The following is a 225,725-nucleotide window of genomic DNA, read 5'->3' as shown; positions in this document are numbered from 1 at the left end:
GGGGTCACCCGCAGGCCGTAGCGCATCGCGTCGAACTTCGCGAGGTTGCTCGACGCCTCGGCAGGGAGGATCAGGTAGTAGGTGGCGAGGGCGTGGACGAACGAGGGGCACGACACCTCGACGACCTCGGCACCGGCCTCGACCAGCAGGTCGACCGACTCCTGGAAGCGCGCCATGACACCGGCCTGCCAGCCGCTCTGCTCACTCCCGGCGGCGAGCTCGGTGATGACGCCGACCTTCACCCCGCTCATGTCGCCCGTGGCGCCGGCCCTCGCCGCCTCGGTGAAGGACGGCCAGTCCTGCTTGATCGACGTGGAGTCGCGCGGGTCGTGGCCGCCGATCACGTCGTGCAGCATCGCCGCGTCGAGCACGGTCCGGGTGACCGGACCGGCCTGGTCGAGGCTGTTGGCCAGGGCCACGAGGCCGTAGCGGGAGACGCCGCCGTAGGTCGGCTTCACGCCGACGGTGCCGGTGACGGCGCCGGGCTGGCGGATGGAGCCGCCGGTGTCGGTGCCGATGGCGAGCGGTGCCTCGAAGGCAGCGACGGCGGCCGCGGAGCCGCCGCCGGAGCCGCCGGGGATGCGGTCGAGGTCCCACGGGTTGCGGGTGGGGCCGTAGGCGGAGTGCTCGGTCGAGGAGCCCATCGCGAACTCGTCCATGTTGGTCTTGCCCAGGATCGGCAGGCCGGCCGCGCGCAGCCGGGAGACGACGGTGGCGTCGTAGGGCGGGATCCACCCCTCGAGGATCTTCGAGCCACAGGTGGTCGGCAGTCCACGGGTGGCGAGGACGTCCTTGACCGCGATCGGTACGCCGTCGAGCGGGCCGCGTGCCTCGCCCCGGGCCCGGCGGGCGTCGGAGTCGGCGGCATCGACGAGGGCACCGTCGCGGTCGACGTGGAGGAAGGCGTGGACGGCGCCGTCCACGGCGTCGATCCGGTCGAGGTGGGCCTCGGTGAGCTCGACGGAGGTGACCTCGCCGGCGGCGAGGCCGTCGGCGAGCGCGGCAGCGGTGCTGCGGGTCAGGTCGCTCATCACGCCTCCTCGCCGAGGATCCGCGGGACGGAGAAGCGCTGGTCCTCGACGGCGGGCGCGCCGGACAGCGCCTCCTCGGCCGTCAGGCCCGGGACCACGACGTCCTCGCGGAACACGTTGGTCATCGGGAGGGCGTGCGACGTGGGTGGCACGTCGTCACCCGCGACCCCGTTGATCGAGGCCACCGACTCGAGGATGACGCTCAGCTGGGGCGCCAGGTGGTCGAGCTCGGCGTCGGAGAGGTCGATGCGGGCGAGCATGGCCAGGTGGGCCACCTCGTCCCGGGAGATCTCAGGCATGGGGTTGATCCTAGGTCCCCGCCCACTCGGCTCCGGCGCCCGGTCGGGACGGCGGTCCTGATCGTCCCGACCTCCCGGGATCGCCGCCCCATGTGCCGGGAGGTGCCCCCGGACGAACGTCGTCATGACGGCGACGGGACCCTCCGACGCCACGGCCGAGGAGATGGCGATGCGGACACGGTGGGCGAGGCTCGGGACAGTGGTCGTGGTGGCGGTCCTGGTGCTGGGGACCGGGTGCGCCTCGGCCGAGCGGGCGGGCAGGGACGCGGGCGGGGCAGCGATCGGCATCCCGCGGGCGCAGGCGGACACCGAGGCCACCGAGCAGGCGGAGCCGGAGCCCACCCCCGAGCCGCGCGGCTCGGAGGACTGGCGGCTGAGCAGGACATCGTTCCACGGTGAGGTCGCGGCCTACACCACGCACGCCAGCGGCGTCCCGGGCACGCGGGTGGGCCTGAAGGTGTCCACCACCGAGGGCGGCTGGGAGGCGGCGGCGTTCCGGATCGGGTCCTACGACGGTGGCACCGGTGCCTTCGTCTGGGAGTCCGGCTTCCGGCGGGGCCGGCAGCAGCCGGCGCCGCGCTACTCGTCGTACGAGCGGCGCACGGTGGTCGCGCCCTGGGAGCGCGACCTGACCGTCGACACGTCGACGTGGACGCCCGGCTTCTACGTCTTCCGGCTGCGCACCGACACCGGGTGGGAGACCCAGGTGCCCTACGTCGTGACCTCCGAGTCGGCAGAGGGCACCGTCGCGCTGGTCGCGCCCGTCACGACGTGGCAGGCCTACAACGAGTGGGGTGGCTACAGCCTGTACGCCGGCGCCAACGGCGACGCCCCGAGCCACGCGGTGAGCTTCGACCGGCCCTACAACGGCGCGACCGGGGCCAACGACTACCGCACGGCCGCCATCCCGGTCGTCGTGCGGGCGGAGAGCACCGGCGTGCCGCTGTCCTACTTCACCAACGTCGACCTGCACACCACGCCGAGAGCGCTCGCGGGCGCCCGCGGCTACGTCTCGATGGGGCACGACGAGTACTGGACCAACACGATGCGCGACGTCGTCCTCGGGGCCCGCGACGCCGGGACCAACCTGGCCTTCCTGGGCGCGAACACCATGTACTGGCGGATCCGACTGGAGCCCGGCACCGAGGCGCCGGCCCGCGTGGTCGTCGGCTACCGGCACTCCGCGCACCTCGACCCGCTGTACGCGCAGGGGTCCGTCGAGGCGACGGCGATGTTCCGCGAGCCGCCCGTGCCGCGCCCCGAGCACGACCTGCTGGGGATGCAGTACGAGTGCTACCCCGTCGACACCGACTACGTCGTCGCCAGCCCGGGCTGGTGGGGGTTCCGCGGCACGGGCGTCCGCCACGGCGACCACATCCCCGGCCTGGTGGGTCCCGAGGCCGACCGGGTCTACCCGGACGGCAGGCTGCCGCGGCCGCTCCAGGTGCTCAGCCACTCGCCGTACTCCTGCCGAGGCGTCACCACCACGACGCAGTCGGTCTACTACACGGCCGGCTCGGGTGCCGGGGTGTTCAACGCCGGCACGCTGCGCTGGGGGTGCGCGATGGTCGACCGGTGCGAGCGCCCGCTGGGCGCGGTCACGCAGGAGTTCACCCGGACGGTGACCGGCACCCTGGTCATGGAGTTCGCCCGCGGCCCGGTCGGCACACGACACCCGGCCCGGGACAACGTGGAGGAGTTCGACCTCTCCACGGTCAACACGGTCCCGGCGAGCTGAGACAGGTCAGGCTGCGTCGGCCATGATGATCGCCATGGGCTCCTCTCGCCGCCGCGGGTGGACCGCGCGCGTGGGCGTCGCGGTCGCAGCGGCGGTGCTCGCGGCCGGGTGCTCGGACAACAGCCCGCCCGACGACGAGGGGGACCCGACGGCCGAGTCGGCCGCCCTCCGCGTCCAGACGGTCACCGGCGCCGAGCGCCTCGACGAGCAGACCCGCACCGAGGTCGAGGGGGCCGTCGGTGACGTCCTCTCCGACTACGTGGTGGCCGCCTTCCTCGGCGAGTTCCCCCGACAGGAGTTCGTCCAGGCCTTCGAGCCCTTCACCAGCGTGGCCGCACGCAAGGCGACCCGCGACATCGACCTGCTCACCGCGGCCACGGCGCGCGACGCGACCGCCGTGCGCGCCACCGACCTCGACGCCAGGCTCTCGTTCCTGACCCAGGCGGGCGAGGTGCTCGGCGGCACGGCCAAGGTCCACTTCGCCTTCGACGCGACCATGGAGGACGGCACCACGCGACCGCTGGCGCTCGACGGACGCTTCATGCTGGTGCCCGACGACGACGGCACCTGGTCCATCTTCGGCTACGACGTCAGGTTCGACGACGGCGACGAGACGCCCGCCGAGGCGGAGTCGGGAGGTGGGGCATGAGCTGGAGCATGAGGCGGCGCACGAGGTGGTTGCGGCGCGTCACCGCACTGGCGGCGGTCCTCGCCGGCGCTGCGCTCGTCGTGCCGTCCGGCTCCGTGCACCCGACGAGCATCAGCCTGACGACCATCGGCACCGCCAAGGCCGTCGACGCGGGCGACGGCATCCTCTGGGTCCTGGCTCTCGGCTCCGAGGCCGCCGCCGGTGAGGACGTGACGACCGGGCTGACCGACGCGATCCAGCTCATCGGCGTGCACCTCGACACGGGCCGGGCCGTCGCGATCGGCCTGCCCCGTGACCTCTACGTGGAGATGAGCGACGGTCGCGCCCGCCTCAACACCGCCCTGCGCGACGAGGGGACCGAGGGGGTCGCGCGCGAGGTCGACGACCTGCTCGGGATCGAGCCGGACGTGGTCGTGGTGACCGGCTTCGAAGGGTTCTTGTCGATGATGGGCGCCGTGGGCGACGTCCAGGTGGACTCGCCGCTGGCCTTCACCACCGAGGAGGGCGACGTCCAGGTGCGGCGCGGCCCCAACACCTTCGACGCCGACGAGGCGCTCTACTACGCCCGGACCCGCGAGACGCTCCCCGGCGGCAGCGACTTCGAGCGTGCGGCCAACCACCAGCGGCTGCTCCTCGGGGTGCTCGAGCGGCTGCGCGACGCCGAGGACGACGCCGGCTTCATGGAGGCGGTCACGCTCTCCGCGCTGGGCGGGCTGCAGACCGACATGTCGCCCGCGCAGGTCTACCGGCTCGTGCAGGCGTTGACGACGGTCGACCCGAGTCGCACGGACGCCTGCATCATCGTCGGCACCTTCGGGGTGGAGAACGGCGCCTCGGTGGTCTACCCCGACGTGGAGCAGGCGCGGGCGGTCGGAGGCGACGCCCAGGACGACGCGCGGCTCCAGGGCGGCTGCCGCGACGGGTCCGGCTGACCGGACTCCGGACGGGCGTTCAGCCCAGGCCCGCCTCGCGCGCCTTGACGATCGCCTGCGCACGGTGCGCCACCTGCAGCTTGGCGAAGATGTTGCTGGCATGGTTGCGGACCGTCTTGACCGACAGCCCGAGCTGTCGCGCGATCTCGCCGTTCTCCTTGCCCTCCGCGATGAGGCCGAGCACGACGCGCTCGCGCTCGGTCAGGTCCGGGAAGGCGTCGGCGACGGGCCGGTTGCGCACCCCCAGGAAGTAGTCCATCACCCGGTCGGCGACACCGGGTGCGAAGATCACCTCGCCGGCACCCACGGCCTCGACGGCACGCAGGATCTCACCGCGGCGCGCGCCCTTGAGCAGGTAGCCGCGGGCGCCGGCCCGCATCGCGGCGAAGACCGACTCCTCGTCCTCCATCATCGTCAGGACGAGCACCCCGATGTGCGGCGACGAGGCGACGATCTGGGCGGTCGCGTCGATGCCGTTGACCCGCGGCATGTGCAGGTCCATCAGCACCACGTCGGGCTGGAGGTCCAGGGCCAGCGCGATCGCCATCGCGCCGTCGGAGGCGGTGCCCACCACCTCCACGTCCGGCGTCGCGGCCAGCAGGGCCTCCAGGCCGCGCCGGAACTCGTCGTGGTCGTCGGCGATCAACACCCGGTGGCCGTCCATCGGCTCCTCCTTGCTCTGCTCACGCTGGTGGTCCCTCGTCGAGCGGCAGCCGCACCTGGACCACGGTGCCGCCACCGGGGCGGTCCCCCGCCTCGAACGACCCTCCGAGCTCCTCGGCGCGTTCCCGCATCGAGGACAGGCCTACACCCGGGCGCCGGTCCGGAGCCAGCCCCGATCCCGTGTCGGAGACGTCGATGTGCAGGTCGCCGTCCTCGCGCGCCAGGCGTACGACGCACCGGTCGGCGCCGCTGTGGCGCTGCACGTTGGTCACCGCCTCGACGACGATGCGGTAGGCCGCGACCTCGACCGCGGCGGGAAGCGGCTCGATGTCGTCGCCGGCCTCCACGGACCACGGCACCCCGGCCCCGGCGGAGCCGTGCTCGGCGGCCCGGTGGCGCAGCGCCGAGACCAGGCCGAGCTGGTCCAGCGCCGGTGGTCGCAGTCCCTCCACGAGCCGTCGTACCTCACCGATGCCCTCGCGGGCCTGGTCGGAGAGTCGCGACACCAGGTTCGCCGCCTGCTCGGGGTCGTCGTCGATGAGGTCGGAGGCCGCCTCCAGGCGCATCGCGAGCGACGCGAGCGAGGGGCCGAGGCCGTCGTGCAGGTCGCGCCGGAGCCGCCGGCGCTCCTCTTCCCGCGCCGCGACCAGCCGTTGCCGCGAGACCTGGAGCTCGCGGTTGGCGGTGACCGCCTGCACGAGCGCGCCGACCTGGGTCCCCACGTCCTCGAGCAGCCGCCGGTCCCCCGGCCCGAACGGGTCGTGGCCGGCGTCGACCTCGACCCGGAGCCGTCCCACCGTGGTGCCACCGACGGAGAGGTCGACGGTCGCGGGCGTGCCCGTCGGGGCACCGATGGCGGCGGCGATCGGTCCGGAGGTGGGCGTGGCCAGCACGTCGACGGCCGCGTACGACAGGTGGAGGCGACGGGCGAGCAGCTCGAGGGCCTCGCGCAGCGCGTCCTCGGGCGCGGTCAGCGCATCGAGCCGGCGCAGGTCCGACACCACCCGGTCGGGGAACTCGCGGTCGCCGTAGACCACCCGCCGCACGGTCCGCTGGACCGCGACCCCCGCGGGCAGGAGAAGCAGCGCCAGCAGCCCGCCGGCCAGCATCGAGCCGGCTGAGATGTCCGCCGCGGCGTCCACCGCCCGCACCGCGCCGGCGAACGCGGCTCCCACGACGACCAGCACGAGCGCCTGGACGAGCCCGCGGCGGACCCGCGGCTCGATCTCGCCGAGGTGGTAGCGCCCCGCGGCCACCGCGACACAGGCCACGGCGAGCCCGCCACCGAGCAGGACGAGCAGGTCCTCGCGCAGCAACGGTTCCCCGGTGAGGAGGTCGGGCACGGGGCCGAGCACCAGCCACGCACCGACACCGGCGCCGACACCGAGGAGGGCGAGCCTGGTGGCCAGCACGTCGGAGCGCCCGCGGGCGCGCAGGTGGGCGAGCGTCGCGATCACGAGCAGGGCCGGGACAGCGGCCCACAGGGCCGGTGCCCAGACGGTCGCCAGCACCCACTGCTGCTCCAGCGCCGAGCCAGCCCCGTCGAAGAGCGCTGCCACCCAGACGGCGTACCCCACCGCGGGCGCGGCGAGCAGCACGGCCGTCACCCACCGGCCCCGGCCTTCGGGCCGGGTCAGGAGCGCGACCGCGAGCATCAGCGCCACGAGGCCGAGGACGGCCATCGCCTCGCCGACGGCCGCAGGCCAGGTGCCGCGCGCACCGGCGAGGTCGACGACGCCGAGGCCCAGCGGGGTGGACGTCAGCGTCGCGGGCAGGAGTGCGGCGGCGACGAGGAACGCCCACGCAGGCGCTGCCGACGGCCTCGACCAGAAGACCAGCGAGCCCAGCACGAGCAGCAGGACCGGCAGGAGCACCACGTGCGGGGCGGCCCGCACGGCGGCGGCGAGCGGGTAGCGGTGCAGCGTGACGTCGACCTGCTGGATCAGGTCGAGGCCCGCCCCGGGCCGGCGGACCTCGTAGCGGACGACGTCGCCCACCTCGCGTCGTACGCCGTCGAGGTCGCCGGTGCCGTCCGCCCAGTCGTCCAGCGCGCGGCCGTCGACGGCCTGGACCTCGTCACCCGGTCGCAGCGCCGTCTCGCCGTAGGTGGCCCGGACGTGGACCGTGTCGACCCAGCGCGCGCCCGCCGTGGGCAGCAGCCTCGAGGAGAGGCTGGTGCCGTCGGACGGCCCGGCCAGCAGCGCGAGGACGGTCCAGCAGACAGGCACCGCCCAGGCCACTGCGAGCACGAGCAGCCTGCTGGTGCGCGCCATGGAGGCATCGTGCCCCCGCCTGCGCCCGCGGGGGAAGCAGACGCGCGGTCCGGGAGGTCAGCAGCGGCTCAGCAGCTCGAGCGCTTCTCCGCCGCCCTGCAGGTGTCGTTGCCGCCTCGTCCCCGCGCGATGTCGAAGCCCTTGCCGCCGTCGAGGCGGTCGGGCTCGTCGGAGCCGGTCAGCACGTCGGCGCCGCCGCGGCCGTAGAGCTTCACGCGGTAGTCGGGGTTGGCGGTGACGATCTCGGAGTCGTTGCTGCACTTGAAGATCGACAGGGCCCGGGCCGGCAGGACCACGTCGCTGAAGCCGGTGACCTTGCCCTCGAGCGTGAAGGGCTGCAGGCCGCGGATGGTCGTCTTCCTCAGCTGGTCGATGCGCAGGGTCGGCTTGAGGGCGGGGTTGGAGCTGGCGACGATGCGCAGCTTGTCCTGCCCGCCGTAGCCCTTGGCCACGAACCCGGACTCGGCCGGTATCGGGAAGGTCATCGTGTCGCTGCCGCTGCCGCCCCGCCAGACCTGGTGGCTCTCCGACGTCGTCGACAGGGTGTCGCCGCCGCTGCCCCCCACGAAGGTGTCGATGCCGACGGTGCCGACGAGCTGGTCGTCGCCGGCGTCGCCGTAGAGCCGGTCGTTGCCGAGGGTGCCCGACGCGTCGGCGGTGATCGTGTCGTCGCCGCCCCGACCGAAGATCGTGTCGTCGCCACCCCGCGCGGCGATCACGTCGGCCGAGTTGGTGCCCTTGACGGTGTCGCTGAACGGCGACCCGACGAGCCGGATGCCGCCGTCGAACCCGGTGACGGTGTCGTTGCCGTCGGCGGCGACCGGGACGGTGCGTGCGGCGCGGAAGTCGACCACCACCGGTGCCGGCGCGTTGACGTAGGTCACCCCGTCGAGCACCACGGCCGTGCCCTCGCCGGCGGGGCGCGGGTCGTAGCCGAGGTCGATCGTGTCGTCGCCGGTGCCGCCGGAGAGGGTGTCGCCCTTCTTGACCACCCGGCCGAACTGGTCGAGGCGCACCAGGTCGGTCTCGCCGTAGAGCCGGTCGTTGCCCTCGCCGCTGAGGATCGTGTCGGCGCCGTCACCCCCGCAGATCACGTCGTTGCCGGCGAGGCCGCGGATCGTGTCGTTGCCACCGCGGGCGACCACGACGTCCCGCCGGGGCGTGCCGGTGATCGAGTTGGCCTTGTCGTTGCCCACGATCGTGGCCTTGAGGCCGGCGCAGCTCGGGGCGGCATGCGCGGTCGGCGCGACCGCGAGCGGTGCGGCGAGGCCGACCGTCGCGACGACGGCAGGCAGGAGGTGACGGACGAGGCGCATGCTGACTCCCAAGAAGTGGTTCGTTGCAGGGTTGATGACCCCGGAGGCCGCACCTCAAACCTCCCGGGCGCCGCGGACGGTCAGGCCAGGGCGTCGGGCCCCTTCTCCAGCAGCAGTGTGAACTGGTCCTCGTCGAGCACGGGGACGCCGAGCTGCTCGGCCTTGTCGGCCTTGGAGCCGGCGTTGTCCCCGACGACGACGTAGTCGGTCTTCTTGGACACCGACCCCGCCGCCTTGCCGCCGCGACTGATGATCGCCTCCTTCACCGAGTCGCGGGTGTAGTGCTCCAGGGAGCCGGTGGCCACGATCGTGAGGCCCTCGAGCGTGCGGGTGATCGACGCGTCGCGCTCGTCGGCCATCGACACGCCGTCAGCCTCCCAGGCGTCGACGATCGCGCGGTGCCAGTCGACCTCGAACCACGCGATCACGGCCTCGGCGATCGTCGGGCCGACCCCCTCGGCCGCCGCGAGCTCCTCCTCGCTGGCGGCGCGGACGGCGGCCATCGACGCGAACTCCTGGGCCAGCGCCCGGGCCGCGGTGGGGCCGACGTGGCGGATGGACAGAGCGACCAGCACCCGCCACAGCGGCACCTGCTTGGCCTTGTCGAGGTTGGCGGCCAGCCGCTCGCCGTTGGCCGAGAGCTGCGGCCCGTCCTCGTCCTTCCTCGGCGCCCGGGTGAACAGCGGAGCCCTGACCAGCTGCTCGCGGGTCAGGGAGAACAGGTCGCCCTCGTCGGTGATCACCCCGGCGTCGATGAGGGCCGATGCGGCTTCGTAGCCCAGGCCCTCGATGTCGAAGGCACCACGCCCGGCCACGTGGAATACCCGCTCGCGGACCTGCGCCGGGCAGTGCTGGTGGTTGGGGCAGCGGAGGTCCTTGTCGCCCTCCTTCTGCTCGGCCAGTCGCGTGCCGCAGGACGGGCAGTCCTCCGGCATCACCCACTTCTCGAGCCCCTCGGGACGCAGCCCCAGCACCGGGCCGACGATCTCGGGGATCACGTCACCCGCCTTGCGCAGCACCACGGTGTCGCCCGGACGGACGTCCTTGCGCTCGACCTCGTGGCGGTTGTGGAGGGTGGCGTTCTCGACGGTGGACCCGGCCACCTTCGTCGGCTCCATGACGCCGTAGGGGGTGACCCGCCCGGTGCGACCGACGTTGACCCGGATGTCGAGCAGCCTGGCGTTGACCTCCTCGGGCGGGTACTTGAAGGCGATGGCCCACCGCGGGGCGCGCGAGGTGGAACCCATGCGCCGCTGCAGCGAGACGTCGTCCACCTTCACCACGACGCCGTCGATCTCGTAGGGGACGATCGAGTGGCGCTTCTCCCCGGCGTTCTCGACATAGGCCTGGACGTCGGCCAGCGACGGCACCACCCGCACCTGGTCGGAGATGGGCAGGCCCCACGCCGCGAGGGCCTCGTAGGCGTGCGACTGGGCCTTGGGCTCGAAGCCGCGGCGCTCACCGATGCCGTGGCAGACCATCCCGAGCGCGCGGCTGGCCGTGACCCGCGGGTCCTTCTGCCGCAGCGACCCCGCCGCCGCGTTGCGCGGGTTGGCGAAGGCGGGACGCCCCGCCTCCGTCATCGACACGTTGAGCCGCTCGAACGCCTCGACGGGCAGGAACACCTCGCCGCGGACCTCGAGCAGCCCGGGCACCGGGAACCCGTCCGCAGCCGTCAGCCGGTGGGGCACGGAGTCGATCGTCTTGACGTTGGGCGTGACGTCCTCGCCGGTGCGGCCGTCGCCCCGGGTGAGGGCCCGCACCAGCCGGCCGTCCTCGTAGAGGAGGTTGATCGCGAGGCCGTCGACCTTGAGCTCGCACAGCAGGTCGGGCGCCTCGAGGCCCTCGCGCTGCAGTCGGGCGTACCACCCCTCGAGCTCGTCGTAGGTGAACGCGTTGTCGAGGCTCTCCATCCTCTGGAGGTGGTCGACCGCGGTGAACTCGGTGGACACCGCTCCACCGACCTTCTGGGTCGGCGAGTCGGGGGTGCGGAGCTCGGGGAACCGGTCCTCCAACGCCTCGAGCTCGCGCAGCCGTACGTCGAAGTCGGCGTCCGACAGCGTCGGGTCGTCGAGCACGTAGTAGCGCCAGCGGGCGTCGTCGACCTGCTCGCTGACCTCCCGGTGACGCTCGCGCGCCTCGGGCGGGGCGGACTCCACCGTGGCGTCGGTGGCCTCGAGGTCGGGCTGCTCGGACGTGCTCATGGGGACAGTCTGCCGGTCTGGTCCGACAGGTGCTCGGCACGCCACGTGCTCGCCGGTCTGGACCGGATGGAACTGATTTGTTCCATCGGAATGGATCTGCCTACTGTGGCGTTGTGGAACGAAACCGTTCCGTTTCATCATCAGCACGGCGACCGAGGAGCACGCGTGACCCCGACCGAGACCGGCACCCGCCCCCGCGTGGCGGGCGAGCGCGAGCTCGAGATCCTCGAGGCGACCCTCGCGGTGCTCGACGAGGTGGGCTACGACCTGCTGACCATGGACGCCGTGGCGAGCCGCGCCAAGGCGTCCAAGGCCACGCTCTACCGCCGCTGGAAGGGCAAGCCCGAGCTCGTGGTGGCCGCGATCATGGCGCACAAGGGCGAAGCCGTCGTCCCCGACACCGGCACCCTGCGTGGCGACCTGCTCGCCGCCTACTGCGGCAGCGGCGGCCTCAACGACCCGATCGCGCAGACCGTCCTCACGGCCGTGGTCACCGCGATGGGGCGTGACCCGGAGTTCGCCGAGGTCTACCGCCGCGACTTCATCGCGCCGAAGGTCGCCACCTCGCGCGCGATCTACGAGAGGGCCCGCGAGCGCGGCGAGGTCCACCCCGACGTGGACCTCTCGATCCTCGCCCCGTCGCTCGCCGGGATCGTCCTGCACCGGGCCTTCCTGCTCGGCGACGCCGTCACGCCCGAGCTCGTCGGCCGGGTGCTCGACGAGGTCATCCTCCCCGCCGCGCTGCGCGGACCAGCACCCTCCGCACCTGACCGCTGACCCTGCAACCCCTGACTGTCTGCCACGTCCGGCACCCGCTGTCGGACCCCTCTGCTCGAATCGACCTGGCACCACCACTCAAAGGACGTTCCATGACCGACAGCACCCTGGTTGCCGACGAGGTGACCCCCGAGCAGCACAAGCGCTTGCGCTGGGCGCTCGTGCTCATCTCCCTCGCGCAGCTGATGGTGGTGCTCGACAGCACCATCGCCAACATCGCCCTCCCCTACATCGGCGAAGACCTGTCGATCGAGCAGGCCAACCTGCAGTGGATCGTCACGGGCTACGCCCTGACCTTCGGCGGGTTCCTGCTTCTCGGCGGCCGGCTGGCCGACCTCTACGGCAGGCGACGGATCTTCATGACCGGCGTGCTCCTGTTCGCGGCCGCCTCGCTCGTCGGCGGCTTCGCCCAGAACGAGGTCATGCTGCTCGGCGCCCGTGGCTTCCAGGGCCTCGGCGCTGCCATGGCGTCCCCCGCCGCCCTTGCCCTGATCACCACCACGTTCCCCGCCGGCAAGGAGCGCAACCGTGCGTTCGCGGTCTACGCCGCCATGGCGGGCGTGGGTGCCGCCGTCGGCCTCATCCTCGGCGGCTGGCTCACCGGCCTCGACCCGATCCTGGGCCTCGAGGGCTGGCGCTACACGTTCCTCATCGTCGTGCCGATCGGCCTGGCGGCGGCGATCTTCGCCCCCCGCTTCTTCGACGAGTCCGAGCGCCACTCCGGGTGGCTCGACGTCCCCGGTGCGATCACCGGCACCGGCGCCCTGCTGGCCATCGTCTACGGGCTGTCCCGCGCGGGTGACGTGCGCTACGGCTGGGACGACACCACCACCGTCCTGAGCCTCGTCGTCGGCGTGGCGCTGCTCGGTGTCTTCCTGCTCATCGAGTCGCGTGCCGAGCACCCGCTCATGCCGTTCCGGATCTTCAAGAGCAAGAACCGCGCTGCCGCCTTCGCGGTGATGATGATCGTCCCGGCGGCGATGTTCGCGATGTTCTTCTTCCTCTCGCTCTTCATCCAGCTCGTCGTGGGCTACTCCCCGCTCCACACCGGCGTTGCCTTCCTGCCCTTCTCGATCGCGATGATCATCTCGGCGACGACCGCGTCCAAGCTGATCGCCTTCGTCGACCCGCGCTACCTGTCGGGCGTGGGCACGCTGCTCTCGGCTGCGGCGCTCTACGGCTTCAGCCGGATCACCGTGCCGGAGGACCCGGCGTCGATCCTGGCCTCGCTACCGGCGTCGATGGGTGGCCAGGGCGTCGCGCTGGGCACGGACGTCAGCTACTGGACGCAGGTGTTGCCCTTCGTCGTCCTGATGGCCTTCGGCATGGGCCTCAACTTCGTGCCCCTCACGCTCGTCGCTGTGCACCACCTGCGCGCCCAGGACACCGGCATCGGGTCCGGGGTGCTCAACACGATGCAGCAGGTGGGTGGCGCACTGGGTCTGGCCACGCTGAGCACGGTGTCGCTCCACTTCGCGCAGACGCGCGCAGACGAGATCGCCCCGTCGATCGCGGCCGCCGCGCCGCAGCTCGACCAGGGGGCGCTCGGCCAGCTCGCCTCGCTCGGATCGTTCACCGAGGGCGCCACGATGGCGTTCCTGGTGGGCTCGCTGATGATGGTGGCAGCCTCGGCGATCGTGTGGCTGTTCCTCGACGTCAAGCACGAGGAGCTGGCCACGGAGTCCGCGCCCGAGGGCGTCGGCGTCCACTGAGCCACCCGGCACACCGAGCCATCCGACGTCGTCGCCGTCTCGAAGGAGAGTCGTGACCGATCCCCTCCTGACGACCGACGACGTCCCGGGCGACCCGCGAGCGATGGTCCTGGTCCTCCACGGGGGCAAGCCCCGGTCGGACCGGGTCATCGGCTCGACGAGCGCGTCCTGGCGCCGGGCCGCGTGGCTGCAGCGCGCGATCGTGCCGCAGGCCCACGAGGCCCGCGTCGGCGTCTGGCTCGCGCGCTACCGGGTGCGCGGGTGGAACGGTGGCGCCGGCCCGGTGGCCGACGCCCGGTGGGCCCTCGACCAGATCCGGGCCGCCCACGGCGACGTGCCGGTGGTGCTCCTCGGCCACTCCATGGGTGCCCGGGTGGCGGTCCACGCTGCCGACGACTCGTCGGTCGTCGGCGTCGTCGGGCTCGCGCCGTGGTGGTCCGCGGACGATCCCGTCTCCTCCCTCGCGGGCCGTGCCCTGCGGGCCGCCCACGGGCGCCGGGACCGCATCACGTCGTTCCGCGAGACCAGTCGCTACGTCGATCGTGCGCGCGCGGTGGCGAGCAGCGCCGAGCTCCACGACATGGGCGGCCTCGGCCACTACATGCTCGCGGGCTCGCAGGAGTGGCACGACGTGGCGCTCGCGTCGGTGCTCGAGGTGGTCAGAGGTTCCGGGCGACCGTCGCGGAGAGCCTGACGGCCCGGCCCGCCCACTCAGCCGACGCACCGGCGAGGCCGCAGGTCGGCGTGACGACCAGGTGCTCCCCCACGCCGTCCGGGTCGAGGCCGAGCATGTCGAGCCACCGCTGCACCCGCTCGGTGGTCCGCGCCTCCGAGACCTCGGTGGCCGGCGCCGTGGACGGTACGACGCCGAGGGCGGTGGTGCGGCCGGACTCGAGCACCTCCGCGAACGTGTCGAGGTCGGCCGGGCCGAGCATGTCGAGGTCGGCGGACAGGCCGTGCACCCCCGTCCCGGCGACGAGCGACCACGGCGTCTTCGGCGCGCAGGAGTGCACCCATGCCTCGCCGCCGGCATCGACGATCGCCGCGACGACCCACTCCAGGTGCGCCGAGGCCTCGGGGAGGTCGACCCTGCGGTGCCGGCCGAACCCGCTGGCGGTCGGCACCTGGCCGGCGACGACCGCGGCCAGCACCGGCTCGTCGACCTGCACGATCCAGCGGTCGACGCCGTGGAGGCGTCGCCGCAGGTCGGCGAGGTGGGTGCGGACGCCTTCGGCGAGCGCCTGCGCGAGCTCGCGGCGGGCGCCGTGGTCGGCGAGCACCTTGTCGCCGCGCGGCTTCTCGACCGTGGCGGCCAGGGTCCACGGGCCGGCGACCTGGGTCTTGAACGCGCCCTGGTAGTCCTGCGCCAGCTCCTCGACGGTGTCGAGGTCCTGGGCGAGCAGCGACCGCGCGCGACGGTGGTCGACGCCGCTGGCGTCGGTCAGCCGCCAGCCGGCGGGCTGGAGGTCCGCGCCGAGGCCGGACACGATCGCGAGCCCACGACCCGTCATCGCGGCCGTCACGCCTCGGCCGGGGAGCTCGGGCACGTGCGGGAGGTCGGGCAGCTCGCCCAGGACCAGGCGGGTCGCCTCGGCGTGGTCGGCGTCGGTGGTGCCGGGCATCGAGCCCACGCCCGTGGCTCGCGTCACGCGTGGACCTCGACGGGACGGGTCGACTCGATGGTCGCCGAGCCGACGACGCGGGTGCCGTCGTAGATCACCGCGGCCTGCCCGGGTGCGATCCCCTCGGCCGGGTCGAGGAGGTCGATCTCGACGTGGTCCCCGGACACGACGACGACCGCCCGGTGCTCCGCCCCGTGGGCGCGCATCTGGACGGTGCCCTCGACCCGCTCGGGGACCGTGCCGCACCAGCGCGGGCGCACGCCGGCGACGTGGTCGACGGCCAGGCGCTCGCGGGGCCCGACCGTGACGGTTCCGCTGACCGGCTCGATGTCGAGCACGAACCGCGGCTTGCCGTCCGCGGCGGGCACGCCGAGGTGGAGGCCGCGGCGCTGGCCGATGGTGAAGCCGTAGGTGCCGGTGTGGCTGCCGACCGTCTCGCCGGTGGTGGCGTCGACGATGTCGCCGCCGTGGTTGGGCGCCCGGTCGCCGAGCTTCTCGCGAAGCCAGCCGGCGTTGTCGCCGTCGGCGACGAAGCAGATGTCGTGGGAGTCGGGCTTGTCGGCCACGAGCAGACCGCGGGCCTCGGCCTCGCGACGGATGGCCGGCTTGTCGGTGTCACCGAGGGGGAACATCGAGTGCCGCAGCTGCCCCTGGTCGAGCACGCCGAGGACGTAGGACTGGTCCTTGGCGTGGTCGGTGGCGCGGTGCATCTCGATCAGCCCGTCGGCCCCGGTGCGCAGCTGCGCGTAGTGCCCGGTCGCGACCGCGTCGAAGCCCAGGGCGAGCGCGCGGTCGAGCACGGCGGCGAACTTGATCTTCTCGTTGCACCGCAGGCACGGGTTGGGCGTGCGCCCGGCGGCGTACTCGTCCATGAAGTCCTCCACGACGTCCTCGTGGAAGCGGTCGGACAGGTCCCACACGTAGAACGGGATGCCGATGACGTCGGCCGCGCGGCGTGCGTCGTTGCTGTCCTCGATGGTGCAGCACCCGCGCGCCCCGGAGCGGTACGACGCCGGGTTGCGGCTCAGGGCGAGGTGCACCCCGGTCACCTCGTGCCCGGCCTCGACGGCGCGGGCGGCGGCCACGGCCGAGTCCACCCCGCCGGACATGGCGGCGACGACCCTCATCCCTGACTCAACCGCCCTCATCGTGCCTTGGCGGCCCGGGCGCGCTCCACGACCGGGCCGATCGCCTCGACGAGGGCGTCGATGTCGCTCGGCGTGGTGCTGTGGCCCAGCGAGAAGCGGAGCGAGTGTCGCGCCTGGTCCTCGTCGCAGCCCATCGCGAGCAGGACGTGGGAGGGCTGCGGGACGCCCGCGGAGCAGGCGGACCCGGTGGAGCACTCGATGCCGCGGGCGTCGAGCAGCATCAGCAGCGAGTCGCCCTCGCAGCCCGGGAAGCCGAGGTGGGCGTTGCCCGGGAGCCGCTGGGGCCCCGCCGGCGCGCCGTGCAGGTGGGCGTCGGGCACGACCTCGACGACGCGGCGCACCAGGTCGTCGCGCAGGGCGGCGACGCGCACGGCGTGCTCGTGCTGGTGCTTGACCGACTCCTCGACGGCGGCCGCGAGGCTGGCGATGGCCGGCACGTCGAGCGTGCCGCTGCGGATGTCGCGCTCCTGCCCGCCGCCGTGCACCAGGGCGCTGACGGCCAGGTCCCGACGTACGACGAGCGCACCCACGCCGTAGGGGCCGCCCACCTTGTGGCCGGTGAAGGTCAGCGCGTCGACGCCGGAGGCGGCGAAGTCGACCGGCACCTGACCGAGGGCCTGGACCGCGTCGGTGTGCACGGGGATGCCGTGCTCGGCGGCGATCGCGACGACCTCGTCGACCGGCTGCAGGGAGCCGACCTCGTTGTTGGCCCACATCACCGAGATCAGCGCGACCGACTCCGGGTCCCTGGCGACCGAGTCCCTCAGCGACTCGAGGTCGAGCACGCCCTCCGGCGACACGGGCAGCAGCTCGACGTCGGCGCCGTCGCTCACGGCGAGCCAGTGGAGCGGGTCGAGGACCGCGTGGTGCTCGATGGCGGTCGAGAGGACGCGGGTGCGACGGGGGTCCTCGGCGCGGCGGGCCCAGAAGATCCCCTTGAGCGCGAGGTTGTCGGACTCGGTGCCTCCGGAGGTGAAGACGACGTCCCCCGGCCTGGCACCGATCACTCGGGCGATGGTCTCGCGGGACTCCTCGACCACCCGTCTGGCACCGCGGCCGGAGGCGTGCAGCGAGCTCGCGTTGCCCACACCGGTGAGCTGGCGCGTCATCGCCTCGATCGCGGCCGGCAGCATCGGCGTGGTCGCGGCGTGGTCGAGGTAGACGAGCGGCTGGTTCATGACCTGCCAAGCCTACGGGGCCGACCTCCGTCAACCCGCCCCGCGTGGCCACGTTCACACCTAGGCTCCCCCCGTGCGCGCATCCCGGGCCCGGCTCGCCTGTCTCCTGCTGCTGCCGACCCTCGCGTGCCAGGCGGGCGGCCAGCCGCCCGACGGCTCCCCGGCACCCGACGGTCCGGGACGGTCCGCGGCGACGGCAGGGACGGACGGGTCGCTGCGCGAGCAGGCCCTCGCGCTCCTCGACGAGCGCGAGCGGGCGCTGGCGGACGGCGACCGCGAGGCGTTCCTCGCCACCGTCGACCCCGACGAGCTCGGCTTCTCCGCGACCCAGGCCCGCTGGTTCGACAACCTGGCCCGGCTGCCGGTGGGCGACGTGTCCTTCGAGCTCGGCGACGAGGACGCCCTCGCCGACGACTTCGACGACGGCGAGCTGCGGCTCCCTGTCGAGTTCACGATGCGGCTGCGCGGCTTCGACAGCCGCCCCGTCACCGACAAGATGGTGTGGACGTTCGTGCACGAGGACGACGTCCTGCTCGCCGGCGACCGCGACGAGCAGGTCGACGTGGTGAACGGCTGGATCCCGGCCCCCTGGGACCTCGCCCACATCGAGGTGCGCCGCGCGGGCGGCATCCTCGCGGTCTTCGACGAGGACACCAGCGAGCACGCCGGCTACGTCATGTCCGACCTCGCCGACGCCACGGCGGTCGTCAAGCGCCACTTCCCGGACTGGTCGGGTCGCTACGTCGCCTACGGCACGTCCGACACCACCGCCATCGCCGAGATGAGCGGCATGTCCGTCGACCGGACTGCGGGCGTGGCGTTCCCCGTGCTGGCGCGCCCCGGCGGTCCGGTGGCCGCCTACCGGTTCGCGGTCAACCCGACCGTCGTCGGCGACGTCCTCTCCCGCGGCCTCGTGTTCCGTCACGAGCTGGCGCACGTCGCGCTGGGCGCGACCGACGACCGCTCCCCCGTCTGGTTGATGGAGGGCGCCGCGGAGTACGTCGCCCGCTCGACCATGCCCGTCGGCGCGCGCCGTCGGATCGCCGCCTACCAGCTCGGCGGCACGTCCGCGCGCACGCTCGAACCCACCAGGAGCTTCTACACGGGCGACCCGACCCTCAGCTACAACCTGGCGGCGGTGGTATGCGACTACGTCGCCACCACCAGGGGCGAGGCCGCGCTGTGGGACCTCGTCCGCACGTTCCGCACGGCCCGATTCTTCTCCTGGGCCCAGACCGAGGACGTCGTACGCCGCGAGCTCGGGCTCTCGACGAAGGAGCTGAGTGCACAGGCGCTCGCCTGGGCGCGCGCTGCGTGAGGCCTCAGCCCATCCGCTCGAGCCAGGGGTGGTCCGCGCGCTCCTTGCGAACGGCCTCGCGCAGCCAGTCCTGCTCCGCCGCGCCGAGCAGCGGCCATGCCACCGCGAGGTCGGCATCGTCCTTCGGTCGGTTGAGCCGGGCCTTGTGGTGCAGCACCACCTCCGGGCGCATGTAGCGGATCCCGTCGTCCGCCGCCCATGTCACGTCCGCCAGCGGCACCACGTGGTCGGGGTCGCGGCGCGACACCCACAGCCCGTCGCGGTCCTCGGCGAGCAGGCAGTCGAGGAACCACGGTGCCTGCGCGTGGTGGCGCAACCAGACCTGCCCCGAGCCCTCGTGCGGTCCGGGGAAGTCGTCGTTCACCGGCCGGAGCGCGCCGACACCGGCGCTCCAGATGTGGTGTCGGTCCCCCACCATCGCCCGGAAGAGCGGCAGGTCTCGCAGCCAGATCACCGCGTCGATGTCCTCGTGCCGCCGCGCCTGTCCGGTGAAGGCGTCGATCGCCCACCCACCGACGACCCACCACTCGCCGTCGTACGTCGCCATGAAGTCGGCCAGTCCGGCCGGGTCGAGCGCCTTCCACTCGCCGTAGAGCCGACGGAACGCGGCCTCTTCGGCGAGGTCCTCCGCCGAGGGCTCCCAGTGCATTCCCGCAGGCTAGCGTCGCGCCCGTGCACACACACGAGCCCGAGGGGTACGACTGCCCGTTCTGCCGGATCCAGCGAGGCCTCCACAACGAGCACAACCGGGCCGAGGACGTCGTCGCCGTCACCGAGCACGCCTTCGCCCGCGTCTCCCCCACCTGGTGGCCGGACAACCCCGGCGGTGTCCTCGTGGTCCCGCGCGTCCACCACGAGAACCTCTACGACTTGCCCGCGGAGGTCGGCCACGCCGTGTGGGACCTCACCCAGCGGCTCGCGGTGGCGATGCGGGCGTCGTACGACTGCGACGGGGTGTCGACGCGGCAGCACAACGAGCCGGCCGGTGACCAGGACGTGTGGCACCTCCACGTGCACGTCCTGCCGCGCCACCACGGCGACCGGCTCTACGAGCGCCATCCCGAGCGACGGTGGGTGCCGCCGAGCGCGCGCGACCCGTACGCCGAGAGGCTCGCCGCCGTGCTCGACCTGCCACGCGCCTTCGACTGAGCCCGGTTGCGGCAGGATCACCGCATGGAGTTCGAGCAGATGCAGCAGCGGGCCCGCGCGGTGCGGAGCAGGTACGCCGAGGTCGAGGCGTCGACGTACGGCCGGTCGTGGACGACCGAGGAGGTGATGCTCGGCTTCCTCGGCGACGTCGGCGACCTCGCCAAGCTGGTGCAGGGCAAGGCCGGCGTGCGCCCGCGCGAGGACCTCGACGAGGCGCTGGCCCACGAGCTCGCCGACTGCCTGTGGAGCGTCCTCACCCTCGCCGACGCCTACGACGTCGACCTCGCCGCTGCCTTCGCGAGCACGATGGACGAGCTCGACGAGGTGCTGGCGGAGGACTGACCGCCGGACGCTAGAGCAGGACGAGGTCGTCGCGGTGGATGACCTCGCGCTCGTACGCCGCCCCGAGCGCCACCTTGAGCTCGCTGGTCGAGCGGCCGAGGAGGGCGGGCAGCTCGTCGGCGTCGAAGTTGACGAGCCCGCGGCCCACCACGGCGCCGTCCGGGTCGAGCAGGTCGACGGCATCACCGGCGACGAAGGCGCCGTCGACGGCGGTCACGCCGGCCGCGAGCAGCGAGGCACGACGCTCGACGACGGCACGCACGGCACCGCTGTCCAGCGACAGCGTCCCCTGCCCGGACGTGGCGTGGGCCAGCCACAGCAGACGGGTGGGGCGGCGCTTGCCGGTCGCCTCGAAGTGGGTGCCGACCTCGGCGCCGGCCAGCGCGGCAGCGGCCTGCTCGGCGGAGGTCAGCAGGACGTCGATGCCGGCACCGGTCGCGATGCGGGCGGCCTCGACCTTGGTGGTCATGCCACCGGTGCCGACGCCGGCGGAGCCCGCCGACCCGACGGTCACCGCGGCCAGGTCCTCCTCGGACCGCACGACCGGCACCAGCCGCGCGCCGGGCCGTGATGGCGGGCCGTCGTAGAGCCCGTCGACGTCGGACAGCAGGACCAGCAGGTCGGCGTGCACGAGGTGGGCCACCAGCGCCGCCAGCCTGTCGTTGTCGCCGAAGCGGATCTCGGAGGTGGCGACCGTGTCGTTCTCGTTCACGATCGGCACGACCCCGAGCTCGAGCAGCTTGGCGAAGGTCTGGTGCGCGTTGCGGTAGTGCGCGCGCCGGGTGACGTCGTCGACGGTGAGGAGCACCTGACCCGTGACGATCCCGTGCCGGGCGAACTCCTCCTGGTAGCGGTGCGCCAACAAACCCTGCCCCACGGACGCGGCCGCCTGCTGCGCGGCGAGGCCGCGCGGCCGCTTCGTCAGCCCGAGCGGGGCCAGGCCGGCGGCGATGGCACCGCTCGAGACCAGGACGACCTCTGCGCCGGCACCGCGAGCGGCGGCCAGCACCTCCACCAGCTGGCGTACGCGGGCCGGGTCGATGCCGCCTGCAGCGGTGGTCAGCGACGACGAGCCGACCTTGACGACGATGCGGCGGGCACCGTCGACCAGGGTCGAGCGGTCAGTCGTCACTGCCGTCCCAGTCGGGGTCGTCCTTGCTGCCGATCTCGTAGGCCATCGGGCCCACGCCGGAGCTGCCGGAGCTGCGGTTGGGACCCTTCTTCCTGCGCTCCTCGTCGAGGCGGCGGGCGACGTCGGCGCGGGCCTCCTCGTCGGCCTTGGTCTCCATCCCCTCCGCGATCTCGCGGCGGCGGTCGCGGGCGGGACGGGCCTCGCGCAGCCGCTCGTCCTCACCACGACGGCCGAGCATCTCCGCACCGGCCTCGACGCTGGGCTTGAAGTCGAAGACGACCGAGTTGTCGTCGGCGCCAATGAGGACGGTGTCGCCCTCCTGGGCACCCATCTTCGCGAGCTTGACCTCGACGCCGAGCCGGTTGAGGCGGTCGGCGAGGAAGCCCACGGCCTCCTCGTTGCTGAAATCGGTCTGCCGCACCCAGCGTTCGGGCTTGGTGCCGCGCACCCGCCACCCGTCGTCGGTGGCGACGACGTCGAAGTCGTCGCCGCTGTCGACCGCCTTCGGCCGGAGCACGATCCGCTCGGGCTCGTCCGCGGGCGCGACCTCGCGGGACGCGACGACGATCTCGGCCATGGCGAAGGTGAGCTCGCGCAGGCCGGCGCCGGAGGCGGCGCTGACCTCGAACACACGCAGTCCGCGACCGCGCAGCTCCTCGACCACCATGTCGGCGATGTCCTGGCCGTCCGGGACGTCGACCTTGTTGAGCGCGACCAACCGCGGCCGGTCCTCGAGGCCGCCGTAGCGGGCCAGCTCGCCCTCGATGACCTCGAGGTCGTCGAGCGGGTTGCGGCCCGGCTCGATGGAGGCCGTGTCGACGACGTGGACCAGCGCGGCGCAGCGCTCGATGTGGCGCAGGAAGTCGTGGCCGAGGCCACGGCCCTCGGCGGCACCCTCGATCAGGCCGGGCACGTCGGCGACCACGAAGGTCGTCTCGCCGGCGGTGACCACGCCGAGGTTGGGGATGAGGGTGGTGAACGGGTAGTCGGCGATCTTGGGCCGGGCCCGCGAGATCGCGGCGATCAGCGACGACTTGCCGGCGCTCGGGAAGCCGACCAGGCCGATGTCGGCCACGACCTTGAGCTCGAGGCGTACGACGAACTCGTCGCCGGGCTCGCCCAGCAGGGCAAACCCGGGGGCCTTGCGCTTGGAGGAGGCGAGGGCGGCGTTGCCGAGGCCGCCGCGGCCGCCGGCGGCGATGATCAGCGTCGTCCCGTGGCCGACGAGGTCGGCCAGCGCGGTGCCGTCCTCGGCCTTCACGAGCGTGCCGTCGGGGACGGTCAGGACCAGGTCCTTGCCGTTGCCGCCGTTCTTGTGGTCCCCGGCGCCCTGGCCACCGTTGTCGGCGCGGCGCTTCGGGCTGTGGTGGTAGTCGACGAGGGTCGTGACGCTCGTGTCGACCTGGAGGATGATCGATCCGCCTTGACCGCCGTTGCCGCCGTCGGGACCGCCGAGCGGCTTGAACTTCTCCCGCTTGACCGAGGCCACGCCGTTGCCACCTCGTCCGGCCGCGAGGTGCAGCGTGACCTGGTCGACGAACGTGGGGATGGCCATGGGGGTTCCTGTCAGGTGTGGAGCGGGGGGTGAAAGCACGAAGGGCGCCCCCAGACAGGGACGCCCTTCGCAGAAGTGCTCAGTGTCGCGGTGACGTCACTCGCCGGGGACGATGTTGACGACCTTGCGGCCGCGGCGGGTGCCGAACTCGACGGCGCCGGCCTGCAGGGCGAACAGGGTGTCGTCGCCGCCACGGCCCACACCGGTGCCCGGGTGGAAGTGGGTGCCACGCTGGCGCACGATGATCTCGCCGGCGCCGACGACCTGGCCGCCGAACCGCTTCACGCCGAGGCGCTGGGAGTTGGAGTCACGGCCGTTCTTGGTGCTCGCAGCACCCTTCTTGTGAGCCATTGTTCAGTCCTTTGGAACGAAGAGTTGGTGGTCGACCTCGAGCCGGCGCTCAGAGGGAGATGTCGGTGACCTTGACCTGGGTGTACTTCTGGCGGTGACCCTGGCGCTTCTTGTAGCCGGTCTTGTTCTTGTACTTCTGGATGATGATCTTCGGACCCTTGGTGCGGCCGGTGACCTCGACGGTCACGCTCGCCTTGTCGAGGCCGGTCGCGGTGACCTTGTCACCGTCGACGACCATCACCACAGGAAGGGTGAGGGTGTCACCGGCGGCAGCCATCGCGTCGATCTCGATGACGTCGCCCACGGCAACCTTCTGCTGCTTGCTGCCACTGCGCACGACTGCGTACACGGCGAGTCACTCTCCTCGATACGAACTACTGGTCTCAGGAACTGGGGGTCTGCGCACGACACCGCCTGGAACTTCGGGCGAGTACGCCGCGTGGCGGGCGCGCAGGGATGGTGTGTCGAACACCGAGGGTCAAGACTACGGGATCGGGTGCCGACCGGGCAAAACGAGGTCGGCCACCCTCCTCCCGGGCCTCATCGCTTGCGCGAGCCCTTCTTCTTGATCGGGACGTGCTCGACCACCGGCGCCTCGCCGGGACCGCCCGAGGACGGGTCGGGCTGGGTGTCCCGGCCACCGTCGGTCGCGTCGGACGCAGGAGCGGCCTCGCCCATCGGCGTGGTCGGCGTGGTCGGCGTGGTCAGGGTGGTCGGCGTGGTGGAGCCGCCCACGCCCGACGGCGGACCGGCGGGACGGCTCGCGGACCGGCGACGCGTCCGCGTCACCACCTTCGGCTTCTCGGGCTCGGCCGGCGGTGCCTCGACAGCCTTCTCGTCAGCCTTCTCGTCAGCCGGCTCGACCGCCGGGTCGCTGCTGGCCGCCGGAGCTGCGTCGACGGGCGGTGCCTGAACCGGCGGCACCTCGGCACGCGGCGCCTCGGCGCGCGGGGCCTCGGCGACCTTCTCCGCAGCCGGTTCGGTCGTCTCCACCGGCCGGGCGTCGCCCGGCTGCTCGCCCGACACGTCGGAGGCGTCCGACGACGCCTCCTCGACCGTGCGCTCGTGGCGCGCCATCGCGGCGACGTCCTTGGGCGACGGCGCGGACGAGTGGGCGTGGTGCGGCTCGCTGGTCTTCGCGTCGGCGCTGCCGCCCGCGTTGTCGCCGCCGGTGTCGTTGCCGGAGTCGTCGTTGCCCGCACCGCGACGACCGCGGCGCCGGTTGCTGCGGCGACCCTCTCCGTCGTCGGAGCGGGCGTCCGGGTCCACGGGCTGGTCCTTGATGACCACGCCACGGCCGTGGCAGGCCTCGCAGTTCTCGCTGAACGCCTCGACCAGGCCGGTGCCGATCCGCTTGCGGGTCATCTGCACCAGGCCGAGCGAGGTCACCTCGGCGACCTGGTGGCGGGTGCGGTCGCGACCCAGGCACTCGACGAGCCGCCGGACCACGAGGTCGCGGTTGGACTCGAGCACCATGTCGATGAAGTCGACCACGATGATGCCGCCGATGTCGCGCAGCCGGAGCTGGCGCACGATCTCCTCGGCGGCCTCGAGGTTGTTCTTGGTGACCGTCTCCTCGAGGTTGCCCCCGGACCCGGTGAACTTGCCGGTGTTGACGTCGACGACGGTCATCGCCTCGGTGCGGTCGATGATCAGCGAGCCGCCCGACGGCAGCCAGACCTTGCGGTCCAGTCCCTTGTGGATCTGCTCGTCGATCCGGTACGTCGCGAACACGTCGCCGCCGGTCGCACCGCGCTCGAACCTCTCGAGGCGCTCGGCGAGGTCCGGGGCAACCGACTCGACGTAGCCGTGGACGGTGTCCCAGGCGTCGTCACCCTCGATGACGAGCTTGGCGAAGTCCTCGGTGAACAGGTCACGCACGACCTTCAGGGTCAGGTCGGGCTCCCCGTAGAGCAGCTGGGGGCCGGAACCCTTGTGGGTCGCCTTCTTCTCAATGTCCTCCCAGCGGGCCTTGAGGCGCTCGACGTCACGCGTCAGCTCGTCCTCGCTGGCGCCCTCGGCCGCGGTGCGCACGATGACGCCGGCGGTGTCGGGGACGATCTCCTTCAGGAGGGTCTTGAGGCGGCTGCGCTCGGTGTCGGGAAGCTTGCGCGAGATGCCGGAGGTGGTGCCGTCCGGGACGTAGACGAGGAAGCGACCGGCGAGGCTGACCTGGCTGGTCAGGCGGGCGCCCTTGTGACCGATCGGGTCCTTGGTGACCTGCACGAGGATCATCTGGCCGCTCGAGAGCACCGACTCGATCTTGCGGGGCTGACCCTCCTTGTGGCCGAGCGACTGCCAGTTGACCTCGCCGGCGTACAGGACCGCGTTGCGGCCCTTGCCGATGTCGATGAAGGCGGCCTCCATCGACGGGAGCACGTTCTGGACGCGGCCGAGGTAGACGTTGCCGATGAGCGAGGTCTGGGACTCGCGGGCGACGTAGTGCTCGACGAGGACCTTGTCCTCGAGCACGCCGATCTGGATGAGGTCCTTGCGCTGGCGGATCACCATGACCCGCTCCACCGACTCGCGGCGGGCGAGGAACTCGGCCTCGCTCACGATCGGCGCACGACGACGACCGGCCTCGCGGCCCTCGCGGCGGCGCTGCTTCTTCGCCTCGAGCCGGGTGGAGCCCGCGACCGCGGTGATCTGGTCCTCGGCCGAGCGGGTCTTGCGGACCCGGGTCACGGTGTTCGGCTCGGCGTCGTCGGAGGAGCCCTCGTCGCCGGCGCGGCGACGACGGCGGCGTCGGCGCGAGGTGCCCTCGCCGGTGCCGTCGGTCGCGTCGGAGTCGCCGTCAGCCGAGGCGGGTCCCGCCGTGCCTTCGGTGGAGTCGTCGGCCGTGTCGGCGGAGCCGGACTCGGCCGCACCCTCACCGTCACCCTCGCCACCCTTGCGGCGACGGCGGCCGCCGCGGCGGCGACGACGACGACCGGCGCCACCCTCGCCGTCACCCTCGGTGTCGTCAGCGGACTCGGAGGACGACTCGTCCTCGGACTCCGCGGCGGACTCCGTGCTGGTCTCGGTGCCCTCTGCGTCCTCGGTGGCCTCGGCCTCCGCGAGGGCTGCGACGGCTTCCTCGTCCTCGTCGACGACGGGCGCGTCCTCGGCGGCGACGGCCTTCTTGCCGGACCGCTTCCTGGCCGGCCTGTCAGCCGTGGACTTCCTTGCAGCCGACTTCTTCGCGGCCGACTTCTTCGCCGGGGCCGCAGTCTCGGTGGCCTCGGGAACCTCGGTGGACGCGGGGGCCTCGGCGGCCTCGGTGGACTCCGTCGCGTCGACCGTCTCGACCGGGGCGGGCACGGCCTTCTTGCGCGTGCGGCGGGTCGTCGTGGTGACGACGGGCGCCTGGAACAGCACGGCGTGACCGGTGGCGGCGTCGGAGGCCTCAGCGGTCCCGGCTGCCTCGGCGGTCTCCTCAGCGTCAGCGGCGGCGGCGGCCTGCTCGGGCGCGGGTGCGGCCTTCTTGGCGGTGCGCTTGGCCGCGGTCTTCTTGGCCGGCGCCTTGGCGGCCGACTTCCTGGCAGCCGCCTTCCTGGGGGGCGCGGGGGCCTCGTCGGCCGGGTCGGCCTCGGCCTGCGCGGCGGCAGCGTCGGGCTCGGGGGTCGCGACGGTCTTCTTCGCGGCGGTCTTGCGTGCCGGCGCCTTCTTGGCGGGCGCTCGTCGCGAGGTGGTCTTCTGCACGACCGGGGCGTCGGTGTCGCCGGCTTCCGGAGCGGCACCGGCCGGCGAGTCCCCAGCGGACGGGGCGGGCGCGGCGGCCGACTTCTTGGCAGGCGCCTTGCGCGTACGACGGGTCACGACGGGCGTGGCAGGCGCAGCGGCCTCGGTGGGCTGGCCCGCCTCCGACTCGGTGCGCTCGGGCTGGTCGTTCTGGTCATCACTGAGCATGTGGTGCTCCTCGGGCACCGTGACGGTGCCGGTACGGCGTCCGCCCCTCTCGCAGGACGATCGGCGGGGACGCAAAGCTTCTGTGGCGGCGACCCCCTCCGCGGGTGCGTCTCCGGGCAGCCGGTGCGCCACCCGCCGCGGTCGCCGGGCCACCGAGTCGCTGTCACCGACTCATGTGGCCGCGTCGCGGTCCGGTGACGTCCACCCACCCGGGGTGCCGACCGCTGGTGCGGCCGGCGAGAACGTCGTCGGCTCGACGGATCCCGACGGTGGTCAGGGCGTCGAACGTGGCGAGTATCGCACACAGCGACCCGCGTGGCGCTATGCGCGATCCGCCAGCGGGTCGCCGACCTGGTCCGATCCGAGCAGGGGGCCCTGGGCCAGCCGCGTCATCAGCGGCGCCTGGTCCATCGGCAGGCCAGCCACCGCCTCGAGCCCGCGCAGGACGTCGTCGGGGCGCACAGCCGGGGTCCCGTGCCGCAGCACCACGTCCATCGACGTACGTCCGGGCGCGGCACCGGCGGCCGGGTCGACCACCAGCGACAGGACGGCACCGCGAGCGTCGAACTCGCGCATCCCCTTCTTGGTCATCCGCTCCACGAGCACCTCGTCGGCCGCGAGGAACCGCATCACGGCGTCCGCGACCGCAGCGTGGTCGGCGGTCAGCCCGATCCGCCAGCGGCTGGCCTCGAGCAGGTCGGCCAACGACCCGCCGGGCGACTCGACGACCTCGAGGACGTCCAGTCCGGGCGGCAGCGCCTCGTCGAGCATCGCGTGGACGTCGGCCGCCACGACGACCTCGGCGAGGGCCAGCTCGAGGTACTCCGCCTCGCTCGCCGACCCCGTCGGGGCCGCACCGGCGTAGGAGATGCGCGGGTGCGGGTTGAAGCCTGAGGAGTAGGCCATGGGCACCCGTGCCCGGAACACCGCACGCTCGAAGGCGCGGCTGAAGTCGCGGTGGCTGGTGAAGCGCATGCGACCCCGCTTGGCATAGCGCACGCGGAGTCGTTGGACCGGTGGAGCCTGCTGTTCGGGTTGCTGCTTCACCTCTGGCGCTCGAAGACCTTCACGCGGTGCGAGGCCACCGCACGGACCCACGCGGACTCCGAGTGTCGCCCGAGCGCCCAGGCATCGAGCTTGTAGAAGGCGTCGGGCCGCTTGCCGGCCACGCGGTAGGTGAGCAGCTGCTTGCTCAGGAAGTACGTCGGCATCTCGTCGACCTGTCGGAGGCCTTGGCGCTCGAGGATGCCGATGGTCTGCTGCCTCGGTCGCATCTTCATGATCTTCGACGGCATCCACTGCGGCAGGCGCAGGAACCGCTCGTGCAGCACGACGTAGCGGGAGGACCACCGGCAGAGTGCCTCAAGGGACGCGGCCCACTCGGCGTCCGACATCACGTGGTAGAGGACGTCGAACGAGTGCACGTAATCGAATGAACGATCAGGGAGGTCCGCGGCCGCGATCGGGGAGCAGACCTTGGCGATGGGCAGGTCGATGCCGTCCAGCGCCGTCTGGGAGATGTCGAGAGCCGTCACGTCGAAGCCACGCTCGTGCAGCACCCGTGTGAAGGCACCGACGCCGGCGCCGGCGTCGAGTGCCCGGGCGCCGGCAGGCAGCGCGAGGCGGTCGAGCAACCGCCCGTACTGATCGGCAAGGAGCTGGTAGGCCAGCTGGTTGCCCCGCTCGGTCACGGTGTCGATGCCCACGGCCTTCAACGCGCCGTTGTGGTCGTCGTGGCGCTGACGCCAGTAGTTCTTCTCGTCAAACACAGGATCGCCCCCTCCCGGTGGATGGTGGCGGCTGAGTCTACTCATGACGAGGACGACCCTCCGGTCGCTCGACGTCTCCGCCCAGGTCGTCCCCGTCGGCGTCGGCGCCGTCACTCGTGGGGCGGTCGGTGTCCGTCATCTGGTCGATCCGCAGCGTCAGCAGGGCGACCTCCTCCGCCAGGGTGCGGGTGCGATCCTCGAGCCGGCCGATCTCGTAGCTGAACTGGATGCTGAGCAGGAGCAGCAGCATGCTGGCCACGAAGAACAGCAGGTTGGCGGGGACCTGGACACCCAGGAGGTCGGCGGCCCGGGTCAACAGGCCGGGGAACACCACCAGGAGCACGGTGCTGAACGCCACCACGACCCAGATGAGCGCGTGCTTCTCCCGCAGGCGCTGGCGCCGCAGCATCTCGAAGAGCACGACCAGGGTGGCAACCGCGCCCACCACGCCAAGCGTCAGGACGGGACTCATCACTTCTCCTGACCGAGGGTCTCGGTGGCGGCCGGCCATCGGCGCACCAGGGCGAGCCCGAGGGCGACGACGGCGCGCACCAGGTACGTCGCGGCGCGCAGCGGGGACTGGCTGGCCGTCCCGACGGTCCGCGGGCGCATGTGGACGGGACGCTGGGACACGGTGCATCCCACGCGCAGGGCGATCACGAGCGACTCGACGGTGTCGCCCAGGTACTCAGCCGGGTAGTGGTCGGCAAAGACCCTGACCGCACGACGGTTGGCGACGCGGAAGCCACTGGTCACGTCGGTGAGGTGGGTGCCGGCGAGCCGCGAGAGTACAGATGCCAGCATGCGCATGGCCCACCGCCGCGGACCGCGTGCGGCGTAGTTCCCCTCACCTGCGAACCTGGCTCCGATGACGACGTCGGCGCTGTCGAGCCCGGCGAGGAGCTGGGGGAGGTAGCTCGGGTCGTGCTGGCCGTCCGCGTCGATCTGGACGACGACGTCGTAGTCCTCCCGCATCGCGTAGCGGTAGCCCGTGCGCATCGCCCCACCCACGCCCAGGTTGAAGGGCAGCCTCGCGACCTGAGCGCCGGCCGCCCGTGCCACGTCCGCCGAACCGTCGCCGGACCCGTCGTCCACGACCAGGATGTCCACGTCGGGCTGGCAGGCCCTTACCTCGGCGATGGTGCCTGCGATGGCACCGGCCTCGTTCCATGCGGGAATGACCACCAGGATGCGTGGACCGGGGCGTTCGGGCATGGGGGAACCCTAATGGGGATGCCGCCCATCCCGGCCCTCGGCGGTGGCCACCGTCCGGCGGACGGCGACCGCGGTGGCGACGAACGCCACCAGTGAGGCGACCGTGAACCCGCCCAGTCCACGCCCTTCCGCGCCCCAAGGAGTCGCGATCATCACGAGGGCGGCGGATGCGATCGCAGCGGCCCAGCAGGTCGTGGCCGTCCAGTAGCGCCGCAGCGCGACCAGGGCCGCTGCCTGGAGCAGAGCCCCGGCCATCACGCAGGTCGCAGCGGCGACCAGCGCGGCCATGACCGGAGTCGGGCGGTAGTCGGCACCCAGCACCAAGGCCACCGCCCACGGACCGATGGCGTAGCCCACGGCGGCGCCGAGGAGCGCGGCGGCGGCGGTGCCTCCGGCGATGTACTCCAGCGCCCTGGTGAGGTGGTGGGTGTCCCCGCTGCGGCTCCACCGGACCACGGTGGGCACCGTGAGCGCCTGCACGGGCGCCATCAGTGCGAGTGGCGCGCGCGAGAGGGTGATGACCGCGATGAGGACCGCCAGGTCGGGCGACTTGCCCAGGATGGCCACGGTGACGGCGGGGAAGCCGGTGAGCACCAGGGCGGAGAGGCCGTTGGCGATGCCGAGGGCCGCGACCGGGCCGGCCACCACGCGCCACTCGTCACGCGGGCCCGTCCAGTCCACAGCGCGCGCGAGCCGACCGAGGGCTCCCACCCAGACCAGCGACCCGGCCACGGTGGCGAGGACCGCCCACTCGACGGCAGCCTCCACGTCGAGCAGCACCAGCCCGGCGATGATGGCCACCCGCGCCAGCGCCTCGCCGACCAAGAGAGCGGCGTACCCGCGGAGCGCGTGCGCACCTAGGAGCACACCACGGGCCAGGATCAGCATCGAGAAGTTGGCCAGCGAGGCCAGGGTGAGGAGCAGGACTGACAGCGAACCGTGCACGACCTCGCGCCCAGACGGCGTCGCCAGGACACCCGCGAGGAGCACGAAGCTGGCCATCGCGGCCAGTCCGACGGCCTGGGCGGCACCCACCGGCGTACGTCGTCCCTCCAGCGTCGCCGTAGTGGACTGCCTCGCGACCTCCTGCTCCACGGAGCCGAGCACGCTCGCGAAGGTGAAGATCAGCGCCCAGACCGCCTGGAAGTGCAAGTTCTCCGTCGGGGTCAGCCACCGCGCCACCACGATGAGCAGGAGCAGGCCCAGCCCGCTGGCGGCGAAGAAGGAGACGGAGACCAGGCCGAGCTGGCGCCGCGCATGCGTCACGCGGCGCTCGCGGCCATGCGCAGCCCGCGCAGCACCCCAGCACCGAAGCAGACGCCGAAGGCCGGGCTCAGCGCGCCCACGGCCACCGACTCCCGCCCGGTCGCGCCGCACGAGCCGGCCAGGGCGCCGGCCGCGACGCACGCCAACACCCCGGCGCCCGCCGTGGTGCGGGGCCGCGCCGCTGCCGCGAGCCCACCGACCGTGATCGCCCCGACGACGCCCACCAGCAGCCCGCGGGCCGCGGACGGATCGGCGAGGTAGCCGTCGACGAACGTCGTGCCACGGTAGAAGCACTGCCGTGACCACGACCCTCGGCCGGTCTTGGCGTGGTGGGTGCACAGGACGTCGGGCGAGAGGTGGATGTCCTGCTCCCCCGCGACGGCGCGCAGGAGGCGGGTGTCGTCGGAGGCCAGGGAGCTGTCCCCGAAGTGGGAGTCGAAGCCGTCCGCCGCCCGGCGCAGCAGGGCGGTCGGCGCCAGGAACGCACCGGTGCCCTTGGGGTAGCGGTCGAAGTCGTCGAGGCCGAAAGCCACGGCCTTACGCCTACGGAAGTAGTCACGCCACCAGACCTTGGTGATGCCGGTCCAGAACAGGGCTCTCAGGTCGCGGGAGCCGGGCACTACGTCGTAGTTCCAGACCTCGTCGCCCCGGCCCACGGCCGCACGGATGCGGGCGAGCGACTCCGGGTGGACCTCGACCCGGGCGTCGAGGAGAAGGACGACTTCGGTGGTGACGACGTCGAGCCCCGCGGAGCGCGCGGCGAAGCGCCCGGCGTTGCTCTGGCGGAGCACGCGGACGTCCGATCGCTCGGCGACCTCGGCGAGCACCGCCAGGCTCTCGGCGTCGGTGCTGCCGTCATCGACGACGACCACGTCGAGCGGCCAGTCGGCGCGACCAGCGGCCTCCGACAGGGCGGCGAGGGCGCGCTCGACCCACCGTCCCTCGTTGTAGGCTGGCATCACCACGCCCAGCCGTGCACGGTGCTCCGAAACGGGTACTCCTGCGGTGGAGGCGTGAGGGGTGTCCTGCATGGAGATGGACTCCCTTTCGTCGCTCGTCCCGATCCGCGAGCAGACGATACTGCAACGCTTCGACGAGCACGGGAGAGCCAGTGACGATCGCCTTCATTGCCGGGACGACCGCCGAGATCATCAAGCTGGCGCCGGTCATCAGGGCCCTCGAGGAGCGCGGCGAGCCCGTCGAGTTCTGGAACACGGCGTTCCACGTCGGCGGCATGCCGGCCACGCTCTCGGACCTGCGGCTGCCCGATGCGGCCGTAGACCTGGTGCCGCCGTGGCACCACCGCGACGTGGTGAAGGTGACCCAGGTCCCGGCCTGGGCTCTGCGCATCGCCTGGAGCGTCGTACGCCGCCGCCGTGCGCTGCGTCGCCGGCTGGACGCGGGTGGCGGGCGCCCGCTCGTCGTGGTGCACGGCGACACGTTCAGCACCGTGCTGGGCGCGCTGGTGGGCCGCTTCCTGGGGGCCGACGTCGCGCACGTCGAGGCCGGCATGCGGACCGGCAACATCTGGCACCCGATGCCCGAGGAGCTGAACCGCCGGGTCGTGGCGAAGATCGCCAACCTGCACTTCGCCCCCACGCAGCACGAGGTGGAGCACCTGCGCCGCGAGCGGGCCAGGGGGTCGATCGTCGACACCGGCGCCAACACGGTCATCGACGCGCTGCGACTGGCCATCGACGGCGACGCCCCGGCCATCGATCTGCCCGCTGAGTTCGGGCTGGTGACCCTGCACCGGTTCGAGATGCTGCGCAACGGCCCGGTCTTCACCCAGACCCTCGAAGTGCTGCATGAGGCCAGCGCCACCATGCCGCTCGTCATGCCGGCCGGGAACACCGAGCGCAACCGGATCGAAGAGCTCGGCCTGGGCCACCTGTTCGGTGACCGGTTCCGCGTCGTGGACAAGCAGCCCTACGCGCGCTTCATGCCGCTCCTGGCGCGCGCGAGCTTCGTCGTCACCGACTCCGGCGGGCTCCAGCAGGAGTGCGGGATCCTCGGCAAACCCGCCGCCATCCACCGCGAGGCGGTCGAGTCGCAGCAGGGCATCGGTGACAACCTGGTGCTGACCGGGCTCGACATGCAGGTCCTGCGTGACTTCCTGCGCACGTGGCGCGACAGGGCGCGCCCCTCGCTCCTCGACGAGTTCCACCCCACCGAGGTGATCGTCGCGGAGCTGGAGCGCGCCGGTCACGTCACAGCGTGATCTCGCGCCCCTCGCCGGCCGAGCGCAGGCACGCCTCGACGACGCGGAGCGTCTGCACGCCCTCGCTCATCGGCACGATGCCTGCGGCGTCCCCGCCGAGGACGGCCTCGCGGAAGTGGGCCTGCTCGACGGCGAGCGGCTCCCGCTTCTGGATGGCGAAGCGCGTCACGTCGCCCTCGTTGACGCCACGGAAGGTCGCCACGGCGTCCCAGTCGTTCTCGAACGTGCCGTTGGCGTAGAACGTCAGGTCGCCGGTGAGCGTGTCGGCGACGAGCGCACCCCGCTCGCCGGTGGCGATGCACTGGCGCTCCTTGCGCGGGGAGAGCCAGTTGACCAGGTGGTTGACGATGACGCCGTTGGCGAGGCGGCCGGTGGCGACCACCATGTCCTCCCTGTCACGGCCGGATCGGTGCTGGGTGTGGGCGGTCAGGCGGACGTACGGCGCACCGGCGATCCACGGGGTCAGGTCGAAGTCGTGGGTGGCAAGGTCCTGGACCACACCGACGTCGGTGATGCGCGGCGGGAACGGTCCCTGCCGCGAGGTGGTGATCTGGTAGATCTCCCCCAGCAACCCCTGCTGGATCCGCTCACGCATCGCGATGACGGCCGGGTTGCAGCGCTCGACGTAGCCCACGCAACCGACGACGCCGGCCTGCTCGAAGGCGGCACCGACCCGCTCGCCCGCCTCCACGGAGTGGGCGATCGGCTTCTCGACCATCGTCGCGACACCGGCCGCGGCCAGGGCGAGCGCGACGTCCTCGTGGTGGATGGTCGGCACGGCCACCACGGCTGCGTCGAGGCCGGCTCCGATGAGGGCGTCGACGTCGGGCAGGACCGGGAGGTCCCCGGCCACGCCGAACTTGTCACCGACAGGATCGGCGACGGCGACGAGCTCCATGCCGGGGGTCGAGCGGATCACGCGGGCGTGGTGGCGTCCCATCGAGCCGAGCCCGATGACACCGGTGCGCAGCGTCCTGGTCGGTGCGGTCGTCTGCGACATCACGCACCCGCCTTCACGACGGTGTTGACGGCGTCGACGATCCGGTCGAGGTGGGACTGGTCGAGCGAGGGGTGCACCGGCAGCGAGATCACCTCGGCCGCGGCCCGCTCGGTCTCGGGCAGGTCCAGCCCCGGGGCGTACTGCTCCAGCGACTCCAGCCGGTGGTTCGGTATCGGGTAGTAGACGCCCGAGCCGACCTGAAACTCCTCGCGGAGGCGGCGGACGACCTCGTCGCGGTCCTCGGTGACGCGGATCGTGTACTGGTGATAGACGTGCGTCGCCGCCTCCGCGACCGGGGGTACGACGACGTTCTCGAGGTGGGCGTCGAGGAAGGCGGCGTTGTGCTGACGGGTCGCGGTCCAGGCGCCGATCTTGGTCAGCTGCACCCGACCGATGGCGGCGTGGATGTCGGTCATCCGGTTGTTGAGGCCGATGAGCTCGTTGGCGTACTGGCGCTCCATGCCCTGGTTGCGCAGCAGCTTGACGCGGCGGACGGTCTCGTCGTCGGCGCACGCGACCATGCCACCCTCGCCGGAGGTCATGTTCTTGGTCGGGTAGAGGGAGAACATCGCGAACGTGCCGAAGCTGCCGACCGAGGCGCCGTTCCAGGTCGCGCCATGGGCCTGGGCTGCGTCCTCGAAAAGCATCACGCCGTGCCGCTCGGCGATCTCGCCGAGCGCGGTCATGTCGGCGGGGTGGCCGAAGAGGTGGACGGGCATGATGGCCCGGGTGCGCTCGGTGATCGCAGCCTCGACCGCGCGCGGGTCGAGGCAGAAGTTCGTCGGCTCGATGTCGACGAACACCGGGGTGGCGCCGGTGAGGGCGACGGAGTTGGCGGTGGCGGCGAACGTGAACGACGGGACGATGACCTCGTCACCCTGGCCGATGCCAGCGGCGAGCAGACCGAGGTGCAGGCCGGACGTGCCGGAGTTGACGGCCACGCAGGTGCGACCGTCGACCAGCTGGTCGCCGAACTCCTGCTCGAAGGCAGCCACCTCCGGCCCCTGCGCCACCATGCCGGAGGCCAGCACGGCGTCGACCGCCCTGCGCTCCTCCTCGCCGATGATCGGCTTGGCCGGGGGGATGAACTCTGGCTGCGTCACTCTTCTCTCTCCTTGAGTTGTCCGTCGATGACGTCGTGGACGGCGCCGGTGCCGGTGTCGACCAGCGAGCCGTCGGGCCGTTCCTCGAGCCGGGTCCCGGTGCGGGAGACCCAGCCGATCTGGCGGGCGGGGACGCCGGCCACGAGGGCGTACGCCGGCACGTCGCGGGTCACGACCGAACCGGCGGCGACCAGCGCCCAGGCGCCGATCCGGAGCGGGGCCACGCAGACCGAGCGCGCACCGACGGACGCGCCGTCCTCGATGGTCACCCCGACGGCCTCCCAGTCGTCGGCCGACTTCAGTGTGAGGTCGGGGTTGACGGCGCGCGGGTAGGTGTCGTTGGTGAGGACGACGGCCGGCCCGATGAAGACGCCCTCGCCCAGCACGCCCGGCTCGTAGACGAGCGCGTAGTTCTGCACCTTGCAGCTGTCGCCCATCCGGACGCCGGTGCCGATGTAGGCGCCGCGACCGATGACGCAGTTCTTGCCGAGGACGGCCTGCTCGCGCACCTGGCAGAGGTGCCACAGGCTCGAGCCGTCGCCGATCGTCGCGTCGGGCGAGACCTCTGCCGACTCCACAGCTCGGTAGGACATGGGCACCTCTCCATCAACACGTTGCCGGGGCCCGGCGAGCCTAGTTGCACCGGCGGGCGCTCGCCGAACCGGTCGAGCCCGCCCGGCTACGCGGATGCGGCTCGCGTGCTGTCGCGGTCGGAGGATGCAGCCGACGGCGTGCGCCCGGGGCCGCGCCGGGAGACCCAGACCACGGACGCCGCGAAGCACGCGAAGCCGAGCGATGAGATCACCCACATGGCGACGGGATCCGGCCACCACCCGCCCCACCACCACTCGGTGTCGGCGAACAGGGTGGCCTGGTCGGTACCGGTGACGTAGCGCCACATGTTCGTGTAGAGGGCGGCGGAGTTGGCCGCGGACAGCAGCGCCCACACCGCGAGCGCCTGCCAGCGACCGAGGCGGTAGCCGCGACCCGCCCGTCGACCGGTCAGGAGGAGCAACAGGAGGATCGGGGCGAGCGGCAGCACGTAGCGAGGCTGCACGGCCTCCCCGACGAAAAGACGCGCCCGGTAGAGCGTCAGGAGCGGGATGGCGATGAAGGCGCCGCCGAGCGTGGTCACCGCGAGCGCCTTCCCGACGTTGAGGCGCCTGAGTCCGGCCAGGCCCAAGAACCCGACGACGTACATGACCGAGCACACGGTCAGCGCAGGCATGTAGGTGTCGAGCCACCCGAGGCCCCAGCCGAAGCCGAAGATGCCGCTGCCCAGCAGGGGGAAGCTCGTCGCGAGCTGCACGAGGACCTCGGCGCCCGACCTCGGCGTCTCAGGCTCCGGCGTCGCGATGCTCGCCACCTGGCCCGACGTCAGCGCCACGGCGGCGCAGACCACGACCGCCACTGCCGGCACCAGCAGCAGCTTGCGGCGCGTCATCAGGGTCCGCCAGTGCAGGAGGCACACCGACAGCGCCACGATGACGGTGTACACCGCCGCATCGCCTCGAGCGAGCATCCCGAGGGCGGCTCCGACTCCTGCGAGGACGATGTTCGCCACGAGCCGCGCCCGACCTCGGACCAGGAAGGCCGAGTGCAGGCCGAATCCGAAGGCCGTCACGCCGGTGACCGCCCACCCGCTCGGGTTGACCGAGGCAATCAGGAACCAGCCGAGGGGGATCATGATCGCGCTCAGGGTGTAGAGCTGGATGCGCCGGGTCGCCCTGGTACCGCTGAGCGCCAGCGCCGTGAAGAGCGCGACCGCGAGCGCCACGTTGAACAGCCGCATCGTCAGCACGGATGCCCGGATGTCCTCTCCCGCGAACACGTGCATGACGCGGTAGAAACCGCCCGGGTAGTCGTCCTTGTTCACACGGATGGTCTCGATGATTCCGCGCTTGATCACGTCCTCCTGGCACTCGCCCGAGACGGCGCTGTCGCCGGCGTAGCAGGCGGACGCGGTCACCAGGGCCGGGACCTGGACGATCGGTCCGCCCGTCTCCCAGGTGCCAACGCGGTCGCAGATCGACTCGTCGGACGAGTCGGCGCACCAGATGCTGCCGAGGTGGAAGTCCTCGTCGGGGGAGGACCCGCTCGGCGAGGAGAGCGCCCATCCCGTGCCCGCCAGCAGCGATCCCAGCACGCACACGGTGACGACGAGCCAGTTCACCACCGATGCAGGGCGCCTGCGGGAGCGAGGGCCGGGAGCGTCCGGGTCGGTGTGCGAGTCGGTGTCGTTCCCAGTGTGCGGGTCGAGATCCGTCTCGGTGTCCGCCGGAGCGACAACCGGTGCCGCCCCCTGTAAGCGGTCCCCGTCCGAGCTGTGATTCACGTGTCTCCCCCTCTTGATTGACCGAACCCCTCTCCGGCGCAGAAGGCGGCCCACACCTTAGCCTGACGACTCGGGAGCGACGCAGGAACCCGTCGACCGGCGAGAAGGCGGCTCCGGACGGGTGTGCCGGTAGGGTCTGGGCCTGTGAAGGACGTGGCGTTCGTCGTCCCCGTGTACAACGAGGCCGAGGTCATCCGTGGCGTCATCGACAGTCTGATGGCTGTGACCCCCCACGTGGTCTGCGTCAACGACGGAAGCACCGACGGCTCGGCCGCCGAGATCCTCAAGGCCGGCGCCTACTTGGTGGACCACCCGATCAACATGGGCCAGGGTGCGGCCCTGCAGACGGGTATCGAATTCGCGCGCGTCCTTCCCGGGGTCCAGCGGTTCGTGACGTTCGACGCGGACGGGCAGCACGGGGTCGACGACGCGGTGCGGCTGCTGACGCTGCTCGTGGCCGGAGACCTCGACATCGTGCTGGGTTCGCGCTTCCTCGGCGCCTCGGTCGGAGCGTCACGGTTCCGGAAGGCGTTGCTTAAGAGCGCCGTCCGCTTCAGCAACATGACGTCGGGGATCAAGCTCACCGACGCCCACAACGGCCTGCGCGCCTTCAACCGACACGTGGCCGACACGATCGAGATCACCGCCCCGGACATGACCCATGCCAGCGAGATCATCGAGCTGATCGCTCGCAACGGCTACCGCTACCGAGAGGTGCCGGTCACCATCCACTACACCGCGTACTCGCTGGGCAAGGGCCAGGCGGGCGTGAACGCCGTCAACATCGCCATCGACACCCTCCTGCGGAAGGTCGGCCGTTCGTGATCGTGGTGCAGCTCCTCCTCGTGTCAGCCTTCCTGGGGCTGTTCTTCCTGGCTCTGCGCAGCCGGACGGCCCACGGCGTGTCGGCGTCGAAGAAGCTCGGTTTCCTCCTCTTCATGCTGGTCGTCGTGGTTGCGGTCCTCTCCCCCGCCCTCGTGAGCGCCGTCGCCAACCTCGTCGGGGTCGGACGCGGCACCGACCTGGTGCTCTACCTGTTGGCCGTCGTCGTGTGCTTCTACGTCGTCAACGACTACCTCCGCGCCCAGGACTCCCGGGCGCAGCTGCACAAGCTCGCCCGGCGTATCGCGGTGCTGGAGGCGCTGGAGCGCTACGACATCGCCTCCGCCCAGGACCGGGACAAGGACGTCACGAGCAACCTGCCCGACCCCCACGAGTCCACCGACGATGCTTGAGGTCTTCATCCCCTTCTGGGGAGACCCGGGCTACCTGCGGGACGCGGTGGCCAGCGTGCGGGCGCAGACCGACCCGCACTGGCGGCTCGTGGTGGTGGACGACTGCTACCCCGACCCCACCGTGCCGGAGTTCTTCGAGACGCTGGACGACCCGCGGATCAGGTACGTGCGCAATGACACCAACCTGGGGATCACCGACAACTACCGGCGCTGCCTCGACCTCGCCTCGGAGAGCTGGATCGTCTTCCTCGGCTGCGACGACCTGATGCTCCCCGACTACGTCGCCACCATGACGGCGGCCATCGCCGACGCGCCCGAACAGGTCCACGTGATCCAGCCGGGTGTCCGGGTCGTCGACGAGCGCGGTGGAGCGGTGAAGCCGCTCGTCGACCGGGTCAAGCGCCGCTTCTTCGCGCCACGGGTCACCGAGTCCCTGATCCTGTCGGGAGAACGGCTGGCCACCTCCCTGCTGCGTGGCAACTGGACCTACTGGCCCTCGTTGGCGCTCCGGACCGAGGTGGTGCGCGCGCACCCGTTCCTCGACGGGTTACCGCTGGTCCAGGACCTGGCCCTGCTCGTGGACATGTCGCTGTCGGGGTCGCAGATGCTGGTGCTGCCCGATGAGGTGTTCGCCTACCGGCGCCACTCCGCGAGCGCTTCGTCGGCCACGGTCGTCGACGGCGGGCGCTTCGCCGGCGAACGGGACTACTTTGCGATCGCCGCCGACACGTGCACGGCACACGGCTGGCACACCGCCGCGCGTGCGGCCCGGATCCACGCGGCCTCACGGCTGTACGCGGTCAGCCAGCTTCCCGTCGCCGTCCGGCACCGGTCGTGGGCGAGCGCGCGGACGCTCGCAGCGCATGCCACGCGAACGCTCTGACTGGCTTCCCCCTCAGCGGTCGTCCAGCGTGACCCGGAACACGTCCAGCGTCTCCTCGGCGACCCGGCGCCAGCTGAAGCCGGCTGCCTGGTCCAGTCCTGCCCGCGACGCCCGGAGCATCGCTTCCCGGTCCGTCGCGACCGCCCGCAATGCCCCTGCGATGGATCCCGGGTCGCGCGGATCGAACCACAGCGCCGCGTCTCCTCCCACCTCCCGCAGGACGGGCAGGTCCGAGGCGATCACCGGCAACCCGATCGACATCGCCTCGAGCACGGGCAGTCCGAAGCCCTCCGCCAAGGTCGGGAAGGCGAGCGCACGGGCTCTCGTCCGGAGGTCGGCGAGCTCGTCGGCATCCACCCACCCGCGAAGGTCCACCCAAGGGCTGAGGCCGCACTCGTCGACGACGGGGCGCAGCGGGTCCTCACCGGGGTCGGCGCCGGTGATCACCAGTCGAGGGCGGACGGACTCCTCGACCAGGGCGAGAGCGCGGATCAGCCCCTCCCAGTTCTTGTACGGCCGCCGCTGGCCGCTGGCGACGACGAGGTTCTCCTCGCCGCGGTAGGGCGCGACGACCTCGGGGGCCCGCGCCGCGAGGGGCACGACGTGGAGGCGCTCGGACGGGAAGTGGAGGTACTTGCGGATCTCCGCGGCCGACACGTCGCTGTCGGTGATCACCCGGGTCGCGTTGGCGACTGCTCGCCGCTCCATCCACATCACCGGGCGCGTGTAGAACGGCGTCACCATGGACTCCGGGTGGCTCCAGTAGAGCATGTCGTGGAGGGTGATGACGGTCGGCATCGACGTCCGTGCCGGTCCCAGCGTGGCGGGGCAGTGCACGAGGTCGGCGCGCCGGCGGCGGGCATGCACGCTTGAGGCGACCAGCTCGCCGAACGCCCAGACGACCCGGTTCTCGCCGCTGATCCGCGAACGGATCACCTCCCCCGGGAACCAGTCGAGGTCCAGCCGGGCGCCCTCGCGGCTCGCGAGCGCCACGAAGTCGAAGCCGGTGTCCATCCGACCGAGCTCGCGGTAGAGCTCGCGTGTGTAGGTCTCCATCCCACCCTTCGTGCCGGTGTAGGAGAGCATGTCGACGAAGACCAGTGGGCGGGTCATGAGGAACCTTCCATGGCGGGCCTGCGCGGCCCTGGCGACGACCTGCGTGCACCGAAGGCCAGGTGGACGCCGATCCCGGCGAGCGGGCCGACGATCAGCGCGACGACGACCCGGGTCTCGAGCGTGAGGGGCAGCAGCAGAAGGAAGGTCGAGACCGCGGTGGCCGCGACGTACCCGACGACGTAGACGGCGTGGTGGTCGAGGGCGATGCTCGCGGCTCCCGTGAGCATCAGCGAGCCGACCAGGCCGGCGGCCAGCACCAGCAGCCCGAACACCTGGCCGGCGACGTGGTAGTCGGGGTTGATGACTCGCAGCGCCGCCGGGCCGAGGAGCGCGGCCGCCCCAGCTCCCATCACTGTCGCGGCGACGAGCAGGCCCATCGTGTTCCGCATCGCCCCGAAGCCGTACGACGCCACCTTGGTCACCAGGACGTTCTGGTAGGCGTTGAGGGGCACGAGCAGCGGCGCGCGGGACAGGGACACCGCCAGGATCAAGGGGGCCGCCCCCGCGAACACATCGTCCGGAGTGGTGAGGCGGAGCAGGACCGGGAACCCAACGAGGAGCAGCGCCGACGCGCCCGACGCGGTGCAGGCCGCGACCAGCCGGCGCCGCAGGCCCGCTCGTGGGACGTCACCAGTGGCGCGCCACGCGCCGCGTGTCCGCGCGGCCGGCAGCAACGAGACGAGGAACCACGCTCCGCACGCCAGCGACACCGCCCACGCGAGACCGCCGACGAGCGCGCCTGCCAGCGCGGCGGCGGCGACGAGGACCAGCCGGCTCACGGACTCCGCGCCCACCAGCAGCGCGTACGTCGTCCAGTCCCCCCGACCGGCCGCGGTCCCGGCCACGAGGCAGTGGCTGGCGAAGAGCACCGTCCCCACGAGCAGTGCCGCCAGCAATTGGGGCCACTCCGACCCCAGGACGCGCGGCGCCCACACGAACCCGGTCCCGCCCAGCACCACCGCCACGAGGGCGGCGAGCAGGGCGACCTCGGGAAGCACGCGCGCTCCCGTGACGGTGCGCGCTCCCGCGGCCGAGTGCACCGCACGGGTGGTCTCGGTGGCGATGCCGATGACGACGCCGAAGACCCCGAACAGTGCTCCCCAGAAGACCAGGAACTCTGCGTTCGCCGCGGGAGTGAGGTGACGGGCCACCAGCACCAGGACGACGTAGCCCGCGAGCCCGCTGATCACCGCGGCGGCGAGGACCACCGAGGCGGCACCGCGCCGCCGCTCGGTCGCCTCCTCAGTCGTCACGAGTGGTGATCCTAGGGGCGAGCGGTGCCTCCACCGGGCGAGGCCGTTGCTAACGTGCGCCCATGCCTGCTTCCGCGGCCGGGGTCGTCCACGCGCCGAGTGTCCATTGGTGGCGCGGCGTGCGGCTCGGGGACCGCCTCGGCAGCAAGGACAACAACTTCGACCTGCTCCGGCTGCTCGCCGCCTGGGCCGTCCTCGTCTCGCACTCCTACGCCCTCGTGGGACGCGACCAGCCCCTCCACCAGTTCGGCACGTCCTTGGGCAACCTCGGCGTCCTCGTGTTCTTCGCGGTCAGCGGCCTCCTCATCCGACGCAGCTGGGAGCACGACCCCAATCCCCGCGACTTCTGGGCCAAGAGAGCCCTCCGCCTGCTACCCGCACTCGCGGTGACCGCGGTGCTGACGGCGTTCGTGCTCGGACCGGCCGTGACCGGGGCGAGGCTCGAGACCTACTTCACCTCGTGGGAGACATGGCTCTACCCCGTGCGGCTGGTCCTGATGGTGCCCTTCGGAGCCGGGCTCCCGGAGGTGTTCGACGACAACGTCTACGCCGGCGCGGTCAACGGGTCGCTGTGGAGCCTGCCGCTCGAGGTCCTGGCCTACGCCGCGGTCGCCGGCCTGGGGGTGCTGGGCGTGCTCGCGCACCGCTGGGTGGTCTCGAGCGTCGCGGTGGCGAGCATCCTCTGGGCGGCGTGGTGGGTGCCGTCCACCTCGGATGCGGTGGGCTCGGCGTACGTCCTCTCGGCGTTCGCCGTGGGCGCGGCCGCCTTCACCTGGCGAGACCGGGTCCTGCTCAGCTCGCCGGTGGCCTTGCTCCTCCTCGGCGCCTGCCTCGTGACAGGGCTCGGCCCGACGTCCCTCCGCGTGGTGACGTGGACCGTCGCGACGGTCTACCTCACCTACTGGTTCGCCTACGCCCTGCCGCGGGTGGGTCGCACGGTGACCAGGTTCGGCGACACGTCCTACGGCCTGTACATCTGGGCCTTCCCGATCCAGCAGGTGGTGGTCCTGCACGCAGGCAACGACGCGAACCCGTGGCTGGTGACCGCGATCGCCACACCGGTCGTGTGGCTGCTGGCCCTCGCGTCGTGGCGACTCGTTGAGAGGCCGGCGCTCCGCCACAAGCCTCGGCCGGTCCCCACAGGGCCAGGGCGTCGTTAGCGCCCTCGCGCGAGACGGTCACGCACCGTGTCGTGGTCCCGCATGAGGAGGGAGTGCCGGCGGTCCGTCACTGCGGCGAGGTGCCCGAGCCCGTAGCCGATCGCCGGGCGACGGACGAGGGCGCGAGTCACGGGAGACACCGGCCCCCGGTGGAACAGGTGCACCAGCGAGCTGGTGACCACACCGTCGAAGCCGAGTCGGCGGGCGAGCGCCTGGAGCGACTGAGGGGTGTAGAAGGTGATGTGCTGGCCCGACTCCTCGGCGTAGTAGTCCCACTCCCCTGGCCGGGGCGCCGGCGACGGGAGGACTTGCGTGGTGACGAGCAGGCGGTCCGTGGCCGAGGCGACGGGCGCGAGCTCGCCCACCGGGTCGACAAGGTGCTCGAGGACCTCGAAGGCCGTGACCAGGTCGTAGCGGTCCTCGCCGAGGTCGCCGGTGAAGCCGCCGGCGAAGATGTTGTCGGCATAGACGTCGGTGTGAGCGAAGTCGAAGCCCCGGTCCCGCATGAGCCGGGTGAGGACGCCGTAGCCGCCGGCCCAGTCGAGGAAACGGCCCCCGCGCAGCCGCTCGGCACGCAGGACGGCCGACGTCACGTTGGCGAGGATCTGGCACCGGTCGAGCAGCCCCACGTCGAGGTGCGCGATCGCGTCTGCGTAGGCCGCGTCGAGCCAGGTGGGGTCGTCGGCCATCACGAGGCCGCACGAGTCGCACCGCAGGTAGGAGACGTCCACGTCACCGAGGACCCGTCCGTCCGCGAACGGTCGGACCGCCCCGTCGCACGCGCGGCACCTGCTCGACATCCGTCCTCCAGTCCATCTCCGCCACCGGCCGCCCCGAGCCTAGGCGACTGCCGCGGGTCGTGGGCGACGGCCCGCGCGCCGCGAGCCGAGGCTGGGACGACGACGCCCACTGCCTATATTGATCCCCCGCCGGCCCATACGTGACGGCAACGAGCACGGGAGGCGCTGGGGGAATGCTCCGACAACTGCGAGCGGCACGGGCCGTGGACATCCTGCTGCCCGCCGTCCTGGCATTCCTCGCTGTCGTGTTCGTCGCCCTTCAGGTGCACGCCTACACGCGGCTAAGCCCCATCGACGAGCTGCAGCACATCGACTCCCTCTACCGGGCGCCCGCCGCGCCGGCGCCCGGCGACCGAGTCGGCCAGCAGGCGATGCGGCAGCAGGACTGCCGAGGTGTCGACGCACCGGGGTTCGAGCCCGGACCGTGCCGCCCCTTGGGCAGCTTCGATCCCGCCACCTACCAGGAGAAGGGCTACAACACCGCGGCTGCCAACACGCCGCTCTACTACACCGCGACGCGGGGGGTCGCGGAGGTCATCCAGGCCGTGACGCCTGCGGACGACCTCGTGACGGCGGGCCGGCTGGCGGGCGGAGTGTGGTTGGGGCTCGGTCTCGTCCTCACCTACGTCGCCGGACGGCGTCGCGGCGTGGGGAGGGGGCCGATGCTGGTCGTCGGCGCCCTGCTCGTCGCGGCGCCAGGCCTGCAGTTCCCCGGCGGCACCATCACCCCGGACGCGTGGGGTCTGCTGGTGGGAGCGGTGCTCCTGCTGGCGCTGACGTGGTGGGAGGAGCGACCCACCAAGGCGCGTACTGCTGTCCTGGTCGGGGCGGCGGTGATAGTGGGCCTGGTGAAGCTGACCAACCTGGTGGGGGTGGCGGCCATCGCGTTCTACCTGCTGCTCGGTCGCGACCGGGACGAGGTCGGCGGGCCCGGTCGGGCACGCCGTGCCGTGACCGGCGTGGTGACCGGCGGGGCGGCAGTGCTCGCAGCAGGCGCCTGGCTCGTGGTGGTCAGCTCGAGGCCGCAGATGAACCCCGACGACCTCCCCGACATGGTGACCCGCTTCCAGACACCGGTGTTCCCCTGGTCCGGCCTGCTCGACAACGCGCTGGTGCTGGTGCAACCCCTCGCGGCGCCCGTGCCCGTCGGCACCCTCAATCTCACCGTGATGGCGACCTCGATCGTGTCGCTCGTGCTGGTCTCGGGCACCGTCGCGGCCGGCGTGTTCGGGGCGGCGCCCGAGAGATCCACCACCCTCGCCCGCGCCGTCCTGCTCGCCGCCGTTGTGGGCGCGCTCGCCCTGGTCGTCATGGGCTACGTCTTCTCGGGCTCGTACTTCCCGCTGCCGCCCCGCTACGGCATGGCGCTGCTGGCTCCCATGGCGGTGGTCACGGCGGCCTGCGTGCGGGGCAGGACGTCCCTGGCCGTCGCCGGGGCCGTGGCCGCCGTCGCCGTCGCTGTCTCCGCCGTGCGACTGCTGCAGCTGCTCTGAACCGCCTCCCGCGCAGGACCGTGCCGCAGCCCTGCGGATATGCTCGCGCGACGCCAGGTGATCGACATCGGCGATCGAAGGGACCAAGGGTGACGGACAAGGCGAAGACCGACGCAGACCTGTTGCGGGAGTCGGAGCTCTTCGACACCGATTTCTACTTGCGGAAGAACCCGGACGTCCGCAAGTCCGGGGTCGACCCCGTCCTGCACTACCTCCGGCAGGGCGCCCGCGACGGCCGTGACCCGTCGAGGGGGTTCTCCACCAACGCCTACCTGCGACGCAACCCCGATGTCGCGGAGGCGGGAACCAATCCGTTGGTCCACTACCTGCGCATCGGCCGGGCCGAGGGACGTGTGCTCAACCCCGCCGAGGACGACGCGCGGCTGGTGCGCGAGTCCGGGTTCTTCGACGAGGGCTACTACCGCCACTTCCGTCCGGACCTGCCGATCGACCGTGACGTCGTCAAGCACTACATCCGCTTCGGTGTACGCGAGGGCCTCGACCCCAGCGAGAAGTTCTCCACCTCCGGCTACTTGCGCCAGAACCCCGACGTCGCCAGGACGCAGCTGAACCCCCTCGTCCACTACCTGCGCCATGGGCGCACCGAGGGGCGCATCGCCCCGCGCGGCGCGCTGCGGGAGCCCTACGTCGACGCGCTGTACGCCGAGCGGTGGCAGGCGATCCAGCCGATGCCCGTCACGAGGCTGCCCGCGGGCGAGCGCCGGGTCAGCATCGTCACCGACAGCGTCGCTCCCCACAGCCTCTTCGGTGGGGTCGGCACGGCCATCATCCTCGGCATCCAGCTCGCCAACCGGCTCGGCAACGGCACCTTGCGGCTGGTCACCCGCACCGACGCGCCGGACGGGCAGGTGATCACGCTGCTGGAGGAGGCGACCGGGATCCACCTCGACGGGATCTTGGAGCTCGAGCAGGTGTCCGTCGACGGCAGCCAGCGCCTCCAATTCACTGACCGCGACATCGTGATGACCACCTCGTGGTGGACGACGCGCGCCGTGCTCGACAGCGACATCCCGCGAGAGCAGGTGCTCTACCTCCTGCAGGAGGACGAGCGGATGTTCTACCCCTACGGCGACGAGCGGCTGCTCTGCGCCGAGACGCTGGCCGAGCCCGACCTCGCCGTCGTGGTCAACACCTCACGGCTCCTCGATCACCTCTCTGGACCGGGCGGCCTCCCCCACCTCCGTCAGAACGCCATCGCGCTCGAACCGGCGTTCCCCACCCGCGACCCGTCCGTCGTACCAGCAGGGTCGGGTCGGGAGAAGCGCAACCTGTTCTTCTACTCTCGCCCGCTCAACGCGCGCAACCTGTTCTGGCGTGGGGCGCAGGTGATCGCCCGGGCCGTCGAGAGCCGGATCCTGGACCCGGACGAGTGGAACCTGCACTTCGTCGGTCGCGGCACGCCCGAGCTCACGCTCCCCCGCGACGTGCACGTCAACATCATCGAAGGCCTTGGCTGGACCGACTACCAGGACCTGGTCGCGACGATGGACGCCGCGCTGGTGCTGATGGACACCCCGCACCCGTCGTACCCGCCCTACGACCTCGCGTCGGTCGGCGCCGCCGTGCTGACCAACTCGCACGGCATCAAGACCGACCTGTCCGACATCTCCGGCAACATCATCGTGGCCCCCTCGACCGTCGACGGCCTCCTGAACGGCCTGCGCGACCTGGTCGCACTCGCCGGCAACCCCGAGCGCCGCGCCGCCAACGTCGCTGCCGACCGCATCAACCGCGACTGGGAGGCCACGCTCGTCCCGGTCGTCGACTGGGTGGTGGACCGGTTCCGGGGCACGCTCGGTGCGGACGACTCCGCCGCCGGAACCAGCGAAGGGAGCATCGTCCCGGATGTTCACTGACCTCCCCGAGGCTCCGCACGAGGTCAAGGACCTCTGGGACAGCTCGATGGCCGAACGCGTGGGAACGATGCTCGACGGCGAGCGCCGGGTCGCGTTCGTCTACCGCACGCCCGACACCAGCACGTTCCGCTACCGGGTCGCCAACACCGTCGACGCCATCAACCACGTCCCGGGCGCCCGCCTGCGCGCGGGATGGTTCTGCGACGACGAGCTCCGCGCGTTGACCCGCATCGTGCCGGAGCTCGACGCGATCGTGGTCGCCCGTTATCCCTACGGTGCCGCCCTCCGCGAGTTGGTCCAGAAGGCGGACGTGCACGACGTCCCGTTGATCTTCGACTGCGACGACCTGGTCTTCGACGTCGGCTTTGCCGAGCTGGTGATGAGCTCGCTCGGCAAGGACCAGGACGTCAACGCCGAGTGGGACGTGTGGTTCGCCTACATGGGTCGGCTCAACGCCTCGCTCGCCGCCTGCCGCGGGGCGACGACCACCAACCCGCTGCTGGCCAGCCGTCTGTCGCAGTACGTCGAGAACGGCGCCGCCGTCGTGCCCAACGTCATGAACCGGACGCAGCAGGCCTACTCGCGCGAGCTGCTCGACGCCAAGGTCGCCTCCGGCTTCCGCGGCACCGGACCGGTCACCATCGGCTACTTCAGCGGCACGCCGTCGCACGTGCGCGACTTCGCGGTCGCGAGCGCGTCGCTGGCCAGGCTCCTCGACGAGGACGACGAAGTGTCGGTCCGCATCGTCGGCTACCTCGACGACCTCGGCGCCCTCGAGCCGCATCGTGAGCGGGTGGAGTTCCAGAAGTTCATGCACTACGTCGAGCTCCAGCGCTCGATCGCCGAGGTCGAGGTCAACATCGCCCCCCTGTCGCACACGGCCTTCAACATCTGCAAGTCCGACCTCAAGTTCTTCGAGGCGGCCGCCGTCGGCACCTGGACGGTCGCTTCCCACACCCCCTCGCTGGACGACGCCATCGACGACGGCGTCACGGGTCGGCTGGCGAAGGCCCACGAGTGGGACGCCGCGCTGGGTGAGGCCGTCGAGCTCGCTCGCGACCCCCAGGCGTACGCTGCCCGGGTGGGGCCGGCGGCCGAGAAGTCTCACTCCCGCTGGGCGTGGGACTCGGTGGCCGAGCCGCTGACCCGGGCCTTGGAGCCCTACCTGCGATCGCGCTGACGCCGGGTCACGCGCCGCCGCTCAGGTCAGCGGGGAGCTCCTTGACCCGGCGGAGGTTGGGCATCGCGAGCTTGCTGCGCAGGTAAGCGTCTTCGGTCGGCGTGCCCCACCGACCGACGACGGCGAGCCGCTCCCACTCGGCCACCTGGGCGACCCGGGTCTGCGACTCGTAGTGGAACAGCTCGCTGTTGGCGATGAAGAGGGTGCGTAGGCCGGTCGCGGCGACCTTGTAGCAGAGGTCGACGTCGTTGAAGTTGCCCGGCAGCGTCTCGGTGAACCCGCCGACGGCGAAGAAGACCTCGCGCCGCATCGCCGCGCACGCCGCGGTCACCCCCGTGACCTCGCGATTGATCACCAGCTCTCCGAACGGCCCGACCTCGTCGCGCGTCCAGAACTTGAAGGGGTGGTGGTAGCCCCCGTTGTAGTAGGCGTGCCCAGCGTGCTGCACGGTCTGGTCGCTGAAGTAGAGCTTGGCCCCGGTGAGGCCCACGTCGTCCTCGTCCAGCGGAGCGACCAGCTGCTCGAGCCAGCCGTCGGAGATCGCCTCGACGTCGTCGTTGAGGAAGACGACCCGGTCACCGGAGGCGTGGCTGACGCCGAGGTTCATCTTGGTGCTGAAGTTGAATGGGGCGTCGAACGGCACGAGAACGAGCCGGTCCCCGGCCACCTCGCGCAACTGGTCGAGGACGTACGCCGGGGTGGGGGCGTCGTGCACGACCACGACCTCGACGTCGTCGTGGTCCGTGCGCGCCAGCGCGGACCGCACCGCCTCGACGACCAGCACGCGGGACTCGCCGTGGACCACGGCGGACTGGCCCATCGTGGGGATGACCAAGGAGACCGAGCGGGCGGGAGGGAGCCGCCGCTCGACCGTGTAGCGGCCCGGCTCGGCACCGGCGACGGCGCGCGCGTCGATCCCGACGCGGTCCAAGTGCTCCTGGACGGCCCTGCGGCCGGCGTCGTCGGCGTAGGGCTTGGCCTCGATGTCCACGGCCGTCGACCCCTCCACGGCCCGCCAGTGGTACAGCACCTCCGAGACGTGCACGACGCGTCGTGCCCGCTCGGTCACGCGCAGAACGAGGTCGTGGTCCTGCGAACCGTCGAAACCCTCGCGGAAACCGCCTACCTCGCGGACCACGCTCGCGCGAAGCACTGAGAGGTGAGAGGTGTACATCTGGCCACGCAGGCGTTCGGGCGACCAGTCCGGCTTGTGGAAGGCACCGTAGAACGTGCCGTCGTCGCCCACCTTGTCCTCGTCGGTGTAGAGGTAGTCGACATCATCGTGGCGGTCGACGGCGTTGATGACCTGCGTCAAGGCGCCGGGCACGAGCAGGTCGTCGTGGTCGAGCAGGACGATGAATTCCCCGGCGGCCACGGCCAACCCATCGTTGGAGGCGGCGACGATGTGACCGTTGACGTCGCGCTCGATCAGCGTGATGCGGGGGTCCTGCTGTGCGTACTGACCGATGATCATCGGTACGGCGGCGGTCGGCGAGAAGTCGTCGACCATGATGAGCTCCCAGTCGTGGAAGTCCTGGGCGATCACCGACTCGATGCACTCCTTGAGCACGTCGACGGGCGGGTCGTACACCGGCGTGACAATCGAGAAGCGCGGGTTCGCGCTGCGGCGGCGGCTCACCTCAGGGCGCTCCGCACCCGGCGCGCCGCGCGCCGCGCAATCGACGGACGGCCGGTGCCGGTGGACTCCAGCTCAGCGACCCTTGCCCGGTTGCGGTCGAGCCTGGTGCGCAGGTCCTGCACGCGCTGGCGCAGCTCGTCGCGCTGTTGGGCCAGGCTCTTGGTGCGCCGCCGCAACTGGCGCAGCTCCATAGTGACGCGGGTGAGGTCGCGGTTGAGGCGACCGTTCTCCGCCTCGAGCCCGATGACGTGGTCACGATTGACGAGGACGGCGTGACGGGCCTGGGCGACGTCCGCCGTGAGCCGGTCCACCTCCTCGGTGTCCACCGGACGCTCGTCGAGCTGCTCGTGGAGCTCCTGGATGCGCCTGTGGGCGTCGAGCAGGGCTGCCCGCTTGTCGGTCAGCTCGGTCCGCTCGCGCGCGTACTGCTGCTCGTAGCGCTGGGTGAGCTCATGGATCGTCGGCTCGCCGCGCTCGAGCAGGACCGACCAGGGCGCGATCATGCCCATGTCGAGGTCGGTACGTCGGAAGAAGCCGCGCTCCGAAAACCACGCCACCCACTGCTCGGTCGGGCGCGTGTTGATGTGGGTCGGCTCGTCATGGTCGCCAGGGCTCGAGGAGAACAGGATGCGGTCGGTCACGGCGGTCATGTGGTCGATCGCGAGCTGGGCCTCCTGAGGCGACATGTGCTCGAGCACCTCGACGCAGGTCACCAGGTCGTAGCGGCCCTTGATCGGCTCCGTGGCGGAGGCGACGGACAGACGGTCACGGACGTCAGGGTGGGCGCTCTCGATGGCGTGTGCGGAGATGTCCACGCCGCGCGAGTCGATGCCCTGCACCGCGAACGCCTGCACCAGGAGGCCACGGGCGCAGCCGACGTCGAGCACGGTCCTGGGGTTCAGCGCGCCGACGAGTCGGTCGGCCACCGACATGAAGAACGAACGCCACTTCTCGTTGTCCCACGTGTAGTCGTCGTAGCCACCGAGGTGCGCCTCGTTGTAGTAGCAGCGACCGTAGTCCTCCGACGTCGTTCCGTCCTGACTCACCCTGCGACCTCTCCCGCTGCGTCCGTGTGCGCGCGTCAGGCTATCCCACGGCCGCCCGCGTGCCGGTCCCACCGCACCGAGCACCCGACGCGTCCACAGGTAGAGTGCCGCGCGCCGGGGTCCGAGGGCCCCGCCCCGTCCGGGTCCACGCCCCGCCGAACTCCAGGAGAAGCGACCAGTGACACAGTCGAACGAGTGGGACGACTACGCCGAGCTCTATCCGCAGATCGACAACGAGGTCACGCTCCCGGTCCTGCTGCGTACCGCGCTGTCCCTCGTCGAGGGCAGGCGTTTTCTTGACGTCGGCTGCGGCGAGGGGACCCTCCTCGACGTCGTCCGCGCAGAGACGGGCGGCTCGTGGGACATCACCGGATTCGAGATCTCGGCCGCGCGCGCCGAGCGCGCCAAGGAGCGCGGTCACCACGTCCTTGTCTCGGAGGACGGAAAGGTCCCCCTGCCCGGCGGCTCCGCCGACATCGTCGCATCCACGCACGTCGTGGAGCACGTCCCGGACGACGCCGCGTACGTGCGTGAGATGGCGCGACTGGCCCGCCCGGGGGGCGTCGTGTACATCGAGACGCCGCTCAAGCTGTCGGGCGCCTGGTACTTCCGGCGCAACCCGGAGGCTGGGTGGGTGCTCGATCCCACGCACCTGCGCGAGTACCGCACGGCGGGCGAGGTCCACGCGCTGCTGCAGCAGGCCGGCCTGGAGCTGCTGTCCGAGGACGTCACGCCCATCTCCTACCCCCTCGTCGCGGCCGAGGGCGTCCTGCGGCGGGTGCTGAAGCGTCCGCAGCGCACCGGGCGGCCGCAGGGCCTGCGTGCCGCGCGCATCAACATCCCGCGCTACCGCGCGCTGGGTGTGCTGGCGCAGAAGCCCGCCTGACGGCTCTGGAGGTCATCGCGCCGCCGACGGAACGATGCCGCTCCGGCCCTGCCACGCGCCGTGCTCGGAGACCGGCCGGAACCGGAACGTCGCGAACTCGTGGTGGAAGTCGCGCCGGTCGCGCTCGGCCATCGCGTTGGCGTGCCGAGCCGGGTCCGTCACAGGGGAGCGCCCGTGGACCATGTCCTCCATCTCCTGCACCGTGCGCCAGACCGAGAAGGTGGAGATGGTGTGCGGCGGGCGCAGCGCAGCGGCGGCGAGGGTGACGCCCGGGTGGTCGCGCACGAGCCGCTCGACGGGCTTGCCGCTCCGCAGGAAGCGCGGCACCTCCCCCAGCCGCATCCGCGCCAGCGTCACCGCCACGACGGGCTCGTCCTGCCGCCACGTGCCGGCACGGACGGGCAGCCCCGGGAGGGCGGCGATGGTCGACCACCGGCGCAGGAACTCGAGCCGCACGTGCCAGCCTCCGGCCAGCTCACGTCCGAGGGGGTCGCGGGCCAGGAAGCGCTCGAGCGCCGCCTCGTCGCGCCACTGCGCGAAGACCGCGAGCCGCCCGACCTGCAGCCGGTCCGGAGACACCGTGGGTGCACCGAGCCGCATCAGGGACAGGCACTCGGCGTGGTCGAGCCCGGGCGTCGCGGTGGCGAGCGGGCGGACGAGCGCCCGCACGCCCACCCGGCGGGGCACCTCGGCGAGGTGGAAGGAGTGGAGGGTCACGCGACCCGCTCGAGCTTGTAGTGCAGGCGGACCGCCGACGCCGCCCAGAGCCGCAGCTCGTGGTCGGTCCGCAGCACCCCGTCCGCATCGACGTACAGGTGGAAGGTCTCGTGCAGCGGGACGCGCGCGGCGTGGGCGCGACGGTCGCGGACGACGACGTACGCCCCGTCCTGGCCGAACCGGCCGCTCGGGGACTCCAGGAGGAGCCCGCCGTCGTCGGTCACCGTGGGACGGAGGAACACCTGGACGTTGCCCGACTCGAGCGGGAACGCGACGTGCACGCTCGGCCGGTCGGCGCCGGGCAGCGTGCGGGCCGAGTAGGCGCCGCTGAACACGGGCCTGCCGCTGCCGCGCAGGGTGCGGTTCCACGCGGCGGCGACCTGGTCGCCGTGCCGGTTGCGGATCGGGGTGACGCGGCTGTCCATGCCGCGGGCGACCTCGAGGGGGCGCATCGGCAGGGCGAGCTGTTCCACGCGTCGCCCCCAGAGCCGGGACACCAGCTCCCCCGCCGGCCAGAAGACGGGCGACCAGCCCGACCACACCTCCATCTGCCACGCCGCGGTGCGCTCGTAGAAGTCGCGGACCTCCGGGCGCAGCCGCCCGGAGTCGAAGCCCGGGCCGTCGAGGACCGCCATCGACGGCAGCAGCCCGGCGTCCGGCTCGTCACCGCCGAGCACGCCTCCGTGGCGGGCGGCCTCGGCGGCGAGCCACTCCTCGCTCACGCGGGGCGACCGGCTGACGGGTGCGTCCAGCCATCGCTCGCGACCTTCGAGGTCGACCTGACGACCCGTGAGCTGCCAGAACTTCCGGGAACCTAGGTCCAGCACGTGGGGCACGAGCCGGATCATGCCAGTGTCAGACGACGCTGAGCGGCAACAGCTTCTGGCCAGTCGGGCCGACCTGGATCTCGGTGCCCATCTCGGGGCAGACGCCGCAGTCGTAGCACGGCGTCCAGCGGCAGTCCTCGATCTCGATGTCGGCGCCGTCGGCGGTCGCCAGGGCGTCCTCCCAGTCGCCCCAGAGCCAGTCCTTGTCGAGGCCGGAGTCGAGGTGCTCCCAGGGCAGCACCTCGTCGTAGTCGCGCTCGCGGGTGGTGTACCAGTCCACGTCGACGCCGGTGCCGGCGAGCGCCTTCTCCGCCGAGGACATCCAGCGGTCGTAGGAGAAGTGCTCGCTCCAGCCGTCGAAGCGGCCGCCGTCGCGCCAGACCTCCTCGATGACCCGACCGACGCGTCGGTCGCCGCGGGACAGCAGTCCCTCGACGATGCCGGGCTTGCCGTCGTGGTAGCGGAAGCCGATCGCGCGGGCGTACTTCTTGTCGTCGCGCACGACGTCGCGCAGCTTCTTCAGCCGGTCGTCGGTGGTCTCGTGGTCGAGCTGCGCGGCCCACTGGAACGGCGTGTGCGGCTTGGGGACGAACCCGCCGATCGACACCGTGCAGCGGATGTCGTTGCGGCCGGTGACCTCGCGCCCCTTGGCGATCACGCGCCTGGCGAGGTCGGCGACCTGCAGCACGTCCTCGTCGGTCTCGGTGGGCAGGCCGACCATGAAGTAGAGCTTCACCTGGCGCCAGCCGTGGGAGTACGCCGCCGCGACGGTGCGGATCAGGTCGTCCTCGCTGACCATCTTGTTGATGACCTTGCGCATCCGCTCGGAGCCGCCCTCGGGCGCGAAGGTCAGGCCCGAGCGGCGGCCGTTGCGGGAGAACTCGTTGGCGAGGGTGATGTTGAAGGCGTCGACGCGCGTGCTGGGCAGCGACAGCGAGACGTTGGAGCCCTCGTAGCGGTCGGCCAGGCCCTTGGCGACCTCGCCGATCTCGGTGTGGTCGGCGCTGGAGAGGGACAGCAGGCCGACTTCCTCGAAGCCGGACTTGCGGATGCCGTTCTCGACCATGTCGCCGATGGTCTTGATGGACCGCTCGCGCACCGGGCGGGTGATCATGCCGGCCTGGCAGAACCGGCAGCCGCGCGTGCAGCCGCGGAAGATCTCGACGGAGAAACGCTCGTGCACGGTCTCGGCGAGCGGGACCAGCGGGTTCGCCGGGTAGGGCCACTGGTCGAGGTCCATCAGCGTGTGCTTGCGCACCCGGAACGGGATGCCCGGCCGGTTGGGCACGACGGCCTCGATGGAGCCGTCGGCGGCGTAGGCGACGTCGTAGAACCGCGGGACGTAGATGTTGCCGGTGACCGCGAGCCGGCGCAGCAGCTCGTCGCGGCCGCCCGGCCGTCCCTCGGTCTTCCACTCGCGCACGACCTCGGAGATCGCGAGCACGACCTCCTCGCCGTCACCGAGGACGGCGGCGTCGACGAAGTCGGAGATGGGCTCGGGGTTGAACGCGGCGTGGCCGCCGGCGATCACGACGGGGTCGTCCTCGCCGCGGTCGACCGCGTGGAGCGGGATCCCGGCCAGGTCGAGGGCGTTGAGCATGTTGGTGTAGCCGAGCTCGGTGGAGAAGCTGAGGCCGAAGAGGTCGAAGGCACCGACGGGGCGGTGGCTGTCGACGGTGAACTGCGGGATCGGGCCCTGCTCGTCACCCTCGCGCATCACCCGCTCCATGTCGGGCCACACCGAGTAGGTGCGCTCGGCGATGATCCAGTCGCGCTCGTTGAGCACCTCGTAGAGGATCTGGACGCCCTGGTTGGGCAGGCCCACCTCGTAGGCGTCGGGGTACATCAGCGCCCACCGGACCGTCGGCCCGCCGGACTCGGACGACGCGGCGCAGTCCCAGTCCTTGACGACCGAGTTGAGCTCGCCGCCGACGTACTGGATGGGCTTCTGCACCGAGGGAAGCCTCGCCTCCAGGCGCGGGAAGACCGACGCGACGGACATGACAGCAACACCTCGAACGGGGATCGGGATCAGGGAAGGACGGGCGCAGCGGACGCGCCGACCCTCAAGGTTACGTCCCGGCAGGTGGTGCGGCCTACTCAGCGCCGGACCGGACCGGCCGACCTGAGGTGGATGTTCTGGAGCAGGCCGAGCGCCAGCATCCCGGCGAACAGCGAGCTGCCGCCGTAGGACACGAACGGCAGTGGCACCCCAGTGACGGGCATGATGCCGAGGCACATGCCGATGTTCTGGAAGGCCTGGAAGCCCCACCAGCAGGCGATGCCGGCGGCCGCGACACGACCGAACAGGTCGCCGGCCTGGGCGGAGATGGCCAGCGCGCGCCAGATCAGCACGGTCACGAGGAGGATCAGCACGCCCGCCCCCACGAGGCCGAGCTCCTCGCCGGCGACGGTGAAGATGAAGTCGGTGTGCTGCTCGGGCACGAAGCCCGAGCGGGTCTGCGAGCCGTCGAAGAGGCCCTGGCCGAAGAGCCCGCCGTTGCCGACGGCGATGCGCGCCTGCTCGGTGTTGTAGCCGGCGCCTCGTGGGTCGAGCCCGGGGTTGGTGAAGGCGAGGAAGCGGTCGACCTGGTAGGGCTTGAGGACCCCCATCGACACCGCGGCGACGGCGCCGCCGACCGCTCCGAACGTCAGGCCCGCCAGCCACAGCCGGCCGGCGCCGGCCACCGCGAGCACGCCGAAGACCGTCGCGGAGAGCACGAGCATCGTGCCGAGGTCGGGCTGCAGCAGGATGAGCGCGGCGGGCACCCCGGCGATCGCGAGCATGGCGACCACCTCGACGCTGCGGACCCCGCGGCCCCACCGCCGTTCGGTGCGCTCGGCCACCACGAGCGCCATGCCGATGACCACGGCCAGCTTCGCGAACTCCGCGGGCTGGATGGACATGCCGCCGAGCTGGATCCACGAGCGGGACCCGTTGATCGTGCTGCCGGCCACGAGGACCATGACGAGCCCGCCGACGCTGGCGAGGTAGGCCAGCGGCGCGAGGATGCGTACCCACCGGTGGTCGGTGGCGAGGACGGCGACCATCAGCACCAGACCGATGGCGACGTTGACGAGCTGCTTGCGCAGGTAGGCGTTCGGGTCGCCGCCGGTGAGGTCGGCGCGGGTCGAGGTGGCCGACCAGACGAGCAGGGTGCCGAGCGTGACGAGCGCGAGGGCGGCCAGCATCAGCAGCCAGTCGAGGCCCGGGGCGCGCAGGCTCGACGCCGTGCGCAGCGGCCGGGAGGACGGTCGGGTGGTGGGTCGGGCGGTGGGCCGGTTGGACAGGACGGTCATCGCACTCACTCCCCTGCCTTGTCGGGGACGGGCGGCATGATCGACCCGTCCTCGAGGAACTGCGGCAGCTTCGCGGGCGGCACGGTGCCGGGGATGGCCGCGCGCGCCGGGCGCACGGTCTCGCCCTCGATGCCGTACAGCGCCTCCCAGATCGCGCGGATCCCCTCACCGGTCGATCCCGAGCCGGTGCCGCCCTGGCTGATCATCATCACCACGACGTAGTCCTTCGAGTAGGACGCGACCCACCCGGTCGACTGCTTGCCGTAGACCTCGGCGGAGCCGGTCTTGGCGCGGATCGTGACGTCGTCGATCGGGAACCCGACGAGCTTCCAGGCCATCGTGCCGACCCGGGAGACGTTCTCGAGGGCACCGTCGATGTAGTCGAGGTACTTCTTCGGCACGTCGACCTTGCCGACCTTGCGCGGCGCCATGCGGCGCAGCACCTTGCCCTCGGGGCTGACGATCGCCTTGGCGACGGTCGGCGCCCAGAGGGTGCCGCCGTTGCTCAGCGCGGCATAGCCCCGGGCGAGCTGGAGCGGCGTGACGATCGTGTCGCCCTGGCCGATCGAGAAGTTCACGGCGTCGCCGGCGCGGTAGAGGTTGCCCTCGAGGCAGAACTCGTAGGCGAACTTGTAGACGAAGTCGCTGGTGTCCTGGGTCTGCGGCTTGCCGCTGAGGTCGCAGTAGTAGTCCTTCTGCGACTCGTAGTAGGCCTGCTTCCAGTGCCGGTCGGCGATCCGGCCGGGCGCCTCACCGGGCAGGTCGATGCCGGTGCGGGAGCCGAAGCCGAACTCCTTGGCCTCCTCGACCAGCGGGTCCTTGGCGTCGATGTCGGCGGGGTCGCTGCCGAAGCGCTGCCAGAAGTTGTAGCCGACGCGGTAGAAGAACGTGTTGCACGAGACCTCGAGCGCCTTGGCGAAGCCGATGTTGCCGTAGGCGCCGGACTCGTAGTTCTTGAAGACGCGGTTGCCGACCTGGAAGCCCGAGGAGCAGGGCAGCGTGGTGTCCATCGAGTAGCCGTTGGTGAGGGCTCCGGCGGTCATGAACGGCTTCCACGTCGACCCCGGGGCGAACTGGCCCTGGGTGGCCCGCGAGAGCAGCGGCGTGCCGGCCTTCTCCGAGTAGAGCCGGGTCAGCTGCTGCTCGCTGATGCCGCCGGTCCACACGTCGGGGTCGTACGTCGGCTGGCTGGCCATCGCGATCACCCGACCGGTCTTCGCGTCGAGGACGACGGCGGCGCCGGAGTCGGCGGCGTACTTCCGGCCGGTCACAGTGTCGAGCTGGGTGCGCTGGAAGGCGATCCGCTCGGCGAGCTGGCGCTCGACCACCGACTGCACCTTTGCGTCGATCGAGGTGACGAGGGTGTCACCGGGGGTGCTCTCGACGAGCGAGTCGTCGCCCAGCACCCGGCCCATCGAGTCCACCGCCACCCGCCGGTAGCCGGGCAGGCCGCGCAACCACTCGTCGTACTGCTTCTCCACGCCGGCCCGGCCGACGACCGAGGCACCGTTGAGGGAGCGGTCGTCGCGCTCGGCGGCGAGGTCGTACTCATCCTCGGTGACCGGGCTGAGGTAGCCCAGCACGTGGGCGAGGTTGATGCCGAAGGGCCGCGGGTAGGAGCGGACGTTCTGCTGCTCGGCGAGCACGCCGGGGTAGTCCTCGGGCTGCTCGAGCACCTGCAGGGCGACGCTCTTGGGCACGTCGGTGGCGACCGGCACGGGCTGGTAGGGCGAGCCGTTCCAGCAGACGTCGCGGACGCTGCCGGGGTCGCCACAGGTCACGAGGCGGGCCTCGACGTCCGCCGGCTTCGCGTCGACGACGACGGCCACGCGTCGGACCAGCTCGGTGCGCTGACCCTCCTCCAGCTTGCCGAGGAGCGTGCGGTCCATCGAGATGACCCACGACGTGCGGTTGGCCACGAGCGGGCGGCCCTGGCTGTCCACGATCAGGCCGCGCTGGGGCTGGACGACGATGTCGCGCACCGACTGGTCGGCGGCCTGCGCCTGGTAGGACTCCCCGCCGATGACCTGGAGGTAGTAGAGCCGGACGAACAGGGTCGCGAACAGCGAGAAGACCAGGGCCTGCACGACCACCAAACGCAGACGGCTCTTGTCGCTCCTGGCGGTGGTCCGTCCCCTCACGACGCGGCCCACTGCGGGCTGAACCGTGCGAAGAGCTTCATCAGCGGCGGGAGCACGAAGGGGGTCAGCAGCACGTCCCACACGACGGCGACCAGGACGACCTCGAGGAGGCCGGCGACCGACATGTCGGGGTCCTGGAGCAGCACGCCGGAGAGCGCGAAGAGCGACGTGGCCACGAACGACGCGGCCGCGACGGTCCCGACGACGGCCAGGGCGGTGGGCTTCTGGTCCTGGCGCACGCGGGCCGCGAGGAACGCCGCGATCGTCAGGGCGAGCGCCCAGCGACCGGCGACGTGGTCGGCCGGAGGTGCGAGGTCGAGGGTGAGGCCGGCGGCGAAGCCCAGCACGAGCGCGAACGGCGCCTCGACGGTCAGCGCGGCCGCGACCACGACCAGCAGGCAGAGGTTGGGCACGATTCCGTGCCAGGCGACGTGCGGGAAGAGCGTGACCTGCACGACGAGCGCGACGACGACCGCGGTGAGGGCCATCAGCAGCCTCAGCCCCTTCATCGGGGTCCCCGCGGAAGCGCGAGCGCAGCGAGCGGTTTTGTGGGGTGAGTCATCGCAGGGTCCCGTCGGCCTCGATCACGGCGCGATCGCTGCGGGAGCCGCTCGGGACCATCACGCCGACGACGTCGAGGGCGGAGAAGTCCACGAAGGGCTTGACGACCGCGCGCTGGGAGGCCTCGCGCAGCGAGCTGTAGACCTCGGTGATGGTGCCGATCGGGACGCCCGGAGCGTAGGGCCCGGTCGTGCTGCCCCACGTCACGACGGTGTCGTCGCGGGCCGGCACGGACGCGTCGTCGACGAGGCGGAGGTCGAGCCCCGACTTCTGGTCGAGCGACCCGCTGCCGGTGACGAACCCGATCTCCATGCTCGACCCGACCCGGCCGCCCACCGTCGAGTCGGGGTCGATGACGAGCAGCACGGTGGCCGTGCTGCGGGTGACCCGGAGGATCCGGCCGACGAGGCCGTCGTTGTTGACCACCGTCATGTCCGGGCCGACCCCGGCCTCGGAGCCGGCGTCGATGGTGACGGTGAAGCTCTGCGACTGGCGCGAGCCCAGCGCGACCACGCGGGCCGGGACGAGGGCCGATCCCAGGTCCTCCGCGGCCGTGGTGAGTCCGTCGTACTGCTCGAGGCGGTTGCGGTCGAAGCTGGCGAGCTCCACCTTGCCCTTGAGCTCGGCGTTGCTGGCCTCGAGGTCGCGGACCTGGTCGGCGAGGTCGCCCTTGCTGCGGAACCACGTGGGCACGGCGGTGAAGGGGCGCACGGCCGCGGCGACGCCGGCCTCGGCCGGCCCGAAGGCCTCGCCGACCGCGCGCCGCGCCGGCTCGAGCGGCGAGCTGCCGCCACCGGACACGTCCAGCGTGATCAGCGTGACGCTCGCCAGGACCAGTGCCACGAGCAACGAGCGCGGCGGACGGTTGCGCGACTCGAGCTTGTCGAGCCCGGTCCAGCGCCGCTCCCGGCCCTCGTGCCCCCCGAAGGCCCCCATCAGAAGCGCCTCGGATCGGAGACGAGGACCTGCTGGAGCGCCTCGAACTCCTCCACGCACTTGCCGGCGCCGTAGGCCACCGACGACAGCGGGTCCTCTGCGAGGTGGACGGGCATGCCGGTCTCGTGCCGCAGCCGCTCGTCGAGGCCGCGCAGCATCGCGCCGCCGCCGGTGAGGACGATGCCGCGGTCCATGATGTCGCCGGCCAGCTCGGGCGGCGTCTGGTCGAGGGTGCTGCGGACGGCGTCGATGATGTTGTGCAGCGGCTCCTCGAGCGCCTGGCGCAGCTCGGAGCTGGAGACGACGACGGTGCGGGGCAGGCCGGAGACCATGTCGCGGCCGCGGATCTCGGCGTCGGGCTCGCTGGGCAGCGGGAAGGCCGAGCCGAGGGTCATCTTCATCTCCTCGGCGGTGCGCTCCCCCAGCATCAGGGAGTACTCCTTCTTCATCCACGCGATGATCGCCTGGTCGAGGTCGTCGCCCGCGGTGCGCACCGACAGGCTGGTGACGATGCCGCCGAGGCTGATGACGGCGACCTCGGTGGTGCCGCCGCCGACGTCGACGATCATGTTGCCGGTGGCCTCGTGGACCGGCAGCCCGGCGCCGATCGCGGCCGCCATCGGCTCCTCGACGATGTAGACCCGGCGGGCACCGGCCTGGTAGCCGGCCTCCTTGACCGCGCGCTGCTCGACCGCGGTGATGCCGCTCGGGACACAGATGACCATGCGGGGCTTGGCGAAGTAGCGCCGGCGGTGCACCTGGTGGATGAAGTAGCGCAGCATCTGCTCGGTCGCCTCGAAGTCGGCGATCACGCCGTCCTTGAGCGGCCGGATGGCGGCGATGTTGTCGGGGGTGCGGCCGATCATCCGCTTGGCCTCGTGGCCGACCGCGAGCACCTCACCGGTGGTGGTGTTCATCGCGACCACCGACGGCTCGTCGAGCACCACGCCCTTGCCGCGGACATAGACCAGCGTGTTGGCGGTGCCGAGGTCTACGGCCATGTCTCGGCCGATGAAGCTGTTTGCCATGCCGCTGCTGCCCTCGCAGATCGGGTCGTACCGGGAAGTGGAGTCGACGAGGCTGCCGACCCACGCTCAGGTTAAGGAGCGGACTTGCCTGTTCCCGGCAGGACACGCGCGAGGCGTGTGGCCCGTGTGGCTGGCGGTGCGACGTACGCCATGGGTGGCGGCACATCGCACGCCGAGGACCTGCGCAGGCGCAATCCGCCGCCACTCGCCGCCGGCACGGCTGCGGGGTTGACGTCAATCGCAGCCTGGGACGGCGTGTCGGACGACCACAAGTCGTCCCGAGCCGGAGCAGGCCCGTGTGAGGACCACCGCAACGGGAGGTTCTGGTCGTCCGACACGCCGGGGCCGGGCGTGGTGCGAGCCTCAGAGCTCGGTGAACCAGATGCCGATCTCGCGGGCGGCCGACTCCTCGGAGTCCGAGCCGTGGACGAGGTTCTGCTGGACGGCGAGGCCCCAGTCGCGGCCGAGGTCGCCGCGGATGGTGCCCGGGGCGGCGGCGGTCGGGTCGGTGGCGCCGGCGAGGGAGCGGAAGCCCTCGATGCAACGCTGGCCCTCGATCACGACGGCGAGCACGGGGCCCGACAGCATGAACTCCACGAGCGGGCCGTAGAACGGCTTGCCCTCGTGCTCGGCGTAGTGCTCGGCGAGGATCTCGGGGGTCGCGGTGCGCAGCTCGACGGCCGCGAGCGTGTAGCCCTTGGCCTCGATCCGGCGCAGGACCTCGCCCGAGAGGCCGCGGCGCACGCCGTCGGGCTTGACGAGGACGAGGGAACGCTGGACGTCGGTCATGCGGGGCAGCCTAGCGAGGAGGGGCCCGGATCCATCGGTCGACGCCGTCGCGAGCGTCGCCAGGCGGGTGCAATGGCGAGGCGGAGGGCCGAAGGCGGGCCGCTAGGCCCGTCGAGTGCGCGACAACGCGGCCAGTGCGCCCGGATGGCGACGCGCAGCAGGCGAGAGGCCGTGGATCCGGGTCAGCCCTGCTCCGCGCGGTACGCCGCCCACGCGGCGGCACGCTCGCGCTCGATCTTGCGACCGAGCTGGTCCGCCCCCGTCCAGAGCGCGGCGAAGACGAGGCCGAGGCCGAACATCACGGGGACGACGAAGCCCAGACCGATGGCGGCGACCTGCACGAGGTAGCCCGCGACGTAGGCCCACTCGGCCCGCAGCATGCCGGCCAGCAGGAGGCACACGACCGCGAGCCCGAGGCCGACGGCCACCGCGGTGCCGGCCGGGACGTCGGCGATGGTGATCATCACCGGCGTGGTCAGGCCGAGGGTGATCGCCTCGAGGCTCAGCACGGCGGCCGCCATGCCGCGCCGCGGCGAGCGCTCGGTGTTGGTGGGCACCTGGCCGTCGGCGGGGCTCGGGGCCTGGTCGCTCATCGGCGTCCCTTCAGCAGGGAGCGGGCCTCGCCCACGGTGACGACCGAGCCGGTGACGAGCACCGCACCGGCGCCGATCGAGACGGTGATGGCCTCCCCCGCCTCGGCCAGCGTCGCGGCCCGGTCGATCGCGTCGGCCAGGTCGGGCACGACGCTGACGCGGTCCTCACCGAAGACCTCTGCCGCGGCGCGGCCGAGCGCGGCGGCCGACAGGGAGCGCGGGGTGGAGTTCTGGGTGCACACGACGTGCTCGAGGTACGGCTCGAAGGCGGCGAGCAGGCCCTCGTGGTCCTTGTCCTCCATCACGCCCATCACCCCGACCAGCGGGCTGAACGAGAAGGAGTCCTCGAGCGCCGCCGCCGCGGCCTCGGCCCCGTGCGGGTTGTGCGCGGCGTCGAGCAGGATCGTCGGGCTGCGCCGGATGATCTCCAGCCGACCGGGCGAGGTCACCTCCGCGAACGCCGCGCGCACCAGCTCGTCGTCGAGCTCACCGCTGCCGAACGCCTCGACCGCGGCCAGCGCCACGGCGGCGTTCTGCGCCTGGTGGGCGCCATAGAGCGGCAGGAACACGTCGTCGTAGTGCCCGCGAAGGCCCTGGAGCGAGATCACCTGGCCGCCGACGGCCGGCGTGCGGGACACGACGCCGAACTCCATGCCCTCACGGGCGATGGTGGCGCCGACCTCGGTCGCCTTCGCCAGCAGGACCGCGGCGACCTCGGGCGTCTGCTCGGCCAGCACGACGAAGGAGCCGGGCTTGATGATCCCGGCCTTCTCGGCCGCGATGGTCACGGCGTCGTCGCCGAGGTACTTGGCGTGGTCGACGGCGATCGGCAGCACCACGGCGACGTCGGCGTCGATGACGTTGGTGGCGTCCCAGCTGCCGCCCATCCCGACCTCGACCACGGCGACGTCGACCGGCGCGTCGGCGAAGGCGGCGTAGGCCATCCCGACGATCGTCTCGAAGAAGCTGAGCGGGTGGTCCTGCTCGGCGTCGACGAGGTGGGTGTAGGGGGCGACGTCGTTGAAGGCGCGGACGAACGCCTTGTCGTCCAGCGGCTCGCCGTCGATGCTGATCCGCTCGCTCATCCGCTCGAGGTGCGGGGAGGTGAAGCGCCCGGTGCGCAGGTCGAGCGCGCGCAGCAGCGTCTCGATCATCCGGCTGGTGCTGGTCTTGCCGTTGGTGCCGGTGAGGTGGATCGAGCGGAAGGAGTGCTGGGGCTCGCCGAGCAGCTCGGTGAACGCCTGGATCCGGTCGAGGCTGGGCTCGAGCTTGGTCTCGGGCCAGCGGGACAGCAGGGCGTCCTCGACCTCGTCGAAGGTCTCGGCCAGGCGGGGGGCATCAGGGGCATCAGTCATGGCGCCCCGAGTCTATTGACCGGGTCAGCAGGTGACGACCCGCCGCCACGGCTTCACGACCTCGAGCGACTTCCCGTCGACCGGTCGCTCGCGGAACTGGTCGAGCGCGTCGGCCCAGCGCGGGTCGGACGTCCCGGTGACGAACATCGACGAGCCCTGGTCGGCGTAGACGAGGCCGTACCTCTTCATCGCCACCACGATCGTGCGGGCGACGCCGGTGTAGCGCGTGGCCGGGAAGGACCTCGCGAGCCGGAAGCGGAGGCCGTACGCCGGCAGGTCGCGCGTCGTGTTGCCGCTCGGACCGCAGTGGCGGGCCGGCCACGTGTACGCGGAGCGCGCGGACGGGAGCGTGAAGCGCAGGGCGTGGGTGATCCGCCCGGACGCCGCCTCCTCGTAGGACAGCAGCCCGGGGAGGATCGGCAGGCCGGCGGCGTCGGCCGAGGTCCAGCCGGCCGGGCGCAGCCGGTTGGACGACAGGTCCCAGCGGGCGGCCGACGCGGCCCGCCAGGCGACGACCGCGCCCGAGGCGTCGCGCACCCGCTCGGCGGCGTACAGCTCGACGAGGTCACACGTGTCGCGGCGGACCGTGATCACGTGCCGGTCACCCTCGTCCGGGTCGGGGTCGCCGGCGCTGCCGCCCTCGATCGCCGCGTCGGCCGGCACGAAGACCGGACCGCGGTCGCTCTCGTCGCGGTAGTCCTCACCGTCGGTGCCGAACTGCAGCGGCAGCAGGGGCTGGTCCTCGTCGACGACGGTGACCGGGATGCCGTAGTGGTCCTCGGTGGTGCCGAGGTCGAGGTGGAGGTCGTGCCCGGCCGCCTGCTTGCGGACGATCGCCGACGACCACCGCCACACCGGCCGCCGGTCGATGCGCCTGTTCCACGGGTTGTCGGCGGGGAAGAGCTCGCAGCCGCCGACGGCGTGGACGCGTGCGGAGCGATCCGGCGCCTGGGCCGCGGGCGCCGATCCCGCCAGCACCGACGAGGAGGCGGTGGCGACGACGACCAGGGAGAGGGTGAGGGCCGGGCCGTGAGCCAGGATGCGCCGCATCCGCCGAGACTAGGGCGTCCCCGGGACGGTGACGAGGTGCTCGGCCATGTCGACCGTCGGCTCGTAGCCCAGCCCCGCGTAGATCTTGTTGGAGGTGGGGTTCGCGCGGTCGGTGAACAGGCACATCCGGTGGCCCGCCTCCAGTCCGCGACGCGTGAGCTCCCCGACGACGTACGACGCGATGCCGCGGCCGCGGAACTCCTTGGGCGTGTAGACCGGGCCGATCCGGCCGACGCCGTAGGCCGGCAGCCCGGAGCCGGTCAGGTGGGCGACCGTGCCGTCGGGGAGCTCCCACAGCCACTCGACGCCCTCGCGGATGCGCACCAGCACGCTGTCGAGCGTGTTGTGCTCGCCGGCAGTCGGGTCCGGCTCGCGGCCGGCCTGCTCGTCGGCCTCGGCGTGGAACGCCTCGAACCACGCGAGCACGAGCGCGGCGTCGTCCTCGCTCGCCTGCCGCAGCCGGCCCTCGGGCGCGGGCGGCACCTCGACGGACGTGGCCTCCCACAGGCGGGTCGCCTTGTCGGTGACGACCTCTCCCCCGACCAGCTCGGCCGTCGACCGGGCCAGGACGGCCGCGCCCGGGAGGGCACCGTTGGCCCCGCCCAGGACCTCCCCGCGCTCGTGGAGGGCGGCGGCGAGCGCACGTGCGGCGGGGTCGGGCAGCGGCATCGAGAAGGACGGGTGGGGCTTGAACGGAGCGGTCCTCATCACCGCACTCACGACCTCGCCCGATCCGTCGCGGACCACGACCCACCACCGCTCGAAGGGCGCGTGGGCCTCGGCCCACGAGTCCCGGCCGTCCGCGAGCTCACGGGCGGTCCGCTGGCTCACGCTCGCGATGACGCTGCCCAGCACGGGGTTGGCCGCCAGCAGCTCGCCGGCCGCGTCGAGGAAGGGCTGCGGGGTGTCGAAGAACTCCAGCGTGAGGTCAGCGTCCATGGCCGCACGCTAGGTCCACCGCACGCTGTGTCGATACTCGTTTTCGCAGGCCGGAGGCCCGTCAATAGACTCGGAGCATGACTGAGAACCCCAGCACCCAGGCCCCGGAGGCCGGTCCGACGACAACGAGCACCGACACGCGTGCCGTCGTCGTACCGGAGCGACCGGCGCTGGAGGGCCTGGAGGACAAGTGGTCCCGGGCGTGGGCCGACAACGACACCTACGCCTTCGACCGCACCCAGCCGCGGGAGAACGTCTACTCCATCGACACGCCCCCGCCGACCGTCAGCGGCTCGCTGCACGTCGGCCACGTCTACTCCTACAGCCACCCCGACCTGATCGCGCGCTACCAGCGCATGCAGGGCAAGGCCGTCTTCTACCCGATCGGCTGGGACGACAACGGCCTGCCGACCGAGCGCCGCGTGCAGAACTACTTCGGCGTGCGCTGCGACCCGACGTTGCCCTACGAGGCCGACTTCACCCCGCCGGAGAAGCCGGACCCCAAGCGACAGGTCGCCATCAGCCGGCCCAACTTCATCGAGCTCTGCGAGCAGCTCGTCGTCGAGGACGAGAAGGCCTTCGAGGCGCTGTGGCGCAAGCTCGGCCTGTCGGTCCAGTGGAACCCGACCTACACGACCATCGGCGACCACTCGCGCACCGTCAGCCAGCGGGCGTTCCTGCGCAACTTCGCCCGCGGCGAGGCCTACCTCTCCGAGGCGCCGACGCTGTGGGACGTCACGTTCCAGACCGCCGTCGCACAGGCCGAGCTCGAGGCGCGCGACTACCCGGGTGCCTACCACCGCGTGGCCTTCCACAAGCCCGACGGCAGCCCGATCCACATCGAGACCACGCGTCCCGAGCTGATCCCGAGCGTCGTCGCGCTGATCGCGCACCCTGACGACGAGCGCTACCAGGACGTCTTCGGCACGACGGTCACGTCGCCGGTCTTCGGCGTCGAGATCCCGGTCATCGCCCACCACGCCGCCGAGCCCGACAAGGGCGCCGGCATCGCGATGTGCTGCACCTTCGGTGACCTCACCGACGTGATGTGGTGGCGCGAGCTCGACCTCCCGGTCCGGACGGTCGTCGGCCGCGACGGGCGCCTCACCCGCGAGACGCCCGAGTGGCTCGCGGCCGACGCGGCCGCGACGGCGTACGCCGAGCTTGCCGGCAAGACGACGTTCTCCGCCCGCGAGGCGATGGTCGGCCTGCTCCGTGGGTCGGGCGACCTCGACGGCGACCCCAAGGCGACGCAGCGCATGGCGAACTTCTACGAGAAGGGCGACAAGCCGCTCGAGATCATCGCCACCCGCCAGTGGTACATCAAGAACGGCGGCCGCGACGCGGCGCTGCGCAAGGAGATGCTCGTCCGCGGCGAGGAGATCACCTGGATCCCCACCCACATGAAGCACCGCTACGACAACTGGGTCGGTGGCCTCAACGGCGACTGGCTGATCTCGCGCCAGCGGTTCTTCGGCATCCCGTTCCCGGTCTGGTACCCCCTCGACGCCGACGGCGAGCCCGACCACGACCACCCGCTGATGCCCAGCGAGGACCAGCTCCCGGTCGACCCGTCGACGCAGGCGCCCGGGGGCTACACCGAGGACCAGCGCGGCAAGCCCGGCGGCTTCATCGGCGACCCCGACGTGATGGACACGTGGGCGACCTCGTCGCTCACGCCGCAGATCGCAGGCCAGTGGGGCGTCGACGACGACCTGTTCTCGCGGGTCTTCCCCTACGACCTCGCCACCCAGGCGCACGACATCATCCGCACCTGGCTGTTCTCGCGCGTCGTCCGCGCGGACTTCGAGAACCAGGTCGTGCCGTGGTCGCACGCGATGATCTCCGGCTTCATCGTCGACCCCGACCGCAAGAAGATGTCGAAGTCCAAGGGCAACGTCGTCGTCCCGACCGACATCCTCGACAAGTACGGCGCCGACGCCGTCCGGTGGCGCGCCGCGATCGGCCGTCCGGGCATGGACTCGCCCTTCGACGAGTCCCAGATGAAGGTCGGCCGCCGGCTGGCGATGAAGGTCCTCAACGCCTCGAAGTTCGTCCTCGGCAACGTCGGCGCCACCGAGCTCAGCCCGGCCGTGGTCAGCGCCCCGGTCGACTGTGCGCTGCTCGGCAGCCTCGAGATCGTGGTCCGCAGGGCCACGGAAGCGTTCGACGCCTACGACTACACGACCGCGCTCGAGGTCACCGAGAAGTTCTTCTGGGAGTTCTGCGACGACTACCTCGAGCTGGTCAAGGAGCGCGCGTACGACGCCGAGGGGGGCGCCGGCACCGACTCCGCGCGCGCCACGCTGGCCATCGCGCTGCACGTCCAGCTCCGGCTGCTCGCACCGTTCCTGCCCTATGCCACCGAGGAGGTCTGGTCGTGGTGGCAGGACGGCTCCATCCACCACGCCTCGTGGCCCACCGCCGCCGACCTCGGCTCGGCCGCTGCCTCGCAGCCGCTGGTCCTGGACGCGGTGGCCGCCGCGCTGACCGGCATCCGCGGCGCCAAGTCGCAGGCCAAGGCCAAGATGCGCGCCCCGCTCTCGCGCGTCGAGATCACCGGCCCGGCATCGCTGGTGGAAGCCGCCCAGCAGGCGCAGGACGACCTGCGTGCCGTCGGCACCATCGTCGGTGACCTGGACTTCGTCACCGACGAGTCCGCCACCGAGCTGCGGGTGACCGCCGCCGAGCTCGCGCCCACCGAGGACTGAGACAGCCGATCCCCCTCACGCGCCGTCAGCGGTGCGTGAGGGGGATTCGTGCGTCCGGGGCCACGCGGCCAGCGGCGCGTCGTACGACCAGAAGTCCACGAGCCGGCACGCGACCCGCCTGAGCCGGGGACCCGACCACGGGTTGTGGTCGTCCGACGCGCCGGGCCGGGAGGAGAACCCTCGGGGGTCAGCCCTTGCCGTTGCCGCTGTTGCCCGGGGCGCCGTCCGCGTGCTTCGCAGCCTGGGCGGCCGCGTGCTCGGCGTCGCGCTGCGCCTTGGCAGCGTCCCGCTCGGCGTCGCGCTGCGCCTTGGCAGCGTCCCGCTCGGCGTCGCGCTGCGCCTTGGCAGCATCCCGCTCAGCGTCGCGCTGCGCCTTGGCAGCATCCCGCTCAGCCTCACGCTGCGCCTTCACAGCATCCCGCTCAGCGTCGCGCTGCGCCTTGGCAGCATCCCGCTCAGCGTCGCGCTGCGCCTTCACAGCATCCCGCTCAGCCTCACGCTGCGCCTTGACCGCGTCACGCTCGGCCTTGGCCGCCTCGCGCTCAGCCTGCCGCTGGGCCTTGGCCGCCTCGCGCTCAGCCTGCCGCTGGGCCTTGGCCGCCTCACGCTCAGCCTGGCGCTGGGCCTTCGCCGCGTCGCGCTCGGCGTCGCTGTCGGTCGTCGTGGTGCTGTCGTCGTCCGTGGAGCCGGGGTCGGTGGACTGGTCGTCGGTGGACTCGTCGTCGGCGTCCTGGGAACCGTTCGCGGAGCCACCCGCTGCGGACGACCCGGAACCGCCGGAGGCGGCTCCACCTGAGGTCTCGGACCCCTCGGTGGTGGCCTTCTCGGTGGAGGCTGCAGCGACGACGGCGGCGAGCGGCTGCGCGCTCAGCTCGGCGGGGATCGCGGCGGGCACAGCGGCGGGGACGTCCTTCCGCACCGGGCCGGCGGGACGCTCGGCCGGGGTGCGCTCGACCGGCGCGGCGATGGGCCTGCCCGGGTGGACGAGGCCGCTGAGCCCGAAGCCGCGGCCGACGGAGACGAACATGAGGACGGCGCAGAGCACTGCCACGAGAGCGAAACCGACGAGCGGTCGCTTCTGGTCAACCCCCACGGGGTCCCCTTCCCACATGCTGACGAGACGCCAGTCTCTCCGGGCCATGACGCATGTCTTGCGTCGATGGCCCGGAATAGTCCGAAATGACTAGACCGCCATGGTCATGTCGGGCCAGGGGTCAGGCGGACTTCTTCTTGCGGCCCTCGGCCTCACGCGGGATGAGGGTCGGGGCGACGTCGTCCTCGACGACCTCCCGGGTGACGATCACCTTGGCGACGTCGCCTCGCGACGGGACGTCGTACATCACGTAGAGGAGGACCTCCTCGATGATCGCGCGCAGGCCGCGGGCACCGGTGCCGCGCTCGAGTGCGGCCTCGGCGATCGAGTCGATCGCGTCGTCGGTGAACTCGAGCTCGACACCGTCGAGGTCGAAGAGCTTCTGGTACTGCTTGACCAGCGCGTTGCGCGGCTCGGTGAGGATCTGGACCAGCGCCTCACGGTCGAGCTTGCTCACGCTCGCGATCAGCGGCAGGCGACCGATGAACTCGGGGATCAGGCCGAACTTGGTGAGGTCCTCGGGACGCACCTGCGCGAGCAGGTCGTCGGACTCGCGCTCGGCGGCACCGCGCACCTCGGCGGTGAAGCCCAGCGACTTCTTGCCGACCCGCTGCTCGATGATCTGCTCGAGCCCGGCGAAGGCACCACCCACGATGAAGAGGATGTTGGTGGTGTCGATCTGGATGAACTCCTGGTGCGGGTGCTTGCGACCGCCCTGCGGGGGCACCGACGCGGTCGTGCCCTCCAGCATCTTGAGCAGGGCCTGCTGGACGCCCTCACCGGAGACGTCGCGCGTGATCGAGGGGTTCTCCGACTTGCGGGCCACCTTGTCGATCTCGTCGATGTAGATGATGCCCGTCTCGGCCTTCTTGACGTCGTAGTCGGCGGCCTGGATGAGCTTGAGGAGGATGTTCTCGACGTCCTCGCCGACGTAGCCGGCCTCGGTCAGCGCCGTGGCGTCCGCGATCGCGAAGGGGACGTTGAGCATCCGGGCGAGGGTCTGCGCGAGGTAGGTCTTGCCACAGCCCGTCGGCCCGATCACCAGGATGTTGGACTTGGCGACCTCGACCACGTCGTCCTTGGCCTTGCCACTCACGGGCTGGAGGCCGGACTGGACGCGCTTGTAGTGGTTGTAGACCGCGACGGCGAGGGACTTCTTGGCGTGCTCCTGGCCGATCACGTAGGAGTTGAGGAACTCGAAGATCTCGCGGGGCTTGGGCAGCTCCTCGAGGCTGACCTCGGCGCCCTCGGCCAGCTCCTCCTCGATGATCTCGTTGCAGAGCTCGATGCACTCATCGCAGATGTAGACGTTGGGGCCAGCGATGAGCTTCTTGACCTGCTTCTGGCTCTTTCCGCAGAAATTGCACTTCAGCAGATCGCCGCCGTCACCGATACGTGCCACGAGTCGTGTCCTCCAGTCTCGCCGGATGGGGGCTCCGGCACTTCGCACCTTGCGCTGTGCTGCCTTGCAGTGGGCCGTACGACGGTACCCCGCGCCGGCCCCCGTCGGGGGCCGGACACGAGATGTCGTCGGCCATCATTTCCGAGCCTCGGCTCAGCGACCCGCGAGGGCCGGGGCACCCTTGCGGGACTCGATCACCGCGTCGATCAGGCCGTACTCGACGGCCTGCTCGGCGGTCAGGATCTTGTCGCGCTCGATGTCGCGGCTCACCTGGTCGATGTCCCTGCCGCTGGAGTCGGCGATCATCTTCTCCAGGAGCTCACGCATGCGCAGGATCTCGTTGGCCTGGATCTCGATGTCGGAGGTCTGGCCGAACGTGCCCTCGGTGTAGGGCTGGTGGATCAGGATGCGGCTGTTGGGCAGCGCCATCCGCTTGCCCTTGGCGCCGGCGCCCAGCAGGATCGCCGCCGCCGAGGCCGCCTGGCCCAGGCACACCGTCTGCACGTCGGGCTTGATGAAGCGCATCGTGTCGTAGATCGCGGTGAGCGCGGTGAACGAGCCACCGGGGCTGTTGATGTAGATGCTGATGTCGGTGTCGGGGTTCATCGTCTCCAGGCACATCAGCTGGGCGATGACCGCATTGGCCACGTCGTCGCTGATCGGCGTGCCGAGGTAGATGATGCGCTCCTCGAACAGCTTGGCGTAGGGGTCGATGCGGCGGAAACCGTAGGACGTGCGCTCTTCCCACTGGGGGATGTAGTAGTTCATGGTGTTCAGTCCTTGGTCCGGGCCGGGCGGCCCTCGTCGGCGGCTTCGCGGGCGCTGGTGATGACCTGGTCGACGAGTCCGTACTCGACGGCCTGGTCGGAGGTGAACCACCGGTCGCGGTCGGCGTCGGCGATGACCTGCTCGACGCTCTGGCCGGTGTGCTCGGCGATCAGGTCGAGCAGCACCTTCTTGATGTGCAACGACTGCTGGGCCTGGATCTTGATGTCGGAGGCCGAGCCGCCCATGCCCGAGGAGGGCTGGTGCATCATGATGCGGGCGTGGGGCAGGGCGTAGCGCTTGCCCTTGGTGCCGGCACAGAGCAGGAACTGGCCCATCGAGGCCGCCAGGCCCATGCCCACCGTCGCCACGTCGTTGGGGATGTAGTTCATCGTGTCGTAGATCGCCATGCCGGCGTCGACCGAGCCGCCGGGGCTGTTGATGTGGAGGAAGATGTCGGCCTCCGGGTCCTCCGCGGAGAGCAGGAGGAGCTGCGCGCAGATCGCGTTGGCGTTCTGGTCGCGCACCTCCGAGCCGAGGAAGACGATGCGCTCACGGAGGAGCCGCTGGTAGATGTGGTCGTCGAGGCCATACATCCCACCGGCGCCGTTCATCTCGGGCGAGAGGGCTGGGCTGGAGTTCTGGTTCACGCTGGCGACACTAGCCGGAAGGACGGACACTTCCACGCGCTGACCCACCCTGTTCGCCCAGAGCGGATTCGGGCTCGGCACGCTCAGTCGAGCGCGACCTCCTCCAGCACCTCGCGGAACACCCGCCACCGCTCCGGACCCACCTGAGCGGCCCATGCCTCGTCGCAGGCGGCCAGCACCGCCGCGGAGCGGGCGAGGGCGTCGCGCCCGGCTGCGGTGATGCGTACGACGCGGGCGCGGGCGTCGTGGTCGGCCACGGACACCTCCACCATGGCGAGCGCCTCGAGCTGGCGGACGAACTGCCCGCACCCCTGAGTGGTCATCTCGGCGCACTCGGCGAGCTCGCTGATGGTCAGCCCGTCCGCCGGGAGCCACTCCAGGACGCGCAGCTGGGAGGGCCGCAGGTCCGGCGCCTCGACGGCCAGGCGGTCGCGCAGCTGGGAGAACACCATGCCCATCAGCATCGGCAGGTGCGGCCGGGCGGCCGGGAGCCTCTTGACGCGAGTCATGAAAGCAACTTACCTTCTATGACCATGAAAGCAACTTTCACGCTGTCGCCCGGGGTCGACCGGCGTGAGGTGCTCGGCGCCGACGACGTCAGTGACGCCGAGCTCGAGGCGATGGTCGCCGAGCTGTGGGACGTGCAGACGGTGCGGTTGCTCGACTCCACGGCCGAACCCGTCGCCTACGACGTCCCGTCGATCCTCACCGGCGCCCGGACCTGGGTCCGTGGCCGTGCCACCGCCGGGACGGACACCGGCCTCGACAGTGAGGGCCGGGAGTTCACGCTGTTCGTCAAGCGGGTGCACAACTGGCGGCACTCCCCCGCCTTCGCCGGCGTACCGCCCGAGATCGGCGAGTGGGCGGCCGCCTCGCTCCCGTGGCGCGCCGAGCCGCTGGTCTACGGATCCGACCTGCGTGAGCGGCTGCCCGAGGGGTTCTCGATGCCCCGCGGCCTGCGGGTCGAGGAGCGCCCCGACGAGACCGCCGTGATCTGGCTGGAGGCCGTCGACGCCGACCCGGTGCCGTGGGGTCCCGACGACAGCGTCCGCGCAGCGCGCCTGCTCGGGCGCCTGTCCGCCAGCCGGGCAGTGGCCGCCCTGGCCGACATCGACCCGCAGCCCTGGCACATCGAGAGCTTCGTCGCCGGTCGGCTGGCCTTCACCGTGCTCCCCGGCCTGCACGACGAGGCCACGTGGCTCCACCCCGCCGTCGCCGAGCACTTCGGTGGGCTCCGCGACGGCCTCCTGGCGGCTGCCCGTCACCTCGACGTCCTGGCCCAGGAGTTCGCCGCGTCGCGCCACCTGGCCTCGCACGGCGACGCCTGCCCCAACAACCTGCTGCGTCGCACCGGCCAGCGGGGATTCACCCTGATCGACTTCGGCTTCTGGCGGTCCCAACCGGTCGGGTTCGACCTGTCCCAGCTGCTGGTGGGCGACATCCAGATCGGGCGGCAGGACGCCGACGACCTGCCCGAGCGCGCGGCCGCGTGCGTGGCGTCGTACGCCGCCGGGCTCGCCGACGAGGGGCTCGAGGTCCCGCTCGAGGAGGTGCGGCGCGGCCACGCGGTGAGCCTGATGCTGTTCAACGGCCTGCCGAGCCTGCCGCTCGAGCGGCTCGACGACTCGGACGCCGACGCCCTCGACCACTGGTCGCGGCAGCGGGCGGCGATCGCCCGCTACTCGCTCGACGTGTTGGCTGGCACCGAGCCCGGGTAGACGACGACCGGCGCCCACCCGGGAGGGGTGGACGCCGGTCGTGGAGCGGAGCGGGTCAGGCCTTCTCGGCCTCGTCGGCCTCGCCGGTCTGCTCGTCGGTGCTCTCGTCCGCGCTCGCCTCGGTGCTCTCCTCGACCGGCTCACCGATCGTGCCGTCGGGACGCAGGTTCTTGAGCTCGACCACGTTGCCCGAGGCGTCCTTGACGGTCGCCGCCTCGACGATCGTCGCCAGCGCCTTGCCGCGCATGATCTCCTGCACGAGCTCGGGGATGTGGTTGTGCTCGAACATGTGGTTGGCGAACTCCTGCGGGTCCTGCCCGGACTGCTGGGCACGCCGCACGAGGTGCTCGGAGAGCTCGGCCTGGTCGATGCCGAACTCCTCCTTCTTGGCGATCTTGTCGAGGATGAACTGGGCGGCGACGGCGTCGCGGACCCGGCGGTCGAGGTCGGCCTCGAACTCCTCCTGGGTCTGGCCCTCGTCCTCGAGGTACTTCTCCATGGTGATGCCGGCCATGGCGAGCTGCTGCTCGACGTTCTGGCGACGGGCGTTGAGCTCGTCGGTGACCATGACCTCGGGCAGCGGGATGGAGACCTTCTCCAGCAGGGCCTCGAGGACCGCGTCACGAGCGGCGGCGGCCTGCTCGAGGCGCTTGCCGCGGCCCAGGCGCTCGCGCACGTCGGCGGTGAGCTCGTCGACGGTGTCGAACTCGGAGGCGAGCTGGGCGAACTCGTCGTCGTACTCGGGGAGCTGCTGCTCCTGAACGGCCGTCACCGTGACGGTCACCTGGACGGGCTCGCCCACCAGGTCGCCACCGGCGAGCTCGGAGTCGAACGTCGCGTCGCCGCCGGCGGAGAGGCCGACGAGGGCCTCGTCGAGGCCGTCGATCATGCCGCCGCGGCCGACCTTGTAGGACATGCCGGTGACCTCGCCGCCCTCGACGGTCTCGCCGCCCTTGGCGGCGACCAGGTCGATGGTGACGAAGTCGCCGTCGGCGGCGGCGCGCTCGACCGGGACCAGGGTGCCGAAGCGCTCACGCAGCGCCTCGACCTGCTCGTCGACGTCGGCGTCGCTGATCTCGACGTCGTCGACGCTCGCCTCGAGGCCGTCGTAGGAGGGCAGCTCGAAGTCGGGCTTGACGTCGACCTCGGCGGTGAACTCAAGGGACTCGTTGTCCTCGAACTTCGTCACCTCGATCTCCGGCTGGGCCAGCGGCTCGAGGTCGTGCTCCTGCAGGGCAGCCATGTACTGCTGCGGGACGACGGCGTTGATCGCCTCGTCGAGGACCGGACCGCGGCCGACCTGGCGGTCGATGACCGCCGGCGGGACCTTGCCGCGGCGGAAGCCGGGGACGTTGATCTGCTTCGCGATCTTCTGGTACGCCGCGTCGAGGCTCGGCTTGAGCTCCTCGAAGGGCACCTCGACGGTCAGCTTGGCCCGGGTGGGGCTCAAGGTCTCGACGGCGCTCTTCACAAATGTCTCCTGATGCTGAAGGTCTGTGGGTGGACCACACGGGGAAAGGAGCGGCACTGCCAGGGCACGGGGCCCGGCGACCGCAAACCGCGCCAGTCTATCGAGGGCGAGGGCACAGGCCGAATCACGCCCTGGCCACCCGAGCGAGGCGCGGGGACCGCGTGACGGGTGGGGCCAGAGGGTCGGGGCGACAGGACTCGAACCTGCGATCTCCTGCTCCCAAAGCAGGCGCGCTAGCCACTACGCTACGCCCCGCCAAACCGGCTCCGACGCCCCTGCGTGGGGCACTCGCAGCCTGCTTGGAGCGGATGACGGGAATCGAACCCGCGTAGCCAGTTTGGAAGACTGGGGCTCTACCATTGAGCTACATCCGCGCGCGTCCCGACGAGGTCGTCCCGCCGGTGCGGGAGTCATGGTGCCACACGCGCGAGCGTGCGCTCCAACCCGGCTCAGCGCCGGTGCACCAGGAGCAGCGCGCGGTCGTCGTTGCGAGAGCCGAGCGCCTCGACGAGCCGGGTGGCGCCGCCCTCGAACTCACCGCGCAGCAGGTGCTCGGCCTGCCCGAGCATCCGGTCGATGCCGAGGGCGATGTCACGGGTGCGGGTCTCGACCATGCCGTCGGTGTAGAGCAGGAGCGCGTCGCCACGGCGGATCTCTCCCGAGGCGGCGGGGAAGGTGGCTCCGTCGATGAGGCCCAGGACGGGTCCCTCCGACTCGAGCACCTCCCACCGGCCCGACCCGGCGTGGCGCAGGGCAGCAGGCGGGTGGCCGGCGCTGCGGATGTCGTAGTGGCCGGTGGTGAGGTCGAGCGAGAGGTGGATCGCGGTGGCGAACCCCTCGTCCCAGTCCTGCTGGAGCAGGAACTGGTTGGCACCGTCGAGGAACTCGCTGGGCGGCAGCGCGCTCAGCAGCCCGCCCAGGGCCCCGCACAGCAGCAGGGCCCGGGTGCCGGCGCCCTGTCCCTTGCCGGAGACGTCGACGACCGCCACCTCGAGACGCCCCTCGACGCGCGAGGCGACGACGAAGTCGCCCGCGAACGGGGTCCCCCCGGCCGACCTCAGCTCGCTGGCGGCGTACCACTCGGCAGGCAGGTCGGGGATCCCGCCCTGTCGCAGGATCCGGTCGCGCAGGTCGACGAACATCATCTCGCCCTGGATGCCGGCCACCCCGAGGCGCGACCGGCGGAAGGACGACAGCAGCACCACGAACCCGAGGCCGAAGATGATGACGACGGTGAGCGCGATCCGCAGGGTGATGGGGTCCTGGCTCGGCACGACCAGGGCCAGGACGAGGAGCACGAACAGCACGAACCACGGCAGCTGCCGCGGACCGAGCACCAGGCTCGAGAGCACCATCGGCACCAGCAGGCTCACCAGGGGGAAGTCGTGGGGGAACAGCCAGATGGCGAGGCCGATCAGCAGGGTCGCGACGACCAGCAGCACCAGGGTGCGTGACCCCCGCGGCACCACTCGGCTCGCGGCTGCGCGGAGCGATGGAGAACTCATGCTCGAGCCCCTCCTGCTCTCCCAGTCCCCTTGGTGGGAGATCGTAGGGCCCGCGACCGGAACTTCGGCTGACATTTGGGGCACCAGAACGAGTTGCGTCCCGCCAGCTCCCCCGTTCGCACCGTCGTGCCGCACACCAGGCACGGCAGCGACGTACGCCGGTAGACGTAGACCTCGCCACCGTGGTCGTCCTTGCGGGGCGCTCGACCCATCGCCTCGGGCGTGTGCTCGGGGCGCACGGTGTCGATCCGGCCGGTGCGTACGCCCTCGGCCATGAGCTCGACGAGGTCGGCCCACATCGCCCGCCACTGGCCGCTGCGCAGCGTGTCACCGGGACGCAGGGGGTGGATGCGGTGCCGGAAGAGCACCTCGGCGCGGTAGACGTTGCCGACACCGGCGAGGACCTTCTGGTCCATCAACAGGTCGCCGATGGCACGCGGGCTCGCCGAGATGCGCCGCCAGGCCAGGTCGGGGTCGGCGTCGGGTCGCAGCGGGTCGGGCCCGAGGCGGCCGAGGACCTCGGCGCGTCGAGCGGCGCCGACCAGGTCACAGATGATGGCGCCGCGCAGGTCGGCATACGCCGTCGGGCGCGGGTCCGTCGGGTCGTCGAGCGTGACCATCCGCAGCCGCACCGCGCCGACCGGCTCGGGCACTCCGGCCGTGCCGTCCTCGATCCCCGTGTGGACGTCGAACTGGCCGATCAGGCCGAGGTGGACGTGCACGAAGCGCTCGCCCTCGTGCTCGAGGAAGAGGTGCTTGCCGGCGGAGTCGGCGCCGATGACCCGTGACCGGTCGAGCTGCTCGGCGTCGGCGGCGAAGCGGCCCTGCGGCGACGACACCCGGACCCTGCGGCCCGCGAAGGCCGCGGTGAGGTCGTCGGCCAGCTTGCGAAGGGTGTGGCCCTCAGGCATCCGTGCGGTCGCGGGACGCGTCGGTGTCGGGGCCGCGGAGGGCGGACTCCGGCAGCGGCGGCAGCTCTCCCGACTCGTCGTAGGTGGAGAGCTGGCCGATGCGACGCACGTGGCGCTCGTCGCCGGAGAAGTCCGTGGAGAGGAAGACCTCGACGAAGCGGGTCATGTCGTCCACCGGGTGCATCCGCCCGCCGACGGAGACGACGTTGGCGTCGTTGTGCTCGCGGGCCAGCGCCGCGGTCTCCTCCGACCAGGCGAGCGCGCACCGGATGCCCTCGACCTTGTTGGCCGCGATCTGCTCCCCGTTGCCGGAGCCGCCGATCACCACCCCGAGGCTGTCGAGGCCCTCGGTGCGGTCGGCGGCCACTCCCTCGGCCGCCCGGAGGCAGAAGCAGGGGTAGTCGTCGAGGGCGTCGTAGACGAACGGTCCGTGGTCGACGGCCTCGTAGCCGTGGTCGACCAGCCACGTCAGGAGGTGGTCCTTCAGCTCGAGGCCGGCGTGGTCGGAGCCCAGGTGTACGCGCATGGGCACATCCTCTCAATGCCCTTGCCGCAAGCGGCTGCGGGGCTTCGCACGCCAGTTCCGCCCCGACTACGTCGGGTCGGACCCGACGCGCTCGAGGTGCTGGTCGAGCCAGCCGGCCACCTGGCGCACCAGCGGTTCGGAGGCGGTGAACGTCGCGTGCCGCCAGAAGCCGTGGGTCTGGCCCAGGCAGCGGATGCCGACGACCTCGACGCCCGCCTCCGCGATCCGCCGGGCGAGCTCCTCCCCCTCGTCGCGCAGCGGGTCGGCCTCCGCGGTGGCGACGAAGGTGGGCGGCAGGGTGTGGAGCCGGTCCGAGAGCAGCGGCGCGAGGTCGGGGTCGTCGTAGTCGGCCTCCGTGCGGGCGTACTGCTCCCAGTACCAGGTCGCCTCGGCCGGGTCGAAGCCCGACTCCTCCCCCTGCCGCCACGACGGGTAGCCGGTGCGCGGGTCGAGGAAGGGGTAGACCAGCGCGACCGCGTTGAAGAAGCCGGGGTTGCGCAGGGCGGCGACCAGCGCGAGGTTGGCGCCGGCCGAGTCGCCGTGGGCGGCGTACGGCCCGGGCGGGCCCTCGCGGCGCAGCCAGCCGATGACCGTGTCGAGGTCGTCGGGGGCGGCGGGGAACGGGTTCTCGGGCGGTCTGCGGTAGTCCACGCTCAGCACCGCGCGGCGGCCCCGGTTGGCCATGCGCCGGGCGATGCCGTCGTGGACGTCGATGTCGTTGAGCACGAACCCGCCGCCGTGCGCGTGCACGACGACGCCGGGCACGGGGTCGGCGGGCACGTAGAGCCGGCACCGCACCCCGTCCGCGTCGACGTCCTCCACGGACGCGACGTCCTCGCGTGGCAGGCGCAGGTTGGCGAGCCGGGTCTCCTCGCGATGCGCGGCGAGGTCGAAGCCGGGCGCGCCGAGCACGCCACCGGCATCGGCCGCGACCGCGGCACGGACCTCGGGGTACATCACGTCGGTCGCACCACCTTGAGGTTGAACTCCGCAGTCCCGAGGGCGCCCATCAGCCGCAGCCACAGGGGCAGCCACATCTCCGTGCCGCGCGCGGTCTCGATCCCGCCGAGGTCGATCACGTCGCGGTGCCCGAGCTCGGTGAGCAGGCCTGTCACCAGCCGCTTGGCGTCGGCGTCGTCACCGCTGACGAACACGGTCGTCGGCTCGGGCAGCCGGTCGGGATGGACCATCAGCTCGGCGGTCAGGGTGTTGAGCGACTTGACCACGCGGGTGTCGGGGAACGCCCGCTGCAGCTGTTCGGCCAGGGAGTCGGTGTCCTTCACGGCCAGGGTGGGCGGGAACCCGGCGGAGAAGTCGAGCGGGTTGGAGATGTCGAGCAGCACGGTGCCGGCGAGGTCGCCGGCCTGCCCCAGCAGGTCGAGGGCGGCCAACCCGTTGCCGGCGTGCACGACGAGGTCCGCACCCGCGGTGGCCTCGGCGAAGGTGACGAGCGCGACGCTCGGCAGCTCCGTCCAGCCGTCGCGGGCCCGGGTGGCCGTGGGGTCGCGGGTCCCGAGGCGTACGGCGTGCCCGAGCTCGGCCAGTCGTGGGGCGATCGCGCGACCGACCGAACCGGTGCCGAGGACTGCGACCTGCATGATGACCTCCTGGGGTCCTGGAACGACGTGGCCTACCGGGCCATCAGCGCGTCGAGCGCGACCGCGACGGCGGCGGCGACCCGGAAGTCGACCCGCTGGTCTGGAACGGCGACCCGGTAGCGGTCACCGAGGGACATCTTGCGCTCGACCGAGAAGAGAGGAGCGCCGCCGGCGTCGACGAAGTCGAAGTGGATCGGCATGAAGTCGAGATCGGTGAAGCGGCGCATCAGGCCGACGACCTGGTTGCGCTCCTGGCCCGTGCCCGTGAAGCCGGCCCCCTCGACGTGGAAGGTGGAGCGCAGCAGCGAGGCGCCGAAGTCCTTCTTGAAGAAGCCGATCTGGGCGCCGGACTCGTCCGTGATGTCGTACCCCGCGTTGAGGTCGAGCTTCTTCCGAGCCTTGAAGCCGAACACCGGGCGGGACCTGCCCGCGTCGGAGTAGAAGGTGACCTGCTCCTTGAACGCCATCCGCTTCTGCTCGGCCAGCGCCATCAGCCGGGTGGGGTTGCCGGACTCGTCGGACTCCGACACCTCGTAGCGGTTGATCATCATGGTGAGCTTCTGCTTCACCACGAAGTGGGGCAGGTGCATCTCGGCGGCGTGCTCGGGCATGCGCGGGGGTTGGTCGGGCGCGGTCATGCCGGCTCACCGGCCGCACGGGCCAGCTCCTCCTCGACGACCGACGGATCGAGCTTGGTGAAGACCGGCGTCGGCTTGTCGACCTTCGCACCGACCACGACCGGGCGCGACGCCCACGCGGGGGTCGAGGTGTACTCGCCGGTGATGACGGAGTACGACGTGTGCCCGGCGCCGTTGTCGGGCTCGAGCTCGTCGACCTGCTCGATGCGCGGCATCGGCATGAGCTCGCCCTCGCCGCCGAGCACCGCGTGCACCTTGTTGGCCGCGTGCGGCAGGAACGGCGACAGCAGCGTGTTGCAATCGCTCACGCACTGCGCTGCCACGTGCAGGACGGTGCCGAGGCGCTCGCGCTGCGAGTCGTCCTTCATCTTGTAGGGCTCGGTGACCGTGAGGTACTTGTTCACCTCGCCGACCACCCGCATCGCCTCGGCGATCGCGGCCCGGAGCCGGTGCTTCTCCACCAGCTCGCCGACGGTCGTGAAGCCGTCGCGGACGGTCGCGAGCACCTGCTCGTCGACCTCCTCGAGCGGACCGGCGGCCGGGATCTCGCCGAAGTTCTTCGCGATCATCGTGGCGGTGCGGTTGACCAGGTTGCCCCAGCCCGCGACGAGCTCGGAGTTGTTGCGGGTGACGAAGTCGGCCCACGTGAAGGCGGCGTCGGAGGTCTCCGGGCCGGCGGCGCAGATGTAGTAGCGCAGCGCGTCGGGGCCGTAGCGGGCGAGGAAGTCACCCACGTAGATGACGTTGCCCCGGCTGGTGGAGAACTGCGAGTCGCCGAAGGTCAGGAACTCGCTGGAGACCACCTCGGTCGGCAGGTTGAGGGTGCCGTAGGGGCCGGGCTCACCGCCCTTGTCGCCCTTCCCGTTGTAGGCCAGCAGCTCGGCCGGCCAGATCTGGGAGTGGAAGACGATGTTGTCCTTGCCCATGAAGTAGTAGGCCTCGGCGTCAGCGTCGTTCCACCACTCGCGCCACTTGTCCGGGCTCGTCCCCTCCTTCTCGGCCAGGCGTCGCGCCCACTCGATGGAGGCGGACAGGTAGCCGATGACGGCGTCGAACCAGACGTAGAGCCGCTTGGTCGGCTGGTCCTCCCAGCCCGGGACGGGGATGCCCCAGTCGATGTCGCGGGTCATCGCCCGCGGCCGGATCTCCTTGAGGATGTTCTGGCTGAACTTGATGACGTTGGGCCGCCACAGGCCGGTCGCCTCGCGCTGGTCGAGCCACTCCCCCAGCGCCTCGGCGAGCGCCGGCAGGTCGAGGAACCAGTGCTGGGTGTCCCTGAACTCCGGGGTCTCGCCGTTGATCTTCGACCGCGGGTCGATCAGGTCGGTCGAGTCGAGCTGGTTGCCGCAGTTGTCGCACTGGTCGCCCCGCGCCTCCTTGTAGCCGCAGATCGGGCAGGTGCCCTCGATGTAGCGGTCGGGCAGGGTGCGGCCGGTCGAGGGGCTGATCGCGGTCTTCGTCGTCTCCTCGACCATGTAGCCGTTGCGGCGGCAGGTCTCGAACATCTCCTGCACCACCGCGTAGTGGTTGCCGGTGGTGGTGCGGGTGAAGAGGTCGTACGACAGCCCGAGCCCGCAGAGGTCGTCGACGATCACCTGGTTGTACTTGTCGACCAGCTCGCGGGCGGGCACGCCCTCGTTGTCGGCCAGCACCAGGATCGGGGTGCCGTGCTCGTCGGTGCCGCTGACCATGAGGACGTCGTGGCCCGCCATCCGCATGAACCGGCTGAACACGTCGGAGGGCACGCCGAAACCGGCGACGTGGCCGATGTGGCGCGGGCCGTTGGTGTACGGCCAGGCGACGGCAGACAGGACATGGGTCATGGGCGCAAGCCTAGTGACCGGACGCCACCCGGTTTCCCCGGGTGGCGTCCGTGATCAGGTCGGGTGACCGGGTGGGTCAGCTGAAGTCGAGGTCGCCGGTGCGGGAGCGCTTGAGCTCGTAGAAGTAGGGGAACTTCGCGACGGCGACCGCGCCGTCCCACAGCTCACCGGCCTCCTCGCCGCGCGGGATCTTGGAGAGGACGGGGCCGAAGAACGCGGAGCCGTTGATGTGGATGGTCGGGGTGCCGACGTCGTCACCGACGGGGTCCATGCCCTCGTGGTGGCTCTTGGCGACGGCGTCGTCGAGCGACGCGTCGTCCCAGGCCTCGATCAGGTCGGCCGGGAGGCCGACGTCGGCCAGCGACGCGGCGACGGTCTCCTTCGAGAGCTCCTCGCCGTTGTTGTGGCGCCGGGTGCCGATGGCGGTGTACCAGTCACCGAGCGTCCTGTTGTCGTAGTCCTCGGCGATCTTGATCGCGACGCGGACGGGCTTCTCGGTGCCCTGCAGCATCTCGCGGTAGCCGTCGGGGATGTCCTTGTCCTTGTTGAGGTAGGCCAGCGACATCACGTGCCACTGCACGTCGATGTCACGGACCTGCTCGACCTCGCGGATCCAGCGCGAGGTGATCCAGGCGAACGGGCAGAGCGGGTCGAACCAGAGGTCAGCGGTAGCCATGTCAACAACAATTCCTCACCCCGGCCACCTATTCCCCACCGATGTGGGCGCCACCACACCCCGGTGGCAGGATGCCCGCATGCCTGGAACCAACCTCACCCGGGACGAGGCCGCCACCCGCGCCGCCCTCCTGGACGTCACGGCGTACACCGTCGACCTGGACCTGACGTCAGCCACCCAGCCCGAGGCGACCACCTTCGTCTCGACCACCACGCTCGAGTTCACCTGCCGCGAGCCCGGGGCCGGCACCTTCGCCGACCTGGTCGCTCCCACCGTCCGCGAGATCACCCTCAACGGGCGCAGCCTCGACCCCGCGACGGCGTACGCCGACAGCCGGATCGCGCTCGACGGCCTCGAGGAGACCAACACGCTCGTCGTGACCGCGGACTGCGCCTACTCCAACACCGGTGAGGGCCTGCACCGCTTCGTCGACCCGGCCGACGACAAGGTCTACCTCTACAGCCAGTTCGAGGTGCCCGACGCCCGCCGCGTCTTCACCACCTTCGAGCAGCCCGACCTGAAGGCCGTCTTCACCTTCAACGTCACCGCACCGTCGCACTGGGTCGTGGTCTCCAACGCCGCGACGCCCGAGCCCGCCCAGGACGGGCAGAGCGGCGCGTCGACCTGGCGCTTCCCCACCACCAAGCGGATGTCGACCTACATCACCGCGATCGTGGCCGGCGAGTACCACGGCGAGTTCGACACCTACGAGGGCAAGTTCGGCACCATCCCGCTCGGCCACTACTGCCGCCAGTCGCTCAAGGAGCACATGGACACGGCGGAGCTCGTCAAGCTCACCAAGCAGAGCTTCGAGTGGTTCGAGGAGCAGTTCGACTACCCCTACCCGTTCGGGAAGTACGACCAGCTCTACGTCCCCGAGTACAACGCCGGCGCGATGGAGAACGCCGGTTGCGTGACGCTGCGCGACGAGTACCTCCCCCGCAGCCGCCAGCCGCGCTCGTTCTTCGAGTTCCGCGCCTCGGTCATCACCCACGAGATGGCCCACATGTGGTTCGGCGACCTCGTGACCATGAAGTGGTGGGACGACCTCTGGCTCAACGAGTCGTTCGCCGAGTGGGCCTGCTACTGGTGCGAGGCCAACGCCACCGAGTTCGACGACGCGTGGACCGGCTTCGCCAACGCCCGCAAGCAGACCGGCTACCGCGCCGACCAGCTGCCCTCGACGCACCCGATCGCGGCCGACAACGTCGACCTGCACGCGGTCGAGGTCAACTTCGACATGATCACCTACGCCAAGGGCGCCTCGGTGCTCAAGCAGCTCGTCGCATGGGTCGGCATCGAGCCCTTCCTGGAGGGCCTGCGCAGCTACTTCAAGGAGTGGGAGTACGGCAACCCGGAGTTCAAGGACCTGCTCGCCACCCTGGAGAAGTCCTCGGGCCGCGAGCTGCAGGGCTGGGCCCAGGAGTGGCTGCAGACCGCGGGCGTCAACACGCTCGCCCCGTCCTTCGAGCTCGACGCCGACGGCGCCTACACGGCGTTCGCGGTGAGCCAGACGGCACACGAGGACTGGCCGACGCTTCGCCGGCACCGGCTCGGCATCGGCCTCTACGACGAGGTCGACGGCCGCCTGGTGCGTCGCGACTACGTCGAGATCGACGTCGAGGGCGCCAGCACCGAGGTGCCGGAGCTCGTCGGGGTGAAGCAGCCGGCGCTGCTCCTGCTCAACGACGAGGACCACGCCTACGCCAAGATCCGCCTCGACGAGCGGTCGCTGGCGACCGCCATCGCGTCGCTGTCCACCTTCGAGGACTCGCTCCCGCGCGCCCTCGTGTGGGGTGCCGCGTGGGACATGACCCGCGACGGCGAGATGCGCACCCGCGACTGGGCCGACCTGGTCCTTGCAAACATCGGGCTGGAGACCGACGCGTGGGCGGTGACCCGGATCCCGGCGTCCACCGCGCTGGCGATCAACTTCTACTCCGACCCCGCGCACCGTCCCGAGCTGAAGGCGACGTGGGAGAAGGGCCTGCGTGAGCTGCTGCTCGCCGCCCAGCCGGGCAGTGACCACCAGCTCACCTTCGCCCGCTCGTACGCCGGCGCCGCCCACAGCGACGCCGCGGTCGGCGACCTCATCGGCCTGCTCGACGGGTCGTTCGCGGTCGACGGGCTGGCCGTCGACCAGGACATGCGCTGGGCGCTCATCACGGCGCTCGCCAAGCAGGGGCGCTTCGGCGACGCCGAGATCGACGCCGAGCTCGAGGTCGACAAGACCATCTCGGGCAAGGAGCAGGCCGCCGCGGCCCGCGCCGCGCAGCCGACCGCGGAGGCCAAGGCCGCCGCGTGGGACGCGCTCATCGACCCGTCGACCCCCAACGAGACGTCGCGCGAGATCGCGTTCTCGATCTTCCGCTTCGGCCAGGAGGACGTGCTCGCGCCCTACCTCGAGAAGTTCCTGGCCGCGTCGGAGACGCTCGTCGACACGCTGGGCTTCCACAAGGCGTCGACGATCCTCGAGTACGGCTTCCCCAAACCGCTGGGGTCCGAGGCCACCCTCGGCCGCCTCGACGAGTGGCTCGCGGACAGCTCGGCGCCCAAGCAGGCGCAGCGCTACGTCGGCGAGGCGCGTGCCGAGATCGCCCGGGCGCTGGCAGCCCAGCAGTACGACGCCCGCTGATCGTCGTATCCCCAGCAAGGCGGAGGCCTGAGGTCACGGTGTGACCTCAGGCCTCCGCGCATCTCGCGGGAGGACACCCACGTGCCGGATGAGGCGTCACGAGCCGCCGCGCTGACCCTGCATGCCGTGCGACTGCTGGGATTCGCGGACACGCCTCGCGTAGCGGCGCGCTTCGGGCTCGACCGCGACGACACCTCGAGCCTGCTCGAGGACTTCCGGGCCGATGGTTGGGTGACGACGAGCGAGTTCGCGGGCACCGCCGGGTGGTCCCTGACCGACCGGGGCAGGGCGGCGGACGAACGTCTGCTCGCCGACGAGCTCGCGGCCACCGGAGCCCGCGAGACGGTGGTGCAGGTGCACGAGCGCTTCGTGCCGCTCAACGCCCGCTTCCAGGACACGGTCACCCGGTGGCAGCTGCGACCGATCGGCGGCAACTCGTTCGCCGCCAACGACCACACCGACTTCCGCTGGGACGACCGGGTGATCGCGTCACTGCGGTCGGTGGGGCGTCGGCTCGGTGGGCTGGAGGACGACCTCGTGCGCGTCCTTCCGCGTTTCACGGGGTACGCGAGGAGGTACGACGCGGCGATGGCGCGGGTCGTCGCCGGCCAGCGCCAGTGGGTGGACGGCGTGGAGGTGGACTCGTGCCACCTCGTCTGGATCCAGCTCCACGAGGACCTGCTCGCCACCCTCGGCCTCGAGCGCGGCGACGGGCGCTGAGCCCCTCAGGCGTGGAGGGTCGTCTGCGGCCTGGCGTGCTCGGCGAGCATGGCGATGCCGCGCTGGAGACCGACCAGCATGTTGCCGGCGGTGAACTCCGACGTCATCTCCAGGACGGCCAGCTCGACCTCGGCGTCGCTCAGGTGGCGGCGTACGTCGCCGCCGGTGACGACCTCGATGACGCGGCGACGCGGGTCGACGAGCACCAGCACGCTCCGGGCAGGGACCACCAGGCGGTTGTGGAGCCGGGTCGCCCAGGCACGGGTGTCGTCGCCCTCGACGGGCCCGACGTAGACGGAGAACTCGAAGCGGCAGGTCTGCTCGGCGAGACGGATCGTCTTGTCGAGGGCCAGCCGGTCGGCCTCGGTCAGCGCGTCACCAGCGGCCACTTGCGCCACCCGCCCTGGAGTCCTGGCCGTCGGGCGCCGGGAGCTCGGCGACGCCCTGGCGGGGGCCACCGATCCACTGCGGCTCGCCGGCCGAGTAGTCCGGCAGGAGCTTTTCGCCGCGGACCATCGAGGGCAGGTAGACCGCCACCGCGATCAGCGCGAACAGCAGCAGAGGGAGCCCCAGATACAGCCCGAGGGCGTGCAACGGGTCGAGCTCGAAGGGCTGGGTCTGGCCTCCCCAACCTTCCGGGACGTCGGCGTGGGCCGGCGCGGAGAGCAGGACGAGGACGGCGCCGGCGGCCAGGGCCGAGACACGGCCCGTCCGGCGGGCGCGCGTGCTGCGGGGCGAGCTGGAAGGCCTGACGTGCGTGGTCACGGGCAACAGGGTATCGCCCATACTGGCGGGCATGCCTCACCCCCTCACCACCCCGTTCATTGCCATGACCGAGGTCTCCGGGAGCGAGACCAACCCCTGCGACACCGGCGAGGACCTCTGCAACCTGACGTGGGAGCAGACGGGCGACTCCACCCTCGCGACGGCCGCCGACTGGATCGTCGGCAAGCCGTCCGCCCTCCTGGGACTGGTCCTGATCGGACTCGTGGTCCGGTGGCTTCTCCACCGGCTCATCGACCGCATCGTCCGGAGGGCCGAGCACGGGATGCTGCCCAACCGCGTCAGCCGTGCCATCTCGGGCGGCCGGATGGGCGCGGCCCTCAACCTGAACGAGGACCCCGGCTACACGCGACGGGCCCAGCGTGCGGCCACGATGGGATCGCTGCTGAAGAGCATCGTCACCGGCGTGGTGCTCACCGTCGTCACCCTCATGTTCATCGCCGAGCTCGGCTACGACATCGCCCCCCTCATCGCCAGCGCCGGGATCATCGGCGTGGCCATCGGCTTCGGCTCGCAGGCGCTGGTCAAGGACTTCCTCTCCGGCATCTTCATGATCTTCGAGGACCAGTACGGCGTCGGCGACGAGGTCGACCTCGGCGAGGCCTCCGGCACGGTCGAGGCCGTCAGCCTGCGCGTCACACGGCTGCGCGACGTCAACGGCACCGTCTGGTACGTCCGCAACGGCGAGATCCTCCGCGTCGGCAACATGAGCCAGAACTGGGCCCGCACGGTCCTCGACGTGGGCGTCACCTACGCCGAGGACCTCGCCCACGTGCAGCGCGTGCTGGCCGACGTCGCGCACGACCTCTGGGACGACGAGGACTTCAAGGGCCGCGTCATCGAGGAGCCCTCCGTGTGGGGCGTGCAGGAGCTCGGCCCCGACGGCGTGCTCGTGCGCGTCGCGCTCAAGACCGCCCCCCTCGAGCAGTGGGCGGTCGCCCGCGAGATGCGGCAGCGGATCAAGGCGCGCTTCGACCTCGAGGGCATCGAGGTCCCGTTCGCCCAGCGCGTGCTGTGGATCCGCGAGCAGGAGCGCCCCCACCCCTCGCTCACCGACGAGGACGAGCAGCCGCCCGCCCGGGGTCCGGCGCAGACCGAGGCCGAGGTCGCCCCCACCGGCGAGACCCCGGCCTGAGCCCGCTGGGGCGGCACGGGAGGATGGTGGCGTGACGACCACGTTCTACGAGGAGATCGGCGGCGAGGAGACGATCCGCACGATCGTCCACCGCTTCTACGCCGGCGTCGCCGACGACGAGCTGCTGCGCCCGATGTACCCCGAGGCGGACCTCGGGCCCGCCGAGGAGCGGTTCACGCTGTTCCTGATGCAGTACTGGGGCGGCCCGACGACGTACGGCGACACGCGGGGCCACCCGCGGCTGCGGATGCGCCACGCCCCGTTCAGCGTGACGCCCGACGCCGCGCAGCGATGGCTGGTGCACTTCCGGGCCGGGCTCGACGAGGCCGGCCTCACCGAGGAGCAGGACGCCAGGTTCTGGGACTACGTGACGCACGCGGCCCAGTTCATGGTCAACTCGATGGAGTGACGGCCCCGACCATGTCGCGGAACTCCTCGGGCACGGGTGCCGGGCGTCCGGTCGCGCTGTCGATGCACACGCCGACCACCTTCGCGCGGGCCAGCACGTCGTCGCCGTCGCGGACGACGGACTCGAACACGACGGACGTGCTGCCGATGTGCGAGACCCAGGTCGAGCAGTCGTAGGGCTCGGCGCGGAAGAGGATCGGGCGCCGGTAGTCGACGTCGGTCTGCGCGACGACGAGGTGGAAGCCCTGACCGAGCTCGCGGCCGCTTGCGACCATGAGCTGGATGCGCGCCTCCTGGAAGTACTCGAAGTACTTCACGTTGTTCACGTGCCCGTAGACGTCCACGTCGCTGAAGCGGACGTGCACCGGGTAGTGCCCGCCCGGCACGTCGACGACCTGGGGCGCGGCCGGCGGTCGCACCGGCTCGTCGGGCTCGAGCAGGCGGCCGAGCGACTCACGCTCCTCGGCGTGGAGCCGACGCGGCCGCTCGGTGGCGAAGACGTACGGGGTGAGCACCGTGCGCGCCCGGAGGAACACGGTGCGCTCCCCCGACTCGTCCTCCTCGAAGACCTCGTAGGCCATCGTGAAGCTCGCGGCGCGGATCTCGGTGACCCAGCACTCGATCGAGACCGGTTCGAAGCCGAACGTCAGCGAGGACACGTAGGTCACCTCGTGCCGGACCACCACGACGCCCTCGGCCAGGTCCTCCGCACGACTGTCGGGGGCGTGGGTGCGGAACATGTCCACCCGCGCCTCCTGGAGGTAGTCGACGTAGGTGACGTTGTTGACGTGGCCGAGCAGGTCGAGGTCGGCCCACCGGAGGGGACAGCGGTAGAGATGGCGCACGCCACGATGGTCGCAGATGTCGGGACGTGCACGCGGCGGTGGACGATCAGTGGGCGAAGTGCAGGCGACCGTAGTAGGTGGGGATGGACTCGCGGCGGGACCTGCGGTCGCTGCGGGTCTCGCGGAGCGTGGCGGGGACGGCGACCACAGCCAGGGCGACGGCGGCCAGGGCGGCGATGCCGACGATGACCAGGAGGGCGATGGCGGCGGTGGGGTCGATGAGCTGCATGATCGGTTCCTTTCTACAGGTGTAGAACTTCTACGTATGTAGAAGAATACGCCGCGCGGCGAGGATCGCAAGTCGGGCCGGTAGTGTCCTGCGTCACCGCCGATCCCCGACTCCGGTCGGCGCCCGAGGAGGACACCGTGAGCCCAGCGCGCGAGGAGCTGTCGCCGCGTCGCCGGCAGATCCTGGCGGCGGCGACGACGGTGCTGGCGCAGCAGGGCAACCGCGGGCTCACCCATCGCGCGGTCGACCGCGAGGCGGGACTGTCCGAGGGGAGCTCGTCGGCCTACTTCCGCACCCGCGACGCCCTGCTCCGCGCCCTGGGGGACGTCGTCGCGGACCGGCTGGCCGCCGACGTGGCCGCACTGGGAACGCGGCTCGCGTCGTGCCCCGGCGACCACGAGCGCGCCGTCGCGGAGGTCTCCCGGCTCTTCTCGCGGTGGCTCGGCGAGCCCGACCTGCTGGCCGCCCGGCTCGAGCTGACGGTCGCCGCCACCCGCGACGCGGCCCTCGCCGAGCGCTTCACCCAGTGGCGCGACGACCTCGTCCGGACCGTGCGCGGCGTGATGGAGGCGGCGGACGAGGACGGGGGCGCCTCGGCTGAGACGCTCGTCGCGTCGCTGGACGGCGTCCTGCTCGCGTCGCTCCTGCTCCCCCAGCGGCGTCGTCGTCCGTTCGTCAGCGCGAGCGTCGAGCAGCTGCTGTCGGGGCTCGGACCCAACCCTGCGCAGACCTGATCCGCGGTGCCGCACTAGGGTGCGGAGAGACCGTGCAACCGCCGAGTAACCGGAGTTCTCCCATGCCCGAGGCAGTGATCGTTTCCGCAGCGCGCACCCCCATCGGCCGCGCCAACAAGGGCTCGCTCAAGGACTTCCGTCCCGACGACCTCACCGTCCTCGCCGTGCAGGCCGCGCTGGACAAGGTCCCCGACCTCGACCCCACGGCGATCGAGGACCTGCTGCTCGGCTGCGGGCTGCCGGGCGGGGAGTCGGGCAACAACATGGCGCGCGTGGTGACGACCCTCCTCGGCCTCGAGGTCCCCGGCGCGACGGTCACCCGTTACTGCTCGTCGTCGGTGCAGACGACGCGGATGGCGTTCCACGCGATCAAGGCCGGTGAGGGCGACATCTTCGTCTCGGCCGGCGTCGAGACCGTCTCCCGCTTCGCGAAGGGCACCTCCGACCACCTCCCCGACACCCGCAACCCGCTCTTCGCGGACGCCGGCGCACGCACCGCGGAGCTCGCGAAGGGCGGCCAGGACTGGCACGACCCGCGCGAGGACGGCCACCTGCCCGACATCTACGTCGCTATGGGCCAGACCGCGGAGAACGTCGCCCGGCTCCGCGGGCTCGACCGCAAGGAGCTCGACGAGTTCGCCGTCCGCTCGCAGAACCTCGCCGAGAAGGCGATCGCCGACGGCTTCTGGGAGCGCGAGATCACCCCGGTCACGACGCCCGACGGCACGGTCGTCACCCAGGACGACGGCCCGCGCGCCGGAGTGACGTACGACGCCATCGCCGGCCTCGACCCGGTGTTCCGCCCCGACGGCGTCGTCACGGCCGGCAACTGCTGCGCGCTCAACGACGGCGCGGCGGCGGTCGTCGTCATGTCCGACACCAAGGCGGCCGAGCTCGGCCTCACCCCGCTGGCGCGGATCGTGTCCACCGGCGTCTCGGGCCTCTCCCCCGAGATCATGGGCCTCGGCCCGGTCGAGGCGACGAAGAACGCGCTGAAGCATGCCGGCATGGGCATCGGCGACATCGACCTCGTGGAGATCAACGAGGCCTTCGCCGCCCAGGTCGTGCCGTCCTACCAGGACCTCGGCATCGACCTCGACCGGCTCAACGTCAACGGCGGCGCCATCGCGGTCGGCCACCCCTTCGGCATGACCGGGGCCCGCCTGCAGAACACGATGCTCAACAGCCTCGACTGGCACGACAGGTCCACCGGCCTGATCACCATGTGCGTCGGCGGCGGCCAGGGCATGGCGATGATCCTCGAGCGGCTCTCCTGAGCCTTTCCGGCCTCGACTCGCACTAGGCTTGCCCCATGACCGGGACGGGGGAGCCGCGATGGCTCGACGACGACCAGCAACACTCCTGGCGTGCCCTGATGATGGGGATGACCCTCCTTCTGGAGCGCCTCGACGACGACCTGCGGCGTGAGTTCAGCATGTCGTTGACCGAGTACGAGGTGCTCGTCCGGCTGTCCGAGCGACCCGGCCGGGCGATGCGGATGGCCCAGCTCGCCGACGCGATGGCGCACTCGCGAAGCCGGGTGACCCACACCGTCGCGCGCATGGAGGCGGTCGGCTACGTCACCCGCGGCACGACGCCCGAGGACGGGCGCGGAGTGGTGGCGACCATGACCGAGAAGGGCTACGACCTCCTCGTGCGCGCGGCTCCGTGCCACGTCGAGAGCGTACGACTCAACATCCTCGACCTCGTGCCGGCCGAGGACTTCGCCGCCGTGGGCCGGGTCTTCGACCGGGTGTCCGACCACCTGGTCAACCGGCACCCGGAGTCGGAGATCCGCACCTCCTGAGCCCTGGCCGAGCCCACGCCGGCCGGCTGCTGCTCGGTCTCGATACAGGCCCGGCGCGCCCTCGTCCCTCGGCCGCGGGCCCACTCGACCTGGCCGAGCCCACGCCGGCCGCTCGTTCCTCGCGGCCGGCTGCTCGTCACATCAGTCGCGGGTGAGGCGGCGGTGCGTGACCCGGTGCGGGCGCGCGGCCTCGATGCCGAGACGCTCGATCTTGTTCTCCTCGTAGGCCGCGTAGTTGCCCTCGAACCAGAACCAGTTGGCCGGGTCCTCGGCGTCGCCCTCCCACGCGAGGATGTGGGTCGCCACGCGGTCGAGGAACCACCGGTCGTGCGAGGTGACCACGGCACAGCCGGGGAAGTCGAGCAGCGCGTCCTCGAGCGAGGACAGCGTCTCGACGTCGAGGTCGTTGGTGGGCTCGTCGAGGAGCAGCATGTTGCCGCCCATCTTGAGGGTCAGCGCGAGGTTGAGGCGGTTGCGCTCACCACCCGACAGCACGCCGGCCTTCTTCTGCTGGTCGGGGCCCTTGAAGCCGAACGACGCGACGTAGGCGCGGCTGTTCATCTCGAAGTTGGCGACCTTGATGAAGTCGAGCCCGTCCGAGACGACCTCCCACACGTTCTTGTTGGGGTCGATGCCGCCGCGGCTCTGGTCGACGTAGGAGATCTTGACGGTCTGGCCGACCTTCAACGTGCCCTCGTCGGGCTCCTCCTCGCCGGTGATCATCCGGAACAGCGTGGTCTTGCCGACGCCGTTGGGGCCGATGACGCCGACGATGCCGGCGCGCGGCAGCTTGAACGAGACGTCGTGCATGAGGGTGCGGCCCTCGAAGCCCTTGCCGAGCTTGTCGGCCTCCAGCACGACGTCGCCGAGACGCGGACCGGCCGGGATGTTGATCTCGGAGGTGTCGATCTTGCGCATCCGGTCGGCCTCGGCCGCCATCTCCTCGTAGCGCGCCAGACGCGACTTGCTCTTGGTCTGGCGGGCCTTGGCGTTGGAGCGCACCCACTCGAGCTCGCGCTCGAGGACCTTGGCGCGCTTGGCGTCCTTCTGGCCCTCGATCTTGAGTCGGTCCTTCTTGGTCTCGAGGTAGGTCGTGTAGTTGCCCTCGTAGGGGTGCGCCTTGCCGCGGTCGAGCTCGAGGATCCACTGGGCGACGTTGTCGAGGAAGTAGCGGTCGTGGGTCACGGCCAGGACGGCGCCCGGGTAGGACGCGAGGTGACCCTCGAGCCACTGGACGGACTCAGCGTCGAGGTGGTTGGTGGGCTCGTCGAGGAGCAGCAGGTCGGGCTGCTGGAGCAGCAGCTTGCAGAGCGCGACGCGGCGACGCTCACCACCGGAGAGGTTGTCGACGAGGACGTCCGGCGGCGGGCAGCGCAGCGCGTCCATGGCCTGGTCGAGGCGGCTGTCGATGTCCCACGCGTTGGCGTTGTCGAGCTCGGTCTGCAGGTCGCCGGTCTCGGCCATGAGGGCGTCCTGGTCGGCGTCGGGCTCGCCCATCTCCATGTAGGCCTCTTCGAGGCGCTTCATCTTGCCCTTGATCTCGCCGACGGCCTCCTCGACGTTCTCCAGGACGGTCTTTCCCTCGCTCAGCGGCGGCTCCTGCTGCAGCATCCCGACGGTTGCGTCGGGGTCGAGGATCGCGTCGCCGTTGTTGGCGTGGTCGAGCTGCGCCATGATCTTGAGCAGCGAGGACTTGCCCGTGCCGTTGGGTCCGACGACGCCGATCTTGGCGCCGTGGAGGAACGAGAGGGTGACGTTGTCGAGGACGACCTTGTCACCGTGGGCCTTGCGCACATTGCGCAGTGTGAAGACGTACTCAGCCATGCGGGCGAGCCTACGGGGAAGCGCCCCCGCGCCGACAATCGCACCCGTCGGCCCCGACGGGACCGCTCACGCCGCCCGGGCCGGCTCCTCCGGCACACCTGCATCGTCGACCACGGGTGTGGCGACCGGGGTGCTCACCGACGGGCTGGTGGGCTCCGTCGCGGCTCTGGACCGGGTGAGCACGGTGGTGCCGTGCGAGAGGTCGTGGCCCACCGCCGTGGCGACGACCTCGAAGGACGTCTGCGGCTTGCCGTCGCGCTCCCAGACGTCGGCCACCAGCCGACCGTGCACGACGACCGGGTCGCCGCTGGCGAGCGAGGTCGCGACGTGGCGGCCGAGACGGTTCCACGCCTTGACGGTGTGCCACGAGGTGGTGCCCTTCACCCACTCGCCGTCGCGGTATCGCGTCGGGGTGCAGGCCACCCGGAAGGTGGCGACGGCTCGTCCGTCGGTGAGCTCGCGCAGCGTGACGTCGCCGCCGATCCAGCCGGCCAGGGTGATCTGGGTGTCGTTCATCGAGGTGCCTCCTGGTGTCCGCGGCAGCGGGCCTGCCGCGCTGCTCCAAGGCTCAGGGCGACGACCGACACGACCGGTCCGGCGACCGGGCGTCCTGTGGACGACGCGCGGACCGCGGCGCCTGTGGACGGCTGGTGGCCAGCGACCTGCCGAGACCAGGCTCAGCGCAGGGCGGTGGCGAGTCCTTCGCGGACCGTGGCGTAGGAGGCGAGCTCGGCCTCGATCGGCTTCACGACCATCTCCTCGGACACCTCGGAGATCGCGTCGCGCAGCCGCTTGTCGGCCGCCCGTGCCCGCGACCGGGCCGTCAGCGCGACCAGCCAACGGCAGACCAGGGCGAGGAGCAGACCGAGGCCGATCCCGCCGAGCAGCAGCAGGGTCGGCAGCGGGAAGGCGCCGACCTCCGGCGTCGGGGGCTCGGGCAGCCGCGCGTAGGAGCCGAGGGCGAGGAGCGCGAGCCAGCCGGCACCGACGAGCGCGGCGATGATGAGGACGTACTGCAGGACGCGCACGAGGCCGGCCCACACGGGGATCTTCGTCGCACCGAGGTCGGTCGCGGAGACGGCGCGGTCGAGGCGGTCGCCGAGGTCGGGCAGCCGGGACACCGAGGCCGCGCGGACCGAGCCCGCCCACGACGGGGCCATGCCCTCCCCCACCTGGTCGGCCAGCGCGCGCACCTCGGTGTCGACGCGGGCGCGCTGCACGCCGGTCGCCTGCGGCACGGACGTGCGCGCGGCACCGGTGAGCTCCTTGCCTGCGGCGCCGAGGTCGAGGTGGAGCCGCTTGAGCGGGTCGGGCTTGAGCCGGGAGAACCACGCCGTGACGGGCCAGCCGGTCGCGCGGTTGGCGCGCAGCCGGGTCGAGTCGGAGACGGCCTTGACGACCGTCGGCACACCGGCCGCGTCGGCGAAGGCATCGTCGAGCGCGGCGACGCGCTCCTTGGACAGGGTGGGCACCTTGCCGGTGCCGGTCGCCGCCTCCAGGCGCTGGGCCGCCGAGCGCACGTCGGCCTCGAGCCGGGCCCGGGTGACCTTCTTCTCCGCCACTCGCTTGGCGATCAACGCCCGCAGCTCCTGGACCCCCCAGCCCTGGCGGGCACTGACCGCCAGCACCGGGACCCCACCCAGGCCGTCGGCCTCGAGCAGGCGGCGTACGTCGTCGACCATGCCGGCGCGACGGTCCTCGGGCACCGTGTCGATGTGGTTGAGCACGACCAGCATCACGTCCTTGTGCCCGGCGAGGGGCTTGAGGAACCGGTCGTGGATGGCCGCGTCGGCGTACTTCTGCGGGTCGAGGACCCACACCATCATGTCGGCGAGCTTGACGAGCCGCTCGACCTCGAGGTGGTGGGACACCTCCGTGGAGTCGTGGTCGGGCAGGTCGAGCAGCACGACGCCGCGCATCTCGACGTCCTCGTCGGCCTTCGACAGCATCGAGTCGCGGGTGACCTGGTGGCGCGCGGGGATGCCGAGCCACTCCAGCAGCTCCTCGGCGCCCTGCTTGCCCCACACGACAGCGGTGGCCCACGACGTCGTGGGACGGCGCACGCCGACCGCGGCCAGCTCGAGGCCGCTCAGCGCGTTGAACATGGAGGACTTGCCGGAGCCGGTGGCGCCGCCCAGCGCGACCACGGTGTGCTCGGCGGACAGCTTGAGCCGGCTCGAGGCGCGGGCGGCCACGGCGGTGGCGTCGTCGACGACGGCGTCGTCGACCCGACCACGCGCCGCCTCGGCGGCGCGCTCGAGTCCCTCGACGCGCGCGCCGGTGTCAGAGCTCCTGGTGACCAGCTTCTTGGCCCCTTCGAGCAACGACGTCATGAGTCCTCACCGTCCGAGTGGTGCTGTTGTGCGCCCCCAACCCTAGGGGGCGTGGTCCTCGGCCCCCGACACCCGGGGAGGCTCCTGCGCCGTGGCTGGGGCCGCCTCGGGGGCGCGGCGTGCCGAGGCGAAGCGCAGGTCGTCGACCCTGCGGGCGGCGGCGCGCATCCGCTCGGGCGTCTCGGGCGAGACCTCCATCGTGTCGAGCAGGTCGGTGTAGCGGCGGCGCTCGGCGTCGAGGAGGTCGCGCATGGACGCCTCGAGCTGGCGGCGGGCACGCTCGGCGAGCGAGCGCACGGCCTGGTCGCCGAAGACCGCCTCGAGCAGCTTCTGGCCGAGGATCGCGGACCCACCGGCGATGCCCGCCTCGGCGCCGGTGACCCCCGCGGTGTGGGCGAACACCACGACCATCAGGGCCACGGACAGGCCGTTGACGCCGAAGGCGAGGAAGCGTGCCGTCGAGCGCTTCTCGGCGCCCTCGGTGCGGACCATGTCGAGCACGTCGGACTGCCAGTCGCGGACCGCGCGCTCGGCGCGGCGGCGGAAGTCGCGGGACGCCCGGCCGAGGTCCTCGCCGGCGTCGCGCAGCAGGATCTGTCCAGCGGCCGTGCTGCGCCAGGAGGCCTCGGCGCGCTCGGCGGCGGCCTCGGCGTGCTCCAGGATGAGCGTCTCGAGACCCGACTCGACCGCCACGGTCACCCGCTCGGCCTGCTGCGGCTTGCCCTTGACGGCGTTGACGACCCGGTCCCTGATCCAGCCGACGCGGGTCTCCAGCGAGCGGAGCAGCTCGCCGGTGCCGACGAACTCCTGCCAGCGCGCCAGGACCTCGCCGCGCAGCAGGGTGCCGTCGGCCGACGCCTCTCCCACAGCCGTCACGGCGCGGTCGTAGGCCTCGTTGGCGTCCTCGCGCAGGCGGCGTACGGCGTCGACCTGCTCGGTGGCGGCGTCGGCCACCGAGTGCGTCCGACGAGCCAACGTGCGGATCGCGCCGTCGAGGGTCTGCTGCACCACCGACTGGCGTGCCTCCTCGTCGTCGGCGAGCGCGCGGAGCCACTGCCGGATCTCCATCACCGACGCGGGGGGCAGCAGTCCCAGCTCGGAGACCTCGCCCTCCTCGACGACGAAGAGCGGGGAGTCCTTGAGGCCGCGGCTGGCCAGCATCCGGGCGAGGTGCGTGGTGATGGTGTCCACGGCCTCGGGCGGGGTGCGGTCGAGGACGATGGCGACCGCGGCCGAGCGGTCCGCGGCCTTGCGGAGGAAGTCCCAGGGCACCTGGTCGGCGTAGCGCGCGGCCGAGGTGACGAAGAGCCACAGGTCGGCGGCGGCGAGCAGCTGGGCCGCCAGCACGCGGTTCTGCTCCTCGACCGAGTCGATGTCGGGGGCGTCGAGGACGGCGAGGCCGGGCGCCATGACGGGCGACGGCACGAGCTGCAGCGCGGCCGGGTCGTTGGTCTGGCGGTCGACCCGCTCGAGCTCGGGGAGCAGGCGGTCCTGGCCGAACCACTTCGCGTCGTCGGGGTGGTGGACGAGCACCGGCGACCGGGTCGTGGGGCGCAGCACCCCGGGGGTGGTGACGCGGGTGCCGACCAGGGAGTTGACCAGCGTCGACTTGCCCGCGCCGGTCGAGCCGCCGACGACCGCGAGGAGCGGCGCGTCGAGGGTCATCAGGCGCGGGATCACGTAGTCCTCGAGCTGGTCGACCATCTCGGCGCGGGCGGCGCGCTGCTCGTCGGCCCCGGGGAGCTCGAGCGGCAGCCGGGCCTCCTGCAGGGCGCCGCGCAGCCGCACCAGCGCGGTCACCATCGCGGTCGAGGCGTCGGGGGTGCGCCGCTCCTCGGGGGCCTGCTCGGGCGCCTGGTCGGGGGTCCCGTCGTCGTCGTGGGTCATCGCGTGGGGACCACCTGTCCGGGGAAGGAGATGTAGGGGCGGATCCGTCCGAGCTCCTCGACGTGCTCCTGCCCGCGCAGGGAGAAGTCGGACGGTGCCGTGCCGCGCAGGTAGCGGTGGTGCAGGTAGCCGAGCTCGATGGCGGCGGCCTGGTACTCCCGCATGGCGCGCTCGGCGAGCGGGCCGCCCCGGTGGTGCGCCCAGCGGCGGGCGTGCCTGCGGGCGCGCAGGTCGACGAGCCACGGGATGTCGGTGGCCGGCAGCAGCCCACGGTCCGCGGCGTCCTGCAGGGCTTGTGCGAGCAACGGGCGCTCGGACCGGCGCCGGTACACCGCGAAGGCGACGACGGCGAGGAACACCGGGAACATCAGCGTGCCGTAGACGACGAGGAAGTGGCCGGTGCCGGAGACGGTGGAGGAGTTCCACACGCTGTGGAGGACGGCGGCCAGCGCCAGGCCGACCACGGGCGCGAGGAGTCGTACCCACGTCCGCCGCGAGGCGATCGCGAGGCCCACCCCGATGCCGATGAAGGCGGTGAAGAACGGGTGGGCGAACGGACTGATCAGGCAGCGCACGATGAAGGTCGAGGTCAGTGCGGTGGTGCCGCCGGGGCCGAGCCCGTCGGTGCCGTCGTAGGCGGCTGCGAGATAGAGGATGTTCTCGGTGTAGGCGAACCCGACGCCGACCATGCCGGCGTAGACGATGCCGTCGAGCACGCCGTCGAGCTCGTGCCGGCGCCACCACAGGAGCAGGAAGAGGAAGGCACCCTTGGTGACTTCCTCGGTGACGGGAGCGACGACGTTGAGCACGTCGCGCTCGGTCGCACCACCCGCGAGGCCGAGGCCCTGGAACACGATGGCCGCGCCGGTGGCGGCGAACGCCCCCCAGAGCAGGCCCGCGACGAGCAGGTTGCGGGGCTCGGGCTCGTAGCGGTCGAGCCACATGAAGCAGCCGACGAGCGGGCCGACCGGGACCGCCGCGAGCAACGCCGCCAACGCCAGCGAGCCGGGGGCGCCGGACAGCGCGACGACCACCGCCATGACGACGGCCCCGAGGAGCACCAGTGCGGCCACCACGACGGTGAACGCGACACTGTCGCGGCGGCCTCGATTCATGGGTCCGACCCTAACGGAGCAGCCCTCTCCCACCCGCCTTGCCGCACCCCTTGGGGGGACGGCCGATCGGGTCCGGGCGCGCCTACGTTGCGGCGTACAGTGACCGCGTGAGCGAGCCCACTGCCGAGAACCCCGCCGAGACCGTCCAGACCGCCGCCGACGACGGTGAGCAGCCCAAGACCGAGTCGCACGACCCCGCGGTGCCGGCTGCCTACGCCGCCTTCATGCGCGAGGGTTGGGGCGACCGCACGCTCGACATGCCGCGGCACCCGGTGGCCGACTGGGCTGCCGCGCGCCGCGCGAAGCTCGCCGACGCGTTCCCCGACGACCGGCTGGTGCTGCCGGCCGGCACCTACAAGGTGCGCGCCAACGACACCGACTACCGCTTCCGGCCCGACACCGCCCACACCTACTTCTCCGGCAACCAGACCTCCGACGCCGTCCTGGTCGTCGAGGACGGCGAGTCGGTGCTCTACGCCCGGCCCCGCTCCGAGCGCGACACCGACGAGTTCTTCCGCGACCGGCAGTACGGCGAGCTGTGGGCCGGCCGCCGCCCGTCGGCGCAGGAGATCTCCGACTCCCTCGGCATCGAGGTCCGCCACGTCAAGGACCTGCCGTCCTTCGACGACGACCGCAAGACCCGCGACCTCACCACGGACGAGGACCTCGCCCGCGTCGCCGACGAGCTGCGCCTCATCAAGGACGAGTGGGAGGTCGGGGAGCTCCGGGAAGCCTGCGACATCACCACCCTCGGCTTCGAGGACTCGGTGCGCGAGTGGGAGCGCGTGCGCGAGTTCGGCGAGCGGTGGATCGAGGGCACCTTCTTCCGGCGCGCCCGCGCGATGGGCAACGACATCGGCTACGACTCCATCTGCGCCGGTGGCTCGCACGCGACGACGCTGCACTGGATCGACAACACCGGCTCCATCGAGCCCGGCAAGCTGGTGCTGCTCGACATGGGCGTGGAGGGCCACAACCTCTACACCGCCGACGTCACCCGCACGCTCCCGGTCGACGGCACCTTCACCCCGCTGCAGCGCGAGCTCTACGACCTGGTCCAGCACGCGCAGCAGGCCGGCATCGACGCCGTACGCCCCGGCGTGCCGTTCCTCGCCGCGCACAACGCCGCGATGAAGGTCCTCGCCCACGGTCTCGAGGACATGCGGCTGCTGCCGGTCTCCGCGGAGGAGGCCCTCGACCCGGAGTCCAAGGTCTACGCCCGCTGGACCCTCCACGGCACCTCGCACATGCTGGGCATGGACGTCCACGACTGCGGTCGCTCGTCGGTCGACATCTACCCCAAGGGCGACCTCGCCGAGGGCATGGTGCTCACCGTCGAGCCGGGGCTCTACTTCCAGGAGGACGACCTGCTCGTCCCCGAGGAGCTGCGCGGCATCGGCATCCGCATCGAGGACGACATCCTGGTCACCGCCGACGGCAACCGGAACCTCTCGGCCTCGCTCCCCCGCACCTCGGCCGACGTCGAGGAGTGGATGGGCTCCCGCATCGGTGGCTGACCGGGCGCCGGCGCCCAGCCTCGCGGTCGTCGACGGGCTGCCGCGCTGCCACCACTACGACGCGTTCCGCTGCCGCTCGTGCACCCTGCTCGGCATCCCGCGCGAGCGCCAGCTCTCCGACAAGGAGGCGCACGCGCGCACGCTGGTCGACTCGCCGGTGTGGCTGCCGACCGTCGCCGGCGCGGACACGCGGTTCCGCAACAAGGCCAAGATGGCCGTCGGCGGCACCGTCGACGCGCCGACGCTGGGGATCCTCGACCGCGACCTCGCGGGGGTCGACCTGCACGACTGCGGCCTGCACTCCGACGGGTTGCGGGCGGCTCTCGGCCGCACCGGCGACTGGATCCGCGACGCCGGCCTGGTGCCGTACGACGTCGCGACCAGGCGCGGCGAGCTCAAGCACGTGCTGCTCACCGAGTCGCCCGACGGCGAGATGATGCTCCGTCTCGTGCTCAGGTCGACGGCACTGGAGGCGCGCATCCGCTCCCGGCTGCCCGCGCTGCTCCAGGCGGTGCCGGCCCTGCGGGTGGTGACGGTCAACGTCCAGCCCGAGCACAAGGCGGTGCTCGAGGGTGAACGCGAGATCGTGCTGACCGACACCGCGACGCTGCCGATGCGGCTGGCCACCGGGGTGACGCTACGGCTGGGCCCGCGGTCGTTCTTCCAGACCAACACGGCGGTCGCGGAGGCCCTCTACGACCAGGCCCGCGCCTGGGTGCGCGACCTGCCCGACGTCCGCACCGTCTGGGACCTCTACTGCGGCGTGGGCGGTTTCGCGCTCCACCTCGGAGGTCCGGGCCGGGAGGTGCTGGGCGTCGAGGTCTCTGCGGACGCGATCGCGGCCGCCACCGCAACGTCGGCCGAGCTCGGCGTGGCGGCGGAGTTCGTCGCCGCCGACGCGACGGCGTACGCCCTCGCCTCGGACGCCGTCCCGGACCTCGTCGTGGTCAACCCGCCCCGCCGCGGCATCGGCCCCGACCTCGCCGGTTGGCTCGAGGGCTCAGGCGTGCGTCACGTCGTCTACTCCTCGTGCAACGCCGAGTCGCTGGCGCGCGACCTCGCGCTGATGCCGTCGCTCCGGCCGGTCGAGGCGCGGGTGCTCGACATGTTCCCGCACACCACCCACTACGAGGTGCTGGTGCTGCTCGCCCGGTGAGAGGTCAGCCGCGGTGGATCCTCGGCCCCTTGCCGACGCTGTTCTCGCTGACGCCGCCACGGTGGCCGTCGTCGGCGAAGTGGACGATCGCGGTCTGCGCCTCCGGGTCGGCCTCCGGGGTGGCTGTGACCTCGACCCCGAGCCGCACCCATCGTGGGGAGCCGATGCACCGCGCGGGGACCGAGAGGGCGACGGTGTCCGCCGCACCGTCGTACGCCACGCTGAGTCCCCGACATCCGAACGCGTCGCCACGCTGCCTGGCCACCGAGACCGTCGCCCGTTGCGCCGACAGCCGCTCAGCCGTCACGTCGAAGATGTCCCGGGGCGTCCAGATCCGCACCAGCGTGTCGTGCCGCGGGCGCACCTGCAGGTCGCGCAGGTGCACCGCGACGCTCAGCCGGCGCGGAACGAACGCCGCGGCCGTGCGGATGACATCGGCCGACGCCTCCTGCGGCGCCGGGACGTACTGGAACTCCTGGAAGTAGGTCCACGCCCGGGCGTCGCCGACCGGGTCCACGGTCACCACCGTCTCCGCGTGCGCGGCGGCCGGGAGCAGCAGGGCGACGGGCGCGAGGAGGGCAGCGAGCCCGATGAGTCGGCGAGGGAACACGGGGCCGTCCTAGGTGTGGTGAGGCGGGTCTGGCGGGAGCACGGAGGTCAGCCGCGGCGAACCTTCGGGCCCAGGGCGATCCGGTCACGGATCTCACCGACACGGATCGCATCGTCGGCGTGGGCGGCACCCTCGTCAGGCTGTCCCTCGAGGGCGGCCACCGCAACCGCTCCGACCCCGACCTGCACCCACCGCGGGTCACCCAGGCAGGACGCCGGCAGCGACGTCGTCACCGTGTCGGCGCCCAGGTCGACCTTGGCCTTCAGCCCGCGACAGTCGACGACCTTGCTGCCGCGGCCGATGCTCGTGATCGGCTTCCCGCCGAGTCGTTCGACGACGACGTCGAAGCTCCCGTCCGGGGTCCTGACGCGGACGACGGTGAGCTGGAAGGGGTCCCGCTGCAGGGCACCGAACCGCACGCTCACGCGGAGGCGGTTCGCGCCATGGGCGACCGCCGTACGCACCACGTCGACGCCCGCGTAGTCCGGTGCCGGTAGTGACCCGTCGAGATCCATGTCGTCGACGAGCCTCACCACGTCACCGGCGGCGTCCTCGACGACCACCTTCTCGGCGTGGGCAGCTGCGGGAGCCAGCAGGACGACAGGAACGAGGACGGCCGCGAGCCGGGTGGTGAGTCTGTTCACGCGGCGAACCCTAGTCAGGCCCGTCCTGACGTGTGAGGCGAACCACGGAATCCTCCGCCCGGAGGATGGGTTGGGCCGGACGTGAGTGCTCCCACGACCGTCGGCGACCTGCTGACCCAGCGTCGTGCCGTCGACCTCGCCCGCACCGAGAGCGCGCTGTGTCGCCTCGGACGCATCCTCGACTGACCTCGACCCACCTGCGTCCCGCCCGGTTGCGACCGCGCGGCTCCGAAAGGTTACCTTCTCAGTATGAATACTTCTGTTACGGCGGAGAAGAAGCCCACCCGCTTCCGAACCCCCTCGTTCGGCGTCCAGGTCCTGATCGGCCTGGTCCTCGGCGTCGTCCTCGGTCTCGTCGCCCGCAGCATGGGTGCGGACGGCGTGGACGCCACGACCGGCGAGGTCGACCCCAACTGGCTCACCGAGACGCTGAGCACCGTCGGCGGCACCTTCGTCACGCTGCTGCGCGCCGTCGTGCCCCCGCTCGTCTTCCTCGCGATCGTCGCCTCGATCGCCAACCTGCGCGACGTCACCGGCGCCGCCCGCCTCGCGTGGCGGACGCTGGCGTGGTTCGCCATCACCGCGCTCATCGCGGTCGTCATCGGCATCGTCCTCGGCCTGGTCCTCCAGCCGGGTGACCACACCAGTGTCACCTCCGACGCGGCCTCGGCGCCGTCGACGACCGGCTCGTGGCTCGACTTCCTCACCGGCCTGGTCCCGGCCAACGTCCTCGGCCTCGAGGGCTACGACAACGGCGACGGCTCGGTCGGCTTCTCGTTCAACGTGCTCCAGATCCTCGTGGTCTCCATCGCCGTCGGCATCGCGACCCTCAAGGTCGGCGAGGCGGCCGAGCCCTTCCTCGGCTTCGTCCGCTCCGCGCTCGCCGTGGTGCAGAAGGTCCTCTGGTGGATCATCCTGCTGGCCCCGGTCGCGACCGTCGGCCTGCTCGGCAACGCCGTCGCCAGCTACGGCTGGGACGCCCTCGGCTCGCTCGGCATGTTCACCCTCGCGGTCTACGCCGGTCTCGCCCTGGTGGTCGCAGGCGTCTACCCGGCGCTGCTCCGGATCCACGGCCTCTCGGTGCGCCAGTTCTTCTCCGGCGCCTGGCCGGCGATCTCGCTGGCCTTCGTGTCGCGCTCGTCGATCGGCACCATGCCGGTGACCGAGTCGGTCACGGAGCGCAACCTCGGCGTGCCGCGCTCCTACGCGTCGTTCGCCGTGCCGCTGGGTGCCACCACGAAGATGGACGGCTGCGCCTCGATCTACCCGGCGATCTCGGCGATCTTCGTCGCGCAGTTCTTCGGCCTCGACCTCTCGGTCACCGACTACCTGCTCATCGCGTTCGTCTCGGTGATCGGCTCGGCCGCCACCGCCGGCGTCACCGGTGCCACCGTCATGCTCACGCTGACGCTCTCCACGCTCGGCCTGCCGCTCGAGGGCGTGGGCCTGCTGCTCGCCATCGACCCGATCCTCGACATGGGCCGCACCGCGGTCAACGTCGCGGGCCAGGCGCTGGTCCCGACCATCGTCGCCAAGCGCGAGGGCATCCTCGACCAGACGACGTACGACGCCCCGCGCGGGCGCGACGCCTGGCGCGAGGACGAGGACACCCGGGAGCCGGCTCCCGCCCTCGCCTGACGACTCGACCACACCATCGACCCGCGTGCCGTGACGCCCTCGCGGCACGCGGGTCGACCGCTGCTGGGATACTGACCGCGCTCAGCCCCCGTGGCGCAATGGATAGCGCAACGGCCTTCTAATCCGTGGGTTGCAGGTTCGAGTCCTGCCGGGGGCGCAGATCGGTGGTCGTCACGACACCGTGCAGGCAGTTCGCCGCTCGTCCCGGCGGGTTGAGCGTGACTTCGATAGAGGGCGTCACGAAGTGCCTTCATGGTGCGCCCTGGAGGGGTCCGCGACACCAACGTAGGCAGTTGGCGTCGTCCGACGGCCCGCGCCAGCGTGGCCCGCGCGAGTGGACGGGCGAACTGCCTACGTTGGTCGCGGATCTGCCGTGCCGACACGCCCGGCAGCCTCCCCGACGGGGCGGCCGCGCCCCATCAGGATGTGGTCAGGCCCCGCCACGTATGAGGTAGCGGGGCCGAATGCTTGCCCGGCGACACGAGCCGCCGGACGTACGACGGCCCGGAGCGGGAGGTCTCGACCTCCGGCTCCGGGCCGTCGTGTGTCTCAGCTCTCCAGGAGAGTGCTCAGACGCCCAGGTTGAGGGCGGCCAGGATCTGGTTCAGCAGGGTCTGGAGCTGGCCCAGGAGCCCGGCGAGCGGACCACCGTCGAGCAGCCCCGCCACCGCGCAGAGCAGGTTGCCGAGCAGGTTGCCGGCACCGGCGACCGCGGTGATGTCGAGCACGACGCGCTGCAGGTTGATCTGCAGGCCCAGGATGTTCAGGTCCAGCGGACCGAGCACCAGGTTGAGGATGTCGCAGGCGCTCGCGTTGGCGGCGACGCGCCCGTCGGTGAGGGCGCTGCCGTTGATCTTCTTGATCGGGATGGTCTGGATGCCCGAGAACTTCGTGTTGGGTCCGGCGTCCTTGATGACGCCCTTCAGGAAGCCCGTCATGTACATCACGCCGTCGCGCTCGACGACCTTGATCGGCGTGAACGAGCCCCCGACCTTGTCGCCGGTCGACGTCTTGCCGACGACCGTGCTGGTGATCTTGCCGGCGTCGGACTTGCCGACCACACCCCGGCTGGACGTCTCGGCCGCCGACGATCCGGCAACGGTGAGCGAGGTCAGTCCGACGGTCATGGCCATGGCGACGACTGCTCCTGCAACGAGCCGCCGTGCTACGTGTGTGAACTGGTTCATGTTCCCCTCCGAGTGTGAAACGCCTCCCGCAGAGCAGCAGGTGCCGCTCCCTCGGCTCGACGTTGGCACGGCTCTCTCGGGCCGGTCATACCCCTTGGGGTAGATCGGGGGGCCGAACTCCCAGTTACCCCCGCCGGCACCGCCCTGCGGGTGGGACGCACTCATGCGACGTCCGGCAACGGGTACGAACGCGAGTCAGTCCCCCCACCAGATCGGAGTCCTGATGTCGTACGACCTGGGCCTGAGCCTCCTGACCGTGCTCGGCGTGCTCGCCGGCATCGGCGCACTGCTGTACGTCATGACCGTGCTCGACCCGACCAACGTCCGCGCGGCCAAGCAGCTGCCGACCCACCGGGGGGCCCGTGGCCGCGTCGACACCTGACGAGCCAGGCCTCAGCGGGCTGCGTACGCCTCGATCTCGGCGTTGATCCGCGACTTCACGTCAAGGGGCGCGAACGACGCGTCGACAGCTGCCCGCGCCAGGTCGGCCACGCCCTGCTCGTCGAGGTCGAGGAGTTCGGCCGCGACCGCGTAGTCGTGGTTGAGCGAGGTGGCGAACATCGGCGGGTCGTCGGAGTTGATCGTCACCGCCACGCCCGCCTCGACGAAGGTCCGCAGCGGGTGGTCCTCGATGCGGTCCACGGCACGCGTCGCGATGTTGGACGTCGGGCAGACCTCGAGGACCACGCCGGTGTCGGCCAGGTGCGCCAGCAGCTCGGGATCCTGGGCGGCGGAGACGCCGTGGCCGATCCGCTCGGCGCCGAGCAGGCGCAGGGACTCCCAGATCGTCTCCGGACCGGTCGTCTCCCCCGCGTGCGGCACGGACCGCAGCCCGGCGGCCCGGGCGGCGTCGAAGTGGGGGCTGAACTGCGCCCGCGGCACCCCGATCTCCGGGCCACCCAGCCCGAAGCCCACCAGGGCGTCGGTGCGGTGCTCGAGCGCGTACGCCAGCGTCGCGTCGGCAGCCGGGATCCCGGACTCGCCGGGGATGTCGTAGATCCACTGCAGCACCAGCCCGAAGTCACGCTCGGCCGCGACCCGCGCGTCCTCGATGGCCTCGGTGTAGGCCTCGATGGGGATGCCACGGGCGACGGAGGTGTAGGGCGTGCAGGTCAGCTCGGCGTAGCGCAGGTTCTGGCCCTCCGCCATCTCGCGGGCGACCTCGTAGGTCAGCAGCCGGACGTCCTCGGGCGTGCGGACCAGGTCGACGACGGCGAGGTAGACCTCGATGAAGTGGGCGAAGTCGCGGAAGGTGAAGAACTCCCGCAGCGCCTCGAGGTCGGACGGCACACCGGCCGCCGGGTGGCGCGCCGCGAGCTCGGAGACGATCCGCGGCGACGCCGACCCGACGTGGTGGACGTGCAGCTCGGCCTTGGGGAGGCCGGCGATGAAGGACTGGAGGCTCACGCCCCGCAGTGTCCCAGAGGAGACGTCAGCTGCCCGTGCCGACCATCGCCTCCGCGATCTCGGCCATGGTCTGGCCCTCGACCTTCTCGCCGTCGACGAACACCGTCGGGGTGGAGTTGACGCCGGCCTTGGAGGCGGCGTCACCGGCCGCCTCGACCCAGCCCTCGAACGTCATGTCCTCGATGCCGGGACGTACGTCGCCCTCGGTCGCGCCGGCTTCGACGGCCCACTCGACCAGCTGGTCGCTGTCGGGGAACGGCCCCGACTCGGACGGCTGGTTGTCGAAGAGCAGGTCGTGGAAGGCCTTGGCGACCTCGGGACCCGACTCGTTGAGCACCACGGCGAACGCGTTGGCGGCCTCCGGCGAGTAGTCGCTGATCCGCTCGAGGAACGGGAGCGGGCGGTACTCGACGTTGACGTCGCCCGCCTCGACCGCGGCGTCGAGCTGGTCGCCGACGGTCTGCTCGAGCTGGCCGCAGAACGGGCAGAGGAAGTCCTCGTAGACGACGATCGACTTCGGGGCGTCGGCGTCGCCGACGACCAGGCCGTAGTCGCTGGTCGCACCGGCCGGCGCAGTGTCCGGCTTGTCGGATCCGAGGTTGGTGATGAGGAAGTAGCCGCCGACGACCAGGAGCAGCACGGCACCGATCAGGCCGAAGCGGGTGAGCTGCTCCTTGCGCTTGGCCTTCTTGCGGCGCTCCTCGGCCTCGGCCCGGGAGCGCTCGGTCCGCGCCCGCCGCGCCTCCCGCTTGGCCGCGGCCGCCGCCTTCTCGTCAGCGGTCCTGTGCGAGCTCTTCTTCTGCGCCATCGAGGCTTCTTCCTTCGTGATCGGAGGTGTGATCGGTCGTCGGTTCGGTGGACGGTTCGTGGGCGGTGCGGAACAGCACGTTGTCGAGCGCGAGCCGCGACCTCGGGCGTACGACGAGCCACAGGCTGAGCGCCAGCAGGCCGATGTCGCGCGCGATCTCACCGGGGTACGCGGCGGCCGCGTCGGGGATCTCCCCGCCGCCGCCGAAGCAGCCGCACTCGATCGACAGCCCGCGCGCCCAGGCGCTCGAGATGCCGACGATGAAGGCCAGGAAGAGCAGCGCCGACACCACGGAGGCGCCGCGCACCAGCACGCCCAGCACCAGGCACAGGCCGATGACGATCTCGACGACGGGCAGCAGGTGCCCGACCGTCGGGACGATCGCCTCCGGCAGCAGGTCGTACGCCCGCACGGCTCGGACGCTGTCGGCAGGATGGGGCAGCTTGAGCGCCCCTGCCGCGATCCACACGCCCCCCGTCGCCAGGCGGGCGACCAGGCCGAACCAGTCCTTCACGCCCCCGACCATATGAGGTGAGGCTGAGTCGACCCTGAGAGCGTCCACGTGGGGCCAAGTAGGGTGGCCCGTCGTGAGCGACAGACTGGTGTGGATCGACTGCGAGATGACCGGACTCGACCTGGGTGCCGACGCGCTCGTCGAGGTGGCGGCACTCGTCACCGACTTCGAGCTCAACGTGCTCGGCGAGGGCATCGACGTGATCATCAAGCCGTCGCAGGAGTCCCTCGACCAGATGGTGGAGTTCGTCCGGTCGATGCACGAGAAGTCCGGCCTGCTCGACGAGCTCGACGGCGGTACGACGCTCGCGGACGCCGAGGAGCAGGTGCTGGCCTACATCAAGGAGCACTGCGCCGACGGCAGCCGGCCCCCGCTGGCCGGCAACACCGTGGCCACCGACCGCGCCTTCCTCGCCCGCGACATGCAGGCGCTCGAGTCGTTCCTGCACTACCGGATCGTCGACGTCTCCTCCATCAAGGAGCTCTCGCGCCGGTGGTACCCCCGCGCCTACTTCGCTGCCCCCACCAAGCGCGGCAACCACCGCGCGCTCGCCGACATCCAGGAGAGCATCGAGGAGCTGCGCTACTACCGCGAGGCGGTCTTCGTCCCGCAGCCCGGCCCGGACAGCGCCCGCGCCAAGGAGATCGCCGCGCGCCACGGCGGGCAGCTGACCGGCCTCGGCCCGGACACGGACGCCGATTCCGACCCCACGGACTGAGTGCCCTACACTTCTCGTCGTCCACAGCGCCAGCTGCGGGACATGGTGGGTATAGCTCAGCTGGTAGAGCGCCGCCTTGTGGTGGCGGATGTCGCGGGTTCAAGTCCCGTTACTCACCCCGACAGATCGAGCCCCTGACTGCAGCGATGCGGTCAGGGGCTCGATGCGTTCCGGGCCGCCTCGGGCGGCGTCAGGCGCTCCCGGCGGCGCGACGCACCGGCACCCGGATGGGCACCCGTGAGCGACCGATCGGGTTGGCCGCGGCGACCCGGTCCATGGCGTCGATGATGTTGCGCAGGTTGATGATCAGCGCCCCGTAGATCGGCCACTCGGGCGAGCGCTCGGTGGACCGGAGCTCCTCGGTGAGCACCTCGAGCCGGCGGCGTACGTCGAGCAGCGCGTCGGGGTCGGCGGCGCTGGTCGCCCGCCCCGTGTCGCCGAGCATCGAGATCCACTGCTCCGCGAAGGACTCGCCCCACGCCTCGCGGTGCGCCTCCTTGCCGCCGAGCGTGCGAGCCAGGCTCCGGGTCTCGGCGACGGCCTGCTCCATGCGCCTCAGCAGCCCGTGCCACTCCCGGGGGTTCTTCATCGCCCGGGCCGAGCGGCGAGGGTTCATCCGGGCGCTCTCCTCGGCCTGGCGCACGAGCGCCCAGGCCTGGTCGAGGTCGCCGTCGAGGTCACGGGTGCGGTCGATCCACCCCGTGACCTCCTCGTCCTGGCAGCTGTCACCGAGGTCGCCGGCCATGTTCGCCAGCAGCTCGCCGATGCCGTCGTCGACTCGGTCGAGGGCCTTGGCCGCGGTGTGCCGGCGCAGCGGCGGCCACACGAGCACGTTGACGAGCAGGCCGACCGCCACGCCGATCGCGGTGTCGAGGAGCCGCGCGACGAGCATGACGTCGTCCTCGAATCCGGTGGTGAGCACGACCAGCCCGGTGGCCGCGATGGTGGTGGCCTCCGCACCCAGCCACGGCACGGCACCCAGCACCAGCGCCACCACCAGCAGCAGCGTGATCGCCCCCGTGGTCAGCCCGAGGGTCTCCCCCACCACCGTGGCGAGCAGCACCGCGACGACGGTCGCAGCGACCTGCTGCATGCCCTTGGAGAACGTGCGGTAGACGGTGGCGTGCACCACGAGCAGGGCCGCCCACGGCGCGAGGAACGGCTGCGGCAGGTCCAGCACGCTCGCCGCGATGACCCACGCGGCGACGGCCGCCAGCACCGTCTTGGTCAGCTGCAGGACGTCGTTCCACCAGATCGGGTCACCGAGCCGGTCGTCGACGCGTTCCCTCCAGCTCTCCCACACGTTTGCCCTCATGCAGTGCTCCTCTCCCTCACCGATCGACACTACGGACGTCGGGGGGAGGTGCAAGTCGGGCGCCTCCTACGGGCGAGGCCCGGGCCGGCCTCACGCCAGCGACAGGAAGAGCTTCTCCATCTTCTTCACGTCGAGACTGTCGATGTCGCCGTCACCGGCGGCGAGGCACTGCTGAAGCCCCGAGGCGACGATCGCGAAGCCGGCGCGGTCCAGCGCCTTCGACACCGCCGCCAGCTGGGTCACCACGTCCTCGCAGTCGCGGCCCTCCTCGAGCAGCCGCAGCACACCGGCAAGCTGCCCCTGTGCGCGCTTGATGCGGTTGATGACGGGCGTCATCTGGTCGGGGTCGAGCTGCATCGGTCCTCCTCGTCGGGCTGGGGCGGGCGGCGGGCGCCGCGCTGGTCAGCATACCCCCCGGGGTGTTTTGCGTTTCCCGCGGATACCCCCTAGGGTATTGCTTCGACAGCCGTGGACCGCGCCGCACGAGAGGATCCAGATGGCACGCCCGTCCGCCCGCACCATGACCGACCTCACCGTCCTCGTGATCGACACGCCCACGCTCGGCGACCGCAGCTACCTCGTGCACGACGGCGAGGTGGCGTTCGCGGTCGACCCCCAGCGCGACATCGACCGCGTGCTGACCCTCCTCGACGAGCACGGCGTACGCCTCACGCACGTCTTCGAGACCCACATCCACAACGACTACGTCACCGGCGGCCTCGCGCTCGCGGAGCGGACCGGTGCCCACTACCTCGTCAACGGCGAGGACGACGTCTCCTTCTCCCGCACCCCCACAGCGGACGGAGACGTCGTCGAGGTGGGTGGACGCATGCGCATCACCGCGCTGGCAACCCCCGGCCACACGTTCACCCACCTCTCCTACCTCCTCGTCGACGCGGCTGCCGAGGGTGACCAGCACGTCGGCGTGTTCTCCGGCGGCTCGCTGCTCTACGGCGCGACCGGGCGCCCCGACCTCCTCGGGTCCGACCACACCCACGCCCTCGCGCACCACCAGCACGCCTCGGCCCACCGTCTCGCCGACCTGCTGCCCGACGAGGCGGAGGTCTACCCCACCCACGGTTTCGGCTCCTTCTGCTCGGCCACGCAGTCCGACGCCACGTCGTCGACCATCGGTCGCGAGAAGCGGGCCAACCCCGTCCTCACCCAGGACGAGCAGACCTACGTGGAGGAGCTGTTGGCCGGTCTCGGCCCGTGGCCGGCCTACTACGCCCACATGGCACCGGCCAACGCCGCCGGCCCCTCCCGACCCGACCTGTCACCCCCGGTGTCCGCCGACGCGGTCGAGCTGCGGCGGCGCATCGAGGCCGGGGAGTGGGTCGTCGACCTTCGCAACCGCACGGCCTTCGCCGCGGGGCACGCCCCCGGCACGCTCAACTTCGGCCTCGACGGCGGCTTCGCGACCTACCTCGGCTGGCTCGTCACCTGGGGCACGCCGATCACGCTCCTCGGCGAGACCGCCGAGGACGTCGCCGAGGCGCAGCGCGAGCTGGTCCGCATCGGCATCGACCGCCCCGCCGCCCACGCGACCGGCGGCCCGGAGGACTGGAGCGACCGTGAGGTCAGCTCGTTCGCGACGGCGACGTTCGCCGACCTCGCCCAGGTGCGCCACCACCGCGAGGTCGTCGTGCTCGACGTGCGCCGCGCCGACGAGCACGAGGGCGCGCGCATCGACGCTGCCGTCAACATCCCGCTCCACGAGCTGGGGGACCGCCTCGACGAGGTGCCCGCGGGCGAGGTGTGGGTGCACTGTGCCGGCGGCTACCGTGCGTCGGTCGCCGCCTCGATGCTCGACGCCGCTGGGCGCACCCTGGTCGCGATCGACGACTCGTTCGACAACGCCGAGCAGGTGGGCCTCCGCCTCGTGGGGTCCGACGCGTGATCGAGCTCCTCCTCGCCGTCGTCGCCGGCGCGCTCATCGGGCTGAGCCTGGGCGCGCTCGGCGGGGGCGGCTCGATCCTGGCCGTCCCCGTGCTCCTCGCGCTCGGCCAGACGCCCGCACAGGCGACCACCGGGTCGCTGGTCGTCGTCGGCGTGACCTCCCTCGCGGGGGCCGTCGCCGCCCGCCGTGCCGGCAGCGTGCTGCTGGCGCGCGGCATCGCGTTCGGGGCGGTCGCCATCGGCGGCGCCGTCGCGGGGGCGCGCCTGTCGTCCGCGGTCCCCGAGCCGGTGCTCCTGGCCGCCTTCTCGGCGATGATGCTGGTGGTCGCGGGCCTGATGACGGTCCGCCAGCTCCGCAGCCGGCGGCGGTCCCGGGACCACGCAGCACCGGTCGAGCGTCCGCAGCTCGACGACCCGATCATCACGTTCAGCCCCACCTTCATGTGCCAGTGCCCCCGCGCCCTCAAGGTGCTCGTGACGGCGACCGTCGTGGGGCTGCTCACCGGGTTCCTCGGCGTGGGCGGCGGCTTCCTCGTCGTCCCCGCCCTGTTCCTCGCGCTCGCCCTGCCGATGCGCCACGCCGCGGGCACGTCACTGGTCGTCATCACCATCACCAGCGCTGCCGCCCTCGCTGCGCGGGCCGGGGCCGGCGTCGTGCCCGACTGGCGCCTCGTGGCCGCGCTCACGATCACGGCAGTGGCCGGCTCCGTCCTCGGGGCTCGCCTCGCCGCACGCACCGACACCACCCGGCTGTCCGCAGCCTTCACCGGGCTCGTCCTCACCGTGGCGGCGTACGTCGCTGTGCAGGCACTGCCCGCCCTGGTCTGACCCCTCAACCACTACTCACCCACCACTCACCCGAGGAGACCCACCATGTGCCGAGCGGCGCGATGCAAGACCTGCGGCAAGACCACCTGGGCCGGTTGCGGCCAGCACGTCGGGCAGGTCAAGGCCGGAGTCCCGGCGAAGGAATGGTGCAACGGCCAGCACACTGCCGCCGAGAAAGCCGCCAGCGGCTCGGGCGGCGGCCTGCTGTCCCGGCTGTTCACCCGGGGCTGACCCCGCCCGCAGGCCTCACGGGTGGTACGCCGCCCGGTGAGGTCGCGGCGTCGCGAGCAGCACCGGGCACGTCGCCTCCCTGAGCACGGCGCGTGCCACTGGGCCGACGTGCGACCCGATCGGCACGAGCGGGTCGTGGCGACCGATCACCAGCAGCTCGGCGCCCGCGGAGGCCTCCACGAGCACCTCGGAGGCCCGGCCCTGCTCGACCCGTACGTCGGCGTCCATGGCGGCGGTCAGGTCTCCGACCCGGTCGAGCGCGGCGCAGACCTCCGCGCGCGCAGTGTCCGACCACCCTCGGACGTCCTCCGGCGGGAACATGCCCTCGTAGGCCGTCGGGAGCGACCACGAGTGGACGAGCCGCAGCCGGGCCCCGCGCGCGTGCGCCTCGGCGAGCGCCGCGCGCAGCACCTCGTCCGAACGCTCGGGCACGTCGACGCCGGCGACGACCACCCGCGGCTCCCCGTCGGGCCGCCACCCGCTCGGTACGGCGACCACGGGCACCCGCAGGTGCGCGGCCACGCCGCCCGCGACGGTGCGGTTCACGATCCGCGACAGCCGGGACAGGTGCCGGTGCTCCAGCACGACCATCCGCGCGGTCCGGCCTACCTCGACGAGCGCGCCCACCGGCGTTCCGCGGACGAGGTCGTGGGTGACGGGCACCGCGCCGTCGACGAGCTCGTCGGCGAGCTTGACCGCCTCGGCGATCCGCCCGGCTCCCCAGGCGTCCATGTCGACGGCCGGCAGCAGGACATGGTCGGCCGCCATCGGGGTCAGGTCGACGGCATGCACCAGGTGCAGTCCGCACCCGGCACGGACGGCCTCGGCGGCCGCGAAGGCGAGCGCCGACTCCACCTCCTCGGGTCCGACCCCGACAACGATCCGGGGTCCGTGTGCGGTGGTGCCCTGCTCGGTCATGACGTCCTCCCTCGACTGGTCTGTGCCTCCACTCTTCGCCGGTGGCGGCGTCGTACGAAGGGCCGTTGGACCCCGCGAGGGACGGCAAAGGGCCCTGCTGCGGGAGCATCGCCGGGAGCAGGCTGGAGGTGAGCCTGAGGAGGTCGACATGCGCGCACTGCGTCTGAACCAGTGGAAGAGCGAGCCGGTCCTCGAGGAGGTGCCCGTCCCCGAGCCGGGCCCGGGTGAGGTGCTGGTGCAGGTCGGCGCGGCCGGCGCGTGCCACTCCGACCTGCACCTGATGCACGAGTTCGAGCCGGGCATGCTGCCCTACGACCCGCCGTTCACCCTCGGGCACGAGAACGCCGGCTGGGTGCACACCGTGGGCCAGGGAGTCACCGGGCTCGAGGTCGGACAACCAGTGGCCGTCGTCGGCGCCTGGGGCTGCGGCACGTGCGCGCACTGCGCGGCCGGCCTGGAGACCTACTGCGAGCGACCCGACCTCGCACCCGTGCCCGGCGGCGGTGGTGGGCTCGGCCTCGACGGCGGGATGGCCGACTACCTGCTGGTCCCTGCGGCGCGCCACGTCGTCCCGCTCCCCGACGGGTTGGAGGTCGTCGACGCCGCCCCGCTGACCGACGCGGCGCTGACGCCGTACCACGCCGTGCGACGCTCGCTGTGCAAGCTCGGACCCGGCAGCACAGCGGTCGTGATCGGCGTCGGCGGGCTCGGCCACCTCGGGCTGCAGGTCCTCACCGCGCTGACCGCCACGCGCATCGTCGCCGTCGACGGCCGCGACAGCGCGCGTGTCCGGGCGAGCGACCTGGGTGCCGACCTCGTTCTGGAGCCGGGGCCCGAGACCGCCAGCCGCATCAGGGAGGCCACCGGCGGGTGCGGCGCCGACGTGGTCCTCGACTTCGTCGGGTCGGACGAGACCCTCGCCACGGCGGCCGCCTGCGTGCGCCAGCTCGGCGACATCACCATCGTGGGGATCGCCGGCGGCACCCTGCCGGTCTCGTTCTTCGGCGTCCCCTACGAGGTGAGCGTGCAGACCACCTACTGGGGCAACCGCGCCGAGCTGGTGGAGGTGCTCGACCTGGCCGGCCGCGGGCTGCTGCACGCTGCGACGACCATCTACCCGCTCGAGGACGCCCTCGCCGCGTACGACGACCTGACGCACGGCCGCGTGGAGGGGCGGGCGGTCGTCGTGCCGAACGACACGTTCCGGCGATGACGTCGGTGTCGCGTCCGGGAGGACCCTGCCGAGGGTCTACGTTGGATCGGTGAACGCGGCCAGGAACAGCTATGACGTGGTGGTCGTCGGCGGCGGCCACAACGCCCTCGTGAGTGCCGCCTACCTCGCCCGCGCCGGGCTGTCGGTGGTCGTCCTCGAGCGGCTGCACCACACCGGTGGAGCCGCGGTGTCGGTGGAGCCCTTCGCCGGGCAGCCCGCCCGGCTCTCGCGCTACTCCTACCTCGTCAGCCTGATGCCGGAGCAGCTGATGGCCGACCTGGACCTCGACGTCCGGCTCGCGTCGCGCACCACCGCGTCCTACACGCCCTGGACGCGCGGCGAGCGCTCCGGCGGCCTGCTGGTCGAGCGACCCGAGGGCGAGGCGACGCGTGCGTCGTTCCTCGACCTCACCGGAGGCGAGGAGGAGTACGCCGCCTGGGAGGCGTTCTACGGCGAGGTCGGCAAGCTGGCCGAGGCGGTGGCCCCGACGCTGATGCAGCCGCTCCCCCTCGAGCGCGACGTCCGCGCCCTCGTCGACGAGCGCATCTGGTCCGACGTCGTCGAGGAGCCGCTCGGCCGGGCGATCACCCGGCGCTTCGCCGACGACACGGTGCGCGGCGTCGTCGCCACCGACGCGCTCATCGGCACCTTCGCCTCGATGGACGACCCCTCGCTCGTGCAGAACCGGTGCTTCCTCTACCACCTCATCGGCAACGGCACCGGCGAGTGGCGGGTGCCGATCGGCGGCATGGGGGCGGTCACCGACGCGCTGGCGCGGGCCGCCGTCGATGCCGGGGCCGAGATCGTCACCGGCGCGGGCGTCGGGTCCATCACGCCCGGCCCGGACGGCGCCGAGGTCGTGTGGCACGACGGCGACCGCCAGCACTCGGTGACGGGCCGCCGCGTGCTGTCCGGCGTCGCGCCCTGGGTGCTGCGGATCCTGCTCGGCGAGGGCGAGGACCCCGACACCAAGCCCGCCGGCTCGCAGCTCAAGATCAACTTCCTGCTCGACCGGCTGCCCGCGCTGCGGTCGGGCGTCGACCCCGCCGTCGCCTTCGCCGGGACCCTCCACCTCGCCGAGGACTACTCGACCATCGAGCAGGCGTACGCCGCCGCAGCCGGCGGCTCGGTGCCGGACCCGATGCCGGGCGAGGTCTACTGCCACAGCCTCAGCGACCCCTCGATCCTCGGTGACCGGGCCGGCTCGGCCCACACGCTGACCTACTTCGGCCTCCACACGCCGGCCGGGCTCTTCGACGCCGACCCGGGCGCCAAGGACGTCGCGGTGCAGCGTGCGCTGGCCTCGCTCGACGCGGTCCTGGCCGAGCCGCTCGCCGACTGCCTCGCCACCGACGCCGACGGCCGGCCGTGCATCGAGGCCAAGATCCCGCAGGACGTCGAGAAGGACCTGGCGATGCCGGGTGGCCACATCTTCCACGGCGACCTCGACTGGCCGTGGGCCCCCAACCGGTCGCGCCTCGAGACCCCCGCCCAGCAGTGGGGCGTCCAGACCGGGGACGCCTCCGTGCTCCTCTGCGGCTCGGGAGCGCGGCGCGGCGGGGCGGTCTCCGGCCTCGGCGGCCACAACGCGGCGCAGGCCGTGCTCGCCGAGCTCTGAGCGGGGCCACCTCGATTTCGCCTGCCGATCACCACGCTGTAGTGTTCTACTCGCTTCACCGCCTGCGCCATTAGCTCAATTGGCAGAGCAGCTGACTCTTAATCAGCGGGTTCGGGGTTCGAGTCCCTGATGGCGTACCAACCGTTTCAGCAGGTCAGAGGCCCTTCACGGAGAGATCCGGAAGGGCCTCAACTGTGCTCAGGAGCCGAACTGTGCACCGAATGTGCACGCGCTCTGCGAGGCACGAGCGCATTTGCGGCATCCGCAGCCTTTCTCCCAACCCCTTCGAGCAGGTGGGAGTAGGTGTCCGCAGTCACCGCCACCGACGAGTGCCTCAGCATCTTGGACACCAGAGCGAGGTCGGTACCGGATGCCAGCAGCAGCGAGGCTCGGGCGTGACGAAGGTCGTGGAGTCGCGCATGCCGAAGCCCGGAGGTCCCCACCAACATCCCGAAGCGCTTCGTGAGTCTTTCGGGGTGGATCGGGTTCCCGTCGTCCAGCGCGAAGACCAGGTCGTGGTCGGCGTAGGCAGACCCCCAAGAGCTCCGGACTTCGTCCTGGTGAAGTCGATGGGCGAGCAGCACTCCAGAAGCCGCTTGGCCGAGCTCGATGCGGCGTGCCTCGCCGCTTGCGGTCTTCGGTGGGGTGAATGCGGGGCCACGGTGGCTTCCTCCGCACCGCAGGCACGGAGCCGTGTGGCCATCGAGCTGCACAACCTGCTGTCGGATCACCAGCGTCCCGCTCTCCATGTTGACGTCGCCCCAGCGCAGCCCGAGAGCCTCCCCACGACGGAGTCCTGCCCCAGCGATCAACTCGAAGATCGGCCCCCATTCGTCGGCAGCGGTCAATCAGTTGGCAGATGGGAGCCCAATCCCAAGTCGGGGCTGGCGCGCCTGCGTGACTTCACGGTCATCACGGAGCTGAAGGTATCTGCCACCCAGTCCGAGGGACTCGACTACGGCGAGGTGGTCCGCGACTTCGAGAAGCTATCGGCGATCCTCAACGCCGCTGAGGCGCAGTACCCGACGCACCCGCTGCCGCTGGCCTACGTCGGCATCCTCAATAACCGCAAAAGGCCGCGATTCAACTTCGACCATCTGACGCGCCGCCTGGCTCAGGCAGACATCCGACCCGACGTAGCGATGGTTACGTACGACATCGCAGGCCCTCAAGGCGGGCCGTCCGCACGCGTGTAGACGTCCCTGCGTCGGGGTTGCACGATGAACAGGTGGAGATCACCTGCGGTGGCTGCGGCAGCGAGAACCTCACCCGCGATCCTGGGGCACCGAAGTCATCGGACATCCCTTTGCTATGCCTCGACTGCGGTTGGCGGGGGCGACGAACACCAGGTGTCATATGCCCACGCTGCGGGTCCCGTGATCATGACGAGACACCCATCGACGGTTGGGCATATGCAGATCGCGACGAGGCCAAGGACAGGCGTGAGTCAGCCGAGTGGGGCTATGTCGACAAGACCGCCTACAGGTGCCACAAGTGTCGCCACGAGTGGATGACGGCAGGCACCTACAGGCCCCACCCGGCTGGCGATACCGGCGACTTGGTGCGATTCGTCGATGACGACGCCGGGTACCAGCGCTGGCTCTCCGCATGGCCGCAGGGGTACGTCTTGAACTGCAACAGGCAGCCGAGCGCGGAGTACCTCGTCCTTCATCGGGCATCATGCCGCTTCATCAGCGAGCTCCAGCGGGGGATGAAGACGTTTACCGGTGAGTACATCAAGGTCTGCTCAACGGACAGAGCATTGGTGCGCCAGTGGGCACGCCTCCAGACGGGAGCCGAGGCGACCTACTGCATGCACTGTCTCTAGATGTAGACCTACATCGCGATGATCCGTCGCGGTGTCTGCTGCCGTCACTCCAGGGAGCCGCGCTGACTCGCAGGGCGCGGCGGACGCTCGGGACGAACCTGCACGCCACTCATTCGTTGGCGTTCCCGTCTGGCACCCCTTTCTGCGTTGGATTGCGCGGATCGAACACGCGGCACCTGCTTATGCCAGATCCTTGTGTCATGGCAGCAATGGACGAGGCGATATGCGACACGCAAAGGACTTTGTTGAGACTCATCGAAGACGATCTCGACGCAGAGGCCCGAGGCGCAGACGCCGAGCATCGATTCATCATGTGCGAGAGCGCCTCCACCGACCTCGAAGACATCGCTGCGCGCGCTGGAACGTGGGGCCACGTTGACGTGACCCGTGGAACGCAGATCTTGCTGCGATGGCTCGTCGAGGACGTAGCGCGGTTGAAAGACGTCGACGCATCTGAGGTGCTGCAGGACCTCCGCTACGGCCTACTGCTGGAGTAGGTGCGGCTCATGCCGCCGTCCAGGGTGATCGGATTGGGTATCTGGTTCTTGGTGCCGCATGTGGCGATGCCTCGTGGACCCGGATCGTCTCGCAAGGCTATGCACAAGCCCCGAGCGAAGTCGTGCCCGAGATCACGGTGACCGCCAAGAGTTCCAGCCCGCCGTGGTGGCCCCTACCACCACGATGGTGAGTTCCAGTAGACGGAAGTGGATGGTGCGAGACTCATGCCGTGAGACTTCAGCAGATCGAAGCGCGAGTCATCGAGATCGTCGAACTGGTCAAGGCTGGAAGTGAGGTCGAGGACAATGGAGTCGAACTCAAGAGTGCTTGGCCTGATCCCGGTGCAAGGATTGCCCGACAACTAGCCGGACACGCGAACGCTGCCCGCAGCGAGCCGATCCTATGGATTATCGGTTTGGACGAGGCGCGTCACGAGGTGGTGGAATTCGAGGGCGTCGAGCAGGCCAACTGGTGGCCAGAGGTGCGGCGGTGGTTTGACGAGGAATCGCCAGACCCAGCGTTCATGATCGTCCGGCTGGCGGAAGATGAGCATGTCGCTGCCATGTACTTCGATACCTCGCGGGCTCCCTACGTGGTCTCTGTCGAGGGAGGTGGCCGAGTCCAGTTAGAGGTCCCGTGGCGTTCTGGCAATTCGACACGTTCGGCACGGCGTCATGAGTTGCTTTCTTCCGTCGTGGAGCAGGCACAGTTGCCTGAACTGGAGCTCGTCAGCGGCTCAATTGTCTTGGAGGAGCATTGGTCAGCTTCGCCAAGCGAACAAGGTCAGATGCGCGCCACCAATGACTTCACCTTGGTGGCTCAGCTTGAGATCTTAGTGTCCGTCTCAGACGAGGTCACGATGCCCGAGCACCGTCAGACCTGGAGGGTGTCCTGCGGCCCAAGCACGCCCATCGCACTGAATAACCGAAACGTCGTCGGGCCCTCGCGAGTGACTGGTCGATCCGGTAGCGGGGGCCTCAAGCAAGAGAGCATGGGACACATTGAGATCTTGGGTAGGAGCGGCCTAGCTGTGAGGCGCTCGGGCGTAGTGCAAGTGCACGCTGGCAGTCCACTCAGTCAGGAGCGGGCGCGGGTGGTCAGCGGGCGCCCGGATCTGGACCTGCTGGTTGAGCTACCGGTCGACCGGACCTTCAAGTCATGTCGCCTGGCTGTACGTTTCACTCACGTATCGGGCTCGCAGGCACCCGAGCCGTCGAATTCCTACAGTCAGCAGCGTGTCCTCGCCCGGTTCACTCCGGTGTTGTGACGAGCGCGGGAACGACGCCCGTGAGTTTCCAATGCCCTGAGGTGCAACGCGAACCCCCCAACTGGCAATCGCTCCCGCGCTGCATAGTTCTCCCAAGAAGACTGCGGAGTCTGGCTCCGCCATATGAGAGCCAGAACAGGAGTCGCACGGCCTGACGCTTCGGGTGACTTTGCCCGGAGGGAAACCACGGCTTCCCTCCGGGCTGGCGTCACCGGAGGACGCTCTCCAGCACCCGGAGAGTGTCCCGATCCACACGAGCGAAGTCGCCTGACACGGTCCGGAGCATGTTCCGTTCGGGCCTGGGGGCTCCTCGCACCTTGCCCTCGTGGTGTTCGTAGGTGTTCACGGCAGCCAGGACCCCGTGGGCCCTCCCTGCCCACGGAGCGACGCGGTGGTCATGGCTGTAGAGCCGCTGAAGGATGTCTCGCTTGTTGTCGGCCATGGTCAGCGCCTTGCCCTTCAGCGGCATGCCTCGCTCGTTAAGACGACTGACGTAGGCGTCGAGGAACTTGGCCCACTGCTCTTCCCCCACGGTCACCTGACACAACCTTGCGACCTCGCGGACGTAGTCCTCGGCGATGGTGTGCACTATCGCGAGGGCTTCTCTCGCGGGTGCCAGTTGGGCGTGGGGGTGGCGCGAGTGCTTGATTTTGTAGTTCTGCCCCTTCTCCGCGAGTGCGGCTTCTCGGGTGTTGTCACAGACCACATCGGTGACGGTTCTCTTGAACGTGGTTGCGATGGAGCCGTCGAACGAGGTGGTGGCGAGCAGATTGGGCCGGAACTCCACTCCTTCCGGCGTGGTGATGCTTCTCCGGGACGCTGACCTCCACCCATGCCACCGCTCCTTGGCGGAGTACCCCAGCGGAGGAGATCGACAGGTTGTCGTCGAGGACGTTGGCGACCGTCGCGAGGAGCCACTCGTCGTACTGGTGCATGGTGTAGCCGGTCGAGAAGATCCCCATTACGTAGTCGTTATCGGATCGGCAGATGGCCTGCTTGTCGGAGAGCTCGACCCACCTGGCGGGCACGTCGAACTCGTTGAGGTGGTCCATCGTCTCCAGGTCGGCCGGGACGTCGACAGCGAGAGGACGTGAGACGCCCTGCCAGTCGAAGAGCCGACGCTGGACGTCGTAGACCGGGATCGGTCCTGCGTAGTGGTTTGTCTCAACGCCTTGCAGCTCGGCCCGGTAGTGCCAGGCCGTTCCTCGGTAGTCGGTGTTCCCGATCAGGGTGTTGGTGTTGAGGTGTTCCAAGGTCTCTTTGGACATAGTTGTCTCCTTCGGAAATGCAGAAAGCCCCCAGCCGGATGGCTGGAGGCTTGGTTCGGTTGGGCGGCGTCAGGCCCAGAGATGTTGGGGATCTCCTTCCTCGTTGCGACGCCAGATCGTGCGGACGATGGCTACTACTACGTGAGTTGCGGCAGCCATGGTTCGCCGAGCCCGGTTGCCGCTTACGAGCAGGTTGGCGGCAGCCAAGGTGAGGTCCGCGAGGGCGTCGATGTAACCGGGTTCACCTGTCACCCGCTCCCAGACCCACACACCCCACTGACGTAGACACCGCCCTGCGGCCTTCACGAGCTCGCCGAGGTGAATGACCTGCCTCATGCCCCCGGAGTCCTGTCGTCAGGCCCTGCGGAGCCGTAGACGACGGCTGCGAGGCGCTCTGCGGACTCGCTGGCCACCAGGGGGGCGATGTGGCTGTAGATGTCGGCGGTGACCGAGATCGACGAGTGGCCTAGCCGTCGACTGACTTCCAGCAGGGTCTCTCCCGATGCCAGCCCGATGCTGGCAGAGGTGTGCCTCAGGTCGTGCAGCCTGATCCTGAGCAGCCCATGCTTCTTCACCAGACGGTCGAAGTGTCGAGAGACGTAGGTGGGATCTAGAGCTGCTCCCTCAGAGTCGGTGAAGACCAACTCCGAGAGCACCGGAGTGCCGATCCGGTCACGGTTCTCCAGCCGTTGCCGACAGCCGTGCCAGTGAAGCTTGGCAGAGGTTTGTCGATCTACGGCCACCGTTCTGACCCCGGAGGAGGACTTGGGCGGGCCAAACACCGTCTGCCCGTTGACGCTGACGGCGGACCGTTCAATCCGGATACATGCGACTTGTAGGTCTACATCTCGCCAGCGGAGGGCCACCCCCTCGCCCCGCCTGAGCCCCCGCATGCCGAGCAGGAGGAACAGAAGATGCGGCCGGTCGCCATCGATAAGGTCCAGGAACCTGGCGAACTCGGCTGACGTCCACGCGCTCGCTGCCGGCCTCGGCGAGCGAGCCAACTCCACCCTGGACGCCGCATTGCGCACTACCAGACCCCGGCGCTCGGCGGTGGACAGCGCGCTTGTCAGGGTCGCGTGTATACGACGCATGGTCGCGGGCGACACAGCACGTGACCGCTCGGGGTTGCTGCCCGCAATCTTCTGGTACATCCGCTCGATGTGGTCAGCACGCAACTCGGCAAGTGGGACGTGACCGAGATGGGGAAGCAGATGGAGCCGGATGTGCGACTCGTACGACGCTCGTGTCGACGGCCTGAGTGCCTGCTTACCTTGTAGCCAATCCGGTAGGTAGGTCCCCACGGTCAGAGGACGACCTTCTTCTTCTTCGTTGACGTATTTGATCGCTTCTGACTGCTTCATGCTTTCTCCTGGAAACGCAGAAAGCCCGCCACGGTCGCGAACGACCACAGCGGGCTCGAAGGAACACGACCTACATCTGGAGGTCGTGTGTTTGGGCTCAGTCAGGGCAACAAGGGCGCACGTCTTCTGAGCACTTACCTATTATCGCATATCGATGTGCTAAAGGGTAGTGAGTCTAAAGGACTTTGAATGTGTTGATCGGTAATGTCATTAACTGCTGAAACCATCCTCGTGTTTTCGGTTGCGCCGGGGTTTTCTAGCCTCTTTTGGCACGCAACCCGTAGCCTGCCGCTGTGGCCCCTGACCCTGCAGACCCGTCGTGGTTGCCCGACCGCCAACTGGCCGTTGCGCTTGCGCACGCGGACGCCCTCGCCGACACCATGTGCCACATTCTCTACGACTACCTACAGCCAGGGCCGCTGAGCTTTGAGACGGTCGCTGACGGCGACCTGGCCCACGTGAAGGTTAGGCATATTGCTCCGCTGCCCCCAGCGGTAAGTAGGTACGCGGCAGACGTCCTTACGCAACTACGCGCAGCGGTCGAACACGCCGTGTACGCCGAAGTTGAGTTCGCGCTGGGCCGAGAGCTCACCCCAGAGGAAGCCGGACGGGTCGAGATGCCAGCGGCCACAAGCGCGAAGTCCTTCACGGATTGGCTGAACGGTCGCAGGCGCAAGCAACTCGCGCCGCTACGCGACGGGTCCGAGCTCGTACGGCGAATCCGCGCGCTCCAGCCGTATCACCGCAGGGACACCGACGAGCACCCGCTGCGTGTACTTGCCCAACACACCAATCTGACCAAGCACCGCACCCCCGCTGTTGCTGCCGTTCGGCTTGGGCGCGTCAACACCTGGCCGCTCAACGATCCGGACATCGTGGTGGGCGCGGACGGTGCACCGCTGCGGGTCGGCACCGTGTTGGCCACCGGCCCACTGCACAAACGAGTGCCACTCGACATCTGGCCGACAGTCGCCATCCAGCGCCCGCACACGGGCGAGTGGAAGGTAATTGCGAAAGAATTGGGCACGCTCTCGGAGTGGGTGCGCACAGTGGCCATCCCGGTTCTGGTCACAGGGGACGCTGGGATGGAGCCACGACTGCCGGCGCGGATCGATCTCACCAGAGGATGGGGGGACCCGCGAGAGGCAGTCAGCGCCGGAGACCCGGTGCAGGCGGACGAGCGATTCGTCATCCGCATCCAGGCTAGGCACGGCAGGGGATCGCTGGTGGAGATCTTGCTGCTGCACCCAGAGGCGACCTCGGCGACAACCATTCGTGACTGGGTCGGGGGGCTGCGCGACGAGGAAGTTATTGCGCACCTGGATGCCCTGGGTCGCGCGGCAAAGCGCGGTCCAATAGAAGCTGGCGATGCGTGCCTCGAAGTCATCCGTCTGGCCGAGGGGTCCGGGCAACCACCGCGGGGCTAGCACTTGGACGGACGCGATAGGAAGCAGGAAGCCACCGGTCATTTGAGAGTGCTCTGACCGGACAATGCCGGTCCCGAACCGACGTTCGATCGAGCGAATGTACGGAGGTCGACCAGTGTCTTGCTTCTAGCTTGTTGCGATGGCGTACAGCGCTGCGACCGCGTCGCTCGGTGATCGGACTACATATCCGATTACCGCCAATACACTCCGATCGCGGTTGCGTAGCGCATGATGACGCCCGTGATCTCGGATAACGACGTTCAGGCGGACCACGACTGGTCTTCCGCTGTGGCCCACACCGACAGGCTCATGTTGAGTCATTCGCATGAACTTCTCGACTTGAGTGCCGTCGGGTCCCCAGCTATCGAGTTGACGGTCGTCGGCGCAAAGAGTGGCCAGATGGCTGTCACCCCTCCAAGCGGGACCGTCAAGCTTCCACCGGACGTTCAACGCCTCCACATCCGCATGCCAGGCAAGCGCCAGGGTCAGTTGAAGCTGATCGGCGCATCACACGTCACGTTCTTGCTTCTGTCCGGGTCGTCGCGAACCCGGTCGCGCTTGACACTTGACGCTCCCAGCATCAGACACCTGTTGCTCGAACGAATCGAAGTCGAACTTCACGCACCGCTGCAGAAGGCTCATCGCCATACCTCTTCACTGCGGATGACTGATGCGTCTTTGACTGTGCGCAATCGCCACGTGAACGACCTTCTTCTCACCGGGTTGTGCCAACTAGATCTGGACGGCACGCAAGTTGAGAAGATGATGGTTCCCACTGCAACCCGCGCTTCCATGTCGACCCGTAATTGCAGCGTGGGTCTAGTAAAGATGAGCGAGTCGGCAACGGGATACGGCAGCGATTCGCCAACTCTTACCCTCGAAGCCATTGGCGGGGGTAAAGAAGTCACATTCGAGCGAATGCAGAACATCAATGTCGCGGTTGGTCGGCAAATCGAAGTCATTGTGCGCGAAGCGGACTCGGTAATTATGCAGGGCGCTGGCCAGGTGCGGGTTCGACAGTCCGCAAGGGCTCTTCGACTGAAGAGCGGGCTCGTTATCTCAGCCGACCGAGGCGCTCAACTGATTGAGACGTCGGGAGAAGTAACACTGGCACAGGTGGCCAACTCTCGAATCACTTCCGACGAAACGCATGGCCCCCTCGTCATATCCAAACTGGCCGAGGGCTTCGAGGTTTCTGGTCTATCGATCGCCGGTGTCGAGTTTCCCGTCACTCTAGAGGGCCTCAGGTTGATCTCGATTATGAGCGCAGATGCCGGGCACGTGGTACCAACCGTTCCGACCCAACTTCGACAAGCGTCGCAAAGAGCCACTAGCGATACGTCCGTACATGCTCGCGAACTGGAACTCGCTTCCAATTACGCGGAGGTACTAAGCGATCTGGCTGACAAGCGTGGAGCGCCGTCGTCCGTGCGGTCCGAGTTGGCTTGGTTCCGTTACAGGCTTCGCAATCTAACCGCTCCAGAGCGATGGGAACGCAGATTGCTCTCCGGGTACGAATTACTCGGGTATGGCGAGAAGTTCACAGCACCGGGGAAGTTGTATCTGGCAGTCGCCGCATTTGCGGCAGGCCTTTGCCTTCTGGGCCGCCCATTCGATCCTTCGATAGAAGGCGTGTTGCTCGTGTTACATAGCTACGTGGACTGGCTGATGACGCCTCTCCATCTCCTAAAACTGGGCGAAGGAACGGAGCCCGACTTTGAACTTCCACAGTACCTGGACCAACTTTTTCGCGCTCTTGTAGCAGCACCATTCGTCACTGCCGTGCTGACAGTTCGGAAGTTCGTGAAGCGATAAAGGTGCCGCTATCTCGGGAAACTGATTTAGCAAGGAATCGGCAGCCAGAGGTCGAATCGGGAATCGAAAGCACCTGCGTTTAGGCGATCTCGCGGTACTGGCTTTTGTTGCTCCCGTCCACAAATGAGAGCCGGGTAGCAGGCTGCTTCTCCGGTCTGGGCGCGTTGAGCGGGGCGGTCAAGTGAGCCTGGCAGGTCAGCGAGTCACTCCGCCTCGTACTCCGCCTCGTAGTCTGGTAGGGCGAGCGCATTCGCCCAATCGGCCCTGACAAACGTCCCATCCGAACGCCAGCCCGCTTCGCGCTCCTCCTCGCTTGGACGCAGATCAAGTCCGTCGTAAGCGCGAGCGAGCTCGTCGCCGCCCGTGGTGGTGACAAGCTCGTACAGCACAGGACGCAGCCCCAGGGTGACCGCATTGTTGAACCTCTTCGCAAAGTCATCGCCCTCGCGGGACACGCCGAGCTCGCCATCGAGTGCTCGTGCAAACGGCTCGTAGTACGCCTGCAGATACCGACCGTCTTGAAGCTCGATGTCGACGCCCTCGGCGTCGGCGTCCGGGTCCACGGCGTTCACCTTCATGTGGCCGGGCTTGCCTGCCTTCACGGCGGGGAACGATGTGATGCAACCCAGCGCCACCACTGGTGGATGCCCAGCAACACTCTTGACCACGCTCTTCTGCTTGACCAGGTCAGCGGGCAGCGAGGACTCCGCTGCGTTGGAGCGCCCCTTGGCCTCGGCGACTACCCACTGCGCAGGTCCCAAGCGACCAAAAAGGTCGGGACGCTTATTACTGCCGCCGAGGTCGACTTTCCAGCGCTTCTCGTATCGGTCCACGTGCAGCAGCATCGGCACGTTCAAGACCTGATGGCAGAAGACCGCAGTCATGGCTTGGCCAAGTGCGTACGAAAGTGCGACCTTCTCCGACCGATCTAGCGTCAGAGCCAGATTTGAGCGCACGAGGCGTCCGGATGAGTGACGCCGCACGTAGGCGGGAACCAGGCTAGAACGGTGAAGCCATTCCCACACCGAGGCGTCCCCGAACTTGGCTTGGTCACCTGGGGCACGGCCGGTCACGAACAACGCATGGGCCAGATCGCTCCCGGTGAGCTTCAAGGACCCAGTGCCAACTCCGAAGGATGGTGGGAACGCCTCAGTTGCATAAGGCACCGCGAACGTGTTCAAAGCGACGCCTTCCGATCAGCGGCACCGAGCTCGCGCACGTGTCTCGCCTCAGCGCGCTTCGGTGGCCACGGGGTCAAGCTCGATGAACCCCCCGCGCTTCTGGAAGCCCTTTACCGTGGCGGTGAAGCGGAAGTTCTTCCCTTCGTCGACCGAGTCGGGAATCTTCTTGCCGATGAGACCGAAGTCGTAATAGTTCACGTCGATGAACGCGAAGGTCGGCCCCTGGGTGTGCGGGCCGTCGTAGTCCCCGGGGTAAAGGGCGTAGTCGAACCGTGTCGAGTAGTCGCCGTGAGGAAGGATCAGGCCCACAGCACCGTCAAAGACGATGGTCTCGCCCTTGTGCTTCGTGGCAAACGCCCTGTGCGCGTCAAAGGCTTGGTTGCCTGATGCGAGCAACGCCCGAAGGTCTGGGCTGTTCTTCACTGTCAGATCTTGGTCGGCTACGGGTGCGCTTGACTCGGATGGAGCCTCAGTCTGGGCATCCTCCGTGTCCTCCTGGTCCTCGCTGCTGGAGTTCTCGCGGCCACCCTCAGCGTCGTCTCCACCGCAGTCGCGCTCCACGGTCAGCGAAGGCGGATCTGAAACTTCGCTGCCTACCGCAGGCTCCTGACTGCACACGGTCCAGTTCGACTCCACGACGATCCCGAACACGCCTCCCCCCTCGACCTGGACGTCGTCATCAAATCCTGCCTTTTCAACCGCCTTCTGGGCATCGTCCAACTTCATCCCAACCACATCTGGCATATCGACGGGCTCTCCCGAGCATCCAGACGTGAAGCCGATGGCAGAGATGGCCGTGAGGGCAAGAGCAAAGCGGCGCACTGGGGGTTTCCTTCGCGTCAACAGGTGGGTCTTTTCCGAGCGGGCAGCCGTTACCCACCAGACCCGCCGACCTTTTCACGCGGGCGCTTGTCGCGTCCGATGAATCGAGGTAGTGATCCCCTGCGAATGGCGTCGCCGCCAAGGCTGCGCCTGCCCAGCCGGTGCGGACTGCGACTGTGCACGGAGTGTGCACGGACGAGATGGCACGAGGTCAGATTCGATTGGATGGCCCGGACCACGCAAGCGTGAATCCGGACCACCCAGCACCATTCGAGACCCCCGAATGCGGCTCTGACGAAACTCTTAATCAGCGGGTTCGGGGTTCGAGTCCCTGATGGCGTACAGAAGCGAAGGGCCGGTCCAGAGGACCGGCCCTTCGTCGTTCCCCCGCAGGACACTCAGCCCCGGCACTCGTCCGAGGCCACTGGCAGCCGCGCTCCACAGCAACGTAGGCAGTTGACCGGTCCGGCCGGAAGGCCCACGCGTGGACGGACGGAAGGGTGGCCGAACTGCCTACGTTGGACGGCTGGACGCCCTCATGGCGTACAGAAGCGAAGGGCCGGTCCAGAGGACCGGCCCTTCGTCGTTCTCCCGCAAGGGTGTGCTACGTGAACAGGCTGACTCCGCCGGGGCCGACAAGCAGCCCGACGATGATGAGAACGATGCCCCAGAGCATCTGACCCCTGATCAACGAGACGATGCCGGACACCACGAGGATGACGGCAAGGATCCACAGCAGTAATGCCATTGCATGCTCCCTTCGGTTGAAGCCTCAACCTAGCCTTCACGGTTCCGCAGCGGTAACGCTCCACACCCGGATGGGCGTGTCGCCCACCCTCAGGCCCGGTCCTCCTCGCGCAGTCGCGGGGGCGTGAAGCCGTCGGGGTTGAAGCCGGTCTTGTCGGCGTAGAAGTCGCGCAGCACGTCCATGTCGGCGCTCACGTCGCCCGTCGGGTGGAACGTCGGACCCCAGCCGACGGTGCGCGAGGGCACGTCGAGGAAGGCCAGCGTGATCGGGAGGCCGGTCTGCCGGGCGATCCGGTAGAAGCCTGACTTCCAGTAGTCGCCGCGCGAGCGCGTGCCCTCGGCTGCGATCCCGAGCAGCCAGGAGTCGCCGCCCTCGGCCTCGGCCAGCAGCTCCTTGATGGTCGCCGCGGGGTTCTTGCGGTCCAGCTCGACGGCGCCCGTGCGCCGCAGCAGCCAGCCGAGCGGTCCCACGAAGAGCTCCTTCTTGACCAGCAGCCGGATCGTGATGCCGTAGCGCCACGCCAGGAGCATGGTCAGGACCCAGTCCCAGTTGGAGGTGTGCGGTGCGCCGACCAGGACGCCGCGCTGCGGCACCTCACCGACGGTCTTCCAGCGGGCCGCACCGAGGAGGAGGCGGGCGAGCGTCCGTCGTGGTCCCCCGCCGCCGGGCGCCGGGGCCGGCACGGACCCGGGCGACGGCGCACGTGTCGCCGCTCGCTCCCGGCCCGCCTTCAGCTCGCGGTCGAGGTCCCACAGGTAGTGGTCGAAGTCGACCTCCATGGTGTGCCGCGGCGAGGCGTAGAACTGCTTCTTGTCCCGGCGGTGCTCACCGTCCATCTGGCGTCGTACGACGTCGTCCGCGGGCGGCACGTAGCGACCGGCGAGCGTCTCGGCGATCCACGCCGACTGCGCCTCGGCGATCGGCATCACCGCACCGATGGCCTGCACGAGGCCGATGAAGTAGAGGCCGGGGAGGTCGGGGTGGACCGTGCGCTTCCACAGCGGCAGCTCGTTGTCGTGCGCCGACACCAGCTCGGGCTTGAAGAACGGGAACGTCACGCGGTAGCCGGTGGCCCACACGATGAGGTCCGCCGGGGCCGTGGTGCCGTCGACGAAGACGACCCGGTCGCCGTCGAGCCGCTCGATGCCCTGCCGCGCCGTCACTGCGCCGGCGTCGAGGCGCTCGCGGATCTTGTCGGACTGCACGGGGTGCGACTGCCCGGGCTTGTGGGTCGGCGCCGGCAGGCCGTACTTCGTCATGCTGCCGGCGTACGTCGCCCCGATGCGCAGCCGCGCGGCGGTCACCCGCCACGGCAGCCACCCCGGCAGGGCGACCTGGTCGCTCGGCTTGCCGAGGAGGAACTTGCGCAGCACCCACTCGGTGCGGCGCACCGACCACGTCGTCGTACGTGCGACGTAGGACGACTCGACCGCGATGTCCATCGCCGAGTTGCCGGCGCCGACCACGACGACGTCGCGTCCGGCGAGCTGGTCACCGGAGCGGTAGTCGTGGGCGTGGATCTGCTCGCCGGCGAAGGCGCCCGGGTAGGCCGGCTCGGGCCAGCGCGGGTCCCAGTGGTGGCCGTTGGCGACGAGCACGGCGTCGTAGGTGCGGGTCTCGGTGCCGTGCGGCCCGGTGACGCGCACGTCCCAGCGGCCGTCGGTCGACCGGGACACGTCCTCGACCGTCGTGTCGAAGGTGATGGTGTGGCGGAAGCCGAAGTGGTCGACGTACTGCTCGAAGTAGGCGTGCACCTGGTCGTGGCGCGCGTAGGGCGGGTAGTCCGCCGGCATCGGGAAGTCGGAGAAGGCCATCCGCGGGCACGACGTGTTGATCTCGAGGGTGTCGTAGCAGGCCGACCGGCCGTTGGAGTTGTCGAAGACCCACGTCCCGCCGATGTCGCCGCCCTGCTCGAAGCAGTCGAACGGGATCCCGGCCAGGTGGAGCTGCTTGGCCGCCGCGATGCCCGAGGAACCGGCGCCGATCACGCACGCGCGGGGCAACGACTCGTCGACGGGGACCGGTGAGGTCACCGCCGGCGCGCGGTGGGACTGCTTGACGAGGTAGGCCATGGCCAGAGCCTAGGGCTGGCGTCAGAGGTAAAGACCGGTGGAGCCGCCCTCGAGCCGCTCGGCGGCGACGGCGTGCACGTCGCGCTCGCGCATGACGACGTAGACCTCGCCGTGGACCTCGACCTCGGCCTTGCCCTCGGGGTCGAAGAGGACCCGGTCGCCGACCTCGACCGCACGGGCGTGCGGGCCGACCGCGATCACCCGCGACCAGGCCAGGCGGCGGGCGCCCATCGCCGCGGTGGCGGGGATGACGATGCCGCCGCTGGACCGACGCTCGCCGGCCTCCTGGTCGACCTCGACGAGCACGCGGTCGTGCAGCATCTTGATCGGGGCGGACCCGAGGTCACTGCCCCCGGTCGCCCTGCTGCTGGAGGCCACGCTCAGCTCGCGACCTTGCGGACGATGGCGAACAGGACGATGACCCCGACGACGGCACCGGCGGCCTTGAGGATGTTGTCGGTGCGGGGGGCGCCCGTGTCGAGCTCGACGAAGTGGGACTTCACGATCGTCACCTGCCGGCCGACGATCGTCTTGGGGTGGGCGCGGTAGGCGAGCTGGTCGATCGTCGAGGCGAGCCGCTCGCGGGTCTCCTCGATCTCGCGCTCGAGCGCGCTCATGTCCTGGGTCACCGGGGAAGGCTATCAATGCGCCGCGGGTCGAAACCCCACGGCAGCTCGAGCCTGTGGGCGGACATCAGCTCGTCGTCGGTGAGGACGTCGAAGGTCGGCCGGTCGGCGACCACGACGCCCTCGCTCAGCACCACGCTGCGCGGACACAGCTCCAGCGCGTAGGGCAGGTCGTGGGTGACCATCAGCACGGTCACGTCGAGGCTGCGCAGGATGTCGGCGAGCTCGCGGCGCGAGGCGGGGTCGAGGTTGGACGACGGCTCGTCGAGCACCAGGATCTCCGGCTCCATCGCCAGCACGGTGGCGACCGCCACCCGTCGGCGCTGGCCGTAGGACAAGTGGTGCGGCGGCCGGTCGACGAAGTCGGCCATCCCGACCAGGTCGAGCGCATCCATCACCCGGCGGTCGAGCGCAGCGCCCTTGAGGCCGAGGTTGGCGGGGCCGAAGGCGACGTCCTGACGCACGGTGCCGAGGAAGAGCTGGTCGTCGGGGTCCTGGAAGACGATCCCGACGCGGCGACGGATCTCCTTCAGGTGCTCCTTGGCGACCGGGAGGCCGCTGACCGTGACGGAGCCCCGCCCCGCGGCGAGGATGCCGTTGAGGTGGAGCACGAGGGTGGTCTTGCCGGCGCCGTTGGGCCCGAGCAGCGCGACCCGCTCGCCTCGGTGGACGTGCAGGTCGACCCCGAAGAGCGCCTGGTGTCCGTCGGGGTAGGCGAAGGCGAGCCCGCGCACGTCGAGCACGGGGGTGGTCATCGCACGTCCCCCGACTGCGGCAGGCGGCCGTCGTACCCCCGCGACAGCATGGCGAGGTGGACGCGCTCGCCGCGCTCGTAGGACCGGATGAACAAGGCGCCGAGCGAGCGGGCCAGCACGGGCCAGTGCCGGGGCGAGCGCGGGTCGCAGCCGCGCGAGCGGAGCGCCGTCATCATCCGGCCCAGCTCGGCGGTGACCACGTCGAGGTAGCGGATCATGAAGCCCATGATCTGCACGACCAGGTCGGGGGTGCGCAGCCGGTGCAGCCCGCGGAGCAGGTCCTGCGGCTCGGTGGTGGCGGCGAGCGTGAGCGAGGCGAGGACGCCGATCGTGCCCTTGATGAGCAGTGCGACGCCGGCCACGAGGCCGGGCTCGGAGACGCTCACGCCCAGCACCTCGGTCTGCGGTCCGTGGGCGATGAACGGCATCAGCACCGCGAAGACGACGAACGGCACCTCCACGACCATCCGCGGGAGCAGGTAGCGCAGCGGCACGCGGGAGAGCACGACGACGCCGAGCAGGACGGCGGCCCAGAGGGCGAAGACCGGGTACGCCTGGCGCGGGGTCGCGACGACCACCAGCATGAACCCGAGCAGGGCGAGGACCTTGAGGTGCGCCGGCGCTCGGTGCACCGGGCTGTGGCCGTGGAAGTGGAGCCGGTGCCCGTGCCCGGCCCCCATCAGGCCTCCGACTGGCGGGCGTGCTCGGGGCGGGCGTCGTCGGAGTCGACGTCGTCGGTCCCGCGGCGTCGTACGAGCCAGAACAGGCCGGTGCTGAGCACCAGCATCACGACCACGCCGATCACCCCGGCGAGGCCGCCGCTGATGCGGGCGTCGTCGACGCCGGACGTCTGGTAGTCGGCCAGCGGGCTGTCGGCGGTCGCCGAGTCCTCGGCGGAGTCGATGAAGCCGGTCTGCTCGGCGACGTACTCCAGGCCGTCGGGGTGCGAGCTGGCGTAGTAGCTGGCGACGCCCGCGACGAGCAGGCTCACGACCAGGGCGACGGCGAAGAAGCGGCGGGTGCTCACCGAACGACCCCCGTGCGGAGCTCGAGCTCGCGCTCGACCAGGAGCGGGCGGGCGCCGTGGACGAGGTCGGGGCGCGTGGCAACCACGCTCGCGACGACCAGGCCGGTCACGACCGCTTCGCCGATGCCGATCACGGTGTGCCAGCCGAGCATCGCGGTCAGGACGGCGCCCAGGTCGACCGGGACGTTGCCGCCGACGGAGAAGAGCAGGGTGAAGACCAGCGCCGCGACGGGGACGCTGACCAGGGCGCCGACCGCGGCTGCCGGCGCCACCATGGAGAGCCGCTTGGGCAGCACCCGGCGCAGGACGACGAAGACCCCGTAGCCCACGGCGACGGTCACGATGCCGATCAGCGTGATGTTGGTGCCGAGCGCGGTGACGCCACCGTCGGCCATCAGCAGGGCCTGCACGACCAGCACCACGGACACGCACAGCACGGCGGTCCACGGTCCGACGAGGACGGCGGCGAGCGCGCCGCCCATCAGGTGTCCGCTCGTGCCCGCCCCCACGGGGAAGTTGATCATCTGGGCGGCGAAGACGAACGTCGCGACCAGCCCCGCCGCGGGCGCCGTACGGTCGTCGAGCTCGCGTCGCGCGCCGCGCAGCGACAGGGCGACCGCGGTCGCTGCCACCGCCCCCGTCGCCACCGAGGTCGGGGCGTCGAGGAAGCCGTCGGGCACGTGCACGTGGTCGCTCCTGCTCGGGTGGGGCTGGTTGGATGTCTGGTGGCCGGCACGGATCCCCCGATGCCGGGCCGGCACACCCCGACCTTATTGCAATCGTCTTGCAACAACCAACCGGACCGCCGTCCGGACCGACCGCGCACAGGAGTCCCCATGTCCGACCGCCTCGCCGCCGGCGACACCGCCCCCGACTTCACCCTGACCAGCGACACCGAGGAGCAGGTCTCGCTGTCGGAGCTGCGCGGCAAGAAGGTGATCCTCTACTTCTACCCGGCTGCGATGACCCCCGGCTGCACCAAGCAGGCCTGCGACTTCTCCGAGTCGCTCGACTCGCTCCGCGGCGCGGGCTACGAGGTGCTCGGCGTCTCCAAGGACAAGCCGGCCAAGCTCGCGAAGTTCCGCGAGCGCGACGCGCTCACCCTCACGCTGCTGTCCGACGAGGACCTCGCGGTGCACCAGGCGTACGGCGCCTTCGGCGCGAAGAAGCTCTACGGCAAGGAGGTCGAGGGCGTGATCCGCTCGACCTTCGTGATCGACGCGGACGGCAAGGTCGAGCTCGCCCAGTACAACGTCAAGGCCACCGGCCACGTCGCCAAGCTGCGCCGGGACCTAGGGTTGGACTGATCCGTCCAGCGCCCGTAGCCCAATGGCAGAGGCACACGGTTTAGGTCCGTGACAGTGTGAGTTCGACTCTCACCGGGCGCACCGTCGGCACCAGGCTCGAAGATCACTCGCAGCATGGACGAGCGAACTTCGACCTAAGTGCACGTCTGCCGCGATTCGCTCGCACGTGACGCCCGTCACCACTAGGGTCCGCGCATGGATTCCGCGCTGACGACCGTCGGGCTGCCCCTCGCCCTGGCCATCATCATGTTCGGCCTCGGCCTGGACCTGACGGTCGGCGACTTCAAGCGAGTGGGCCGGGCGCCGAAGGCCGTAGCCGTCGCGCTCGCCTGCCAGATCCTGCTGCTGCCGGCGATCTGCTTCGGGTTGGTCGTGCTCTTCGACCTCCCGGCCCTGCTCGGCATCGGCATGATGCTGCTCGCTGCGTCGCCCGGCGGCACGACCGCCAACCTGTTCAGCCACCTCTTCCGCGGGGACGTGGCCCTCAACATCACGCTGACGGCCATCAACACCGTCATCGCGGTCGTCACGCTGCCGGTCATCACCGGCCTCGCCATCGCCTGGTACGACCGGCAGGACGACGTCTCCATGCCGCTCGTCGAGATCGTCAAGGTGTTCGCGCTGATCCTGCTGCCCGTCGGCATCGGCATGCTGGTCAACGCCCGCGCGACCGGGTTCGCCCGGCGGATGGACAAGCCGGTGCGGATCGGATCGGCGGTCATCCTCGCGATCCTCGTGCTGGGGATCCTGCTCGACCAGCGCGAGAACGTCGGCGACTACCTCGCCGACGTCGGCCTCATCACCGCCCTCTTCTGCGCGATCAGCCTCGTCGTCGGCTACTACGTGCCCAAGGCGTTCGGCGTCACCGGCCCGCAGGCCATCGCCTCCTCGATGGAGGTCGGGGTGCACAACGCCACGCTCGCCATCTTCGTCGCGGTCGAGGTGCTCGACGAGGTCGAGATCTCCGTGCCGGCGGCGGTCTACTCGCTCGTGATGTTCCTCTTCGCCGCCCTGTGGGGCGCGTGGGTCAGCCGGCGGGTCGGCGCCCGCGAGGACGTGTCAGTCGCCTGACAGGTCCGCCGCGACCTGCGGCGCGAGGGCGCGCAACGCCCGCCCTCGGTGCGAGATCCGGTCCTTCTCCCCCGGCTCGAGCTCGGCGGAGGTCAGGTCCTCGGCGTCGTGCTCGACCGCGACGAACACCACGTCGTAGCCGAAGCCGCCGCTGCCGCGCACCTCGCGGATGATGCGACCGTCCATCCGGCCCTCGACGACGCGCTCGCGCCCGTCGGGCATCACCCACGCCACGGCGCACGCGAAGTGCGCGCCTCGGCGCTCGTCGGGTACGTCGTCGAGCTGGGCGAGCAGGAGCTCGTTGTTGCGCTGATCGCTCTTGGGAGGCCCGGACCACCGGGCCGACAGCACCCCCGGCATGCCGTTGAGCGCGTCGACGCACAGCCCGCTGTCGTCCGCGACCGACGGCAGCCCGGTGGCCGCCACGCCAGCGCGCGCCTTGAGCAGGGCGTTGCCCTCGAAGCTCGGCTGGTCCTCGACCGGCTCGACGTAGCCGTCCACGTCGGCGATGCCGAGCACCTCGATGCCCGGCACGTGCTCGGCGAGGATCCGCTGCATCTCGAGGATCTTCTTGCTGTTGCCCGACGCGAGGAAGATCTTCACCGGCCCAGCGCCTCCTGCTGCAGGCGCGTCAGGTCGGCACAGCCCTTCTCGGCCAGGGCCAGCAGGGCGTCGAGCTCGGCGCGGTCGAAGGCGGCCCCCTCGGCCGTGCCCTGCACCTCGACGAACTTCCCGTCGCCCGTCATCACGACGTTCATGTCGGTCTCGGCGCGGACGTCCTCGACGTAGGGCAGGTCCAGCCGCGGCACGCCGTCGATGATGCCGACGCTGACCGCCGCGACGGACCCGGTCAGCGGCTCGCCCGTGAGCGCGCCGTTGGAGCGCAGGTGCGCGACCGCGTCGGCCAGGGCGACGTACGCCCCGGTGATCGCAGCGGTGCGGGTGCCGCCGTCTGCCTGGAGGACGTCGCAGTCGAGGACGATCGTGTTCTCGCCGAGCGCCTGGTAGTCGATGACCGCGCGCAGCGAGCGGCCGATCAGGCGCGAGATCTCGTGGGTGCGGCCGCCGATGCGGCCCTTGACCGACTCGCGGTCCGAGCGGGTGTTGGTGGCCGCGGGGAGCATGGCGTACTCGGCGGTGACCCACCCGAGGCCGGAGCCCTTGCGCCAGCGCGGCACGCCCTCGGAGGCGGAGGCGGCGCAGAGCACCCGGGTGCCGCCGAACTCGACGAGCACCGAGCCGGCGGCGTGGTCGAGCCAGTTGCGGGTGATCGTGATCGGGCGGAGCTCGTCGTCGGCACGGCCGTCGGCCCGAGGAGCCGGAGTCGGGGCAGAAGTCATGGGCACGACCCTAGACGTGGCTGAGCCGGGTCCGGTCACCCCCGTGTGCCACCGGACCCGGCTCGAAGCCCCTTCCCCTGCGGGACCGTCCACACGTGCGCGGCCCCACGCCGCGCAGCTCCCTCCGCGCGGTTGGTGGGCCGACCCTGCGTCGGCGAGCCCGGTAGACGCATCGGCCCTAGGGCCATGTCCATGCGACCAAAGTAGGAATTCGGCTCGTTAGCCTGAGCGCCGTGGAACCACGACCCGACACCCAGCCCGAGCTGACGTGGGTGTCGCACGCGTGGCGCTACGCGCTGTGCGTCGTGTTCTCGGCGGCGGTCTGGCAGACCGCTGCGGCGGCCGAGTGGCGCGACCACCGCCTCCTCTTCACCGTCGAGGTGGTCCTGGGCGTCGCCGCCTTCGTGCTGGTCCACTTCCGCCGCCGGGCGCCCAAGCGGGTGGCCCTCGTCATCGCCGCAATGAGCGCCTTCTCCGGGCTGGCGGCCGGTCCGGCCACCCTGGCCGCGGTCTCCGTCGCGACCCGGCGACGGTGGCGGGAGGTGATCCTGGTCGGCAGCGCCAACTTCGTCGCCGCCCAGACCTGGACGACGATCGCGCCGATCGAGGACGGCGACTTCCTCGTCACCACGCTGGTCAACCTGGTCGTCAACACGGGAATGATGGGCTGGGGCCTCTACATCGGCTCGCGACGCGAGCTGCTCTGGAACCTCCGCAACCGCGCCGAGCGCGCCGAGCTCGAGCAGGAGCTGCGGCTCACCCAGGCCCGCTCGACCGAGCGCGCCCGCATCGCCGGGGAGATGCACGACGTGGTCGCACACCGGATCACCCAGGTCTCGATGCAGGCCGGGGCCCTCGCGTTCCGCGACGACCTCGACGGCGACCGCCTCCGCGAGGGGCTCGGCCAGATCCAGCAACAGGCCAACGACGCGCTCCACGAGCTCCGCGGCGTGCTCGGGGTGCTGCGCGAGGACGACCCGAGCCCGCCCACGGCGCGACCGCAACCGACGTACGACGACATCACCGCCCTGGTCGACGAGGCGCGGTCGCTCGGCCTCGACATCGACTGGGCCGACCACGTCGACGGCGACGTGCCGGTGCCGCCGGTGACCGGCCGCACGGTCTACCGGATCGTGCAGGAGGGCATCACCAACGTCCGCAAGCACGCCCCCGGCGCAGAGGTGGAGATCAGGTCCTCGGGGGACCAGTGCGGCGGCATCACCGTCGTGATCAGCAACCCGCTCGGCAACCGGCCGAGCGCAGCGCCGGGCGCGGGCCTGGGGCTGGTCGGGCTGCGCGAGCGCACCGAGCTGCGGGGCGGCCGGCTGCACCAGCGCACGGAGGGGTCGAGGTTCGTGCTGGAGGCTTGGCTACCGTGGACCGCGTGATCCGCGTGCTGCTCGTCGACGACGACCCGCTGGTCCGTTCGGCGCTGACCCTGATGCTCGGCGGGCAGTCCGACATCGAGGTCGTCGGCGAGGCCTCCAACGGCGAGGCCGGCCTGGCCCAGGTCGCCGAGCACCGGCCCGACGTCGTGCTGATGGACATCCGGATGCCGGTGATGGACGGGTTGGAGGCGACGCGCGTCCTGCACTCGCGACCGTCCCCACCCGCCGTCGTCGTGCTCACGACGTTCGATGCCGACGACCACGTGCTGAGCGCCGTCGCGGCGGGCGCCGACGGCTTCCTGCTGAAGGACACCCCGCCCGGCGACATCGTCGGGGCGATCCGCACGGTGGCGGCAGGTGACGCGATGCTGTCGCCGTCCGCGACCCGCAGCCTGGTCTCCCGGCTGCGCAACACCTCACCGACCGACCGCACCACGACCGCCGCCGACCGGCTGACGGTGCTGACCGAGCGCGAGCTCGAGGTCGCCGTGTGCGTCGGCCGCGGGCTCAGCAACTCCGAGATCGCCTCGGAGCTCTACCTGTCGATCCCCACCGTGAAGTCGCACGTCTCCCGCCTCCTGACCAAGCTCGACGCCACCAACCGCGTTCAGGTCGCGATGGTCGTGCACGACGCCGGGCTGGTCTGACGCCCGGCTAGATGTCGTACGTCGCGCCGGCGCGGGCCAGCTCGACCGGGCCCGACCACTCGGCGCGGGCCTCGGCCTCCGCGTCGGCCGGGTCGTGCCACGGCGGGACGTGGGTCAGCACCAGGCGCCCGACCCCGGCGCGCGACGCCGTACGCCCGCAGTCGGCACCGGTCATGTGGAGATCGGGCGGGTTGTCGTCGACGCTGCGGAACGACGCCTCTGCCAGCAGCAGGTCGGCCCCGACCGCCACCTCGTCGAGCTCCGGGCACGGCCCGGTGTCGCCGGAGTAGACGAGCGTCCGACCGCTGGCGGTGACCCGCAGGGCGTAGGCGGCGACGGGGTGGACCACCCGGCGTGCCTCGACGCGGAACGGACCCAGCTCCACGACCCCGCCGTCGTCCCCGTAGCCGTGGAACGCGAACTCCTCGGTCATGCCGGGGTCGACCGGCAGGTCGTAGGCCCGCGCCATCCGCTCGGCCGTGCCGGCCGGCCCCCAGACGGGGATCTGCGGCTGCGCACCGGTGGGGTGGTACTTGCGCATCACGTAGTAGCCGCAGAGGTCGAGGCAGTGGTCGGCGTGGAGGTGGCTGAGGAAGACCGCGTCGATCCCGAGCGGGTCGGTGTGGCGGTGCAGGTGGCCGAGGGCGCCGTTGCCGAGGTCGAGCAGGATCCGCCAGGTGCGCCCACCTTCCTCGGCCTCGAGGAGGTAGCAGCTCGCCGCGGACTCGGGGCCGGGGTAGGAACCCGAGCACCCGACGATGGTCAGCCTCATAGGGGTCCCCGCGAAGTTGTTCGGCGGAGGAGCGAAGCGGAGGAGACGAAGAAGTTCGTGGGGTGATGATTCATCCGCGTCCCCCGGCGAACTGCGTCGCCCCGAGCAGCTCCGAGCCGAGGAAGCGGCGGCCGATCGTGGCGAAGTCGTCGGGGCTGCCAGTGGTGGAGAAGGTGTAGCTCGCCTCGCCGCCTGGACGCATCAGGCCGGTGCCGGCGAGCATCTTGTAGACGTCCTTGGCGCACTCCTCCGCCGAGCTGACCAGGGTGACCTGGTCGCCCATCACGTAGGAGATGACGCCGGTCAGCAGCGGGTAGTGGGTGCAGCCGAGGATCAGCGTGTCGACCCCGGCCTCGGCCAGCGGGTCGAGGTAGTCGTGGGCAGCGGCCAGCAGCTCGTCGCCGCCGGTGACGCCCTGCTCGACGAACTCGACGAAGCGCGGGCAGGCCCGGATGTGCAGGTCGAGGTGCGGCGCCGCGGCGAAGGCGTCGTCGTACGCCATGGAGCTGGCGGTGGCGCGCGTGCAGATCACCCCGACCCGCTGGTTGCGCGTGGCCGCGGCCGCGCGCCGGGCCGCCGGGAGGATCACCTCGACGACGGGTACGTCGTAGCGCTCGCGGGCATCGCGCAGCATCGCGGCACTGGCGGAGTTGCACGCGATGACCAGCGCCTTCACGCCGCGCTCGTAGAGGTGGTCGAGGCACTCGAGGGCGTACTCGCGGACCTCGCCGATGGGCTTCTGGCCGTAGGGCTGGCGCGCGGTGTCGCCGAGGTAGACGACCGACTCGTGCGGGAGCTGGTCGATGACGGAGCGCGCGACGGTCAGCCCACCGAAGCCGGAGTCGAAGATGCCGATCGGGGCGTCGGCGGTCTCTCGCGGCGTGGGCGTCGGCACAGGCAGCAGGCTAGGCGCTCGGGGCGTTGCGGGTCACGCGGTCGCGTGCGTCGTCCCCGTCACACCGTCCACGTCAGGTTAGGGTCGCCGCGTGACCATGCGTACCGCGCTCGCCTCCCTGCTCGCCTGCTCCGCCATCGGGTTGTGCCCGGCGTCCGCCCCGGCCCAGGTGCCCTCCGGCGACCCGCTGCCGAGCACCCCGCGCGTCTCCGCCGACAACCCCATCGACTCGGTCGTGGCCATCTCGGTCGACGGGCTCAACACCGATGCCCTCGGCAAGCTCGGACCCGCGCGCACACCCCACCTGCACGACCTCATGGACTCCGGCGCGTCGACGCTCAACGCCCGCACCGAGCACGAGCTCACCATCACCCTGCCCAACCACACCGGGATGGTGACCGGCCGCCGCATCGAGGCCGTGACCGGTGGCCACGGGGTGACCTGGAACGACGACCGACGCCGTCCCGCGACCGTCCAGGCGGCAGCCGGGCAGCGCGTCGAGTCGGTCTTCACCCAGGTCTCCGCTGCCGGCGGGTCGACCGCCCTCTTCGCCAGCAAGACCAAGTTCTCCCTGTGGAAGCGCAGCTGGCCGCTCTCCATCGACACCACCCGCATCCAGCTCGACAACACGCGCCTGGCCCGGTCGGTGCGGCGCGACCTGCGCGACAACGAGCGCGCGTTCCGATTCGTGCACCTGTCGCTCCCCGACGCCGCCGGTCACGAGTACGGCTTCATGTCCCCGCGCTACCTGCGCGCGGTCCAGCAGGTCGATGCCCTCGTCGGCTCGATCGTCGACGCCGTCCGCGACGACACCGAGCTCGTCGGCCGCACCGCGATCATCCTCACCAGCGACCACGGCGGTCTCGGCGCGAGCCACTCCGACGCCCGCCGCCTGGCCAACTTCCGCGTCGCCTTCATGGTGGCCGGACCGGGCGTCCCGGCAGGCGCGGACCTCTACGAGCTCAACGCCGACGACTACCGCGACCCCGGCAAGCGGCGCACGACCTACAGCCAGTCCCCGCAGCCGGTCCGCAACGGCGACCTGGCGAACCTCACGCTCGACCTCCTCGACCTCCCGGCCGTCCCGGGAAGTGAGCACAACTCCAACCTCGACCTCGACGTCTCACCCCCGCCTGCCTGACCCAGCCGCCCGGACGCCGGGCTCGAGGAGACACCATGCCCTTGCTGAAGAAGATCTCCGTCGCGACCGCGCTCGCCGTGGCCGCCTCGACCGTCGTGCTCTCCCCGGCCTCCGGGAACGAGCCCTCGCGCACCGACCGGGCAGCCGCCGTGATCGGCTGGCCGCCGGCCCCGCCGACCCAGCTGGTCATCGACACCGCGGGTGCCGTCATCGACCGCGAGGACTACGTGCCCGGCACCGTCACCCTGGACGGTGTCACCCGGGTCACCGAGGTCCGCGGGCGGGGCAACTCGACCTGGGGCTGGGCCAAGAAGCCCTACAAGCTCAAGCTGGAGGAGGACGCCGCCCTGGTCGGGTCGCGGGAGTACGACGAGTGGGTGCTCCTCGCCGGCTACGCCGACCGCAGCTCGCTGCGGACGGCCGCGGCGTTCGCGATCGCGGCGCAGACCCGGTTGCAGTGGACCCCGCGCTTCCGTTTCGTCGAGGTCGTCCTCAACGGCCAGTCGCAGGGTCTCTACCTGCTCACCGAGCAGGTGGAGGAGGGCAAGGGACGCGTCGACCTCCCCGACGACGGCTACCTGCTGGAGATCAACCAGCGCTACCTCCGCGACGACGAGCCCGGCTTCCGCACCCGTCGCGGGACGCCCGTGGCCTTCAAGGACCCGGACGAGGTCACGAAGCGGCAGCGCCGCGAGGTCCGGCGCGCGGTGTCGCGGTTCGAGAAGGTCCTCTACGGCCCCGACTTCGCCGATCCCGACACCGGCTACGCGGCGTACGTCAACGTCCGCAAGCTCATCGACTGGTACCTCGTCGAGGAACTGTTCGCCAACCAGGACTCCAACTTCCAGTCGAGCGTGCACTTCAGCTGGGTGCCCGGCAAGCGCTTCGTCTTCGGTCCCGTCTGGGACTTCGACCTCAGCGCGGGCAGTCGTTGGCGTGCGTCCTCCCAGCCCGACACGTGGGTGACCCGGGTCGGGCGCCACTGGGTGGCCCGGATGCTCGAGGACCCGGCCTTCTCCGCGCGGGTCAAGAGCCGGTGGGCCAGGCTCAAGCCGGTCGCGCGCCAGGTGGTCTCCGAGATCCCGGCCGCAGCGGCGACGCTGGCCCCGGCCGCCGAGGCCGACTGGGCCCAGTGGCACGCCTCGGGCGACCTGGAGTGGACCCACCACGGCCGCGACCGCCAGGCCGAGGTCGAGTTCCTCGCGGACTGGCTCACCCGACGTATCCAGTGGCTCAGCAGCAACGAGGTGCGGCTCGGCGGCATCCGGCAGCGCACCGAGGAGCGGGCACGCACGGTGTGGGTGCCGGTGCGGCTGCAGTCGCCCCCCTCCGCGGCCGTGGACGTGTCCTGGACCGTGCAGCCCGGCACCGCCACCGCAGCCGAGGACTTCGTCGCCGGCACCGGCCAGGTGAGCTTCGCGCCCGGACAGACCGAGCGCTACGTCCCCGTCGAAGTCCTCGACGACCGGGTCGCCGAGGGTCGCGAGACCGTGCTGATCACGCTCACCGGCGCCTCCGGCGGCGTGGTGGTGGGATCACCGTCGACGACCACTCTGGTCATCGCTGCCAACACCCGATGACGTTCAGCGTCGCCTGACCGCCGCGGCCTCCCTGGCCAACGGCCACGGGTTGAAGCGGCACCCGCCGGTGCCCTTGGACTGCTGCATCATCACCGGCGCCCGGCCGCGCCCGTGGCACGAGGCGTGCCCACGCCCCAGCCAGTGGCCGGTCTCGTGGTTGACGACCAGGTGCCGGTAGTCGCGCAGCGACCGACCCGCACGGTTCCAGGCCGGGGAGGCATGGGTCCACCGCAGCTGGTTGATCACGACGTGCCGCCCCACTCGGCACGACCACTGCACCGAGCATCCCGACGAGAACGACGGCAGCGTGCCGGCCGCGGCGAGCACGAGGGTGAAGTCACCGCCCCGCCGCACCCGGCGGAACTGGACACCGGCCGCGCGCCAGCCGCGCGGGTGGTCGAAGGTCTGCTGGGCCTGGCGGCGGAACACCTTCATCGACGACGTCACCCGTCCGCGGGTGGTGACGGAATAGGTGACGCGGCGGCTCACCGGGACGGCGTACGCCTCCACGGTCGGTTGCGTCGGCGTCGGGGTCGCGCGCCGGTGCTCGCTGGCGTCCTCGCCGGTCGCGTGGGCAGGAGCGGCGAGGACCGTCAGGACGAGCGGCACGATCGCGACGGTGAGTCGCAGGAGGCGGGGCGCTCGGTCCACCGCACCAGCCTAGGACACGCGCTACGCCCAGAGCTGCCCGTCGAGCCTGTCCTCGGCCTCGTCGATCGTGCCCTCGTAGGCGCCGGTCGAGAGGTACTTCCACCCGCCGTCGCACACGACGAACGCGATGTCGGCGCTCTCCCCGGCCCTGACGGCCTTCGCGGCCTGGCCGAGCGCGGCGTGCAGGATCGCGCCGGTCGAGATGCCGGCGAAGATCCCCTCGAGCTCGAGCAGCTCACGCACCCGGCGTACGGCGTCGCGCGGGCCGACGCTGAAGCGCGAGTCGATCAGCGAGGCGTCGTAGAGCTCCGGGACGAATCCCTCGTCGAGGTTGCGCAAGCCGTAGACGAGCTCGCCGTAGCGCGGCTCGGCCGCCACGATCCGCACGTCGGGCTTGGCACCCCGGAAGAAGCGGGAGACCCCCATGAGCGTCCCGGTCGTGCCGAGCCCGGCGACGAAGTGGGTGATGTCCGGGAGGTCGGCGAGGATCTCCGGGCCGGTGCCCTCCTCGTGCGCGAGGGCGTTGGCCTCGTTGCCGTACTGGTAGAGCATCACCCAGTCGGGGTGCTCCCCCGCGACCTGCTTCGCGACGCGGACGGCCTCGTTGCTCCCGCCGGCGGCGGGCGAGGAGACGATCTCCGCGCCCCACATCCGCAGCAGCTGGCGGCGCTCCTCGGAGGTGTTCTCCGGCATCACGCAGACGATGCGGTAGCCCTTGAGCTTGGCGGCCATCGCGAGCGAGATGCCGGTGTTGCCGCTGGTCGGCTCGAGGATCGTGCACCCCGGCCGCAGGACGCCGTCCTTCTCGGCCTGCTCGATCATCCGCAGGGCCGGACGGTCCTTGATCGACCCGGTCGGGTTGCGGTCCTCCAGCTTGGCCCAGAGGCGTACGTCGGGGCTGGGCGAGAGCCGCGGCAGCCCCACGAGCGGGGTGTTGCCGACGGAGGCGAGCAGGTCGTCGTAGCGCGTCACGGGATCAGGCCGTGCCTGCTCACCCGCCGGCGACGGCCGGCAGGACGACGACCTGGTCGCCGTCGGAGAGCTCGGCCTCGAGGCCGCCGATGAAGCGGACGTCCTCGTCGTTGATGTAGACGTTGACGAAGCGGCGCAGGTCGCCGTTCTCGATGAGGCGGCCCTTGATGCCGGGGTGGTTGCCCTCGAGGTCGTCGATGAGCGCGGTGAGCGTCGCTCCCGAGGCGTCGACGGCCTTGGCACCGTCGGTGTAGGTGCGCAGGATGGTGGGGATCCGGACCTCGATGGCCATCAGGGGGTGCTCTCTTCCTGGGTTTGCTGGGGAGGCGTGGTCGCGACCTCTTCCTCGGTCACGACTCCGTCGATGATTCTGTAGGACCTGAACTCCACCGGGCCGTCGCTATTCCCGTGCTCGCGTGTGCTGACGAGCACGTAGTGGGCGTTGGGCTCACTGGCGAGGCCGATGTCGGTGCGACTGGGGTAGGCCTCGGTGGCGGTGTGGGAGTGGTAGACGACCACCGGCTCCTCGTCGCGAGCGTCCATGTCCTTGTAGAGCGCCAGCAGCTCGGAGGAGTCGAACTCGTAGAACGTCGGGCTGCCGGCGGCGTTGACCATCGGGATGAACCGCTCGGCGCGATCGGTGCCCTCGGGGCCCGCGACGACACCGCACGCCTCGTCGGGGTGGTCGCGCTTGGCGTGCGCCACGATGGCGTCGTAGATCTCCTGGGCGATGGTCAGCACGCCGTCAAGGGTAGGCAGGCGGTCGATGCGACCAGTACGCGTCTCACCCCATAGTCTTGACGTCGAGAGACTTCGAGGGGGAGCCACATGTCGTTGCCGCAACTGCAGGCGCCGCTGACGCGCCGCGGCATCCCGCTCGAGCGCGACCTGCGGGTGCTGGCGCTCGGCTCGTTCGCCAACCGCTTCGGTGCCGGCGCGGTCATGACGACCAGCGCGCTCTACTTCACCCGACAGGTGGGCTTCAGCGCCGCCGAGGTCGCCCTCGCGCTGGCGGTCGCCGCCGTCGTCGGGATCCTCGTCCAGGTGCCGGCCGGCCAGCTCGGCGACAGCCACGGGCCGCGCCGGGTGCTGACGATCTGCATGGTGGGCGCCGCCCTCACGAGCGCGCTGCCCGTCCTGGCTCGTACGCCGTGGCAGCTCGCGCTGCTTTTGGCGCTGCTCACCCTCTTCGAGCGCTCGGCCGGCTCGGTCCAGCAGGGCGTCATCGCGCAGCTCGCCACCGGCGGGCGCGGAGTGCAGTTCAAGGCCTACCTGCGGGCGGTGACCAACACCGCGATCGGGCTGGGCTCGGTCTTCGGCGGCGCTGCGCTCGTCGTTGACGAGCCGTGGGCCTACATCTCGGTGTTCGTGCTCAACGCCGTCTTCACCGGCTTCGCGGCGTGGAACAGCACCCGCCTCCCCGACCTGCCGGCGTACGTCCGGCTCGAGGGCGAGCCCCGCCTTGCCGTGCTGCGCGACTGGCCCTACGTGGTCGTGGTCGCGCTGACGGGGCTGTTCTCGCTCCACTTCTTCGTGATGGAGCTCGGCCTGGCGCTCTACATCTCCGAGCGCACGGCGGCACCGCCGGTGATGGTCGCGGTCCTCCTCGTCCTCAACACGGCCTGCGTCGCGCTCTTCCAGGTGCGGCTCTCGCGCCGGGCCGACTCCGTCGAGGCCGGCGCCCGGGCGCTGGTCCGCGGCGCGGTGTGGATCGCCGCCGGCTTCGCGATCGTCGCCCTCGCCGACCGCGGCGACGCGACGTTCGCCGTCGTCGTGCTCGTCGTCGGGTCGCTGGTGCACGTCGTGGGCGAGATGATCGGTTCCGGCGGCCAGTGGGGCCTCCAGATGGGACTCGCGCCGCACGAGCGGCAGGGCCAGTACCAGGGCTTCGCCGGGCTCGGCTTCAGCGTGATCGCCGTCGTCGGCCCCCCGCTCGTGACGCTGCTGTGCGTCGAGATGGGCGAGACCGGCTGGCTGGTGCTGGCCGCCCTGATGCTGGGCGTCGCGCTGGTCTCGGTGCCCGCCTCGCGCTGGGCGCTCGCCTCGCGGGAGCGCTACGGCGTGCTCACGCACTCCGGCTGAGGGCCACGACCGCCGCACGTGCGCGGGAAGTTGCCCCCCAAACCGGCCGTTCAAGGGCCCCAACCGCCGCACGTGCGGGCGTACGACGCCGCGGCACCACGCTGGTCCTCCTACAAGCTCCGAAGGGCCACAACCGCCACACGTGTCCGCGAAGTTGCCCCCAGAACCGACCGGCCGAGGGCCACAACCGCCACACGTGTCCGCGAAGCTGCCCCCGAACCGACAGCCCAAGAGCCACGACCGCCACACGTGCGGCGGCGTCAGACCCAGATCGCCGCGGGGATCCCGTCGGAGAAGACCTCGGGCACCTCGGGGTACGACTCGGAGGCCCCCAGCGCGTGGCGCACGGCCGTCCACGCGACGGCGCACGCGTCGAGCAGGTCGTCCTCGCCGAAGCCGGCGCCGCGGAACCACGCGGGCGCCACGATGCCGTGGGCGGCGAGCGCCTCGCGGCGGGCGCGGACCCCGTCGGCGTCCTTCTTGCGGGCCAGCAGCGGCGCCCCGGTCATCCGGGCGAAGCTCACCTCGGGGTGGACCTCGATCACCCGGGCGCCGGGGCGTCCCCGCACCCACGCGTCGACCTGCAGCACCTTCTCGCGCAGGGCGTACGCCTGGGCACTGACGCTGGTGCGCCCACCGGTCGCCGCGAGGTTGGCCGCCCGGGCCTCCTCGTAGGTCGCGGCCTCGACCGCGGCGCGCACCGGCGTGGAGAACACCGACGAGGCCTTGCCCACGAGGACGCGGCGGGCCTCGGCGTCAGCCTGGCGTCCGCCCCCGTCGGGCAGCCCGATCGGGATGTCGACCGCGACCACCGGGACGTCGTGCCGCTCGCGGACGAGGTCGACGAGGCCGGTGATGTCGGGTGCGACGAAGACCGAGGCGCGGCGCTCCGGGTCGATCACGACCCCGACCCACCCGGCCGGGCAGGCGTCCACGCCGAGCACGGGCACGGGAGGAGCGAGGACCGGCGGCGGCGCTTCGTCACCGGCACCCACGGGGGCGACGAACCGTGCCGCGGTCTCGCCGCTGGTGGCGGCCTCGATGCGCGCGGTCATGATGTCGCTCATCGGCGGGAGCGCGGACAGCGGCCACCACCGCACGTCGCTCGACTCGTCGTCGGCCACGTGGGCCTCACCATCGAGCCAGGTGCAGGCGAAGGTCAGGTCGAGGTACGTCGCACGGTCACCGTTGGCGTGGACGATCTCGCCGTGGACACCCGTCGCGGCGAGCCGGTCCACCCGGATCCGGACACCGGTCTCCTCCAGTGCCTCGCGCGCCGCGGCCGCCGCCGGCTCCTCCCCCGGGTCGGGGATCCCGGTGATCGGGGTCCAGTGGCCGTTGTCGGCGCGGCGCACCAGCAGCAGCTGGTCGGCGCGTCGTACGACGGCCGTGACCCCGGGCAGCCACAGCGGGTCGTGACCGATCTTGTCGCGCAGCGCGAGGACGAAGTCAGGGACGGGGCTCACGGCACAGGCACGACGTCGATCACGAGGTGAGAGCCTCGACGACCGTCTCCTGCAGGTAGCCCACCCACTCGTAGATGTCGTGCGCCTGGGCGCGCGGGTCGTCGTCGGGCAGCGAGTGCCAGTAGTGCTCGTCCCCGGCCTCCACCCCGAGCCGGGTGGCGAGCGCGAGCCGGATGTCGGTGAAGGCGCGCATCCAGGCCTCGGCATCGGCGTGGGTGAGCTCGACGTCGATGACGAGGCCGTCCTCCATCAGCTCGGGCGGGAGGCCGGCGTCCTCGAGCGTGTCGATGATCGACCCCGCCGCCGAGGCCTTGCCGTCGCGCAGCCCGCTCTCGGTGAAGCGTCGGAAGTCGGCGGCCGACTCCTCGTCGTCGGGGTAGGCGGTCGGGAAGAGCCGCGCGAGCACCGGGTCCTCCGGGATGGTCGTGGCACCGGAGAACTCGGCCATCATCGCCTCGAACGCGTCGGCGGTGGGTGCAGCGGGCTCGGCGCGCTCGTTGCGCAGCAGCTCGACCATCTGCGAGGCGAGGGAGCGCAGGAGATCGGCCTCGAAGCCGGTGAAGGTGGCGATCACGCGGCCGGACCTGCGGTGTCGTTCGAAGCCGCTCACCTCAGGATGCCTTCTCCATCGTCGCCCAGAGTCCGTACTCGTGCATGGCCTGCACGTCGCGCTCCATCTCCTCGCGCGTGCCGGTCGAGACCACCGACTTGCCCTCGGTGTGCACCTCGAGCATCAGCTTCTCGGCCTTGGCCTTGTCGTAGCCGAAGTACTTCTGGAACACGTAGGCGACGTAGGACATCAGGTTGACCGGGTCGTCCCACACGAGGGTCACCCACGGCTTGGCCAGGAAGGTGATCTCATCGGGGGTGAGGGTCGGCTCGACCTCTACGGGACTGGCGGCTGACACGTTCCCATCGTGGCACAGTGTCGGTCGTGACGAGCTCACCCCGTGCGTCTTCGGCGCTCCTGACCGACCACTACGAGCTGACCATGGTCCAGGCGGCGCGGCAGTCCGGGACGGCCGAACGGCGGGCGGTCTTCGAGCTGTTCCCGCGGCGGCTCCCGCCGGGTCGCCGGTACGGCGTGGTGGCCGGGGTCGGCAGGGCGCTGGACGTGATCGAGGACTTCCGCTTCGACGCCGCCGCGCTGACCGCGCTCGAGGGGATCGTCGACCCCGACATGCTCGAGTGGCTCGCCTCCTACCGCTTCTCAGGCGACGTGTGGGGCTACGCCGAGGGTGAGGCCTACTTCCCCTACTCGCCGCTGCTGGTGGTCGAGGGGACCTTCGCCGAGGCGGTCCTCCTCGAGACCGTCCTGCTGTCCGTCTACAACCACGACTCGGCGATCGCGTCGGCTGCGTCCCGGATGACGCTGGCGGCCGGTGGCCGCCCGTGCATCGAGATGGGGTCGCGCCGCACCCACGAGGAGGCCGCGGTCGCGGCCGCGCGGGCGGCGTACGTCGCCGGCTTCGACGCCTCCAGCAACCTGGCCGCCCGCGCCCGCTACGGGGTGCCGTCCACCGGCACCGCCGCCCACTCCTTCACGCTGCTCCACGATGCCGAGGCAGACGCCTTCCGCGCGCAGGTGCAGACCCTCGGCGTGGGCACGACGCTGCTGGTCGACACCTACGACGTCGCCGAGGCCGTACGCCTCGCGGTCGAGGTGGCCGGCACCGGCCTCGGGGCGGTCCGTCTCGACTCCGGCGACCTCGGCGAGGTCGCCCGCGAGGTGCGCGCCCAGCTCGACGGCCTCGGGGCGAGCGCCACCCGCATCGTGGTGACCAGCGACCTCGACGAGCACGCCATCGCTGCCCTCGCGGCGGCGCCGGTCGACGCCTACGGTGTGGGCACCCAGCTGGTCACCGGCTCGGGCCACCCGACGTGCGGGTTCGTCTACAAGCTGGTGGCGCGCGAGGGCGCCGCCGGCGAGCTGGTGTCCGTGGCGAAGAAGTCGACGGACAAGCAGTCCATCGGCGGCCGGAAGTACGCCCTGCGCCGGCGTGGCCCCAGCGGGGTCGCGGAGGCCGAGGTCGTGGGGATCGGCGCGCCGCCCGAGGACGACGGTGACGACCGCGCCCTGCTCGTCCCGCTGGTGCGGGACGGTGAGGTCGTCGGCCGCGCGACGCTCGACGAAGCGCGGGCCCGCCACCGTGCGTCGGTCGCCGAGCTCCCCCGCTCCGTGACGATGATGTCGGCCGGCGAGCCCGTGATCCCGACGGTGCACCTGGGCCCCTGAGCGCTGGGGGCGACATTTCCCGGTGCCCGACGGGCCCCTCGGCTGTCATCATGCCGACATGGGTCTCGTCGCGCGCGACGCCGAGCTCGGGATGATCGCCGAGGTGCTCGACCGCGAGCCGACCTCGGTGCGGGCGCTGGTGCTCGAGGGCGAGCCGGGCGTCGGCAAGACCAGCCTGTGGGAGCAGGGCCTGGCCGGGGGCCGTGACCGTGGGATGCGGGTGCTGGTGGCGCGGGCGAGCGCCTCCGAGACGGGGCTCCCGTTCGCAGGTCTGATCGACCTGCTCGACGAGGTCGACGTGGACGAGCTCACGTCCGTCCCCGTGCCGCAGCTGCACGCGCTGGAGGTGGCGCTCTACCGCGCAGAGCCCGGCGAGCAACCGCCCACCGAGCAGGTGGTGTCGCTCGCGCTGCTCTCGACCCTGCGCTCCCTGTCCCGCGAGCAGCGCCTCCTCGTCGCAGTCGACGACGTGCAGTGGCTGGACCGGTCGTCGCAGGCCGCGCTCGCCTACGCGGGGCGGCGGTTGCAGGACCGGGTGACCGTCCTCCTCGCCCGTCGCCCCGGTCCCCGCAGCGCGGTGGAGGGCGCGTTCGGCGACGAGCGGGTCGACCGGCTCGTGGTGCGCTCGACGACCTTGGGCGGCACCCGCCAGATCCTCGCGACCCGGCTCGGCCTGCGGCTCCCCCACCACCTGCTCCGGCGGGTCTACGACACGACGATGGGCAACCCGCTCTTCGCCCTCGAGGTCGGCCGGCTGCTGGCGGGCCGGGACCCGGCGACGATCGGCGACGACCTGCCCGTGCCCGACGCGGTCGAGGACCTCCTCGGCCTCCGTGTCGCCGACCTGGACCCGACCACCCGCCGGTTGCTGCTCGCGCTGGCCCTCGACGCCGACCTGCGCGCCCCGCAGGTGCGCGAGCTCGCCGGGCCGGACGTGCTGGAGCAGGCGTCCGCCGCCGGCGTCGTCGACGTGGACGGGGAACGGGTCCGACCGGCCCACCCGCTGCTGGCCGAGGTCGCCCGGCGCGCCGCGTCGGCCGACGACGTACGACGTCTGCACGCCGACCTCGCCGCCGTGGTGTCCGACGACCAGCGCCGCGTGCTGCACCTGGCCCTCGCCGCCACCGAGCCCGACCCCGTCCTCGCGGCGCGGCTCGACGGGGCGGTCGCGCGCGCGACCGCGCGCGGCTCGATCCGGCTGGCCGCCGACCTCGCCGGCCACGCCCTGCGCCTCACCCCGCCCGGTGACCCCGACGCAGGGCGGGTGATGCTGCTGGCCAAGCTGCTGCAGATGGCCGGGGAGAAGCAGCGCCTGACCGAGCTCCTCACCCCTCGCGCGGCGGGCCTCCCCGAGCGGGCCGACCGCGTGCGGGCGCACGTGCTGCTCACCGGCGGCGTCGTGCACGGCAACGACGACATCCTCGCGCTCCTCCAGCGCGCCCTCGACGAGGCCGGCGACGACCACGCCCTGCGCCTGCGCGTCCTGTGCCACCTCGCCGAGAACGAGGCCGTCATCGAGGTCCGCAACGTCGCTGTCGCCGACGGACGGGCGGCCGAGGCCGTCGAGGCGTCCGCCTCCGGCTCGGGGGGCGCCCAGCGCCTCGCGCTCTACACCCGCGTGTGGACGTCCGCGCTGCGCGGACGGCCGCTCGACGACCTCCTCGAGCGCTACGACGTGCTCGCGTGCGAGTCGTCCTACCTGGCCCGCACGCCGGGACGGGTGGCCGGCCAGCAGCACGTGTGGCGCGGGGAGCCCGGTCCCGCCCGGGCACGGTTCGAGGCGTTCCGCTCGCTCGCCGCCGACCGCGGCGAGCCCGGCCCGTACGCACTCGCCCGCCTCCACCTCTGCGAGCTCGAGCTCCGCCTGGGGCGGTGGGACGACGCCGAGGAGCTTCTCGACGAGTGGGCCGCCTCGCTCGACAGCAGCCTGCTCCACTGGCCGATGTACGAGCGCTGCCGCAGCCTGCTGGCTGCCGGCCGCGGGGACGCCGCAGGTGCACGCGAGTGGGGCGAGTGCGCAGTCGAGCAGGCCGAGGAGACCGGGATCCGCTGGGACTGGCTGGAGGCGACGCGGGCACTCGGCGTGGCGGCCCTCCTGGACCACCGCCCCGAGGAGGCGGTCAGGCACCTGCGCGCCGTCTGGGCGCACACGCGCGACCAGGGGGTGGTCGACCCCGGCGCCTTCCCCGCCGCCCCCGACCTCGTCGAGGCTCTCGTCGAGACCGGCGACCTCGACGACGCGCGCACGGTCGTCGACGCGCTGCGCGAGACCGCCGACCTGCAGGACCACGCGTGGGCCCGGCTCACTGCCGCCCGCGGAGCCGCGACGGCCTCCCTCGCGGGCGCGTGGTCCGACCACGAGGCGCAGGCCCTGGCCGGCGTCGCCACGGCGTACGACGAACGCGGGCTCGCAGCCGAGGCGGCGAGGACCTGGCTCGCGCTCGGCCGGGCCCAGCGACGCGCGCGCAAGTGGGGCGGCGCCCGCGACTCCCTCGAGCGCGCGGTGCGCCTCTTCGAGGAGCAGGGCGCTCCCGGCTGGGCCGATGCCGCACGCGCCGACCTCGAGCGGGTGGGCGCCCGCCGCCCGAGCTCCCCCGGGCGCCTCACCACCACCGAGCGCCGGGTGGCCGACCTCGCGGTGCAGGGACTCGCCAACAAGGAGATCGCCCGGACGCTGGTGGTCACCGTCAGCACGGTCGAGTTCCACCTCCGCAACACCTACACCAAGCTCGGCATCCGGTCCCGGATGGAGCTCGCGCCGCGCCTGGCGGAGCTCGACGACACGGCCACCTGAGCCGTCCCGGAGGCTGTCAACTGGGGTTGTTCCCGGGGTCATTTCCTCGGGTCATCCGCAGTTTCGGCACCCCGGCCCGGGCGCGCACCGTGGAGTCATGGCCGAGTACCTCGTCGAGCTCTACGTCTCACAGGGCGACCACGCCGTCGCGCGGCACCACGTCGCGGTGGCGGAGCGGGCCGGCGCCGACCTGACCCGGGAGGGCCGGGCGGTGCGCTACCTGCAGTCGTTCTTCGTCCCCGAGGACGAGACGTGCTTCCTGCTCTACGAGGCCGACTCGGTCGACCTGGTCACCGAGGCGGTGGGGCGGGCCGGACTCCGGCTCGAGCACGTCTCGGCGGCCACCACGTCCGTCGCCGGCGCACAGGAGTCGCCGGGCGGCACCACGAAAGGAACCAGCATGACCAGCACCACCACCAGCAACCCTGACCTCACCGAGCTCCGTGACAAGCAGCAGAAGGTCTGGAGCAGCGGCGACTACAACAAGATCGCTGCCCTGACGGTCCCGGTGTCCGAGCACCTCGTCGACCACGTCGGGGTCGGTCCGAACGAGCGGGTCCTCGACGTCGCGACCGGCACGGGCCACGTCGCTCTCGCCGCTGCACGCCGGTCGGCCGAGTCGGTCGGCATCGACTACGTACCCGAGCTCCTCGAGATCGCCCGCCGCCGCGCGGAGGCCGAGGACCTGGTCGTCGAGCTGGCCGAGGCCGACGCCGAGCACCTCCCCCAGGAGGACGCCTCGTTCGACGTCGTCCTCTCCGCCATCGGCGTCATGTTCGCCGCCGACCACGACGCGGCCGCGCGCGAGCTGGTCCGGGTGACCCGCCCCGGCGGGCGCATCGGCCTCGCGAGCTGGACGCCCGAGGGCTTCGTCGGCGGCATCCTCCGCACGGTGGGCGCCCACGTGTCGCCCCCGCCGGGCGCGCAGCCCGCCACGCGGTGGGGCACCGAGGAGGTCGTCGCGGGACTGCTCGGCGACGGCGTCACCGACGTGAGCTCGGTGACCGCCACGGTCACCCAGCGCTTCACCGACGGCGCCGCGTTCGCCGACCTGTTCCTCACCTACTACGGACCCACCTTCGCGGCAGCGAGCCGGCTGGACGACCAGGGGCGCGCCGCGCTCCGCGCCGACCTCATCGCGCTCGCCGAGTCGCACGACCGTGGTGAGGGCGACGGCCTGGTCTGCGACTGGGAGTACCGGATCGTCACCGCGACCCGCCGCTGACCCGGGGCCCGGGGTCCCCGGCAGCAGCCCTCCCGTCATCCACTTCGGGTGACGGGAGGGCTGCTCACGCGTCCCCGCACCGCTAGCCTCGATCCGTGACCCGAGCCCTGATCGTCGTCGACGTCCAGAACGACTTCTGCGAGGGCGGCTCGCTGCCCGTCCCGGGCGGCGCTCGGGTGGCGGCGGGCATCAACGACCTGCTGCACCGCTGGCACGCGCAGGCGGACGACGCACCGGCGTACGACGTCGTCGTGGCCACGAAGGACCACCACGTCGACCCGGGGTCGCACTGGTCGCTGAAGCCGGACTTCGTCGACTCGTGGCCGGTGCACTGCAAGGTCGGCACCGAGGGGGCGGCGTTCCACCCCAACCTCGACCCGCAACCCTTCGACGAGGTGTTCTACAAGGGCGAGCACGAGGCGGCCTACAGCGGCTTCGAGGGGCGTACGTCGTCGGGCGACCCGCTGACCGACTGGCTGCGGGCCCGGCACGTGGAGGAGGTCGACGTGTGCGGCATCGCCACCGACCACTGCGTGCGCGCCACCGCGCTCGACAGCGCCGGCGAGGGGTTCAGCACGCGGGTGCTCACCGCGCTGTGCGCCGGCGTGGCCGAGGAGTCCACGGCCGCCGCGATCACCGAGCTGGCCGGCGCCGGCATCGAGATCGCCTGACCGCCCACCCGATCCTGCTGGTCAGCACCACTTCTCGGTGACGGTGCGCAGCACCTTGACGGTGCGCGCAGTGCCCTTCCCGAGCGCCGTGACCTCCTTCGACGCCAGGAGCTTCGAGGTGTGGATGTTGCCCTCGAGCAGGACGTAGGCGGCACGGCCGTCGACCACGACGGTCTCCCCCTCGTGCTCGAGCGCGTGGGCGGCCTCGACGGCCGCAGCGGTCGGGGCGGTGGAGTAAAGGGTGACGTAGTGCTGGCCCGCCGGGTCGTGCTCGGCATGCAGCTCCTCGGCCCGGGCAGTGAGCGCGGCGAGGTCCTTGGTGGTGAAGACGATGGTCGGGACCTCGAACCCGGCCGCGGCGGCGTACGCCGCCTCCAGGGCCGCCTGCACCTTGGCCACCGAGCGTGCCGAGTGGGTCAGCCGGACGTTGCCGGTGTTGATGTAGGTCTCCACCTCGCGACCGCCCGCCGCCTCCGTCGCGGCCTTGATGGCGTCCTTGGGGAACTTGCGCGTCGCGCCGAGGTTGATGGCGCGCAGGAAGGCGACGTAGGTGGGCACACCGGGAGTATGCCTGCCCGGAGACCGGGTCGGACGGGTCTAGGGTGAGCCCCATGAAGACTCGGACCCTCGTCACTGCCCTCAGCGCCGCCGCCCTTGCACTCTCTGCCGCCGGATGCGCCAAGGAGGACACCTCCACGACCACCGAGTCGGGCATCGAGCTCGTCAAGGAGGGCACGCTGACCATCTGCACGCACCTCCCCTACGAGCCCTTCGAGTTCACCGAGGGCGGCGAGGTCGTCGGCTTCGACCCGGGCGTGCTGGAGATCGCCGCCAAGAACGAGGGGCTCGAGACCGAGGTCCTCGACGTCGCGTGGGAGACCATCACCACGGGTGAGGCCCTCAACACCGACAAGTGCGACGTCGGCGCCGGCGCCATGACGATCACCGACGAGCGCGCCGCCGTCATGGACTTCACCGACCCCTACTTCACGGCAACGCAGGCCCTGATGACCAAGACCGGCTCCGGCATCACCTCGTTGGACGACCTGGCCGGCAAGAAGATCGCGGTCCAGGACGGCACGACCGGCGCCGACTACGTGCGGGAGAACGCGCCCGAGGACGCGGAGATCATCTCCTTCGAGGACTCCTCCCTGATGCAGCAGGCAGTCCGGACCGGCAAGACCGACGCCGGCGTCAACGACAACGGCCTGCTCAACTACTTCGTCAGCCAGAACGACGACGTCGAGGTGGTCACCGAGTTCGAGACGGGCGAGGAGTACGGCTTCTCGGTGAAGAAGGGCGGCAACGACGAGCTGCTCGCCGCCATCAACGACGGCATCGCGAGCGACGACTACGACGCGGTCTACGAGAAGTGGTTCGGCACCGCCCCCACCGAGTGACGCCTCCCCAGCCCCTCCCGACCAAGGTGATGTGAGCCCATGGCGAGTCCCCGTCAGCGCGCCGCCCGGTGGCGCTACGTCCAGTACGCCGTGCTGGTGGCCGTGCTGCTGGCCATCGTGTTCATTGCCGACTGGGAGCAGATCCAGCGCGCGTTCTGGGACTGGGACCTGGTCAAGGAGCAGTTCCCCGACGTCCTGACCATCGCGCTCAAGAACACGATCATCTACACGGCGTGCGGCTTCACGTTCGGGCTCGTGCTCGGGCTGGTGCTGGCGCTGATGCGCCTGTCGAGCGTGGGGCCCTACCGGTGGATCGCGACCGGCATCATCGAGCTGTTCCGGGGGCTGCCCGCGCTGGTCGTCTTCATCGCGCTCAGCGTGGGCTTCAACCTCGCCTTCCCCAACTACGAGATCCCCTTCGGCAACCTGGGGGTCGTCACCCTGGCTCTCGGCCTCGTCGGCGGCGCCTACATGGCGGAGACCATCCGTGCCGGCATCCAGGCGGTGCCGGAGGGTCAGATGGAGGCTGCGCGGTCGCTCGGCATGTCGCACAGCAGGGCCATGATCAGCGTGGTCGTCCCCCAGGCGTTCCGCATCATCCTCCCGCCGTTGACCAACGAGCTGATCCTGCTCACGAAGGACTCCTCGCTCGTCTACATCCTCGGCCTCTCGCTGTCGGGCTACGAGCTCACCAAGTTCGGCCGCGAGGGCATGAACTCCGCCTCGAACCTCACCCCGATCATCGTGATCGGGCTGTGCTACCTGCTGATCACCGTGCCGCTGTCGATCGTCGTACGCCGCATGGAGAGCCGCGCGGAGAGGGCCCGCTGATGACCACCCACCCCACCGACCGCTCGGCCGACCGGGCCGCTGCCGCGATCGACGTCCAGGACCTGCACAAGTACTTCGGCGACAACGAGGTGCTCAAGGGCATCGACTTCCACGTCGGTCAGGGCCAGGTCGTCTGCGTCATCGGACCGTCGGGCTCCGGCAAGTCGACGTTGCTGCGCTGCGTCAACATGCTGGAGACCCCCACCAGCGGCCGCATCTTCGTGGAAGGTGACGAGATCACCGATCCCGACGCCGACGTCGACAAGCTGCGGTCGCGGATCGGGATGGTCTTCCAGCAGTTCAACCTCTTCCCCCACATGACGGTGCTGCGCAACCTCACCATCGCGCAGCAGAAGGTCAAGGGCCGCAGCAAGGACGAGGCGGTCGAGATCGCCCGCGCCAACCTGGTCAAGGTCGGGCTGGCCGAGAAGGAGTCGGCCTACCCGGCACACCTGTCCGGCGGGCAGTCACAGCGCGTCGCGATAGCCCGGGCACTGTCGATGAGCCCCGACATGATGCTCTTCGACGAGCCCACGTCGGCGCTCGACCCGGAGCTGGTCGGTGACGTGCTGGCGGTCATGAAGGACCTGGCATCCGAGGGCATGACGATGATGGTGGTCACCCACGAGATGGGCTTCGCGCGCGAGGTGGGCGACAACCTCGTCTTCATGGACGACGGTGTGATCGTCGAGGAGGGCGACCCGCGCGAGGTGCTCGCCGATCCCCGCCACGAGCGGACGCAGTCGTTCCTGTCGAAGGTGCTCTAGCGCCGCACCGTTCGCCGATGGGTCAGCCGGTCAGGGCCGCTTGCACTGGCTGGGCGGGGTGACCGCGGGGTCGAAGACGTACTTGGGCGGCGTGATGCTCGCGCCGTCCGGCGACTCCTTCATCGTCATCGCCCACCAGCCGGCCCTGCGGGTGTCGATGGCGGCGAGCTCCTCCGCGGGGAGGGCGTTCCACATGTTCAGGACGTCCACGCCCACCTCGATCAGGTGCCCGTGCGGGGTGACGACCGCCCTGGCCTCGATGTCGTCGAGGGCCGCCGGCACGGACGGGAAGAGGCCACGCGGCATGCCCGTCAGCACAGCCTTGGCAGGCACCCCGACGGCGACGCCGTCGCCGGCGAGCTTGACGGCCCGGGCCGCGGTGACGGGCCAGGTCGGGTCGAGGTCGGTCGGCAGCGCCCAGCTGCGTCCCTCCTTGTCCTCGGTGATGTCGGCCCAGCAGTCCGCGGCGTTGGGGCCCCAGACCTCGCTGTTGAAGTAGGTGCGGCCCGCGACGACGAGGTAGTCGACCTGCTGGACGTCGCCGCCGATCGCGGAGTCCATCGACAGCTCGCTGTAGCCCGTCGACGGGCTGTAGCGGCCGTCGAGGTCGAAGATGCGCTTGCCCCCGGTGTCGGGGTTCTTGGTGAGCAGCTGGCCGTGCCACTCCACGATGCCCATCTTGGCGACCTGGCCGTTCAGTGCCTCGAGCTTCTCGCCCTCCATCATGAAGTCGTCGCCCTTGGTGGCGGCGGCCTCGCCGGACCCCCCGCAGGCGTTGAGGGTGAGCACCAGACCGACGCAGAGGGCGGACGCCCACGTTGCGCTCCGACGACGGGCCACTGGGTTTCCCCGATCAGATCGTGACGAGCTCCGTGCTCGATCTCGCTCGGAGCCTAGGTCCGGCTCTCGTGCCTGTCAGGGGAATCACGACATCTTGTCCGAGCGGGCGTGTGGACCGGGCTCAGCCGGACATCCAGCCGCGAGCTGCACCCACCACCGCGTCGGTGAGGTCGTCGACCAACGCTGACCCCAGCCGCCAGTGCTGCCAGAACAGCGGCACCTCGGGGCGCCGGCCCGGCACCAGCTCGACGAGCTCGCCGCGATCGAGCTGGTCGACGACGTCGGACTCCGGCAGGAGCCCCCACCCCATGCCCACCCGTATCGCGCGGTCGAACTCGCGCACCGACGGGAGGTAGGTCACCGGCGGCGCGAGGTGACGACGGGTCACCCGGCGGATGAAGTCGTGCTGCAGCGAGTCGCTCCGGTCGAAGGCCACGATCGGCGCCTCGCCGAGCGTGCCGGACCCCACGCCGTCGGCGAAGTGGGTGGCGTGGAAGTCGCGGGTCGCGACCGCGGCGTACCTGAGCCGGCCGAGGCGCACCACGCGGCACCCCGGCACCGGCTTGGGCTCCCCGGTGATCGCCGCCACCACCTCTCCGCGACGCAGCCGCTCCGCGGTGCGGGTGTGGTCCTCGCGCACCACCTCGAAGACCACGCGGTGCCGCGACTGCACCTCGGCGAGGGCGTCGACGAACCATCCGTAGAGCGCGTCCGCGTTGACCGCGATCGGGAGCGAGGCGTACGACGTCCCGCTCGCGTCGGGCTCCTCGACCAGCTCGGCGACGGCCTCCCGCTCCAGGAGCTCGGTCTGCGTGGCCAGGCGCACCAGCACCAGACCGGCCTCGGTGGGCTCCAGCGGCTTGACCCGGTGCAGCAGGACGCGGCCGATCCTGGTCTCGAGCGCCTTGATCCGCTGGCTCACCGCGGAGGGCGTGACGTGCAGCTCGCGGGCGGCTGCCTCGAAGGTGCCGAGCCGCACGGCGACGGCCAGTGTGCGCAGGGCCACAGGGTCCAGCTGGGTGATGTCTTTCATACTTAGACATCCTAATGATTGCTCAGAATCCTTCGCTGGATTGAACACACCCAGCGACCTAGCGTTGTCCTCATGTTCCAGGTTGCTCTCACCGGTCTGCTCACCGGACTCGCCCTCATCGTCGCCATCGGCGCACAGAACGCGTTCCTCCTCCGTCAGGGGATCCGCGGCGAGCACGTCCTGCCGATCGTGCTGACCTGCCTCGTCTCGGACGTCGTCGCGATCACCGCGGGCGTGGCCGGCCTGGGAGTGGTGCTCGAGCGGTGGCCCGGGATCCTGCCGGTGGCGCAGCTGCTCGGTGGGCTCTACCTGATCGCGTTCGGTGTGCACGCAGCGATGCGCGCGTGGCGACCGGCGGCGCTCGAGGCGGGCGAGTCGACCTCGCTCACCGCCGGTCGGGCGGTGCTGCTCACCCTCGCCCTGACCTGGCTCAACCCGCACTTCTACCTCGACGCCGTGCTCATGCTCGGCACGGTGGCCAACAGCTTCGGCACCGACCGCTGGTGGTTCCTGACCGGCACGCTCGTCGCCAGCGTGCTCTGGTTCTTCGGCCTGGGCTACGGCGCCCGCCTGCTGCGCGGTCTCTTCGCCCGCCCCGGCGCCTGGCGCGTCCTCGACTCGGGGATCGCCGTCGTGATGGGCACCCTCGGCGTGGGGCTCATCGCGCACTGAGCCGTGGGCGGCCTCAGTCCGAGTCAGGCCTGGTCGTCGGCGAGGCGACTCCCCCGCTCGGCCAGCGCCTCGCGCAGCCGACTGATCGCGATGGGCCCGACGCCGTGCATCGCCGCCAGGTCCGCGGCACTGTGGTCGACCACCTGCTCCAGCGTCGTCACCCCCACCTCGCGCAACGCGCGCGTGGCCGGTGCACCGATGTTCCTCGGCAGCGGGGTCCCGATCTCCCGGGGTGTGCGCTCGCGCGGCGCCGGGAGACCGGTGTCGACGACTGCCTCGCCGCGCGGGGAGAGCAGGTAGCCGATGGCGAGCGACTCGGTGAGGCCGAGCTCCTTGAGCTTGCGCACGTCCTTCTTGAAGTCCGCCGTCTCGCGCCCCACCCGGGCGGCCAGGTCGGGTGCGCGCACGGTCGGGTTGAGGTCGATCAGGTCGAGCGTCTCCCGGGTCCACGCGCCGTACGACGACGCGGCGTCGAGGCGGTCGAGCCGGGCGGTGATCGTCGCGATCTCGTCGGCGTCCGGCACGGCGGCCCGCAGCGCCTCGCGCGGGTCGGGACCGGCGTACGCCAACCCGATCCGCCAGGCGGGGTCCTCCGAACGGGCCGACAGTGCCTTCTTGAGCGCCCCCAGCGAGGGCGCACCGGCGCGGCGGGCGTCGTCCGCGCGCAGGCTCGACACGCTGACCTGGTCCAGGCTCGTCACCTCGATCACCCCGACGCCGGTGCGCATCCGGGTGCCGACGACCACGCGAGGCTTCGCCCACCGACGGAACGCCAGGTCGAGGGTGCCGGCCTTGATCGCGGCCAGCTCGGCCGGTCGGATCATCATGCGCCTCAGCCTAGGGCCGGCGCCGAGCGGTGCCCCAGCCACATTCCACGTACGTCGAACGTGGCCCGGGCACCGCCCAGGCGGCGACACACCGGCCAGACGGCTCGAGCGGTGGCCCACCCACCTTCCGGGCTTCCGGAATGTGGGTGGGCCACCGCTCGGGTGGTCGTCAGTCGCTGCTCGTCACATCAGAGGTTGCCGCGGGCGTCCTGCTCGCGCTCGATGGCCTCGAACAGCGCCTTGAAGTTGCCCTTGCCGAAGCCGAGGGAGCCGTGGCGCTCGATGAGCTCGAAGAACACCGTGGGCCGGTCGCCGAGGGGCTTGGTGAAGATCTGCAGGAGGTAGCCGTCCTCGTCGCGGTCGACGAGGATGCCGCGCTTCTGCAGCTCCTCGATCGGGACGCGCACCTCGCCGATGCGGGCGCGCAGCTCGGGGTCCGAGTAGTAGGAGTCGGGCGTGTTGAGGAACTCCACGCCGTTGGCGCGGAGCGCGTCGACGCTGGCGAGGATGTCGCCGGTCGCGACGGCGAGGTGCTGGGCACCGGGGCCGTTGTAGAACTCGAGGTACTCGTCGATCTGCGACTTCTTCTTCGCGATCGCGGGCTCGTTGAGCGGGAACTTCACGCGGTGGTTGCCGTTGGCGACGACCTTCGACATCAGCGCGGAGTAGTCGGTGGCGATGTCGTCGCCGATGAACTCCGCCATGTTCACGAAGCCCATCACCTTGTTGTAGAAGGTGACCCACTCGTCCATCCGGCCGAGCTCGACGTTGCCGACGATGTGGTCGAGGGCCTGGAACAGGCGCTTGGGCTGGCCGTCCTTGGTCTGCCAGCGCGGCTCGACGGTCACGTAGCCGGGGAGGTAGGGACCGGCGTACGTCTCGCCGTCGACGGTGCGCTGCACCAGCGTGTGGCGGGTCTCGCCGTAGGTCGCGATGGCGGCGACGCGGACCTTGCCGTGCTCGTCGGCCACGGTCTCCGGCTCCACGAGCACCGTCGCGCCGGCCTTGCGGGCCTGCGCGATGCACTGGTCGACGTCGGGGACCTCGAGGGCGATGTCGACGACCCCGTCGCCGTGACGGGCGTGGTGGGCGATGAGGTCACTGTCGGGCGCGACGGCGCCGCTCACGACGAACTTGATCGAGCCGGACTTGAGCACGTACGACTTGTGGTCGCGGTTGCCGTTCTCGGGGCCGGAGTAGGCGATGAGCTCCATCCCCCACGCCGATGCGTAGTAGTGGGCCGCCTGGGTCGCGTTGCCGACCACGAAGCAGATCGCGTCCCACCCGGTCACGGGGAACGGGTCGGCGTCGGCGTCGTACTCCACGAGGCCGACGAGCTGGCGCAGCTGCTCGAGCGAGAGGTCGGCCTTCATCTCGTCCACGGTCAGGGCGCCACCGGTCGAGGCGATGTCAGTCGTCATGGGGCGAACCCTGCCTATTCGGGGCAAGATGTGCAACAGTACGTCGAAACGTCGGACACGTTGCACAGTCGAGAGGCACTCATGGACGCGATCGACGGCAGATTGATCGATCTGTTCGCCACCGAGCCGCGGCTGGGCGTGCTCGAGGCGAGCCGGCGTCTCGGCATCGCCCGCGGCACCGTCCAGGCGCGGCTGGACAAGCTCGTGTCGGCCGGGGTGATCACCGGATGGGGACCCGACCTCTCCCCCGAGGCCATCGGCTTCCCCGTCACCGCCTTCCTCACCCTCGAGATCCGACAGGGCTCGGCCGACCGCGGCGGCCACGACGCCGTCGCCGCCCACCTCGCCGGCATCCCCGAGGTGCTCGAGGCCTACACGATCACCGGCGCCGGCGACATGTGGGCCCGCGTCGTCGCGCGCTCCAACGCCGACCTCCAGCGGGTCATCGACCTGGTGCTCACCGAGCCCGGGATCGACCGCTCGACGACCGTCATCGCGCTGGCCACGCAGATCCCCTACCGGGTGGTCCCGCTCGCGCGGGCGGCGGCCGGTTCAACCACGTTTGACTGATTGTGGCGATGCCCCCGGGGCGGGGGCGACCTAGCGTCGAAGATCCTGCGACATCTCGGTCACTCATCCCCCCCTTAGGAGTGTCATGTCTCGAACATCTGCTGTCGCGGCGGCCCTGGTCTCGATGGCCGCCCTCCTCGTGGCGGCCCAGCCGTCCTCTGCTGCCCCCGATCCCGCTCCCGTCAAGGGCGCGATCTTCACGACCGACGCCACCGGCGTGCCGGTCAACCTCAACCACTACGCCAACAAGCGGGACGTCTACCTCAACGGCGGTCCCGGCATCAACGCCCCCGACGACGCCGCGGGCCTGCCCGACGGCACCTACTCGTTCCAGGTCACCGACCCCAGCGGCAAGGTCCTCCTCTCGGAGGACGACGTGGCCTGCCGCCAGCTCACGGTGCTCGGCGGCGTCATCCAGGGCGTCACCCCGAGTGGCGCGTGCGCGCACGTGACCGGGACCGACGGCGAGGACGGCGGGGCGACGGTGCAGCTGTGGCCCTTTGCCGACACGCCCAACAACGGTGGCGTCTACAAGGCCTGGGTCACTCCCACCACGTCGCTCGACTGCGACGCTCCCGGCAACAAGCACTGCTTCGTGCCGGGGCAGAGCAAGACCGACAACTTCAAGGTCCGCGAGGACGCGACCGTCGAGATCGACGCTCGCTTCTGGAAGAACGGCGTCGCGCAGCTCGGGATGGCCGCCTACTGGACCGACACCAACGGCGCGTCCAACGTGAAGTTCTCCGAGTACGCACCCGAGCTGCTGGCCTTCCGCGAGGCCCACATCGAGGCGGTCGAGCCGGGCACCCACGTCGTGACCGTGGGCGACCAGGCCGGGTGCGTCATCAGCAAGGTGCGCGGCGCACGCGGCGAGAACGTCCGTGCCGGCAAGGACGGGCTCTACCAGGTCTCGGTGGACGTCGCGACCTGGCGGGCCGGGTCCGACATCACCTACCGGGTGGAGGTCACCTGCCGCTGACGACGTGGCGGGCGGGGGCACCAGCCCCCGCCCGTCTCACCTGAGCCGTTCGGCGACGGCCGCAGCGGCCGCGATCACCTGGGGCGCCACGACGTCCTCGTCGATGGCGCCGTCGAGGGTCACGACGCCGACGCTGGCGCGCAGTCCTTCGACGCCCCGCACGGGGGCGGCAAGGCCCCGTGCGCCGGTCTGCAGCTCGCCGCTCGTGACGGCGTACGCCGCCTCGTCCCGATCGACCAGTCCGATGGCCTTGCCGGCCGCGCCCTGCGTCAGCGGGTGGCGTGCGCCGACCCGGTAGGACACGTGGAAGTCGGTCCACGACGGCTCGACCACGGCCAGCGCGAGCGCCTCCTCCCCGTCGGCCACGGTGAGGTGGGCGGTCGAGCCGAGCGACTCCGCGAGCCCGCGCAGCACCGGCATGGCGAGGTCGCGCAGGAGGGGCTGCACACCGCTGGCCAGGTGCAGCACGCCGAGCCCGACGAAGAGCCGGGAGCGCGCGTCGCGGCGGACCAGCCCGTGCTGCTCGAGCGTGCTGATCAGCCGGTAGACGACCGTGCGGTTGACCTGGAGGCGGTTCGAGAGCTCGGTGACCGTCAGCCCCTCGGGGCTCTCGGCCAGCACGCGGAGGACGCGCAGGCCGCGGTCGAGCGTCTGCGAGGTCTCGGTGGGCACAGGGCCACTATGACGGATCCAGGCTCAGGAGGTCTTCCGCACGGCCCACTCGCGGATCCGGTTGATCCGCTCGTGCAGCTGGTCGGCGTTGGCGACGGCCGCCGGCGGCCCGCCGCACTCCTTGCGGAGCGCGTTGTGGGTGATGCCGTGCGCCTGACCGGTCCGGTGGTGCCAAGCGGCGACGAGGCCGTTGAGCTCGCGCCGCAGCACGCCGAGCTGCTGGTGCGTGCTGAGCTCCTGCACCGAGTCGACGACGCGGTCGCCGACGCCGTCGGCCTTCTGCTTGCGGGCGCGCTCGCTCTGGCGCGAGTGCAGCAGCTCGCGCACCTGGTCGGCCTCAAGGAGGCCGGGGATGCCGAGGAAGTCCATCTCCTCCTCCGAGCCGGCCATCACCTCGCCCGAGTGGCCGAACTGCGCGCCCTCGTAGAGCACGTGGTCGAACGACGCGGTGGAGCCCAGGGCCTCCCACGACATCTCGAGCTCGCCAGACGCGGCGTCCTCGGCGTTGGCCGCGGCGAGCAGGCCCTCCTCGGCGGCGAAGATGTCGTCCTCGTCGTTGACCCGACGGCCCAGCACGTGGTCACGCTGCGCCTCCATGTCGGAGGCGAACTCGAGCAGGTGCGGCACCGATGGCAGGAACACCGACGCGGTCTCGCCACGCGACCGGGCGCGCACGAAGCGGCCCACGGCCTGCGCGAAGAACAGCGGCGTCGACACCGTCGTCGCCCAGACCCCGACGGCCAGCCGCGGCACGTCGACGCCCTCGGACACCATCCGGACCGCGACCATCCAGCGCTGCTCGGAGTGGGTGAACTTCTCGATCTTCTTCGAGGAGCCCTTCTCGTCCGACAGCACCACGGTCGGGGTCTCGCCACTGATCTTCTTCAGCAGCGCCGCGTAGGCGCGGGCGGTCTCCTGGTCGCCGGCGATGACCAGGCCGGCGGCGTCGGGCACGTGCCGGCGTACCTCCGACAGGCGCCGGTCGGCCGCCTCCAGCACGGCGGGGATCCACGACCCGCGCGGGTCGAGGGCCGTACGCAGCGCCTGGGCGTGCATGTCCTTGGTCAAGGGCTCGCCGAGCCGGGCGACGACCTCGTCGCCGGCGCGGGTACGCCACTGCATCTCGCCGGAGTAGGCCATGAAGAGCACCGGGCGGACGACGTGGTCGGCGAGCGCGTGGGCGTAGCCGTAGGTGAAGTCGGCCGACGAGGTGGGGATGCCGTCGTCGCCGGGGGCGTAGGTGACGAACGGGATCGGGTTGATGTCGGAGCGGAACGGCGTCCCCGTCAGCGCGAGCCGGCGGGTGGCCGGGTCGAACGACTCGCGGACGCCCTCGCCCCACGACAGCGCGTCGCCGGCGTGGTGGATCTCGTCGAGGATCACCAGCGTCTTGAAGCGCTCGGTGCGGATCCGCATCGCGAGCGGGTTGACCGCGACACCGGCATAGGTCACCGCGATGCCGACGTAGTCGTCGGAGGTCCGGCCCTTGCCCGCGGAGTAGGTCGGGTCGATCGGGATGCCGGCCCGGGCGGCGGCCTCCGCCCACTGGGTCTTGAGGTGCTCGGTGGGTGCCACGACCGTGATCCGGTCGACGATGCGACGGCTGAGCAGGTCGGCCGCCACGGTCAGCGCGAAGGTGGTCTTGCCGGCGCCGGGGGTCGCGACCGCGAGGAAGTCGCGCGGCTGGCGGGACTGGTAGTGGTCCATCGCCGCCTGCTGCCAGGCGCGGAGGGAGGGCGCGGTGCCCCAGGCGGCCCGGTCGGGCCACGCGGGAGGCAGCGGCGCGTCAGGCCGCCCCGTCACGCCTCGGGACCCGAGCCGTCAGAGCCGTTGCCGCCGGACTTGCCCGGGTTCATCGAGTCCCAGATCTCCTTGCACTCCGGGCAGACCGGGTACTTCTCAGGGGACCGCGACGGCACCCACACCTTGCCGCAGAGCGCGATCACGGGGGTGCCCATCACCATCGCCTCGGTGAGCTTGTCCTTCGGCACGTAGTGCGAGAACCGTTCGTGGTCACCCTCGTCCGTCGGGACGGTCTGACGCTCTTCGATCGTCTGGGTGCCCGGGGAGAATCCGATGGTGCTCATGATGGGCAAGCCTAACGCGGACGGACCCAGATGAAGACGTTGGCGAGGCCGCGTCGGGTGCCGCGCAGCAGGTCGTGGGCGTCGCTGGAGTACGCCACGCGTGTGGCGTCGTCGCTGAGCGACACGCTGCCCTGCTCACCGCCGGGGCGGGCCGTGAAGGGCGACGTACGGGCGCCGGTGAGCGTGTCGACCACGCGCAGCGGTCTCCGGGAGGTGGCGACGGCGTAGTGGCCACCGTCCGGGGTGATCGCGGCACCCAGGTTTCCCCGGGACGGGCCGCGGGACATGCCGAAACCGGTGTCGTGGACACCGCCCACCGGATCCCCGCCGTGTCCGCTGCCGGCAGCGACACCCGACCCGAGCACCGACACCAGCCGACCGTCGTCCGACACCTCCACCCGGACGATGCCCCCGAGCTCCACGCCGAGGCGGCCGAGGTCACGCACGCTGCCGGTGGTGGTGTCGAGCAGGGTGCTGCGGTCGGAGCCGACCATCACGGCGTGGCGCCCGTCGCCCGACACGCCCGCGAACGTCTGGGTCCCCACGTCGGCGACGAGGGTCCGCGTGGCCCCGGTGGCGGCTGTCCACTCGAGCAGCCGCGGCGCCGGGGAGTCCAGCTCGTTGCCCCTGTCCTGGTAGACCACACGGAGGCCGTCCTCCGTCAGCGCTGCGCCGACGGCCCGCGGTGCGACCTGGGTCAGGGAGAGGTCGGCACGGTCGAGGAGGAAGAGGCCCGCGGTCAGGTCGAGCAGCACGCGGCGGCCGTCACCGCTGATCCCCTCGACCTGCGCCCAGGCCTCGGGGTGGAGGAGCGTCACCCGTCCGGTCGCGGCCTCCCACACATAGAGCCGCGCGGCGTCCGGCTGCCGGCTGCCGGGCACGAGGTTGGTGGCGGCGGAGGAGAAGACCGCCGTGCCGCCGTCCCCGGACAGCGTCACGTTGCCGCTCCATCCGTTGGCCGGGCGGCCGTCGATCCCGCGCGTGACGAGCACCGTGCCGGGCGCGGCCCGCTGGGTCACCGCCCTCAGGACCAGCGTCGTACGACGGACCTTGCCGCGCTGCTTGCGCACCCCGCGCTCCTCGAGGCTCACCCTCCACGAACCCAGCCGCGGGGCCGTGCCGGTCAGGCGTCCGTCGCGCAGCCTCAGCCACCGCGGAAGGCCGTTCGCCTCGCGGATGCGCCAGTTCTGGCGCTGATAGTCATAGCGCTCCGAGCGCAGGACCGTGTCGACCACCCGGTTGGCGTCAGGTGCGGCGACCGTGTGCGCAGGACGTGTCGCGGGTGCCGCGTCGACCGCCCCCACCGCCGGCACCGCCGCGAGGCCGCCCACCACTGCTGCCGCTGCCAGGGCAGCCACTCCACCTCGCACCGTTGTCATCACGCCAGTGGAGACGCACGGGGAGACCGGAAGGTTGTCCGGCATTCGCTGCGAGTGGATCAGTTGAGATCGGGATCGACGGGGCGGTTCACGTGCCAGGCGAGCATGCCGGGCTGCCGGCGCATCACGTCGCGCCACAGGCCGCTCGGGTCGCCGCGGAACGCGTCAGCGGCCTCGCTGGTGACGACGTACCAGCTGCCCTCCTCGACCTCGCCGTCGAGCTGGCCCGCGCCCCAGCCGGCATAGCCGGCGAAGACGCGCATCGCGCGGAGCGTGCCGTCGACGAGCTCGGTCGGGGTGTCGAGGTCGACCATCCCCAGGAGCCCGGCGACCGGTCGCCACCCGACGGGCGGGTCGCCGGGGTCGCGCAGCGCGCCCACGGCCAGGGCGCCGTCAGTCCCGACCGGTCCCCCGCGGAACAGCACCTCCGGCTCCGCGACCACGTCGCGCCACGGCTCGAGGACGTCGGCGACCAGGATCTGGGAGGGGCGGTTGAGGACGACGCCGAGAGCGCCCTCCTCGGTGACGTCGAGCAGCAGCACGACCGTGTCGGCGAAGTTGGGGTCCTGCAGCGCCGGCGTCGCCACCAGCAACATCCCCGAAGCGAGCTGCATGGATCCACTATGGCCGACCCCGCGTCGGGGCACACCACCCGCGCGAGCCCGGCGTGACGCCGGGGTCACCTAGGCTGCGATCCATGGAGACCCGGCGGCAGCGCTACTCCGAGGCGACCAAGCAGGCGCTCGTCGAGGTCGCCGAGCGTCTCTTCACCGCGCACGGCTACTCCGCGACGTCGCTGGACGCCATCGTCGCGGGCGCCGACGTCACCAAGGGCGCGCTCTACCACCACTTCAGCGGCAAGCAGGCGATCTTCGAGGCGGCCTTCGAGCGGGTGCAGTCCCGGGCGACGACGGGGATCGCCGACGCGGCCGCGGGGCACCCGGACCCGTGGGACCAGGCGCAGGCCGGGATGCGGGCCTTCCTCGAGGCGGTCCAGGAGCCGGCCTACCGCCAGGTCGTCGTCTCCGACGGCCCCTCGGTGCTCGGCCACGAGCGCTACCGCGAGCAGGAGGAGCGGTCGACGTACGCCCTCGTCGACGAGATCGTGCGCTCGGTGCTGACCGCCGAGGGCCGCGACCTCGACGACGCGATGCTCGACACCTTCACGCGCATCTTCTTCGGCGCCATGTCGGCCGCGGGAGGCTCGGTCGCCGTCAGCGACGACCCCGCCGCCGCGGCCCTGCGGGTCGAGGCGGCGATCGGCGTGATCCTGGCCGGGCTCCAGCGCCTCCTCGACGAAGGCGCCGGAGCGTTGGCGCCGGGGGCTACTTCGCGAACGTGACGTTGCCGTTGACGGCCGGGACGAGCTCCACCCACACGTGGCCGGCAGGCACGGTGAGGTCGCCGCCCTTGGTGGAGAGCTCGATCTCGCCCGTCAGGCCGTCCTTGGTCCACGTGCCCTTCACGACGCGGCCGCCGTGGAAGAGCAGCGCGGCGCCCTTGCCCTCGAACTTGGTCTCCGGCACCGGGTAGCCGGCCGGGTCGCGGTAGCCCGCGTCGCCGACGCGGACCCGCAGCACGAGCACGGAGTCGGCCGGGAACTGGTCGCCCTCCGCGGCGTAGGAGTCGGTGTTGACGTAGCCGCCCTGCTGGAACTGCCAGCTGGTGGAGTGGGCACCGAAGTCCGCGGTGAGCGTGCTGGCCTTCGCGCCCTTCGGCAGGTCGGCCTCGTCGCCCCACGGGAGGTAGGGGGGCGGCTCCTCCTCGGCCTTGAGGCGCTTGGAGATGTCGCCGAGCCGGGCGAAGAGGTTGTAGGGGGCCGAGCGCGACGTCTCGCGGTAGACGCCGGCCTCGCCCTCGGTGATCCACGGGATGCCGGCGCCGTTGATCCGGTTGATCGTGACCGGGGCCGCGCCGCTGGTCACCACGGTCGCGCCCGGCGGGACGATCCCGATGTCGCTGGCGCGCATCGAGCGGACCGGGCCGATGGCGGCGGGCACCTTGGAGTAGTAGAAGGCCGCGAGGCGGGTGTAGCCGCCCTCGACGAGCTCCTCGACGACGAGGTCGGCCGAGCCGAGGCCCACCTGCGGGGCGCTGGAGGAGGTGTTGTCGACCTTGGTGACGACGACGGGGTGCCGGGGTGCGTCGCCCTTGCGCTCGAGCCCGGTCAGGGGCCAGTACGTCGGCTCCGGCGGGGCCTCGGTCGTCTCCGAGCTGGTCGGCTCGGAGGGCGCGGAGGCGCTGGGGGCCGGGTCGTCCCCGCCGCTGCAGCCGGCGAGGAGGAGCGTGGCCGCCGCGAGGGTGGCGACGATCGCGCGGGGCGACGAGAGGTGGCGACGGTGACGCACGGGGAGCTCCGATCGAGCGGGGGTGTTCGAGCCGGGGGGCTCGGGTCTGCGGTTCTCTGGAAAGTCTGGGGGCGCGCCTTCCCCGATCAGGGAAGGCGCGCCACAGGGTAGATCAGCAGGAAGTACCTACCAATCCGAGCCTGTCACCCGGGTGCGGGCACTGCTCAGGCGCGACGGACGGTCCCGGCGAACCAGGCGGACGTCCACGGCACGGCAACGCGTACGCGCTGTCCCGAGCCCGGGGAGTGCACCATCACGGCGTGCCCGTGCGACCAGCGCAGGAAGATCGCGGCGTGGTAGACCCCGCCGCTGCCGTAGAAGAACATCAGGTCGCCGGAGCGCATGTCGTTCTTGGCGATCCGGCGAGCCTGGCCCGCCTGGGCGCTCGACGTGCGCGGCACCGAGAGACCGGCGCGGCTGTAGCTGTACTTGACCAGGCCGGAGCAGTCGAAGCGGTCCGGGCCGGCGGCGCCGTACGCGTAGGCGTCGCCGCGCTGGTTCATGGCGATGTCGCGTGCGCTGAGCACGCGGTTGGCCACCCGACGCTTGGCGCTGACGCGCGCCGACTTCTGCGTCTTCTTCGCGGTGGTCGTGGTGGAGGCGTCGTCGGACGTGCTGCCGCCGGTGGCGGCGGTTGCGGGCAGGGCGCTCATCGTCGATGCGGTGATGCCGAGCCCGGCGAGGGCGAGCGCGAGCGCTCGCGCCTTACGAGGGGTCGCAGGCATGGTTGTTCCTTTCCCACGCCTGTGAGGTGAGCTGTCGGGCTAGGGCTGGAAAGTGCCCTGCCACCGTCCTCTCGAAGAGGCTGGCGACTTCGCCCCGAGCCGGTCGATGACCGGCGGTGGAACCTGTGGGTCCCCCACTCCTGCCCCGGTGTGTCTCGGGGGTCGTCCCGGCCGGGCAGGACTCGGCGTAGTCCGGGACGGTTGGGTCTCTCGACCGTTCTCCAAGGTGACAGACGACCCCCGGACACGCAAAACCGGCCACGTCCCCGAGCGTGGGGCGTGGCCGGGATCACGCCCGGACCGCGCTCAGCCGAGCTTGCGGCCCCCGTCGACGTACAGCGTCTGACCGGTGATGAACGACGCCTCGTCGCTGCACAGGAACGCGGCCGCGGCCGCGATGTCCTCGGGCTGCCCGACGCGCCGCACGGGCGTCGCCTCGGCGTTGACGCGCTGCAGCTCCTCGGGCTCCATCTTGAGGCGGCGCGCGGTGGCGTCGGTCATCTCGGTGGCGATGAACCCCGGTGCGATGGCGTTGGCGGTGATGCCGAACGGGCCGAGCTCGATGCCGAGCGTGCGGGTGAGGCCCTGGATGCCCATCTTGGCCGCGGAGTAGTTGGCCTGGCCGCGGTTGCCGAGGGCGGAGACGCTCGACAGGTTGAGGATCTTGCCGTACTTCTGCTCCACGAACCGGGACTGAGCGGCCTTGGTCATGTTGAAGACGCCCTTGAGGTGGACGTTCATCACCAGGTCCCAGTCCTCCTCGGTCATCTTGAAGAGCAGGTTGTCGCGGGTGATGCCGGCGTTGTTGACCAGGACGTGGATCCCGCCGAGCTCGTCGACCACCCGCTGCACGGAGGCCTCGGCGGCGGCGGCGTCGACGACGTCGCAGCCGATGCCCACCGCGCGGGCACCGTCGGCGAGCTCGAGACGGCCGGCGGCCTCCTGGGCGGCGGCCTCGTCGAGGTCGAGGATCGCGATGGACGCGCCCTCGCTCGCGAGGCGCTGCGCGATGCCGAAGCCGATGCCTCGCGCAGCTCCGGTGATGACGGCGACGCGGCGGTCGTAGCGACCCATCTCGATGACTCCTCAGGCTCGGTGACGTCTGTCCGTGAGGGTAGTGCGTGGCGTCGCGGGGGGCTCACCCGAGTTGTGGAGATCCGGTGCAGACCGCTCGCGCTGCCGCGGCGGGTGTCATACCGTGCCAAGCATGGGTCGGGGGTACTTCCGCGGCGCGATCGGCGTCGCCGTCGCCATGGCGGTGGCCACATGGGTGGTCGCGGCCGCCTACCACCTGCCCGTTCGCGACCCCGACGGCGTCTCGGTCCCGACCTGGGTGCGGCTGCCGGTGATCGTGCTGGCCGCCGTGCTCCTCGACGTCGTCGCGCGGTGGGCGGCGTACATCCGCACGACGCCGCGCCCCGGCGCCTGGGCAGCGCTGCGCACCGTGGTCCGCGCCCGGTGGACGCGGGAGCAGGTGTGGTTCACCCTGAGCGGGCTCGTGGCGTGGTACGTCGCCTACGTCGCGTTCCGCAACCTCAAGGGCTACCTGCCGTTCGTCAACGACCGCCTGTGGGACACCGAGCTGCACCGGATGGACCGCCTGCTGTGGCTGGGCCACGACCCGGCCGTCGTCCTCCACCACGTCCTCGGCACCAGCTGGGCCGCCTGGCTGCTTTCCGGCGTCTACGTGCTGTGGATCGGGCTGGTGCCGGCGGCGCTGGCCGTCGCGCTCGTGTGGACGCGGCGATCCATCACCGGCGCCCTCTACGTCACGGCCGTCTCCTTCAACTGGCTGCTCGGCGTGGCCGTCTACTACCTCGTCCCGTCCCTCGGGCCGATCTACTCGCGACCGCAGGAGTTCACCGGGCTGCCCCGGACGTTCAACACCGCCGTGCAGGACCTCCTGCTCGACGACCGCGTCGCCGTGCTGGCCGACGCCTGGGACACCCGCGCCGTGCAGACCGTCGCTGCCTTCGCGTCGCTCCACGTGGCGATCACGGTCACCACGTGCCTGGTGATGGAGCTGCTCCGGCTCCCCCGCTGGGTGCGTCTGACCGGCTGGGCCTTCGCCGCGCTGACCTGCCTGTCCACCGTCTACCTGGGGTGGCACTTCTTCGTCGACGTCCTCGGCGGGTTCGCAGTCGGCACGCTGTCCCTGGTGCTCGCCGCCTGGACGACCGGACACCCGCTCCGGCGCCGCGACCGGACGTGGTCGCTCGGCGAGGCCCGGGCCCGCGAGGAGGAGCAGGTCCGCTCCTGACCGGTCAGCCGTTCGCGAGGGCGTCCCGGAGCCGTTCGGCGTACGCCGCCGCCTCGCCGTCGCCGTACTTCGTGCGCGGCCAGAAGAAGCCGCGCAGCCCGTCGCCCTTGGTGCGCGGGACCACGTGGAGGTGGAGGTGCGGGACGGACTGGCTGACCGTGTTGTTGATCGCCACGAACGACCCCTGCGCGCCGAGGGCGTCCTTGACCGCCGTCGCGAGCCGCTGGGCCGCCGCCAGGAACCCGTCTCGCTGACCCGCGGGGAGGTCCGGGAGCGTCTCGAGGTGGGTGCGGGGCACGAGCAGGACGTGCCCCTTGAAGACCGGCCGGGCGTCGAGGAACGCCACCAGGTCGTCGGTCTCCAGCACCAGGTGACCGGGCACCTCGCCCGAGATGATCTGGCAGAACACGCATCCGTCCACGTCACGGATGGTGCCACGGGGCACCGACCATCGCCCGCGTGACCGCGGCTGAGCCGCCGCCTCTTGGCGGCCTTCACGTACGGTCACCGGGTGACGATCCAGGCGGCGTTCCGCGACGCGGTGCGCGAGGTCCTGGCGCCGGCAGCGCGGGCGCACGGCTTCAAGGGCTCGGGCCGCACGTGGCGTCGGACCAACGAGCTGGGCGACTGCGCGATCGTGAACCTGCAGGGCTCGAGCTACAGCTCGGCCAGCTCGGCGAGGTACGTGATCAACCTGTCCGTGGTGCCGGAGCCCTGGGCGGCGTCGATGGAGACGACCCTCGGCCGTCGACCGAAGGCATTGCCCGAGTCGTGGGGGCTCTATCGGCGGCGCCTCCAACCGACCGGTGCCCCAGCCGGCACCGACCAGTGGTGGCGGGTGGACCGGCCGCGGGCGGTCGAGCAGGTGGTGGCCGACATGGTCCGGAGGCTGGACGCAGACGGGTGGCCCACCCTGGAGAAGCTGCTCGACCGTGAGGCGATGGTGGAGCAGGCTCGCACCGGCGACCTGGGGTTCTTCACCCGCGAGCACGCCCCCGGGTACGTCGCCACCGGCCTCGCGGTCCTGCTGTCGGACTCGGGGACGAGCGACGAGCTCGACGGGCAGCTCGACCTCATGCTGGCAACCTCGACCGCGCCTGCGCTGGAGGGCACCCGACAGCTCGTGACGTGGATCCGCACGAGGGCGGCCTCGCGCGATGCGTCGACCTGATCCCGGTTGATAGCCACGAACCGCCTGACCAGGCCCGATGTCGGTGGTGACGCCTACAATCGAACGCATGACCGACACCCTCTCCGAGCTCGACGCGGCGGCCCTGCTGGCCCTGGCGTCCGGCGCGGTGCGAGACCGTCGGCTCGCCGAGGTCCGCGACCTCGAGGTCCTCGCCCAGTGGGCAGCCGTCCACTCCACCGACCCGACCGAGGGCCCCGACGGTGCTCACGCGCGGCGGCTCGGAGACGTGCTGGTCCGTCTCGGCGGGGAGGGCACGCCGGGCGTGCAGGACTTCTGCCTCGGGGAGATCGCCCTCGCCCGCGGCACGGGCGTCACCGCCACGGGCAACGCGCTCGCCGACGTGCTCGACCTGCAGCACCGCCTGCCGCTGACCTGGGCCGTGGTCCGCTCCGGCCTGGCCGAGGTGTTCATCGCACGGCGCGTGGCCAAGCAGTCACGACACCTGCCCGCCGCGCGGGTCGGGGTCGTCGACGCCGCGGTCGCGCGGGTCATCGCCCACGAAGCCGGTGGGCGTGTGCTCGCCGTCGCCGAGGCCAAGGTCATCGAGGCCGACCCGACCCTCCACGACGCGCGCGTCGAGGCCGAGAAGGCCCGCCGCTATGTCGGGGCCGGCCGCACGGACGAGTTCGGGCTGCGCACCGTCATCGCCCGCATCGCCGCCGGGGACGCCGTGTGGGTCGAGGCCACTGTCCAGCGAGTGGCCGAGATCCTCTCCCCCACCCACCCCGGCACGGGCGCCGACGAGCTGCGCGCGATCGCCTTCGGCTTCCTCGCCCGGCCGGCCGAGCTGCTCCAGCTGCTCGTCGAGCACACCGACGACGCCCTGCCGGGCACCGAGGGCAGCGCCGAGCCCAGCCGTGCCACCGCGTTCCCCGCCGATCTCCTCGAGGCTCTCCGGTCCACGGACCTCTCCGCCCTCACGCCGACGGCCGTGCTCCACGTCCACCTCCACGAAGCCGCACTCTCCGGCGCCGACGCCGTCGCCCGGGTCGAGGGCTTGGGACCAGCGCCGCTGTCGGCGCTGTGCTCGCTGCTGGGCCGGACCCGGCTGACGGTCCGCCCCGTGCGTGACCTGTCCTCCCGCGTGCGGTCGACGGCCTACGAGCACCCCGAGTCGCTGAAGGAGCACGTCTACCTCACCACCGGAGGCGACTACTGGCCGTTCGCCACCTCCACCAGCCGCCGCGTCGACTACGACCACCCCACGCCCTACGCCGACACCGGCCCACCGGACCAGCAGACGGGCTCCCACAACTCCGGGCCGCTCGGTCGACGACACCACCGCTGGAAGACCCATGCGGGCTTCCGGTCCCGCCAGTGCGGCGACGGCCGCTACGTCTGGCTCACCCCACACGGCCTCGCTTTCGTCGTCGACCACCTCGGCACCCGCCGCATCGATCCCGCCCACGGACGGGAGATCCTCGAGGCGCCCGCAGGAGTCGACCTCTACTTCACCTGACGGGACGTGAGTTGGCGGGTTCCACTCACGGCAGGGTCACGTCAGTGTGAGGGTGGCCCGATGCACAATCAGCTCGTCCGCGCGCTCGCGCTCGCCATCGTCGCCCTGGGCCTCGGACTCTCGGCTCCGGCGCCTGCCTCTGCCGTGGTCGACCGCGACTGCGGCGACTTCGCGAGCCAGGCCGGCGCGCAGAACTTCTTCCTGAACGCCGGCGGCGGCGACCCGCACCGCCTCGACGACGACGGCGACGGCGTCGCGTGCGAGTCCAACCCGTGCCCGTGCATCGGCCGCGGCAACACCGCGCCGCAGCAGTTCGCCGACACCGGCAACAACCAGACCCACGCCCAGCAGGGACCCCGGACCTATCGCGAGACCGGCAACGTCGTCCGTGTCGTCGACGGCGACACCCTCCACGTCCGCCTGCGCGGCGGGGCGCACGTCTCCGTGCGCATGCTCGGCATCGACACCCCCGAACGAGGCCGCTGCGGCGCGAACGACGCCACCGCCAACCTCAGCAGGCTCGCCCCAGTCGGCTCGACCGTCCACCTCGTGTCCGACCGCACCCAGGCCGCGAAGGACCGCTACGGCCGGCTGCTGCGCTACGTGCAGCGCCAGGGCGGGTACGGCGACCTCTCGTTCCGCCAGGCTTGGGACGGCTTCACCCAGCCGTACGTCTACGGCGGCAAGCCCGTCGCCCGGCACCGCGAGTACGTGCGCGCCATCAACCACGCCCGCGACCACGCGCGGGGGGCGTGGCACGGCTGCTGGTGACGACGCCCTGATCAGCTCGGCGATAGCGTCGAGCCGTGATCCTGCCGGCCGTGCGTGACCCGCACCTGATCACCGTCAGGCGCGGCGGCACGCTGACCGACGAGGACCACCACCGGCTCGCGCTGTGGGCTGCAGAGTGCGCCGACCACGTGCTCCCGGTCTTCGAGGCCGCCCGGCCCGACGACCGGAGGCCGCGCGAGGCGATCGCCGCGGCAGGTGCCTGGACGCGCGGCGAGCTGCCGATGATGCAGGCCCGAGCGCTCGGCGGGCACGCCATGGGTGCGGCCCGCGATCTGGAGGGCGCGCCGCGCTTCGCGGCGTACGCCGCCGGACAGGCCGCGGTGGTCGCACATGTGGCGGAGCACGACCTGGGGGCGGCGGCGTACGCCATCAAGGCGGCTGTGGCGGCCGCCCCGGCGGGGCGCGAGGAGGAGGCACGTCGCGACGAGTGCCGGTGGCAGCGCGACCGCCTGCCCGACGAGGTGCGCGACCTGGTGCTGGAGGACCAGCGCCGGCGCAACGCGATCTGCTGGAACGTCTTCGACGTCTAGGTGCGATCCCCACGCCCGTTGCGAGCGAGCCACCGACCCTGCCGGAAGTCTCTAGGTAGCCATGCGCGATCGTCCGTTTGCTTGAATGCGACATGGATCGAGTAAGGCTGGCCGTTCCTGCGGATGCGTCCGCGATTGCGTCGGTGCATCGGGAGTCGAGGGCCGAGTACTACGGCGACCCGCCCGACGTGAGGGACGGTCGCGAGGCCATGTGGGAGCACCTCTTGACCCTTGCGGATGGCGTGACCTTCGTCGTCGAAGACGACGGGACCATCGTGGCGTTCCTCTCGGCGCGCCACGTCCGGATCCCCGAGACCGCGCTGGAGATGGCTGCGTTGTACGTGCAGCCTGATCGTTTCGGGCGCGGGACCGGAACGCTCCTACATGAGGTCTTCCAGTCCGAGCGGGGTGCGCACGAAGTGGGCCTGCTCGAGGTCTGGGCAGGAAATCAGCGGGCCATCGACTTCTACCGAAGGCACGGATGGGTCGCGACATCGACAACGCGGCCGGGCCCGCGCGACACACCGTTCATCACGTACCGGTTCCTGGGGCATAGCCCCGACCGCGGGGTGTCTCAGGCGTCCTGACTCGCGAGCTGCGGCGGTGGGGCGCCGGTCAGTCTGACGTTGGTGATGGTGCGTCGGGTGAGCGCGAACGCAGCCACCACTACGGCAATGGCGAAACACGCAAGCTCGACCCGCTGCGCGCCGAAGGCGGCGGCGAGGGGACCGACGGCCATGAGGCCGATCGGCGTGGCCACGAAGGAGAAGAAGCCGTCGATCGCCATGATCCGCGACAGCATCGCCTCGGGCACCTTCTCCTGCACCAGCAGGTTCCAGGAGAGGTCCAGCAGGCTCAGTGCCGCTCCGGCCACGACGAAGGACGCCGAGAGGATCCAGACGTTCACCTGCGTGCCGAGCACCAGCATCGGGACGCACCACACGACGAAGGCGATCATGATGACCTTCATCGGCGCGGTCACCGTCACCTTGGCGAGGAAGAAGGCGGCGACGAACACGCCAACTGCTTGCCCGGACCTCGCCAGACCCCATCCCTCGCTGCCGATCGTGTCGTCGGCGATCACCGGACCCAGCACGTTGATCGCGCCACTGACCAACGCGTTGAAGACCAACGCAGCTGACGCAGCCGGGATCACCCACCCCAGGTGACGCGCGAACGCCCACCCCGCGACGAAGTCGCCGATGATGCTCGCCTCCGCCTGACTGCGATCCCCCGCAGGCAGACGCACCAGCAGGAGCAGCGCCGCAGCCACCAGGTAGGTCGACGCGTCGACCGCCAGCGCCCACCCCGGCCCGACCGTCGCCACCAGCACGCCCGACACCACCGGGCCGACGATGCCCACAGCACTGGTGGCCTGACCGATGAGCAAGAACGCCTTCTGACGCTCCTCGACCGGTAGCAGGATCGGAACCATCCCGAGGAATGCGGGATAGCTCACGGCGAACACAGTGCCGGCCACCGCCTGCAGGACGACCAGGTGCCAGATCTCGGCCTGTCCACTGATGACCAGACCGGCGGTGAGCGACTGGGCCACGCCCTGAACCAGATTGCACCCACGCAGGACCAGGGCTCGTGGCAGCCGGTCGGCGATCGCTCCACCCAGGAGCATGAACACCACCGTCGGCACGCTCGACGCAGCAAGCACCCAACCAAGTGCCGACGCGGAGTCGTCGATGTCGAGGACTGCGAACGCCAGTGCCACGCCGGCCATCGACGAGCCAACCCGGTTCACGACCTGGCCGATGAAGAAGTAGCGAAAAGCCGGCGCCGCGAGCGGCGACAACCGGCTGCTGCTCACCGGGAGAGTGAATCGGCATTCCACCTGAAAGACAAGGGTGTCGATTGCCGATCGCTGCCCGCCCAGAGAGTGCTCCACCGGCAGCGACATTTCGTTCCGACGCCCTGCTTTCCCTCGGCGAGTCGACTCCGCAAGCAACTGCGCCACCGCGACATCGAACGACCCAATCTGCCGCGACCGAGCGTCCGCTCATGCCGATCCGCGCGCACTCGGGCAGGATGTCCGCAATGCCGTACTCAGAGCGTCAGCAAGGCGTCGTCGCCCTCCTCGAAGACGCGTTCGCGAGGAACTGCGAGTGACGGCGCCCAGGGACTCTTGCCGGCGCGGGTGAGCGCTGAGGTCTTGACCGGCGCGATGTCGCGTCGGCGGTCGGTCCTGGTGCAGCTTGTCGTCTTTGCCAGCGTGGGCGCTGCATTCAACGTGCTCTACGGACTGCTCTACCTCGTCCTCCGCGAGCAGTTCAGCGCGCAGCCGGCGAACGCTCTCGCGCTCATCCTGTCGACGATCGCCGGAACGTTCGGGCATCGCTACGTCACCTTCGGGGTCCGTGGCACGGACCGAACCGTGCAGCACCAGGCGCTCGGGCTCGCCCTTCTGGGCTTCAGCTTGGCCGTGACGGCAGGCTCCTTGTGGCTGCTTGACGCCACTGTCGCCCAGCCGTCGCGGCGGCAGGAGCTGGCAGTCCTCATCGCGAGCAACCTGGGCACGGGGTTGGTGCGGTTCTTCTTGTTCCGTGTGGCGATGGTCGGCCAGCGGGGCGCGGCGGATGCAAGCGAAACGACCGGGTTGGCGTCTTGATGCCGACTCTCGTCCAGACCTGCCGCGTTGCGCGCGGATCTGCCGAGATGAGTGCGTCGGGTCTGGTCCGGGCGTGACCGCAGCGGAAGCTGCAGGGCAGGACGTCCAATCCGGGTCTTTCGCCCCGTGACCACGCGAAACATGCGGCGCAGGCTGGATCCATGGACACTGAGGCACTCCCCGGACGTCCCTCTGCCGGCGAGTTGTTGCACGCCCTGGGGCACGCCGTGATCGCCACTGACACGCAGGGCACGGTGTTGTTCTGGAACGGTGCCGCCGAGCAGTTGTACGGCTGGCCCGCCGAGGAGGCCGTGGGGCGCGACATTTCGGACGTGACGGTGCCGGAGGTCTCCCAGAGGGCGGCGGCGGAGATCATGGCTGCTCTGCGGGAAGGCCGTCCATGGTCCGGCGGCTTTCCGGTTCGGCGCCGCGGCGGCGAGGTGCTGCATGCGCTGGTCACCGACAGCGGCGTGTACCGCGACGGAGAGCTGATCGGCATCGTCGGCGCCTCCCTCAACCTCGGCGAGGCCGTGCGGCACCTGATGGAGCGCTCCAGCGACGCCGCGGTCCTGGTCGACGAGCACCACGTCGTCAGCTACGCCAGCCCAGCGGTCACGAACCTCTTCGGCTGGCCGGTTGAAGAGGTCGTGGGCACACCCATCACAGATCGCATCCACCCCGAGGACCACCATGCGTTCGAGGAGCTCCTGGCCGCCGACCCGACCTCGGCGGAGCGGGTCGGTGAGCTCCGGGTCCACGTCCACGGCGCCTGGTCCTGGGTGGAGGTGGCGGTCACCGACCTCTACAGCCAGCCCGGGTCACACGGCCAGGTCTGCAACATCCGGCGCAGCGAGCGCCTTGCCCGCCTCGAGGAACGCGAGCGCATCCTTGACGCGGTCCACTCCGAGGTGCTCCAGGACCTGTTCGCGGCCGCGCTGGCGATCGACCGTGCGCACACGCACGCAGCACCCTTGAGCGCGGCGCAGATCGGTGCCGCTCGCGACGTCGTGGGGCGAGCCATCCAGACTCTGCGCGAGGTCGTCAAGCCGTAGTGGCTGCTGCTCGAGCCGTACTGGAACGCGGGCCGCGATCTCCGCCATGCGCCGAGCCTCCAACCGAGTTGCGGTCATCCCGACGGGGCTCGGCGCGCCAGCGTCGTACAGGTGTCCGAGATGTTGCCCTTGATCCGGCAGTCGGAGGGCAAGAAGTCCGACACGTGTGTGCTCCGGCGGGCTGCACCATGGGCTGCCCGGGACTGTCGATGTTCGGATCTGTCGCGAAGAGAGCCTTCCGCGGCGACGACAAACCGGTGACACGAGACGTCTAGGCTCGCCCGATGCGCATCGTCTCGCTCATCCCGTCCGCCACGGAGATCCTGTTCGCGGTCGGGGCGGGTGACGACGTCGTGGGCGTCACGTTCGAGTGCGACCACCCGCCGGCCGCCCGTGAGCGGCGCGTGGTCTCGACCTCCGCGATGCCGGAGGGGCTCGGGCCGAGGGAGATCGACGACTTCGTCGCTGCGGCCCTCGCGGCGGGTGAGGACCTCTACCGCCTCGATGCGGGCGCCCTCGCGGAGCTCGACGCCGACCTCGTCGTCACCCAGGACCTCTGCGCCGTCTGCGCGGTGGACGTCGGCACCGTCGACGAGGCGCTCGGCTTCCTCGGGTGCGGCGCGGAGGTGGCGACGGTCGACCCCCACACCCTCGACGACGTGCTGGCGTCGATCACCGAGCTCGGGCGGACCACCGGCCGCGACGAGCAGGCGACCGAGCTGGTGACCGAGCTCGAGGCGCGCCTCGCGACCGTCGCCGAGCGCGTCGCCGGGCTCGACCGGCCGCGGGTGCTGGTGCTGGAGTGGACGGACCCGCCCTTCGCGCCCGGGCACTGGATCCCGGAGATGGTCGTCCGCGCCGGCGGCGAGCCCACCCTCGGCGTCGCGGGCACGAGGTCGAGCCGCATCACCTGGGACGACGCCGTCGCCTCCGAGCCGGACGTCGTGGTCTGCGCGCCGTGCGGCTTCGACCTCGACGGCAGCGCGTTGCTGGCGAAGGAGGTGCGCGACCGGTTCCCCGGAGTGCCGGTGTGGGCCGTCGACGCCGACGGGCACTTCGCCCGCCCCGGGCCACGGCTCGTCGACGGCGTCGAGGCGCTCGCCGGGATCCTGCACCCTCGGGCGGTCACCCCGTCGGCGCACGCTCGCCAGGTCTGACGGCCGTCTGACAGCAGTCGTCAGCCGCCCTCCGGACGCACCAGCACGTCGAACCGGCGTCCGTCCCGGCGCGCGGCGAACGACCCGACCAGCTCGAAGCCGAGGGACTCGACGGTGCGACGCGCACGGACGTTGAACGACGCCACCGTCACGCGGAACGCCGGCGGCGCGTAGGTGGCGCGGCCGAACGCGAGCCCGGCACCGATCGCTGCACGACCGAGACCCTGCCCCGTGAGCGAGGGTCGTAGCCCGCCGCCGGTGTCGAGCGCCGAGTCGTCGTACTCCCACCCCGGCACCTGGCCGTCCGGTCCGAACGAGCGGAAGCCGATGAGGCGCTCCCCTGCGAGCACCGCGTGGAAACCGAGCGCTGGGTCGAGCAGCTCGTCGGGGTCGGCGCCAGTGAGGTCGTAGACGTCGTACGGCGGGTCGTAGCGCCAGGTGGCCAGGTCCTCGGCGTGGGCCCGCGTCAGTGGGGCGATCCGGATCGCTGCAGGGTCGATGACGTCACCCATCTCGACCTCCGGCGACCCGGAAGACCGGCCAGCCGATCTCGGTGCGCCAGCGGGTGGGGTCGGCGGTGTCCCGCGGGCCGACGAGGTAGGTCTCCCGGATCGGCCCGGCCACCGCGAGCGCGTTGCCCACCACCCACGTGCCCACCTCGCCGTAGGTGACCTCGATGTCGTCGTGGCTGCCGACGTGGGTGGCGACCGCCAGCTCGACCGGCGGCAGCACGACGGGGCGCACCCGCCCGGACCTCGGCGCCTCGTGCGTCGGCACGTGCACCAGCACGTGGCCGCGACCGACCTCGAAGAGTGCGTTGTCGTACACCCCTCCCGGCGCCCCGGCCGGGTCGGGGACCACCGCGTCCAGCTCGGCCATCGCACCGGCGTACCAGCCCAGGACCTCGTCCTGCGCCACGTCGCCCTCGACCGCCGCGACCTCGGTCGCCGGGACCGACCGGAGCTCGACGTGGACGGGCGCGGGCTCGGGCGCGAGCAGCCGACGCAGCGACGCCACGGCAGCGCGTGTCCGGTCCAGCTCTGACTCGAGGCGGTGCAGGTGCTCGGCGACGAGGTGCGCGCGCGTGTCCGGGTCGGAGGAGGACACGATGCGTCGGACCTCGGGCAGCGGGACGTCGAGCTCGCGGAGCCGGTGGATGACTTGGGCGGTCGGGATCTGGTCGACGCTGTAGTAGCGGTAGCCGCTGTCGGGGTCGACGGTGGCCGGCACCAACAGGTCCGCGTCGTGGTAGCGGCGCAGCGTGCGCACGCTCAAGTGGGTCAGTCGCGAGAACTCACCGATCGCCAGCATGCGCGCAGTGTGCACCCTCCCCCTGCGGGAGAGTCCAGTGCTTGACCCTCCCGCGGGTGTACGACGCAGCGTGGTGGCCATGACCACCACAGATGTGACACCCACCCAGCTCCCGTCCACCATCCGCACCTTCCTCGACGCCCACGCCGCCCGCGACGTGGACGCCGCCGCCCGGACCTTCGCCCCCACCGCCGTCGTCCGGGACCAGGGGGAGACGTTCCGCGGCACCGCCGAGGTGCTCGGCTTCCTGAGCCACCAGGGCGGCGAGTTCACCTACACCACCGAGCTGCTCGGCGGTCGGCGGATCGACGACACCCACTGGGTCGCCGTCAACCACCTGGAGGGCGACTTCCCCGGCGGGGTCGCCGATCTCGACTACCGCTTCACCCTCGCCGACGGCCTCATCGCCCAGCTGGAGATCGGCGGCTGATCGGATCGTTCCTGTACGTTCGGAACGTCATCGACCGGAGGAGCGACCCGTGATCGAGCTGGCCAAGGGGCAGGAGCTCACCCTCACCACCGAGGACGGGTCGAGCCTGACCACGGTGCAGATGGCCGTCGGCTGGGACCACTCCCCCACGGCCGGGTTCATCGGCAGCGGAGCACCACCGATCGACCTCGATGCCTCGGCCGTGCAGTTCGCCGGCGACCAGTTCTTCGACCTGGCGTTCTTCAACCACCTCGCCACCCGTGACGGCTCCGTGGTCCACCTGGGCGACAACACCACCGGCAAGGGCGAGGGTGACGACGAGGTGATCACCGTGGACCTGGGTCGTGTCTACCCGCGGGTGGACACGATCCTGTTCATGGTCAGCAGCTACCAGGGCCACTCGCTGGAGTTCATCCGCAACGCCTACTGCCGTCTCGTCGACCACGACGGCACCGAGCTCGCCCGGTTCACCCTCACGCTCGGGGTCCGCGAGACAGGGCTCGTCATGGCGAAGCTGTTCCGCGACGGACCGGTCTGGAAGCTCAGCCCGATCGGGACCGGCATCGCCCTGAAGACGCCCACCGACTCGATCGAGGCGCTCGTGCCCTTCGTCCGGTGACGACGATCCCTCAGTCGGCGGCTTGGCGTGCTCCCCATCGGGCGGAGGGGTGGGTCATCCAGTCGTAGATCACCGAGGTGCGCAGCACCAGGTCGTGGATCGCCCGGCGGTCCCGATCGACGGCGCACCACAGCAGCCCCACCGGGAATGCCGCGCACATCGCTGCGCGCGCGAACGCCCGGACCAGCCCCAGCTGACTGCCGTTGCGGGACGTCACCCGGATCCCCCAGAGGTGGTCGCCGATGCTGCGACCTGCCATCCACCACGTGACCGTCAGGTACGGCACCAGGTAGGCGAAGAAGGCGATGACCACCCACAGGAGCGAGGGGTCGGGCATGCGGAAGTCCCGCGGCTCCAGCACGAACCGGAGCGCCGCCCAAGCGGCGTACGACCCGGCCAGCGCGACGGCGACCAGGAGGACGTCGATGATGCCTGCTGCCAGACGCGTGACGACTCCGGCGCTGGTCCCCTGGTAGGAACGCGCCTCGCGGGGGACGCTCACCATCTCCGGCTCGTTCACGGCGGGTCCGGTGGTGCGGCGCGCTTGCGGCGGCGACGGAACAGGTGGTTCTCGAGGCTCCTGCTGAGGGCCTCGTCTGCCGAGATCCCCGTCATCCGTGCGCCACGGATGGTCTCCGACGCCATGGAGCCGGACGAGTCACGGATGATGGCGGGCAGGTCGATCGCGTCGATCACCTCCTGGACCATCGCGACGAGGTCGATCCGGTCGATCACGGCATCGATGTCGAGCCTCCCGGCGATCGCGTCGATGTCGACGCCGGCCACCGCTGCGTCGAGGTCCACGCCCGCCACGACCGCGTCGATGTCGACGCCCGCCACGACCGCGTCGAGATCGACCCGCTTCACGATCGCGTCCACGTCGACGCGGTCGACGACCGCCTCGATGTCCACCGCGCGCACGACGTCGTCGAGGTCGACGTGGCGAAGGACCAGCGCGGTCAGGTCCAGGTGGGAGACCACCCGCTCCACGATGGCGGGCGTCCAGTGGTCGACCAGCGCCTGCGCCGCTCGCACCATCTCATCGCGGCGAGCCGCGCCGTGTCGGGCCGCATCGTCGAGCAGCGTCGCCGGTTGCCAGCGCTCGGGGACGAAGCCGGGACGCCAGAGCATCCGCTGGTGCAGCAGGGGCAGGCCCACGACGGCACGGCCCAGCGCCACGCCGGTGCCGACGACCGCACCGGCCACTCCCAGAGCGACGTCGAGGGCCAGCTGTGGCTCCTGCAGGACGGCACCCTCGACAGGCACTCGCGGCGTCTGCGCCAGTCGTGTCATGCCCCCAGCCTGCTGCTGCGCCGACGAAGCCGCTTCCCCCGTTCGGGATGAGTGACAGCGGCAATGGATGAGGACGGCCGGGAACGACGAAAGACCTCCCTGCCGGACGTGCGTGGCAGAGAGGTCTCATCGTCGAGGGGGCTTGTGGAGCTGCGGGGAATCGAACCCCGGTCCTCGAGCGTCGATCCAGGTCTTCTCCGGGTGCAGTCAGTGTTGTCGCCTTTCTCGGCCCCGGCGCTCGCACAGACACGTCGCCGACAGGCCCAGTCAGGATTGAGTCCCGGTCACCCCTCCTGACAGAGAGTGACCAGCAAGTCCCCTAGATGAGGCCTGGATCCGGGACGGAGACGGGTGCCCGGTCAGACCCTTCGATCACTGCTCAGGCAGCGAGAGCGAAGTCGTTGCGATTGGTGTTGGCAACTATGGATTTCCAGCGATCGTTTACGAGATGACGCTGGCTTCTCGACCCGCTTCCCCTGGAACTAACGTCCCAAGTCGAAACCGATCAGCCCCTCTTGTGTTGTCAAGCAGGCCCGAGCCCACGGCTCCAGCCTACTGGTCCCAACCGACAGATCGCGAACGCTATTCCTTCGGGCGCAGCGGCTCGGAGTGCCACGCGTCGTCGTCGAGGCGCCACAGCTGGCGGTCGTTGCCCACCGCCAGGTCATCCGGGACGTCGTGGTCGAAGTCGAGCCCGGCCTCGCGGACGGCCTGCGTGTACGTGCCCCAGACAGCGGCGTGCGTGGCCCTCGCGTCGGCCTTCTCCTGGTCGGTGGCACCCGCCGGGGTGAAGACGCCGCCGTGTGGCACCTCCCATCCGGTCGGTACGTCGCTGCCGTCGGGGGCGATCCCGTAGAGCCGCTCGTCGGTCATCCGGTGATCGGCCCGCACCAGGAGCGTGCCGTCCTCGCGCCAGCGGAACCGGACCAACCACCCGCGCCCCCTGAGGTGCCCGTCGCGGTGCGCGGCGACGGCGTCGTCGGGCAGGAAGAGCCCCCAGGTGGCGAAGTGGTCGGCGAAGGCCTGCTGCTGGGGCGTCGGCCCGACCGGCCGCTCCTCCTGCTCGCCAGGCCCGCCGGGCTCCCCCGGCTGGGTGGGCGCTGCGTTCAGGCGTACGCGGGTGATGCGGTGGCCGTCGACCTCGACGACCTCGAGGGGACGGCCCTCGACCACCACCGAGTCACCGACCTCACCCATCCGGGCGAGGCGGTGGAGCACGTAGCCGGCGACGGTCTCGTAGGGCCCGTCCACGAGCTCGACGCCGGTCCGCTCGGCGAACTCCTCGATCGTCAGCCCGGCGTCCACGGTCGTCGGGTCCTGGGACGCGGCGATCTCGGCGTCGGTGTCGTACTCGTCGTGGATCTCGCCGACGAGCTCCTCCATGAGGTCCTCGAGGGTGACGATGCCGTCGGTGCCGCCGTACTCGTCGACCACCAGGGCGATGTGCGCTCCGAGGCTCCGCAGCTGGTCGATCGAGGGGAGGACGCGGTTGGTACGCGGCAGCACCGGCAGCTCCCGGGTGATGGCGGCGACCGTCGTCGAGCTGTCGTCCGCGCGGCCGAGCACGTCGCGCAGGTGGAGGTAGCCGAGCACCTCGTCGAACGACGTACCGGTCACCGGGTAGCGGGTGTAGGGCTGCTCGACGATGACGGCGACGGCGTCGGCGAGGCTCATGTCGCCGCGGAGGAAGACGACGTCGCCACGCGGCTTCATCACCTCGCTCAGCGAGCGGTCACCGGCCTCGAAGACGTCGTCGACGAGCTTGCGCTCGCCCTCGGGGATGTCCTCGTGGCCGGAGATCATCATGCGGAGCTCCTCCTCGTCGACCTCGTCGCCGGCGGCGTCGGGGTTGCCGCCGAGGAGGCGGACGAGCAGGTTGGTCGAGAGCGACAGCAACCAGATGACCGGTGTCATCACGGTCGCGAACTTGCCGAGCGGCGGCGCGAAGAGCTTGGCGACCCCGACCGAGCGCTGCAGTGCCAGCCGCTTGGGCACGAGCTCACCGAGGACCAGCGAGAGGTACGACACGACGAGGGTGGTCACGACCAGCGACACCGTGTCGGGCGCCGGGGCGCCGAGGCCCTCGAATACGGGTGCGAAGGACGGGGCGAGCGTCGAGGCACCGAAGGCGGCGGAGAAGAAGCCCGCCACGGTGACGCCGATCTGCACCGCCGAGAGGAACCGGTTGGGGTCGCGGGCGAGGGAGGCGACCGCGTGCCCGCGGCCTCCCTGGGTGTCGAGCCGCTCCACCTGTCCGGAGCGCAGCGAGACCAGCGCGATCTCGGTCGCGGCGAACACACCGCCCACCAGGATGAACCCGACCACGAGCAGGACGTCGATCCAAGTACCGGCTTCCACGGCGACAACCTAGCCCGCGCCGCCTATCGGGCTCAGCGAGCGGCCACCAACGCGGCTCCGACGGCGGCGACCGGGTAGTGCAGCGGCACCATGCTGAGCCGGTCGGCGAGGCCGAGCGAGGCGAGGAAGGGTGACCCCTCCCCCAACGAGCGCAGCTGCCGGACCACCTGCTCGCGCAGCGGTTCGCCGACCTCGGCCACCCCGCCGCCCAGCACGATGCGCTCGGGGTCGATCGTGAGGCCGAGGGCGCGGACCGCGCTCGCCACGCCCCAGCAGAAGCGGTCGCGCACGGCGATGGCTGCGGGGTCTCCCGCGGCGGCGGCCGCGAAGAGTGCCGCGGCGGGCGGTCCGTCGGGGGTGGGCCAGGCCCGCGCGAGGGCCCGTCCCGACGCGATCGTCTCCAGGCATCCGGTCTGGCCGCAGCCGCACGCCTGGCCCGCGGGGTCGACCGGCAGGTGGCCGATCTCGCCGGCCGCCCCGTGCTCGCCGCGACGCAGCCGACCGTCGACGACGAGCCCGGCCGCGAGTCCCGTGCCGACGCTGAGGTAGACCACGTCGTCGGCCTCGACCAGTGCGCAGGCAGCGAGGGCGGCGGCGTTCACGTCGTTCTCCACGACCACCGGCACGCCGAGGCGCTCAACCAGCAGGTCGCGCAGCGGCAGGTCGTCGCCGTTGACGTCGAGGTTGACCGCGTGGCGCAGCATCCCGCGCTCGCTGTCGACCAGCCCGGGCACACCGACCCCGACGCGCCAGTCCACGCTCCCGCCGATCTCCCGCGCGAGGGCCTGGAAGACCCGCTCCGCGGTCGCGACCACGCCGTCGGCGCCGGGTCGGGTCGACTCCCTGACCTGGGCGAGGATCGTGCCGTCCTCGCCGAGCACGACGCCGTGCGTCTTGGTGCCTCCGATGTCCAGGCCGACGCTCCGCGTGCCCGACAGCGCGGCATTCACCGCGTTCACCGCGTCCACCCGGCCCCGCGCAGCAGCTGCGTCACCGCGGCGACGCCCGGTGCGGACGAGCCTCGCGTGCTGATGGTCGTGAGGCCGACGTCGCGGGTCGACGGCCAGCCCCACTCGACGACGACGGCGGGCCGTCCTGCCTCGGCGAGCGCGCGCAGGAAGCTCAGCACCTCGGGGCGTCGGCCGGCATCGCGCACCTGCACGACAAGAGGTACGTCGTGGGGGACCACGTCCGGCAGGCCGTCCGCAAGCGACCCCGGGTCGAGGCGGTGGTCCGGCGGGAGGCCCCACGCCACGTCGCCGACCGCGATGTTGGCCACGGTGTCGACGCTGACGACGACGGCGCCGGCGAGGTCGGGCAGCTCGCCGTCGACCCGCGTCGCGGAGGCGGCCGCGCCGGCCTGTCGGGAGGCGTCGGGCAGCTCCGGGTGGGTCGCGGTCGCGGGCACACGCATGGCGGCGACACGACGGGCGGCGTCCGCGAGCCGGTCGTGCGTCAGGCGGCCGTCCGCGACGGCAGCGACGATCGCGTCGCGGACCTCCAGCACCAGCGTGGCCGGTTTGTCGGGGCCGAGGCAGAGGAGGTCGCACCCGGAGGCGAGGGCTTGGACGGCCGCGTCGGGGATGCCGAGCACGGCGGACGCCCCGGCCATGTCGAGCGCGTCGCTGACGACCACGCCGTCGAAGCCGAGCACCTCGCGCAGCATGCCGAGGACGAGCGGGCTCAGGGTCGCCGGACGGTCGGGATCGATCGCGGGTACGACGATGTGCGACGTCATCACGGCCGCGGTGCCCGCCTCGACCGCGGCGTCGAAGGGCACCAGCTCGCGGGTCGCGAGGGTGTCCGGGTCGATGTCGATGCGGGGCAGGTCGAGGTGGCTGTCGGTGGAGGTGTCGCCGTGGCCGGGGAAGTGCTTGGCGCACGCCGCGACACCGGTCGACTGGAGGCCGCGCGTCCAGGCCGCGACGTGGGCGGCGACCTGCTCGGGGTCCGGGCCGAAGCTGCGGGTGCCGATGACGGGGTTGTCGGGGTCGCTGTTGACGTCGGCGTCCGGGGCGAGGTCGAGGGTGATGCCCACCGACGCGAGCTCGTGGCCCACCCATCGACCGACGGCCTCGGTGAGCTCCAGGTCGGCGGCGCCGCCGAGGGCCGCGGCACCGAGCACGGGGCTCGGCTCGCGGGTGTGCAGCCGGCTGACGTCGCCACCCTCCTCGTCCACCGCGACCACGGCGCCGGGGTTGGCGGCGCGGATCTCGGCGCTGAGGGCGGCGAGGGCGGCAGGACCGTCGGCGGTGTTGCTGCCGAAGTAGCAGACGCCGCCGAGACCCTGCTCGAGCAGCGCGCGGTAGTCGTCGGGCAATGTCGTGCCCGCGAAGCCGGGCAGGAGCACCCGCAGCGCCATGGTGCGTACGTCGTCCGTCGAGGACGTCTGCTCGGCGGTCATCCCTTGACCGCGCCCGCGGTGAGTCCACTGACCATCCGGCCCTGCACGACGAGGAAGAAGATGATGACGGGCACGGCGATGAGGGTGGAGCCGGCCATGATCCCGCCCCAGTCGGTGCCGCGGTTGACGTCGGTGAAGGTCGACAGCCACAGCGGCAGCGTCCGCTGGTCCTCACGCGTCATCACCACGAGCGCGAGGGTGAACTCGTTCCACGCCTGGATGAAGCCGAAGACGCCGGTCGCGACCAGGCCGGGGGCGAGCAGCGGCAGCGTGACGCGGAAGAACGCCTGCACGCGCGTGCACCCGTCCATCATCGCGGCCTCCTCCAGCTCGTACGGCACCCCCGCGACGAAGCCGCGCAGCGTCCAGATCGTGAAGGGCAGCACGCCGGCGACGTAGACCAGCGTGAGCCCGACGACGGTGTTGAGCAGGTCCATCGTCTCGAGCATCTTGTACTGGCTGATGAACAGCCCCTCCACCGGGATCATCTGGATCACCAGCAGGGTGATGATGAAGGACAGCCGACCACGGAACCGGAACCGGCTCACCGCCACGGCGGCGACGAACGCGAAGAGCAGCGCCACGGTGATCGTCAGTCCGGTGACCATGAGGCTGACCTGGAGCGCATCGAGGAACTGGTCGGTGCGGAAGACCGTGCGGTAGTTGTCGAGGTCACCACCGAAGGGCACCCAGGTCGGGGTCGGGCTGCGGATCTCGTTTCGCGCGAGGAACGAGCTGTTGACCATCCAGTAGACGGGGAAGGCCGAGACGAGGAACGCGAGGACACCGAGCGTGTTGGCGGTGACGCGCAGGGCTGGGCGGGTCGGCCGGCTCATCGTGCCTCCCCCTCCTGCCGGAGCATGGCGCGGACGTAGGGCGCGGTCAGCACGACCGTGAGGGCGAGCATGAAGATCGCGACGGCCGCCGACATGCCGAACTCGCCACCGCCGATGCCGAGCCGGTAGATGTAGGTGCCGAGCAGGTTCGTGTCGCGGGCGCTGCCGCCCGCCTTCTGGAGGATGTAGATCTGCGAGAAGACGCGCAGGTCCCAGATGATCTGCAGCAGGCCCACGACGAGCAGCACCGGGCGGATGGTGGGCAGCACGACGTGGCGGAAGCGAGAGACCGGACCGGCGCCGTCGATCTCGGAGGCCTCGACCAGCTCCTCGGGCAGCTGCGTGAGCGCGGCGTAGACCGTGAACGCGACGAACGGCACGCTCATCCACACGACGATCACGGTCGCGACGAAGAAGAAGGACAGCGGCCGCAGGAGCCACCCGTGGCCCTCGTAGTCGAGACCGAGCCCCGTGAGGACGTAGTTCACGACGCCGTACTGCGTGTCGAAGAGCCACTGCCACACCGTGAGCGAGGCGACCACCGGCATCGCCCACGCGAGCAGCAACCCGGTCTGCACGAGGAGACGTACGCCGCGCGACATGTGCCGCATCAGCAGCGCGAGGCCGACGCCGATCGCCATCGTGAGCGCCGCGTTGACGAGGCAGAAGGCGATGGAGCGGAGGGTGACCGTCCACAGGTAGCCGTCGGCGACGAGCGTGCGGTAGTTGTTGGCGCCCACCCACTCCGGAGGCCGGCCGAACTGCTGGGCGAGGCCGTAGTCCTGCAGGGACAGGACGACCTGGCGCACGAGCGGATAGCCGAGCGCCACCGCCAGCGCCAGCACGGCCGGGACCAGGAGTGCGTACGGCAGGAGGGTGGCGCGGCTGCGACGGGGGGCCACGCCGGTCGCGGTCTCCTCGGAGGTGTCACGGGTCGTGTCACTGAGCGTGCTGCTCATCGCCTCCTCCTCTCCTGTGCCGGTGTGATTGTCGCGCGGGCGCGCCCCGGTGGGGGCAGCGGCTGGCGCCGCCCCCACCGGTGGTCGTCGAGCCTCAGCCGTTGAGCTGGCTGTTCATCTGCTCGTCGGTCTTCGCTGCGAGCTCCTCCACGTCGCCGCCCTGGGCGATGGCGCTGAAGAGGTCCTCCAGGGCCCGTGAGCCCTCGACCGTGGCCCAGCCCGGCGCGGCCGGCGTGAGCTTGGCGTTCGACGCCGCGGCCACGGTGGCCTCGGCGTACTCGTCGTCACCGAGCAGCGAGGCGAGCGACGTGCGGGCAGGCGTGAGGCCGGCCTCGGCCATCAGCGTCTGGTAGTCCTCGCTGAGCATGAGCTCGACCGCCTCCTGGGCGAGGTCCTGGTTGGCCGACTTGGCCGCGATGGCGATGTCGGAGCCGCCGAGCAGCACGGGCGCGGGCTCGCCGTCCGGGCCGGGCAGCGCGAAGACGCCGACCTGCTTGGCGTGGCCGTCGGGGCAGCCGGTCTCGGGGTCCTCGAGGAGCCCCTTCACCCAGCCGGGCGTCGACATCATGCCGACCTCGCCTGCGCAGAACGGCGTCCACGGGTCGGCCTCGTTGCCGTCCTTGGGCGCCCCCGACGACTCGGTGAAGAGCTGCTGGGCCATCTCCAGGCCCGCCACGGACTCGGGCGACGACAGCGAACCGGTCCACTCGCCACCGTCATCCACGGCGAGGTCGCCGCCGGCGGACCACACGAAGGCCGCGCCGTTGCGCCAGTCCTGCCCGGGGAACCAGAAGCCGGAGAAGTTGGCCGGCTTGGGGTTGTCCTTCTTCAGCGTGGCGGCCGCCTGGACGAACTCCTCGAGCGTCGTGGGGACCTCGAGGCCGGACTTCTCGAAGAGGTCCTTGCGGTAGAAGATGTACTTCGAGCCGGCGTAGTACGGCACGGCGTACGTCTCGCCGTCGACCGTCGCACCCTCGACGAACCCGGGCAGCAGGTCGTCGCCGCCGAGGTCGTCGAGCTCGTCGGTGAGCGGTGAGAACGCACCCGCCGAGGTGAACGTCGGCGCCTGGGTGTTGCCGATCTCCACCACGTCGGGGGTCTCGGACTCGCTGGAGAGCGCGGTGGTGAGCTTCTCGACGAGGCCGTCCCACTCCTGCTGCTCGATGGTCAGCGTGGACCCCGGGTTGTCCTCCTCGAAGGTCTTCTTCAACCAGTCGCGGGCCTCCTGCGGAGTGTCCGTGCCGTTGAGCCAGACGCGGATGTCGGCCGACTCGGCGCCGCCGTCGTCGTCGGTGGACGAGCCGTCGTCATCGCTGCCGCACGCGGCGAGCGTCGTCAGCGCGAGTGCGGCGACCGCCACCCCGGTCAAGGACTTCTTGATGCGCACCACAGTGTTCCTTCCATCGATCTTCCAGTGGGTTCCCAAGTAGGGGTGCAAGGGGCTCACGAGACGCCCAGCTCCCCGGCGAGCACGAGCACGGCCGCTCCCACGACCACGACGTCCTCGCCGAGCTTGGAGGTGCGGACGGCCAGCCCTGTCGAGCTGATCGGCATGGTCCGCTCGCGGATGGTCCGGTCCGCCGCGTCGAGCAGCGGTCCGTCGAGCAGCTCCGCGGGGCCGCTCAGCACGATCTCGTGGAGGTTGAGCGCGGCGACGACCGGCGCCAGCACCTCGCCCAGCCGGGTGCCGACCTCGGCGAGCACGGCGGGGCCGTCCACTCCGGGCTCACCGACCCGACGCCGCAGCCGTGGCGCCGCGAGCAACGTCTCGAGGCAGCCCGTGCGCGAGCAGGCGCACCGCTCACCCTCGGGGTCGACCACGACGTGGCCGATCTCGCCCGCTGCGCCGAGGTGGCCGTGGAGCAGCGACCCGCCGAGGACGAGGCCCGCGCCGACACCGGTGCCGACCCGCAGGACCATCAGCCCGCCGTCGCCGGACTCACCGAAGGTGTGCTCGCCGAGGACGGCGGTGTTGGCGTCGTTGGCGACGAACACCGGCACGTCGAGCGTCTCGGCGAGCCGGGCGGCGAGCGGGACATCGGTCCACGCGAGGTTGGGTGCGTCGACGACGGTGCCGTTCGCGTCGACGACGCCGGGGCTGCCGACGCCGACGCCCAGGACCGGGCGGTCCGTCATCGTCATGAGCTGGGAGGCGAGGGCCAGGACGAGCTCGACCGCCCGCTCCCCCTCCGCGCCGTCGAGGTGCACCTCGTGCCGCGCCCGGACGGTGCCGGCGAGGTTGACGACCGCGCCGGACATGCGGTCGGTCTCGGAGAGGTCCAGGCCGATGATGTGGTGGGAGTCGGGGGCGAGGCCGACCAGCGTCGGCGGCTTGCCGACCCGCGACTCGGCGGGCGCGCCCAGCTCGGCCAGGAAGCCCTCGGCGAGCATCTCCCCCACCAGGTCGGACACCGTGACCCGGGTCAGGCCGCTCGAACGCGCCAGGTCGGCGCGGCTCGCCGGGCCCTCCCGGAACAGCTGCTGGAGCAGCAGCGAGCGGTGGTGGCGGCGGGCGTCCTCCTGGAGCAGCTTGCCCCGGGGACGGAGCGGGCGGCCGACCGGTGTGTGCGGTGTCACATTAGTTAGTTCAGCGCACTTACATATCCCTCGTCAAGAGTCCTCGCGACGAGTCGGCGACTGGTCCAGTCCAGGAGCGGTGGCCCAGCCACAATCCGACGGCCGGAGATGTGGGTGGCGCACCGCTGGGCGGCGCAAGGTCCGGGTACGAGCCTCAGCCGAGGAGGGCGGCCGAGCTGTCCCAGCACACGGCGCGCAGCCACTCCTCCCCCAGTCCCAACCGGGTCAGCGCCTCGAGCTGGACGACGTAGGGGTAGGGGATGTTGGGGAAGTCGCTGCCGAGGTGGACCTTCCCGGCCAACCCGAGGTCGCGCAGCCGGGGCAGCAGGTCGGGCGGGTAGGCGCCGCCCATCTCCTCGAAGAACGGCGTGAAGGCCATCGTGGTGTCGAGCGCGACCCGCTCGTGGGACTCAGCCAGCGTCAGGAACTCGGCGTACTCCGGCGCTCCGGCGTGCGCGATCACCAGCCGCAGCCCCGGGTGGCGCGCCAGCAGCTCCCCCACCGGCCCGGGACCGGTGTGCTCGGTCGGCACGGGGCCGCTGCCGGCGTGCAGCACCACCGGCGTCCCGGCGTCGGCGACGACGCCCCACGCCTCGTCGAGCAGCGGGTCGGTGACGTCGAACGCCCCGACCTGCACGTGCACCTTCCAGACCTCGACCGTGAGGGTGCGGGTGGCGACGTACGCCGACACGCCTGGCTCGGGGAAGAACGTGCCGCACACCGCGGCCTCGGGCACCCGCTCCACGAACCCGGCCGCCCAGTCGTTGAGGAACTCGGCCATGCCGGGCTTGTGGGCGTAGGGCAGCGCGGTGAAGCGGCGTACGCCGTAGGAGCGGAGCACCTCGACGAGCGCGTCGTCCTCGTCGCGGTAGTGCAGCGGCCACGGCCGACCGATCAGCGGCCCGGCGGCGTCGAACTGCGCCCGGACCTTGGCCATCACCCGCGGCGGCAGGAAGTGGGTGTGCAGGTCGATCAGGCCCGGCAGGCCGAGGGCCTCGGCGAAGTCGACGGGAGTCAAGCCCGCGCCCTCAGTCCCGGTGGCCCTTGAGCCGCCGCTGGACAGCCTCGACCTTCTCCCGGTTGGCGGTGCGCTCGGCGAGGGTGTGGCGCTTGTCGTAGGACTTCTTGCCCTTGGCGAGGGCGATCTCGACCTTTGCGCGGCCGTCCTTGAAGTAGAGCGCGAGCGGCACGATCGTGTAGCCCTTGTCGGTGATCTTGCGCTCGATCTTGTCGATCTCGGACCGGTTGAGCAGCAGCTTGCGGCGGCGGCGGGCGGAGTGGTTGGTCCAGGTGCCCTGGCTGTACTCCGGGATGTGCACGCCCAGCAGCCACGCCTCGCCGTTGTCGATCTCGGCGAAGCCGTCGACGAGCGACGCGCGCCCCTGACGCAGCGACTTCACCTCGGTCCCCATGAGGACGAGCCCGGCCTCCCAGGTGTCCTCGATGTGGTAGTCGTGGCGGGCCTTCTTGTTCTGCGCGACCATCTTCTGGCCCTGCTCCTTCGCCATGGGTCCATTGTCCCAGAGCGTGTCCAATCAGATGTTCGGCGACGCGAGCGTGGCGATCACAGCCAGTTCATCGGGTCCACTGCCTGGCCGTTGGCCATGACGGTGAAGTGCAGGTGGCACCCGGTCGACCACCCGGTGCTGCCCTCGAAGCCGATGACCTGGCCCTCCTGGACCGTGTCGCCGACGCCGACGTTGTAGCCGCTGGCGTGGTTGTAGATCGTGGCGATGCCCTTGCCGCCGAGCACCCCGTGGTCGATCACCAGCCGGTTGCCGTAGACGCCGCTGAAGTACGACGACACGACCTTGCCGGGCGCCGCGGCGCGCAGCGGGGTGCCGCAGCCGCCGCCGAAGTCCACGCCGTCGTGCAGGCCCCAGTAGTGATAGATCGGGTGGGTCCGGTAGCCGAACGGCGAGGTGACGTAGCCCTCGACCGGGTAGGCGAGCAGGCCCGGGCTCGGGGTGGACGCCTGAGACCGGGCGTTGGCACGCGCCTCCGCGCGCTGTCGGCGCAGGGCTGCGAGGGCGCGCCTGCGCAGCATCTCCTCGATCTGCTGCTGCTCCTTCTCGAGCTTGCGCAGCTTGGAGAGGTCCTTCGAGCGTGCCTCGCTGGCCCCCGCACGTGCGTCGCGGCGCTCGATCACGAGCGAGACGACGGAGTCCTTGGCCTCCTGCTCCTCGGCCTCGAGGGACTGCATCAGCACGAGGTGCTCGGCGGCGGCCTCGCGCTTGACGGCCACGGCGTCGCGGGCCTCGGCGACCTGGTCCTCGCGCACCTCGAGGAGCACCTCCGAGGCCTTGAGCTCGTCGTACTCGCGCGCCTCCTGGCCGATGACGACGTCACGGACGCCGTCGCGGCGGGTGAGCTCCTCGGTGGACTCGGCGTCGAGGAGGGAGGAGAACGCGATCAGCTCGGGGTCGCCCTCGGTGTACATGTCGGTGACGGTGCGGGCGACCTTCTCGCGCTGGGCGTCGCGGTCGACCTGGCCCTGCGCGAGGGCGGCCTCGGCGGCGGCGAGCTCGGCCTCGGCCGCGACCAGCTCGGCCTGCATCTGCTCGTCGCGCTCGGTGGCGACCTCCACCTTGCCGCGTGCCGTGGCGAGCCGGGTCTTGGCGACACCGAGCTGCTCCTGCGCGGCGTCGAGGCGGGCCGCTGCCTTGCGCAGCTGGGCACTGGACTCGTCGAGGTCCTGGTGGGCGCCCTTGAGCTCACGCTCGACCTTGTTCTTCTTGTCCTTGAGGTCGTCGGCATGAGCAGCGGACACACCCAGCGCCATGACTGCAACGAGAGCTGCAGCCACAGGGCGATGAGCGGCACGGGGGAAGGTACGCACCGGGGAAGCCTTTGCGTCGGGGAAGCGGGGAAGGGTGTCCTACCGACGCCAGGCCGGGCGGGACGCCTAGACGCTAACCTCCGGCGATCAGACTTTGAGGTATTTGCGCGTCAACACGAGTGTCGGGAGCAATGTCAGCAGCGGACCGAGGATCGCGACGGCCCCGGCGGCCAGCCAGAACTCGTTCCAGCCGATCCATGGCACGAACCTCAGGTTCTGCTGGAGGTCGCCGATCGCGAAGCGCAGGAACGCCGCCAGCGCCCCCACTGCGAGGGCGACGCTGATCAGTGCGGTGACCAGCGCCTCGAGGAGGAACGGCAGCGCGATGTAGAGCGTGGAGGCGCCCACCAGCCGCATGATGCCGATCTCCTTGCGGCGCGCGAAGGCGGCGAGGCGGATCGTGTTGGCGACCAGCAGCAGGGCCGCCAGGACCAGCAGGGCCGCCGTGCCCAGGGCGTACGTCCGCATCTTGGTGATGGTCGCGAGGATCGGTCCGACCTGTTCGCGCAGGTCCCGCACACGCGAGACGCCGTCCAGGCCCTGGACCGCGCTGCTGATGCCCTCGTACTGCTCCGGGTCCTCGAGCGTGATCCAGATCGTCTGCGGCATGTCCTCGGCGGTCAGCGCGGGGTTGTCGCCGGAGAACAGCTCCTCGCCGTAGAGCTCCTTCGCCTTCTCGAGCGCCACCTCGCCGGACTCGAAGCGATAGCTCGCCACCTCCGGGTTGGCGTCGACCACGGCCTCGATCTCCGTCTTCTGCGCCTCGGTCACCGGGTTGGGGCAGACCGGGTTGGAGTCGTTGAGCCGGCACAGGTAGACCGTGATCTGGAGCTGGTTGCCGAAGTGCTCGGCCGCCCGGGTCGCCTGCTGCTGGAACAGCAGGCCGATGCCCACCAGCGTCAGCGAGACGACCAGGGTGAGGATCACCGCCAGGTGCATCGTCAGGTTGCGTCGCAGGCCCTGGCCGAGCTCGGAGTAGACGTAGCGCAGCTGCATGGAGTGGGGGTCTCGATTCGTTCGGGGAGGCGGATCGGGTCGGGGCCGGGGCCCGGCGTCAGTTCTGGTGGCCGTAGACGCCCTGCGCCTGGTCGCGCACGACGTGCCCGTTGTCGAGCTCGATGACGCGCTTGCGCATCTGGTCGACGATGCCGGCGTCGTGGGTGGCCATCACGACCGTGGTGCCGGTGCGGTTGATCCGGTCGAGGAGCTTCATGATCCCGACCGAGGTCGTGGGGTCGAGGTTTCCGGTGGGCTCGTCGGCGATGAGGATCATCGGCCGGTTGACGAACGCGCGAGCGACGGCGACGCGCTGCTGCTCGCCGCCGGAGAGCTCGTCGGGCATCCGGTCGCCCTTGCCGCTCAGGCCCACCAGCTCGAGGGTCTCGGGGACGACGTCCTTGATCTCCTTGCGGGACTTGCCGATCACCTGGAGCGCGAAGGCGACGTTCTCGGTCACGGTCTTGTTGGGCAGGAGTCGGAAGTCCTGGAACACCGTGCCGATGTCGCGGCGCAGCCGCGGCACCTTCCAGCTGGCGAGCCGGTTGATCTCCTTGCCGGCCACGTAGACCCGACCGGTGGTCGGGCGGTACTCACGGAGCACCAGGCGCAGGAAGGTCGACTTGCCCGACCCCGAGGAGCCCACGAGGAAGACGAACTCCCCCTTCTCGACATCGACCGACACGTTGTCGAGCGCGGGGTGGGGGTGGCCGGGATAGCTCTTGGTCACCTTCTCGAAGCGAATCACGGCGTCGAGGCTACGTGAGGGGTGGAGGCGATCGGCGAATCCGGGGCCTCAGGCGTCGACCTTCTCCGCTCCCCGGCGCCAGCGGATGCCGGCCTCCATGAAGTCGTCGAGGTCGCCGTCGAACACGGCGCTCGGGTTGCCGGACTCGTGACCGGTCCGCAGGTCCTTGACGATCTGGTAGGGGTTGAGGACGTAGTTGCGCATCTGGTCACCCCAGCTGGCGGCGACGTCGCCCTTGAGGTCCTTCTTGAGCGCCGCCTCCTCGGCCTTCTTCTTGGCGAGGAGCTTGGCCTTGAGGACGACCATCGCGGAGGCCTTGTTCTGCAGCTGCGACTTCTCGTTCTGGCAGGAGACGACGATGCCGGTCGGGATGTGCGTCAGCCGGACCGCGGAGTCGGTGGTGTTGACCGACTGGCCGCCGGGACCACCCGAGCGGAAGACGTCGGTGCGGATGTCGTTCTCGTCGACCTCGACCTCGTCGGTCTGCTCGAGCACGGGCACGACCTCGACGGCCGCGAAGGAGGTCTGGCGGCGACCCTGGTTGTCGAACGGGCTGATCCGGACCAGGCGGTGGGTGCCGGCCTCGACGGAGAGGGTGCCGTAGGCGTAGGGCGCGTGGATCGCGAACTCGGCGGACTTGATGCCCGCCTCCTCGGCGTAGGACACGTCGTACACCTCGACGCCGTACTTGTGCTGCTCGGCCCAGCGTGTGTACATCCGCATGAGCATCTCGGCGAAGTCGGCGGCGTCCACGCCACCGGCGCCCGAGCGGATCGTCACGATCGCCTCGCGCTCGTCGTACTCGCCTGCCAGCAGGGTGCGGATCTCGAGCGACTCGACGGACTTCTTGATGCGACCGAGCTCGGCCTCGGAGTCGGCGAGCGTGTCGGCGTCGCCCTCCTCCTGGGCCATCTCGACCATGAGGGCGAGGTCCTCGATGCGGGACTCGAGGCTCTCGAAGCGGTCGAGCTCGCCCTGCAGCGCGGAGAGGCGACCGGTGATGCGGGTCGCGCTCCCGACGTCGTCCCACAGGTCGGGCGCCGCCACCTGCTCACTCAGGTCGGCGATCTCCCCGCGCATCCGGTCGAGGTTGAGGACCTGACCGACGGTCTTCATGGTCGCCCGGAGCTGCTTGATCTCTACGTCGAAGTCGATGCCTGCCACAAGGAGCAACAGTACGGCTCACGCGGGAAGGGTGTCGAAAGGAGCGGGACGAGCAGCAGCGGCGAGCACTCCCGGCCTGTGATTCCGGTCGTGCCCGCCGCTGCGGATCGGGTGCGCGTCAGCGCGTGCAGAGCACCTCGGGCGTCGCGACGGCGGCGATGGCGGCCGGGGTCGCGGAGGTGGCCAGGTCGACCTTGAGGCGGAAGACGTCCGAGACGTCGAGGACCTCGTCGACGACGACCGTGCCGACGGACAGCGAGTGGTTGGCCAGGACGGCACCGTCGGCGCTGACGGTCACGGCGCCGCTCGAGCCGGTGGCGGAGCTGTCGGTGAGGGCGTACGTCGCCCGCAGGTCGGTGCACTTGCGACCGAGGGTGTACTCCACCGACGACGGCGTCCCGGAGGTCGTGGTCGCCAGGCTCTGGCCGAAGTACTCGGCGCCGATGAGGACGCCGGCGGGCTCGACGTTCACGCGCGGGCCGCTGGGCCGGTAGACCAGCTTCTCCCACTTGTAGACCTCGACGGCCAGGGCCTTGCTGTAGCCCTTCTTGAGGCCCTTCGAGGCGGGCTTGAGGACGCGGTACTCGCGCGGGCCCTGGGTCGAGGGCTTGTCCTTGAGGACGTAGGTGCCGTTGCTCTTGATCTTGGCGTTGCCCGTGGACTTCCACGTCTTCTTGTTGCCCACCCGCTGCTGCAGGACGACCTTCTCGCCGGCGGCCTTGGGCGTCACGCGGCCCTTGACCTTGACGGTGTCCTCCTTGGCGACGGCGACCTCGAGGTTGGCCTTGGCGGTGATCTTGTAGGCCTGGGCCTTCGCAGGCGCGGCCTGCGTCGGCGCGGTGAGCGCCAGCGAGCCGGCGGCGAGGGCCACGGTGGCGGCCAGTGCGGTCAAGCGGTTCATGGTTCTATCCCCGTCGTGTGGGCCCGGGAACGGGCCGTTCAACGAGGGAGACGCCGCCAGTCAGGAGAAAGTTGTGACGGGTCCGAGAAGGGTTCCGGCGTGCGCCGGCACCGACAGCACCCCGGCGCGTACGTCGACCCCGGCCGGGGTCGCGAAGAGCACCTCGCGCTCCCCCACCTCGGTCGCCGTGGCCGTGTCGCCGGCGTTGACGACGACGAGCAGGTCGCCGCGGCGCATGGTGAACAGCCGGTCCTCGACGGTGCACGAGACCGAGCCGAAGGACGGGTCGGTCAGCTGCGGCAGGTCCCGGCGCAGCCGCCCGAGTCGCCGGTAGCACTCCAGCACCACCGCGTGGCGACCCCCGGACGGCTCGTCCCAGTCCAGCTTCGAGCGGCGGAACGTCTCGGGGTCCTGGGGGTCGGGGACCTCGTCCGGGTCCCAGCCCATCAGCTCGAACTCGGTGATGCGACCCGCCGCGGTGGCCTTGCCCAGCTCGGGCTCCGGGTGCGAGGTGAAGAACTGGAACGGGGTCGACGCGGCCCACTCCTCGCCCATGAACAGCATCGGGGTGAACGGCCCGGCCAGGGTCAGCAGCGCGGCGCAGGCGAGCTGGTCGTCGTCGAGGTGCTCGGCGAGCCGGTCGCCGCGGGCGCGGTTGCCGATCTGGTCATGGTTCTGGTTGGCCACCACGAGCCGCCACGTCGGCATCTTCTCGGTGTCGACGGGCACGCCGTGGTCACGGTCGCGGAACGACGAGAACGTCCCGTCGTGGAAGAACCCCTTCTCACACACCTTCGCCAGCGCCTCGAGCGGCTCGAAGTCGGCGTAGTAGCCGGCCGTCTCGCCGCTGAGCGCGACGTGCACGGCGTGGTGGAAGTCGTCGCTCCACTGCGCGTCGAGGCCGTAGCCGCCGGCCTCGCGTGGGCGTACGAGGAGCGTGTCGTTGAGATCGGACTCGGCGATCAGGGTGAGCGGGCGACGCAGGTGGGCCGAGAGCGCGGCGGTCTCGACCGCCATCTCCTCGAGGAGGTGGAGATCGGAGGCGTCGCTCAGGGCGTGCACGGCGTCGAGCCGCAGGGCGTCGACGTGGTAGTCCTCGAACCACATCCGCACGTTGTCGAGGATGTAGCGCCGGACCTCGGCCGAGCCCTCGCCGTCGAGGTTGACCAGGTCGCCCCAGGTGTTGCGCCCGTCCTTGAGGTAGGGGCCGAAGAGCGAGAGGTAGTTGCCCGACGGGCCGAGGTGGTTGTGGACCACGTCCTGCACCACGCCGAGGCCGGCGGCATGGCAGGCGTCGACGAAGCGGCGGTAGGCGTCCGGGCCGCCGTACTGCTCGTGGACGGCGAACCAGCCGACGCCGTCGTAGCCCCAGTTGTGGGTGCCGTTGAAGGCGTTGACCGGCATCATCTCGACGAGGTCGACGCCGAGGTCGACGAGGTGGTCGAGCCGCTCGACGGCGGAGTCGAGGGTGCCGGCCGGGGTGAAGGTGCCGATGTGCAGCTCGTAGATCACCGACCCGGCGAGCTGGCGGCCGGTCCAGGCGGCGTCGCCCCACTCGTACGTCGTCCGGTCCCGCCGCGACAGCCCGTGCACGCCGCCGGGCTGCCGGCGCGAGCGCGGGTCGGGGCGCGGGTCGGGGTCGTCGTCGACGAGGTAGCCGTAGTCCACGTAGAGGTGGTCGACAGCACCGGGCAGCGGCTCGGCGGGGGTCCACCAGCCGGCCTCGTCCCGCTGCATCTCCAGCACCGAGCCGCCCGCGTTGTCGCCGCAGAGCAGGCGCACCCGCTGCGGGCGCGGCGCCCAGACGTCGAAGGGTCCCCGAGAGGGCGTGGTCACGTCAGTCCTTCCGCACCAGCAGGGCGACGGGGTGGACGGCGAGCAGGGTGGCGAGCCGGCCGTCGGTGTCGAGGCCGGTGAGCACGTCGTGCCACCGACCCTCGGGCAGGTCGAGGGCGGTGTCGCCCCAGCCGCCGGTCGCGGCGAGTCCCACGGGGAGGCGAGTGGCGACGGCGATCGCACCCCCGCGGTCGAAGGCGACCGCGTGCGCCGCGGCGGACCCGGAGGCGGTGACCGGCGTGTAGCCGGTGAACAGCTCCGGCCGCTCGCGCCGCAGGGTCAGGGCGGTGCAGGTGACGTGCAGCTTGGTCGCCGCGTCGTCCTCGGCGGTGCCGGCGAGCACCGCAGCCCGGTGGTCGAAGTCGACGGGGCGGCGGTTGTCGGGGTCGACGAGGGAGGTCTCCCAGAGCTCGCTGCCCTGGTAGACGTCAGGCACGCCCGGCATCGTGATCGCGAGCAGCTTGGCCGCGAGCGAGTTGGCCTGCGCGGGCTCGTCGATGCGCGCGGCGAGGTCGACCAGCACGGTGCGGACGTCGTCGGAGTCGAAGACCGCGTCGACCGCGGCGTGCACCTGCGACTCGTACGCCTCGTCGGGCTCGGTCCACGTCGTCCGGTCGCCGGCCTCCCGCATCGCCTTCTCGGCGTAACCGTGCAGCCGCTCGCGGAGGTCGGGCAGGTGGTCGGGCGTCCAGGCGCCGAGCACGGCCTGCCACAGCAGCGAGCCGAAGCCCTCGTCGGGGACGGGTGCGAGGCGGAGCAGCTCGTCGAGCGCCCGCTCCCAGTGGCCGGGCTCCTCGGCGAGCACCGTGATGCGGGCGCGGACGTCCTCACCGCGCTTGGTGTCGTGCGTGGAGAGGGTGACCATCGCCTCGGGCCAGTCGCGCTGACGCGCGGCCATCGCCTCGTGCCAGTCGTCGACGCCGATCGCGAAGATGGACGGGTCGCCGCCGACCTCGTTGAGCGACGTCAGCCGCGACCAGCGGTAGAACGAGCAGTCCTCGACGCCCTTGGCCATCACCATGCCGGAGGTCTGCTGGAAGCGCCGGGCCGGCTGGCCCCACTCGTCGTGCAGCACCGGCTCGAGAACGTCGTACGTCGCGGCGAGGTCGGGACGGCTCTTCCGGGCCGCGGCGAAGGCCTGGTCGAGGTGGTCACGTCCCTCGGGGAGGTAGGAGCGGTAGACCGGGAAGCAGGCGAGGAGCTCGCCGATCGCGTCGGCGACCGAGGCCTCGTCGGCCTCCTCCTCCCGCGTCTCGAGCACCTTCTCGACCTCGCGGGTGATCCGCAGGACCTCGGAGTGCAGGATCCCGTCGGCGACGGCGCGCTTGTTCTCCCGCACCATCCGGTGCCAGTCGACGGGCTCGCCGCGGAGCCGGTCCTCCAGCGCGGTCAGCGGCGCCTCACCGGCGGGGTCGGTGAGCACGCGGTCGATCAGTGCGAGGGCGTCGTACCCGGTCGTCCCCGAGGTCGCCCAGTCGGCGAGCAGCACCTCCCCCGGCTCGAGGATCTTCTCGACGAGCACGTAGGCGCCGCCGGTGAGGGCGGCGAGGTCGTCGAGGTAGCGCTTCGGGTCGCGCAGGCCGTCGGGGTGGTCGACCCGCAGGCCGTCGACGAGGCCCTCGTCGAACCACCGCTTGATCTCGGCGTGGGTCTCGGCGAAGACCTCGGGGTCCTCGACGCGGACGGCGGCGAGGGTGTTGACCGCGAAGAACCGGCGGTAGTTGAGGTCGTCGTCGGCCGCGCGCCAGTTGACCAGCTCGTAGTGCTGCTCCTCGAGCGTGGTCGTGCCGGGCGCGAGCGGGAAGCGCTGGTCGTGGTAGCGGACCTCGCCCTTCTCGATGCGGATGGAGTCCTCGTCGTCGTCCCCGATCACCGGGATGACGATGCGGCCGTCGCCGGCCGCCCAGTCGACGTCGAAGGCGTTCGCGTGCTCCGACTCGCGGCCGAGCTTCAGCACGTCCCACCACCACGGGTCCTCCGACGGCGTGGCGACGCCGACGTGGTTGGGCACGATGTCCACGAGCACGCCCATGCCCAGGCGCTTGGCCTCGGCCGACACGGCGGCCAGGCCCTCCGCGCCACCGCGCTCCTCGTCGACGTGGTCGAAGGCGACGACGTCGTAGCCGTGGGTGCTGCCGGGCTCCGACGCCAGCAGCGGCGAGAGGTAGACCCAGTCCACGCCGAGGTCGTGGAGGTACGGCAGCACCCGCGCCGCGTCGTACAGCGTGAAGTCCTGGCTGACCTGCAGCCGGTAGGTGCTGTGCGGCGTACGACGCTCGCGCCCGCCGGCTCGCTCTGCGTCGGTCACGGGGCGTCCGTACCCGAGCGAGCGGCAAGTGATGCCGCCACCGAGTGGTCCGGGCTGACCTCGGGCTCGGAGTGCTCGCGGAGCACGACGAGGCTGTGCGTGCCGAGGTCGAACGTCCCCCCGGCCTCGAACGTCGGGCCGGCGTCGGCGTTGCCGCCGGTGTCGATCACGACGTCCCACGCCGCGGCGTACTCCTCCGCGGGAAGCGTCACCGTCGCCGGGCCGTCGGCGTTGAAGTAGAGCAGGAAGTGGTCGTCGGTGATGGTCGCTCCGCGGGCGTCCTTGCCGGCGATGCCGTTGCCGTTGAGGTACATCCCGATCGCCTTGCCGCCGCCCCAGCCGTCGTCCTCCATCGGCTCGCCGTCGAGGTCGAGCCAGACGATGTCGTTGAGGCGCTCGCCATCGCCGGTGCGCACGGTGTTGCCGGTGAAGAACCGCTTGCGGTGGAAGGTCGGGTGGTCGGCACGCAGCTTGGCCACCGCCGCGGTGAACTCGATGAGCGGCTTGTCGGCGTCGTCCCAGTGCACCCAGCTGATCTCGCTGTCCTGGGCGTAGGTGTTGTTGTTGCCGTCCTGGGTGCGGCTCAGCTCGTCACCGTGCAGCAGCATCGGCACGCCCTGGCTGAGCAGCAGCGTGGCGATGAAGTTGCGCTGCTCGCGGGCGCGCGCCTCGAGGATCTCGGGGTCGTCGGTCGGGCCCTCGACGCCGTGGTTCCACGAGCGGTTGTGGCTCTCGCCGTCGTTGTTGTCCTCGCCGTTGGCGTCGTTGTGCTTCTCGTTGTAGGAGACGAGGTCGCGCAGCGTGAAGCCGTCGTGGGCGGTGACGAAGTTGATGCTGGCGAAGGGCCGACGGCCGGAGTGCTCGTAGAGGTCGGAGGAGCCGGAGAGCCGGGAGGCGAACTCGCCCAGGGACGGCTCGCCGCGCCAGAAGTCGCGGACCGTGTCGCGGTAGGCGCCGTTCCACTCGGTCCACTGGGGCGGGAAACCGCCGACCTGGTAGCCGCCGGGGCCGATGTCCCACGGCTCGGCGATCAGCTTGACCTGGCTGACGACCGGGTCCTGCTGCACCATCTCGAAGAAGGTGGAGAGCTTGTCCACGTCGTAGAACTCGCGCGCCAGGGTGGCGGCGAGGTCGAAGCGGAAGCCGTCGACGTGCATCTCGGTGACCCAGTAGCGCAGCGAATCCATGATCAGCTGCACCGAGTGCGGGTGGCGCACGTTGAGGGTGTTGCCGGTGCCGGTGTAGTCCATGTAGTAGCGCTGGTCGTCCTCGACCAGGCGGTAGTAGGCCGCGTTGTCGATGCCCTTGAAGCTCAGCGTCGGGCCGAGGTGGTTGCCCTCGGCGGTGTGGTTGTAGACCACGTCGAGGATGACCTCGATGCCGGCGGCGTGCATCGCCTTGACCATCGCCTTGAACTCCTGGACCTGCTGGCCCTGGGTGCTCGCGGCGTAGTCGGCGTGCGGGGCGAGGAAGGCGAGGGTGTTGTAGCCCCAGTAGTTGCGCAGGCCCTGGTCGAGCAGGGTCGAGTCCTGCACGAACTGGTGCACCGGCATGAGCTCGATCGCCGTGACGCCGAGCTTCTTGAGGTGGGCGGTGACCGAGGGGTGCGCCAGCCCGGCGTACGTCCCGCGCTGCTCCTCCGGCACGTCGGGGTGCAGCTGGGTCAGGCCCTTGACGTGTGCCTCGTAGATGAAGGACTCGTTGTAGGGGATGGAGAGGCGGCGGTCGCCCTCCCAGTCGAAGAACGGGTTGATGACCACGCCGTGGGTCATGTGCGCCGCGGAGTCGTCGTCGTTGCGCGAGTCCTCGTCGCCGAAGTTGTAGGCGAACAGCGACTGGTCCCAGTCGATGTCGCCGGCCGTGGCCTTGGCGTAGGGGTCGAGGAGCAGCTTGTTGGGGTTGCAGCGCTGGCCCTGGGTGGGGTCCCACGGGCCGTGGACGCGGTAGCCGTAGCGCTGGCCGGGCTGCACGGTCGGGATGTAGCAGTGCCAGACGTAGGCGTCGACCTCGGTGACCTCGATGCGGGTCTCGGTGAAGGAGCCGGCGTTGTCCGGGTCGGGGACGAACAGGCACAGCTCGACGCGCTCGGCGACCTCGCTGAACAGGGCGAAGTTGGTGCCGGTGCCGTCGAACGTCGCACCCAGGGGGTAGGCCGTGCCGGGCCAGGTCTCGGTCATGCCTTGAAACTACCGGCGACCTGCCGCAAGTCTTGCCACGGACCATCTGATGGGGTGGGCGGCGTGACGACCGTTACGCGGGGTCGTCATCGGGGAACGACGGCCTGCTCAGGGCGAGCCGGGACTCCGCCGCGACTGGACGATCCACGCGCGGGTGGCCCCGGCGGTCACGAAGGCGATCCCACCGAGCATGAACCACCTCATCCCCGACCCCGACAGCGTCTGGGCCACGATCAGCCCGACGCCCGTGAGCCCGACGACCGCCGATCGCGCGGCCGAGGCCGACGGCTTGCGTCGTCCACGGCGTCGGCGTACGGGGAGCCGCTGCTCGACCGCGACCGCGACCAGTCCGGCGACACCGCCACCGACCACCGCCGCTCCCAGCAGCAGCGGGCGGAAGCCCGAGTCGTCCACCGCGACGAGAACGACGTAGAGCACCACCACCATCCCCGCGATCCCGAACAGCCGCCACGCGGAGACCTCGGGCACCTCCTCGTCGACCTCAGCCACCGGGCACCACCGTCACGGCTGCGGTGCTGCTCGAGCCGACCGTCGGGCTGCTCGGCGAGCCGGGGACGGTGAGCGGCAGGTCGAGCGGCGCGCTCAACCGGACCGTGACGGAGCGACCGACCGGGTCGACGCGTACGCCGACGTCGATGCCGGGGTACCTGGAGCCGGCGTCGGCGCGGGCGAGGTAGTCGCGGACTGCGGCCTCGACCGCGGCCTCCTGCTGGGTGAGGCGCTCGCCGTCGAGGCCCTGCTCGTAGATGCCGGCGGACCCGAGGTCGGCGCCGTAGAGCGCGGCGCCGTCGGCGAGGTTGTCGAGGCCCTGCCGCTGGAGGTAGGCGGCCGACGCGTCGATCACGACCACGATGGCCATCAGCAGGATGCTCGCGAAGCCGATGATCAGCAGCGTGACCTGGCCCTGCTCGTCGCGGTGCCTCATCGCTCGGGATCCCCTCCGTCGTCGGACCCGCTCTCGACGTACTGCCCGATCGGGACCGTGTGGGTCGCGTCGAGCGAGAAGACCGCGGCGCCCTTGCCGAGGATCGCCGGGAAGAACGGCAGGTCCACCCCGGAGTCGACGCGGACGGTGATGACCGACGTGCCGACGTGGCAGTTGCCCGCGGGGGCGTCGCACGTGACGGTCACCCGGGCGCGCTGGCTGGGGGTGCCCTGGTCGGCCAGCACCTGACGCCGGGTGAATCCGGCATGACGCCTCCAAGCTCCCAACAAGTCCACTAGTTGTCTTGCACCAGGGCCGTGGGCGGCAGCGCGGGGGGTAACACGGCGTGGTCCAGAACCGGTTCCCTCCAACTGAGCTTCCGTTTATGAGCTCCTTCTAGCATCTTCCTGTCCAGAAGTGCAGCGTTGCCTTCGGAGGCGGGGTCCGCCGACGAACTTGGGTTGGGGCAAACGTCGCGGTATCCCCGCGGTCGCACCGTGGCTTCGACCCTCCGCACGACCCAGGGATCGGTACGCGCCGCCACGTTGCCGCGCATCCGTTGCGCAACCTGTAACGGAATCCAGAGGACAACGCCGCACGCCGCCATGAACACGAGGAGATCCAGCCAGTACGGCCACGAGGGCGGATGCAAGAAGACCCACACAAAAAGTCCGACGAGAGGTGTCTGCAGGACTAGGGCAACGGCGGCCCTGCCCAAGACGAACTGCTGCTCGCGCCAGCGCTCCAGACAAACCAAGGGCTCAGCCGCTAGATCCGACAACAGCTCGGACGACTCCTTCTCTCTACTGTCAGCCCCCGCCGCCAAACTTGTGACGAAGAATGTGCTCAGCAAAAAGATCGCGAACAGCAACCATGGCGCCGGGTCGGCTGGCCACCAGGAGGCCGACCTGAGCCGATGAAGCACGATGGGCGAAAGCGGGAAGATCACCAACCCCGACACCACCATCGCGAACAGCATGGCTGGGTAGCCACCCGCATCGACCTGATCTCCCCTGTAAAAACGTCGGAGGTCACGAGACCCAACCCTCCGCCAACTTAGGTTGGTCAACGCGAAGGCCAAGAACAACGCGAATGCGCCAATCGCCGCGGCGAGAATCGCGTCGACATGAAGATTCGCATCCTTGGGCACAAGCAACGTTTCAACGGTGGCCGCCAGAACAGTTCCAACCCGTTCGGGGGTCACACGCTGCAACCAACTAGCGCACGCCGATAGCGCCGGCCAGTGATATGGGATGGCTATCGCGCCCGCTGCGAGCACTATCAAACGCGCACGGATCAGCCATAGACAGCGCCACGCGCGGCGACGGGCATAGGTTTGCACCTGCACCCGTAGTCCTGTTGTCAACGAGCGCAGTCCTGCTGACTCGAGTACCAACATTTCCATAACCAGAGGGGCAATAAAGCCGTCCGGGTTGGAGCGGTAGCCGCTGTGATCGCGGATCCACGATGCTTCGAACCACGTTTGATAAGACTGCAACCATTGCGGCTCCTCATCCAGGAGGGGCCCATTAGGCACGGGGTCGGACGAAGAGTAGAAGTCGATCCAGCGGATATTTCGCCTGAGCACCAGCTTCTTTAGACTGCGGCGTCTCCGTTCTTGTTCGTGACTTCGATCTTGGACGAGATTCCAAAATATCGTCAGAGATAGCAGGATGTAAAAAAATAGGTTGACAAGAAAGAGCCATTTACCGAAGCCGTAGCCCCCAGAACGGAACCAGAAGGAGAGAACGTAACTGAGGACCATTCCCCCGAGAGCGTACGCCAGCACCATCCAAGCCAGTCTGGCAGCAGGGCCCCGTGAGCGAAGATCTTCTAGTTCGGTCAATTTGCCCAGTCCCGAGCCTACGGTGACGAATAGTTGAACGTCGCAGCCGGCCGACTGCGTGAGCGCGCGGTGAGCAACTACGGCACCCTGGCTATGAGCTACGACAGCGACGCGATCACATCGTTTCGCCAGCCACGCGATGTCACGCTGTACGCGGCTCACCATGGCCTGGTACTCGCTGGGACTGGCTATGAGGACGTAACTGTCTCCTACCGACGAAGCCAAACGGGTGCTGAGCCGCTTGGCGAACTGACGTACGCGCGGAAGTGGCAGCGAACCGAGTGCTAGCAGGGCAACCAAAAGGATGAGGCACCCAATTAGTAGGAGGATGGAAAGGAAGTATCCGAACAAACCAATAGGAATGCGAAGGAGGAGGCGATGCTTCCACTTCCCGGGATTTTGAAGGGTCCGCGCCCACGATGCGGCCTCATGGCCAAGCACGATGAGGGGCGCGACCTTGAGGGCCCAGGTAAGCATGACGCCGGGCGGCGGAGGCACGAACTCTTCGGCCCACCAAGATTCAGCGAGGAGCCAATCGCTTCGATCGATTATCGTTTCCTCGGTGGTAGCGGCCCCCATCGCCCGTGGCCAAGCCACCGAGAGTTCGAGATGCGCTGGCTCGTTCGCCTCAGGCTGGCGGAGAACGGTCGACCCCATGCGAACGGGCACATCGCCATTGTCTAACGCGCTCTCAGCGGCCGCGGAACGTGCGACCGCAAACTCGTGATCCAGCAGTCGATCCTGCTCGGCATCCTTTTTTGGGAAACCTACTCGTTGAGCGCGATTGGAAAGCATCTCGCGCTGTCGCGCAACCAGATCGTCGGCGGTAAGCAGTCGCCGCAGGAACTCGTGAATAGGATCCGCCCAAGCCACCAGGGACTCGCCACGCTTCTGCTCGCCGATTCCGTGTACGAACAGGATGCCGAGTCGTTGCTCGCACGGTTCCCCCGACACGCTGCACCTCCCGCATACCCGCGGCACCCAGTCGAAAGAGCTGCACGGCCGCTGCGTTTCAAATCGCACGACAAATGCTCGACGACAACTCGCGTATGAACCGAATCTCGCAGGTCTATACCACTCGTTGGGTATCGAGTTGAGGGAGATGAACAGGAGCTAGGTCGACGAGAACACCCCCACACCACCGGCACCTCCACCACAACCCAAGCGATTCCTCAGGCGGTCGTGCCGGTACGCAGCACCTCGTCGCGCTGATGGAGGGCGACGTGTGCGGATCCGGGCAACGTGCCATCGATTGCCACCTCGCCGACCAGCTCGACGAACCGCGCGGGTGCAAGGCCAGCGGCAAGACAATCTGCGAGTGCTGCGCCGTCGACGTCGCGACGCGACGCGAAGGCGCCTCTGCCTCGGGGTCCACGGCATGAGCGACCGTGGCGCAGGAGCGCCAGCACGATCGCGTGCTTGCTGGGTCGTTGATCCAGACCTCCTCGACCTCCGGGTCGTCGAGGAAGGGCTGCAGCGGGCCGAAGCCCGACACGCGGGCGACCAGCTCGCCCACCATCGCGCTGTCGTCGGCGACGGGCGCGACCGCTCCGGTCAGGCTCAGGTCGTCGTGGTCGCGGACGACGTCCTCGTCAGAACCACCTTTTTCACCTACGGAGTGCCGACTTCCGTTGGTCAGGTCGTTTCTGCAGAGTCTTAGGCTTCCCCGTCCCAGTAGTGGGCCTGCGCGAGGCTCCGGGCATAGGCCGCTAGCGCGTCGTCCATCGCATCCGGAGCAAGTGTCAGGCGGTCCTTCGACACATACTCGCTGACCGCCTTCTGCATGGCGTGGGTCTCCTGCTCCCCCATCACGAGCGTGAATCGTGCAGACGCCATCATGAACCTCTCGACCACCGCTCGATCGATGTGCAGTCCCGTCCGGAGGTTGTACGCGAACTCACCACGCAGTGCTGCCGTCGCGACGAGAGCGCTCTCCTGAATCTCCTCGTAGCGCTCTTTCTCTCGCTGTTTGTCGGCGGCCAGGCGCTCGGCTTCTGCAGCCTTTGCGCGCTCCGCAGCCTCAACGACACGTACCTGCTCGCTGTGATCCCGTTCGCGTTGGCGGTCGTCGTTGGTTGCCGTGAACTGCTTCGTGGAAGCTTGAGCACCGAACCACGCGCCAGCGAGACCGGCGAGCGGAGCCGCGAGGATGGTCACGATGTCCTTAGCGTTCTCAAAGTTCGACACGTCGGCACGCTAACCGCGAGGCCCGACATTCGCAGGCGAACGCGACCGCACTTCAACACGCGCTGGCCCGCCTAGGGTCCTAGGGGTGTCAGTTACTCAAGAGCCGGATTACGAGTCAGTCCGGCGAGCCGAGCAAGGCTTCAACTGGGCGTACGGGCGACTGATTGAGGAAGGACAGAAGCATCACTTCGTGCCCCTCACGGAGTTCTGCTGGTGGGCAATCAGCCTGGACGAGGGGCTCAAGATGGTTCGTCCCGGCTACCTGTCTCGGCGCAACACACATCCCCACGGCCAAGTTGTCGCAGGGCTCAAGCGCGTCCGCAACGTCCTCGGGCACCAGCGACTGATCGTGACGAGGACGGAGGGCGGCTTGTCGGCCCCAATCACCTTTCCAATAAGTCTCCCTCCGGTTGTGGCGCTCTGGGTAGACGCCGATGCCCTGCCTGAACCGGAGACGCCCGAACCCACCAACGACCGGTACTACCGCCAGTACGTCGCTGGCCGCACTCTGGACGAGACGACCGACGCCGTGAGGCGGTGGCTCATGGGTGAGGTGACCGACATGAACCGGGATTCGGGGTACTACGACTGACGGTGGTGGTCCGCTCGGGGCCAGTGGCACGGAGCCGACGCCACAGAACAGGCACGCGCGGCCCCACGGCGGCGGCACGTCGAGCAGAGGAGCGCCAACGTGGGCGCGGCTGCGCAGGGCGAGGAGGAGGGCCTCCTTGATCTGCGCCCGCTTGCCCACCGACACGTGAGCCCAGCGTTGCGGGCTGCACAGGCGGCCGTTGGGTGCCTCCGGGTCGAGCCACATCACGGCGCGGGCGGCGACCTGCATCCACGGCACCAGTCGAGTCGGGTCCTCCGGCGGCTCCATCCGGATCACGGAGAGGGCGAAGAGCACGTTCCGCGTCGGCAGGTCCGGGGCGCGGTCGTGCAGGCGCTGGCAGTGCGGGCAGCGGGTGAACTCGACGGGGGTCCAGCCGTTGCCCAGGTCGATCGTCGAGACCACGGGACCGGTGTGCGCGACCCCGCAGCCCTCGCACGCGAGATGTCCAGGCGGCAGCGGAATTGGATCGTCGGGCACGAGGGTTCGCAGCCGCACGGCGTCCTCGTAGGTCAGCGGCGGCGGTGAGAACTTTGATCGGGTCATCGGCCCTCCTTCGGGTAGAGGCGGAACGAAGCCATCTCCTCCGGAGTGAGGTCAGACCACCGCGTCTTGTAGGGGTCCCGCTTCGGGGTCGCGGTCGGCTGGGGTGGCGGCGCAAGCTTGGGCTTCGCAGGCTCGACCACGACCTTGAAACTGCGCCTGCGCTGGATTCTCGGAAGGGGCGTGGGCGGCAGCTCGACGGGCGGCTGCGGGTTGGTCCAGCCGCCGCGCGAGCGGGCGAGCCGCATCGAGGCGGACGAGGGCTCCCGGCTCATGACCGGCACCCCTCACAGATAGGCACCCGAGGGCGCGGGTTGCGCACCCACAGGTCGTGGCCACAGTCGAGGCAGTGACCGAGCCAGTAGCGCGGGGCGAGACCGGGTGCCAGGACGACCACGGGCGGCTTGGCCTTGCCCTGACGGACAGCAGTGTCGTAGCGCTCGTACTGCTTGCCGCGCTCGTGGTCGCGGCGGACCTCAGCGGCGCGCTGTTCGAGGGAGGACGCGGCTTCCTCCCACTTCGCGTCCTTGCGGATGCGCGCGGCGACGAGGTTCTCTCGGTCGTTGCCGACCTTGCGCGCGCCAGAGTTCGTGTCGAGGTGGTGCGCGAGCGACTCACCCTTGTTGCGGCGGTGCGGTGCTGGCGTGGGGCACTCCCAAGGAGATGCCCGGCCCATGCGCCAGCGGCGGTGTTGAAGTCGTAACTCAGTCTCCCTCAGGACTCTTAGCCTGTCGAGGCTCGTCGTTGGTCGAGTCGCCGTCTGTGTCGTCTGCCGGCCCCACCCCGCGAACTTTGTTGTAGGCGCGGAACCACAACCGCTTCAGGGGTCCCTCTGGGGCTGGTAGGGAAATCTCGGTCGCTTCCCTTTTGGCGCGCTCCTTGCTCAGGCGCACCGCCTCCAAGTAGTGCTGCGGCGACTCGCTCGCGACGTTTACCGCGAACCCCACGAAGGCCACCACCGCTCCGAGTGCAGCGACAGATACGCCAATCACATACCCACCGGCTGCCGTGAGTTCTGGATCGTCGAGCCAACTAACACCGGTCTCGTACGACTGAAGAGCCTCGGGGGCCAGCGTCAAGAGCATGGCTCCCAGAAATAGGTAGATGCCGTAGACGCCTAGCGCCAGGCCAAGCCGCGCCATATTCGAACCCGGTTTCCGACGCTCGGCCAGATATACCCCGGTGGCGTTCAGGTTCATTGACCGGCGTAGAGCATTCTTTGCCTTGCCAGAGGGAAGGGTCTTGTACAGCGCGAGTTGCCGCTCTAGACGCCGCAGTCGCCCGCCCCGGAGCGCCGCCACCGCCGGAATCAGTGCCGCGAGGGCGCCTATACAAGTAACGATGATGGCGATCACGAGCGGGACCGTAGTCGACTTAACGGCCCAACGCGCCACATCCCAAGGGCTGCTCTGTACTACGTATACCCTGAGGGGGTATCAGCAGGTGAGAGAGGAAGACCCATGATCACCGTTCACGCCGACCCCGCGACCGCGGTCGAGAAGCTCGAGCAGGCCGCGCGGAACGCGATCAACGGCCATCGTGCGGCACCTGCTTCCCCGAGAACGTGCACCGTCACGCTACCCAGCGCGGAGCGCAGGAAAACAGACCCAGGGCAAAGCTTGTGGAGAACTCCTGTGACCTACCCCTTCACCGACAGCGTCTTCTTGCTCGTCTCGCTCGTCTTGGCATAGCCGGCGAGCGTCGCGGTGACGGTCACCGTGATGCGCTTGCCCTTCGCAGCAGCAGGGATCACCAGGGTCTTCTTCGTGGCACCCTTCAGCTTCGTCCCGTTCGCCTTCCACTGGTACGTCAGCGTGACTCCCGCCGGGTGCCAGTCCCCGGGTATTGCCTTCAGCTTCTGGCCGACCTTGGGCGTGCCCTTGATCTTCGGCGTGGAGCCGTCGATCTCGCCGAGCACGACAGCCGCGGTCTGGGCGCTCGTGACGGTGGCGGACGTGAAGCCGGGCAGGGACCCGGTGACGCGCACCGAGAACCTCTTGCCCACAGCGCCCGGTGCCACGTAGATCACCGGGGTGGTGGCCCCGGGGAGGACGGTTCCGTTGACCAGCCACTGGTAGGTGAGCTGGGCGCCCGCGGGAGCCCAGACGCCCGGGACCGCCGTGAGCTTCTCCCCCACCTGCGCGATGCCGCTCACCTGCGGCACCGGCGTCGAGCTGAAGGTCGAGACGGCCGTCGCCACGGTCTGCGTGGGGGCACTCGTGGCGGACGACGGGTCGTACCCGGTCTTGGTGCCGGTCACCCTGACGGAGACGGTCGCACCCGCGTCGCCCGCGCCCAGGACGTACGTCACCTGGGTGGCGCCGGGGATGGCGGATCCGTTGCGCAGCCACTGGTAGGTCAGGTCCACCGCGCCGGGACCCCAGGAGCCCGGGGCAGCGGTAAGGGTCTCGCCCACCTTGGCGGTGCCAGACACCGAGGGGGTGCCGGCCGACAGCGTGCCCGTCGCGACCGCGGTGGTCTCGCCGGATACTGCCGTTGCTGAGGGGAAGCCGGTCTTGCTGCCCGTCACCGCGACGGAGATCTTCTTGCCGACCATCCCGGGCGTCACCGCGAGGGACGACGATGTCGCTCCGCCGATCGGCGTCCCGTCCGCTCGCCACTGGTAGGCCAGGTCCACCGGAGCCGGGCCCCACGTGCCCGGTGCCGCCGTCAGGGTCTCGCCCACCTTCGCCGTGCCCGACACCGAGGGGGTGCCGGGGGTCAGCGCAGGCGGCACACCCGGCGCGACCGCGGCAGTTTCACCCGAGACCACCGTCGCTGTGGCGTATCCGGCCTTCGTGCCCGTCACCGCGACCGAGATCTTCTTCCCGACCGCATCGGTCGGCACCAGGAAGGTGACAGCTGTCGCGCCTGCGATCGGCGTCCCGTCCGCCCGCCACTGGAAGGCCAGGTTCACCGGGACCGGGCCCCACGTGCCCGGAGCCGCGGTCAGCGTCTCGCCCGCCGTCGCCGTGCCTGTGACAGCGGGAGTGCCCGTCGAGAGCGTCCCCGGGGTGACTGCAGCCGTCGCACTCGAGACCACCGTGGCTGCGGCATAACCGGTCTTCGTGCCGGTCACGGCGACCGAGACCACCTTCCCGACCGCATCGGCCGGTACGGCGAACGACGCCGTTGTCGCACCCGCGACCGGCGTCCCGTCCACCCGCCACTGGAAGGCCAGGTTCACCGGGACCGGGCCCCACGTGCCCGGGGCCGCGGTCAGGGTCTCCCCCACCTTCGGCGTGCCCGACACCGTGGGGGTGTCCGTGGCGAGCACACCCGGCGCCACTACGGTGCCGGCGCTGGTTGCCGTTGCAGTCGTGTAGCCGGTCCTGGTGCCGGTGACGGACACCGTCAAGGTCTTGCCCAGGTCGCTGGGGTCGGGGAGATAGGTCGAGCCGGTGGCGCCCTGGACCGGCACCCCGTCGATCCGCCACTGGTACGAGAACTCCTCCGGCACCGGTGACCACGTTCCTGTGGAGGCCGCGACGGACTGACCCACCCGGACCGGCGCCGACAGGTTCGGCGTGGCGGTCGTGAGGCTGCCCGCCGCGACGCCTGCGGTGGGGTCACTCGTGCGGGTGCTGCTGGCGTAGCCGTCCAAGGCTCCGGTCACCGAGACCGTGATCGCCTTGCCGACCTGGTCGGGGCCCGGCACGAAGGTGACGCCAGTGGCACCGGGAACCGCGAGACCGTCGGCCTTCCACACATAGCTCAGGGTGACCCCGGCGGGCAGCCAGTCGCCGGGTACCGCAGTGAGCGTGCTGCCGAGTGCCGGGGTGCCTGTGATCGTCGGCTTCGGACCCGTCACGGCGGGGCCGTCCGGGATGTCGGTGCCGGCGCTGGTGCGGGACACGGACTGGTAGCCGGGCTTGCTACCGGTCACCGTCACCGTGATGGTCGTGCCGACGTGGTCGCCCGTCACCGAGAACGTGGGGCCGGTGGCTCCGGGCACGTCGATGCCGTCGACCGCCCACTGGTAGGCCAGGTCGACCGGGTCAGGCGCCCAGCTGCCCGGCTCCGCGGTGAGGGTGGCACCGACTGCGTTGCCACCCGAGATGCCGGGAATCGGCCCGCTGATCGGGACGACCGGGTCCACCGACGACGAGCACTGTCCGCCCGAGCCGAACCTGAAGGAGTCGATGAAGACCGCCGAGTCGTACGCGCTGTCCCCGATGTCCTGGACCGACAGCACGACGGGGGTCGACTGCCCGACTACGACCGGGACCGAGGCGACGAGGACCGGCGTGGCTCCGTCCAGCACGGTGCCCGGCTTCGAGGCCAGGCCGATGACCGTGTTGATCGACACCATGTTGCCCGCGCTGTCCACTGCCACGTTGTTGGGAGCGGAGATGGCTCCGTTCACCTTCGCCACGCTGTACGACGGCGTCTCGACCGTGAAGACATCGTTGAAGGAGGACCCGACGTACTCGGGGAACTCCTCGGAGGCGAACACGAAGTCGAAGAGAAGGCAGGTCGACCCCGAAGGAGGCGTCACCTGCAGGACCAGCTGTGTCAGATCGTTGCCGTCCGCTCCGGCCGCGCCCTCCAGGTTGGTGCTGATGAACGTCCCCGGGTCGCCGACCGCGGCTGCCTCGTTCGCGTCGCCGCTGGAGATCACCACGTGATCGGCGCCGCTGCGCGGGAACCCGAGCACCGGAGTGGAGGAGATGGCCACACCGGATGGATCAGCGTTGACCTGGCTGACCGCGACGGTGCCGGTGGGAGCACTCAGGGCAGGTGGGATGTCACTTGCCTTCCACGACGGAATCGTGAGCGGGGCGCTGGTCTGCGGGATCTGCGGGAAGCCGGCCTTCACGCCGTACACCGTCACGGTCACCTTCTGTCCCTTGGCCGAGGTGGGCACCGTGAACGTCGACCCCGTTGCGCCCGCGACGTCAGCACCGCCGACGGCCCACTGGTAGTGGAACGTCGTGGGGGCCGGGGACCACGTGCCGGGTACGGCGGTCAGCACCGCTCCCACCTCTGCCAGGCCGGTGATGGTGGGGGTCGAGATCTCCTCCCAGTCAGAACCGGGAACGGAGAGATAGGCGTCGATCCCGGTCAGGTGGGAGCCGGGCTGGATGCCGAGCTGGCTCGCGCCGAGCGCTGTCTGGGAGCCGTAGTACCACTGCGTCGCATACGTCGCGGCGCTGAACTTCACCAGGTAGTTGCCCGCGGGCAGGTCCACGAACGAGTACGACCCGTTCGCCGCGGTGGTGGTCGACGCGACGGGCGTGACGGTGTCGCCTGGCGAGTAGACACTCACCGTGGCGCCGTTCACCGGGTTGTCCGGGGCGCCGTGGTTGACCGTTCCGGCCAGCGAGGTGGAGGTGTCACTCAGGTAGGCGTCCACCCACGTGAGATGCGTTCCGGACGTCACCTCGAGCGCGCTGCTGTCCGCGGCGGTCGCGCTTCCGCCGTACCAGACAGGGCCGTAGTCGGAGGAGACCGGCGGGACGAACTGGACCTTGTAGGAGCCGGCGGCCAGACCGGTGAACTGGTACTTGCCGTTGCCCCCGGTCGTGGTCGTGGCAGTCGGAGGCCCACCGGTGGCCCCCGCGGGGAACACCTTCACAGTCACGCCCGGGAGCGTGGTCTGCTCACCTGAGGGATAGGCGGTCGCGTAGACGGTGCCGCCCAGCGAGGTGCTCGCGTCGTCGAGGGCGAGGTCCACCTGGACGTGGTCGCCCGCGGCCAGCACGAATGGCGTTGCCTGTGCCGCGGACGTGGCGTAGTAGGCCCAACGCGTCACGTAGCCGGGGGCACTGGCGCGGATCAGGTAGGTCCCGGCGTCGATCCCGGCGAAGGCGTAGCTCCCGCCCGCGCCGGCGGCAACGGTGGCGAGCGGAGTGCTGGTGTTGCCCTGCGTGAACAGCGCGACCTGGGCGCCCGGCAGTGCGACACCCTCGGACGCGTCGAACGGCCACCCGGTGATCGTGCCGCTGATGCCGATGCTCGCGTCGGCCAGCCAGACACTGACCCCGGTGTAGTGGACGCCGGGCGAGACCGTGATCGGCGTGGCCTGGTCGGCTGTGGTGCCGTAGTAGTACCACTGGCGCTGCCAGCCGTCCTTGGTGAACCTGAGCTTGTAGTCGCCGGCGGCGACACCGTCGAAGGCGTATGAGCCGTCGGCTGCCGTGGTGTCGGTGGCGATCGGGGTGGTGGTGTTGTCGACGGCGAACAGCTCCACTGTCGCCCCGACGATCTCGGTCTGCTGGTAGTCGGGCCATGGCGTGCCGAACACCTGCCCCTCGATGCTGGTGGTGGCATCGGGCAGGTGCCAGCTGATCTGCGTGTAGTGATCTCCGGGCGTCACGGGAAGCGCCGTGGCATTCGTCCGCAGGGGCGTGCCGGAATACCACATCGTCTGGAACAGGTCCTTGGACGCGCGCAGCTCGTAGGTCCCGGGTGCCACGTTGGGGAATGTGTAGTCGCCCTGGGCATCGGTGACGGTGGTCGCCATCGGGGTCGTCCCCGATCCCTGCGCGAACAACGCAACCGAGGCCCCCGCCTGCGGGCTGGACTGGTTGGCGCCGTACGGCGTGCCGTTGATCGTGCCGGAGATCTCCGTCGTGGCGTCGGCGAGGTTCCAGCTGATGCCCGTGTAGTGGTCGCCCTCGTTGACCGGGAGCACCGTGGCGTCCGTGGGGTTGAAGTAGCCGGAGTACCACGTGGTCTTGAAGCCGGCCTTGGAGGCTCGCACCTTGTAGCTGCCCGCCGCGAGAGCCGGGAAGGAGTACTCGCCGGCCACGCTCGTCGTGGTGGCAACGGGGCTGGCGTACTCACCCTCGACGAAGAGGTCGACGGTCGCGGCGTCCAGCGGCGTCGCCTGGTTGGCGCCGTACGGGGTGCCCGTGATGGACCCGGAGATCTCGGTGGTGGCATCGCCGAGGTTCCAGGCGATGCCGGTGTAGTGGTCGCCCGGGTTGATCGGCAGCGTGGTGGCGTCCGTGGGGTTGAAGTAGCCGGAGTACCACGTCGTCTTGAACTGCACCTTCGAGGCACGCAGCTTGTAGGAGCCCGGCGCGACGCCGGGGAAGGCGTACGCGCCCAGCGCATCCGTGGTGTCAGTCGCGACGGGCGCGGCGTAGGCCCCTTCGACGTACAGCCCGACCGTCGCGCCCGGCAGCGGATCCGCTGTCCCCGCGCCGGCAGGCGTCCCGGTGATCGTCCCTGAGATCTCGGTGGTCGCGTCGGCGAGGTTCCACGAGATGCCGGTGTAGTGAGCACCCTCGTCGACGGGCAGCAGCGTCGCGTCCTGAGGGTTGAAGTAGCCGGAGTACCACGTCGTCTTGAACTCTGCCTTCGCTGCCCGAACCTTGTAGGACCCGGGCGCCACGTCCGCGAACGCGTAGGCGCCCTCCGCATTCGTCGTGTCCGTCGCGATCGGCGCCGCGTAGTCCCCCTCCCGGAAGAGCCCGACCGTCGCGCCCGGCAGCGGATCGGCGGCCCCCGCGCCGAACGGAGTTCCTGTGATCGTCCCCGAGATCTCCGTGGTCGCGTCGGCGAGGTTCCACGAGATGCCGGTGTAGTGGTCGCCCTCGTTGAGGGTCAGCAGGGTCGCGTCCTGAGGGTTGAAGTAGCCGGAGTACCACGTCGTCTTGAACGCCGCCTTGACCGCGCGGAGCTTGAAGGACCCCGGCTCCAGGTTCGCGAAGGCGTAGGTGCCATCCGCATCCGTCGTGTCCGTCGCAATCGGTGCTGCGTAGCTCCCTTCCAGGAAGAGCCCGACGGTGACGCCCTGCTGTGGGTCCGCCGTTCCCGCGCCGTACGGCGTTCCGGTGACCGTGCCGGAGATCGAGATGTCCGCCGCGTGAGCGGCGCCGGGAACCAGGGCCACCGGGCTCAGGCCGAGTGCGACAACGAGGAGGAGGCGGAGCAGGCGGGGCCAAGCCATCGAAGCGCACATCGGAAGACCTCCACATGGACGGTCCGAGACCTGGTCGCACCGTAGGAGCGCCGACGCCGGCCAGCGCCGGGACCGAGCCAGTGCTACCGCATGATGGGTAGGCGCCCGAGGTGGGCGGCACGCCACTGCCAGGCGAAGCTCACCCTTTCGGATGAGGGGAGTACTGCCGACGGAACGCTGGGCAGCCGTCTGGGCTCAGGTGCCCGTCTCGAGCCGGAAGCCG

General features: G+C 70.9%; 218 protein-coding genes, 6 tRNA genes, 1 other RNA gene and 1 riboswitch (2 of these 226 only partly in view). Of the genes, 75 read left to right on the top strand and 150 right to left on the bottom strand.

What is annotated here, in order from left to right; all coding sequences use genetic code 11:
- A protein-coding gene (gene gatA, locus JOD65_RS09790) for an Asp-tRNA(Asn)/Glu-tRNA(Gln) amidotransferase subunit GatA (protein ID WP_191196540.1) crosses the window boundary here: on the bottom strand, window positions 1–1,031 show its 5' portion. Its footprint begins 511 nt before the window's first position; the window shows 1,031 of its 1,542 coding nt (coding positions 1–1,031); it begins with the start codon at window positions 1,029–1,031; its stop codon lies beyond the left edge, outside the window.
- Window positions 1,031–1,330, bottom strand: a complete 300-nt coding sequence (gene gatC / locus JOD65_RS09785; RefSeq protein ID WP_191196539.1) for an Asp-tRNA(Asn)/Glu-tRNA(Gln) amidotransferase subunit GatC — start codon at window positions 1,328–1,330, stop codon at window positions 1,031–1,033. Before gatC ends, gatA begins: the two co-directional genes overlap by 1 nt.
- A gap of 124 nt (window positions 1,331–1,454) precedes the next feature.
- Between gatC and JOD65_RS09780 the strand changes: the two genes are divergently transcribed.
- The 3 genes from JOD65_RS09780 to JOD65_RS09770 are packed head-to-tail and all read left to right on the top strand — an operon-like array spanning window position 1,455 to window position 4,649.
- A complete protein-coding gene (locus JOD65_RS09780; RefSeq protein WP_191196538.1) occupies window positions 1,455–3,068 on the top strand; it encodes a N,N-dimethylformamidase beta subunit family domain-containing protein in 1,614 nt (537 codons plus the stop codon).
- A gap of 34 nt (window positions 3,069–3,102) precedes the next feature.
- Entirely contained in the window at window positions 3,103–3,717 is a 615-nt protein-coding gene (locus JOD65_RS09775) for a hypothetical protein (RefSeq protein ID WP_191196537.1), read from the top strand.
- 8 nt (window positions 3,718–3,725) lie between these two features.
- Complete coding sequence (locus tag JOD65_RS09770; RefSeq protein ID WP_191196536.1) at window positions 3,726–4,649, top strand: LCP family protein; 924 nt, start codon at window positions 3,726–3,728, stop codon at window positions 4,647–4,649.
- Window positions 4,650–4,668: 19 nt separating this feature from the next.
- On the opposite strand, the gene JOD65_RS09765 is transcribed toward JOD65_RS09770, so the two are convergent.
- The 4 genes from JOD65_RS09765 to ligA all read right to left on the bottom strand — a co-directional run bounded on the left by JOD65_RS09765 (window position 4,669) and on the right by ligA (window position 11,105).
- A complete protein-coding gene (locus tag JOD65_RS09765) occupies window positions 4,669–5,313 on the bottom strand; it encodes a response regulator transcription factor (RefSeq protein WP_191196535.1) in 645 nt (214 codons plus the stop codon).
- Window positions 5,314–5,332: 19 nt separating this feature from the next.
- Window positions 5,333–7,585 carry a sensor histidine kinase gene (locus JOD65_RS09760; protein WP_191196534.1) on the bottom strand — a complete coding sequence of 751 codons (2,253 nt, stop codon included), beginning with the start codon at window positions 7,583–7,585 and terminating at the stop codon, window positions 5,333–5,335.
- A gap of 68 nt (window positions 7,586–7,653) precedes the next feature.
- Window positions 7,654–8,901 carry a calcium-binding protein gene (locus JOD65_RS09755; protein ID WP_191196533.1) on the bottom strand — a complete coding sequence of 416 codons (1,248 nt, stop codon included), beginning with the start codon at window positions 8,899–8,901 and terminating at the stop codon, window positions 7,654–7,656.
- An 80-nt stretch (window positions 8,902–8,981) separates the two neighbouring features.
- Complete coding sequence (gene ligA, locus JOD65_RS09750; protein WP_191196532.1) at window positions 8,982–11,105, bottom strand: NAD-dependent DNA ligase LigA; 2,124 nt, start codon at window positions 11,103–11,105, stop codon at window positions 8,982–8,984.
- Window positions 11,106–11,270: 165 nt separating this feature from the next.
- Here ligA and JOD65_RS09745 point away from each other — a divergent pair, with 165 nt between their 5' ends.
- From JOD65_RS09745 to JOD65_RS09735, 3 genes are all read left to right on the top strand, one after another.
- A complete protein-coding gene (locus JOD65_RS09745) occupies window positions 11,271–11,882 on the top strand; it encodes a TetR/AcrR family transcriptional regulator (RefSeq protein ID WP_307821060.1) in 612 nt (203 codons plus the stop codon).
- Window positions 11,883–11,974: 92 nt separating this feature from the next.
- Window positions 11,975–13,594: an MFS transporter gene (locus JOD65_RS09740; RefSeq protein ID WP_191196530.1), complete on the top strand. Its 1,620-nt coding sequence runs from the start codon at window positions 11,975–11,977 to the stop codon at window positions 13,592–13,594.
- Between the two features lie 52 nt (window positions 13,595–13,646).
- A complete protein-coding gene (locus tag JOD65_RS09735) occupies window positions 13,647–14,288 on the top strand; it encodes an alpha/beta hydrolase (RefSeq protein ID WP_307821059.1) in 642 nt (213 codons plus the stop codon).
- Here JOD65_RS09735 and JOD65_RS09730 read toward each other — a convergent pair.
- Genes JOD65_RS09730 through JOD65_RS09720 form a run of 3 tightly spaced genes read right to left on the bottom strand, consistent with a single transcriptional unit; the run spans window position 14,254 to window position 17,542 of the window.
- Window positions 14,254–15,243, bottom strand: a complete 990-nt coding sequence (locus tag JOD65_RS09730) for a uroporphyrinogen decarboxylase/cobalamine-independent methonine synthase family protein (protein WP_307821058.1) — start codon at window positions 15,241–15,243, stop codon at window positions 14,254–14,256. The genes JOD65_RS09735 and JOD65_RS09730 overlap by 35 nt on opposite strands.
- Window positions 15,240–16,343 carry a tRNA 2-thiouridine(34) synthase MnmA gene (gene mnmA, locus JOD65_RS09725; RefSeq protein WP_191196529.1) on the bottom strand — a complete coding sequence of 368 codons (1,104 nt, stop codon included), beginning with the start codon at window positions 16,341–16,343 and terminating at the stop codon, window positions 15,240–15,242. The genes JOD65_RS09730 and mnmA overlap by 4 nt, the downstream gene beginning before the upstream one ends.
- Window positions 16,344–16,360: 17 nt before the next feature.
- The gene (locus tag JOD65_RS09720) at window positions 16,361–17,542 is read right to left on the bottom strand and encodes a cysteine desulfurase family protein (RefSeq protein WP_191196528.1); all 1,182 of its coding nucleotides are present in this window, start codon (window positions 17,540–17,542) and stop codon (window positions 16,361–16,363) included.
- A gap of 73 nt (window positions 17,543–17,615) precedes the next feature.
- Here JOD65_RS09720 and JOD65_RS09715 point away from each other — a divergent pair, with 73 nt between their 5' ends.
- Window positions 17,616–18,860 carry a hypothetical protein gene (locus tag JOD65_RS09715; RefSeq protein ID WP_191196527.1) on the top strand — a complete coding sequence of 415 codons (1,245 nt, stop codon included), beginning with the start codon at window positions 17,616–17,618 and terminating at the stop codon, window positions 18,858–18,860.
- Between the two features lie 4 nt (window positions 18,861–18,864).
- Here the strand turns inward: JOD65_RS09715 and JOD65_RS09710 are convergent, their stop codons facing one another.
- The gene (locus JOD65_RS09710; RefSeq protein WP_191196526.1) at window positions 18,865–19,509 is read right to left on the bottom strand and encodes a nucleotidyltransferase domain-containing protein; all 645 of its coding nucleotides are present in this window, start codon (window positions 19,507–19,509) and stop codon (window positions 18,865–18,867) included.
- 23 nt (window positions 19,510–19,532) lie between these two features.
- Between JOD65_RS09710 and JOD65_RS09705 the strand changes: the two genes are divergently transcribed.
- Together JOD65_RS09705 and JOD65_RS09700 are read left to right on the top strand one after the other, a co-directional pair.
- Window positions 19,533–20,009 carry an HIT family protein gene (locus tag JOD65_RS09705; protein ID WP_191196525.1) on the top strand — a complete coding sequence of 159 codons (477 nt, stop codon included), beginning with the start codon at window positions 19,533–19,535 and terminating at the stop codon, window positions 20,007–20,009.
- A 24-nt stretch (window positions 20,010–20,033) separates the two neighbouring features.
- Window positions 20,034–20,351 carry a MazG nucleotide pyrophosphohydrolase domain-containing protein gene (locus JOD65_RS09700; RefSeq protein WP_204811067.1) on the top strand — a complete coding sequence of 106 codons (318 nt, stop codon included), beginning with the start codon at window positions 20,034–20,036 and terminating at the stop codon, window positions 20,349–20,351.
- A gap of 10 nt (window positions 20,352–20,361) precedes the next feature.
- Here JOD65_RS09700 and proB read toward each other — a convergent pair whose 3' ends face one another.
- The 11 genes from proB to JOD65_RS09645 all read right to left on the bottom strand — a co-directional run bounded on the left by proB (window position 20,362) and on the right by JOD65_RS09645 (window position 32,489).
- On the bottom strand, window positions 20,362–21,483 hold the full coding sequence (proB, locus tag JOD65_RS09695; RefSeq protein WP_191196524.1) for a glutamate 5-kinase: 1,122 nt from the start codon (window positions 21,481–21,483) through the stop codon (window positions 20,362–20,364).
- A complete protein-coding gene (gene obgE, locus JOD65_RS09690) occupies window positions 21,473–23,038 on the bottom strand; it encodes a GTPase ObgE (protein ID WP_191196523.1) in 1,566 nt (521 codons plus the stop codon). Before obgE ends, proB begins: the two co-directional genes overlap by 11 nt.
- A gap of 96 nt (window positions 23,039–23,134) precedes the next feature.
- The gene (gene rpmA / locus JOD65_RS09685; protein WP_135840891.1) at window positions 23,135–23,389 is read right to left on the bottom strand and encodes a 50S ribosomal protein L27; all 255 of its coding nucleotides are present in this window, start codon (window positions 23,387–23,389) and stop codon (window positions 23,135–23,137) included.
- A gap of 49 nt (window positions 23,390–23,438) precedes the next feature.
- Entirely contained in the window at window positions 23,439–23,738 is a 300-nt protein-coding gene (gene rplU, locus JOD65_RS09680) for a 50S ribosomal protein L21 (protein ID WP_056908626.1), read from the bottom strand.
- A 191-nt stretch (window positions 23,739–23,929) separates the two neighbouring features.
- Window positions 23,930–27,280: an Rne/Rng family ribonuclease gene (locus JOD65_RS09675; RefSeq protein ID WP_191196522.1), complete on the bottom strand. Its 3,351-nt coding sequence runs from the start codon at window positions 27,278–27,280 to the stop codon at window positions 23,930–23,932.
- A gap of 321 nt (window positions 27,281–27,601) precedes the next feature.
- A complete protein-coding gene (locus JOD65_RS09670; protein ID WP_372440107.1) occupies window positions 27,602–28,279 on the bottom strand; it encodes a TIGR03936 family radical SAM-associated protein in 678 nt (225 codons plus the stop codon).
- Between the two features lie 44 nt (window positions 28,280–28,323).
- Complete coding sequence (locus tag JOD65_RS09665) at window positions 28,324–29,049, bottom strand: class I SAM-dependent methyltransferase (protein WP_191196520.1); 726 nt, start codon at window positions 29,047–29,049, stop codon at window positions 28,324–28,326.
- Window positions 29,050–29,086: 37 nt separating this feature from the next.
- The gene (locus JOD65_RS09660; protein ID WP_191196519.1) at window positions 29,087–29,521 is read right to left on the bottom strand and encodes a DUF2304 domain-containing protein; all 435 of its coding nucleotides are present in this window, start codon (window positions 29,519–29,521) and stop codon (window positions 29,087–29,089) included.
- Window positions 29,521–30,264: a glycosyltransferase family 2 protein gene (locus JOD65_RS09655; protein ID WP_191196518.1), complete on the bottom strand. Its 744-nt coding sequence runs from the start codon at window positions 30,262–30,264 to the stop codon at window positions 29,521–29,523. Before JOD65_RS09655 ends, JOD65_RS09660 begins: the two co-directional genes overlap by 1 nt.
- 9 nt (window positions 30,265–30,273) lie before the next feature.
- A complete protein-coding gene (locus JOD65_RS09650; RefSeq protein ID WP_191196517.1) occupies window positions 30,274–31,530 on the bottom strand; it encodes a polysaccharide biosynthesis protein in 1,257 nt (418 codons plus the stop codon).
- Entirely contained in the window at window positions 31,527–32,489 is a 963-nt protein-coding gene (locus JOD65_RS09645) for a glycosyltransferase family 2 protein (protein ID WP_191196516.1), read from the bottom strand. Before JOD65_RS09645 ends, JOD65_RS09650 begins: the two co-directional genes overlap by 4 nt.
- A 152-nt stretch (window positions 32,490–32,641) precedes the next feature.
- Between JOD65_RS09645 and JOD65_RS09640 the strand changes: the two genes are divergently transcribed.
- Window positions 32,642–33,751 (top strand): UDP-N-acetylglucosamine 2-epimerase, encoded by a 1,110-nt coding sequence (locus tag JOD65_RS09640; RefSeq protein WP_204811065.1) that lies wholly within the window; start codon window positions 32,642–32,644, stop codon window positions 33,749–33,751.
- Here the strand turns inward: JOD65_RS09640 and JOD65_RS09635 are convergent.
- From JOD65_RS09635 to JOD65_RS09620, 4 genes are all read right to left on the bottom strand, one after another.
- Window positions 33,741–34,751 carry a Gfo/Idh/MocA family protein gene (locus JOD65_RS09635; RefSeq protein ID WP_191196515.1) on the bottom strand — a complete coding sequence of 337 codons (1,011 nt, stop codon included), beginning with the start codon at window positions 34,749–34,751 and terminating at the stop codon, window positions 33,741–33,743. The two genes, JOD65_RS09640 and JOD65_RS09635, sit on opposite strands and share 11 nt — an antisense overlap.
- Entirely contained in the window at window positions 34,751–35,854 is a 1,104-nt protein-coding gene (locus tag JOD65_RS09630) for a DegT/DnrJ/EryC1/StrS family aminotransferase (RefSeq protein WP_191196514.1), read from the bottom strand. Before JOD65_RS09630 ends, JOD65_RS09635 begins: the two co-directional genes overlap by 1 nt.
- On the bottom strand, window positions 35,851–36,447 hold the full coding sequence (locus JOD65_RS09625) for an acyltransferase (protein ID WP_191196513.1): 597 nt from the start codon (window positions 36,445–36,447) through the stop codon (window positions 35,851–35,853). Before JOD65_RS09625 ends, JOD65_RS09630 begins: the two co-directional genes overlap by 4 nt.
- Before the next feature lie 86 nt (window positions 36,448–36,533).
- A complete protein-coding gene (locus JOD65_RS09620) occupies window positions 36,534–38,030 on the bottom strand; it encodes a DUF2142 domain-containing protein (RefSeq protein ID WP_191196512.1) in 1,497 nt (498 codons plus the stop codon).
- Between the two features lie 303 nt (window positions 38,031–38,333).
- On the opposite strand from JOD65_RS09620, the gene JOD65_RS09615 reads away from it, so the two are divergent.
- From JOD65_RS09615 to JOD65_RS09605, 3 genes are read left to right on the top strand one after another with little or no spacing between them, the layout of a single operon-like run.
- Window positions 38,334–39,014, top strand: a complete 681-nt coding sequence (locus JOD65_RS09615; RefSeq protein WP_204811063.1) for a glycosyltransferase family 2 protein — start codon at window positions 38,334–38,336, stop codon at window positions 39,012–39,014.
- On the top strand, window positions 39,011–39,424 hold the full coding sequence (locus JOD65_RS09610; protein WP_191196510.1) for a DUF2304 domain-containing protein: 414 nt from the start codon (window positions 39,011–39,013) through the stop codon (window positions 39,422–39,424). The genes JOD65_RS09615 and JOD65_RS09610 overlap by 4 nt, the downstream gene beginning before the upstream one ends.
- Window positions 39,417–40,307 carry a glycosyltransferase family 2 protein gene (locus JOD65_RS09605; protein ID WP_191196509.1) on the top strand — a complete coding sequence of 297 codons (891 nt, stop codon included), beginning with the start codon at window positions 39,417–39,419 and terminating at the stop codon, window positions 40,305–40,307. The genes JOD65_RS09610 and JOD65_RS09605 overlap by 8 nt, the downstream gene beginning before the upstream one ends.
- A gap of 12 nt (window positions 40,308–40,319) precedes the next feature.
- Here the strand turns inward: JOD65_RS09605 and JOD65_RS09600 are convergent, their stop codons facing one another.
- Window positions 40,320–41,420 (bottom strand): glycosyltransferase family 4 protein, encoded by a 1,101-nt coding sequence (locus JOD65_RS09600; RefSeq protein ID WP_191196508.1) that lies wholly within the window; start codon window positions 41,418–41,420, stop codon window positions 40,320–40,322.
- Window positions 41,417–42,676: a hypothetical protein gene (locus JOD65_RS09595; RefSeq protein WP_191196507.1), complete on the bottom strand. Its 1,260-nt coding sequence runs from the start codon at window positions 42,674–42,676 to the stop codon at window positions 41,417–41,419. The genes JOD65_RS09600 and JOD65_RS09595 overlap by 4 nt, the downstream gene beginning before the upstream one ends.
- Window positions 42,677–42,738: 62 nt before the next feature.
- On the opposite strand from JOD65_RS09595, the gene JOD65_RS09590 reads away from it, so the two are divergent.
- Window positions 42,739–43,836 carry an acyltransferase family protein gene (locus tag JOD65_RS09590; RefSeq protein ID WP_191196506.1) on the top strand — a complete coding sequence of 366 codons (1,098 nt, stop codon included), beginning with the start codon at window positions 42,739–42,741 and terminating at the stop codon, window positions 43,834–43,836.
- Here the strand turns inward: JOD65_RS09590 and JOD65_RS09585 are convergent.
- The gene (locus JOD65_RS09585) at window positions 43,833–44,636 is read right to left on the bottom strand and encodes a class I SAM-dependent methyltransferase (RefSeq protein ID WP_191196505.1); all 804 of its coding nucleotides are present in this window, start codon (window positions 44,634–44,636) and stop codon (window positions 43,833–43,835) included. The genes JOD65_RS09590 and JOD65_RS09585 overlap by 4 nt on opposite strands.
- A 203-nt stretch (window positions 44,637–44,839) precedes the next feature.
- Between JOD65_RS09585 and JOD65_RS09580 the strand changes: the two genes are divergently transcribed.
- The 3 genes from JOD65_RS09580 to JOD65_RS09570 all read left to right on the top strand — a co-directional run bounded on the left by JOD65_RS09580 (window position 44,840) and on the right by JOD65_RS09570 (window position 49,186).
- Window positions 44,840–46,129 (top strand): hypothetical protein, encoded by a 1,290-nt coding sequence (locus JOD65_RS09580; RefSeq protein WP_191196504.1) that lies wholly within the window; start codon window positions 44,840–44,842, stop codon window positions 46,127–46,129.
- 89 nt (window positions 46,130–46,218) lie between these two features.
- The gene (locus JOD65_RS09575; RefSeq protein ID WP_191196503.1) at window positions 46,219–48,006 is read left to right on the top strand and encodes a rhamnosyltransferase WsaF family glycosyltransferase; all 1,788 of its coding nucleotides are present in this window, start codon (window positions 46,219–46,221) and stop codon (window positions 48,004–48,006) included.
- Window positions 47,996–49,186, top strand: a complete 1,191-nt coding sequence (locus tag JOD65_RS09570; RefSeq protein WP_191196502.1) for a glycosyltransferase — start codon at window positions 47,996–47,998, stop codon at window positions 49,184–49,186. Before JOD65_RS09575 ends, JOD65_RS09570 begins: the two co-directional genes overlap by 11 nt.
- Before the next feature lie 7 nt (window positions 49,187–49,193).
- Here JOD65_RS09570 and JOD65_RS23975 read toward each other — a convergent pair whose 3' ends face one another.
- A complete protein-coding gene (locus tag JOD65_RS23975) occupies window positions 49,194–50,825 on the bottom strand; it encodes a glycosyltransferase (RefSeq protein ID WP_307821055.1) in 1,632 nt (543 codons plus the stop codon).
- Window positions 50,822–51,871 carry a class I SAM-dependent methyltransferase gene (locus JOD65_RS09560; protein WP_191196500.1) on the bottom strand — a complete coding sequence of 350 codons (1,050 nt, stop codon included), beginning with the start codon at window positions 51,869–51,871 and terminating at the stop codon, window positions 50,822–50,824. The genes JOD65_RS23975 and JOD65_RS09560 overlap by 4 nt, the downstream gene beginning before the upstream one ends.
- A 178-nt stretch (window positions 51,872–52,049) precedes the next feature.
- On the opposite strand from JOD65_RS09560, the gene JOD65_RS09555 reads away from it, so the two are divergent.
- A complete protein-coding gene (locus JOD65_RS09555) occupies window positions 52,050–52,757 on the top strand; it encodes a class I SAM-dependent methyltransferase (protein ID WP_191196499.1) in 708 nt (235 codons plus the stop codon).
- A gap of 12 nt (window positions 52,758–52,769) precedes the next feature.
- Here the strand turns inward: JOD65_RS09555 and JOD65_RS09550 are convergent, their stop codons facing one another.
- The 13 genes from JOD65_RS09550 to JOD65_RS09490 form a co-directional block, all read right to left on the bottom strand.
- Entirely contained in the window at window positions 52,770–53,474 is a 705-nt protein-coding gene (locus JOD65_RS09550) for a hypothetical protein (RefSeq protein WP_191196498.1), read from the bottom strand.
- The gene (locus JOD65_RS09545) at window positions 53,471–54,310 is read right to left on the bottom strand and encodes a hypothetical protein (protein WP_204811061.1); all 840 of its coding nucleotides are present in this window, start codon (window positions 54,308–54,310) and stop codon (window positions 53,471–53,473) included. Before JOD65_RS09545 ends, JOD65_RS09550 begins: the two co-directional genes overlap by 4 nt.
- 19 nt (window positions 54,311–54,329) lie before the next feature.
- Entirely contained in the window at window positions 54,330–56,303 is a 1,974-nt protein-coding gene (locus JOD65_RS09540; RefSeq protein ID WP_191196496.1) for a TIGR03960 family B12-binding radical SAM protein, read from the bottom strand.
- 98 nt (window positions 56,304–56,401) lie between these two features.
- A complete protein-coding gene (gene rodA, locus JOD65_RS09535) occupies window positions 56,402–57,601 on the bottom strand; it encodes a rod shape-determining protein RodA (RefSeq protein ID WP_191196495.1) in 1,200 nt (399 codons plus the stop codon).
- A 5-nt stretch (window positions 57,602–57,606) separates the two neighbouring features.
- Window positions 57,607–59,694: a penicillin-binding protein 2 gene (gene mrdA / locus JOD65_RS09530; protein ID WP_307821052.1), complete on the bottom strand. Its 2,088-nt coding sequence runs from the start codon at window positions 59,692–59,694 to the stop codon at window positions 57,607–57,609.
- Between the two features lie 44 nt (window positions 59,695–59,738).
- Window positions 59,739–60,251, bottom strand: a complete 513-nt coding sequence (gene mreD / locus JOD65_RS09525; RefSeq protein WP_191196493.1) for a rod shape-determining protein MreD — start codon at window positions 60,249–60,251, stop codon at window positions 59,739–59,741.
- A 49-nt stretch (window positions 60,252–60,300) separates the two neighbouring features.
- Window positions 60,301–61,239: a rod shape-determining protein MreC gene (gene mreC, locus JOD65_RS09520; protein ID WP_191196492.1), complete on the bottom strand. Its 939-nt coding sequence runs from the start codon at window positions 61,237–61,239 to the stop codon at window positions 60,301–60,303.
- Window positions 61,239–62,267 (bottom strand): rod shape-determining protein, encoded by a 1,029-nt coding sequence (locus JOD65_RS09515; RefSeq protein WP_191196491.1) that lies wholly within the window; start codon window positions 62,265–62,267, stop codon window positions 61,239–61,241. Before JOD65_RS09515 ends, mreC begins: the two co-directional genes overlap by 1 nt.
- Before the next feature lie 363 nt (window positions 62,268–62,630).
- Entirely contained in the window at window positions 62,631–63,056 is a 426-nt protein-coding gene (gene ndk / locus JOD65_RS09510) for a nucleoside-diphosphate kinase (protein WP_191196490.1), read from the bottom strand.
- Window positions 63,057–63,238: 182 nt separating this feature from the next.
- On the bottom strand, window positions 63,239–63,649 hold the full coding sequence (locus JOD65_RS09505; protein ID WP_224747952.1) for a DUF4233 domain-containing protein: 411 nt from the start codon (window positions 63,647–63,649) through the stop codon (window positions 63,239–63,241).
- A complete protein-coding gene (gene folC, locus JOD65_RS09500; protein ID WP_191196489.1) occupies window positions 63,646–65,004 on the bottom strand; it encodes a bifunctional tetrahydrofolate synthase/dihydrofolate synthase in 1,359 nt (452 codons plus the stop codon). The genes JOD65_RS09505 and folC overlap by 4 nt, the downstream gene beginning before the upstream one ends.
- A gap of 24 nt (window positions 65,005–65,028) precedes the next feature.
- Entirely contained in the window at window positions 65,029–66,054 is a 1,026-nt protein-coding gene (locus JOD65_RS09495) for a hypothetical protein (protein WP_191196488.1), read from the bottom strand.
- A 9-nt stretch (window positions 66,055–66,063) separates the two neighbouring features.
- Window positions 66,064–66,993, bottom strand: coding sequence for a GNAT family N-acetyltransferase (locus JOD65_RS09490; RefSeq protein ID WP_191196487.1), 930 nt, complete (start codon window positions 66,991–66,993; stop codon window positions 66,064–66,066).
- A gap of 77 nt (window positions 66,994–67,070) precedes the next feature.
- On the opposite strand from JOD65_RS09490, the gene valS reads away from it, so the two are divergent.
- Window positions 67,071–69,704 carry a valine--tRNA ligase gene (valS, locus tag JOD65_RS09485; protein ID WP_191196486.1) on the top strand — a complete coding sequence of 878 codons (2,634 nt, stop codon included), beginning with the start codon at window positions 67,071–67,073 and terminating at the stop codon, window positions 69,702–69,704.
- A gap of 187 nt (window positions 69,705–69,891) precedes the next feature.
- Here valS and JOD65_RS09480 read toward each other — a convergent pair whose 3' ends face one another.
- From JOD65_RS09480 to JOD65_RS09460, 5 genes are all read right to left on the bottom strand, one after another.
- Window positions 69,892–70,797, bottom strand: coding sequence for a hypothetical protein (locus JOD65_RS09480; RefSeq protein WP_191196485.1), 906 nt, complete (start codon window positions 70,795–70,797; stop codon window positions 69,892–69,894).
- A gap of 121 nt (window positions 70,798–70,918) precedes the next feature.
- On the bottom strand, window positions 70,919–72,199 hold the full coding sequence (gene clpX, locus JOD65_RS09475) for an ATP-dependent Clp protease ATP-binding subunit ClpX (protein ID WP_191196484.1): 1,281 nt from the start codon (window positions 72,197–72,199) through the stop codon (window positions 70,919–70,921).
- 153 nt (window positions 72,200–72,352) lie between these two features.
- On the bottom strand, window positions 72,353–72,967 hold the full coding sequence (locus JOD65_RS09470) for an ATP-dependent Clp protease proteolytic subunit (protein WP_191196483.1): 615 nt from the start codon (window positions 72,965–72,967) through the stop codon (window positions 72,353–72,355).
- Window positions 72,968–72,972: 5 nt separating this feature from the next.
- Entirely contained in the window at window positions 72,973–73,578 is a 606-nt protein-coding gene (locus JOD65_RS09465) for an ATP-dependent Clp protease proteolytic subunit (protein ID WP_191196719.1), read from the bottom strand.
- Window positions 73,579–73,697: 119 nt separating this feature from the next.
- On the bottom strand, window positions 73,698–74,123 hold the full coding sequence (locus JOD65_RS09460; RefSeq protein ID WP_191196482.1) for a MarR family winged helix-turn-helix transcriptional regulator: 426 nt from the start codon (window positions 74,121–74,123) through the stop codon (window positions 73,698–73,700).
- Between the two features lie 24 nt (window positions 74,124–74,147).
- Between JOD65_RS09460 and JOD65_RS09455 the strand changes: the two genes are divergently transcribed.
- Window positions 74,148–75,332: a phosphotransferase gene (locus JOD65_RS09455; protein WP_191196481.1), complete on the top strand. Its 1,185-nt coding sequence runs from the start codon at window positions 74,148–74,150 to the stop codon at window positions 75,330–75,332.
- Window positions 75,333–75,387: 55 nt separating this feature from the next.
- Here the strand turns inward: JOD65_RS09455 and tig are convergent, their stop codons facing one another.
- From tig to JOD65_RS09400, 11 genes are all read right to left on the bottom strand, one after another.
- Window positions 75,388–76,803 carry a trigger factor gene (tig, locus tag JOD65_RS09450; protein WP_191196480.1) on the bottom strand — a complete coding sequence of 472 codons (1,416 nt, stop codon included), beginning with the start codon at window positions 76,801–76,803 and terminating at the stop codon, window positions 75,388–75,390.
- A gap of 182 nt (window positions 76,804–76,985) precedes the next feature.
- Window positions 76,986–77,058 (bottom strand) — tRNA-Pro (locus JOD65_RS09445).
- Between the two features lie 45 nt (window positions 77,059–77,103).
- Window positions 77,104–77,177: transfer RNA gene (locus JOD65_RS09440), tRNA-Gly, on the bottom strand.
- Window positions 77,178–77,252: 75 nt separating this feature from the next.
- A complete protein-coding gene (locus JOD65_RS09435) occupies window positions 77,253–78,308 on the bottom strand; it encodes a PP2C family protein-serine/threonine phosphatase (RefSeq protein ID WP_191196479.1) in 1,056 nt (351 codons plus the stop codon).
- A complete protein-coding gene (locus JOD65_RS09430; protein ID WP_191196478.1) occupies window positions 78,305–79,219 on the bottom strand; it encodes an Fpg/Nei family DNA glycosylase in 915 nt (304 codons plus the stop codon). The genes JOD65_RS09435 and JOD65_RS09430 overlap by 4 nt, the downstream gene beginning before the upstream one ends.
- Window positions 79,212–79,745, bottom strand: coding sequence for a ribose-5-phosphate isomerase (locus JOD65_RS09425; RefSeq protein WP_191196477.1), 534 nt, complete (start codon window positions 79,743–79,745; stop codon window positions 79,212–79,214). The genes JOD65_RS09430 and JOD65_RS09425 overlap by 8 nt, the downstream gene beginning before the upstream one ends.
- Before the next feature lie 66 nt (window positions 79,746–79,811).
- Window positions 79,812–80,702: an alpha/beta hydrolase gene (locus JOD65_RS09420; RefSeq protein WP_224748018.1), complete on the bottom strand. Its 891-nt coding sequence runs from the start codon at window positions 80,700–80,702 to the stop codon at window positions 79,812–79,814.
- Window positions 80,702–81,343 (bottom strand): NADPH-dependent F420 reductase, encoded by a 642-nt coding sequence (locus JOD65_RS09415; protein WP_191196475.1) that lies wholly within the window; start codon window positions 81,341–81,343, stop codon window positions 80,702–80,704. Before JOD65_RS09415 ends, JOD65_RS09420 begins: the two co-directional genes overlap by 1 nt.
- Before the next feature lie 32 nt (window positions 81,344–81,375).
- On the bottom strand, window positions 81,376–81,981 hold the full coding sequence (locus JOD65_RS09410) for an LURP-one-related family protein (protein ID WP_224747951.1): 606 nt from the start codon (window positions 81,979–81,981) through the stop codon (window positions 81,376–81,378).
- Window positions 81,978–83,804, bottom strand: coding sequence for a methionine--tRNA ligase (gene metG / locus JOD65_RS09405; protein ID WP_191196474.1), 1,827 nt, complete (start codon window positions 83,802–83,804; stop codon window positions 81,978–81,980). Before metG ends, JOD65_RS09410 begins: the two co-directional genes overlap by 4 nt.
- A gap of 76 nt (window positions 83,805–83,880) precedes the next feature.
- The gene (locus JOD65_RS09400; protein WP_191196473.1) at window positions 83,881–84,480 is read right to left on the bottom strand and encodes a mycothiol-dependent nitroreductase Rv2466c family protein; all 600 of its coding nucleotides are present in this window, start codon (window positions 84,478–84,480) and stop codon (window positions 83,881–83,883) included.
- Window positions 84,481–84,559: 79 nt separating this feature from the next.
- On the opposite strand from JOD65_RS09400, the gene pepN reads away from it, so the two are divergent.
- Both pepN and JOD65_RS09390 read left to right on the top strand, forming a co-directional pair.
- Entirely contained in the window at window positions 84,560–87,115 is a 2,556-nt protein-coding gene (pepN, locus tag JOD65_RS09395) for an aminopeptidase N (protein ID WP_191196472.1), read from the top strand.
- 126 nt (window positions 87,116–87,241) lie between these two features.
- Window positions 87,242–87,835: a transcriptional regulator gene (locus JOD65_RS09390; protein WP_307821050.1), complete on the top strand. Its 594-nt coding sequence runs from the start codon at window positions 87,242–87,244 to the stop codon at window positions 87,833–87,835.
- A gap of 5 nt (window positions 87,836–87,840) precedes the next feature.
- On the opposite strand, the gene JOD65_RS09385 is transcribed toward JOD65_RS09390, so the two are convergent.
- Window positions 87,841–88,224 carry a DUF5130 family protein gene (locus JOD65_RS09385; protein ID WP_191196471.1) on the bottom strand — a complete coding sequence of 128 codons (384 nt, stop codon included), beginning with the start codon at window positions 88,222–88,224 and terminating at the stop codon, window positions 87,841–87,843.
- Complete coding sequence (locus tag JOD65_RS09380; protein WP_191196470.1) at window positions 88,211–88,600, bottom strand: hypothetical protein; 390 nt, start codon at window positions 88,598–88,600, stop codon at window positions 88,211–88,213. Before JOD65_RS09380 ends, JOD65_RS09385 begins: the two co-directional genes overlap by 14 nt.
- A gap of 31 nt (window positions 88,601–88,631) precedes the next feature.
- Here JOD65_RS09380 and JOD65_RS09375 point away from each other — a divergent pair, with 31 nt between their 5' ends.
- Together JOD65_RS09375 and JOD65_RS09370 are read left to right on the top strand one after the other, a co-directional pair.
- Window positions 88,632–89,753: a mechanosensitive ion channel family protein gene (locus JOD65_RS09375; RefSeq protein WP_224747950.1), complete on the top strand. Its 1,122-nt coding sequence runs from the start codon at window positions 88,632–88,634 to the stop codon at window positions 89,751–89,753.
- 31 nt (window positions 89,754–89,784) lie between these two features.
- Complete coding sequence (locus tag JOD65_RS09370; RefSeq protein ID WP_191196469.1) at window positions 89,785–90,162, top strand: globin; 378 nt, start codon at window positions 89,785–89,787, stop codon at window positions 90,160–90,162.
- Here JOD65_RS09370 and JOD65_RS23225 read toward each other — a convergent pair.
- Both JOD65_RS23225 and JOD65_RS23220 read right to left on the bottom strand, forming a co-directional pair.
- Window positions 90,146–91,006, bottom strand: coding sequence for an acyl-CoA thioesterase (locus JOD65_RS23225; protein WP_191196468.1), 861 nt, complete (start codon window positions 91,004–91,006; stop codon window positions 90,146–90,148). The genes JOD65_RS09370 and JOD65_RS23225 overlap by 17 nt on opposite strands.
- A 46-nt stretch (window positions 91,007–91,052) precedes the next feature.
- On the bottom strand, window positions 91,053–91,235 hold the full coding sequence (locus JOD65_RS23220; protein ID WP_191196467.1) for a hypothetical protein: 183 nt from the start codon (window positions 91,233–91,235) through the stop codon (window positions 91,053–91,055).
- 137 nt (window positions 91,236–91,372) lie between these two features.
- On the opposite strand from JOD65_RS23220, the gene JOD65_RS09360 reads away from it, so the two are divergent.
- From JOD65_RS09360 to JOD65_RS09350, 3 genes are all read left to right on the top strand, one after another.
- On the top strand, window positions 91,373–91,969 hold the full coding sequence (locus tag JOD65_RS09360; protein ID WP_191196466.1) for a TetR/AcrR family transcriptional regulator: 597 nt from the start codon (window positions 91,373–91,375) through the stop codon (window positions 91,967–91,969).
- A gap of 62 nt (window positions 91,970–92,031) precedes the next feature.
- Complete coding sequence (locus tag JOD65_RS09355; protein ID WP_191196465.1) at window positions 92,032–93,246, top strand: acetyl-CoA C-acetyltransferase; 1,215 nt, start codon at window positions 92,032–92,034, stop codon at window positions 93,244–93,246.
- A 35-nt stretch (window positions 93,247–93,281) separates the two neighbouring features.
- A complete protein-coding gene (locus JOD65_RS09350) occupies window positions 93,282–93,776 on the top strand; it encodes a MarR family winged helix-turn-helix transcriptional regulator (protein ID WP_191196464.1) in 495 nt (164 codons plus the stop codon).
- Window positions 93,777–93,917: 141 nt separating this feature from the next.
- On the opposite strand, the gene ettA is transcribed toward JOD65_RS09350, so the two are convergent.
- From ettA to JOD65_RS09325, 5 genes are all read right to left on the bottom strand, one after another.
- A complete protein-coding gene (gene ettA / locus JOD65_RS09345; protein WP_191196463.1) occupies window positions 93,918–95,600 on the bottom strand; it encodes an energy-dependent translational throttle protein EttA in 1,683 nt (560 codons plus the stop codon).
- Between the two features lie 66 nt (window positions 95,601–95,666).
- On the bottom strand, window positions 95,667–96,116 hold the full coding sequence (locus JOD65_RS09340; protein ID WP_191196462.1) for a single-stranded DNA-binding protein: 450 nt from the start codon (window positions 96,114–96,116) through the stop codon (window positions 95,667–95,669).
- A gap of 161 nt (window positions 96,117–96,277) precedes the next feature.
- Window positions 96,278–97,933, bottom strand: a complete 1,656-nt coding sequence (locus JOD65_RS09335) for a GTPase (protein WP_191196461.1) — start codon at window positions 97,931–97,933, stop codon at window positions 96,278–96,280.
- 42 nt (window positions 97,934–97,975) lie between these two features.
- Complete coding sequence (locus JOD65_RS09330; RefSeq protein WP_224747949.1) at window positions 97,976–99,820, bottom strand: dynamin family protein; 1,845 nt, start codon at window positions 99,818–99,820, stop codon at window positions 97,976–97,978.
- Window positions 99,817–100,935 carry a PrsW family intramembrane metalloprotease gene (locus JOD65_RS09325; RefSeq protein ID WP_191196460.1) on the bottom strand — a complete coding sequence of 373 codons (1,119 nt, stop codon included), beginning with the start codon at window positions 100,933–100,935 and terminating at the stop codon, window positions 99,817–99,819. Before JOD65_RS09325 ends, JOD65_RS09330 begins: the two co-directional genes overlap by 4 nt.
- Before the next feature lie 107 nt (window positions 100,936–101,042).
- On the opposite strand from JOD65_RS09325, the gene JOD65_RS09320 reads away from it, so the two are divergent.
- Together JOD65_RS09320 and rlmC are read left to right on the top strand one after the other, a co-directional pair.
- On the top strand, window positions 101,043–102,452 hold the full coding sequence (locus JOD65_RS09320; protein ID WP_191196459.1) for an aminopeptidase P family protein: 1,410 nt from the start codon (window positions 101,043–101,045) through the stop codon (window positions 102,450–102,452).
- Window positions 102,445–103,608 carry a 23S rRNA (uracil(747)-C(5))-methyltransferase RlmC gene (gene rlmC, locus JOD65_RS09315; protein ID WP_307821047.1) on the top strand — a complete coding sequence of 388 codons (1,164 nt, stop codon included), beginning with the start codon at window positions 102,445–102,447 and terminating at the stop codon, window positions 103,606–103,608. The genes JOD65_RS09320 and rlmC overlap by 8 nt, the downstream gene beginning before the upstream one ends.
- 4 nt (window positions 103,609–103,612) lie before the next feature.
- On the opposite strand, the gene JOD65_RS09310 is transcribed toward rlmC, so the two are convergent.
- Window positions 103,613–104,218, bottom strand: coding sequence for a hypothetical protein (locus tag JOD65_RS09310; RefSeq protein WP_191196458.1), 606 nt, complete (start codon window positions 104,216–104,218; stop codon window positions 103,613–103,615).
- A gap of 47 nt (window positions 104,219–104,265) precedes the next feature.
- Window positions 104,266–104,862: a hypothetical protein gene (locus tag JOD65_RS09305; protein ID WP_191196457.1), complete on the bottom strand. Its 597-nt coding sequence runs from the start codon at window positions 104,860–104,862 to the stop codon at window positions 104,266–104,268.
- Between the two features lie 249 nt (window positions 104,863–105,111).
- Here JOD65_RS09305 and JOD65_RS09300 point away from each other — a divergent pair, with 249 nt between their 5' ends.
- On the top strand, window positions 105,112–106,500 hold the full coding sequence (locus tag JOD65_RS09300; RefSeq protein ID WP_191196456.1) for a dicarboxylate/amino acid:cation symporter: 1,389 nt from the start codon (window positions 105,112–105,114) through the stop codon (window positions 106,498–106,500).
- A gap of 84 nt (window positions 106,501–106,584) precedes the next feature.
- A tRNA-Arg gene (locus JOD65_RS09295) sits at window positions 106,585–106,657 on the top strand.
- 412 nt (window positions 106,658–107,069) lie between these two features.
- Here the strand turns inward: JOD65_RS09295 and JOD65_RS09290 are convergent.
- Entirely contained in the window at window positions 107,070–107,633 is a 564-nt protein-coding gene (locus tag JOD65_RS09290; RefSeq protein WP_191196455.1) for an ABC transporter substrate-binding protein, read from the bottom strand.
- A 277-nt stretch (window positions 107,634–107,910) separates the two neighbouring features.
- On the opposite strand from JOD65_RS09290, the gene JOD65_RS09285 reads away from it, so the two are divergent.
- Complete coding sequence (locus JOD65_RS09285; protein WP_191196454.1) at window positions 107,911–108,069, top strand: hypothetical protein; 159 nt, start codon at window positions 107,911–107,913, stop codon at window positions 108,067–108,069.
- Between the two features lie 11 nt (window positions 108,070–108,080).
- Here the strand turns inward: JOD65_RS09285 and JOD65_RS09280 are convergent, their stop codons facing one another.
- The 3 genes from JOD65_RS09280 to JOD65_RS09270 are packed head-to-tail and all read right to left on the bottom strand — an operon-like array spanning window position 108,081 to window position 110,416.
- Window positions 108,081–109,094, bottom strand: coding sequence for an adenosine deaminase (locus JOD65_RS09280; protein ID WP_204811057.1), 1,014 nt, complete (start codon window positions 109,092–109,094; stop codon window positions 108,081–108,083).
- 25 nt (window positions 109,095–109,119) lie between these two features.
- The gene (locus tag JOD65_RS09275; RefSeq protein WP_191196453.1) at window positions 109,120–109,902 is read right to left on the bottom strand and encodes a DsbA family protein; all 783 of its coding nucleotides are present in this window, start codon (window positions 109,900–109,902) and stop codon (window positions 109,120–109,122) included.
- Window positions 109,868–110,416: a MauE/DoxX family redox-associated membrane protein gene (locus JOD65_RS09270; RefSeq protein WP_307821046.1), complete on the bottom strand. Its 549-nt coding sequence runs from the start codon at window positions 110,414–110,416 to the stop codon at window positions 109,868–109,870. The genes JOD65_RS09275 and JOD65_RS09270 overlap by 35 nt, the downstream gene beginning before the upstream one ends.
- A 73-nt stretch (window positions 110,417–110,489) precedes the next feature.
- Between JOD65_RS09270 and orn the strand changes: the two genes are divergently transcribed.
- Together orn and JOD65_RS09260 are read left to right on the top strand one after the other, a co-directional pair.
- Window positions 110,490–111,134 carry an oligoribonuclease gene (gene orn / locus JOD65_RS09265; RefSeq protein WP_191196451.1) on the top strand — a complete coding sequence of 215 codons (645 nt, stop codon included), beginning with the start codon at window positions 110,490–110,492 and terminating at the stop codon, window positions 111,132–111,134.
- Window positions 111,135–111,179: 45 nt separating this feature from the next.
- Window positions 111,180–111,252 (top strand) — tRNA-His (locus JOD65_RS09260).
- Window positions 111,253–111,324: 72 nt separating this feature from the next.
- Here the strand turns inward: JOD65_RS09260 and JOD65_RS09255 are convergent.
- Together JOD65_RS09255 and JOD65_RS09250 are read right to left on the bottom strand one after the other, a co-directional pair.
- Window positions 111,325–112,449 carry an FUSC family protein gene (locus tag JOD65_RS09255; protein ID WP_191196450.1) on the bottom strand — a complete coding sequence of 375 codons (1,125 nt, stop codon included), beginning with the start codon at window positions 112,447–112,449 and terminating at the stop codon, window positions 111,325–111,327.
- A 90-nt stretch (window positions 112,450–112,539) separates the two neighbouring features.
- On the bottom strand, window positions 112,540–112,806 hold the full coding sequence (locus JOD65_RS09250) for a metal-sensitive transcriptional regulator (protein ID WP_191196449.1): 267 nt from the start codon (window positions 112,804–112,806) through the stop codon (window positions 112,540–112,542).
- 139 nt (window positions 112,807–112,945) lie between these two features.
- Here JOD65_RS09250 and JOD65_RS09245 point away from each other — a divergent pair, with 139 nt between their 5' ends.
- From JOD65_RS09245 to JOD65_RS09235, 3 genes are read left to right on the top strand one after another with little or no spacing between them, the layout of a single operon-like run.
- A complete protein-coding gene (locus tag JOD65_RS09245; RefSeq protein WP_191196448.1) occupies window positions 112,946–114,349 on the top strand; it encodes an MBL fold metallo-hydrolase in 1,404 nt (467 codons plus the stop codon).
- Window positions 114,346–115,176 (top strand): sulfite exporter TauE/SafE family protein, encoded by an 831-nt coding sequence (locus JOD65_RS09240; RefSeq protein WP_307821044.1) that lies wholly within the window; start codon window positions 114,346–114,348, stop codon window positions 115,174–115,176. The genes JOD65_RS09245 and JOD65_RS09240 overlap by 4 nt, the downstream gene beginning before the upstream one ends.
- A gap of 45 nt (window positions 115,177–115,221) precedes the next feature.
- Entirely contained in the window at window positions 115,222–115,407 is a 186-nt protein-coding gene (locus JOD65_RS09235) for a DUF8730 family Cys-rich protein (RefSeq protein ID WP_191196447.1), read from the top strand.
- Between the two features lie 15 nt (window positions 115,408–115,422).
- Here the strand turns inward: JOD65_RS09235 and JOD65_RS09230 are convergent, their stop codons facing one another.
- Entirely contained in the window at window positions 115,423–116,325 is a 903-nt protein-coding gene (locus tag JOD65_RS09230; RefSeq protein WP_191196446.1) for a universal stress protein, read from the bottom strand.
- Between the two features lie 148 nt (window positions 116,326–116,473).
- Between JOD65_RS09230 and JOD65_RS09225 the strand changes: the two genes are divergently transcribed.
- From JOD65_RS09225 to JOD65_RS09215, 3 genes are all read left to right on the top strand, one after another.
- Window positions 116,474–117,538 carry an NAD(P)-dependent alcohol dehydrogenase gene (locus JOD65_RS09225; protein WP_191196445.1) on the top strand — a complete coding sequence of 355 codons (1,065 nt, stop codon included), beginning with the start codon at window positions 116,474–116,476 and terminating at the stop codon, window positions 117,536–117,538.
- 49 nt (window positions 117,539–117,587) lie between these two features.
- Entirely contained in the window at window positions 117,588–119,156 is a 1,569-nt protein-coding gene (locus JOD65_RS09220; RefSeq protein WP_191196444.1) for a phytoene desaturase family protein, read from the top strand.
- Between the two features lie 64 nt (window positions 119,157–119,220).
- A tRNA-Lys gene (locus JOD65_RS09215) sits at window positions 119,221–119,296 on the top strand.
- A gap of 48 nt (window positions 119,297–119,344) precedes the next feature.
- Here JOD65_RS09215 and JOD65_RS24180 read toward each other — a convergent pair.
- Window positions 119,345–119,968 carry a site-specific integrase gene (locus tag JOD65_RS24180; protein WP_224748008.1) on the bottom strand — a complete coding sequence of 208 codons (624 nt, stop codon included), beginning with the start codon at window positions 119,966–119,968 and terminating at the stop codon, window positions 119,345–119,347.
- Window positions 119,969–120,121: 153 nt separating this feature from the next.
- Here JOD65_RS24180 and JOD65_RS24175 point away from each other — a divergent pair, with 153 nt between their 5' ends.
- The 3 genes from JOD65_RS24175 to JOD65_RS09195 all read left to right on the top strand — a co-directional run bounded on the left by JOD65_RS24175 (window position 120,122) and on the right by JOD65_RS09195 (window position 122,749).
- Window positions 120,122–120,352, top strand: coding sequence for a hypothetical protein (locus JOD65_RS24175; protein WP_191196442.1), 231 nt, complete (start codon window positions 120,122–120,124; stop codon window positions 120,350–120,352).
- 832 nt (window positions 120,353–121,184) lie between these two features.
- Window positions 121,185–121,481 (top strand): hypothetical protein, encoded by a 297-nt coding sequence (locus JOD65_RS09200; RefSeq protein WP_191196441.1) that lies wholly within the window; start codon window positions 121,185–121,187, stop codon window positions 121,479–121,481.
- Between the two features lie 230 nt (window positions 121,482–121,711).
- The gene (locus JOD65_RS09195) at window positions 121,712–122,749 is read left to right on the top strand and encodes a hypothetical protein (protein ID WP_191196440.1); all 1,038 of its coding nucleotides are present in this window, start codon (window positions 121,712–121,714) and stop codon (window positions 122,747–122,749) included.
- Window positions 122,750–122,957: 208 nt separating this feature from the next.
- On the opposite strand, the gene JOD65_RS09190 is transcribed toward JOD65_RS09195, so the two are convergent.
- From JOD65_RS09190 to JOD65_RS09180, 3 genes are all read right to left on the bottom strand, one after another.
- A complete protein-coding gene (locus JOD65_RS09190; protein ID WP_204811055.1) occupies window positions 122,958–123,536 on the bottom strand; it encodes a DUF932 domain-containing protein in 579 nt (192 codons plus the stop codon).
- Window positions 123,445–124,017, bottom strand: coding sequence for a DUF932 domain-containing protein (locus JOD65_RS23970; protein ID WP_204811053.1), 573 nt, complete (start codon window positions 124,015–124,017; stop codon window positions 123,445–123,447). Before JOD65_RS23970 ends, JOD65_RS09190 begins: the two co-directional genes overlap by 92 nt.
- A 332-nt stretch (window positions 124,018–124,349) precedes the next feature.
- Complete coding sequence (locus tag JOD65_RS09180) at window positions 124,350–125,381, bottom strand: tyrosine-type recombinase/integrase (RefSeq protein ID WP_191196439.1); 1,032 nt, start codon at window positions 125,379–125,381, stop codon at window positions 124,350–124,352.
- 293 nt (window positions 125,382–125,674) lie between these two features.
- Between JOD65_RS09180 and JOD65_RS09175 the strand changes: the two genes are divergently transcribed.
- Window positions 125,675–126,808 carry a hypothetical protein gene (locus JOD65_RS09175; RefSeq protein ID WP_191196438.1) on the top strand — a complete coding sequence of 378 codons (1,134 nt, stop codon included), beginning with the start codon at window positions 125,675–125,677 and terminating at the stop codon, window positions 126,806–126,808.
- A gap of 240 nt (window positions 126,809–127,048) precedes the next feature.
- On the top strand, window positions 127,049–128,623 hold the full coding sequence (locus JOD65_RS09170; protein WP_191196437.1) for a hypothetical protein: 1,575 nt from the start codon (window positions 127,049–127,051) through the stop codon (window positions 128,621–128,623).
- Between the two features lie 203 nt (window positions 128,624–128,826).
- Here JOD65_RS09170 and JOD65_RS09165 read toward each other — a convergent pair whose 3' ends face one another.
- The 10 genes from JOD65_RS09165 to JOD65_RS09120 form a co-directional block, all read right to left on the bottom strand.
- Entirely contained in the window at window positions 128,827–129,735 is a 909-nt protein-coding gene (locus tag JOD65_RS09165) for a hypothetical protein (RefSeq protein ID WP_191196436.1), read from the bottom strand.
- Window positions 129,736–129,852: 117 nt separating this feature from the next.
- Window positions 129,853–130,626, bottom strand: a complete 774-nt coding sequence (locus JOD65_RS09160; RefSeq protein WP_191196435.1) for a DUF4839 domain-containing protein — start codon at window positions 130,624–130,626, stop codon at window positions 129,853–129,855.
- A 604-nt stretch (window positions 130,627–131,230) separates the two neighbouring features.
- The gene (locus tag JOD65_RS09155; protein WP_172261506.1) at window positions 131,231–131,374 is read right to left on the bottom strand and encodes a GPGG-motif small membrane protein; all 144 of its coding nucleotides are present in this window, start codon (window positions 131,372–131,374) and stop codon (window positions 131,231–131,233) included.
- Window positions 131,375–131,463: 89 nt separating this feature from the next.
- Window positions 131,464–133,446 carry an NAD(P)-binding domain-containing protein gene (locus JOD65_RS23210; RefSeq protein ID WP_191196434.1) on the bottom strand — a complete coding sequence of 661 codons (1,983 nt, stop codon included), beginning with the start codon at window positions 133,444–133,446 and terminating at the stop codon, window positions 131,464–131,466.
- Between the two features lie 21 nt (window positions 133,447–133,467).
- A complete protein-coding gene (locus JOD65_RS09145) occupies window positions 133,468–133,767 on the bottom strand; it encodes a GroES family chaperonin (protein WP_191196711.1) in 300 nt (99 codons plus the stop codon).
- Between the two features lie 59 nt (window positions 133,768–133,826).
- Window positions 133,827–134,075, bottom strand: a complete 249-nt coding sequence (locus JOD65_RS09140) for a DUF3618 domain-containing protein (protein ID WP_191196433.1) — start codon at window positions 134,073–134,075, stop codon at window positions 133,827–133,829.
- The gene (locus tag JOD65_RS09135; RefSeq protein ID WP_191196432.1) at window positions 134,072–134,827 is read right to left on the bottom strand and encodes an energy-coupling factor ABC transporter ATP-binding protein; all 756 of its coding nucleotides are present in this window, start codon (window positions 134,825–134,827) and stop codon (window positions 134,072–134,074) included. The genes JOD65_RS09140 and JOD65_RS09135 overlap by 4 nt, the downstream gene beginning before the upstream one ends.
- The gene (gene cbiQ / locus JOD65_RS09130; RefSeq protein WP_191196431.1) at window positions 134,824–135,507 is read right to left on the bottom strand and encodes a cobalt ECF transporter T component CbiQ; all 684 of its coding nucleotides are present in this window, start codon (window positions 135,505–135,507) and stop codon (window positions 134,824–134,826) included. The genes JOD65_RS09135 and cbiQ overlap by 4 nt, the downstream gene beginning before the upstream one ends.
- Window positions 135,507–135,854 (bottom strand): PDGLE domain-containing protein, encoded by a 348-nt coding sequence (locus tag JOD65_RS09125; protein WP_191196430.1) that lies wholly within the window; start codon window positions 135,852–135,854, stop codon window positions 135,507–135,509. The genes cbiQ and JOD65_RS09125 overlap by 1 nt, the downstream gene beginning before the upstream one ends.
- Window positions 135,851–136,540: an energy-coupling factor ABC transporter permease gene (locus JOD65_RS09120; protein WP_191196429.1), complete on the bottom strand. Its 690-nt coding sequence runs from the start codon at window positions 136,538–136,540 to the stop codon at window positions 135,851–135,853. Before JOD65_RS09120 ends, JOD65_RS09125 begins: the two co-directional genes overlap by 4 nt.
- Window positions 136,541–136,690: 150 nt before the next feature.
- Between JOD65_RS09120 and bcp the strand changes: the two genes are divergently transcribed.
- The 3 genes from bcp to JOD65_RS09105 all read left to right on the top strand — a co-directional run bounded on the left by bcp (window position 136,691) and on the right by JOD65_RS09105 (window position 138,232).
- Window positions 136,691–137,161, top strand: coding sequence for a thioredoxin-dependent thiol peroxidase (bcp, locus tag JOD65_RS09115; RefSeq protein WP_191196428.1), 471 nt, complete (start codon window positions 136,691–136,693; stop codon window positions 137,159–137,161).
- Window positions 137,162–137,169: 8 nt separating this feature from the next.
- Window positions 137,170–137,242: transfer RNA gene (locus JOD65_RS09110), tRNA-Leu, on the top strand.
- 114 nt (window positions 137,243–137,356) lie between these two features.
- On the top strand, window positions 137,357–138,232 hold the full coding sequence (locus JOD65_RS09105) for a bile acid:sodium symporter family protein (RefSeq protein ID WP_191196427.1): 876 nt from the start codon (window positions 137,357–137,359) through the stop codon (window positions 138,230–138,232).
- On the opposite strand, the gene rdgB is transcribed toward JOD65_RS09105, so the two are convergent.
- Together rdgB and rph are read right to left on the bottom strand one after the other, a co-directional pair.
- Complete coding sequence (gene rdgB / locus JOD65_RS09100; protein WP_307821043.1) at window positions 138,221–138,835, bottom strand: RdgB/HAM1 family non-canonical purine NTP pyrophosphatase; 615 nt, start codon at window positions 138,833–138,835, stop codon at window positions 138,221–138,223. The genes JOD65_RS09105 and rdgB overlap by 12 nt on opposite strands.
- Complete coding sequence (gene rph, locus JOD65_RS09095; protein ID WP_191196426.1) at window positions 138,832–139,572, bottom strand: ribonuclease PH; 741 nt, start codon at window positions 139,570–139,572, stop codon at window positions 138,832–138,834. Before rph ends, rdgB begins: the two co-directional genes overlap by 4 nt.
- A 233-nt stretch (window positions 139,573–139,805) precedes the next feature.
- Here rph and JOD65_RS09090 point away from each other — a divergent pair, with 233 nt between their 5' ends.
- The gene (locus tag JOD65_RS09090) at window positions 139,806–140,960 is read left to right on the top strand and encodes a sensor histidine kinase (protein WP_307821042.1); all 1,155 of its coding nucleotides are present in this window, start codon (window positions 139,806–139,808) and stop codon (window positions 140,958–140,960) included.
- A complete protein-coding gene (locus JOD65_RS09085; protein ID WP_191196425.1) occupies window positions 140,948–141,607 on the top strand; it encodes a response regulator in 660 nt (219 codons plus the stop codon). Before JOD65_RS09090 ends, JOD65_RS09085 begins: the two co-directional genes overlap by 13 nt.
- 7 nt (window positions 141,608–141,614) lie before the next feature.
- On the opposite strand, the gene JOD65_RS09080 is transcribed toward JOD65_RS09085, so the two are convergent.
- Window positions 141,615–142,379 (bottom strand): MBL fold metallo-hydrolase, encoded by a 765-nt coding sequence (locus JOD65_RS09080; RefSeq protein WP_191196424.1) that lies wholly within the window; start codon window positions 142,377–142,379, stop codon window positions 141,615–141,617.
- A 70-nt stretch (window positions 142,380–142,449) separates the two neighbouring features.
- On the bottom strand, window positions 142,450–143,274 hold the full coding sequence (gene murI, locus JOD65_RS09075; RefSeq protein WP_191196423.1) for a glutamate racemase: 825 nt from the start codon (window positions 143,272–143,274) through the stop codon (window positions 142,450–142,452).
- A gap of 97 nt (window positions 143,275–143,371) precedes the next feature.
- Between murI and JOD65_RS09070 the strand changes: the two genes are divergently transcribed.
- Both JOD65_RS09070 and JOD65_RS09065 read left to right on the top strand, forming a co-directional pair.
- Window positions 143,372–144,415 (top strand): alkaline phosphatase family protein, encoded by a 1,044-nt coding sequence (locus JOD65_RS09070; RefSeq protein ID WP_224747999.1) that lies wholly within the window; start codon window positions 143,372–143,374, stop codon window positions 144,413–144,415.
- Between the two features lie 35 nt (window positions 144,416–144,450).
- The gene (locus tag JOD65_RS09065) at window positions 144,451–145,995 is read left to right on the top strand and encodes a CotH kinase family protein (RefSeq protein ID WP_191196421.1); all 1,545 of its coding nucleotides are present in this window, start codon (window positions 144,451–144,453) and stop codon (window positions 145,993–145,995) included.
- Window positions 145,996–145,998: 3 nt separating this feature from the next.
- Here JOD65_RS09065 and JOD65_RS09060 read toward each other — a convergent pair whose 3' ends face one another.
- From JOD65_RS09060 to JOD65_RS09045, 4 genes are read right to left on the bottom strand one after another with little or no spacing between them, the layout of a single operon-like run.
- Window positions 145,999–146,646 carry a DUF3152 domain-containing protein gene (locus tag JOD65_RS09060; RefSeq protein ID WP_191196420.1) on the bottom strand — a complete coding sequence of 216 codons (648 nt, stop codon included), beginning with the start codon at window positions 146,644–146,646 and terminating at the stop codon, window positions 145,999–146,001.
- Window positions 146,647–146,667: 21 nt separating this feature from the next.
- Window positions 146,668–147,618: a PLP-dependent cysteine synthase family protein gene (locus JOD65_RS09055; RefSeq protein ID WP_191196419.1), complete on the bottom strand. Its 951-nt coding sequence runs from the start codon at window positions 147,616–147,618 to the stop codon at window positions 146,668–146,670.
- A gap of 19 nt (window positions 147,619–147,637) precedes the next feature.
- Window positions 147,638–147,910: a MoaD/ThiS family protein gene (locus JOD65_RS09050; protein ID WP_191196418.1), complete on the bottom strand. Its 273-nt coding sequence runs from the start codon at window positions 147,908–147,910 to the stop codon at window positions 147,638–147,640.
- Entirely contained in the window at window positions 147,910–148,359 is a 450-nt protein-coding gene (locus tag JOD65_RS09045; protein ID WP_191196417.1) for a M67 family metallopeptidase, read from the bottom strand. Before JOD65_RS09045 ends, JOD65_RS09050 begins: the two co-directional genes overlap by 1 nt.
- Before the next feature lie 87 nt (window positions 148,360–148,446).
- Here JOD65_RS09045 and JOD65_RS09040 point away from each other — a divergent pair, with 87 nt between their 5' ends.
- The gene (locus JOD65_RS09040) at window positions 148,447–149,700 is read left to right on the top strand and encodes an MFS transporter (protein WP_191196416.1); all 1,254 of its coding nucleotides are present in this window, start codon (window positions 148,447–148,449) and stop codon (window positions 149,698–149,700) included.
- A 260-nt stretch (window positions 149,701–149,960) separates the two neighbouring features.
- On the opposite strand, the gene JOD65_RS09035 is transcribed toward JOD65_RS09040, so the two are convergent.
- The 3 genes from JOD65_RS09035 to clpS are packed head-to-tail and all read right to left on the bottom strand — an operon-like array spanning window position 149,961 to window position 152,074.
- Window positions 149,961–151,166 (bottom strand): DUF429 domain-containing protein, encoded by a 1,206-nt coding sequence (locus tag JOD65_RS09035; protein WP_191196415.1) that lies wholly within the window; start codon window positions 151,164–151,166, stop codon window positions 149,961–149,963.
- 19 nt (window positions 151,167–151,185) lie between these two features.
- The gene (locus tag JOD65_RS09030; protein WP_191196414.1) at window positions 151,186–151,776 is read right to left on the bottom strand and encodes a DUF2017 domain-containing protein; all 591 of its coding nucleotides are present in this window, start codon (window positions 151,774–151,776) and stop codon (window positions 151,186–151,188) included.
- A gap of 1 nt (window position 151,777) precedes the next feature.
- Entirely contained in the window at window positions 151,778–152,074 is a 297-nt protein-coding gene (clpS, locus tag JOD65_RS09025) for an ATP-dependent Clp protease adapter ClpS (RefSeq protein WP_191196413.1), read from the bottom strand.
- A gap of 26 nt (window positions 152,075–152,100) precedes the next feature.
- On the opposite strand from clpS, the gene JOD65_RS09020 reads away from it, so the two are divergent.
- The 4 genes from JOD65_RS09020 (at window position 152,101) to JOD65_RS09005 (ending at window position 158,092) form a co-directional block, all read left to right on the top strand.
- Entirely contained in the window at window positions 152,101–153,402 is a 1,302-nt protein-coding gene (locus tag JOD65_RS09020) for a nicotinate phosphoribosyltransferase (protein ID WP_191196412.1), read from the top strand.
- 58 nt (window positions 153,403–153,460) lie between these two features.
- A complete protein-coding gene (locus JOD65_RS09015) occupies window positions 153,461–156,196 on the top strand; it encodes a helix-turn-helix transcriptional regulator (protein WP_191196411.1) in 2,736 nt (911 codons plus the stop codon).
- Window positions 156,197–156,293: 97 nt separating this feature from the next.
- Window positions 156,294–157,421, top strand: coding sequence for a methyltransferase domain-containing protein (locus JOD65_RS09010; protein ID WP_204811051.1), 1,128 nt, complete (start codon window positions 156,294–156,296; stop codon window positions 157,419–157,421).
- A gap of 95 nt (window positions 157,422–157,516) precedes the next feature.
- On the top strand, window positions 157,517–158,092 hold the full coding sequence (locus tag JOD65_RS09005; protein ID WP_191196410.1) for a nicotinamidase: 576 nt from the start codon (window positions 157,517–157,519) through the stop codon (window positions 158,090–158,092).
- Between the two features lie 21 nt (window positions 158,093–158,113).
- Here the strand turns inward: JOD65_RS09005 and JOD65_RS09000 are convergent, their stop codons facing one another.
- Complete coding sequence (locus tag JOD65_RS09000) at window positions 158,114–158,650, bottom strand: DUF1697 domain-containing protein (protein WP_191196409.1); 537 nt, start codon at window positions 158,648–158,650, stop codon at window positions 158,114–158,116.
- A gap of 53 nt (window positions 158,651–158,703) precedes the next feature.
- On the opposite strand from JOD65_RS09000, the gene JOD65_RS08995 reads away from it, so the two are divergent.
- From JOD65_RS08995 to JOD65_RS08985, 3 genes are read left to right on the top strand one after another with little or no spacing between them, the layout of a single operon-like run.
- Window positions 158,704–159,492 carry a transporter substrate-binding domain-containing protein gene (locus tag JOD65_RS08995; RefSeq protein ID WP_191196408.1) on the top strand — a complete coding sequence of 263 codons (789 nt, stop codon included), beginning with the start codon at window positions 158,704–158,706 and terminating at the stop codon, window positions 159,490–159,492.
- A gap of 39 nt (window positions 159,493–159,531) precedes the next feature.
- Complete coding sequence (locus JOD65_RS08990; protein WP_191196407.1) at window positions 159,532–160,323, top strand: amino acid ABC transporter permease; 792 nt, start codon at window positions 159,532–159,534, stop codon at window positions 160,321–160,323.
- Window positions 160,323–161,090, top strand: a complete 768-nt coding sequence (locus JOD65_RS08985) for an amino acid ABC transporter ATP-binding protein (RefSeq protein WP_191196406.1) — start codon at window positions 160,323–160,325, stop codon at window positions 161,088–161,090. The genes JOD65_RS08990 and JOD65_RS08985 overlap by 1 nt, the downstream gene beginning before the upstream one ends.
- A 30-nt stretch (window positions 161,091–161,120) precedes the next feature.
- On the opposite strand, the gene JOD65_RS08980 is transcribed toward JOD65_RS08985, so the two are convergent.
- The gene (locus JOD65_RS08980) at window positions 161,121–161,879 is read right to left on the bottom strand and encodes a hypothetical protein (RefSeq protein ID WP_191196405.1); all 759 of its coding nucleotides are present in this window, start codon (window positions 161,877–161,879) and stop codon (window positions 161,121–161,123) included.
- 172 nt (window positions 161,880–162,051) lie between these two features.
- A complete protein-coding gene (locus JOD65_RS08975; RefSeq protein WP_191196404.1) occupies window positions 162,052–162,963 on the bottom strand; it encodes a LysR family transcriptional regulator ArgP in 912 nt (303 codons plus the stop codon).
- Window positions 162,964–163,035: 72 nt separating this feature from the next.
- Here JOD65_RS08975 and JOD65_RS08970 point away from each other — a divergent pair, with 72 nt between their 5' ends.
- The gene (locus JOD65_RS08970; protein ID WP_191196403.1) at window positions 163,036–163,635 is read left to right on the top strand and encodes a LysE/ArgO family amino acid transporter; all 600 of its coding nucleotides are present in this window, start codon (window positions 163,036–163,038) and stop codon (window positions 163,633–163,635) included.
- A gap of 23 nt (window positions 163,636–163,658) precedes the next feature.
- Here the strand turns inward: JOD65_RS08970 and JOD65_RS08965 are convergent, their stop codons facing one another.
- A complete protein-coding gene (locus JOD65_RS08965) occupies window positions 163,659–164,462 on the bottom strand; it encodes a hypothetical protein (RefSeq protein WP_191196402.1) in 804 nt (267 codons plus the stop codon).
- Window positions 164,463–164,650: 188 nt separating this feature from the next.
- The gene (gene hppD, locus JOD65_RS08960) at window positions 164,651–165,883 is read right to left on the bottom strand and encodes a 4-hydroxyphenylpyruvate dioxygenase (RefSeq protein WP_191196401.1); all 1,233 of its coding nucleotides are present in this window, start codon (window positions 165,881–165,883) and stop codon (window positions 164,651–164,653) included.
- Between the two features lie 81 nt (window positions 165,884–165,964).
- Between hppD and JOD65_RS08955 the strand changes: the two genes are divergently transcribed.
- Window positions 165,965–166,453, top strand: a complete 489-nt coding sequence (locus JOD65_RS08955; RefSeq protein WP_191196400.1) for an Lrp/AsnC family transcriptional regulator — start codon at window positions 165,965–165,967, stop codon at window positions 166,451–166,453.
- Between the two features lie 85 nt (window positions 166,454–166,538).
- Window positions 166,539–167,432, top strand: coding sequence for a hypothetical protein (locus JOD65_RS08950; protein WP_191196399.1), 894 nt, complete (start codon window positions 166,539–166,541; stop codon window positions 167,430–167,432).
- Between the two features lie 36 nt (window positions 167,433–167,468).
- On the opposite strand, the gene JOD65_RS08945 is transcribed toward JOD65_RS08950, so the two are convergent.
- The 5 genes from JOD65_RS08945 to JOD65_RS08925 are packed head-to-tail and all read right to left on the bottom strand — an operon-like array spanning window position 167,469 to window position 172,184.
- The gene (locus JOD65_RS08945; RefSeq protein WP_191196398.1) at window positions 167,469–168,104 is read right to left on the bottom strand and encodes an IclR family transcriptional regulator; all 636 of its coding nucleotides are present in this window, start codon (window positions 168,102–168,104) and stop codon (window positions 167,469–167,471) included.
- A 24-nt stretch (window positions 168,105–168,128) separates the two neighbouring features.
- Window positions 168,129–169,907, bottom strand: a complete 1,779-nt coding sequence (locus tag JOD65_RS08940) for a DEAD/DEAH box helicase (RefSeq protein ID WP_191196397.1) — start codon at window positions 169,905–169,907, stop codon at window positions 168,129–168,131.
- Window positions 169,904–170,191 (bottom strand): DUF3039 domain-containing protein, encoded by a 288-nt coding sequence (locus JOD65_RS08935; protein WP_191196396.1) that lies wholly within the window; start codon window positions 170,189–170,191, stop codon window positions 169,904–169,906. The genes JOD65_RS08940 and JOD65_RS08935 overlap by 4 nt, the downstream gene beginning before the upstream one ends.
- Before the next feature lie 11 nt (window positions 170,192–170,202).
- Window positions 170,203–171,570 (bottom strand): WD40 repeat domain-containing protein, encoded by a 1,368-nt coding sequence (locus tag JOD65_RS08930; RefSeq protein WP_191196395.1) that lies wholly within the window; start codon window positions 171,568–171,570, stop codon window positions 170,203–170,205.
- Between the two features lie 59 nt (window positions 171,571–171,629).
- Complete coding sequence (locus JOD65_RS08925) at window positions 171,630–172,184, bottom strand: YqgE/AlgH family protein (RefSeq protein WP_191196394.1); 555 nt, start codon at window positions 172,182–172,184, stop codon at window positions 171,630–171,632.
- An 83-nt stretch (window positions 172,185–172,267) separates the two neighbouring features.
- On the opposite strand from JOD65_RS08925, the gene JOD65_RS08920 reads away from it, so the two are divergent.
- The gene (locus JOD65_RS08920) at window positions 172,268–172,912 is read left to right on the top strand and encodes a TetR/AcrR family transcriptional regulator (RefSeq protein ID WP_191196393.1); all 645 of its coding nucleotides are present in this window, start codon (window positions 172,268–172,270) and stop codon (window positions 172,910–172,912) included.
- On the opposite strand, the gene JOD65_RS08915 is transcribed toward JOD65_RS08920, so the two are convergent.
- From JOD65_RS08915 to JOD65_RS08905, 3 genes are all read right to left on the bottom strand, one after another.
- The gene (locus JOD65_RS08915; RefSeq protein ID WP_191196392.1) at window positions 172,896–173,918 is read right to left on the bottom strand and encodes a DUF3048 domain-containing protein; all 1,023 of its coding nucleotides are present in this window, start codon (window positions 173,916–173,918) and stop codon (window positions 172,896–172,898) included. The two genes, JOD65_RS08920 and JOD65_RS08915, sit on opposite strands and share 17 nt — an antisense overlap.
- A gap of 164 nt (window positions 173,919–174,082) precedes the next feature.
- The gene (locus JOD65_RS08910) at window positions 174,083–174,643 is read right to left on the bottom strand and encodes a C40 family peptidase (protein ID WP_191196391.1); all 561 of its coding nucleotides are present in this window, start codon (window positions 174,641–174,643) and stop codon (window positions 174,083–174,085) included.
- 1 nt (window position 174,644) lies between these two features.
- A riboswitch (cyclic di-AMP (ydaO/yuaA leader) is annotated at window positions 174,645–174,841 on the bottom strand.
- Between the two features lie 108 nt (window positions 174,842–174,949).
- Entirely contained in the window at window positions 174,950–175,717 is a 768-nt protein-coding gene (locus tag JOD65_RS08905; protein ID WP_191196390.1) for an SDR family NAD(P)-dependent oxidoreductase, read from the bottom strand.
- 133 nt (window positions 175,718–175,850) lie between these two features.
- On the opposite strand from JOD65_RS08905, the gene JOD65_RS08900 reads away from it, so the two are divergent.
- Complete coding sequence (locus JOD65_RS08900; RefSeq protein WP_191196389.1) at window positions 175,851–176,903, top strand: phosphatase PAP2 family protein; 1,053 nt, start codon at window positions 175,851–175,853, stop codon at window positions 176,901–176,903.
- Window positions 176,904–176,907: 4 nt separating this feature from the next.
- Here JOD65_RS08900 and JOD65_RS08895 read toward each other — a convergent pair whose 3' ends face one another.
- Complete coding sequence (locus JOD65_RS08895) at window positions 176,908–177,324, bottom strand: HIT family protein (protein WP_191196388.1); 417 nt, start codon at window positions 177,322–177,324, stop codon at window positions 176,908–176,910.
- A 90-nt stretch (window positions 177,325–177,414) separates the two neighbouring features.
- Between JOD65_RS08895 and JOD65_RS08890 the strand changes: the two genes are divergently transcribed.
- The 5 genes from JOD65_RS08890 (at window position 177,415) to JOD65_RS08870 (ending at window position 181,463) form a co-directional block, all read left to right on the top strand.
- A complete protein-coding gene (locus JOD65_RS08890) occupies window positions 177,415–178,074 on the top strand; it encodes a DUF4304 domain-containing protein (protein ID WP_191196387.1) in 660 nt (219 codons plus the stop codon).
- Between the two features lie 67 nt (window positions 178,075–178,141).
- Window positions 178,142–179,554: a hypothetical protein gene (locus tag JOD65_RS08885; protein ID WP_191196386.1), complete on the top strand. Its 1,413-nt coding sequence runs from the start codon at window positions 178,142–178,144 to the stop codon at window positions 179,552–179,554.
- A gap of 60 nt (window positions 179,555–179,614) precedes the next feature.
- Entirely contained in the window at window positions 179,615–180,325 is a 711-nt protein-coding gene (locus JOD65_RS08880; protein WP_191196385.1) for an excalibur calcium-binding domain-containing protein, read from the top strand.
- Between the two features lie 35 nt (window positions 180,326–180,360).
- Window positions 180,361–180,876 carry a putative immunity protein gene (locus JOD65_RS08875; RefSeq protein WP_191196384.1) on the top strand — a complete coding sequence of 172 codons (516 nt, stop codon included), beginning with the start codon at window positions 180,361–180,363 and terminating at the stop codon, window positions 180,874–180,876.
- Window positions 180,877–180,968: 92 nt separating this feature from the next.
- On the top strand, window positions 180,969–181,463 hold the full coding sequence (locus JOD65_RS08870) for a GNAT family N-acetyltransferase (protein ID WP_191196383.1): 495 nt from the start codon (window positions 180,969–180,971) through the stop codon (window positions 181,461–181,463).
- On the opposite strand, the gene JOD65_RS08865 is transcribed toward JOD65_RS08870, so the two are convergent.
- A complete protein-coding gene (locus JOD65_RS08865; RefSeq protein WP_191196382.1) occupies window positions 181,451–182,842 on the bottom strand; it encodes an MFS transporter in 1,392 nt (463 codons plus the stop codon). The genes JOD65_RS08870 and JOD65_RS08865 overlap by 13 nt on opposite strands.
- 180 nt (window positions 182,843–183,022) lie before the next feature.
- On the opposite strand from JOD65_RS08865, the gene JOD65_RS08860 reads away from it, so the two are divergent.
- The 3 genes from JOD65_RS08860 to JOD65_RS08850 all read left to right on the top strand — a co-directional run bounded on the left by JOD65_RS08860 (window position 183,023) and on the right by JOD65_RS08850 (window position 185,702).
- Window positions 183,023–183,493: a GtrA family protein gene (locus JOD65_RS08860; protein WP_191196381.1), complete on the top strand. Its 471-nt coding sequence runs from the start codon at window positions 183,023–183,025 to the stop codon at window positions 183,491–183,493.
- Between the two features lie 161 nt (window positions 183,494–183,654).
- Window positions 183,655–184,545 carry a sensor histidine kinase gene (locus JOD65_RS08855; RefSeq protein WP_191196380.1) on the top strand — a complete coding sequence of 297 codons (891 nt, stop codon included), beginning with the start codon at window positions 183,655–183,657 and terminating at the stop codon, window positions 184,543–184,545.
- A 284-nt stretch (window positions 184,546–184,829) separates the two neighbouring features.
- Window positions 184,830–185,702, top strand: a complete 873-nt coding sequence (locus tag JOD65_RS08850; RefSeq protein ID WP_191196379.1) for a cobalamin-binding protein — start codon at window positions 184,830–184,832, stop codon at window positions 185,700–185,702.
- 20 nt (window positions 185,703–185,722) lie between these two features.
- Here JOD65_RS08850 and JOD65_RS08845 read toward each other — a convergent pair whose 3' ends face one another.
- Together JOD65_RS08845 and JOD65_RS08840 are read right to left on the bottom strand one after the other, a co-directional pair.
- Complete coding sequence (locus JOD65_RS08845) at window positions 185,723–186,214, bottom strand: GNAT family N-acetyltransferase (protein WP_191196378.1); 492 nt, start codon at window positions 186,212–186,214, stop codon at window positions 185,723–185,725.
- Window positions 186,207–187,013, bottom strand: a complete 807-nt coding sequence (locus JOD65_RS08840) for a MerR family transcriptional regulator (RefSeq protein WP_191196377.1) — start codon at window positions 187,011–187,013, stop codon at window positions 186,207–186,209. The genes JOD65_RS08845 and JOD65_RS08840 overlap by 8 nt, the downstream gene beginning before the upstream one ends.
- A gap of 79 nt (window positions 187,014–187,092) precedes the next feature.
- On the opposite strand from JOD65_RS08840, the gene JOD65_RS08835 reads away from it, so the two are divergent.
- Entirely contained in the window at window positions 187,093–187,443 is a 351-nt protein-coding gene (locus JOD65_RS08835; protein WP_191196376.1) for a nuclear transport factor 2 family protein, read from the top strand.
- 49 nt (window positions 187,444–187,492) lie between these two features.
- A complete protein-coding gene (locus tag JOD65_RS08830; RefSeq protein WP_191196375.1) occupies window positions 187,493–188,062 on the top strand; it encodes a TerD family protein in 570 nt (189 codons plus the stop codon).
- Window positions 188,063–188,072: 10 nt separating this feature from the next.
- On the opposite strand, the gene JOD65_RS08825 is transcribed toward JOD65_RS08830, so the two are convergent.
- From JOD65_RS08825 to JOD65_RS08675, 31 genes are all read right to left on the bottom strand, one after another.
- The gene (locus tag JOD65_RS08825; RefSeq protein ID WP_191196374.1) at window positions 188,073–188,567 is read right to left on the bottom strand and encodes an RDD family protein; all 495 of its coding nucleotides are present in this window, start codon (window positions 188,565–188,567) and stop codon (window positions 188,073–188,075) included.
- Window positions 188,568–188,578: 11 nt separating this feature from the next.
- Entirely contained in the window at window positions 188,579–189,355 is a 777-nt protein-coding gene (locus JOD65_RS08820) for a hypothetical protein (protein ID WP_191196373.1), read from the bottom strand.
- Window positions 189,356–189,497: 142 nt separating this feature from the next.
- Window positions 189,498–189,868: a transfer-messenger RNA gene (ssrA, locus tag JOD65_RS08815) on the bottom strand.
- A gap of 69 nt (window positions 189,869–189,937) precedes the next feature.
- Window positions 189,938–191,713, bottom strand: a complete 1,776-nt coding sequence (locus JOD65_RS08810) for a hemolysin family protein (RefSeq protein WP_191196372.1) — start codon at window positions 191,711–191,713, stop codon at window positions 189,938–189,940.
- 32 nt (window positions 191,714–191,745) lie between these two features.
- Window positions 191,746–192,672 carry an ROK family protein gene (locus JOD65_RS08805; RefSeq protein WP_307821038.1) on the bottom strand — a complete coding sequence of 309 codons (927 nt, stop codon included), beginning with the start codon at window positions 192,670–192,672 and terminating at the stop codon, window positions 191,746–191,748.
- The gene (locus JOD65_RS08800; protein WP_191196371.1) at window positions 192,669–194,117 is read right to left on the bottom strand and encodes a glycoside hydrolase family 3 protein; all 1,449 of its coding nucleotides are present in this window, start codon (window positions 194,115–194,117) and stop codon (window positions 192,669–192,671) included. Before JOD65_RS08800 ends, JOD65_RS08805 begins: the two co-directional genes overlap by 4 nt.
- Window positions 194,114–194,953, bottom strand: coding sequence for a carbohydrate ABC transporter permease (locus tag JOD65_RS08795; RefSeq protein ID WP_191196370.1), 840 nt, complete (start codon window positions 194,951–194,953; stop codon window positions 194,114–194,116). The genes JOD65_RS08800 and JOD65_RS08795 overlap by 4 nt, the downstream gene beginning before the upstream one ends.
- Entirely contained in the window at window positions 194,950–195,912 is a 963-nt protein-coding gene (locus JOD65_RS08790; RefSeq protein ID WP_191196369.1) for a carbohydrate ABC transporter permease, read from the bottom strand. Before JOD65_RS08790 ends, JOD65_RS08795 begins: the two co-directional genes overlap by 4 nt.
- 94 nt (window positions 195,913–196,006) lie before the next feature.
- Window positions 196,007–197,299 (bottom strand): extracellular solute-binding protein, encoded by a 1,293-nt coding sequence (locus JOD65_RS08785; protein ID WP_204811048.1) that lies wholly within the window; start codon window positions 197,297–197,299, stop codon window positions 196,007–196,009.
- Window positions 197,300–197,355: 56 nt separating this feature from the next.
- Entirely contained in the window at window positions 197,356–198,489 is a 1,134-nt protein-coding gene (locus tag JOD65_RS08780) for an ROK family transcriptional regulator (protein WP_191196368.1), read from the bottom strand.
- Window positions 198,490–198,643: 154 nt separating this feature from the next.
- The gene (locus JOD65_RS08775) at window positions 198,644–199,507 is read right to left on the bottom strand and encodes an amidohydrolase family protein (RefSeq protein WP_224747947.1); all 864 of its coding nucleotides are present in this window, start codon (window positions 199,505–199,507) and stop codon (window positions 198,644–198,646) included.
- Window positions 199,508–199,517: 10 nt separating this feature from the next.
- Window positions 199,518–199,997, bottom strand: coding sequence for an SsrA-binding protein SmpB (gene smpB / locus JOD65_RS08770; RefSeq protein ID WP_191196367.1), 480 nt, complete (start codon window positions 199,995–199,997; stop codon window positions 199,518–199,520).
- Window positions 199,998–200,053: 56 nt separating this feature from the next.
- The gene (locus tag JOD65_RS08765) at window positions 200,054–201,271 is read right to left on the bottom strand and encodes a M23 family metallopeptidase (RefSeq protein WP_191196366.1); all 1,218 of its coding nucleotides are present in this window, start codon (window positions 201,269–201,271) and stop codon (window positions 200,054–200,056) included.
- Window positions 201,272–201,415: 144 nt separating this feature from the next.
- Window positions 201,416–202,324: a permease-like cell division protein FtsX gene (gene ftsX / locus JOD65_RS08760; RefSeq protein ID WP_191196365.1), complete on the bottom strand. Its 909-nt coding sequence runs from the start codon at window positions 202,322–202,324 to the stop codon at window positions 201,416–201,418.
- Window positions 202,325–202,382: 58 nt separating this feature from the next.
- Window positions 202,383–203,072: a cell division ATP-binding protein FtsE gene (gene ftsE, locus JOD65_RS08755; protein WP_191196364.1), complete on the bottom strand. Its 690-nt coding sequence runs from the start codon at window positions 203,070–203,072 to the stop codon at window positions 202,383–202,385.
- A gap of 48 nt (window positions 203,073–203,120) precedes the next feature.
- Window positions 203,121–204,236, bottom strand: a complete 1,116-nt coding sequence (gene prfB / locus JOD65_RS08750; RefSeq protein ID WP_191196363.1) for a peptide chain release factor 2 — start codon at window positions 204,234–204,236, stop codon at window positions 203,121–203,123.
- 118 nt (window positions 204,237–204,354) lie between these two features.
- The gene (locus tag JOD65_RS08745; RefSeq protein WP_191196362.1) at window positions 204,355–205,137 is read right to left on the bottom strand and encodes a hypothetical protein; all 783 of its coding nucleotides are present in this window, start codon (window positions 205,135–205,137) and stop codon (window positions 204,355–204,357) included.
- 60 nt (window positions 205,138–205,197) lie between these two features.
- Complete coding sequence (gene treZ, locus JOD65_RS08740; protein WP_191196361.1) at window positions 205,198–206,973, bottom strand: malto-oligosyltrehalose trehalohydrolase; 1,776 nt, start codon at window positions 206,971–206,973, stop codon at window positions 205,198–205,200.
- Between the two features lies 1 nt (window position 206,974).
- Window positions 206,975–209,281, bottom strand: coding sequence for a malto-oligosyltrehalose synthase (treY, locus tag JOD65_RS08735; protein ID WP_191196360.1), 2,307 nt, complete (start codon window positions 209,279–209,281; stop codon window positions 206,975–206,977).
- Window positions 209,278–211,458 carry a glycogen debranching protein GlgX gene (gene glgX, locus JOD65_RS08730; RefSeq protein WP_191196359.1) on the bottom strand — a complete coding sequence of 727 codons (2,181 nt, stop codon included), beginning with the start codon at window positions 211,456–211,458 and terminating at the stop codon, window positions 209,278–209,280. Before glgX ends, treY begins: the two co-directional genes overlap by 4 nt.
- 108 nt (window positions 211,459–211,566) lie before the next feature.
- Window positions 211,567–211,968, bottom strand: coding sequence for a hypothetical protein (locus JOD65_RS08725; RefSeq protein WP_191196358.1), 402 nt, complete (start codon window positions 211,966–211,968; stop codon window positions 211,567–211,569).
- Complete coding sequence (locus JOD65_RS08720) at window positions 211,961–212,404, bottom strand: Tad domain-containing protein (protein WP_191196357.1); 444 nt, start codon at window positions 212,402–212,404, stop codon at window positions 211,961–211,963. The genes JOD65_RS08725 and JOD65_RS08720 overlap by 8 nt, the downstream gene beginning before the upstream one ends.
- On the bottom strand, window positions 212,401–212,649 hold the full coding sequence (locus JOD65_RS08715; protein WP_191196356.1) for a hypothetical protein: 249 nt from the start codon (window positions 212,647–212,649) through the stop codon (window positions 212,401–212,403). Before JOD65_RS08715 ends, JOD65_RS08720 begins: the two co-directional genes overlap by 4 nt.
- A 50-nt stretch (window positions 212,650–212,699) precedes the next feature.
- Window positions 212,700–215,204, bottom strand: coding sequence for a hypothetical protein (locus JOD65_RS08710; protein WP_191196355.1), 2,505 nt, complete (start codon window positions 215,202–215,204; stop codon window positions 212,700–212,702).
- Between the two features lie 702 nt (window positions 215,205–215,906).
- Window positions 215,907–216,437 carry a hypothetical protein gene (locus tag JOD65_RS08705; RefSeq protein WP_191196354.1) on the bottom strand — a complete coding sequence of 177 codons (531 nt, stop codon included), beginning with the start codon at window positions 216,435–216,437 and terminating at the stop codon, window positions 215,907–215,909.
- Between the two features lie 115 nt (window positions 216,438–216,552).
- Window positions 216,553–217,593, bottom strand: a complete 1,041-nt coding sequence (locus JOD65_RS08700; protein ID WP_191196353.1) for a hypothetical protein — start codon at window positions 217,591–217,593, stop codon at window positions 216,553–216,555.
- Window positions 217,590–217,865, bottom strand: a complete 276-nt coding sequence (locus JOD65_RS08695) for a hypothetical protein (RefSeq protein ID WP_191196352.1) — start codon at window positions 217,863–217,865, stop codon at window positions 217,590–217,592. The genes JOD65_RS08700 and JOD65_RS08695 overlap by 4 nt, the downstream gene beginning before the upstream one ends.
- Entirely contained in the window at window positions 217,862–218,266 is a 405-nt protein-coding gene (locus JOD65_RS08690; RefSeq protein ID WP_191196351.1) for a hypothetical protein, read from the bottom strand. Before JOD65_RS08690 ends, JOD65_RS08695 begins: the two co-directional genes overlap by 4 nt.
- A 28-nt stretch (window positions 218,267–218,294) precedes the next feature.
- A complete protein-coding gene (locus tag JOD65_RS08685) occupies window positions 218,295–218,945 on the bottom strand; it encodes a hypothetical protein (protein WP_191196350.1) in 651 nt (216 codons plus the stop codon).
- Between the two features lie 284 nt (window positions 218,946–219,229).
- Window positions 219,230–225,490, bottom strand: a complete 6,261-nt coding sequence (locus JOD65_RS08680; protein ID WP_191196349.1) for a carboxypeptidase regulatory-like domain-containing protein — start codon at window positions 225,488–225,490, stop codon at window positions 219,230–219,232.
- Window positions 225,491–225,697: 207 nt separating this feature from the next.
- A protein-coding gene (locus JOD65_RS08675) for a response regulator transcription factor (protein WP_191196348.1) crosses the window boundary here: on the bottom strand, window positions 225,698–225,725 show its 3' portion. 665 nt of this gene lie beyond the right edge of the window; only the last 28 of its 693 coding nucleotides appear in the window; the start codon falls outside the window, past its right edge — the gene reads right to left on this strand; it ends in the stop codon at window positions 225,698–225,700.

This window comes from Nocardioides cavernae (assembly GCF_016907475.1).
Classification (GTDB): Bacteria; Actinomycetota; Actinomycetes; order Propionibacteriales; family Nocardioidaceae; genus Nocardioides; species Nocardioides cavernae.
This window is presented reverse-complemented; position numbering and strand designations above follow the sequence as displayed.

Excerpts from the sequence above, each read along its gene's own strand:
- gatC (WP_191196539.1), bottom strand. The coding sequence starts at position 1,330 with ATGCCTGAGATCTCCCGGGACGAGGTGGCCCACCTGGCCATGCTCGCC.
- JOD65_RS09780 (WP_191196538.1), top strand. The coding sequence starts at position 1,455 with ATGACGGCGACGGGACCCTCCGACGCCACGGCCGAGGAGATGGCGATG.
- JOD65_RS09775 (WP_191196537.1), top strand. The coding sequence starts at position 3,103 with ATGGGCTCCTCTCGCCGCCGCGGGTGGACCGCGCGCGTGGGCGTCGCG.
- JOD65_RS09770 (WP_191196536.1), top strand. The coding sequence starts at position 3,726 with ATGAGGCGGCGCACGAGGTGGTTGCGGCGCGTCACCGCACTGGCGGCG.
- JOD65_RS09765 (WP_191196535.1), bottom strand. The coding sequence starts at position 5,313 with ATGGACGGCCACCGGGTGTTGATCGCCGACGACCACGACGAGTTCCGG.
- JOD65_RS09760 (WP_191196534.1), bottom strand. The coding sequence starts at position 7,585 with ATGGCGCGCACCAGCAGGCTGCTCGTGCTCGCAGTGGCCTGGGCGGTG.
- JOD65_RS09755 (WP_191196533.1), bottom strand. The coding sequence starts at position 8,901 with ATGCGCCTCGTCCGTCACCTCCTGCCTGCCGTCGTCGCGACGGTCGGC.
- ligA (WP_191196532.1), bottom strand. The coding sequence starts at position 11,105 with ATGAGCACGTCCGAGCAGCCCGACCTCGAGGCCACCGACGCCACGGTG.
- JOD65_RS09740 (WP_191196530.1), top strand. The coding sequence starts at position 11,975 with ATGACCGACAGCACCCTGGTTGCCGACGAGGTGACCCCCGAGCAGCAC.
- mnmA (WP_191196529.1), bottom strand. The coding sequence starts at position 16,343 with ATGAGGGTCGTCGCCGCCATGTCCGGCGGGGTGGACTCGGCCGTGGCC.
- JOD65_RS09720 (WP_191196528.1), bottom strand. The coding sequence starts at position 17,542 with ATGAACCAGCCGCTCGTCTACCTCGACCACGCCGCGACCACGCCGATG.
- JOD65_RS09710 (WP_191196526.1), bottom strand. The coding sequence starts at position 19,509 with ATGCACTGGGAGCCCTCGGCGGAGGACCTCGCCGAAGAGGCCGCGTTC.
- JOD65_RS09700 (WP_204811067.1), top strand. The coding sequence starts at position 20,034 with ATGGAGTTCGAGCAGATGCAGCAGCGGGCCCGCGCGGTGCGGAGCAGG.
- obgE (WP_191196523.1), bottom strand. The coding sequence starts at position 23,038 with ATGGCCATCCCCACGTTCGTCGACCAGGTCACGCTGCACCTCGCGGCC.
- rpmA (WP_135840891.1), bottom strand. The coding sequence starts at position 23,389 with ATGGCTCACAAGAAGGGTGCTGCGAGCACCAAGAACGGCCGTGACTCC.
- JOD65_RS09675 (WP_191196522.1), bottom strand. The coding sequence starts at position 27,280 with ATGCTCAGTGATGACCAGAACGACCAGCCCGAGCGCACCGAGTCGGAG.
- JOD65_RS09660 (WP_191196519.1), bottom strand. The coding sequence starts at position 29,521 with ATGAGTCCCGTCCTGACGCTTGGCGTGGTGGGCGCGGTTGCCACCCTG.
- JOD65_RS09655 (WP_191196518.1), bottom strand. The coding sequence starts at position 30,264 with ATGCCCGAACGCCCCGGTCCACGCATCCTGGTGGTCATTCCCGCATGG.
- JOD65_RS09645 (WP_191196516.1), bottom strand. The coding sequence starts at position 32,489 with ATGCCAGCCTACAACGAGGGACGGTGGGTCGAGCGCGCCCTCGCCGCC.
- JOD65_RS09635 (WP_191196515.1), bottom strand. The coding sequence starts at position 34,751 with ATGTCGCAGACGACCGCACCGACCAGGACGCTGCGCACCGGTGTCATC.
- JOD65_RS09625 (WP_191196513.1), bottom strand. The coding sequence starts at position 36,447 with ATGTCCTACCGAGCTGTGGAGTCGGCAGAGGTCTCGCCCGACGCGACG.
- JOD65_RS09605 (WP_191196509.1), top strand. The coding sequence starts at position 39,417 with ATGCTTGAGGTCTTCATCCCCTTCTGGGGAGACCCGGGCTACCTGCGG.
- JOD65_RS09600 (WP_191196508.1), bottom strand. The coding sequence starts at position 41,420 with ATGACCCGCCCACTGGTCTTCGTCGACATGCTCTCCTACACCGGCACG.
- JOD65_RS09590 (WP_191196506.1), top strand. The coding sequence starts at position 42,739 with ATGCCTGCTTCCGCGGCCGGGGTCGTCCACGCGCCGAGTGTCCATTGG.
- JOD65_RS09585 (WP_191196505.1), bottom strand. The coding sequence starts at position 44,636 with ATGTCGAGCAGGTGCCGCGCGTGCGACGGGGCGGTCCGACCGTTCGCG.
- JOD65_RS09570 (WP_191196502.1), top strand. The coding sequence starts at position 47,996 with ATGTTCACTGACCTCCCCGAGGCTCCGCACGAGGTCAAGGACCTCTGG.
- JOD65_RS09540 (WP_191196496.1), bottom strand. The coding sequence starts at position 56,303 with ATGTCCGTCGCGTCGGTCTTCCCGCGCCTGGAGGCGAGGCTTCCCTCG.
- rodA (WP_191196495.1), bottom strand. The coding sequence starts at position 57,601 with ATGACCGTCCTGTCCAACCGGCCCACCGCCCGACCCACCACCCGACCG.
- mreD (WP_191196493.1), bottom strand. The coding sequence starts at position 60,251 with ATGAAGGGGCTGAGGCTGCTGATGGCCCTCACCGCGGTCGTCGTCGCG.
- mreC (WP_191196492.1), bottom strand. The coding sequence starts at position 61,239 with ATGGGGGCCTTCGGGGGGCACGAGGGCCGGGAGCGGCGCTGGACCGGG.
- JOD65_RS09515 (WP_191196491.1), bottom strand. The coding sequence starts at position 62,267 with ATGGCAAACAGCTTCATCGGCCGAGACATGGCCGTAGACCTCGGCACC.
- ndk (WP_191196490.1), bottom strand. The coding sequence starts at position 63,056 with ATGACCGACGTCCAGCGTTCCCTCGTCCTCGTCAAGCCCGACGGCGTG.
- JOD65_RS09505 (WP_224747952.1), bottom strand. The coding sequence starts at position 63,649 with ATGAGCGACCAGGCCCCGAGCCCCGCCGACGGCCAGGTGCCCACCAAC.
- folC (WP_191196489.1), bottom strand. The coding sequence starts at position 65,004 with ATGACTGATGCCCCTGATGCCCCCCGCCTGGCCGAGACCTTCGACGAG.
- JOD65_RS09495 (WP_191196488.1), bottom strand. The coding sequence starts at position 66,054 with ATGCGGCGCATCCTGGCTCACGGCCCGGCCCTCACCCTCTCCCTGGTC.
- JOD65_RS09490 (WP_191196487.1), bottom strand. The coding sequence starts at position 66,993 with ATGGACGCTGACCTCACGCTGGAGTTCTTCGACACCCCGCAGCCCTTC.
- valS (WP_191196486.1), top strand. The coding sequence starts at position 67,071 with ATGACTGAGAACCCCAGCACCCAGGCCCCGGAGGCCGGTCCGACGACA.
- JOD65_RS09470 (WP_191196483.1), bottom strand. The coding sequence starts at position 72,967 with ATGAACTACTACATCCCCCAGTGGGAAGAGCGCACGTCCTACGGTTTC.
- JOD65_RS09465 (WP_191196719.1), bottom strand. The coding sequence starts at position 73,578 with ATGAACGGCGCCGGTGGGATGTATGGCCTCGACGACCACATCTACCAG.
- JOD65_RS09460 (WP_191196482.1), bottom strand. The coding sequence starts at position 74,123 with ATGACTCGCGTCAAGAGGCTCCCGGCCGCCCGGCCGCACCTGCCGATG.
- JOD65_RS09455 (WP_191196481.1), top strand. The coding sequence starts at position 74,148 with ATGAAAGCAACTTTCACGCTGTCGCCCGGGGTCGACCGGCGTGAGGTG.
- JOD65_RS09435 (WP_191196479.1), bottom strand. The coding sequence starts at position 78,308 with ATGAGTTCTCCATCGCTCCGCGCAGCCGCGAGCCGAGTGGTGCCGCGG.
- JOD65_RS09430 (WP_191196478.1), bottom strand. The coding sequence starts at position 79,219 with ATGCCTGAGGGCCACACCCTTCGCAAGCTGGCCGACGACCTCACCGCG.
- JOD65_RS09425 (WP_191196477.1), bottom strand. The coding sequence starts at position 79,745 with ATGCGCGTACACCTGGGCTCCGACCACGCCGGCCTCGAGCTGAAGGAC.
- JOD65_RS09420 (WP_224748018.1), bottom strand. The coding sequence starts at position 80,702 with ATGTACCCCGAGGTCCGTGCCGCGGTCGCGGCCGATGCCGGTGGCGTG.
- JOD65_RS09415 (WP_191196475.1), bottom strand. The coding sequence starts at position 81,343 with ATGCAGGTCGCAGTCCTCGGCACCGGTTCGGTCGGTCGCGCGATCGCC.
- JOD65_RS09410 (WP_224747951.1), bottom strand. The coding sequence starts at position 81,981 with ATGACCGCGCCCGACCAACCCCCGCGCATGCCCGAGCACGCCGCCGAG.
- metG (WP_191196474.1), bottom strand. The coding sequence starts at position 83,804 with ATGACCCATGTCCTGTCTGCCGTCGCCTGGCCGTACACCAACGGCCCG.
- JOD65_RS09400 (WP_191196473.1), bottom strand. The coding sequence starts at position 84,480 with ATGGCTACCGCTGACCTCTGGTTCGACCCGCTCTGCCCGTTCGCCTGG.
- pepN (WP_191196472.1), top strand. The coding sequence starts at position 84,560 with ATGCCTGGAACCAACCTCACCCGGGACGAGGCCGCCACCCGCGCCGCC.
- JOD65_RS09375 (WP_224747950.1), top strand. The coding sequence starts at position 88,632 with ATGCCTCACCCCCTCACCACCCCGTTCATTGCCATGACCGAGGTCTCC.
- JOD65_RS23220 (WP_191196467.1), bottom strand. The coding sequence starts at position 91,235 with ATGCAGCTCATCGACCCCACCGCCGCCATCGCCCTCCTGGTCATCGTC.
- JOD65_RS09355 (WP_191196465.1), top strand. The coding sequence starts at position 92,032 with ATGCCCGAGGCAGTGATCGTTTCCGCAGCGCGCACCCCCATCGGCCGC.
- JOD65_RS09350 (WP_191196464.1), top strand. The coding sequence starts at position 93,282 with ATGACCGGGACGGGGGAGCCGCGATGGCTCGACGACGACCAGCAACAC.
- ettA (WP_191196463.1), bottom strand. The coding sequence starts at position 95,600 with ATGGCTGAGTACGTCTTCACACTGCGCAATGTGCGCAAGGCCCACGGT.
- JOD65_RS09340 (WP_191196462.1), bottom strand. The coding sequence starts at position 96,116 with ATGAACGACACCCAGATCACCCTGGCCGGCTGGATCGGCGGCGACGTC.
- JOD65_RS09335 (WP_191196461.1), bottom strand. The coding sequence starts at position 97,933 with ATGACGTCGTTGCTCGAAGGGGCCAAGAAGCTGGTCACCAGGAGCTCT.
- JOD65_RS09330 (WP_224747949.1), bottom strand. The coding sequence starts at position 99,820 with ATGACCCACGACGACGACGGGACCCCCGACCAGGCGCCCGAGCAGGCC.
- JOD65_RS09325 (WP_191196460.1), bottom strand. The coding sequence starts at position 100,935 with ATGAATCGAGGCCGCCGCGACAGTGTCGCGTTCACCGTCGTGGTGGCC.
- JOD65_RS09300 (WP_191196456.1), top strand. The coding sequence starts at position 105,112 with ATGAATACTTCTGTTACGGCGGAGAAGAAGCCCACCCGCTTCCGAACC.
- JOD65_RS09290 (WP_191196455.1), bottom strand. The coding sequence starts at position 107,633 with ATGGCCATGACCGTCGGACTGACCTCGCTCACCGTTGCCGGATCGTCG.
- JOD65_RS09285 (WP_191196454.1), top strand. The coding sequence starts at position 107,911 with ATGTCGTACGACCTGGGCCTGAGCCTCCTGACCGTGCTCGGCGTGCTC.
- JOD65_RS09275 (WP_191196453.1), bottom strand. The coding sequence starts at position 109,902 with ATGGCGCAGAAGAAGAGCTCGCACAGGACCGCTGACGAGAAGGCGGCG.
- JOD65_RS09255 (WP_191196450.1), bottom strand. The coding sequence starts at position 112,449 with ATGAGGGCAAACGTGTGGGAGAGCTGGAGGGAACGCGTCGACGACCGG.
- JOD65_RS09250 (WP_191196449.1), bottom strand. The coding sequence starts at position 112,806 with ATGCAGCTCGACCCCGACCAGATGACGCCCGTCATCAACCGCATCAAG.
- JOD65_RS09245 (WP_191196448.1), top strand. The coding sequence starts at position 112,946 with ATGGCACGCCCGTCCGCCCGCACCATGACCGACCTCACCGTCCTCGTG.
- JOD65_RS09235 (WP_191196447.1), top strand. The coding sequence starts at position 115,222 with ATGTGCCGAGCGGCGCGATGCAAGACCTGCGGCAAGACCACCTGGGCC.
- JOD65_RS09230 (WP_191196446.1), bottom strand. The coding sequence starts at position 116,325 with ATGACCGAGCAGGGCACCACCGCACACGGACCCCGGATCGTTGTCGGG.
- JOD65_RS09225 (WP_191196445.1), top strand. The coding sequence starts at position 116,474 with ATGCGCGCACTGCGTCTGAACCAGTGGAAGAGCGAGCCGGTCCTCGAG.
- JOD65_RS09200 (WP_191196441.1), top strand. The coding sequence starts at position 121,185 with ATGGCAGCAATGGACGAGGCGATATGCGACACGCAAAGGACTTTGTTG.
- JOD65_RS23970 (WP_204811053.1), bottom strand. The coding sequence starts at position 124,017 with ATGTCCAAAGAGACCTTGGAACACCTCAACACCAACACCCTGATCGGG.
- JOD65_RS09180 (WP_191196439.1), bottom strand. The coding sequence starts at position 125,381 with ATGAAGCAGTCAGAAGCGATCAAATACGTCAACGAAGAAGAAGAAGGT.
- JOD65_RS09155 (WP_172261506.1), bottom strand. The coding sequence starts at position 131,374 with ATGGCATTACTGCTGTGGATCCTTGCCGTCATCCTCGTGGTGTCCGGC.
- JOD65_RS23210 (WP_191196434.1), bottom strand. The coding sequence starts at position 133,446 with ATGGCCTACCTCGTCAAGCAGTCCCACCGCGCGCCGGCGGTGACCTCA.
- JOD65_RS09145 (WP_191196711.1), bottom strand. The coding sequence starts at position 133,767 with ATGCTGCACGACCGCGTGCTCGTCGAGGTCGACCAGGAGGCCGGCGAG.
- JOD65_RS09135 (WP_191196432.1), bottom strand. The coding sequence starts at position 134,827 with ATGACCACCCCCGTGCTCGACGTGCGCGGGCTCGCCTTCGCCTACCCC.
- cbiQ (WP_191196431.1), bottom strand. The coding sequence starts at position 135,507 with ATGGGGGCCGGGCACGGGCACCGGCTCCACTTCCACGGCCACAGCCCG.
- bcp (WP_191196428.1), top strand. The coding sequence starts at position 136,691 with ATGTCCGACCGCCTCGCCGCCGGCGACACCGCCCCCGACTTCACCCTG.
- JOD65_RS09105 (WP_191196427.1), top strand. The coding sequence starts at position 137,357 with ATGGATTCCGCGCTGACGACCGTCGGGCTGCCCCTCGCCCTGGCCATC.
- rph (WP_191196426.1), bottom strand. The coding sequence starts at position 139,572 with ATGACTTCTGCCCCGACTCCGGCTCCTCGGGCCGACGGCCGTGCCGAC.
- JOD65_RS09080 (WP_191196424.1), bottom strand. The coding sequence starts at position 142,379 with ATGAGGCTGACCATCGTCGGGTGCTCGGGTTCCTACCCCGGCCCCGAG.
- JOD65_RS09070 (WP_224747999.1), top strand. The coding sequence starts at position 143,372 with ATGCGTACCGCGCTCGCCTCCCTGCTCGCCTGCTCCGCCATCGGGTTG.
- JOD65_RS09065 (WP_191196421.1), top strand. The coding sequence starts at position 144,451 with ATGCCCTTGCTGAAGAAGATCTCCGTCGCGACCGCGCTCGCCGTGGCC.
- JOD65_RS09050 (WP_191196418.1), bottom strand. The coding sequence starts at position 147,910 with ATGGCCATCGAGGTCCGGATCCCCACCATCCTGCGCACCTACACCGAC.
- JOD65_RS09040 (WP_191196416.1), top strand. The coding sequence starts at position 148,447 with ATGTCGTTGCCGCAACTGCAGGCGCCGCTGACGCGCCGCGGCATCCCG.
- JOD65_RS09015 (WP_191196411.1), top strand. The coding sequence starts at position 153,461 with ATGGGTCTCGTCGCGCGCGACGCCGAGCTCGGGATGATCGCCGAGGTG.
- JOD65_RS09010 (WP_204811051.1), top strand. The coding sequence starts at position 156,294 with ATGGCCGAGTACCTCGTCGAGCTCTACGTCTCACAGGGCGACCACGCC.
- JOD65_RS08995 (WP_191196408.1), top strand. The coding sequence starts at position 158,704 with ATGAAGACTCGGACCCTCGTCACTGCCCTCAGCGCCGCCGCCCTTGCA.
- JOD65_RS08990 (WP_191196407.1), top strand. The coding sequence starts at position 159,532 with ATGGCGAGTCCCCGTCAGCGCGCCGCCCGGTGGCGCTACGTCCAGTAC.
- JOD65_RS08985 (WP_191196406.1), top strand. The coding sequence starts at position 160,323 with ATGACCACCCACCCCACCGACCGCTCGGCCGACCGGGCCGCTGCCGCG.
- JOD65_RS08975 (WP_191196404.1), bottom strand. The coding sequence starts at position 162,963 with ATGAAAGACATCACCCAGCTGGACCCTGTGGCCCTGCGCACACTGGCC.
- JOD65_RS08970 (WP_191196403.1), top strand. The coding sequence starts at position 163,036 with ATGTTCCAGGTTGCTCTCACCGGTCTGCTCACCGGACTCGCCCTCATC.
- JOD65_RS08965 (WP_191196402.1), bottom strand. The coding sequence starts at position 164,462 with ATGATGATCCGACCGGCCGAGCTGGCCGCGATCAAGGCCGGCACCCTC.
- hppD (WP_191196401.1), bottom strand. The coding sequence starts at position 165,883 with ATGACGACTGACATCGCCTCGACCGGTGGCGCCCTGACCGTGGACGAG.
- JOD65_RS08955 (WP_191196400.1), top strand. The coding sequence starts at position 165,965 with ATGGACGCGATCGACGGCAGATTGATCGATCTGTTCGCCACCGAGCCG.
- JOD65_RS08950 (WP_191196399.1), top strand. The coding sequence starts at position 166,539 with ATGTCTCGAACATCTGCTGTCGCGGCGGCCCTGGTCTCGATGGCCGCC.
- JOD65_RS08935 (WP_191196396.1), bottom strand. The coding sequence starts at position 170,191 with ATGAGCACCATCGGATTCTCCCCGGGCACCCAGACGATCGAAGAGCGT.
- JOD65_RS08930 (WP_191196395.1), bottom strand. The coding sequence starts at position 171,570 with ATGACAACGGTGCGAGGTGGAGTGGCTGCCCTGGCAGCGGCAGCAGTG.
- JOD65_RS08925 (WP_191196394.1), bottom strand. The coding sequence starts at position 172,184 with ATGCAGCTCGCTTCGGGGATGTTGCTGGTGGCGACGCCGGCGCTGCAG.
- JOD65_RS08920 (WP_191196393.1), top strand. The coding sequence starts at position 172,268 with ATGGAGACCCGGCGGCAGCGCTACTCCGAGGCGACCAAGCAGGCGCTC.
- JOD65_RS08910 (WP_191196391.1), bottom strand. The coding sequence starts at position 174,643 with ATGCCTGCGACCCCTCGTAAGGCGCGAGCGCTCGCGCTCGCCCTCGCC.
- JOD65_RS08905 (WP_191196390.1), bottom strand. The coding sequence starts at position 175,717 with ATGGGTCGCTACGACCGCCGCGTCGCCGTCATCACCGGAGCTGCGCGA.
- JOD65_RS08900 (WP_191196389.1), top strand. The coding sequence starts at position 175,851 with ATGGGTCGGGGGTACTTCCGCGGCGCGATCGGCGTCGCCGTCGCCATG.
- JOD65_RS08885 (WP_191196386.1), top strand. The coding sequence starts at position 178,142 with ATGACCGACACCCTCTCCGAGCTCGACGCGGCGGCCCTGCTGGCCCTG.
- JOD65_RS08880 (WP_191196385.1), top strand. The coding sequence starts at position 179,615 with ATGCACAATCAGCTCGTCCGCGCGCTCGCGCTCGCCATCGTCGCCCTG.
- JOD65_RS08870 (WP_191196383.1), top strand. The coding sequence starts at position 180,969 with ATGGATCGAGTAAGGCTGGCCGTTCCTGCGGATGCGTCCGCGATTGCG.
- JOD65_RS08855 (WP_191196380.1), top strand. The coding sequence starts at position 183,655 with ATGGACACTGAGGCACTCCCCGGACGTCCCTCTGCCGGCGAGTTGTTG.
- JOD65_RS08850 (WP_191196379.1), top strand. The coding sequence starts at position 184,830 with ATGCGCATCGTCTCGCTCATCCCGTCCGCCACGGAGATCCTGTTCGCG.
- JOD65_RS08845 (WP_191196378.1), bottom strand. The coding sequence starts at position 186,214 with ATGGGTGACGTCATCGACCCTGCAGCGATCCGGATCGCCCCACTGACG.
- JOD65_RS08840 (WP_191196377.1), bottom strand. The coding sequence starts at position 187,013 with ATGCTGGCGATCGGTGAGTTCTCGCGACTGACCCACTTGAGCGTGCGC.
- JOD65_RS08835 (WP_191196376.1), top strand. The coding sequence starts at position 187,093 with ATGACCACCACAGATGTGACACCCACCCAGCTCCCGTCCACCATCCGC.
- JOD65_RS08825 (WP_191196374.1), bottom strand. The coding sequence starts at position 188,567 with ATGGTGAGCGTCCCCCGCGAGGCGCGTTCCTACCAGGGGACCAGCGCC.
- JOD65_RS08820 (WP_191196373.1), bottom strand. The coding sequence starts at position 189,355 with ATGACACGACTGGCGCAGACGCCGCGAGTGCCTGTCGAGGGTGCCGTC.
- JOD65_RS08800 (WP_191196371.1), bottom strand. The coding sequence starts at position 194,117 with ATGACCGCCGAGCAGACGTCCTCGACGGACGACGTACGCACCATGGCG.
- JOD65_RS08795 (WP_191196370.1), bottom strand. The coding sequence starts at position 194,953 with ATGAGCCGGCCGACCCGCCCAGCCCTGCGCGTCACCGCCAACACGCTC.
- JOD65_RS08790 (WP_191196369.1), bottom strand. The coding sequence starts at position 195,912 with ATGAGCAGCACGCTCAGTGACACGACCCGTGACACCTCCGAGGAGACC.
- smpB (WP_191196367.1), bottom strand. The coding sequence starts at position 199,997 with ATGGCGAAGGAGCAGGGCCAGAAGATGGTCGCGCAGAACAAGAAGGCC.
- JOD65_RS08765 (WP_191196366.1), bottom strand. The coding sequence starts at position 201,271 with ATGGCGCTGGGTGTGTCCGCTGCTCATGCCGACGACCTCAAGGACAAG.
- ftsX (WP_191196365.1), bottom strand. The coding sequence starts at position 202,324 with ATGCAGCTGCGCTACGTCTACTCCGAGCTCGGCCAGGGCCTGCGACGC.
- JOD65_RS08745 (WP_191196362.1), bottom strand. The coding sequence starts at position 205,137 with ATGAACCGCTTGACCGCACTGGCCGCCACCGTGGCCCTCGCCGCCGGC.
- glgX (WP_191196359.1), bottom strand. The coding sequence starts at position 211,458 with ATGACCGAGACCTGGCCCGGCACGGCCTACCCCCTGGGTGCGACGTTC.
- JOD65_RS08720 (WP_191196357.1), bottom strand. The coding sequence starts at position 212,404 with ATGAGGCACCGCGACGAGCAGGGCCAGGTCACGCTGCTGATCATCGGC.
- JOD65_RS08700 (WP_191196353.1), bottom strand. The coding sequence starts at position 217,593 with ATGACCCGATCAAAGTTCTCACCGCCGCCGCTGACCTACGAGGACGCC.
- JOD65_RS08695 (WP_191196352.1), bottom strand. The coding sequence starts at position 217,865 with ATGAGCCGGGAGCCCTCGTCCGCCTCGATGCGGCTCGCCCGCTCGCGC.
- JOD65_RS08690 (WP_191196351.1), bottom strand. The coding sequence starts at position 218,266 with ATGGGCCGGGCATCTCCTTGGGAGTGCCCCACGCCAGCACCGCACCGC.
- JOD65_RS08680 (WP_191196349.1), bottom strand. The coding sequence starts at position 225,490 with ATGGCTTGGCCCCGCCTGCTCCGCCTCCTCCTCGTTGTCGCACTCGGC.